A 164,563-nucleotide genomic window follows, 5' to 3' on the forward strand; every position below is an offset into this window, starting at 1 on the left:
ATTGCCAGGCGCCGCCGGGCTGTGGGGCTTCATCAAGAACGATAAAGTCCCGGCCGATGTCCAGGCCCTGTTTCTTTAAATGATAGGCAGCAGACAGTCCCGCCTGCCCGGCCCCGATCACTGCAATTCTGGTTTTGTACCTGATGTTACCGACCATCGCTTATCCCTGTTTATCGCCAGCCCAGTCCGGGCGCTACATGTTCCAGTATAGCAGAAAGCACATGCACATTATACGCCACACCTAAAGTATTGGGGATCGTTAAGAGAATAGTATCGGCTTCCCGTATGGCCTCGTCTTTGGCTAGTTCTTCGATGAGCCGGTCCGGAGCAGCAGCATAGCTCCGGCCAAAAATGGCCTGCCGGTTTCCTTCCAGGATACCTACCTGGTCGGCCTTGCCCGACTCCTGGCCGAAATAAAGCCGGTCCTGGTCGTTGACCAGGGCGAAGATGGACCGGCTTACCGAAACCCTGGGCGTATGCTGATGCCCCGCTTCCTTCCAGGCCTGCTTAAACAGGCGGATCTGCTCGGCCTGCTGTACATGAAAGGGCTTGCCACTTTCATCGAATTTCAGCGTGGAGCTTTGCAGGTTCATGCCCACCTGGCCGGCCCAGATGGCGGTAGCATCGGAAGCCGATCCCCACCAGATGCGCTCGCGCAAGCCCTGGGAGAACGGTTCCAGGCGCAGAAGCCCGGGTGGATTGGGGAACATAGGATTGGGATTGGGCTGAGCGAAGCCGGCCCCTTTCAATTGCTCGAAGAACTCCAGCCCTTTCCGGCGGCCCATATCCGCATCGGTTTCGCCTGCGGCCGGTTCATAGCCAAAATAGCGCCAGCCCTCAATGACCTGTTCGGGCGAACCTCTGCTGATGCCCAGCTGCAGGCGGCCGCCGGAGATCAGGTCGGCAGCGCCGGCCTCTTCGACCATATACAAGGGATTTTCGTAGCGCATATCGATCACACCCGTACCGATCTCGATTTTGCTGGTCCTGGCGCTGATAGCGGCGAGTAAAGGAAAGGGGGAGGCCAGCTGCCGGGCAAAGTGATGTACCCTGAAATAGGCGCCATCAATGCCCATTGCTTCTGCTGCTACGGCCAGCTCAATCGACTGCAGCAAGGTATCGCCTGCGGTTTTGGTGCTGTACGCCGGATGGTTTGCCCAATGCCCGAAGGATAAAAAGCCTATTTTTTTCATTTCTTTATTGGTTTTGGCCGTGATAGGATGGACGCATCATCGCTCTCAATGAGCAATAATGTGTAATGCCCAAATGTAGCAAATGCCGGCATCTTTGCAGCTATAGGGGTATAGAGACTGAATTGCGGATGTTTCTTATGCCAGCTTACGGAATATCAGGCATATCTGACGGGTATGTGCGAGGCGCGTGCGCCGGCGGTGAAGCGTATAGAAAAACATCGGGGAAAAAATGACAGAAAAAATGACAGAAAACTGAAAAAAAATCTGCCAAAGTCTTGCTGGTACAGCATTTGATCAGGTTATGGTAGAGCAGCGATCGCTGAAAATGCTCATCAATTATTGTTAACTAACTTAAAAGGAGGTTGATTATGTCACTCATCAAAAGGAATGCGAATTTTCCATCATTCCCCGCGCTGTTCGATGACCTATTTAGCCGGGAGCTTTTTAACTGGAACAACAGTAATTTTTCCGCCACAAGCACCACGGTGCCTTCGGTTAATATCAGGGAGACCAATGACAGCTTCGAAGTAGAGATGGCGGCTCCGGGCATGGAGAAAAAAGACTTCAATATCTCTCTCGAAGGAAATACCCTTACCATTGCCTCTCAAAAGCAGCATCGGAAGGAAAACGATGAAGGAGGCTATAGCCGCAGAGAGTTCAGCTACCAATCTTTCCAGCGAAGCTTTGAGCTGCCGAAAGAAGTGGTGGATGACGAAAAAATTGCGGCCCGATATGAAAATGGCTTGCTTCACCTTACCATACCGAAGAAAGAAGAGGCTAAGAAGAAAGCGCCAAGGTTAATTGAAATTGGTTAACATCCTAAAGGCCCGTTTTTACGGGCCTTTTCTGATTATCAGTTTTAAAAATGAATGGCTATGAACGAAGCATTTGGCATCGTCGTGGACATGAGGGTCTGCGACGGGTATATCGAGTATTGTCGTTTTTTCATGAATGTGGGCAAAGACGTTGCGCAGGACACCTTTGAACAATTGCTTGGTCTGTATGACCAGGGTAGGGACTTGCCCTTACGCATCAGCCTGGTGAGGCTGAATGAGCTCCCTTATGAGATTTTACAAGTTAAGTATTGCCGGCTTGACGAGCTGGCCTGGAACTGCCGGGTCATCACCCGGGAAATTTTTAAGTTTTATAACCTGGAGCCGTAAGTAAAGCAATAAGCCGGATTTTATGAACGAATTCCTGTTTCCATTGAGCCAGATGTGCCTTTTCATCCTGGCGTTAATGGTGCTGCTCCGAAGGGTGAAGCAGCCTTATATGGCGGCCTATATGCTGGCAGGTGTTGTGCTTGGGCCGCATGTTTTTAAGACGATCACACAGGTACATGAAATTGAAGCGATCGGAGAGATAGGCATTTTGCTGCTCATGTTTTTCCTGGGTATGGAAATAAATGTACCCGATAGCCGTAGCCAGCTCTCCCGGCCGATAACCATGCAGCTGATTAAGATCGTGCTCTCCTTTCTGTTCGCTGTTGTGATAGGCATACTTACCCGGTGGCCACTTATCAATATTATCCTGATAGCGTTGTTATTTATTTTTAACAGCACAGCCGTCGTTACAGAATATCTTCGTAAGAACGGTGAGCTGGCATCGCCTTTGGGTAGCAATATACTCAATATGCTGGTGTTCCAGGATGCACTGCTGGGGCCGGCAATGATCATACTTCAATTTTTAGGCAATGAAAGCGTTACTTTCGCCAGTCTTATATTGCCCGTGTTTATATCGGTCCTTGTGATGCTTTTATTTCGTTTTATCAGGAATCATCGAAGCATGCCATTGCTGTCGTTGTTCAGGAGCGTTGGCAGAGATCATGATTTACAGGTTTTCAGTGGACTGCTCATATGTCTGGGGTTTGGAGTGTTGGCTGAGCTATCAGGCTTAAGCAGTGCGCTCGGGAGCTTTGTGGCCGGCATCTTTATCGGGAGAATGAAAGCCTTTAGCTGGCTCGAAAAATCTCTGAAGCCGTTCAAAGTGTTTTTTGCCGCATTATTTTTCCTTTCGATCGGACTTCGCCTCGATCTCTCCTACATCAAAGCCGATTACGTGAATGTGCTGATCGGAACACTCCTGGTCCTGTTCAGCAACTGTTTCCTGTCGGCACTGGCTTTCCGGCTGCTGCAATACAATTGGCGGGAGAGTTTCTACGCCGGCGCCTTGTTGTCACAAACCGGAGAATTCGGCATACTTGTGCTGTCGCTTGCTTACAAATCGCAGATTATTGACTACGCGTTCTTTAAGACCGGTGTTGCCATCACAGCCCTGACCTTGTTGATATCCACCGTATGGATATCTGTTTTCCGAAGATTTTTTATCCGTTCGAAAAATTTTGCTGCACCCGCAATGATACAAAATCCCCGTTAGCGCACAAGCACCTCGTGTGTGCGCTTCTTTACACCATAAGTACGAAAAGTCCAGCAGGATTGCAGGTGCTACATCCTGGCCTTTCCACCGAAATCTTCCTTGATCATGAACTCCGGCAAGTTACGCCGGATGCTGCCTGAATCCTATAGCCTCCCGGTCCTTTCCCGGCGCCTGAAAATGAATTCTGGTCTGCACCTCGTCCAGTGCGATAAGGTCGTCGGTATCTCCCAGCACCTCATCGATAAAGCCATAATTCAGGGCCTCTACGGAGTTCATAAACCGGTCGCGGCGGAACAGCTCTTCTATTTCTTCCCGGGTGCGGCCGGAGTATTTTCCCATCAGGTGGAAGATCTGGTTCTGCAACCGTTCCTGCTCCTTATACGCGATGCGTACGTCCTCCGTATATCCCTTTGCGCCGCCGCCGGTCGGGTGCATATGGATGGTTGCGTGGGGTAGGGCATAGCGCTGTCCTTTCTGTCCCGCCGTCAGCAGGAAAGTGCTCATGCTGCCGCAGAAGCCCACCGCTACCGTGGCTACCGGCGACTTCAGCTTCAGCATGGTATCGTAGATAGCAAAGCCGCCATAGACGACCCCTCCCGGGCTGTTGAGGTAGAGCATGATGGGATTGTGGTTCTCGCTATCGAGGTACAGCAGCTGCGCTACAACCAGGTTAGCGACGTTTTCTTCTATCGCCGTTCCAAGGTAGACGATCCGCTCTTTCAGCAGCAGGCTATAGATATCGTAGGCGCCCCTGGTCGCGCTGTCGATGACGGTTGGAATGATCATATGATTTTTATTTGATGGACAAAATCGGGCTCGTTTAGTAGTAGCTGATAAATTTCTTCGAGCCGTCGCCGCTCTTCTTTCCTGGCATAGCGACGGATGAGTCGGTGAGCCGTGCGTTGTGACTCCACCTTTTCTGCGACGGCTTCATCCAGCAGCAGGCTGGCCTCAAATACCTGTTCCTCTTCTTTGCTGAGCCGTCCGAGCAGGTATTGGTCGATCAGGTATACCTCGTTCAGTTCACTGCGCATAAGCTTGTGTCGTTTTTATTTCTTCCCGCACCTTCTCAAGGCATTTGTATTTTTGAACGGTAGCCGACCGCCTGCCATTAAAGCCAAAGCGGTCGGCAACCTCCTGCATGGAGCAATGATCATAGTAGAATGCCTTTAGGAGCTCCATGCATTTCTTCCCGCTTCTTACCAGGGATTCCAGGAGGCTCTTCTCCCTTTCTTCTTCGTTTGGGTCTTCTGGTTCCGCCGCTTCGAATCCTTCGGGCAGCTCCGATATCGGCCCCTTGCCCCGCGTATGCAGCCAGCAGATCCTTGCCGTGCCCAGCAGGTAAGCCTTTGGTGAGGAATGAAGATTCAATTTCCCCGCTCTTTCTCTTTCCATATAGATCAGCAAAGCATCGTGAAAGGCGTCTTTCGCTTCTTCGGAACTCCCACCCATGCGCCGGATCATCCGCACAAAGTCGGGGAAGCTGTCTCTGTACAGACCGGTGATCGGGTCTTCTGATGGTCTCGTCATTGAGTGCCGTTTTACATAAGTGTATAAAAAGGTAGGATGATCACCGGGAAAACACAAAAAAATATACGACCGGCGGAAAATTGCCTTCCGGCTAGCTCAGGAAAGGCTATTTCTCTTGTAATCGCCGCCGGGAAATCGCCGCCAGTCAACAATAGATAGCAACTGCTTTTCCCATAAATTATTCATGGCAGGCGAATAACGTTAAAGCCTGTGCGGTAACCAGGCTAAAGCATGATGAAAAATATAATATACACAGGTAGATAAAGAAAAAGCCGGGTTTTATGAAAAAGCGGTTCGGGAACCAAAGCGGAATTTTGACCTTTACCTAAACTGCACGTTATGCAAAACGATATCTGACAGCGTTTTGCATTGATTGCGGTAACCGCTATCCGGGCTTAATACATGCAGAAAGCGATATAAAATACCAGATGCTCACGCTCATGTCTATTGAGCGTATCGCTATAAAACAGCCAATCTGGAAGGCTCATTATTCATTACCCTTTAAAACTTCTTTTATGAAAAAAAGGAAAATTCAAAAGCTAAGATTAGGAAAAGAAACGATTGCTCACCTGGATCAGCCTATGACCGACCAGGTCCTTGGTGGCCGTATGGCAGACATGGATGCGGGCCTCGCTCCTTTTCCTACCTGGGACGGGAATTGTACCCAGGGCTGTACCGATGGATGTTCCCCATTGCAGACCAGGTGGAACTGCTCCGCAGCAGATTGTACCTACAATTGCACCGACAGAGTTCCATTCTGTAGGCCGTAATTGTTAAAAGAATACAGCGAAGCTGCTAAAAGAAAAGCCTGTAACCATGGCAGAATAGCACTGTTGTCCAGTGCGTCACAGAAAAGGAAAGGGACTTCGGTAAAGTCTCTTTCCTTTCTTTAATACCAGTATTATTTACCCAATGTATGAAGATATATTAGAGGAGATTGCTACCGAACTGATCAGCAGCAAACAACTATACCAGAGTAATTATGGTTTGCTTTCCGGGCTGACCGGAAGCGCCCTGTTCTTCGAGGAATATGGCAAGCTCAGAAAAGACTATGCGATCCATGCAGAGGACTTCGTAGAAGAGGCTTTTTTATCCATAGCAAACAAGAAACCTTATGCGCCTTATTGCGCAGGTATTTCAGGCGCATGCGCCGGCATCGACTTCCTGTACCGGCATCAGTATGAGGATGACGAAATGCCGTTTGACTTTGTGGATGCCGAAATAGATGATTATCTATACCGGGCTTATACAGAATTGCTCCAAAAAGGGAACCTTGATTTCCTGCATGGCGCCGTTGGCATGGGCTTTTATTATCTTGAGCGGATAAAATCGGGACAGGGCTCCTTCAGGGAGCAGACCGACCTGCTGCTGCGCCACCTGCAGGAGCACGCTATATGGGAAGGAAAACATGTCAAATGGAGTCAGGGAGGAGAGGGTAAAGGCTTTAATATTTCTTTGTCCCATGGTATGTCCAGCATTATTGTCCTGCTCAGTAAGCTCCTGGAAAATGGGGGCAGCGACAAGGTTGATATTAAAGAGCTGTTACAGGGAGCCGTTCATTATATACTGGACCAGGAGATCGATGCGTCGCAATACGGTTCCCTGTTCCCCTATGCTTCAAAGGAGAACGGGGATATTAAAATGAGCCGCCTGGCCTGGTGCTATGGCGACCTCGGCATCGGTATCGGTTTGCTCAGCGCGGCAAAGGCATTGGCAGATCCCTCGCTGCAGCATAAAGCTTTGGCCATTTTCGATTTCTGTGCCAACCGGCGCGACCTTGCTGAAAATATGGTTTCAGATACCAGCATCTGTCATGGAACTTCGGGCATTGCTGTTATTTATCATGATCTGTACCTGAAAACAGGCAATCAACGATACCAGGAAACAGCACAGTATTGGCTGGAACAGACGGTAAAGCTTTACCGGGAAAAGAAGATCTTCTACCTGATGGACCAGGATCAATACGACACCCAAAGGATGAGCTTATTGGAAGGCAAAGCCGGTGTGGGTTTGGTGTTACTGAACGTTCATTTCAACGTTTCGTCCGGCTGGCCGGGATTTTTATTACTATAGTATATGAGCGGTCACTACAAGCCATTCGAAAAATTTCTTTTAAGATCTCCGGCGCTGCCATTCGATCGCCGGGAGCTGATTGAGCCTGATTTCTTTCATAATACCTTTTTCAAAGAAGCCATATATATTGCTTCCGGTGAGCTATGGGACGAAATGGAGAAATATAGGAAAGGTTATATCATCAGCGAGAAAGACAAAGGCAAAATAAACGATTCTTTATATAAATACTGGAAAAGAATAAGGACCCGGACCACGCCCTATGGTCTGTTTTCAAGTGTAAGCGCAGGCACGATCGGGGCCGGAAATACCCAGGTCCTGTTTAGCGGGCGGTTACGGAAAAATGCCCGCCTGGACATGGAAGTGCTCTGCTCATTGATACATAGCCTTGAGCAGGATAATGTCGTCGGGCAGGAGATCCTGTATTTTCCTAATGATACCTTATATGAGGTTCTGGACCGGGTACGTTATTTCGAAAAGGACTTTGCCAAAAACAGGTTTTTCAGGTATGCTATCGCTTCAGCCACGCACTCTTCCTACCTGAAAAAGGTCTTACGGTATTGCGGTAAAGGCTGCACGATCGGGGAGCTGGTTCTGTATATCAGGAAGATAGAAAAGGATGCATCCCCGGAAGACGCAACAGCATTTATACGGGAGCTTATAGAAGCCAACCTGCTCATTAGCGAGCTAAACCCCTGCCTCACCGGAACGGACATCCTGGATAAAACGATCGGAGTATTAGAAAGCCGGCACACAAAATCGTCCACGCTGCATACCTTAAAGGAGATCCGTAAAAAGCTGGACGGGATCAACAACGAGCAGGATAGCCGTGACAGCTATCAACAGATCATCAGGCACCTGGATGAGCTGAATATTACTTATAGCAGAAAGAATGTTTTTCAGATAGATCTATACCGGGAGACGGAAAAAGCCGTATTGAATGAGGAAACTGTTCAGGATATACTGTCTGCAATATTGTTTGTGACCCGGCTTGCACCGGTGAAGCGGAAAAGCGAAGCCCTGGAAACGTTCAAGAAGGTCTTCACTGAAAAATATGAAGAGCGGGAGCTTGATCTGCTCTTCGTTACAGATGCCGATACGGGCATAGGCTACCCGGTAAATTACAGCGGTGGACCATATACCAATGATCTGATCAAAGGTCTGAGCCTTCCCCGGAGCAAGCAGGCAGAGGGCGTGATAAGCTGGAATCCATTCCAGGAATTGTTGTTGAAAAAGATATTGGAGGCTTCGAGGGAAAATACGTCTGAAATTGTATTGAGTGATGAAGATATTGTGCCCGGTGAGCCTGCCGGGCTGTATCCTACTTTCTATTGCAACTTTGAGATTGTCGGCAATGACGGGAATCGTCCAATACTAAAGCTTAATACTTTCGGAGATCATTCCGGGGCCAACCTGATGGCCCGGTTCTCCCACACGCATGCCGATATTGAAAAGAGTATCAGGAGCATTGCTCAAAAAGAACAGGAATTGGAACCAAGACCCATCCTTGAAATTGTGCATCTCACCAATCCACGTATTGGGAATGTCGTGATCAGGCCGCAGATGAGGGACTACGAGCTGACCATTTTATCTTGTTCCGAACTGCCGGAAGCGCAAAGAATTCCGGTTTCCGATCTGACCATATCTGTAAAGAATGGTGCCGTTCTACTGAAGTCCAGGAAATTAAACAGGGAGGTAAAAGCCGTGCACACCAACGCTTTCAACCATAGCCTGTCCACGATACCTGTCTTTAACCTGCTCTGCGACCTGCAGTACGACAACGAATGCATCGAAGGCGCAGCGCTCCATCCCAATATAGCGCTCCCTTTCGTTCCCAGGATAAAATATAAGAATGTGATCCTTTCGCCAGCTACCTGGTATTTTACCCGTAAGGAACTGGAGTATTACTTCGAAGACCAGGACCAGGGGCTATCGGAGCAAGCCGGCCGTTGGCGGAAAAAGTACGGCATCCCCCGTTATGTGCTATTAGCGGAAGGGGACAATGAGCTGTTCCTTGACCTGGAAGATGGCAGGAACATAAGCTCCCTGCCTGCGCTTATCCGGAAAAATAATGCGATGACCTTCAAAGAATTTTTGTTTGATGATCAATGCGGTATTGTGAAGGATAACGAGGGTAAAATTTACAGGAATGAATTCAGCATTGCTTATTATAAAGATAAAGTATAAAGCAAGGAAAAAATGGTTGAGCAATATATGCCGGGCTCGGGATGGCTCTACTTAAAATTTTATGTGAGCCGGTCATTTGCAGATAAAATATTGACCCATGAGCTGTATAATACCATAAAGCAACTAAAGCGAAAAGGTTACCTGTCGGGCTTCTTTTTCATACGCTACACAGACCCTTATTATCATTTGCGTCTGAGGATCCGGTTGACGGATACGGATCATTACAGCCCTGTTTTGAGCGCCTTTCACGGGAAGCTACAAAAGTATACCGAAAGCGGGCTCGTCTGGAAAATACAGCTAGACACTTATTACAGAGAGATAGAAAGGTATAATATACACCTGATGGAGACCACCGAGTCGCTATTCCAGGTAGACAGCCGCTATACCATCGAAATGTTGCAATTGATTGGTCGCTATGGCAACGAAGATCATAAATGGAAAATCGGACTGAAAAACATCGATGCCTATCTCCACCTTTTTGACGCAAGGGCAGCGGACAGGATGGCGCTGATCAGAAGCATGAGTGACGCATTCCGGCTGGAATACCACTTTAATCCCAAAAACATGCGGGTATTAAATGATTCTTATAGAAAAAAAAGGAAGGTCGTTGAAAACATCCTTCAAGGTATTGACGAAGACCCTCTGATGCAGCAGTTATTTATGCTGCAAAAGAAAAGGGATAAGCAATTGTCCGGTATCGTGTGTACGCTCAAAGCATTGTGCAGCCAATACGGACTTGATCACAAGGACTATATCGGGAGCTATATCCACATGCATATAAACCGGCTGATCCCGGCCAATAACAGGCTTCATGAGCTTTTGCTGTATGACTATGTCAGGAGGTTTTATGAAAGTATGCTGGCCAGGGATATTCATGCGTCCAGATCAGCAAGCCCGGTGCACCCGGCAGCTATCTCCTGAAGATCCGATGAAGATAGTGCAACTTGAAGTACGGCAAACAAATATCACACCGGCTTTTCATCGAAGCTGCCTGATGAAGTTATCTTGGGATATTCAGCAGAACAGGCACAACACAAGGAGCAATGCCCTTAAATTGACATGGGCAATTGTCAGCAATGAGGATGTTACAGTGTATTATCTTGTAAAGAGAGTAATGCCGGAAAAGGCAGACTCGGTGAAGGTTGGAAAGCAATTAGACTTATTCCGTTTTGCGTAAAGATCAAGCGTTGCCAAATATTGGACAACCCTTGATCTCTTTGGAGTTATTCCTTCCGGGTAAATCGGCTCTGTTGATCCTGCAATGGCTGCTCTGAACTCAGCAACGAATTTAATCCGAAATGCGGGATATGCGAAGTAAGTGTAATAATAGGACATTAAGCAATAATTGCTTAATGGCTTAAAAAATCGAAATAAGCAGTTATGGGATACGTTTTTCAATTTACTCCAATTCGGAATTAATTACTGATATAATATCATCAAAGAAAGACAAGCCTCTCACATTTATATATTGGTTTATCGCAAAATGCTCTAACACCTCTTTAGGACAATGCGCCTTTGATGCAAGAAATTCAGAATAGGTGTGATGATCCAAATCTCCGGCGGTAGAGAAAATTTCTTTAACATCCAAATGATACGCCCTGCTTATTTCATCTTGAACTAGTGGGTCAAGAAAAACTTCTTTCTCAGGCGGCAGGCTACCGGGCAATTTATACAACTTAGCTTGTCTTTGATCACCTTTATCTGCGTCACGAATTGCTATTGCGCGATGCCCTACATTAATTAAATATTCCGTAAGTTGCCTAACTGCATTAGCGTCGCCGACCGCATAAATCCCAATAGAAGCAATAAGCTCGGGAGCCTTTTGTCTTAAAACTTCAATTAAAAGAGCCTTGGCAAAACGGTCTTCTACCAATACCTCTAATGCATGAGTATGACCGTTACTTAAAAGCGACTTAGCTCTGTAAGCACTGACCCTATCTATAATTTTTACACCATTTCTGTCACGTATTAAAAATTTTCTTCCTTCTGGGGGTAGGGCTTCCAACATTGTGCTTGAATGGGTAGAAAGAATTACTTGATGTCCTTTGCGATTACAAATATCCATTAAATATTTAATGAACTTATATTGGGCATCACCGTGGAGAGATGTTTCGGGTTCTTCAAGAACAAACAAGCTATTATTCGGCTCGTTTTCTAATAGGTCAATCATATAGAGCAGTCTACCTTCACCAAAGCCCATATTGTTTTCCGAGTAAGTGTAGCCATATCTTGATAGCATACCGATTTCATTCGTCTTTCCGTCTGCCTGCATACCCTGAAACCAAACTTGATCATAATCCGAATTCAGAATTTGCTTAACATGATTATGAATCTGGGGACTAATTTCTCTCCTTTCAGTAAGCTGCATTCTTGCATTGTTATACATTTTATTGCCCCTACTCTCAATTTTGGGAATGTAGGCTGCAAAACCAACGTAAAAACAGTGTCTTTCGGGTTGCCTTTTATACCCAGACCATTCCACTCTTTGCCGTGAAACTGTAAGATTTTGCAGTACAGGTGTATTTGTGGCGTACTTGTAAATAACTTTAGCATTCGCCGCAAAAGGTGCGGGATCTAAGCTGGCTGATTGTGGAAAAAAATCCTTTATATATTTTCGCTTATAAATCCGATCTGTGCTTGGAGTTCTGTACGCACAAACAGCGATTTGGCCTATTGAACTTTTACCCGCCCCATTGAATCCGCTAATTGCGGTAATAGGAAATTCAAATTTTATGGTTTCTGTTATTCCCCTAAATCCTTCTATAGACATTTCCGACAAAAAGGCACCAAAATTTCTATATATACTACTATTAAACTTGTTTAATAAATCTCTTCTTATATCTGACATAAAATTTTACCAATAAGTTACAAAGATATAAAATATTATATCCAGGTCTGATTGCTGTCAAATAAATACCGATCTTTGAAGCATCGATGCTAATATTTAAATTAATATAATGAAAACACCTTTCCCTAAAACCAATCAATTTGCATTTGTTGCTTTTCACTTAAACTCCTTATTAGACAAAGGCAAGTTTGAACGCATAGATGAAGTAAAGGATAGATGAACTGAACGTTCTACATGTCCTGAATAATAAATATGGGCTTGATTTTGATATGAGCCTCTACACACCTGAGTCGCATACTTCCATTTCATTGCATCGATTTTTTAGTGAAATAAATGATGTAATTAATGCGCGCGGAAAATTTGGTGTTGAGAAAAATGGGCTGTGCTTGTTGTTAGCCATATGTTTGGAGGGTGCACAACGATCAGACCCGAGTGGGTTAACCTATAAGCAAGTTATGGAAGACTGGGATAAAGAACGCTAAAGCTCTGATGCTATTGTTAGAAACGATATAGGATGTTGTACCTGTGTTGTACCAAATGAAAAAAGCCTTTTAGCTAAAATGCTAAAGGGCTTTTCTGTCTTGTGGTGTGGGCCGGGGTCGAACCGTCAACACATGGATTTCAGTCCTTAAGCTGGAAAATTCGATTTGTTCGACCTATGTTCGACCCAACAAAAAAACCGATCCATTCGGATCGGCTGTAAGTTGTGCCCCAGGCGGGACTTGAACCCGCACTTGCATTGCTGCAAACGGGATTTTAAGTCCCGCGTGTCTACCAATTTCACCACCAGGGCGGTCATCATTGATTTTGAAATGCAATGATAAAAAAAAATTCCAAACTCTGTTAGGAGCCTGGAATTTTCTGTGGAGCAGAAGACGAGATTCGAACCCGCGACCCCAACCTTGGCAAGGTTGTGCTCTACCAGCTGAGCTACTTCTGCATTCGTTTAAAGAACTGTTACTGTGTTTGTTCCGCTTTGGGATTGCAAAGGTAACTACTTTTTCAAATCCACCAAAAAAAGGAGGCAGAATTTTTAAAGAATTTTTTTTGGCATACAAACCTGCCCAGCTTAGCCCATTCGGCCGGCGCCGGCATAGTAGCGCGTCCAGTAAGCATCGCCAAGGTCGCTGATCACCACACCCTGGCTTACAGAGGCATGCACAAACTTACCATCGTACAGGTACACGCCCACATGGGAAATGCGCTTGCCATGGATCTTGAAGAACACCAGGTCGCCTTCCTTCAGCTCGTCCTTGCGCACCGACAAGGCGCTGGCAAATTGTTCGATCGAAGTACGGAACAGGTCGAGGCTATACACATCCTCGTATAGCTGACGGGTAAAGGCCGAGCAATCAATACCGGTTTTGCTGGTACCGCCAAAACGGTAAGGCGTGCCATACCACTCTTCAATAAAAGTATACAGGGATTTATTTCTCTTTTTGCCTTCCTGGATATTGCTCCGGGAAATGCTGGGCTGCTCTGCAGTCTCCAGCTCTTCAGGTATAGAACCGATCTTGCGGTATACCTGCTTCTTTTGGGTAAGTTTAACATTGCTGCTACCGCCGGCAACCGTGATCCCGTCAATAAATTCGGGTTTCGCGGAATTCCCGGCCGTTGCGCCCATAGGCTTTGGTGCGGCACAGGAAGCCATAAAAATCAATGCGATGCATGTCGATAAGATAGTAGTTGTCTGCTTCATTTCGGCATGAATTTGGGCAAAGATAAAAAAATATCTGAGGGGGCAAAATTTGCCCGTTTTGTGGTGCCATGTAAAGAAGCTTGCCCATGCTTTCCTTATTGGCGCTTATTTTCCTGAAGGTATGCTTTTGAAAATGATCGCCGGGCCATCGTATCTCTGGTTCTTTACCTGCTGTGCAGGCCCGGCGATCATTTCCTGTTTTAATGTTCTCCCGGCGGTTTCTCTTCCCGCTTGCCTTTGTTGACGAGGAAGAATAAAGGCGGCAGCAATATGGGGGCGAAAATAAGCGTGCTGGTCAGTCCGCCGATGATCACGGTAGCCAGCGGCCGTTGCACGTCGGAACCGATACCCGAAGAGAAAGCTGCAGGGAACAGGCCGATGATGGCCACGATCAATATCGACAGCAAAGCCCTCAGCTGTTCCTGCGCGACATGCTGCACTTCCCTCGCCCTTAAGCCGTGGTCGCGGTACATCAATCGTCTGAAGGCCGAAACGACCAGCACACCGGCCATTACGCTGATGCCAAAGATGCTGACGAAGCCCACGCCGCCCGATACATTGAAGTAATAGCCGCGCAGCAGCAGGGCTACGATACCGCCGGCCAGCGCAAATAAGATACAGCTCATGGTCACGAGTGTATGCTTCAGTTGCCGGAACAGCGCGAACAGCAGCAAAAACACCATCACTATGGTCAGCGGGATAGTAAAGGCGAGCTGCTTGCCCGCACGTTCCAGGTTTTCATACTGGCCGCCGTACATGATGCTGTACCCCTTGGGTACCTGTATGGCCTTGCCTATTTTTTCCTGCACCTCTTTTACAAAGCCGCTCTGGTCGCGGCCATGTACATTGGTGCGTACCGTTATCATACGTTTGCTGCCGTAGTGGTAGATATTGGTCTGGCCTTCTACGTAGCTGATGTCGGCGAGCTCGCTCATGGGTACCAGGGCGCCGGAGGCCGAGGTCACCTGCAGGTTACGGATCACATCGATGTTGTTGCGGTATTGCGGCAGGTAACGTACCACGATGTCGTAACGCTTGGTGCCATCATACAGCACAGATACGGCTTTACCGCCGATAGCGGCTTCGATCATGTTCTGGATATCGGCCACGTTGATGCCGAAGCGCGCCGCATTCTGCCGGTTGATGTTGATCGACAGCTGTTCCTGCGGCCCTTCCTGCTCGATGTTCACCGCATCGGCGCCCCCGGTCTTCGATACGATATCGGCGATCTTATACGCCTTCTCCCGCATCATGCCCAGGTCGTCGCCCACCACAGATATAGCCAGATCGGCGGCGCTGCCGTTTACGATCTCCATTACCTGGTCGATAATGGGCTGTCCCGAGGAGAACTGCACGGCAGGCAGCTGCCGCTGCAGGTCGTTCTTGATCTGCTGCACCAGGTCTTTCTTCTTGATCGTATCGCTCCACAGGCTGTAATCTTTGAGGCCCACCAGTATCTCGTTACGGTTGGCCGGGAAAGGATCCGTACCATCATCGTTGCGCCCGCTCTGCGTGATCACGAAAGAGATCTGCGGATATTTGGCTATGATCTCCCTGATCTTAGGCGCATTCTTCGCATTCTCCTGTATCGTTACCCCGGCAGGAAAATTACCGCGCAGGAAGATCGAGCCTTCATCGAGTGTAGGCAGGAACTCGCTGCCCAGCTTGCCGCCCAGCAGCACCAGCAGCAGCACCAGCCCGAAGCCCGCAAAGACCACGCCTTTGGGGCGGCGCATGATCCAGGCAAGGGTCTTGCCATAGGAACGCTCCATAAAGTTGAGGATAATGTTCTTCGGCTCTTTCATGGGCTTGTCCGGGTTGGACAGCGCTTTGCGGTAAGCAAAGGAGATGAGCACCGGAATAAAGGTCAGCGCGGCGATCATACTGCCGATCACGGCAAAAGCCAGCGTAAGCGCCATCGGCGAGAACAGCTTGCCCTCCACACGTGTCATCAGCAGGATGGGCATATAAGCCAGGATAATGATCGCTACGGAGAAGAAGATCTCGCGGCCCACTTCCTGGGCAGCCAGCAGGGTGATCTTCACAATGCCTTCTTTCTTTTCCGCAACGGTGGCCGTTCGGTATTTCCGGATCAGGTGCTCCGTCATCACGCAGGCGCCATCCACGATGATGCCGAAGTCGATCGCGCCCAGCGATAGCAGGTTGGCGGGGATGTGTGCGATCTGCATCAGGATAAAAGCAAAAAGCAGGGCAAAGGGAATGGTGAGGGCCACCACCAGCGCGCTGCGCACGCTGCCAAAGAAAAAGATGAGCAGGATGATCACGATGCTCACCCCTTCCAGCAGCGTTTCGCCCACCGTGTGCAGCGAATGGTCGATGAGGAAGCTACGATCATAGAGCAGGCGGATCTTCACTCCTTCCGGCAGCTCATTCTCCTTGATGTCGGCGAGCTTTTCCTTCAGCAGCTTCAGCACATCGGTGGGATTCTCATAGCGGCGCATAAGGATGATACCTTCCACCCCGCCGGTCACATTGATGGCTTCGTCCTTAATGGTATAACCCATCACGCCGCTGGGCGGCGGGGGCTCTATCTCTACAGTGGCCACATCGCGCAGGTATACCGGAATACCATTTACCGATTTTAATACGATGCTTTCGATATCACTTTCTTTCTTCAGCGCGCCGAGACCGCGAACCGCAAAGCCTTGTCCGCCGCGGTCGATAATGTTGCCGCCCGTATTCTGGTTGTTCTCCTGCACCGCCTTTTCCAGGTCGGCGATGTCGAGGCCGTATTTACGCAGCTGGTCGGGCGAAGTGAGGATGTGGAATTGCTTGAGCGGGCCGCCGAAGGTGGTTACATCCGCTACGCCCGGCACTTCCAGGATATGCGGCTTGATCACCCAGTCTTGCAGGTCGCGCAGCTGTGTAGCGCTGTAGGTAGGCGGGGCTTCCACCACATAGCGCAGGATCTCGCCTACGGCAGTGGACAAGGGCGCCAGCTCGGGCGCTACACCATCGGGTAGCTCGGCGGTTTGCAGGCGTTCCATCACCTGCTGCCGGGCAAAGTAATCGTCGGTACCATCCTTAAAGGTAAGCTGCACCACACTGAGCCCGAAGATGGTACGGCTGCGCCGGTCCATCACATTGGGCGTGTTCTGCAGCGCCCTTTCAATAGGTACGGTCACCTGTTGCTCCACTTCTTCGGAAGCACGGCCGGGATACTGCGCCACCACGATCACGTTGGTGTCGGCAATATCGGGATAGGCTTCTATCTTGAGCTGGGTAAAGCACCAGTACCCGATCCCCATGAGCGCGATGGCCAGTCCGACCACCACCCAGCGGTTCTTCATGGAGAAGATCAATAAATTGCGGATCATCTTCTGCTAGTATAAATAAGTTGAAGGCAGCAGGCCGTATATTACCGTTGCCTGCCCCGTTGTTAAGCGTTTAATTGAATAGTTCCACCTGGCTGGTAACGATAAAGCCACCTTTTACTTCCTTCCGTAGCTCGGTCAGCACGCGACGCACTTTCTCATCCTCATCAATGAATACGATCATGGCCGGAGGCTCGTCGAAGCTGAACATACGATCAGGATTTTTGAGCTGCTGGTTAGCGCCGAAGCCCATCTGGCCGCGGAACATGGTTGCGCCCATAACGCTGTGGCGCAGCAGGAATTCCAGGATGAATTCATACAAAGGGCCGGAACCCTTGAACGTATCTTTATCAATGAAGATCTGTGCCTGTAGCATGGGATGTTAGTATTAAGTATTGGGTATTGAGTACTGGGTATTGGGTACTGAGTAAGTATTGGGCATTAGGTATTGGATATGGACCTTGAACTTTGGAATTTAAACTTTGGATATTAACCCTTGGAATTTGGATTTTGGGATTTGACCCCCGGGATTGACATCGTTCTAGTATCCGAAAGAAAGGCCTTTCAGCTGCATCACGCCGCTTACGGCCACCGATTCCCCGGCCTGCAAGCCGCTATAGACAATGACCCTGTCGCCCAGCTGCTGACCGGTATTCACTTCCCTCCGCTCAAAGCGGATACCCGATTTTTTGACGAACACATAGTTCTTACCTTGTACGGTTACCAGGCTGGTAGCGGGTATCGTATTGTTGTTCCCTTCGTTAATGCCAAAGCCCACCATGGCGAACATGCCGGCTTTGATACGGTTGTCGGTATTGTTCATCGTGACGCGTACCTTGACCATGCGGGTGCTGTTGTCAATCACATCGGCAATATTGTCGATGCTGCCCCTGAACTGTTCGTTGGGAAAGGACGAGAACTTCAGCGTGCAAACCGTTCCTGCCTTGATCTTGCTGATCTGGTTCTCGGGAATATCGCAGGTGATGTAGACGTTGCCCGGTCCTGCGCTGCTGAGCGCTCCCGGGTTGAAGCCGCCCGACTTCAGCAAAGCCTCGTGCTCCATAATGCCCGCCTGCTCGGTATTGACTTCGCTTTGTGCCATCTTCAGCTCGCTTTCGGCAAGCAGCAGGTCGGTCTTGGCGTCGCTTACATCCTTGCCGGTACCGGCGCCATGTGCGGCCAGGTCTTCATAACGCTGCACCTCGATCTGCTTCTGCTTCACCACAGCCGCTTTCTGCGCCACAATGTTTTTCTTCTGCGTAATGTTGTTCATGTTCTGCGTGAGCTGGCTGTAGGTGCTGGCCAGGTCGGGGTTGTCGAACAGGATCAGCTTGCCTTGCGAGGAGGAGACTACCGCCGCCGCCACCTTGCCCGGCGCCGACATCTCGGCAGTTACATCGCCGGTACCTACCGCTTCCGTTTTAAAGAACGTGTCGACTGCCGGATCGGGGATCTCGATACTGATGCCGTTGTTGCTGACCACCGGCGACAGGTTCCTGACCTGGGTTGTACTTTCCTTATGCTTGCAGCCCAGGAGCCCGGCTGTGATTAGCAGCAGCAGAACAAAGGTCTCCGCATTTCGTCTGCTGCTTTGTATTCCTGATTGTATCCTCATCGGTAAAAAATTGTAATTGTGATGTGTAGGGTGAATTATTCCGCTGCTTCGGCGAGCCGGGTCATCTTACCGGTTACATACAGCAGCTGTATATAGCTCTCGCTGTATTGCTGCAGCGTTTCGTAATACTGCTGCTGGGTTTCAAGCCAGCTGCGCTGCGCCTCCAGGAAGTCGACTATGGTGGTGCCGCCATGCAGGTAGGCATATTTGACATTATCAAGTATGGTTTGCGCCTGCTGCTGCAATTGAGCAAACTTCTGGGTGTTCTGCTTTTGTGTGTTGTAGCGCTTGTAGGCATTGTCTACTTCTGTGGCCACCTGCAGTTGCAGGGCATTCATCTGCTGTACGCTTTGCTCCTGCAGTATCTTCGCCTTTTTGATCTCGCCCTGGTTACGGCTGAAGAAAGGCAGGTCTATCGCAGCATATACACCCCAGTAAGGGATCGTGTTCTGCGGATTGTACAGCACACCCACGTCGGGAGTAGGATAGGCCAGGGCCTTTTGCAGGCGGCTGTTGCTGTTGGCCACATCGATATCGGCCCGGGCGGCGGCTACATCGGGACGCTCGTTAAGGGCATCGGCCATCAGGCTGTCGGCCGCCAGCGGAATATGCTGTGTAAAGCCATGGCCGGTGTCTACCGAAACGGCGGTTCCCATCCCGGTAAGGTAGGCCAGCTCGCGCAGGCTGTTGTTGTATTCCAGCAGGGCATTGCGTATCTGGATCTCGAACTGGCTGGCGAGCAATTGGGTCCGGGTAAGGTCGGTCTCGCTGATCACCTGTTTCTGCAGGCGGTATTTGTTGATGGATACCAGGCTGTCGAGATTGCTTTTGGCCTGGGACAGCAGGCTGAGCTGCTTGTTGCTGGTCCAGGCATGGAGCCACTTATCGGCGACATCGAGCAGCAGGTCCCGCTGCGATTGCTCGTATTGCTTCTGGCTCAGGACCTGGCTTTGCCGGGCAAAATCGATCTTGCCCTGGCGTTGTCCCGGCCATTGTATCGGTTTGTACAGCTGCCACTGGGTTTGACGGTTCAACCCGTTTGTCCATTCCGTATTCGGTGCAAAGTCCGATTTGCGGGTAAGGTTGATTGTCTGGTTGCTCAGGTTGAGGTTGGGTCTCAGCCTGGCCGTAACGATATCGGCGCCGGCGGCATCGATATTCATGCGTTGCGCTTTGAGGGTCGGGTTGTTGGCGATGGCCGCTTTCAGCGCATCCTGCAGCGACAGGTTGCTTTGGGCAAACACAACAGGGCCCGAAAGGAGGCCTGCAAGCAGGACCAGCCCTTTACGAATGCTGACTGTCATTGAAAGAACATTAAAGAAATGGAAAAGGAAACGGAGCTGAACGAAACGCGCTAATGGTAATTAAAATTACTCAATTAATATTAGAATAACCAAGCATGGTTTATGGCCAGGCTGCCAGGTGATTACACGCTGTTCTACGCGTAGATTCAGGCCTTGGGGGGAGGCGGGTTGATACTCTTGAAATACAGGAAATAGTAACCGGTAACCATAGCATAATGTACCAACGCCTCTTCGGGGCCGGCAGCAGGCCGAAGCTGCTGCTTTGTACTGACGACTATTTTACCGGGGAAGTATTTTTTGTGCGCCTTATGATGGCAATGGGTCTTACCCGCAGATCTACCTTTGTGCTGCAGGTGTATGCTGCCGGCTTCAAGATAATGCGCCGCTGTATTAACGAGGCTATGTTGTGTTGCCGCCGGATGCGTCTCATACTTCGCCGCACAAGCTGCCGCGTTCAGACCCAGGGCCTGAACCATAATGAGCAGCAGCAGCAGATGAGCGATCGTGTTGAAAAACCGGCGCATGCAAAGGACTTTAACGAGGGCGCAAAGGTATATTTCATTTGTTAATGACTGAGAGGCCTGGTAAAGCTTTAATAATTGCTTAACCAAAGGGCCGGGAAACCTTATCTTTGACCCGGACAAATACCATACCCGTGCCGTCGCCTTCCCTGCTCATTTATGCCCGCTTCGACAGTCCCCGCCTGCAATACGTGCTGCAATGGATCTTTGCCGAACAGATGGGTATCGCCTGGCGTGTAACCATGGACGCAGAAGCATGGAAGCGCTACGAGGGTCCCCGCATCAATTACAGCAGCACAACGCTGGTTGCAGATGCGTTGCAGATCATCCCTCATACCTTGCTGGCGGAAGATGATATACGGCCGCAGGCCCTGGCGGTGCAACGCTGGAAGCACAGCACCACCCTGTTCTACAATCATCCCGGCGCTACGGTTCCCTTTGATCTCTTCGCTGCTGTATTCTATCTCATCAGCCGCTACGAAGAATACCTGCCGCACCGGGAAGACCGGCATGGCCGCTATGAAGCGGGACAGTCGGCTGCAGCGCAATACGCTTTTCTTCAGGAACCTGTGGTGGATCAATGGATCGGGCAGCTGCGCCGGATACTGGTACAGCGGTTCGGGCTGGCCTTAGCAGTCCCGTCATTCCGTTTTCAGCCCACTTATGATGTTGATATCGCCTGGAAATACCGATACCGGGGAGCCAAGCATTACTGGGGCGGTATGGCCAGAGAGCTGCTGCAGCTCAAATGGGGCAGCGCGGCTTCGAGACTGGCTAAGGGCCTGGCCAAAGGAAAAGATCCTTATGATTGTTTCGACTGGCTGGATCAGCTGCATGAACATTACGGGGCCGATCCGGTCTACTTCTTCCTGGCCGGCTCGGGCAGCGCTTACGACCGCAATGTGCCGCCGGGCACACCGGCTATGCAGGACCTGATGCGCCGCACGGGCGGGCGCTATGCTGTTGGCGTACATCCTTCTTATTTGTCGCATAGCGATCAGCGTATTTTGTCTGAAGAAAAAGAAATCGTTGCTGCAGCTACCCGGCAGGAGATCACCCGCAGCCGCCAACATTATATCAAGTTCAGCTTACCCCTTACCTACCGTAATCTGGTACAAGCGGGCATTACCGACGATTACTCCATGGGCTATGCTGCCGCCAATGGTTTCCGCGCAGGCACTTCCAACAGCTTTCCCTGGTACGATCTTGAGTCTGCGGCAGTACAGCCGCTCCGTGTGCATCCCTTTGTCTTTATGGATGCCACCAGCCGGTTTTACCTGCACCATAAGCCCGCCGAAGCCATGGCAGAATGGGAACGGCTATGGTATTCCGTACAGCAGGCCGGCGGCATCTTTACCAGCATCATGCATAACCATCTCCTGGGACCTGCGAGGGAAAATAAGGGCTGGGCAGCCGTCTATCAACAAATGCTGGAGCGGATTATCAGCAGACCAGCCTCATCCCTGATCCAATAAGAAAACGAGGCGCGGTTTAAATACTCACCTGCGCTTATAGCCAGTGTGTATATCATGTTTTGTCAGGCGATACCCCGCATACCATCAATCAGTTTGCTCGTCTCCCCTCTGAAAGCAAAGCACTTTTCTTATTGTTTTATAAAAAAATAATATATGCGCTGTTTTAAATGCTGTGAAAAAACATTATATTGCAGGATAACCAAAATCAAACTATTTACATGAAGAAACTTTTTCTCCTCAGCAACCTGTTTGTCGCTGCTGTCGCATCTGCGCAGACAAACTATGAAACGTCGCTCAATGCACAATTGCCGCTCGATGGACAAGATGCCACGGTGTTCAGCCTGAACCCGAACACCAATTATGGCGACTATACCGACATTGCCATGTCGGCCTGGACCTATAACGGCATTCCCGCGATTCAAAGATCGCTTATCCGTTTCCCGTGGCTATCTGTACTGGCATCCGGCCACAGCCGCCGGCAGATCGTCAATTCGGTTGTGACCTTCGAGCCGATCAAGATCGTTTCTGCAACCTTATACATGAATGCCTTCCAGAGCGGGAGCGGCAATTGGGGCAGCAACTATTTTCCGGGAACACCTTTACCCAATCCCAATCCCTGCTACATCAAAAGGGTGCTATCGGGAAAAAATAATGCGGCCAACAGCTGGGTGGAAAATGTGGTGACCTGGAACAGCTCACAGGCGATGACTTATGAAGCGGCAGGCAACTGGGCAACCATACCGGTAACTTCCGACCGTTACAATGGCAATTTTACCGTGGATGTAACCGCAATGGTCCAGCGGATCGTTAATGAGCTGGTGGGTACCACCAATATCAATACCAGCATGGGTACCGTGGCTTTAATACCCGCCGATCCGCTGGCTAACAATGGCTTTATGCTGCAATTGCAGGACGAGACCTATTACCGCTCACAGTTCTATGGCTCAAGCGATGGAATGACGCATCAGAACACACCCCGTCTGAACATCACCTACCAGAATAATGAATTTTCCTGCGATGCGGGATTCGGCTACTTTCATCAAAGCATGAGCAACCCCTTCACGGTCCAGTTTGCACCGCTCGCAGGGCCCATGATCATCAATCCTCCAGGCCTGTACGAATGGTATATCGATAAGCCGCTGAATACAACGGCGCCTCCCGATGCCACTACCTGGTACCACTTCCAGACCTTTACGCCCGGAACCCATACGGCATGGCTGAAAAGGTACAGCTCTCCCGGCGTAGAATGCGCCCGTTCTGGACTGATCACCATCAATATGGATGCCAACGGCAGCTGGACCCAGACCCCCGAAAGGCCCGGCCCCGGATCTGTACCCGAATATGACATCAACAACCCCGACGATCCCTTGCTTCATATGAATATCCAGCCATTCGCGGTTAGTCCCAACCCCACACAAACAGACTGGACGGTGAGCGTATATGTACCCCAGGCGACCAAAGCCGAGGTGGCTGTGTACGATCTGTCGGGAAGGAAGATCTTTTCAGAAACAAGGCAGCTTGTCAGCGGAACGAACCAGTTCGTCGCACCGGCGAAGAACCTGCCTTCCGGTGTTTATTTTATGGAGCTGAAAGGAGAGAAGAACCTGAGCTTCAGGCAGAAGCTGGTTAAGAACTAGGCTTGGAATTCATCAGCGGAAAGTGGCAAGGGTACTATCCCTTGCCACTTTTTTATTTTGGGAATGAAGGACCAGCTATCTTGTAAGCTTACTGCAACCTTTCCGTACAGTTTCCTTTGCCCGTAGCCGGATCGAGACGCATACGGTACAGGGCATTGCCTTTCCTGTTGGAAGCGCTTTCCACCAGCGCGCCCACCAGGCCAAACATAATGGCGGCATTATCCGATTTCCGGATGCCATGGCCTACCTCGGGAAAATAGAAATCGCCATTGGTGTATTTCATCTCCATCAGGCCTTCCGAAGTGCCTTTGTACCATTTCTTACCATTGTACAGGGCATAGCAGCCAGACTTTTCAAGGCTGGCGCCTTTCTTTTTGCCCTCTCCCTTTTCATAAAAATAAGAGACATTGCGATCCCCTGTTGAATACTTCTTCTCAATAAATTCTGTGGCGCCCGGCATATTGTTGAGGAACTGATCGAAGGTATAATAGACTCCTGTCTTTGGTTCGCTGTTGTATATGGGGTAGGCCTTTCTTTCTGTGGCTATAGCGGCTTTGATCTCCTCCGGAGTAACGGCAGCGGCGCCTTCGGGAATCTTGTAATCAGACATCAGGAAGAGCCAATCCGTCATTTTACGGGCGGCCAGCCGTTTTACATTGCCGGTTACATCCCAGGCATTGGAGGTTTCAAAGAAAGAATCCACATGGGTAGCCAGCTGGTAGCGATCATTTTTGCCCAGGTAGAAATCCATACGGCCGTAAAAGGTACCCATCTCTCCTTGTATGGGCCGGTCGGCCATGGAGAAATCCCGTACCACGATCAGCAAAGTCTGATCGCCTTTAGCTGCCGCCTGTCCGGCTGTGATCTGCGCAAACTGTTCCAGCATGTGGTCGAAGCCGCCCGGTGTTACCTGGAAATTTTTCTTATTGAAAGGGCCATTGCGCAGGTAACCGATATCTTCCTTATTGGTGCGCATATCGATCACGCTGACCCGGTTAAATACGGTGTAATTTCTGATGGTGTCGAGCGGTGTCAGGCTGAATTCATCGTGACCGGCGGCACCGACGCGTAAGGCAAGCAGGACAAGGACTGCCTGCAGGCAGATAAGCTTTTTCATGGAAGGGATGGATTTAATAAATTAGCTGCAATATCTGTAAATTGCAGGCTCGCAAAAATAAGAAACGTTATGTCATTACCCCAATTGCGCAATTATGCCAACGGCAGGTGGGTTGCCGGAGAAGGCGAAGGAGAGATCCTGCACAATGCTATTACCGGCGAAGCGATCTACAGCGCCAGCAGCAAAGGTCTCGACTTCGGGGCTATGATGCAGTACGCCCGCAGCCAGGCGGGCCCCGTGCTTCGCAGAATGACCTTCCACGAACGTGGCCGCATGCTGAAAGCGCTGGCCATGTACCTGCTGGAAAGAAAAGAAAAATATTATACCATAAGCCGCTATACCGGCGCCACCCGCGCCGATAGCTGGGTCGATATTGAGGGCGGTATCGGCAACCTGTTTGCCAATGCCTCGCTGCGCCGCCAGTTTCCCAATGAAACCTTTTACGTAGATGGCGATCCCGCACTGCTGTCCAAAGGCGGCACCTTTATCGGCCACCACATTATGGTGCCCCGCCGTGGCGTCGCCATCCATATCAATGCCTTTAATTTCCCGGTATGGGGCATGCTGGAAAAGATCGCGGTGAACCTGCTGGCCGGCGTACCCGCAATCGTAAAGCCGGCGACCATTACCTCTTTCCTTACAGAAGCGGTAGTAGAGGATATCATTACTTCCGGCATACTGCCCGAAGGTGCGCTGCAGCTGATCTGTGGCTCGGCCCGCGGTATTCTCGACTTTGTTGAGAATGGCGATGTGGTGACTTTTACCGGCTCCGCCTCCACAGGTAAAATGCTGAAAGCCCATCCCCGCCTGATCGACGAAGCGGTACCCTTCAATATGGAAGCCGATTCGCTCAACTGTTGTGTGCTGGGCACCGATGTGAAGCCCGGCTCTGCCGAGTTCGATATCTTCATCAAAGAAGTTGCCCGCGAGATCACGACCAAGGCCGGTCAGAAATGTACCGCCATACGCCGTATTATCGTTCCCGAGCAAAGTGTGGAAGATGTGCAGATCGCCCTGGGCAAGCGCCTGGCAGGCACGCTCATCGGCGACCCTTCGGTCGAAGGTGTACGGATGGGCGCCCTGGCCGGGCAATCGCAAAAGAAAGAAGTGCTTGAGAAGATCGCTGAGCTGTCGCAGTACCAGCGCATCGTGATTGGCGATCCCGACAATTATGAGTTGCACGGCGCTGATAAAGCGAAAGGCGCTTTCCTGCCGCCCGTGGTCTTCTACAATGAAGATCCCTTCCGGAAGACAGCTTGCCACGAAATCGAAGCCTTCGGCCCGGTAAGTACCATTATGCCTTATGGTACGCTTGAAGAAGCGATCGAGCTGTCGCGCCTGGGCAAAGGTTCCCTCGTGAGCTCTATCGTGACTGCAGACGACAATATTGCCCGCGATTATGTGCTGGAGGCGGCTTCCATGCATGGCCGTATCCTGGTGCTCAACAGCGACTGCGCCAAAGAAAGCACTGGCCACGGCTCGCCCATGCCCCTGCTGGTTCATGGCGGCCCCGGCCGCGCCGGTGGAGGAGAAGAGATGGGCGGCAAGCGCGGTGTACTGCACTACCTGCAGCGTACTGCGATACAGGGATCGCCCACGACCATCTCCCGCATTACCAATGTGTACCAGCAGCACGGCAAGCAGAACGAGACAGAAATACATCCTTTCCGCAAATACTTCGAAGACCTGCAGGTCGGTGATACCGTTGTTACTGCCAAACATACGGTAACCGAGACCGACATCACCAACTTTGCCAATGTGAGCGGTGACAACTTCTACGCCCATATGGATGCGACTTCCCTGGAAGGTACCATCTTCGAGCGCCGCGTGGCGCATGGCTATTTTGTACTGTCCAAGGCCGCCGGCTTGTTTGTCGACGCGAAGAAGGGGCCGGTGTTGCTGAACTATGGTATCGACGAGGCCCGCTTTACCAAGCCCGTGTATCCCGGTGCAACCATCGGCGTAAGGCTTACGGTAAAGGAAAAAGCAGACCAGGAAAAGCGTTCGGAAGACGATATTGCCAAAGGCATAGTGAAATGGCTGGTGGATGTGTATGATGAAACCGGTGAAACGGTTGCCATTGCCACCATCCTTACCATGGTGAAGAAAAGAAATCAAGAGTAAGTGCTAAGCTAATCGGTTGGGATGAGCGATGGCTGACCTGAACGATCCGCGCTGAATTGCCTGCCTCATCATATGAATAACCGGAAAGCAAGACGCCGCCCCTTACAAAAGAGCGGCGTCTTTTATCATTAAGGCCTGCCTGATCAGATGCCGAGGAAAGCTTTTGCATTGCCATACAGAAGCTGGTCCCTTAGTACCGGGTCCTGTATATGCGCTTCGATCAGCTTTCCGGGGTGATGCTCGCCCAGGGGAAAGGGATAATCGCTGCCCATACAGATCTTGTCACCACCCATAATGTCGATGATAAAATCAAGTGCCTTGGGATCGTGTACCAGGGAGTCGATCCAGAACTTACCGATATAGTTGCGCGGGTTGATGGGGTTGTCGATTGCCACCAGGTCGGGGCGCACCGCAAAGCCATGCTCTATGCGGCCTATAGTCGCGGGGAAGCTGCCGCCGCCATGCGCAAAGGCTACTCTTAGCTTAGGGAATTTTTCAAACACACCACCGAAGATCATGGAGCAGATCGCCCTGGAGGTTTCGGCGGGCATACCTACCAGCCAGGGCAGCCAGTACTTCATCATATCGTTCTCGCCCATCATTTCCCAGGGATGTACGAAAATGCAGGCGCCCAAGGCCTCTGCGGCCTGCCAGAAAGGATGAAAGTAAGGGTCGCTGAGGTTGCGGCCATTGATGTTGGAGCCTATTTCGAGGCCGGGCATCCTCAGCTCTCTGACACAACGTTCCAGCTCCTGTATCGCCAGGTCGATATCCTGGAGCGGCACGGTACCCAGGCCGACATAACGGTCGGGGTATCGGGTTACGGCTTCTGCAATATGATCGTTGAAAAAACGGGAGCTCTCCAGCGCATGCTCTGGCCTGGCCCAGTAATTGAAGAGTACGGGGATCGTAGACAAGGCCTGCATCGTTACTTCAGTAGCATCCATTTCCTTAAGCCGTACTTCGGCATCCCAGCAATTGTGCTCGATCTCGCGGAATACTTTATCGCCCTTGATCATTTTGGCGCAGCAGGGCTTGTGGTGCTCCAGGGTAATGAAATCGCCGTAGCCGAACTTCTGGAACCAGTTCGGAATTTTCTCCGGCATAATATGAGTATGGATATCGATCTTCATAGCGCGTCAAAAGTATAACGCTATTTTTGATCCGGCAAAAAAAGAGAAGTCAAGTTTTTATATAAAAACTTGACTTCTCTTTTTTTGCCGGAGGATGCTCTCCACCCAAACGTATAATCTTTTTATTTTCTCCTCGCCCACCAGCTTACGAAGAAACCGATCACCATGACCACGATGCCGCCCCACAGCACACGGATGTAAGGGAATTCAATGGCCTTCAGCACGATCCAGTCGTCTTGCTGAGCTCTTTGGCGAATGCCCATCTCTACCGCGTTTTCTTCCGGCAGTATCTTGTTGATGCGGATATTGAGGCCGATGTCGCGCAGCGTATCTTCAACGGAAGAAGCTTCATTGCCCCGGATCACGTACAAGGGCGATACTGCGCCGATCTTACCTGTGGTCGTGTAAGCGGAGAGCTCGGCCTGCACGGCAATATCCCCGTTCTGTTTTTCATAGCTGCGGGTGATCCTGTTGTTGAGCCCTTCATAGACGAGGTAACCGTTGGCCAGGAAGACGCTGTCGCCCTTCTTCATCTTGAAGGGACGGTAGACGCTGGTATCCGATTTCGATTTCGGATCGCTCAGCGAGGTGATATAGGTAAATACGTCGTGCGACCAATAACCCTTGGAATCAGGATTGGCGCTCATGCCTTCCTGCCCTTTGGGATTGATATACGCTTCGGGGTGTAGGGTAAACGTTTCAACCACTTTGCCTGTATTGGGGTCGATGCGGTCGTAGCGCACCTTGTAATAGGTGAGTGGCGGATCGTTCTGCACTAAGGAATCGCCGAGATAGGTCACCAGGTACTTGCCCATAGGCACGGAGGTGTTACGGAAGATAAGCACGTTTTCCCGGCTTTCCTTTACATTTTCCTCAAAGGTTTTTTTGCCAAAATCCCAGTTCTGCATGGTGCTGGTGCGGTCGAGCGAGATCACCTTCTTTTTATAGCCCGACAGCAGGATTCCCAGCAGCATCAGGCCGAAGCCGATGTGGGTAATAGAGCCGCCGGCTTTGAGCAGCTTAAGCTTCTGTGTGGTGACCAGGTAAAGCAGGTTACCTGTCAGGGCATAGAAAATGGCGAAGGCAAATACCATGTACTGCACGTGCCTGATCTCCTGCAGCCATACCGTAAGCGCAGCCAGCACCAGGCTGATCAGCGCTGTTAAGCCGAGCTTTTTCCAGGCCGCCGCCATGCCGGTCTTCTTGTACTTGAGGAACTGTATGGCGCCGGTAAGCAGGGCGACGATAATGGCCGCCCATACCTGGATGCCATTGTAGTATTCCACAGGATTGATGGGTGGTGCGATATCGGTACCCGTAATTTTTTTATACAAAACACTCCACACCGGGAGCGAAGTCGCCATAATAATGTGGATGCAGGACAGCAGCAGGGCTATGGAGCCGATCAGCATCCAGAACTCGCGGGTATCCGCTTCTTCCTCTCCGGCCAGCCGCGGCATTTTTTTCCAGGAACGGATAATGAAATACAGGCTGATGGCCAGGTAAATGGCCATGGCGATAATGAGGTGCCAGTACAAAGCTTTGCCTTCGCCGGTAAAAGCGTGCACCGAAGTGTCGCCCAGGATGCCGGTACGGGTGAGGAAAGTCGAGTACCAGATCAGCATGAAGGTGAGGATAAAAAAGATCAGCGTGGTCTTGAGCGAGCGACCGGTGCTTTTATAGATCACCAGGGTATGCAGGCCGGCGATCAGGGTAAGCCAGGGTACCAGTGAAGCATTTTCAACGGGATCCCAGGCCCAGTAGCCGCCGAAGCTGAGCGATTCGTAAGCCCAGGCGCCACCCATCATAATGCCGGTGCCCAGCACGCCGCCGCCGATCAGGGTCCAGCGCAATGCGGGTTTTACCCAGGTCTTGTATTCCCCCTTCCACATTGCTGCGACGGCGTAGGCAAAGGGGATAAGCGTGAGCGCAAAGCCGAGGAACAGTACGGGCGGATGGATCACCATCCAGTAATTTTGCAGGGTTACATTCAGGCCATTACCATCTTTGATGAACTCCATGTAATTGGGCTGCGAAAAGATGGGCGCCTGGCTCATCTCGTGGCGCAGCAGGCTGAAAGGCGTGCTGCCGATCTTAATATCGGCGCCAAAATAAATACCGATCAGCATGGTGCACAGCACGGCTTGTACCAGGCAGACAATACTCATTACCCGGGTTTCCCATTGCTTGCCGGTGCGCAGCAGGACGAGGCCCAGTACGGCATGCCAGATGAGCCACAGCAGGAAGCTGCCTTCTGAGCCTTCCCAGAAGCAGGCCAGCAGGTATTTGACCTGCAGTCCCCTGGAGGAATGCTTGTAAGCATAATTGTATTCAAACAAGTGACCGGAAATAATATAGTACAGCGCAATGAAGATACCGGCCACAGATACCGCCTGGATGATAAAGCCCCAGCGTGCCATCCTTTTCCATACCGCTTCTTCGGCCTGCCCCTCCTTACGGGCTGCAAGCATATAGGAAAAGGCAGAAAAAAGCGAGGCAACAAAGGCGGCAACAACAAAGAAGTGCCCTAGCTGGCCCGGTAACAAATGTTCACCGATAAATTGCTGATCCAAGAGTAAAAGATTGTAACGATGGTAAGAATAAAAACGGCGTGCCTTGGCACGCCGGAAATTAAATTAAGATTCAGTGGCCGGCTGCTTCGCTACCGCGATCTGGTCGTTCTCGTATTTCGACGGACACTTCATTTGTATCTTGTTGCAGTGGAAATTACCATCCTTCATGAAGCCGGTCATCACCAGCTGTTCTGATTTTTCAAAGTCCTGCGGGCGGGAGCCGGCAAAGATCACCTTGTGTATGGCGCCCTTCTTGTCCTTGGCAAAAAAGACGAAGTTGTTCGGATCTTTTATGGGATCGTATTGCTGTGCCTGGTCCTTGTCCAGGTAGCCCACCACATGATAGGTATGCCCCGGTTTCTCGGAGGCGGAAGCAAAGGTCTCGTAGGTGCTGAACTTACCGAAAGAAGCCACCAGGATACCTATGGTAGCAGCAATCAGCACTAAGATGAGGATACTGGCTTTCTTCACAGGAATGCGCTTTTTGATTCGACCGCAAAGTTAAGGCTAAATTAAATCGGAAGCAGCGCCAATTTCCCTATCCACACGTTAATACAGCGGTGCATCAGCTTTGCCTATAGGCCTATTTGGCTGTAAAACATCGGCTTATATTTTTGCTCGTTCCGGGTTTGGTTACAGCATTTTATGCAGGGGTTATTCCGTGAGATTGTCCAGCAGAAATTCTATGGTACGGGGAAAGAAGTAGTGCTCCAGCTTGTGAATACGGGAAGCCAGGCTTTCATGCGTGTCTTCCGCTACCAGGGTGCAGCGGGCCTGCAGGATGGCGCCACCTTCGTCGTAATGCTCGTTGACATAATGAATAGTAATGCCGGATTCTTTTTCCCCCGCGGCTACAACGGCCTGGTGCACATGCTGTCCGTACATACCCTTACCGCCGTATTTAGGCAGCAGCGCCGGGTGAATGTTGATGATGCGTCCGGGAAAGGCTTGTACAACATTGTCCGGCACCTTCCACAAAAAGCCCGCAAGCACCAGCAGGGAAGGTGAATAGCTGCGGAGCTTTTCGACAAAGCCGGGATCCCTGAAAGCGTTCCTGTCGATCAGCTGTACCGGTATCTGGCGGGTCTTTGCAATATCCAGCACGCCTGCTTCCGGATTGTTACATACGATCAGCGCGATCCGGACTTTATCCGGGGACTGGAAGTAATCGAGAATGGCCTGTACATTGGACCCTTTTCCGGAAGCGAAGACAACAAGCTGGTGCATGATCGAGAAACAAGTAAGGGCAACGGGGCCCTGTATTTTTTGCGCAAAGGTATTATTTTAATGCCTACCCGGGCAATACCGGCTATCAGCCACAGGGCTTATTGCAGCAAAGCCAGCTCCCGCTCCAGGTTAAGCCTTGCCTGCTGCTCGTATAGGGTATGAAAATGCGGTGTTTTATAGATATGCGACATTCCCAGGAAATGGTTCAGCACCTTGATACGGCCGGGGATGTACAGCACATCGGGATAGACGATATACTCCTGCCGGATCTGCCGGTAATAGCTGTCGTATATTGCTGCCGGCTGTCCCAGGATGGAAAGGTCGGCATCGGCAAACAGCAGGGTGTCGGGATCGGAGCCGGCACGATGAGCCTTGGTTGCCAGGATATGCTGCCGGCAGCGCTCCGCACGCGTTGCGTCGAAACCCAATGCGGCAAGCCGGTTGACGGCCAGCAGGGCGCTTTGCTCTTCATTGTCCTGTCGCTGCACGGCATAGATAAGGTCGTGGTAGAAGATTGCATACAATAGCGTATCGTAGTCGTCGATCAGAGGCTTGCAGGGATCCAGTTCTCTGATGAGGTGCTCCAGGTGCGTGAGATTGTGGTAATACCTGTCGGGCAGGCTATACCCGGTCGCGATCTCCTGCCAGAGCTGTCCGCCCAGGTCTTCGTACCTGCCGCTGCGGGCAGTAAGCTCAATAAATACGGTATGCAGTTCCATGGCGATCTAAAAAAACCTGCCGTGTTTGCGGCAGGTTTTTCAAATAAGCAAGTTTATTGTTTCCCGAATACTTTCTGAAGCAGGCCGGTTACCTGTGAAGCAGGGTTGGTCCGGATCTTGGCTTCCTCATCGCCGATCGTCACAAAGAGGCCATTGAGGGCGCGCTCGGTTACATAACCGGTCAGATCGGGATTTACTTTGTTGGGCGATACCCGGTTGTAAGTAGAGAAAACGGTCTTCCAGATATCAGGAGCGCCTACTTTATTCAGGGATTTCTGGATTACCGGTGTAAAAGCGGCGGTAAGCGCGGAAGTGGTTTTGGTCTTCAGGAAATTGGTAGCAGCATTGTTGCCTCCCCGCAGGATATTGAGACCGTCCTGTATGGTGATAGAGGTAATGGCGTTGATAAAAATAGGCGCGGCCTGCTTGGCTGCATCTTCGGCGGCACGGTTCATCGACAGGATGGCTTTGTCCACTACCGATCCCATACCAATGGAGCGGAGGGTCTTTTCTACCTGCTGGGCTTCTTTGGGCAGCAGGATCTTGATCATAGCGTTCTTAAAAAAGCCGTCTGTAGCCGAAAGGCGGCTACCGGCATTCTGTGCGCCTATTTTCAGGGCTTCTTTCAGGCCGCTGGCAATATCGGTATTGCTCAATCCGCTGCCCAGCATGCTGTTGCTGCCGGTGTTGCTGTTGCGGTTATTGCTGTTCTGGTTTTGCTGGCTGCTGTTGCCGCTGCCTTTCACAGCATTGAAGATATCCTCAAGGCTTTGTGCGCGGGCTGCCGGCATCGTCATGCCCAAAAGGGCGGTAAAACAAAGGGGGGCGATCAGCTTTTTCATTTTGATTGTTTTTATGACTTGAACAAAGATACGATGGGAAAGCGGCGTGTCCGTCGACCGGTGCCGTCTTTATTGGACTTTTTCATGGGTGCCGGGTTTAGCCCTGCCCTGCATTATTTCCAGCGCTCCAATATCTGCGTGGTATGCTCCTTACTTTTTACCGTATCAATGATGTGCTCGATCACGCCCTTGCCATTGATCAGGAAAGTAACGCGATGTGTGCCCATAAACTCCCTTCCCATAAATTTCTTCAGCCCCCATACGCCGTAAGCTTCTACTATCTTTCGTTCCGGGTCGGCGAGCAGCACAAAGGGCAGGTCAAACTTCTGCTCAAACTTTTTGTGGCTCTTCTCGCTATCGATGCTTACACCTACTACTGCAATGCCGGCTTTTTGCAGCGCTGCGTAATTGTCGCGCAGGTTACAGGCTTCGGTCGTGCAGGTCGGCGTGTTGTCCTTAGGATAAAAGAACAGGGCCAGCTTCTTTCCTTTAAAGTCTTTCAGGCTGACGGTATTCCCATTCTGATCATTTGCTTTAAAATCGGGTGCTTTGCCGCCTTCCTTCAATGTCGTGCTCATGCTTGCTGTTACAGGTTAAAAAGGTTACCCGAAGATACGCCGGGCGTTTTCGGTTGTTGCTGCAGCCACTGCTTCCACACTACAGTTCTTGATCGCTGCAATTTTTGTGCCAATTAAAGGAATATAGGCGCTTTCATTCCGCTTGCCCCGGTAGGGCACGGGCGCCAGGTAGGGTGCGTCGGTCTCCAGCACGATGTGTTCCAGCGGGATTTGCTCCAGCACTTCCGGCAAATTGCTTTTGGCAAAAGTAGCTACACCGCCGATACCAAGGTAAAAGCCCAGGTCGATGATCTCGCGGGCCTCTTCCATCGTGCCGCCGAAGCAGTGAAAAATGCCACGCAGCTTACCGTTCTGCCGGGCACGCACCATGTCGATGCCGTCGCGCATCGATTCCCGGGTATGGATCACGATAGGAAGGTTGAGCGAAAGGGCCCAGTCCATCTGGGTATTAAAGGCCTCTTTTTGCTCCGCGACAAAACTCTTGTCCCAATAATAATCGAGGCCGATCTCTCCCACCGCGGCAAAGCGCTCTTTGTGCAGCCAGGACTCGGCGATCGCCAGCTCTTCTTTATAATTCTCCTTGATATAGCAGGGATGGATGCCCATCATAGGGAAGCAGTGCTCCGGCCATTTTGTGGCCATAGCCATCATCGGCTCAATCGTTCCGCTGTCGCAATTAGGCAGATACAGCCGGTTCACACCGGCCTCCAGGCAACGCCCGATGACGGCTTCCCGGTCCTGGTCAAAACGGCCATCGTAAAGGTGGGTATGGGTATCTATAAAAACAGGTATCATGTCTCTTGGTATTCCTCCGGCAATCAGTAGCTGTCGGGATTGTCTTTACCTATATTGTTCATCCAGTCGTCCATCGTGTTGCGATCGGGTAGTGCCTGTGCTTTTTGTTGCAGGGCAATAGCACCAAGGATAGCGCAAAGCAGACCGCTAAGCACAGCTACGATAACTGTAGCCCCGAAGGCTGCCGAAATCACGGCACCGGCAATTTCCAGGCCAAACCAGGCCAGCACCACCCATAGCTGCCATATGCCGGCACGATATCCCTTAGGAGCAACGATACCCTTTATTCTCCGGCAGAGATAGATCAGTAAAATAATTTCCAGCATATTCTGTATTGATTTATCAATGAAGCCAGCTTCCTTAATGATCAGGTATATAAACCGCCATTAATGGAAATCACCTGGCCAGTAATGTAGCCTGCCTGCCTGCTGGCGAGAAAGCCTGCCAGGTCAGCCACTTCTTCGGCTTCGCCGAAACGTTTCATAGGAATAAGGCTGGTAAGCTCTTTTTCGTTCAGCTCTTCGGTCATATCGGTCTTAACAAAGCCCGGAGCGATCGCATTCACCGTGATATTCCTTTTGGCGACCTCCTGGGCCAGTGCTTTCGTGGCCCCGATCATACCGGCTTTAGCGGCAGAATAATTGACCTGGCCGGGCATGCCTTTCAGTCCGCTCAGCGATACGATATTGATGATACGGCCATAGCGATTCATCAGCATGGGATTCATCAGCTGCTTGGTGATGTTGAACATGCCTTGCAGGCTGGTATCCAGCACAGAGTGCCATTGATCGTCGTTCATAAAGGCCAGCAGGGCATCCTGCCTGATGCCGGCGTTATTGATCAGCACTTCGATAACACAATCCTTATTGTTTTCCTGCCATTGACCCAGTACGGCTTCTACTTCTTTTTTGTCGGCTACGTCGAAGGGAAGCAATACCGCTTCCTGACCTTCCGCTTTTACCAGGCTGGCTGTTTCTTCGGCGGCAACCCTGTTCCCTTTATAATTGATCAGAACCGGGTAGCCCATGGCGGCCAGCTTTACGCAAATGGCCCTGCCTATACCCCGGGAGCCACCGGTAACCAGTGCATATGATTGCATAGCTTGATTTTGAAAATACCGGCAAATTTACCGTTTTAAGAAGCAATCGTGAAATTATATCTCACGGGCGATTCATCAGGAGGAAGTAATACATATCATTTGCCGAAGGCATTTTGAGCGAGACGTTGCAGTGCAACGTCTCCACAAGGGGCCACATCCATCGTATCATTTATATACGGGTACAGACGTAGCAGTGCTACGTCTGTACAAGGGGCATTTCAATGGTATAGAGAGCCGCCGCTTTCGTCTCTGTTGTTCGTAGCCTTATATATCTAGGTGTATTTACGAGTGGAGACGTTGCAGCGCAATGTCTGTACAAGTAAAGGGGTGCAGCGCCTGGCAGGCTATTTCACAAAAAAGAGCTGTCCCCTCTTGAAAGGACAGCTCTTCCGCTAAAAGTGACGCGTATCTCCTATTTGCGGCCGGCGCTTTTGCCACCGCCAGCAGGCTTGGCATTTTTCTGTTTCGTATAGTAATCTTTAACCTGGTTGGCGAAAGTGTTCGATGGCTCGATCTCCAAGATCTTGTTCACATACTCCATCGCGTCCTTCTCGTTATTGGTATTGTAATAATAGAAGGCCATATATTGATAGGCTTTCATCAGGTCGGCCTGCTTGTGCTCGTAATTGTTCTTGTTGAAGGCTATCCAATCTTTGTAAGGTTGTATAGCGCCACCGGTCTTGGCTTCGTCATCAACTGCAGCGGCAACATTAGCGATCCACAGGTAGGCGGAGCCTTCATCAGGATATTTTGTTTTCAACCCGTTAAAGGCTTTGGCGGCAGTCGTGTAATCTTTAGCATAGTAAGCTCCATAACCCCAATAGAAGTAATCCAGTGCGGGTGCTTCCGGGTTGCTTGCGATGATCTTACCATACCAGATACCGGCCTTGCCATATTCCTTGGCATCCTTAAAGCCTTCAGCAATTTTACGGTACATTTCGCTTTTATCCTTTGAAGTATCGGCAGTTACGACTTTATTGAAGTAAAAGTCGGCGCTGTCGTTGTACATCTTGGCATGAACAGAATCCACACCAGCCATAGCGCTCATGATTTTTCCACTGTAGATATAATCGTCGGGGATGATCTTGGCAGGATCCTGCTTGCTGTAGAACGTGCGCATATTATCCAGGGCTTTCTGATAATCCTTGGTTTCGTAGGCGCTGTAAGCGATCAGGCGGTACATATAAGTCTTCTGTACACCTTTGCCGATCAGCTCCTGGATCTTGGCCTGGGCTTCAGGGTATTTTTTAGACAGGAACAGCAGGTTGGCATAAGTGATCTGGTCGTCGATAGATTTATCGGACAGCTCCAGGAACTTTTCAATATTGGTCAAAGCCATATCGTACTTACCGGCACGCTGATAAGCATCGGCCAGGGACTTATAAGGCAGCGGGTTGGACGGATCGGCGTCTTTAGCCTGACCATAGCTTTTCAGCGCTGCATCATAGTTGTGCGCCTGGTACCACAGGTCGCCTATTTTGGAATAGGCCAGGGAATTGTTGGTGCCTTTTTCTACAGCTTTATCGTAGTTGTTCATGGCTTCGCCGCCGCCGCCGCTCAGCTTCAGGTAAGCATCGCCCAGGCCGATAAACGTAGAGGCATCACCACCGCTGATCTCGATCGCTTTTTTATACCATGCGATCGCATCATTCGCGTTGCCACCTTTTGTATAGGTAATGGCGTCGGCTGCCGCCTTATATTTTTCCCACTCTTTCTTTTTGGCTTTATCGACAATCGCCATCAGTATTTTGGAAGCCTCGTCTTTCTTTCCTTCATCAAACAGCACACGGGCCATGCCGGCCTGGTTGTAGAAGTCATCAGGATATTTGGCAAAAATAGTACGGGCGGCAGCAGCGTTTTCCAGCTCCAGCTCGGAAATGCCTAAATTATAGTTGGCCAGCGGGTCTTTTGCCGCCAGAGGTTCCAGAGCTTTTTTTGCACTTTCAAAGCGGCCGTAGCTGATCATTTTTGCGCCGTCCTGAACAGACTGTGCGTTTACGTTAAAAGCAAAGGCTGTCGCCACTGCTATCGCAATTAACTTGTTCATTGTTGTTCTGATATTTATTGTGGAGTAGTTTTTCGCTTATGATTAAAGTTTAAAATAATTTAAAGGACGACAGGCTATAAAAACAGCGCAGCCGCTATATTGTTTGCCTGTTATTTGATTTCTGCTTCTCTTAGACGCAGCGGCACCCTTAAAGGTACTAAACGTGCTTTCAGAAAAATTAATTGCCCGGCCTGGTTGCTGAGGAAATTAGCAAACCCGGCGCCCAATCCGTTCCAGGTATCTCTTGTAATAAAATACATGGTGCGGCGCAGCGGGTATTTCTTCTGTGCGATCCAGGCCTGGTAGGGCTGGTAAAAGCCGGTAACCGAGGTATCGTCTTCATTTTTAAGGGAGGCTACCCTGATGTTTTTCCTGAAGGCGCCTGCCGGATCGGTGCTGTTCTCGTCATAAACGTGGCTTACGCCGACAAAACCGATAGCATGCTCATTTTTAGCTACATAATCAATCAGGGAGTCGTTATTCCGCACTGCATAGACATTAGACGGTAATTGTTGCCCGGGGATTAATGAGTCGAGCATATATCTTACTGTACCCGACTGGGCATTGTCGAAGACCACGGTATAAGGGCGTGCAAATTTTCCCAGCAGGATCTGCTTCAGCTGTCCGAGGGTCATAAAGCTGTCGGGAGAAGCAGGGTTGACCACAACCGCGATCGCATCCATGGCGATGCCCAATGACTTAAAACCGATATCGTTGTTTTGATAGGCCGTTTTCTCCGCAGGAGTAAGGTCGCGGGATACCACGATCAGCCGGGCGCTGTCTTTGTACAGGTCCTCAAAGCATTCTTTTTCCGTTTTGAATGCAGCGGTAATGTGGGCTTCGGGGTAGGAAGAGTCGAAAACATGGAGTTCCTGGTTCAATACCGGCATAAAGCTTTCATCCACGGCAATCTTGATATTGCCCCGTGTGGAAGTTTCCTTTTGCTCGGCAGGCTTGTTGTTTCCATTACAGGACCAGAGTCCCGATGCGACAGCCACTGCTACTACGCCCAAACTAAAATATCTACGCAACCGCATAACTGCAATAATACAGGTTATTTAAAAAAGTTGAAAAAAGTCGGATAAAGGTGTAACAATAAATTAACTTTGATTATTAACAAGTTGTAAAGGTTGCTTTCTTTAAGACGACCTTTTCCCGGTATTCCATAAACTATTGCCGGCGGTAGCAGGAACAGGTGGTCAAATGGTCGTTGATCATCCCGGCGGCCTGCATAAAAGCGTAACAAATGGTGCTGCCCACAAACTTGAATCCCCTGCTGCGCAGGTCGAGACTCATCGCATCCGACTCCGGGCTGGTGGCCGGGATCTCACCCGTCTCTTTCCGCTTGCCGTCCAGCGTTTTACCACCGGTGAACTGCCACACATATGCTGCGAAGGAGCTGAATTCCTTCTGCACTTTCAGTAACATCTGTGCATTGGTAATGCTTCCTTTAATCTTCAGCCGGTTGCGTATAATGCCGGTATCCTGCATCAGTTCTTCCAGCCTGGCTTCATCAAAACGAGCTACCTTTTTATAATCGAAGGCAGCAAAGGCCTTGCGAAATGCTTCCCGTTTATGAAGCACTGTTTTCCAGCTTAAGCCTGCCTGAAATGCGTCCAGCACCAGGAATTCGAACAGCTTACGGTCGTCGTGCACCGGTACGCCCCACTCTTCGTCGTGGTACCGGATCATCAGCGGGTCGTCGCCCGGCCAGGTACAGTTTTTCCGGGCCATATTCCTTTGCTTGGGCGCTGCAGGGCGGCGCAGTTATTGATTACTATAGGCTTTCAGGGCTGCTTCGAGGCAATCCATGGCCTTATTGATCGCTTCTTCGTTCAGCACGTAGGCGAGGCGTACTTCATCCTTGCCCAGTCCGGGAGTGGCATAGAAGCCGCTGGCCGGTGCCATCATTACCGTAGCCCCTTCATGTTCGAAGGATTCGAGCAGCCATTGACAAAAACGTTCGCTGCTGTCTACCGGCAGCTTCGCCATAGCGTAGAAGGCGCCGCCGGGATTGGGGCAGGTCACGCCGTCCATGGCCTGCAGTCTTTTCACCAGCAGGTCGCGGCGGGAAGCATATTCGGTCAGTACCGTATCGAAATAATTATCGGGCAGGTCGCAGGCCGCTTCGCCCAGTATTTGCTCGAAAGTGGGCGGGCTGAGGCGGGCTTGTGCAAATTTCAACACCGCGGTCAGCACCGCTTCGTTGCGGGTAACCAGTGCGCCGATACGGGCGCCGCAGGCGCTGTAGCGCTTCGAAATCGTATCCATCAGCACCGCATGCTGCTCCAGCCCTTCCAGCTGAAGAGCCGAAGTATGGGTCTGTCCGTCGTAGCAGAACTCGCGGTAAGCTTCATCGCTGAAGAGGAAAAGATCGTGCTTCAGGCAGATGTTACGCAGCACTTCCAGCTCGGCTTTACTGTACAGGTAGCCGGTAGGGTTGTTGGGATTACAGATCAGGATTGCCCTGGTGCGCGGCGTTACGGCCTTCTCGAATGCCTCGATGGGCGGCAGGGCAAAATTCTCTTCTATAGTTGAGTTTATAGGAACCACTTTAATGGCGGCCGATACGGCAAAACCATTATAGTTGGCGTAAAAGGGCTCGGGTATAATGACCTCGTCGCCGGGATTGAGGCAGCTCATCAGCGCAAAGGAAATGGCTTCGGAACCACCCGTGGTTACAATGATCTGGTTGGCATTTACGTTCACACCGCGTTTGGCATAGTAGCCGGCCAGCTTCTGGCGGTAGCTTTCAAAGCCCTGGCTGGGGCTGTATTCGAGCACTCTGACATTGGCCTGGTGCACTGCTTCGATAATAGAAGGAGGCGTTTCGATATCCGGCTGACCAATATTGAGGTGATATACTTTAAGGCCTTTTTTCTTTGCCGCGTCGGCATAAGGCGTAAGCTTGCGAATAGGAGAGGGCGGCATCTGCACGCCGCGTTCGGAAATGGTTGGCATGGCGCAAAAGTAGGTATTTTGCCTAAATAGGTTCGCTATTATTCGGTTGTCCGCTGCAACGATACTGCCTTTCCGTCGGGCGACCGGGTATACCACAGGAGATGATGGGCGATTGCCGCTCCCGGAATTGTCATGGTTATGTCATTTTCCTGCACGAATGGGAAACGCACTTTAAATGATTAGTATTTTCCATGAGGAATACCGTCTATGCTATAAATCCTCATCCGAAAATCTAAAATCTGCACCTATGAAAAAACAGCTACTTATTTTGGTCTTTCTCATTCTTGTTTTTCGTGCCGGGAGCTATGCCCAGGGCACATTTGCGCCAGTGGGCGCGGAATGGTGGTATGGAGGCGACTGCTTTGACTATGAATCCTGGGGCGACTCGGGAATATGGTGGGCCGATCACATGCAGTCGGTGAAAGACACCACAGTATTGAATAAGCCAGCCCGGATGCTGACCGCCACCCGTTATCAGCAGTACGCTTCCAGTAGCATCATGATCGGCAAGCGGGATACCTTTTATATTTACAACACCGCCGATACGGTATTTGTCTACGATGCAGTGGTCGCTGAGTATACACCGCTTTATATCTTCAATGTTTCGGTGGGCGATACCCTATGTCTTCGTCAACCCAATTCTACATTGTCCAGCTCATCAGCCATTGAGCCTGAGTTTTGTATCATTATCGATTCAATAAAGACTGAAGACTATAGTGGAGAGCAGCTGATATCGTATTACAATCACACCATAACAGCCGATAATGCGACTGGAGCGCTTAGCTGGGGGGAGCGTCAGTATGTTAGCCAAACGGCACCGTATTTTAGGTATGTCGGTAAATACACCGAGAAAATAGGTGGTAACTGGCTGAAAATAGGTAGCTTTTTCCCGGAGAGCATGGGAATCGTTTCAGATTATAGTAAACAAATAGGCTTTCCTAGCGGAACATTGCGCTGCTATACAGATTCCGCTACAACGATCAAGATGGTATCAGAGGCCTGCGACACTATCGTTGTCAATCCGTTGAGCCTTCCCAAGCTGGCAAAAGCAACATACCAGGTCTCCGTATTCCCCAATCCCTCCTCCGGAACCTTCCGGCTCACCGTAGCCGAACCGTTGAAAGAGACCTTGTTACTGCAGGTTACCGACCTGAGCGGAAAGGTTCTCTATTCTTCACAGCTCGCTGCCGGTAAAACCGGGCTCAGCCTCGAATTGGCCACACTGACCACAGGGACTTACCTGCTGGTGTTGCAGGCCAAAGCGCAGCGCTATTACCAAAAGCTGGTCATCAGCCGTTAATCACTTCATCTAAATCAATCCTCTTGTCATGAAAAAACATTTACTATTTGCTGTTTTGGTGCTCTTGTTGGCGCGCCCGACCAGCTATGCCCAGGGCACATTTGCGCCGGTAGGCGCCGAATGGTGGTATGGAGGCGACTGTTATAACTATGACTATTGGTGTGAATTAGGAATAACAGTGGCCGGATCCAAGGGCTGGACTGATCACATGCAATCGGTAAAAGATACCACTATACTGGGTAAACAGGCCCGGATGCTGGCGGCCACGAGGTATCAGAGGTCTACTGCCACCAATACTGTCTTAATTAGTAAACGGGATACTTTTTATGTGTATAACACCAAAGACACCGTCTTCGCTTACGACAAAGTGATCAGCGATTTTACAGCACTCTATGTTTTTAATGTTGCTGTAGGGGATACTGTTTGCCTGCGTCAGCCCAATTCGTCATTGAACGCTTCAAATCCTTCGGATATTGGTCCTGGGTTCTGTATTATTATTGATTCGATAAAGCTGGAGAATTACGGCGGTGAGCAATTGCGATCTTACTACAACCATACTATAGTTGATAGCGGCAAGCTATCTCTTAATTGGGGTGTGGGCCAGTATTTTGAAGACGAGGCACCCGGATACAAATGGAAAAATATTGGCAAATACACCGAAAAGATTGGTGGTAATTGGAAGGGGGCAGGAAGTTTTTTCCCGGAAAAGGCACTACAGAATCCCGACTATTACAAAGTGATCGGCTTCCCCACTGGGACCTTTCGTTGCTATAAAGATACCGGTGTAAACATTAAAATGACTTCAGCAGCCTGCGACACCGTTATTGTCCCGTTGAGCATTCCCCGGCTGGCGGCGTCACAATACCATATTTCTGTATTTCCCAACCCTTCCTCCGGAACCTTTCGGCTCTCGGTACCCGAGCCGCTGAAAGCGACGCTGGACCTGCAGGTAGCCGACTTGAGCGGCAGGATACTGTATAGAACTCAGTTACTTGCGGGGAAAACCGACCTCAGCCTTGATCTGGGTACACTGACCACAGGGACTTACCTGCTGGTGTTGCAGGCCAAAGCGCAGCGCTATTACCAGAAATTGGTCATCAGCCATTAATCATGTCACCTAATGCATCTCTTACCATGAAGAAACATTTATTGCTTGCCACATTGCCTCTCCTGTTGAGGCACCTGCGGGCAACGTGCAGGGTAGCTTCGCTCTGATGGAGGCTGAAGAGTGTTACGCCGAACAAACATTTCCAAATTGTCAAAAATTTAATTGACACGCAAAAGCCTTGATTTACCCACTTTGCAGCCTTGTACGGGTGTAACATATAGCCTTCTTTTGTCTTTCTCGGTGAGAAAGGGTAAATTGCAGGCTCTTATAATTTTTAATTCCCTCAAAAAAGGATTTTATGTCGACAGTAAAAGCGGGTGATACCGTAAATGTGCATTACCATGGAAGATTAACAGACGGAACTACCTTTGACAGTTCGGAAGGACGGGCTCCGCTGCAGTTTACTGTAGGCGAAGGACAAGTGATCAAAGGCTTCGACGATGCGCTTATCGATATGAAGGTAGGCGATAAGAAGACTGTTAATATCCCTGTAGATGAGGCCTACGGGCCCGCTATGGATGAAAATTTCATCGAATTCCCCAAAACAGAGTTCCCCCCGGATATAAAACCGGAAGTAGGCGCCCAGCTGCACCTCAGCGATAACCAGGGCCGCCATTTCCCTGTTGTAGTGGCCGAAGTGAAAGAGGAGAGCGTGGTGCTGGATGCCAACCATCCCCTGGCCGGCAAGGACCTGGTGTTCGAGATCGAGCTTGTGAGCATCGGCTAATCTGATAAAATAACGCTTCTTTAAAACCCTGCAGGGATCGTCCGGCAGGGTTTTAATATTTGCTTTTGTATATTTGCCCCAATAGACTAAAACCTGTATCGATTTGATGTCCCGGATGCTTTTTCTGCAAACTGCCACCGACTCGCTGGCGCCTGTGATCCAGCCTGCTGCCCAGGCTCCCGAACAACTTTCCCTGTGGTTCCTTTTGAAAGAAGGCGGCGTGCTGATGATTCCGCTGGCATTGTGCAGCATACTGGCCGTTTATATCTTTGTAGAGCGGTTCATTGCCATTCGCAAAGCGGGCAAAGCGCCTGCCGACTTTATGCACCGCATCCGGGAGAAGATCACGGAAGGCAGCATACAGGGGGCGCAGTCGTTGTGTAAAAATTATGAAGGCTCTTTGCCCAGGGTGATCAGCAAAGGCATAAGCCGTATCGGCAAGCCGATGGACCATATCGAAAAGTCGATGGAGAGCGCCGGCAAGCTGGAAGTGTACCAGATGGAAAAGAACCTGGGTATACTGTCGACCATCGCTGGCATTGCGCCGATGTTCGGCTTCCTGGGCACCATCGCCGGTATGATCGTGCTGTTTTCCAATATCCAGCATACCAATACCTTCGAGATCGGTACGATTGCCGGCGGTATCTACACCAAAATGGTGACCTCCGCTGTAGGACTCATTATTGGCCTGCTGGCCTATGTGGCACATAATTACCTGAATGCCCAGATCAATAAAAACGTGAACCGCATGGAGGCTGCCTCCAGCGAATTTCTTGACATACTGCATCAGCCCGCCGCCGTATGAGGCAAAAAGCTGAAAACCAATAGAAGCACAGGGCTGTGGTCTTGTGCTTCCCTGTAAAAATAGCCTTTGAAAAAAACCGACAACCAAACATACTATAATTCCGTTTTCAACGTTAGGAAACGGTAATGCATAACCCATGTTACATGAAGTACAGTACTTTTACATTCTGATTGCTTTTGCCTTGTCCCTGCTGGTCCATTACCTGGTGATCGAACTGACCCACCGGAAAGGAATTTTTATGGACGAGCACGATAAAGTGCAGAAAATGCATGCTATGCCGACGCCCCGCATCGGTGGCCTGGGTATTTTTCTTTCCTCGATGTTCATGCTGAACGATACCCTGGGCGGCTATTTCATGCTGGCTTCTATTCCTGCTTTTGTAGCGGGTTTCCTGGAAGATTACTCCGGCAAGGTTAGCCCCGAGCAGCGGCTGGCCATCATGTGCCTCTCCTCTGTAATGGCCCTGATCATGATCCCGGATGTGGTGCTGACTGAATGGCCGTTGGGGCAGGTGCCCATGGCGCTTGGCGTTCTGGCCAGTGTTTTCTTCATTATTGCCATTATTAACGGGGTCAACTTCATCGATGGTCAAAATGGCCTGGCTTCCGGTACGGCGCTCATCAGCCTGCTTGCACTGGCCGCCCTGGCATTCACCCAACGCAATGGCTCGTTGATGTACATATGTCTGATACTGGCTGTAGCGGTACTGGCTTTCCTGATCTACAATTTTCCGGGAGGAAGAATATTCCTGGGCGATGGCGGTGCTTACCTGCTGGGCTTTATGATCGCAACGATCGCTATCGTTATGGTGCAGCAGCATGCCGGCTCGGTATCTGCCTTGCTATTGCCGGCGGTGCTGATCTACCCCTTCTGGGAAGTCTTGTTCTCTACGCTGCGAAAGCTGTTTTACGACCGTATTTCCCCGTTCCATTCTGACGATTACCACCTCCATCAGCTGCTCTTCCGAAACAGGGCGAAAGGAAAGGGATATCGTCCGGCGGCCCTTATGCTCCCGGCCCAGGCGGTTGCTGCTTTCTTTGTAGTTTTGTTGCGCAATAGTCCGGCAGGCTTGCTTTGGATCATACTCCTTTATATCCTGCTCTATTGCGCTGTATATTTTAATGAGCGCAGGTTGGATGGTTTAAGGAATAAGGCAGTCAAAGCCTGACCCTCGTCTTTCGCATTAATCCCGGTTTTTCAAAAGCATGAAAATAATTGTTGTCGGAACAGGCTATGTCGGTTTGGTTACAGGAGCCTGCCTTAGTGATGTGGGCGCCGAAGTGGTATGTATTGATATCGACCAGCAGAAGATCAGAAACCTGCAGGCTGGAATTTTGCCCATATATGAGCCAGGCCTGGAGGAGATCGTGCATCGCAACGCACAGAAGGGAAGGCTGAGCTTTGGCACGGATATTGCGTCCGGCATCCGCGAAGCAGACGCGATCTTTATTGCTGTGGGTACACCGGAAGGGGAAGATGGCAGCGCAGACCTCAAATACGTTATTGCCGTGGCCGAGCAAATAGGGGAGCATCTGGAGGATTATGCGGTAATCGTTACGAAAAGTACGGTTCCGGTCGGCTCTTCAGTCAAAGTTAAAGAAGCGATCAGCGCCTCTATGGCCCGGCACGGACGCCAGGTCCCTTTCGATGTGGCCTCTAATCCCGAATTTCTTAAGGAAGGCGCTGCGATCAACGACTTTATGAGCCCCGATCGCATCGTGATCGGCGTGGAAAGCGACCGGGCCGCCAAAGTAATGGAGCAGATATATAAACCATTTCTTTTAAATGGCTTCAGGATCATATTTATGGATATTCCTTCTGCTGAGATGACAAAGTACGCTGCTAATGCGATGCTGGCTACCCGTATCAGCTTTATGAACGACATTGCCAACCTTTGCGAAATACTGGGCGCCGACATTAACCAGGTGCGTAGCGGTATCGGCAGCGATCCGCGCATCGGCAACAAATTTCTTTACGCCGGCATCGGTTATGGCGGTTCCTGTTTCCCCAAAGATGTTAAGGCGCTGATGAGGACCGGGGAGCAGCATGGGCATCCGTTAAAAATGCTGGAAATCGTAGAGGAGATCAATGAAAAGCAAAAGCTGGTTCTTTTCCGGAAATTGTGCCGCATATTGGGAACAGATCTTACCGGCAAGCGGATCGCAGTATGGGGATTGTCGTTTAAGCCGCAGACAGATGATATGCGGGAGGCGCCCTCTATTGAGACGATCCATGCGCTGGTGCGGGCGGGCGCCGAGGTGAGGGCTTATGATCCGGTGGCCATGAAAGAAGCCGGTCGGCATATTGATCAGCCCGTCACTTATACGGAAGATGAATATACAGCGCTGGAAGATGCCGACGCCCTGATGCTGCTTACTGAATGGCGGGAGTTCCGTCTGCCCGATTGGGAACGGGTGAAAGCGCTGATGCGCAGGCCGCTCATCCTTGATGGCCGGAATATTTATAATGCAAAAGAGCTGGAAGCACAAGGTTTTGTGTATCAATGTATTGGTGTTGGAAACCAGGGATAATCCAGGATTTATGGTATGGCATTTAGGTAAATGCGAAATTTATATTAATTTTCCCTTGATCCGGGCACCGGGGCTCAAGCATGGCCAGGATACCGGAAAAGAACATTAATTTTGCCCACCCGCCGGAAGACGGCTTCCAGTTGGTACCGGATTTTTAAAAAGTACTCTTGATCATTCTGTTATCATGCAAATTAAAGCACCCAGGATCTACATATTTAAAATATTGCCTGCATTGTTGCTGCTATTGGGATGTGCTGTTACCGGCTATGCCCAGCAACCGGTTCCGAAGCAAACACCAACACGTCAGATACCTACGGTTGATCCCGCCACAGCAACCCCTGAACAGGTGAAGGAGATACTTAACCAAAAGGCGGACAACTCTGAGCAGAATAAAAACCAAGACGACCAGCAGGCGAAACAGGATAAGCAGCAGGAAACAGGGGAAAAAGAAACCGATATTGAGAAAAGGAGAAAGGTAGCAGAGGGAATTAAGCCTGAGGCGGGTCTGCCCATTTTTGGAAATGAAATCTTCAATAACCCTTCTTCTTCTTTCGTGCCCGATGCGAACAGGCCTGTACCCCAGAATTATATCCTGGGCCCTGGTGATAAGCTTCAGATCTCTGTGACCGGGAACTCCGTAACCAGCTTTGATCCTACTGTCAGCCCCGATGGTTCCATCTCATTGAGAGAATTCGGAAAAGTATTTGTAGGCGGGCGTACCATCGAAAATGCAACGGAGACGATCAAAGCCAAGCTACGCGCCAATCGTTTTGCTGTGGACAACGGGACCAATGTCGATGTCACACTATTGAATGTAAGAACGATCAGGGTCACTTTACTGGGAGAAGTAAAGATGCCCGGCGATTATAATATCAGTTCGCTGAGTACGGTGTTTAACGCGCTGTATGAATCGGGCGGGATTACAAACGACGGAACGTTCAGGGGGATACGGGTAATCCGAAACAGTGAGGAGATCGCGCAGATCGATATGTACGAATACCTGCTGAACGGCGATCTCCGGAGCAATATCCAGCTTCATGACGGCGATATCATCAGGGTTCCGGAATATCGCGTGCGGGTGAGCATGGAAGGAGAAGTGAAACGACCGGCCTACTTTGAAGTCATGCCCGGAGAGGCGCTGAGAGACGTGATCCGGTTTGCCGGCGGATTTACCGATTACGCTTATAAATTCAGCATTAAGGCCGTTCAGCTCACCGAAAAGCAGCAAAGATTGAGGGATATCGATCAAAAGGACTTTGATAATTATATCCCGTTGAAAGGCGATAAATATGTTGTTTCCCGAATTTTAAATAAATATGAGAACCGGATCTCGATAGCGGGGGCAGTATATCGTCCCGGTGACTACGAACTTACAGACGGCCTTACATTAAAAGAGCTGATCGCAAAGGCCGATGGCTTGAAAGAAGATGCCTATCTGGAAAGGGGTTATATTACCCGGCTTAAAGAAGATAACAGCTCCGAAGTCATTCCGTTTTATGTGAAGGCCATTGTAGAGGGAACGGCGGAAGATATCCTGCTGATGCGGGAAGACGTGATCCACATCTCTTCTATATTTGACTATACAGATGCTTATACCGTAAATATCGCAGGAAAGGTACGGGCCGGTGGTACCTTCCCTTATTTTAACGGCATGACGGTAGAAGATCTGATCCTTAATGCGGGAGGCTTTGCTGATGGAGCCAATATGGTGGAAGTCGAAATTGCCCGACGGGTTAAAGACAGTGATCGTAAGGCTAAGGATGCCAAGCTTGCCAATATTATCAAAGTGGTTATAGATAAGGATCTTAAGCTTGCCGAGTCGAAGTTTAAGCTGGAGCCCTTTGATGCTGTTTCCATTTTCTCTCTGCCGGGTTATGTGCAGCCACAAATGGTGACAATTGAAGGCGAAGTGATGTATCCCGGAACTTATGCTATGCTGACGAAAAATGACAGGATATCCGACCTGATTGCCAGGGCAAAGGGCTTCACAGCCTATGCTTACCTTAACGGTGCTTCGCTGAGGAGAGGCGATTATATTGCCACAGCTTCAGATGCAGAGAAGCAGGACCTGAAAATACAGCAGTTCACGGAAAAGCAAATTGAAGCGACAGACGGAAAGTCGGCGGTGAATCTTTCTAACCCTACCAAGCGTAATGATTTTGTAGATATCGACCTGAGTTATGTACTGAAAAATCCGCGAAGCCGAAAAGATCTGATCCTGTTAAATGGAGATGTGCTGAATGTACCGCGTGAGTTGCAGACGGTGAAGGTAACGGGTGAGGTATATTCACCAAAAACAACTGTTTATGCTTCCGGGCAGAGTCTGAACGAATATGTCATGCGTAGCGGAGGGTATACAGAGGATGCTCTGAAAAAGCATGCCTATGTTGTTTATGCCAATGGTGCCAGCAAGGGCACACGCCGGTTCCTGTTTTTCAGGAATTATCCCAATATTGAACCCGGTGCTGAAATTTTTGTGCCCAAGCGCAAGCCACACAAAGAGAGGGATGGAACTGCATTGGTACAAACTTGGGTAGGGCTATCGGCCAGTGTAGCCTCAGTGGCTGCGCTTGTAGTAGCGCTCGTCAATTCAAACAAATAAGTTCGATGGTTTGGGTTTGGGATAAGGCTTGCTAAGTTGTTAAGCTGTTTATGTACCTTTGCGAGCTTATTGTGTATATAGAGATTTTTTATTTGCCAAATATTGCCTGCGACCAGAATTGATTTAGCTATGAATGCCGAAAAGACGATTGTAATTACCGGTGGCGCTGGTTTCATTGGTTCGCATGTAGTGCGGCACTTTGTCAATCACTATCCTCAATATAATATTGTCAATCTTGACAAACTGACTTATGCAGGTAATCTGGCTAATCTTAAGGATATCGAAGGGAAAGAGAATTACAGATTCATTAAAGGCGATATTGTAGATGCCGCATTTATAGATCGTTTGTTTTCCGAACAAAAGCCCGATGCCGTTATCCACTTGGCGGCGGAGTCTCATGTTGACCGGTCTATCAACAGCCCCATTGAATTTGTAATGACAAATGTTGTGGGCACGGTTAACCTGCTCAATGCAGCCAGGACCTGTTGGAAAGAAGATTACGATAAATACCGGTTCTACCATGTTTCAACAGATGAAGTATATGGTGCGTTGGGTTCAGATGGTATGTTTACCGAAGAGACCCGCTATGATCCCCATAGTCCGTATTCGGCATCTAAAGCCAGTTCCGATCATTTCGTAAGGGCCTACAGGGATACTTACGGCATGAATACTGTAATTTCCAACTGCTCCAATAACTATGGCCCCTTTCATTTTCCCGAGAAGCTGATCCCGCTCGCGATCAACAATATTAAGCACAATAAGCCGATACCAGTATATGGTAAAGGGGAGAATATAAGAGACTGGCTTTGGGTAGAGGACCATGCAAAAGCGATTGATCTTATTTTTCATAAAGCGCAGGCTGGCGTCACCTACAATATTGGAGGACACAACGAGTGGAAGAATATCGATCTGATCCGGCTGCTTTGCAGTATCATGGACAGAAAATTGGGAAGGGAGCCTGGAACCTCGGCCCAACTGATCACTTTTGTGACCGACCGAGCAGGTCATGATCTGCGTTATGCCATTGATGCTACCAAGCTGCAACGCGAGTTGGGCTGGGCGCCCAGTCTTCAATTTGAAGAAGGGCTGGAGAGGACCGTTGATTGGTACCTGGCCCATGAAGAATGGCTGGAGCAAGTGACCAGCGGCGCTTACCAGAAATACTATTTGGACCAATATTCAATAAGCTAATATTTCAAACCAATGGAACATGATGTACGCCCTTGGGGTGAGTACTGGGTTCTGGAAGACAAGGACTCTCATAAGGTAAAGCGGATTGAAGTAAAGCCGGGAGGCCGGCTCAGCTATCAATACCACCACCATCGGTCGGAAGTGTGGACCATTATATCCGGAATCGCCACCGTGACTATTGAAGGGGAGCAGAAGAAACATGGTCCGGGCGAAGTTGTGAAGATTGAAGTCATGGCCAAACACCGTGTGGCCAATGAGGAACAGGAACCCCTGGTCATTATTGAAGTGCAATTGGGCACTTACTTTGGAGAGGATGATATTATCAGGCTGGATGATGACTATGCCCGGGTCGATCTCGACAATAAATAAAGGAAGTGATACCCTGGAGCATCACTTCAATACTGAGTTATGAATATTATTGAAACTAAATTGTCAGGCTGTTTTATTATCGAGCCGAGAATTTTTGACGATAACAGAGGATATTTTTTTGAAAGCTTTAATGAAGCCCGATTTGAGGAGCTGACCGGCCAAAATGGACGGTTTGTACAGGACAATCAGTCTTCATCCGGTTACGGCGTAATCAGAGGCCTGCACTTTCAACATGGCCCTTACGAACAGGCTAAGCTGGTTCGTGTCCTCCGGGGCAAGGTGTTGGATGTAGCGGTAGACCTGCGTAAAGGTTCAGAAACCTATGGACAATGGATCGCGGAAGAGCTTTCAGCCGACAATCATCGCCAGTTATATGTGCCCAGAGGCTTTGCCCACGGATTTTCTGTTTTGAGCGAGCAAGCAGTATTGCTTTATAAATGTGATAATAGTTATTCCAGGACAGCTGAAGGCGGAATCCGGTTTGACGATCCTACGCTCAATATTGATTGGAGAATTCCTCCGGAGCAAAGGATATTGTCGGAAAAAGATTTGCAATTGCCATTTTTTAAGTCATAATGCCAGGCGTTCCGTTGTGGGAATGCAAAACCTGAAGCATGTCAGTAGTTAACGTTATACTATCGGGAGGAGTGGGAAGCAGGCTATGGCCTTTATCCAGGAAATCCAGGCCCAAGCAATATATATCTATTTTCGAAAACGAAAATACGCTATTCAGAATGTGTGCCTTGCGCAACCATAAACTGGTTGACCAAATTCAGGTTATCGGAAGTGTGGATAACTACGAGCTTTCCAGGCAGGAGTTTGCGCTTGCCGGGATCGGCGGTTATAGCGAAATCATAGAGGCTGCGCCCCGAAATACAGCTGCATCCATTGCTTTTGCCGCCTTTACTGCGCAACCTGAAGATATATTGCTGGTAACACCTTCCGATCATATCATTTCGGGAAGCGAGCTGTATGAAGAAACAATGAAGCAAGCTATAGCATTGGCGAAGCGGGGTCATATCGTTACTTTTGGCGCCATACCACAACAACCGGAAACAGGTTATGGTTACATCGAGTACAACGAATCATACGATGTAACGGCCTTTAAGGAAAAGCCAAGCCTGGAAACGGCCATGACTTATGTGTCCAGCGGGAAGTATCTCTGGAATAGCGGTATGTTCTGCTTCAAGGCATCGGTTTATCTCGATGAGCTGAAAAAGTATGCTCCTGCTGTATTTGAAGCAGCCAGGAAGGCTATTGAAAAATCGGATGACGGATTTCTGCCGGTAAAGGAAACCATGGAAATTCCTGCCATAAGCGTAGACTACGCCGTCATGGAGCATTCGAAGATTATTAAAGTGATCCCCTTCCGGTTTGAGTGGAACGATCTTGGGTCATTTGACGCCTTATGGGATTATCTCGATAAGAGCGGGAGCAATGCCGAAGGAAAGAACCTTGTGCTGGGGTCCAGTAAGCATGTGGAGTTTATAGGAATGGAGAGTACGATATTGGTTGAGACAGACGATGCAATACTGGTATTGCCACGTCATCTGGCTCAGGAAGTCAAAGCGGTGTACGAAAGACTTGAAAAAGAAAAGCCTGAATTATTAAAATAGTTTATGACGAAAGGTATTGTGCTGGCGGGTGGTTCCGGAACAAGATTGTACCCTATCACTATGGGTATCAGCAAACAGCTGATGCCTATATACGATAAGCCCATGATCTATTATCCGGTATCGGTATTGATGATGGCAGGGATCAGCGAGATCCTGATCATTACTACCCGGGAAGATCAGGCGGGCTTCATCAGGCTATTGGGTGACGGAAGCCAGTGGGGCTGCCGCTTTGAATATGTGATCCAGGAAGAGCCCAACGGATTAGCGCAGGCGTTTGTACTTGGCGCACCCTTTATAGGAACAGATAAGGTAGCCCTGATTCTGGGCGATAATATTTTTTACGGAAGTGGTTTGGCCCGGTTATTGCAGGAGAACAGCGATCCTGAGGGTGGCGTGATCTTTGCTTATCGTGTCAGCGATCCGGAACGATATGGTGTTGTTGCGTTTGACGAAGAATTTAATGCAATATCTATCGAGGAGAAGCCAAAGCAGCCCAAATCCGATTATGCCGTACCTGGGTTATATTTTTATGACAACTCGGTACTTGAAGTAGCACGAAACATAAAGCCTTCCCCGCGTGGCGAATACGAGATTACTGACGTCAACAAGTATTATCTGGAGCAAGGTAAATTAAAGGTGGGCGTATTGGGTAGAGGCGTAGCCTGGCTGGATACCGGTACACATGATTCGCTGATGCAGGCCAGCCAGTTTGTCCAGGTTATTGAAAACCGGCAGGGGTTAAAGATTGGCTGCCCTGAAGAAATCGCCTATCGCATGGGCCTGATCAATAAAGAGCAATTGGCCCTATTGGGAGAATCGCTTAAAAAAAGCGGCTATGGTATTTATCTGTTAAACCTGTTAAAGTGACTCTCCATGCAAGCTAACCAGCAAGTAAAACAAAATGAGGAGATTTCAATAAAAGAACTGCTGCTGATCCTGCGAAAGCAGATCGTATATATCAGATCTCAATGGAAGATCATACTTGTCCTTTTTATAATCGGTGGCGTAGCCGGCTACGTTTATGCCAGAAGCAAAACGCCCCTTTTTCAGGCCGAAAGCACATTTGTCCTGGATGAAGGACGGTCAGGTGGCGGTGCCTTCAGTGGCCTGGCCCTGCTGGGAATGGGCTCAGACGCTTCCGCCGGTCTTTTTTCCTCGACCCAGAATATTGTCTGGCTGTATAAAAGCCGGATGATGCTATACCAAACCTTGATTACTCCTGTAACTTACAACGGGCGTCAAAGATTGCTGATTGACATTTTTCTGGATGAAAGCGGTATAAGGAAGGAAATAAACAAAGATCCCCAACTCAAAAATATCCACTTTCAGGAGGGGAAAACTTTGGATAGTCTTTCTAAAGAACAGACTAGTCTTGTCCTTTCCTGCATAAATATGCTTAGGAAACCAAAGTACCTGGAGGTAACCGAAACAAGCAAAGCCGAAAATCTCATAACTGTTTCTTTTAAATCGAAGGATGAGCAATTCTCTAAGCTGTTTACAGAAACGCTGGTGAATAATGTAAACCAGTATTATATTAAAACCAAAACAGAAAAAACAACTGTAGAGGTAAAGCTATTGGAGAGAAAGGTCGACAGTGCTCGTATGATGTTGAGCACAAACATGTACCAGGTCGCTTCTTCTGTTGAAGATATTCCTTATGCTAACCCGGGAAAGGCAACATTGCAGGTAACACCGTCCCGGAAGAGGATTGATGTGGATGCTATGTCGGCTATGTATGTCGAGCTTTCCAAGAACCTTGAAACCAGGCGTATGGCGCTCGCGCAGGAGACGCCGCTGATACAGCTTTTAGATGGGCCTGTTTATCCGTTGAATGTGATAAAGCCATCTGGAGTGATGCTCGCGACTGTAGGTGCTATCCTGTGCACATTGCTCGCCATTGTAATTCTAATCGCCAGAAATTGGTATAAGAGTATTATGAAAAGTTAAAATAAAATAGCCGCAACCCCAAAATAGTCGCGTATTTATTGTCACGGCACTTGCAAAGGGGGAAAGCTATACCCTAAAATAATAAACGCCTGATCCGAACCAATTAATGAACCTTCTCTTAAGCCAATTCAACTAAATGTCGTCAAAAGTAGCATTAATAACAGGTATTACAGGACAGGATGGCGCTTATCTGGCCGAGTTCCTCCTCAATAAAGGATATATCGTCCATGGGATCAAAAGGAGAAGCTCCCTTCTGAATACAGATCGCATCGACCATTTGTACGAAGACCCTCATGTAAACAACCGGCATCTGGTTCTCCACTATGGAGATCTTGGCGACAGCACCAACCTGATCCGTATTATCCAGGAGGTACAGCCTGACGAAATTTATAACTTGGGGGCCATGAGCCATGTAAAGGTGAGCTTTGATACCCCGGAATATACGGCCAATGCCGATGGCATCGGTACATTGCGTATACTGGAAGCCGTGCGGCTGCTGAGGCTGACCGAAAAAACCAGGATATACCAGGCCTCTACATCAGAGCTGTATGGCCTGGTACAAGCCATACCGCAGAGCGAAACCACGCCTTTTTATCCGAGGTCGCCGTACGCGGTTGCTAAGCTGTATGGATACTGGATCACGGTTAACTACCGGGAAGCCTACAATATGTATGCCTGTAATGGTATATTGTTTAACCACGAAAGTCCGCTTCGAGGTGAAACCTTCGTTACCCGTAAAATTACCAGGGCGGTAGCGCAAATGGCGCTGGGACTGCAGGATAAGCTGTATATCGGTAATCTCGATGCCAAAAGAGATTGGGGACATGCCCGTGATTATGTAGAAGCCATGTGGCTCATCCTGCAGCAGGACAAGCCCGAAGATTACGTCATTGCAACAGGCATTACGACCACTGTACGCGACTTTATTAGTATGGCTTTTGCCGAAGTGGGTGTAACGCTCGAATTCAGAGGAGAAGGTGTGGAAGAGAAGGCCTATATCAGAGAATCGGCAGGCGGCTATGCTTTTGTGTCCGGGCAGGAAGTCGTATGCGTAGACCCCCGTTATTTCCGGCCCACGGAAGTAGAGCTGCTGATCGGAGATCCGACAAAAGCCAAAACCAGGCTGGGCTGGGAGCCTAAATGTACCTTACCGGAATTGGTGAAGGAGATGATGGCTTCCGACATCGACATCTTCAGAAAGGAGAAAATACTGAAAGAAGCAGGCTTCGATATCTTCCGTCAGTATGAATAAGCGTACGGTACTCTAAAAAATGACAATGCAACCTTCAGATAAAATATATATAGCAGGTCACAGGGGAATGGTAGGTAGCGCTATCCGCCGGAACCTGGAATCCAGGGGTTTTAATAACCTGGTCCTAAAGACCTCTTCCGAGCTGGATCTGCGCGATCAGCAGGCGGTGGCTGCTTTTTTTGAAGCGGAGCAGCCCGGCTATGTTTTCCTGGCAGCCGCTAAAGTGGGTGGTATTGTAGCCAATAATACTTACAGGGCTGAATTTATTTATGATAACCTGATGATCCAGAACAATGTGATCCATGAGGCTTACCGCAACCAGGTAAAGAAGCTCATGTTTCTGGGGTCATCCTGCATCTATCCTAAGCTGGCGCCCCAGCCGCTGAAAGAAGAATACCTGCTTACCGGTGAGCTGGAGCCTACCAATGAGCCCTATGCCATAGCCAAGATCGCCGGTATCAAAATGTGTGACGCTTACAGAAGCCAGTACGGATGTAATTTTGTGTCGGTAATGCCGACCAACCTGTATGGGCCTAACGATAACTATGATCTTCAGAATTCGCATGTATTGCCCGCCATGCTGCGTAAATTTCACGAGGCCCGTGTACACGGCATTCCAGAGGTGACGCTTTGGGGCACCGGCGCTCCGTTGCGCGAGTTTCTGCATGCCGACGATATGGCGGATGCCTGTGTGTACCTGATGCAGCACTATAATGAACCCGGCCCGATCAATATCGGTGTGGGCGAAGACATCCCGATCAGGGACCTGGCGGAGATGATTAGGAATATTGTAGGTTATGAAGGCAATATCGTATGGGACAGCAGCAGGCCCGATGGTACGCCCCGGAAGCTGATGGATGTGTCGAAGCTGAGCAGCCTGGGCTGGAAAGCAAGCATAAGGCTGGAAGATGGCATACGCGAGGTATATGCCGGTAAGTTTTTAAATAGTGTGGATACCCTGAACTGAATGGCTGAAGGCGGAGACGCCGGCCATTGTTCTTTTTCATAAACAAAATAAAAGCAGAAAGCGTTTTTATGACTAGCAAAATTGCCGTTATCGGTCTAGGTTACGTAGGCTTGCCCCTTGCTATTGAATTTGGTAAGAAGTATAAAGTGCTGGGCTTTGATATCAAGCAAAACCGCATCGAAGAGCTTGCCAAAGGTGAAGACAGCACCCTGGAGGCCAATATTGAAGACCTGAAACAGGTTACGGCGCAGGTAAGCGAGGATAGAGGGCTTACGTTTTCCTTTGACGTGGAAGAGCTGAGGAACTATAACGTGTATATCGTAACCGTGCCCACGCCTATCGACCAGTTCAAGGCTCCCGACCTCACGCCGCTGATCAAGGCTTCCGAAATGCTGGGCAAGGTACTGAAGAAAGGAGATATCGTTATTTACGAATCTACTGTTTATCCCGGCTGTACCGAAGAAGATTGTGTTCCGGTCCTGGAGCGCTTTTCCGGGCTGAAGTTCAATACCGATTTCTTCTGCGGTTATTCTCCCGAAAGGATCAATCCCGGCGATAAGGTCAATACGCTGACCAAGATCAAGAAAGTAACCTCCGGCTCTACTCCCGAGATTGCCGATGTTGTGGACAATCTCTATTCCTCTATTATCACTGCCGGTACTCATAAGGCGCCCAGCCTTAAAGTGGCCGAAGCTTCCAAAGCGATCGAGAATGCACAACGCGATGTGAACATCTCTTTTGTCAATGAGCTTTCGCTTATTTTCGACCGTATCGGTATCGATACTACCGACGTGATCGAAGCGGCAGGTACCAAGTGGAATTTCCTCAAGTATAAGCCCGGCCTGGTCGGCGGCCATTGTATTGGCGTCGATCCCTACTACCTGGCACATAAAGCCGAGTCCCTGGGCTACCATCCGCAGGTGATCCTTTCCGGTCGGAGAGTAAATGACAATATGGGTATGTTCGTGGCCAATAAGGTCATTAAGCTGATGATCAAAAAAGGGCACAAGATCGCCGGTGCCCGCGCCCTGATCCTGGGGATTACTTTCAAGGAGAATTGTCCCGACATCCGTAACTCCAGGGTAATTGACATTTATAACGAACTGAAGCAATTCGGGCTTAATGTTGAGGTGTTCGATCCCCATGCCAATAAGCATGAAGTAGCGGAAGAATACGGCATTACCCTGACGGACGGACTTGGCGGCGCTTACGATGCTATCGTCCTGGCCGTAGCCCACAATGAGTTTATCCGGCTGGATTATGCCAGCATCCGGAACGGGAACGATACCGTGATCTTCGACACCAAGGCCTGCCTGGACAGAGCTCTGATCGATGCCCGGCTATAATCATTAAAACGTATAAATATAGACTATGAACTTACAAATGGTTGATCTGAGAGGTCAATACCAGCATATTAAAGAAGAAATAGATACCGCAGTGCTGCAGGTGATCGATTCTACCGCATTCATTAACGGACCGCAGGTAAAGCAATTCTCCGATAACCTGGAACAGTATCTTGGCGTAAAGCATGTAATCCCCTGCGCTAATGGAACAGATGCTTTGCAAATTGCACTGATGGCCCTTGGGCTTCAGCCCGGCGACGAGGTAATAGTGCCCTGCTTTACCTATGTGGCCACAGCCGAGGTCATTGCCCTGCTTCAGTTGAAGCCTGTCATGACCGAAGTTGATCCGGTTACGTTCAACCTTACAGCGGAGCTCTTTGAAAAAGCCATAACGCCGCGAACCAAAGCTGTGGTGCCGGTACACCTGTTCGGGCAGTGTGCCGATATGGAGCCAATTCTGGCCGTAGCGCGGAAACACAATATTTTTGTAATTGAAGATACGGCTCAGGCCATTGGCGCCGATTATACCTTCTCCGACGGAACGGTGAAAAAGGCCGGTACCATGGGCGATATCGGATGTACATCCTTTTTCCCGTCCAAAAACCTGGGATGCTATGGCGATGGCGGCGCCTTGTTTACCAACGACAGCGATCTGTTTCAGAAAATAAAAATGATTGCCAATCACGGGCAAGCCGTTAAATATCATCATGAGGTCGTTGGGGTCAACTCGCGCCTGGATACGATACAAGCCGTTATCCTGGATATTAAGCTGAAGCATCTCGACAGCTATGCCCGCGCCCGGAATACTGCTGCAGCATACTATGACAAGGCCTTGGGTCAGTTGGATTGGATCAGCATCCCCGCCAGGCAACATAACTCTACGCATGTTTTTCACCAGTATACCCTCAGGCTCACCGACCCTGCTGACCGGGATAAACTGAAAGCGCATCTGGAGGCGCAGAAGGTGCCGGCAATGGTATATTATCCTATTGCTTTACATTTGCAGCAAGCTTTTAAAACGAAGGCCTTCGGTCCCGGCGATTTTCCCGTATCGGAAATGCTGTGCAGCCAGGTAATATCGCTGCCTATACATACGGAATTAACAGACGAGCAATTGGATTTCATTGTCAATGCCGTGCTTTCTTTTAAAAGGTAAATTAACGATTCCAGGAATATGCCTGATTACTATGTACACGAAACAGCCGTTATCGACGAAGGCTGTACCATTGGAAAGGATGCCAAAATATGGCACTTTTCCCACATCATGCCTAAATGTGTTATCGGTGAGGCCTGCAACATAGGCCAGAACTGTGTTATCTTTCCCAACGTAGTGCTGGGCCGGAATGTAAAAGTCCAGAATAACGTTTCTATCTACGAAGGCGTAACCTGCGATGAAGACGTATTTCTCGGTCCTTCCATGGTATTTACCAATGTTATCAATCCGCGCAGCGGCGTCAACCGCCGCGGGCAATATGCCAGAACGCATGTAGGAAAAGGCGCCTCTATCGGTGCAAACGCTACTATCGTTTGCGGACACGACATTGGCGCCTTCGCTTTTATAGGCGCCGGCGCCGTGGTTACCAAAACAGTGCCTTCCTATGCGTTGGTGGTAGGCAATCCGGCCAGGCAGATCGGTTGGATGAGCGAATATGGCCACCGGCTGGAGTTTGATGCGGCCAATAAGGCCACCTGCCCCGAAAGCGGCCAGGAATATGAGCTCGGCGAAAACGGGGTAACCCGGATCGTATAAGCTATGGCATGATTATTGCTATAGCGCACGTAAATAATAAACTTACTTTGAAATAATGGTTGCTTCAGATCAGAAAGTAAAATTTGCCGTAATAGGATGCGGCCACATTGGTAAAAGGCATGCGGAAATGGTAAAACGCAATGCCGAAAGCGAGCTGGTCGCATTGATCGATGTTAAGGAAAAAAGCCAGCTGGGTATTGAGAGCTACGACGTACCCTTTTTTAGTTCACTGGAAGCCTTTCTGGCATCCGGTATTGAGACCGATGTGATCAATATCGCATCGCCCAATGGGTTTCATGCGCAGCAGGCCCTGCAGGCGCTTGACGCACGCAAGCACATCGTGATCGAAAAACCGATGGCATTGAACAAGCAGGATGCGGAGAAGGTCATTTTCAAGGCGCTGCACGTACACAAGCAGGTATTTGCTGTGATGCAGAACCGCTACTCCCCGCCCAGCGTTTGGATCAAAGAGCTGATCGAAAGCGGTAAGCTGGGACAGATCTATATGATGCAGCTGAATTGCTACTGGAACCGTGACAACCGGTACTACAAGCCCGACAGCTGGCATGGCAAAAAGGACCTGGACGGCGGTACGCTGTTTACCCAGTTCTCGCACTTCATCGATATCATGTACTGGCTGTTCGGCGATATCCAGAATATCCAGGGCAAGTTCAACGACTTTAACCATAAGGACCTGACCGATTTCGAAGACAGCGGCTTTGTAAGCTTTGATTTCGTGAATGGTGGTATGGGCTGCCTTAACTATTCCACCTCGGTATGGAACCAGAATCTCGAAAGCTCTATGACGATCATAGCCGAGAACGGCTCCATAAAGATCGGTGGTCAATATATGGATAAGGTAGAATACTGCCATGTAAAGGACTATGAAATGCCCCAGCTGGCGCCTACCAATCCCGGCAACGACTATGGCGCTTACAAAGGCTCGGCGGCCAACCATCACTATGTGATCGAGAATGTTGTGGATGTGCTGAAAGGCAGGGCGGCCATTACCACTAATGCGCTTGAAGGCCTTAAAGTGGTAGACATTATCGAGAAAATTTACGCTCTGAACAAGTAATAATGGAATCAGCACTAGGCGTCATAGGAGGAGGTATCGTAGGGTTGGCCGTGGCGTATAAGCTGCAGCTGAGGTATCCGGATAAGAAGATCATTGTTTTTGAAAAGGATGCGGAAATCGGAATGCACCAGTCGGGCCGCAACAGCGGAGTGCTGCACTGCGGGTTATATTATGAGCCCGGATCTTTAAAGGCAAAACTGGCTGTCTCCGGCATAAGGCAGATGACTGCATTCTGCCGGGAACACGAGATACAGCATGAAATTTGTGGCAAGGTAGTCGTCGCATCAGATGAAAGAGAGGCCGGCTTCCTTAAAAATTTACATGCGCGGGGTACTGCAAATGGCTTGCAGGGATTGGAATTTCTTACGGGAGCGGCCTTGGCGCAACGCGAACCCTATGTTTCGGCAAAAGAGGCATTGCTGGTGCCGGAGGAAGGAATCGTGGACTATAAAGCGGTAATGCAAAAGCTAAAGGAGCTTATCCTGGCCAGGAATGGAGCCGTGCTGATGGGTACCAGGATCAATAAGGTAGTGGAGGGGAATAATGAGGTGATTGTATCAGATGGCACAAAGGAATGGAAGCTTGATGCCGTAGTAAGCTGCGCAGGCCTTCATTCTGACAGGATATACCGGCAATTTACACGTCAGAGGAGGCCGTTGCGTATCGTGCCTTTCAGGGGAGAATATATGATGCTGAAACCCGAAGCAAAGCATCTGGTCAACCATTTGGTATATCCCGTGCCCGATCCAGAGTATCCCTTTTTGGGCGTGCATTTTACCAGGATGATATCGGGTGCACGGGAAGTAGGCCCCAATGCCGTATTTGCGTTAAAAAGAGAAGGATATGTGAACACGCAATTTTCCCTTAAGGATACGGTTGATGCAGTCACCTACAAGGGTTTCATGGCCTTTCTTGCTAAAAACTTCTCTTTTAGTATGGGCGAATTTTATAGCTCCATTAATGCAAAAGCTTTCCTGAAGAAGGCTCAAAAGCTGATACCAGATATAAAGATGGAGCATTTTGTGAAAGGAACTGCCGGTGTAAGGGCCCAGGCTATGGACGCCAGGGGAAAGCTAATCATGGACTTTAATGTGATCAGGCAGGGACGGCAGGTGCATGTCTTAAATGCGCCTTCGCCCGGAGCTACGGCATCGCTGGCCATCGCCGATTATATCATCAGTGAATATATAAACTAAAAACTATGGATTTCATCCCTTTGGCAAGCCCCGATATCCGGGACGCGGATATCGAACTGGTCAACCAGGTTCTAAGATCAGGAATGCTGATCCAGGGAGCCTATGTAAATAAGCTGGAAGGCGAATTCAGGCAAATTACGAATACCGGTGCGGCAATAGCTGTATCTAACGGTACTGCAACTTTGCATCTCGCCCTGAAAGTGTTGGGCATAGGGCCGGGAGATGAAGTGATCGTTCCTGCATTCTCTTATGTGGCTACAGCCAACGTTGTGGAGCTGGTAGGAGCCACACCTATTTTTGTAGATATTGATCTTGCGACGTTCAACATAGATGTTGCGGGAATAGAAGAAAAGATCACCAGCCGCACCAGGGCTATCATTCCGGTTCATGAATTTGGCCTGGCATGCGATATAGCATCGGTATGCGTCCTGGCGAAGAAGCATAACCTATTCGTGATCGAAGATGCAGCCTGCGCCTTGGGAGCTACTCAGAATGACCAGCCTGTAGGCAGCTTCGGCGATTTCGGATCTTTTTCCCTGCATCCCAGGAAATCTATAACCAGTGGGGAAGGCGGCATCATTACGACCAATTCGCCGGCATTTGAACAAAAGCTCCGGCAGCTCCGGAACCACGGCATTGAGATGGAGGGCGGGAAAATGATATTCGAGGAAGCCGGCTTCAATTACCGTATGACGGACATTCAGGCAGCGCTGGCTTATAGCCAGATACTGCGCTTGCAGACCATATTGAAGGACAAGCAGCGATTGGCAGAAATATATTTCAATGAAATTAAGCGCGAAGGAATAGTGCTGCCATATGTCCCCAAGGGAATGAACCATACCTGGCAAACCTTCCATGTGCTGCTGGGCGAAGATCTTGACCAGGCACATACAATACAGGCTTTAAGAAACGAAAATATTGGCGTGAACTATGGCGCCCAGTGTATTCCTGCTCAGAAGTATTATCTGAAAAAATATGAATTGGATTCGGCCACCCTTTTTCCCAATGCGCTCAGAGCATATCAAAAAGGAATAGCCTTGCCACTTTACGAAAAACTGACCGACAAACAAATTTCAGCAATTGCGCAAAAAGTAAATAAACTATGATAACGAACAAGAACATCTTCATTACCGGAGGAGCCGGGTTTATTGCTAACACTTTGATCCGGCAATATGTTGAGCACAACAAGATCACCGTGTATGATAACTTTCACCGGGATACGCTGAGCGGCAGCGGACTTGCAGATCATCCCAACATCAGGATCATTAAAGGAGATGTGCTGGACCTTCCCCTGTTGACGGAAAGTATGAAGGGTGCAGATATTGTTGTGCATGCGGCGGGTATCGCCGGTATTGATACTGTAGTAAAAGACCCGGTGCGGACAATGACCGTAAACATGATCGGTACCGCCAACGCATTGGAGGCAGCCCATAAGAATGGGGTAAAGGACCGCTTTATCGATTTCTCTACTTCCGAAATATTTGGGTCCATGGCCTATAAATCTACGGAAGAGGACAACACCGTTGCGGGTTCGGCCGGGGAGGCCCGTTGGGTATACGCGGTTAGTAAGCTGGCCGGCGAACATCTTGCGCACGCCTATTACAAGCAGTACAATTTGCCGGTAGTAACAGTAAGGCCGTTTAACGTATACGGGCCGGGACAAACAGGTGAAGGCGCGCTGCAGATATTCATTAAAAGAGCGTTGAAGAACGAAGAGATATTCATCAATGGCGATGGTGCCCAGATCAGGGCCTGGTGCTACGTAGATGATTTTGTCGATTGCCTGATCAGGTGTATCGAAGATCCTAAAGCCGTTGGTCACAGCTTTAACCTGGGCAACCAAAGGGCCGTAATCACTACACTGGGTCTTGCGCAAACGGTTTGCCGCGTACTGGGCTCATCCTCCAAAATCAGTCACAAACCAGCCTTAAGCGCCGATATCGAATTGAGGATACCCAGTGTGACTAAAACTGAAGAGGTGCTGGGCTTTAAAGCCAAAGTCGATCTGGAGGAGGGTATCAGAAATACGGCTGAATATTTTAAAAGCATTGTGTAGGTTACAGATGGGGCAGGCGGCAGCAAAATGGATAAGCAGTTAGCTGCGTACATTGCTGCTTCTGCTTTGTAGCGGTAAATAATAATTTTCCGATACTATGAATGTCAGAAACAGGATAATAGTTACCGGGGCTGGTGGCCTCATTGGTTCCTATGCTATGCGTGATTTGCACAGCAGGGGATTCGATGTTTTGGGAATATATAGTGAACGTACGAGGCCGGCAGCCAATGCTCCCTGGCCTTATCTTATTTTAGATCTGGCCAAAGACCATATCCCGCAAAGCATATTATCGGAAAACGATACTGTTGTCCATTGTGCAGCCCAGATTCCTGTAACCTTTGCAGATACCGAGCAGATTTATCATAAGAATAAGCAAATAGATGACAATATTATTGCTGCGGTACAAGAGAATGGAGCGCACTTGATCTTTATTTCTTCCACAAGTGTTTATGGGCTTTCCAAAGATGAAAGGAACGAGGAAAGTGTCGTGAACATCAACAATCTTTACAGCCGGGGTAAGTATGAAACAGAGCAGAAAATAGGTCGACTGTTGTCGGAGAAGAAGAAAATAATCCTGCGAATTAATGCTCCTTATGCACCGGAGCAACGGAACAGTACCGTTTTGAAAATCTTTATTGAGAAAGCGTTATCTGACCAGCCTATTTCTTATCATGGACAAGGAAACAGGGAACAGGACTTTACTGCTGCATCTGATGTCGCTTCTGCAATTGCGGCAGCGCATGTAGCAGATGTTTCGGCAAATGGTGTATTCAATATTTCAGGTGGAGCACCAATAAATATGCGGGAACTGGCAGCACTTATCGTTGGATTGATTCCTGGCTGCAAGAGTACAATAACCTCTTCGGGGGCAGCCGATGAGCAGGAAGCGTACAAGGCTAATTTCTCTATTGAAAAGGCGGAGAAGTTTTTAAGATGGAAGCCGAAGGTTCGGCTTAGGGACGGCATACTTCATTGGGTCAATCATTATAAAGATGAAAATCGGGATATTTTCTGATGCTCACGGCAATGAAATTGGATTTGAGCAATGCCTGCATTGGCTCAGATCGGTTGCTGATGAAATTTATTTTTTGGGAGATGCCGTTGGTTATTTTCCTTTCCCCAATGAGATAATCGATGAATTGAGGACCGGTGCAAAGATTCATTCCCTGATGGGTAACCACGATGCAATGTTATTGGGATTCCTGGCCTATGAAGAAAGCAAGGAAGATATTTACAGGTTGAAGCAATCGAAGGAAAAATTGTCAGCTGCGAATGAAAAGTTCATGGAGCGCCTTACGCCATTTAGAGAGCTGAATATCGATGGGAAGCGCGTGCTATTCGTTCACGGTAGCCCTCACAATCCTTTGAATGGCTATTTTTATCCGGATACGTCCGTTGAGCAATTTGAACATGTACCCTATGATGTTATTTTTATGGGGCACACGCACCGCTCGTTTATAAAAGAAATAAACCAGAAGCTGATTGTCAATGTGGGCTCCTGTGGATTTTCAAGGGATATCGGTAATGTAATAACAGCGGCATTATATGATACGGTCACAGACAATATTGAAATGAATCATCTATGCCTGGATATTGATCTGGTTCTGAAAAAATACGAGAATGATATTCACGACTCTGTAAAAGAAGTATTAAGAAGAAACAACAAGCCTATTCATGAAACATGACATTACAGTTTTAGTCACCGGGGTAGGAGGAGGTGGTTTGGGAGAGCAACTGATCAAATCGCTACGGCTATCGGAAACGGTCAATTATAAAATTGTTGGCACTGACGTTACGGAACAAAGTAAAGGTTTGATGGAAGTTGATATCCCACACATCGTTCCTTTTGCCAATGATCCTGGTTATATACTCCAGCTGCTCACTCTTTGTGCAAAATATGATGTGAAAGCTGTATTTCCAGGGTCGGAGCCGGAGCTGAAAGCAATCAGCGATCACTATGAAGCGTTTATTGCAGCAGGTATTTTTTTGCCGATCAATCCTCGGGAAGTGTTGGATATATGTTTTGATAAATTCAAAACGGTTACTTTCTTAAAGGAAAATGGATTTGCATATCCTAAGTCTCAACATGTGAGCGCTGAAGCCGATTTGGGGAAAATCGACTTTTTACCAGCCGTGCTCAAACCCTCCGTGGGCGGCAGTGGCTCTGCGAACATCATGATTGCGCAAACACAAGAGGAATTGATCGTATTTGGAAAATATCTTTTGACCATTTATAACGAGTATATCGTTCAGGAGTATGTGGGTACCGCGGACCATGAATATACTATAGGCGTGTTAATTGATATGGAAGGCACTTTAATCAATTCCATAGGTATTAGGCGCAATATTATAGCAGGTTTGGGTAACAAGATCAAAATTAAGAACAGGACAGGAAAACGAGACTTAGGATCGCACCTCGTTGTCAGTAGTGGTATATCGCAGGGCGAAGTGGGAAAGTATGAAATGGTAACCAGGGCATGTGAGCGGTTGGCGCTGGCCTTGGGTGCAAGAAGCGCTCTGAATATTCAGTGTCGCTATTACGAAGGTAAAGTTTATGTGTTCGAGATCAATCCGAGATATTCGGGAACTACATCTTTACGGGCTATGGCTGGTTATAATGAGCCTGATATAATGGTGAGAAAATATTTACTCGGCGAGGCAATAACACCCAATTTTGATTTCGAACATTGTACCATAATGAGGGGATTGCAGGAGGTAATAATAGCTCCCATACAGTAAAAACAATGGTCCGGGAAACGATGAGCCGGGAGTAATAAGTGTAAATTTTTTTTATGGATAATGCGACACGATACCATTTCTCCGATTTTACCTTGTCTGAATATGATCTGCTGATTAAGAAGGCGAAGGAAGATTATATATTTCGATCTTTCCATGATTTTGGAAAGGATGAGCGTTTTATTCTTTGGCGGCATGATGTGGACTTTTCAATGCATGCAGCAAGAAACCTGGCTCAAATTGAACATCAGAATGGTGTAAAGTCTACTTTTTTTATATTGCCACATAGTGAATATTACAACCTGTTCGAGAAGGAGATCACAGATCTGGTGAAAGAAATTATTGCATTGGGGCATGAGATTGGCCTGCACTTCGACAGTCATTATTATGGCATTAATAATGAAAAAGATCTCAATAAATACTTGCTGCAGGAAAAACGTTGGCTGGAAGAAATATTTAAAATAGACATCAAAGTATTTTCATTTCACGTCACTACGCCCTTTACCATGACTTGTGAAGCGTGGACCTATGCCGGGCTGATCAATACTTATGCATCATATTTCAAAGAGAACGTGGAATACTGCTCCGATAGTCATGGCCGCTGGCGTTTTAAACGATTAAAAGAACTGTTGGCAGAGGCCTCAGCCCCTTGTCTGCATATACTGACTCATCCGGAATGGTGGCAGCAAGAGCCAATGTCTCCCTGGCAGAAGATAGATCGATGCGTTTCACTAAGAGCCGAAAAAAACAGAGAATTTTATAAAGCAGCCTTGGTTAAACTTAATACCCCAAATATAGATTGGTAATGAGAAAAATTTCAATTGAAGAGCTTATTGCCCTGGTACCTCAATATAGTATTGCAGGAGATCCCTCCGGAAAGTACTTTACAAACATTAAGGTAATCAATGAGGCCAATCAGGAGTCGCTTGTTTGGGTCTCTCCATTGCGAAAAGATAAGCAGCAACTGCTGGATGAAACGCTTGCAGATATTATTATTTGTGATAGTTCTGTGGATGTGTCCCGGGTTAAGGATAATGGTAAATGCTGCCTTATCGTTGACAATCCAAAGCTGATTTTCCTAAGGATCGCTTCCGAATTCTTTTCTCCGAAGATAGTGCCGGGTATTCATCCCTCTGCTGTTATCCATCCTGATGCGGTAATAGCAGAAGGAGTATATATAGGGCCTAATTCAAGCATCGGGGCCTGTATTATAGGCGCGGGATCCGTAATTCATGGTAACTGCCATTTGTATAGTAATGTAACTGTAGGTAAGCATGTTACTATTAATGCCGGAACTGTTATAGGAGCTGATGGATTTGGCTATTCAAAAAATGAGCAGGGAGAATTTGAAAAATTCCCGCATATTGGCGGCGTTGTTATTGAAGATAATGTGGAAATTGGCGCCAATACCTGTATTGATAAGGGCACGCTTGGGAATACGCTTATCAGGAAAGGGGCCAAGATTGATAATTTGGTTCATATTGCTCATAACGTCGTGGTCGGTCAGAACTCAGTTGTAATCGCACTGGCAATGATCGGAGGTAGTACGGTTATAGAAGATAATGTTTGGGTTGCTCCAGCTTCAGCTATTCGCGATGGAATCATAATAGGTGCCAACAGCACAGTAGGCATGGGCGCAATCGTTACCAAGCCTATACCTGTTGAAGAAGTCTGGATTGGTAATCCTGCGAAAAAAATGAGCAAATAGAAGCAATAAGTATTATTTGGGAAAAATAAAGACTTATATAATTGAGAAAAAAGAGAGTATTAATATTGAACAATGGGGTAAGTCAGAGAAATCCAGCATTGGTCAGCTTTGTAAAGGCGCTACAAAATGATTACCAGATTGTCATTGTAGGTAAGGAAAGAAGTTTTGAGGAGGCAAAAGCTCCAGGTATAAAATATATCGGGAATCATCGCTTGGTAAAGCTGCTGGACCTGTTGCATGAAATTCTGAGAAGACTCCTGAAATTGAGTGGCAAGAATTTGGGGAGGCGAGTCAGCATATACATACATGTGTACCTGTATAATTTCCTTTCTTTCTTCAGGCTGTTCTTCCTGAAATTTGACCTTGTTCTTTGCCTGGAAACTGAAGCGCTTGAAAACTCGAAAAGGTTAAAGTTTTTTTTCAGGAAGCCTGTCGCCTACTTTATCTACGAAATATATGCGCAGCAGGTTGTTGATACAGATCACAGATTAAAGAAACTAATGACCAATATCGAAAGGAAGGGGCTTACCCATGCAGATATTATTATCGGCAGTGTAAACGACGTTTTAGGAAATTACCTGTTGAAGGAATACGGATTGGAAGACAAAGAGCTTATCTCCTTTACAATCTGCCCCGATAATCCCGGCATCTGGTCGGCCCTGGACGATTATGATAAAAGACCTGTGAGGTTTTATTACCACGGGGCTTTATTCATAAACCGCGGCCTGGAGAACGCGATCCTGGCCATGAAGGATATCGACAATGCCGAACTCTACTATAGGGGTTTCGGAAATTTTGAAGAGCACTTAAAGCAGCTGGTTGCAGAAAATAATCTCGAGCATAAGGTCTTCTTCCTGGATCCCGTAGACACCAGAATGCTGACAGTTGAAGCCACACAATTCGATGTCGGCTTAACGATGGCCAGAATGAATGTTGCCAATCATCTATATGCGTGCGGCTTTAAGACATTTGAGAACACTGCAGCGGGTACCGCGCTCATTGTTCCCGCAAGCTACCCGTTAATCCCATTTATCGAAAAGTACCAGAACGGATTTGTTTACCAGGATGCAACGGTCGAAAATATGCAGCAAGCTTTTAAATACTGCATAGAGAACAGGCATCTTATTAATACCTGGAAGATAAATTCCAGGAAGGCTTACGAGCAGGAATACAACCCGGCAGTCCAGGCATGGCAGCTGGTAGATACTTTTTTCAGATATATATGAATTATTGCTGTTAATAATGGCTGCGCACAGCAGTACAGAATTGATAAATCGAACGGATAAAAATGAGCGCTATCCAGCATATTAAAAAATTAGCAGGCGAAAGTGTGGTTTATGGGCTCTCGGGTATTCTTATCCGGTTCGTGGGGCTCTTAATGCTGCCTTTATTATCGAAGGCGCTTTCTCCTGCCGAGTATGGCATTATAGGAATGTACAGTTCCTCATTCTACATGACATTCTTGTTTGTTGTCTTTGCTATGGATAGCGCTACCTACCGCTATTATTTCGATAGCGGCAACGATGAGGCTACAAAGCGGAATACCCTAGCTACGTGGTATTATTTTCAACTGGCAACTTCCGTTATTCTGGCGCTTCTGCTCTTTCTGTTCAGAGGGCCTCTTGGTGTATTTCTGTTCAAAGATACCAGGAAAAGCATCGAATTAGTAACATTAATGTCGCTTGCTTTATTGATGTACGCGCTGCCCAACATTTTGGAAGCCTGGTACAGGTTGCAACGCAAGCCTTGGGGTGCTTTTTTTTATTCTGTTGCCACGGCCGGTCTAAGCATCATCCTTTCTGCTTATTGTATTCTACAGTTGAAACTCGGTGCAATTGGATTCGTCATTGGTCAGCTCAGTAGCTTTACATTAGGAAGCCTATATGCTATTTTTACTTTAAAAGGCTGGCTTTCTCCCAAATACTTTAACAGGAAGCTGCTCGGAAATATGCTTCGATATGCAGTACCGTTTGTTCCTGCCAATATTGCCAGCCAGGCATTGGCTTTCCTTTTGAATTATTATCTGAAATCAAAACTGAGCTTCTCTGAGGCAGGGTTGTACTATATGGGTAATACAATAGCATCGGTAATTGGACTAGTTACGATGGCTGTAGGCCAGGCTTGGAGTCCTTTCGCCTTTTCCATCGCCGATTCGCCTGATGCAAAACGTATATACAGTGTATCGCTTTCCGTGTATGTTATCTTCATGTGCGGGATATGCTTGGGAATGATGCTGTTCATTCCTGACTTGCTACGCGTTTTTACAAACGAAAAATATTATCCTGCTGCTTGGGTAGGTAGCATCTTGATATTTAATGTTTTTCTTACTAGCACTTGTGTTATTGGCATGACTGGATGTGGGATCGTGAAGAAAACGGCACCCTATGCAAAGGCGGTTATAGTAGCATCCGTTGTATCTGTTGCCTTGATCGTTCCTATGGTAAATTTATTCGGTAAGGAAGGTGCTGCCTTGGCATTATTGCTGGGGCAATTGATTATTCCAGGCTATATTTTCTATGTTTCGCAAAAGTACTATCCTATACCTTATGAATTTGGCAAGCTAGCGATTGCACTCATTATTGCATTCCTGTTGGGTTTACTAGGAAGGCTCTTTTTTACTGATCTAAGTCCTGTGCTCTCCTTCTGCGTTAAAATTTGTGTAATTCTTTTGTTTTATTTTAGTGTTTATAGACTGTTTATGAGTGAATTTAATATTCTAATTAAACAAATTAAGCAAAAATTTGCTTAATTGATGAGCTTTCCTTCTCCCTTTTATTGTTCACAATTTATTCATGTCCTAAATTTGCTGGGTTAAATGCTTTATGCTAGTGAAGCTACATGGCTTCATATTTAATATGGCCTCAGCTCCAATATTCGGGTGTAAATAGCGTTAATGAAACGGTTAAAATGCCCGAATGCAGAAGTATTGACAATTGAAATAAATAAGACGCAGTCTTGCTCTATGGCACAAAAAGACGCTGGATCTGCGTTGTCTTGATTTAAGAAAAAGTCTCACCAAAACTATTTATGGCAATTTGATGTGCCGGAGGATATTATTTACTTCTCCGGGCGTGCAAACTCGTGCCTTTTGATTAATAAAAAAAATTAATATATTCATTTAATTATTTTCTATATACTTAATCTATTTACATTTACACATACGAATGGAGAAAAAAAATCTTTACAACAGCTGTACTGAAGTGATCAATGGTAAAGGAGGAGGCAGACTTGCTAGGGCTATAGTAAGGCATATCTCGCTGGGCTTCTTTTTGGCTTATGCTCATCTGGCCGGAGCGCAGCTTTCTCCGATGGACAGCTTTTTCTTCAATCAGAATTTTACAGATCCGGCTTACAGTTATGATACAAGCCATCCCTATATATTTCAAATGCAGCCGGTTGTTTCCAAACCGGATCTTTTGAATAGATTGGATTCGCTATTCCCTTTTACAGAAGCCAATTTCTGGGGTTCTTATAAAAGACTGCAAATAGCCCCCCAGTTCTATTACGATACGGCACTGAACAATAATTATAACTGGTACTATGATAGCCTGGGCTTTGGTTTAGGACAAACCGATCCCATTATTAATCTGGATTATTCTTTGGATGGCTTTGCCAGGACGACCAGCGCTTTGTATACGCCAGGTACAAATACAGCTACTTCCTGCGAGACTGCCTTTTTTATTTTTCCCGGCTCGGGGACCAATTGCACGAATCAGGTTGCTACAGGTACAGGCTACCATTCCTTGTTTTGCGATACCAAAAACAATCTGAAACAATATGGGGATGTATTTACTTATTGTAAGCCCAATGAAGACTGGCGGGCTATTCTATGGAATGACCGGAAGCTGGCGACCGAAATTGGCTCCGCCTATTTATTGAACTATCTTGACGGAACGGGTCACAAATTAGGCGTTAATGCCAACATAGAATTTTTAGCTTTCCTGAAGCTGTTGAAAAGTAAATACAAGAAAGTAGTGGTGCTCGCGCTCTCCCACGGAGGGCTTAATACCATTATGAGCCTATCCGAAGTTGATGTTGATGGCTATTTGATTTCTGGCGGTTATACGGCGGCTACCTACCTGGTCCAAAGCCAGATCTTCCTGCAGCAAAAGTATTTCGGGAATACCTATAATCTGCATCCCCCGTCCGTTACGAAGAATAATATTATACATGCTAATAGCGAATTTCTGTTTGCTTGGTCGCAGGCAGATGGCCAGGTTGAAAATTCGAATCATTATACGGAAAACTATTTTGGACCGTTACCCAATGTCGCTTATTTCTATGCTTTCCCCTTGCACTCTTTCCCCTATTGTTCTGTCATTGATAGTTTTGTACAGAGGGTCCAGCGCAAGCCCAAGCCATTTATAGAGGCGCTTGATACCGGCTGCACCACTGACAGCATGATCGCCCGTATTACCTTTTGTGGCCAGCCGCCATTCTCGTTTGATGTTTACAGGAACTCGACATTATACAATAGCTATACTTCAAATACAGATACATTCGACATCACCTTAACGCAGGAAGGTAGCTATAGTGTATCCAACTTATATGATGCTACCGCTGTCCCGGGGTACCGGAGCGACACCTTGCTGTATGTAAAAGATTCGGCTGTGAACTTTGAGGTTACTTCCCGGTATTTTAATTGTGACAGCAACAATACACAATTGAGGATACAGCTGAGCGGAACCTCGCCCTGGATTGTAAATTATAATTATAACGGCTCTCTCTACAACGATACCATCCATACAAATACCAGGCAGTATGCGCTGCAAAATGGGAACATTACCTTTTTGAATGTTACAGACAGCAACACTTGCCATAAAGTGCTGACACAAACCTTTGACATTGCCGATTCGCTGGTTGCTATAGACTCTCTGCAGCCGCAGTATTCGTGCGACAGCAACAAGATGCAAATTCATGTTGCCGTAGAAGGAAGAGCGCCCTGGACCATCAGCTATAAAAAAAACGGGATAGCCGCCCAGGTTGTCCTGAATACCAGCGACACCAATCTTTATTTTGATAACGGTCTGTACGAGTTTATTGATGTGACGGATTCCAATTCATGCCATAAAGCAATTGGTCAGGTCTTCAATTTTAATGAATCCCCTATCAGCTACGCCTTCCAGTCCCGGTACTTCGATTGCAGTATCAGTAAAACCAGGCTGAATTTTCAGCTGGGAGGCAGAGCGCCCTGGGTCTTGCATTATTCGAAGAATGGCGTTAGCGACAGTGCTATATTGCCGGCAAGCCCTGCTACCCTGACCGTAGATAATGGCGATTATCATTTTTATGATGTCCGCGACAGCAACAACTGTGTGCAGGTTATCAATGAGGATTATGGAGTACAGGATAGCCTCCCGCAATTTCAGATCCTGGCGCAAGCCTACAGCTGCGATTCCAACAGAACGGAAATGATGATACAGCTAAGCGGAAGAGCACCCTGGGTCCTTTACTACAACAAGAACGGAAACAGCGACAGCTTTATGCTTAGCGCCAGTCTTGATACCTTATACCTGAATAACGGCAATTATAGTTTTTACCAGCTTAAGGATAGTAATAATTGTACCATCAACCTATCCCAGCAGTTTATACTAAACGAACCCCTTGTCGGATATACGTTCCTGTCGCGTTCCTTCGACTGCAGCAGCAGCATGACCAGGCTGAACTTTCAGCTGGAAGGCAAAGCCCCCTGGGTCCTGCATTATTCAAAGAATGGCATTAGCGATAGTGCTACATTCCTGGCAAGCCCTGCTACGCTGACCGTTGATAATGGCGAATATCATTTTTACGCTGTCCGTGACAGTAATAGCTGTATACAGGCGATCAATGAGACCTATTCTGTACACGATAGCCTTCCTCAATTTCAAATAACAGGAAATGGCTTCTTATGCCTTTTGGGGCAAACCCAGCTCAATTATGCGCTGGCCGGAAGAGCGCCATGGACGCTTTCTTACTTGTCGGGAAGCACGCCCGTAACCGTAAATACCAATAGCGTCAATAATTCGCTGTATTTGCTGAACGGGACCTATACTTTCCTTTCGATAGCTGATAGCAACGGATGCGTGCAGCCGATCAATCAGACACTTACTATTGATGAGAACCTGCCAAGCCTGGTAAGCACCCAGATACAGTTCGATTGTTCAAGAGACTCCTTTTTGCTAAAAGTGCAGCTGATTGGAGACAGTCCCTATACATTTTATTATACCAGGAATGGCACACCCGATTCCTTCCTGTTTGGGCACAATTATGACAGTGTATATGTTTCGAGAGGGAATTATCATCTGAGCTCATTTTCCGACAATAACCATTGTGCCTACATTGTGGATACGAATCTGATCCTGACAGATTCTCTCCCCGGCTTATCTGTATTGGCTTCGGGCTTCAGCTGCAGCAAGGATAGCAATTATGTGGCATTGAAGTTTGCGGGGACACCCGGCTGGCAGATACAATATACACTTGATGGTACCAGCTATACCTTCTTTACGAGCGAGGAAACAGATACCTTATGGTCGGGTAACGGGACATTGCAGCTGCAGCAGCTCACCGACTTCAATGGATGTGCAGTAGCGTTGTCAGATATATTCCTGTTTAAAAGCTATTTGCCAAGAGCACAGCTATTGGCTTCTGGCTATGATTGTGTACAGCAAAAAGGGTATTGTGTGTTTGGGTCCAGCGGGAATTTGCCCATAAAATTATATTACACCTATGGAGGGCAGCTCCTGTCAACTCCGCTGGGCAGCAACAGTACAGATACCCTCGGAACGGATACGCTGTGGCTGGATAATGGTGTCTATGAATTTAATGAGGTAACGGATCTTAATGGATGTGCTTTTGCTATAAATTCGACGGTAACCATCGACTATGCACCTTTAACTTTCAGCTATGAAGTAACAGCATACAATTGTGCCAGCAATCTGGGAACCGTAGCTTTGAAAATTCCTACAGGAAATCCCCCTTATGAAATTAAGGTTACGAATAATAATGTTGACGATGTTTTGCAAACAACCACAGGCATCATTTATCATCAGTTTGCTCCCGGTTCCTTCCAGGTGCACAGCGTTACTGATATGACAGGATGCACTATATATCCGGATGTCGAGCTCAATGTTGTCAACGATTCTTTAAAGGATCCGCTGGGCATTTACCTCGATGGGTTGCATGTGAAAACCGACAATACCGGGACTAACTATATTTGGTATTATGATAATGTGCCTGTCGATACTACAGAGGCACCGGTTACCGACTTTATAGGAAACGGTATGTATCATGTAGGCGTTACCAATACCAATGGTTGTATTTACTATACCAGGTCGGTGCTTCTGAATAAAGGAAAATTTGTAGCCTATCCTAATCCGGCAAAGGAGGAAGTCAATATACTGATCGGCTTGCCTAAGGGTGAAACAGCCGATGTAGATCTGCTCGATGCGACTGGCCGCCATATTAAAACAATAACAGTTAAAAATGGTATCCATGTTATGTCGCTGAGAGAACTGGACAACGGCATATATATACTCCGGGTCAACTACAAAGGCATCGGGTACAACTTTGAAAATATCCGGCTTGTAAAACGTTAACGCAGCTGAAATAATGGCTGAAGTCTGGCCATCAGTACTTTTAATTCGGGAATGAGGGACAAATGCATTAAATTTGCTCCTTGTCAATGGTGTGCGGAAGGTAACGTTTTATCGCGTCTGTTGCCTGATCATGGGCTTATTGATTAGCGTGACAGTATTCCCTCTGATCTCAATTTTTTTATATCGGCGTTTTTAAAATGCATGAAAGCGATCTGCTTTTCATTGATATTATCTTGTAATATATAAAATAGCCCTTGGTTGCAGCGCGCGCTTGTTTATGCTGTATTTTTGCTGTCTATTTTAAAATGATAAATGGCAAAACGGGCCGGCTTTTAATGAAACCCAGATTATTGATATTTTCTTCCCGTACCGCTCACAATGCACCTCGTATCATTAGAGAGGTGAACGCGCTGGCTCCTGCTTTTGAAATATATCTTACTGGCAGTACTCCTTTAAAACAGGATAATGTTCAGGAGAATATTCATGAGGATAATCATATTCCTTTCTTTGACCGGCTGGTACATTATGCCTTACGCAAGGTTACCCGGGGGCGCCCGCTTACGTGGGCATTTCCTTTTTCTCTGAAGCGCAGGGCCAGGCTTGTCGATAGAATCCGGCCCGATATTATCATTATTCACGAGCCGGAAAATATGCCTTACTTCACAAAGCTAAGGGATAAATATAAATTCAAATTGGTATTTAATGCACATGAATATTATCCTCTTGAATTTGAGGATAAGCCCGGCTGGCTGGAATCTGCCGGCAAATATTATGTGAACCTGTATCGTAAGTATCTGCACCGGCTGGACCTGCTGATCAACGTATGCGACACCATAGCCAAAGAATGCGAGCGGTATTTCGGAATTCCCTCTCTCGTAATTCCTAATGCCGCGCTGTTCCGGGAAAATATTGCCCCCATCGTTACGGACACAAAGGGGCCAATCAGGATCATTCAGCATGGTGCCTGCATCCGTGAGCGGAACATTGAGCTGATGATTGAAACTGCGCAGCTGCTTGGAAATAGCTATGTCCTTGATTTGATGCTTATGAAGAGCGATCCTGAATATTACGGGGAGCTATGTCAGCTGGCGGAAAAAACGGAAAACGTCAGGCTGATCGAACCGGTATCTTTTAATGAAATCGTGCCGTTTATCAATCGATACGATATCGGTTTGTATTACATTAAACCGGGCAATTTTAATAATAGGGCAGCGCTCCCCAACAAACTTTTTGAGTTCATCCAGGCCAGGTTATGCACTGTAGTCAGCCCCTCCGTCGAAATGAAAAATGTTGTAGAATCTTACAATCTTGGCCTGGCAGCAGATGACTTTACAGCAGAGGCGATGGCATTGGCAGTACGCCGTTTAACTATACAGGATATTAATTACTATAAGCAAAACGCTGATAAAAATGCTTATAGGCTGTCAGCAGATTTCTTAAGCGGGATGCTGCTCGAACGGATGACCGCTTTGCTTAAACCCTGACCGCTAAGATATTCTATTTCTGAATTGGATATAAATTACTTTAAGTGAAAAAGATTATTTCTGTTATTGGCGCAAGACCACAGTTCATCAAGCATGCCTCTATGCAATTACAGTTGCAGCGATATTTTCATTCCATGACAATTCATACGGGACAACATTACGATCCTAATATGAGTGCTGTTTTTTTTGATGAGCTGAATATTCCCCGCCCCGATTACCTTTTCGATATAGGAGGCAGCAAACCCCAGAGTGAGCAAACCGGGTTGATGATGACAGAAATAGAAAAGGTTTGTGCGCGAGAGCTTCCCGATGCGCTGCTGATATACGGTGATACCAACAGCACGCTTGCCGCGGCTTTGGTAGCGGCAAAGATGCATATACCACAAATCCACATTGAAGCCGGGTTGAGAAGTTTCAATAGGGCTATGCCGGAGGAAGTAAACCGTATTGTTGCAGACGAATTTGCGACCCTGCTCTTTTGCCCTTCCAGCCAGGCTATTCAAAACCTTGACCGGGAAGGTATCAGCCATGATGGTATTTTCCTAAGTGGCGATGTTATGTGTGATACTTTATACCTGGTACGCAATAAGATCAGGCGGCAACTCGAAATACCCTATTATTTCGCAACGGTCCACAGGCCCTATAATACGGACGAGGATGCCCGGTTGACTTACCTGCTCAAGACCCTTAACGGCCTGAAGCATAAAGTGGTATTACCCATACACCCCCGAACTGTTGCCCGTATGCAATCTTTTGGCCTTAGCCGGGAACAGTTTTCCAACATTCTCTTTATTGACCCTGTAAGTTATGTAGAATCCATATCTTACCAGCAATATGCTTCCTGTGTTATTACGGATAGCGGCGGGATGCAGAAAGAAGCCTACATGCTGCAACGTAAATGCATCACGCTGCGTAGCGAAACAGAATGGACGGAAACGCTGGAACATGGCTGGAATACTTTGCTGTTCCATAACCTAGAGCATTTACAGGAAGAAATAGATAAACCTTGCGGAACTTATATTGCAGATCTGTATGGTAAAGGAAATGCTGCCGAAGAAATTGTCCGTATAATCCGGGATCGGATATGATCACAAACCTAATGTGCCTCCTAAATCGGGAATAAGATGGCCGTAAAGCTGCGATAGTATAATCTCCCTGGTACCCCCGAACTTTAAAAGATTTAATTAAAATAAAAGGGGCAATTTTGCCCTTGAATTTGAAAACAGTAATATATGTGTGGAATTGCCGGTATCATTAGCGTCAACCCTAAAGCGGTATCAGAGGAGCGGCTGAAGAGCATGACAGACATGATCGCCCACCGCGGACCTGATGGCGATGGGCAGTGGATAAGCGAAAGCGGGAAAGTAGGCTTGGGGCACAGGCGCCTGTCGATTATCGATCTCAGTCATGAGGCCGATCAGCCCATGCATTATCTCGACCGGTATACGATCGTATTTAATGGTGAGATATACAATTACCTGGAGCTGAAAGATGTTCTTATCCGGCAGGGCTATACTTTCAGAACAACCTCCGATACGGAAGTGCTGGCGGCCCTTTACCACAGGGATAAGGAAAAATGCCTTCAGCTTCTGGATGGGATGTTTGCCTTTGTTATCTATGATAAGCAGGAACAGAACATCTTTTGTGCCCGGGACCGCTTTGGTGAAAAGCCTTTCTTTTATAATTACGTGCCGGGGCAGCATTTTATATTCGGCAGCGAAATGAAAGCACTGTGGGCTGCAGGCGTTGAGAAAAAGGTCAATAACCGGATGCTTTACAATTACCTGCAAAGAGGCTTACTGCAGGACCCCGGCAATGCAGCAGAAACCTTTTATATGCATTGTAGCAGGCTACCGCACAGCCATTATATAAAAATTGATCTGGGTAGCCTTACGCTGGAAATAAAGAAATACTACGATATTGAATGGCGGCATACTGACTCCGGCATCAGCGAGCAACAAGCGGAGCAGCGGTTTCATGAGCTGTTTTATACTTCTGTCAGCCGCAGGCTACGGAGCGATGTGCCGGTGGGCAGCAGTCTTAGCGGCGGTCTCGACAGCAGCCTGGTGGTAGCGACCATTGACCGGCTGAGAGGTGCTAACGACCCGGAGCAAAAAACATTCAGCGCCGTCTTTCCTGGCTTTCATAAAGATGAGAGCCGCTTCATGAAGATGGTGATCGATCGCACCAGCGTAGATCCTTATTTTGTAACGCCCGATGACGAAGGGATGATTCGGGACCTGGAGCGGATAGCCTACCACCAGGAAGAGCCTTTTGGAAGCGCCAGCATTTATGTCCAGTACAAAGTAATGGAGCTTGCGAAAGCGCACAATGTGACTGTATTGCTGGATGGGCAGGGCGCCGATGAACTGCTGGCAGGCTATCATGGTTATTATTACAGTTTTTTTAAAGAGCTGCGCAATACCGATAAGCGCATATACAAAAGCGAGTGGGCCAGCTATGTAAACATGCATCAGGACAACGGCGTGAACGGTGTGATCAGCTATAGCAATAAACAACGCCTGGCTGAATCGCTTCCATTTCTTATTCGCCCATTTAGGGCTATTTATAATAAGACGCTGAGGCCGCAGAAATACAAAAATTTCTTTGATGAGGATTTCATGCAGCAGAACAGAAAGGGAGAAATTGCCGGCGGCAGTGATCCCCGGAGCCTTAACGAAGCGCTTTACAACAGCACTTACCGGAATGGCGGCTTGCAGGAGCTGCTTCGCTATGCCGACAGGAACAGCATGGCGCACAGCCGCGAAGTAAGGCTGCCGTTTTTGTCGCATGAGCTGGTGGATTTCCTGTTTACCTTACCTGCCAGCTTTAAAATGCGTGAAGGCTGGACCAAATGGATTATGAGAAAAACATTCTCCGAAGAGTTACCCGAAGGCATTTGTTGGCGGAAAGATAAGATCGGCTATGAGCCACCTCAGAAATCCTGGATGGAAAACCCCGATTTTGTACAAAAGCTTTCAGATGCCAGGGCCAAATTAGTGAATGAAGGCGTGTTGCATAAAAATATAATCGCTAAAGAAATCGTTGCAGAAAACGCGAACGATTCCACGCACAACACCTGGAGGCAGCTGATGGCGGCGCAGATCATATAAGGTGGACAGCGCTATTCAAAAGTTTACAATTAATTATCCGGATTGCTTCGTGCGAAAGAAGAATGATACACACAAGACCTGTGAGCAGCAATTAAAAGGAACGATGGTCTGCTTGTTAAATGAAAAAAATATTAATACTCAGCTACTTTTTTCCACCTGGTAATTTTACCGCTTCAGAGCGATCTTATTCCTGGGCGAGATCCTTTAAACGTTTTGGCTTTTATCCGGTTGTTGTCACCCGTAACTGGCACTTCAAGGCTGCCGGATATGGCGACTTGGCGCAAGACTCGGGTACTGAGATTATTTCAGAATTTCACGATGGTTACGAAATTCATTTTTTGCCCTATAAAATGGATTGGCTGGATAAGGCTTATCGTCGCTGGGGCAACACAAAGCTGAACAAAGTTTACCTTCTGTTCTTCTTCTTTTACAGCTTTTTGGAGCTGCCTTTTCTGTTTTGCCTGAGCCCTTTTTACCGGAGTATGCTGCGTTTTTCCCGGCAAAAAATAAAGAGTGACAATATTGGCCATTGTATCATTTCAGCGGCTCCCTTTAATCAGTTTAAGGTCGGTGCGCGATTGAAAAAGACTTTCAAAAACCTGCATCTGATTGCTGATTATCGCGACGACTGGACCACAAACGACCTTCACCTAAAAAGCAGGCTGTCCAGGCTGCTGGATCGTTATACTTCTTACTTTGAAAAAAGATGGCTATCGTTTTTTGATTTTTTTGTGTCGGTGTCACAGCCTTATGTCGATAAGATTGCCAGGCTGATCAAAAGGCCCGGCTTTGTAAGCAGCAATGGTTTTGTTGCTGAAAATTATAAAGATGTTTCCAATGTAGGGTCTGAAGAAGATTTCACGATTTGTTATTCCGGTTCACTTGCGCAACGTCAGCCGGTAGAGATATTCCTGGAAGGCGTAAAAAAGCTGGTTGATCATACATCCGGATCTGTCAGGTTCAAAGTACGGTTTATTGGCCTGGAGGAGCAGCTCACAGCCTGGAACAGGGTAAAGGAATATATCAAAGGCTACGAAAGCTATTTCGATTTAATGCCGAAAATCTCCAAGGCCGATTGTGTGCGGTTGCAGCAACGGGCGCATGTGCTGTTGCTGATCAAGTATGAAGGGATGACGGGGGTTCCCGGCAGCAAAATGTACGAATACCTTGCTTTGAAAAAGCCTGTGCTGCTTTGCCCCGGCGACAATGATATCCTGGAGCATACGATGAGGAAATCGGGACAGGGAATTTTTGTCCGGAGCAGTGATGAATGCTTTACGACTCTGAAGCAGCTATACGCCGATTTTTTATCCGGAAGCAGGATGAGCCAGGACCTGGATCTTAGCTATATCAATAGCTTCAACAGAGACGTGATAGCAAAAGACCTGGTCGATTTAATCAACAAAAACTGTTAGCCCGATTGCTATGAACCACTCTCGTAAAAAGATACTTATCATTTTCGGAACAAGACCGGAAGCCATAAAAATGGCGCCCCTGATCATTGAATTTTATAAAAATGATCAGCACTTCGATACCAAAGTCTGCGTCACGGCACAGCACAGGGAAATGCTGGATAGTGTGTTGGCCTTCTTTGGATTGGTCCCTGACTTTGATCTGAACCTGATGCGGCCCGATCAGAACCTGTACCAGCTGACCGCCGATGTGATCACAGGATTAAAGCCGGTATTAGCGTCTTTCCAGCCTGAATACGTTTTCGTGCATGGCGACACCACCACCTCCACCGCGGCCGCGTTGGCAGCCTTTTACAGTAGCGCAAAAGTATGTCATATAGAAGCCGGGTTGCGCACCTTCAATAAATATGCTCCTTTCCCGGAGGAGATGAACCGCCAGCTTACCGGCAGGCTTACCGATCTTCACTTCTCTCCTACCACGACATCCAGGGAAAACCTGCTGAAGGAGAATGTTGCCGGTGAGCACATAAAAGTAGTGGGAAATACGGTGATCGATGCTTTGCTATGGGCCGTTGATAGATTGAAGCAATATGAAGATGCGGAGATAGAGAACCTGGAACGCATCCTCAAGCCTGGGAAGAAGATCGTGCTGGTAACAGGGCACCGTCGCGAAAATTTCGGGGACGGATTTATCCAGATATGCGAAGCGCTGCGTGAAGTCGCCAGCGAAGAAAACGTGCAGATCATTTACCCGGTACACCTGAACCCCAATGTTCAGAAGCCGGTTTACGAATACCTGAGCAATAATGAGAACATAGAGCTGATCGCGCCGCTGAGCTATCCGGCATTCGTATGGCTGATGAACAAGTCTTACCTGATCCTGACCGATAGTGGCGGTGTACAGGAGGAGGCGCCCAGCCTGGGCAAGCCGGTGCTGGTGATGCGCGAGACTACCGAAAGGCCTGAAGCCGTGGCGGCGGGAACAGTAAAGCTGGTAGGTACATCCAAAAGCCTGATCATCGAAGAATGCAGGTCGTTGCTGACGGATGTTGAGAGGTATCAGCAAATGAGCAAAAGCCATAACCCATATGGTGACGGGCAGGCCTGTTCCCGGATCGTATCTTCACTGCTTGACGACTAATAAAATGAACTACAAGATACTGGCATCCCCGGCGTCTATAAACGATGCGACGGACTACTACATTACCCTTATTGAAACGGCTGTAAAACAGCTGGGCGGAACTGTGCATAGAGTCGAGCGCTTATCGGCCGTTGAAAAGTCCGATGTCATCATTACCATCGAAGCCAAATTCTTCCTGTCAGCACTTCTGAAAAGGCCATCTCAGCTCAAGATCAATTGGTTCCAAGGAATAGTGCCAGAAGAAAATGACCTGCTGGGAGGTCCCTGGCTCAGAAAATGGCTCTGGACCCTGGCCGAGTACCTGGCGCTGCATCGTTCCCGGCTCAACATAATGGTCTCGGAGGCCATGTTAGCGCATTACAGAAAAAAATACCATTACCGGAAAAATAATTTCCTGATCGTACCTTGCTATAATAAGCAGCTGGACCATACTGCATTTAGTATTCCGTCCAAATTTGAAAAGCCTAACTTTGTCTATGCCGGCAGTATGGCTACCTGGCAAAGCATAGATAAAACCCTGATGGTTTTCAGAGAAATAGAGCATCGGCTGCCCGAAGCAACTTTAACGCTGCTGACCGGTCAGCAAAAGGAAGCACAGCAGCTGATTAATAAATATGGTATAAAAAACGTGACGGTCAAATATTGCCCGCTTGATCAGCTGGACGAAGAGCTGAAAGAATACAAGTACGGATTCCTGCTCCGGGAAGATCATATAGTGAACCGGGTAGCGACGCCGACCAAGATGAATACTTATTTGTCAGCAGGCATTATACCTGTCTATACCAATGTGGTCGACTCTTTTGAACAGCATATCGATCTCGGCAAATATGCGCTTAAGTTTTCAGCAGCAGCCAGCGCTTCGGAAATTGCCGAGGGCATCCTGTTATTCGAAGAGCAAAATGACATTGATCCCGGCAATATCTTGCAGGTATATGCCGCAACGTACAAGGAATACTATAACGATCTCTTTTACCTGGAAAAAATAAAAGCAGCGCTAACCTGATCCATGTCCCTGGCAGTAACATATACGGAAGCTACGCTTACGGCGCATTTCAAAAAACTATGCCTGATCAATCTGATCTTCATCATTTTTGCGGACGCCTATATTGTTTACTTTCTCGGTGGCCCGGGTCTGATGTTGATGAATCTCGCAAAGGTAATCAACGTTGTTTTTTTCATTTATCTGGTACTCCGGAAAAATCAGAAAGCGACAACTGTCCTTACCGCATTGCTGTTCATCCCTTTTTGCTGGATGTATCTCTTTCAGGATAGTTTGTTCACCGGCATTATGAAAAGCTACGCTCGTATTCTTCCCGGGCTGACCTTTCTTTATCTCGACGACAACGATAAAAAATATGTGGCGCGTCTCTTTATTAAAGGCCTTTACTACAGCCTTATTCCCGCGCTTATTGTATATCCTTTTGTGCTCCTCAAGATTAACCTTCCCGGCTTCATGATGGCTCATCCCAGGGATGGGCGCATGTATAAAGTGACCTTTGGTATTGTCTTTAACCTGGTTTATGTTCCCCAACGTATTCATGGCCTTTTTGATGAACCTGGTGTTACAGGTACTTTTTGTGCATTTGCGTTATTCTTCTTTTTCCCGGTGCTTACCAGGTGGCAAAAAAGAGTATTCTTTCTGGCGGGACTCTTTTCCTGGTCAATGTTTTTTATCGTTATTGTTACACCGATATATTTATATCATTTGTGGAAAGGAGGCAACAAAGCCGTTGCTGGTGCGCTAAGCCTTATAATCCTTGCAGCAGCAGTTGGATTTTTGATATGGGCTAACCAGGCTATCACCCGCCTGACCAAACATGACTTCTTATATGCGCAAGTGTTGGGACGGTTGAAAACCAATGAGCAGGGTCAAATTGTTGGTGTTATCGATAACCGGGATGCCTCCTGGATATTTACCCAAAGGATTTACGAGCCCTTTGTAAAAGAAGGAGGGCCTAAATATTATCTGGGAAGCTACTTTTTTGGAGATTATACCGGAGACAAATACCCGGCCCTGAGCCAGCGTTTGTTCATTTTCAATTATGGCTTTGGCCTGTTGCTGTATGTTTATTTTTTCTTTCTCGTCACCTTGCCGGTTAAGAAGCGATCGGAGCTTCTCGTTGTGATGCTTTTTCTGGGACTAGGCTTCTACCAGCGTCCACAGCTGTTCAGGGCCGAATATTTAACGTTGATCTACGGTGGTATCCTCCTCTCAAATGAATATAGAAAAAAACTGATTGCTTCCCGAACATGATAAAATCAATAACCACCCTGTTATGCCTGTTGCTGGCCAGCGTTTCAATAAGAGCACAGCTTGTTGTCAATGTTAAAGAATATGGCGCAAAGGGTGACGGTGTAACCGACGATGCCTCGGCCTTTCAGAAAGCGGCAGATAAAGCATCTGCAGCCGGAGCTGCAACCATCAGTATCCCGGCCGGTAACTATTTTGTATCCCGAACGATCAATATACGTCTGGATGCCGGTAAAAAGATAAAGCTATCCGGGGCCGGATCAATCAGTGCCGGCAGTAAAGGGGCTTCCACAATATTTACAAAATCGCTTTGCTCCATTTTTTATATCAATTGCCCTGCACCGACAATGGGAGGCAGCATCGAATGTAATGGTATTTGCCTTAAGGGGAATAATGTTCCTTATACCACAAAGCATCCCTATTACAACACGGACAATTATGCCTACGGCATTGTCTTTAATAATATTGCCTCCGTAAAAATGACGAATAGCTATGTCGGTAGCTTCTATGGCGGGGGCATAAAGGTGGGCAATGCCAGGCAAACTGCCAATCCGCTGAGTAACAGAAGCGCAGAGGTATCAATTATCAACAATCTGGTTGCAAACTGCTGGGGGCTGCATTTTACCAAAAGCAACGCAGGATTTGTGGATAATTACGGGGATGGTATCTACCTCGACAATGTAATTAATGCCAGGGTGATGAATAACAGGATAGAAAACAATGTGACAGTCACCCGATCGCTGGGCCGGGCCGGTATTGTGCTGGAGTATAATACAGAGAATTGTTTGTTGCAAGGCAATACGATCAAGGGATACGACCGGAATATACACGTTGAAGGTGATTTTGGCGGACATACTATCAACGGTAACAAGATCTTCGGATCTGACCTGGGTATACTGATCCATAGCTACGCTTTGAAAAGAGCTGATGGCCGTCCTGCTGCCGTTACCATCAGCGGAAACCAGATTACCAATGCAGGCTTTACTGAGAACTTGCAGACCGCCTGGCCGGTGCGCGACCGTGCGCTGATCTCTATCCATTCTGCGTCGGGGGAGCGAAAAGCTTCCAGGGTCATCGGTAATGTATTGACCTATGATGGCCGGTATGCCCTGAAAGCAAAAACATTGCTGCAAAATCACGAATGGTATGTCTCCTTCGAGAATAACAGCTATAATACGGTTCAGCTCAACGGGAAGGCCAGGCCGCTGATTGTGCACGATTACCAGCTTCAGGATCTCTCCGGTGAGCAATACAACAATGTGCAGGTGGATTTCAAAGCACTCAGCACCTGGGGAAACAAGCTGATACTCGGACAATTCAAAGGCAACAAAATAAGCAATAACGCGGTGACCAATCTAAAATTGAAATAATGAGGCTCTTGCATGTAATCAATGACCTGGGCAGGGGAGGAGCCGAAAAGTTGTTGGTCCATACATTACCCATGTATCAGGAGAGCGGCGTAGCAATAACGCTGCTGTTGCTGGGAGGAACCAATAATGTACCCGAATATGAACTCGGGCTGAAAGAGAACGGCATTGAAGTGCATCGCTTGAATGCGGTGAGTCTTTACCGGCTTTCCACAGTAAAATTGCTAAAGCAATTCCTTGCCGGTAAGCATTATGATCTGATCCACGTCCATTTGTTCCCCGCAATGTATTGGCTGCCGCTTGCTCTGTCCGCAATGAAAAGCCAACCTCGGCTGGTATTTACGGAACACAATACGCAAAACCGGCGTTGGGGGAAATTTTATTTCAGACCTGTTGATCGTTTTTTCTATAGGAAATACCATAAAATAATTGCTATTACCAACGAGGTTAGAGACGGTCTGACTATATGGGTTCCCGATGTAAAAGAGCGGATCACGGTGATCAATAATGGTATTGATCTTAAACAATTGGATAGTATATTGCCGGCAAATAAAGCAGCATTGCTACAGGAGCTTGGCATCCGGGATAAAGACCCCTTCCTGATATTGATGGCCGCAAGGTTTGACCGGCAAAAAAATCATCGGGCACTCATTGAAACCCTCAAGACATTGCCGTCTGACTTTCATGTATTGCTTGCAGGTGAAGGCGTATTAAAAGAAGCGTATGAGCAACACGTTCAGGAACTGGGTCTGGCAGAGCGAATTCATTTCCTGGGTTTCAGGACAGATGTCATCGCATTGATGAAGACTGTGGATGTAAATGTGCTTTCTTCTAATTTCGAAGGCCTCTCGGGCGTTACGCTCGAGGCGCTGGCTTCCGGAGTTCCTTTCCTGGGTGCCAGAGTGCCGGGTATTGAGAAAACAGTGCCGGACGAAAGGTTCCTGTTCAGCAACAACGATACCGGAGAGCTCGGCGCAAAAATAATCTCGCTCAGGGAGAACAAAATATTAGGAAAACAAATGAGCGAGGACGCTTTGAATTTTGTCCGGGCATTTGATATCCCGAAAATGGTCGCTGCACATCTGGAACTATACCATTCTTTAACCCGTCAATAATATTATAGGCCGGCGCCAGATTATTTTGCCGGCAGACCTCTATGGAGTCAGGAATCAAAATCCTTCACGTCGTTTCTATATCCTTTTCCCTGCCCTACTTTATCGGCGATCAGTTCGACTACTTCAGGAAGCAGGGGGTACAATTCTATGTAGCCAGCTCGCCTTCTCCCCACTTCAGCAAATATGCGGCAGAAAAGCATTTCGTGCCGCTGGAGGTCAATATTCTGCGTTCCATAAGCCCGTTAAAGGACCTCAAAGCGGTTTGGCAGTTAAGCAAAGAGATCCGGAAGAATAATATCCGGACAGTGATCGGGCATACGCCCAAGGGCGGGCTTATCGCCATGCTCGCTGCAAAGCTTGCAGGAGTAAAGGCAACCGTTTATTTCCGGCACGGGATCATGTACGAAACATCAACTGGACTGAAGCGGGCATTGCTGAAAAGCATTGAGCGCCTGACGGGGGCGTTGGCTTCCCGCGTCGTATGTGTTAGTGAATCTATTAAAAGGATCAGCGAAGAGGAGCACCTGAGTGCAAGAGATAAGAACGTGATCCTGGCCAGTGGCTCCTGTAACGGTATCGATGCCCGGGGGCATTTCAATCCTGTGCATACCGATCTGCTGCTGATCCATAATATGAGGAAGGAGCTGCGAATTGCTGAAGACGATTTTGTCGTAGGTTTCGTCGGGCGCCTGGTCCGCGATAAAGGTATACAGGAGCTGGTGCAGGCCTGGAAGCAATTACGTTCTAAGCATCGCAACATAAAGCTGTTGCTTGTAGGACCGCTTGAAGAGCGGGACAGTCTGGACGAGCAAACCAAGCAAGACATACTAACCGATCCTACTATCATATTTACCGGCCTGGTAGAAGATGCCCGCAATTTCTACGCCTTGATGAATGCATTTATTTTACCATCGTATAGGGAGGGCTTTCCTACAGTGGTGCTGGAGGCGTCGGCCATGGCGCTGCCTGTTATCGCCACAAAGGTTACCGGCTGTATCGATGCCGTAAAGGCCGATGAAACAGGAATGTTCTGTAGGCATGATCCTGATGATATTGCAGAGAAGATACGACTGCTTTATGAAAACAGGGAACAGGCCCGGGAATTGGGCATCAGGGGAAGAGAGTGGGTGCTCGCCGATTTTGAGCAGGAGAAAGTTTGGAAAGACATTGAACGCTTAATATGCGGACTACATGATGACCGTTAGCATTACCGGAAGTACCGGGTTCGTAGGCAATAACCTGTTGCCTTACCTTCAAAGCAGGGGCATACAAACGCTCCGGCTGAATCTTCGTAAGACAGAAGATCTGGTTATACCTCGTGGAAGCGATGCCGTTATTCACCTCGCCGGCAAAGCGCATGATCATAAAGGCGTTGCTACCGCCGATGAGTATTTCAGGGTCAATACAGAGCTAACCAAAGCAGCTTTCAAATGCTTTCTCGCAAGTGATGCGAAGCTGTTCATACATTTCAGCACAGTAGCGGCAGTTACCGATGAGCATATTGATGGTGTTTTACGGGAAGATGCAATGCCGCATCCGGCCACACCCTATGGCCAGTCTAAGCTACAGGCCGAACAATTTTTACTGGAACAGGAGCTGCCGCAGAACAAGAAAATCATCATCCTTCGCCCCGCTATGATCCACGGTCCCGGGGACAAGGGCAATCTGACCCTTCTATACAACATCGTATCGAAAAACATTCCGTACCCGCTAGGCGCCTTCAGCAACGAACGTTCTTTCCTCAGCGTCGCCAACCTTAATTTCGCTTTGGAACAGATACTCGAACAGATGGATACCATTCCTTCCGGCATTTATAACCTGGTCGACGACGCGCCGGTATCTACGATGGACATTGTGAACCTGATTGCCGCCATTACAGGGAAAAAAGGAAAGGTATGGACCTTGCCCAAAGGAATGATAAGGTTGGCCGCACGTATAGGCGATGTACTGCCTTTACCCTTGAACACAAAAAGACTGGCTAAGCTGACCGGTAATTACGTTGTGTCTAATCATAAAATAAAGGAAACGTTGGGGATTACGGCATTCCCGGTACAAGCTATGAACGGCCTTGAATTAACGATAAGAAGCTTTGCTTCAGTATAGTCTTATTATTTTCGCGTATGATTTATCTCCTGATTGCCGTTCTGCTGTTTGCTTCACTGCTGATTTATTTCCGTATTGCAGACAAGTACAACATCATCGACAAGCCTAATCAGCGCAGCTCGCATACCCGCATCACCATACGCGGCGGCGGCATCGTCTTTCCTGTGGCTATGCTGCTGTTTTACGTTTTCTTCGGCCTGCAAAGCGGGGACCTGAAATGGGCTGGCCTGCTGGCTGGTACCCTGGCTATCAGTGTGGTCAGCTTTTGGGATGATGTCAGCAGCCTGCCCAATAAAGTGCGTATCCTTGTACACCTGCTCGCAGTATCGGCTTTGCTGTATAGCCTGGGCTTGTACAGTCTCTTGCCCTGGTGGGGAATCGTCATCAGCTACATCCTGATCATAGGCACGATTAATGCTTACAATTTTATGGATGGGATTAATGGGATCACCGGAGCCTACAGCCTGGCGATCCTGCTGTCCTGCCTGTATTTCAACGAACGCATACAGCAGATAATGCCGCCGGCTTACCTGCTGGTTCCCGCCATTGCCTGTCTGGTATTCCTGTTCTTTAATTTCCGTACCCGGGCCAAATGCTTCGCCGGCGATGTCGGTAGCGTCAGCATCGGCTTCTGGATCATTTCCGTATTGGCTATGATCATGATCGCCACCGGTGATTTTCGCTATCTCTATTTCCTGGCCGTATACGGCGTCGATGCCATACTGACGATCATGCATCGGCTGTTGCTGAAACAAAATATTTTTGAAGCCCACCGGCTGCATTTTTACCAGATACTCGCCAATGAACGTAAGGTGCCGCATCTGCTGGTGGCCACCTTGTATGCCTTGGTGCAGCTGGCGATCAATGCCTTTATCCTGTTCACCTCATTCAATTTTATCCTTACAGGGGCGGTCGTTTGCCTTCCCCTCATCCTGCTCTACCTCATCAAGCCCCGCCTGATGCGGCTTAAAGTGATAGCGCAATGAAAGCTTACCTCATATACGGCGTCGGAGGACATGCACGGGTAGTGGCCGATGCCGTCAGGGCTGCGGGAGGCGATATTGCCGCCTTTATTGACGACCATGCTGCTACCGCTGCTTTGGAGCAGGTGCCCGTTGTAAATCATATCCCGTCTGCATTAGCCGCCTTGCCGCTCGTAATCGGTATCGGGAACAACATGGTTCGCCGCCGCCTGGCGGAAGCCCTGGACGTCGCTCCCGGTACGGTAGTGCATCCTGCTGCCGTAGTGGCCCGCGATGTTATCCTGGGTGAAGGAACGGTCGTGCTGGCCAATGCTGTGATCCAGGCCGGCGCCCGTATCGGCCGGCATGTGATCGTCAATGCCAATGTATGCATCGATCATGATGCCGTGATCGAAGATTATGCACACCTTTATCCCGGTTGCTATGTTGGCGGCGGCAGCACTGTGAAAGCAGGTCTTACACTGGGACCCAGTACCGTGATTCCCAGGAATATGCTTGTTGAAGCAGACCGTTGAGCCCTTGCGGGTGAACTTTAATTGCCTACTTTCGTTATCGAATTTTCAGGATTATCCCGGAGCTTATGCGTTATTACATCATTGCCGGCGAAGCCAGCGGCGACCTGCACGGCAGTAACCTCATCAAAGCCCTGCACCGGCAGGATCCCCATGCCGATATCCGCTGCTGGGGCGGCGACAAAATGGAAGCCGCCGGAGCAGCGCTGGTCAAGCATTACCGCGACCTGGCTTTTATGGGCTTCGTGGAAGTTATCCGCCACCTGGGCGCCATATTGAACAACATTAAATGCTGCAAGCAGGACATATTAGCGTATAAGCCCGATGTGCTGGTGCTTATCGATTATCCGGGCTTCAACCTCCGTATTGCCGACTGGGCAAAGAAAGCGGGGATAAAGGTGTGCTATTACATCTCTCCGCAATTGTGGGCCTGGAAAGAGGGCCGTATCGAACAGATCAGGCGCTCGGTAGATAAGATGCTTGTGATCCTGCCTTTTGAAAAAACCTTCTACGATAAGCATCGTTACCCTGTTACGTATGTGGGTCACCCGCTTACCGAAGTGATCGACGAAGCGCTGAAAAAAACATTTACACCGGTCAGCAGCAAAAAGATCGTTGCCTTGCTGCCTGGCAGCCGCTCGCAGGAGATACGCAAAAAGCTGCCCGTCATGCTTTCGATGGTAAAGCGCTTTCCCGAATACCAGTTTGTGATCGCCCAGGCGCCCGGCCAGGGTGGCGAGATTTACAAAGAGCTTTGTGCAGGACTGGATGTGCTGCTGCTGAAAGACCAGACGTACAACCTGCTTCAGCAAGCTTCTGCAGCGCTCGTTACCAGCGGAACGGCAACACTGGAAACCGCCTTGTTCGGTGTACCGGAAGTGGTATGCTATAAAGGCAACCCGGTGTCTTACTGGCTGGCCAGGCGACTGATTAAAGTAAAGTATATCTCGCTTGTCAACCTGATACTGGATAGGCCCGCAGTAAAAGAGCTGATACAGGACGACCTGAACGAACAGCAGCTGTATGCTGAACTGGATGAGCTGCTGCACAATACCGAACGCAGGGAAGCGCTGCAGAGCGACTATACCAGGCTATGGGAACTGCTGGGCAGCGATAAGGCTTCTGAGCGCGCCGCATCGGAAATACTGGCGATGATCGCATAAAAAACCAAGCCTTCCACATCAGCGGAAGGCTTGGTTATATATAGTTATGCTATTTATCGGGCGTATCCATATTTTTTACTTTTTCCCATATCCAGGGGATTCGTTTGATCCAGCCCAGGTCCCGCATTTTAGTCCTGGCTTCTTCGGCCGGAGATCCGAAATAAGTTTTACCACCTTCCAGCGAAGAAGGCACACCGCTTTGCGCATACACAACCGCGCCTTTGCCTATGGTAAGATCCTTGCTCACCCCTACCTGTCCCCACAGGATCACCTCATCTTCTATGATCGCTTTGCCGCCGATGCCTACCTGCGCTGCAAAAAGACAATTGCGGCCGATCACCGCGCCATGGCCGATATGCACATGGTTGTCGATCTTGGTACCCTGGCCGATAATCGTATCGCCGCTCACGCCTTTATCTATGGTCGTCGCCGCACCTATTTCCACATCATCGTGGATTACCACACGACCGCAGCTTTCCAGCTTGTCGTATTGCGATGCACGATCTCTCCTGCGTTTGTAGTAGTAAGCGTCGGCGCCCAGTACAGCGCCGGCATGTATGATCACATTGTCCCCGATAATGGTATGATCGTAGATCGTTACATTGGGATGGATAAGACAGTTTTTGCCGATGATCACATGATTACCGATGAATACACCGGGCTGGACTATAGTGCCTTCGCCGATCACAGCGTTGTCGCTGATCGGTTTGGAAGCGGGTTCAAAGGGGCGGAAATGCTTTACCAGCTTCACATAAGCAGTAAAGGGATCGGCGCATACAAACAGGACTTTACCTTCCGGCGCTGTTACTTCCTTATCGATGATAATAAAAGTAGCAGCAGAACGCAGGCATTTATCATAGTATTTTTCAAAGTCGACGAAAGAAATATCTCCGGGCTCAACTTTATGAATTTCGTTGATCCCGGTAGCTTCCGCTGTTGCATCGCCTACCAAACGGGCGTCGATAAAGTCAGCAATCCACGCGGCAGGTAAAGGACGTTCAAAACGCATACGGGTATTGTTTTTATGCAGCAAAGATAAGATGCGCTACGGAGAATTGATATGTCGTTTATGAGGTATGCTGGCGCCGTTAGCAGAACATCAGTACCGGATAATTCACCTACTGCAAGGTTATCGCGCCATTATTGTTATCCACATTTTTTCGTGTTTTGTGAATATTTTTTTTCAAAAAATTTTTCAAAGAAAAAAATACTTATTAATATTGTGTAAACATTAGTACTTACTAACCCCTCCTCATAAAAGTCCCGGCTGTAAAAACGCCGGGCTTTTTCTTTGTATAAACCTGAAACCCTTTTCTGGCGCAGGTTTTACTATGCCTAATTTAATTATGTATATGGCCTTCGATTATTATCTTTTTTATAAACCCTTCCAGGTATTGTCGCAGTTTTCGGCAGAAGGCGATAAAAAAACACTGGCCGACTTCCTTAGCGGTATCAAAAAAGATATTTATCCTGTGGGCCGGCTGGACTATGATAGCGAAGGGCTGTTGCTGCTTACCAATGACAAGCAGCTGAACCATCAGCTGCTGAATCCGCTTTTCATACACGAGCGCGAGTATTGGGCGCAGGTGGAAGGCATACCGGATGCAGCGGCGCTGGAGACCTTACGCAACGGTACCACGATTACCGTCAATGGCAAAGCTTATCATACCCGGAAAGCATCGGTGCGGCAGCTGCAGCCCGAACCTTCCGTACCGGAGCGCCATCCGCCGATCCGTTACCGGCAGCATATACCCACTTCGTGGTTGTCGCTGCGGCTCACCGAAGGAAAGAACCGGCAGGTACGTAAGATGACCGCATCCGTAGGCCTGCCTACCTTGCGGCTGATCCGTTACAGCATAGGCAGCGTTACGCTGGACAGTATGCAGCCCGGCGAATACATCAAAGCCGGCGCCGGCATCAGACAGCGGTTGCTGGAACATTGAATGCATCTTATACCTTTGTCTCATTATCTAAAGTATCCGATTAACGCATGACTATTTTTGAAACCGCCAAGCAGCAATACAGCTATACCGAATTTGTACGGCTGCTCGAAGCCTTGATGACAGAAGGCAAGACGACAGGCCCCAACCAGAGCGACGATTATCTCCATTATGCCCGCCTCAACCTGCAAAGGATGCACCGCTGGGACAAGACCTTCCAGCTGAGAGCAGATATCGCTGCATTTATGGAAAATGTTACCGCCCAGGACTGGTGGGTGATCACCGAAGGCTGGTGTGGTGACAGCGCGCAGAACCTGCCGGCAATTGCCCGCATGGCCGAAGCCTCGAAAGGTAAGGTGGACTTGCATATTGTATTGCGCGACGAGAACCCGCAGATCATGGATCAGTACCTTACCGGTGCCTCGCGCAGCATTCCTATACTGGCCGCTTTCACTAAAGAAGGGGAACAGCTTTTCCGCTGGGGGCCAAGGCCGGTAACCGCACAAGCCCTGCTCACAGCCTGGAAGAACAACCCGGCGCCGGTTTCCTTCGAAGAATTTGAAAAGGAAATGCATACCTGGTATACCCTGAACAAAGGCAATGCTGTGCAGGATGAGCTGATGCAGTTATTGCAAAATTGATCTATATCAGGTCGCTTCTTTGTTTTTCATTGCGTACTTTTGCAGCGTTCAAAAAATCTTGAAGCCTATGTTTAATCTGATACTTTTTGGCCCCCCGGGTGCAGGTAAAGGAACACAATCGGCCAAGCTGATCAACAAATATCGGCTGGTACACATCTCTACCGGCGATCTGTTCAGGGCGCATATCCAGCAGGAAACCGAGCTGGGTAAAAAAGTAAATGCGCTGATCGCCTCAGGCGAGCTGGTTCCCGATGCGGTGACCATAGCTATGCTGGAAGAGGAGATCGGGAAGCATCCGGAAGCCAAAGGGTTTATCTTCGATGGGTTTCCCCGTACCGTAGCCCAGGCTGAGGCGCTGGACAAGTTCCTTGAAGGCCGTGGTGATAAAATCGGTACGGTCATCGCGCTGGATGTAAATGAAGAAGAGCTGAGAAAACGTATCGCTGAACGGCATAAAGTAAGCAACCGCCCCGATGATGCTGCTGAGAAGCTGGTCAAGCGGATCGACGAATACTTCGGTAAGACCGTTCATGTGCTGCCTCACTACGAAAGCCAGGGCAAGCTGCATCATGTCAACGGCATCGGCGATATCGATGTCATTTTCGATGAGCTGTGCCAGGTGATCGATCAATATGTGAAATAAGGCCATCGTTGATGATGCCCTGAAGCGGTGCGGGATAGCCTCCCGCACCGCTTTTTTCGGTGAACTATCGGTGACCTCTATGCGCTTATCAAGGGAGTCAGGAAAAAATATATGATCTTTGCAGATCATTTGCAGCACTACGCTGCAGGAATAAGCCAATAATGGATAAAGCGAATTTTGTAGATTATATACGCATCTTCTGCCGCAGCGGTAAGGGCGGGGCAGGAAGCATGCACTTTGCGCATACCAAGTTCAATGCCAACGCCGGCCCCGACGGCGGCGACGGCGGCCGCGGCGGTCATATCATACTACGGGGCAATACCCAGCTCTGGACCCTGCTGCACCTGCGGTATTACAAGCATGTGCATGCCGAGGATGGCGAACGCGGCAGCGGCGCCAACTGTACAGGACGTAGCGGAAAGGACATTATTATCGAAGTGCCCCTTGGTACCATTGCCAAAGATGCAGAAACCGGCGAGGTGGAAGCCGAGATCCTGGAAGACGGCCAGGAAGTGATCTGGCTGCCCGGCGGTATCGGCGGCAGGGGTAATACCTTTTTCAAATCGCCGACCAACCAGGCGCCCGAATATGCACAACCCGGCGAGCCGGGAGTAGAAGGTTACAAATACCTTGAGCTGAAAGTGCTGGCCGATGTAGGCCTGGTTGGCTTCCCCAATGCCGGCAAATCTACCCTGCTGTCGTCTATCTCGGCGGCTAAACCCAAGATAGCCAATTACGCCTTTACAACGCTGACGCCCCAGCTGGGTATGGTCGCTTACCGGGGCGAACAATCTTTTTGCATGGCCGACCTTCCGGGAATCATTGAAGGCGCTGCAGAAGGAAAAGGCCTGGGACACCGCTTCCTGCGCCATATCGAGCGCAACTCGGTGCTGCTGTTCCTTATTCCTGCCGACAGCGAAGACCATGCAAAAGAGTTCAGGATACTGCATCATGAGCTGGAGCAATACAACCCCGAGCTGTTGCACAAAAAGATCATCATAGCCGTAAGCAAGAGCGATATGCTTGATGAAGAGCTGAAGAGTGAGATCGCTAAGGAGCTGCCTGAGGGTGTTCCCCATCTCTTTATCTCCTCTGTGACCAACCAGGGTCTTCAGCAACTGAAGGATGAGCTGTGGGCGGCATTGAATGAAAAGAACGAAATAGCCGGCCAATAAAATTTCCCGATTTTGAAAGAGGCACAGGAGCGGAACCTTTATTTTTGGCACTTAACCGATAATCCATGAAAAGCTGCTGCAAAGAAGCAAGTGAGAGAGACGAGGAGGCGCTGGATGCTCCGCAGAATGACGGAGCGAAAGTCGGCTGGCTTACCCGGCTCAAGCATAAATGGCAGGTGAAAAACATACTCCAGGTGATCCTGATCCTGTGCACCTTTGCATTGGGCGGTTCGGCCTGCGGCTATATCGGACGGCAGCTGATGCATGTGATCGGACCGGATCATAAAGTGCTTTGGGTGGTCATTTATGTGCTTATGGTCACGATCCTGTGGCCTTTATGTGTACTCGTGATCAGCATTCCCCTGGGCCAGTTCCGTTTCTTTACGAAATACCTCAAAAAGCTGGGCAACCGCATCATAGGCCGCAAACCCGCGCCTAATAAAGAATAGCCTTGAGCACATCGAGCGAACGCAAAGGCCTGAAATGCGGTACATGCAGCTGCAGGAAAAAAAGAAAATGATCCAGCAGATGCCGGCGTTCCTGCACGCTCATCCTGATCTCCATAATATCCTCCGGCGTGGCTGCATAATTGAGCCGGCTCATCAATATCGCTTCCGCTCCCGTAATGAAAGGCGGGAAACGGGAAGCTTCACCCGCAAAGCGCCCCTCATGCACATCAACAAAAGGATAGGCCTCGCTGTATTCCCCGGCCAGGTAATAGCCCGATAGCCGGGCCGACTGGATGACGAGGTACAGCGGGAAGTTGGCAATATCGGCCCTGGCGGCTTCATCCAGCCGCAGCAAAAAATGTTTGAGAAAAGCGAACAACTCCGGTTGCGGATCAAGCGCAGCCAGCAGTTGCCCGATCACTTCCACGGCAAATAGCGCAATGCCATTCTTTACCACATCTTCGTGAAGGCTTTGGTAGATCACCGCAGGCTCATATTCTTTGATGAGCTGCAGGTTCTTCTGAGGCTGTTCGTAGACCACCATATCGAGTATGGAAGAAGGAAACAGCGCGTTCGCTTTCCGGCTCCTGGCACGACCGCTGCGTACACCTTTCACCATATACGACTGCATACCCAGCAACTCGGTAAATACCGTGCAGATCAGGCTGGTCTCGCCGTATTTTACGGTTCGGAGAACGATACCGCGGGTTTTGTGCACCATGTAGCCAATGCCTCTAGGGGAGTGGGTGTAAAATTAGGAACAAAAACAAAGACCGTGTCTTCCATACACATTCCGACCTGTCTGTATCGGGCAGCATCTTATACGTAAATAGTCAGCACGCCCGATGAAAGCAACCTTAAGGTTGGTGCTACCGCCAATATCTTCTTTAGAACATACTGTAAAGTGTGAGACAACCATAGCTAATGTAAGTAAATGCATTCCTGGTAACGAAGATGCTACTCCGGAGCGGTTTCAGGCTTCAGGGCTTTAACCCATTGCTCCACGGTAAGGGCCTCGTCAACGCTGAACGCGCCGATCTTTGTGCGCCGTAGCTCCTGCAGGTAGCCGCCACAGCCCAGGGCCGCACCGAAATCATTGGCCAGGGAGCGGATATAGGTACCGGTGCTGCATACAACACGGAAATGGACCTCGGGCAGGGCAATGCGGGTAAGCTCGAAGGTGGTAATGGTAACCGGGCGGGGATCCAGCTTTACTTCTTTACCTTCCCGGGCCAGCTCATACACGCGTTTACCATCCTTTTTTATCGCCGAATGCGCGGGAGGGATCTGCATGATCGTGCTGGTAAACTCTGCGGTAGCCGCCCTGATCTGTTCCTCGGTAAGCTGGTCTGTAGGTTTGAATTGTTCGGGTTCCGATTCGAGATCGTAAGTGGGAGTAATGGCGCCCAGGTGGATGATACCGGTATATTCTTTTTCCTGCTTCTGGTATTCAGTGATCCGCTTCGTCATTTTGCCGGTGCAGCAGATCAGCAGGCCGGTGGCCAGGGGATCCAGCGTGCCGCAATGGCCTATCTTGGCCTTCATCAGCCGGCGCAGCTTGTTCAGCGCATCGAAAGAGGTCCAGCGCAAGGGTTTATCGATCAGCAGCACAGTGCCTTCTTTCAGTTCTTCCTGGGTGGGTATGGCCATCATGCTGCAAAAATGCGTTGCTAAAGCGCAACGGGCAAAAAATATTTTCTTTCTGCACTTTCGGACTCTTATAGGGTTTCAAACCCTATAAGAGTCCGAAAGTGCATCTACGGCTGTACAGGGTATCCTTTATCGATCCAGTCTTCCTGCAGATCGTGGGTCAGGCGCAGCACCCTATAGTTGCTGAAGCGCATACCCTTCAGCATATCGTAGGCCGGATGCAGGTTGGGACATACCGAAAGCGGGCAGCAGCCGCAATACAGCACGATCTCCTTGTCTTTGGGTACCTGCTGCAGGTAATCTTTCAGCCTGGTCAGGTTTTTGGCATCTTCCACGGCACCGATATTGACAGCGCCTTTAATGTCTTCCACCGGACCGGTATTCAGGATGAGCAGGTTGCTGGTATCGCCTTTGACTATGCGGCCGGCCAGGAGCTCAGGAAGCATCAGCTGCTTTTCTTTCCAGGAGCCCAGCTCGTCTTTTTTGAAGGCGCTGAGGGCGATCAGCAATGCCAGCAGCCCGGTTATGCCGCATGTACCCAGGTATTTCATCTTTTGTTGCATTGAGGCCGCAAAGGTACCGGCTTTTGCCCGATAAGCAGGGAGATTGCCGCCTGATCCCCGTACTTTAATTATTTTTCCGGTTCCCGGGCACAAAAAATGGCCACAAAGGCCGTAGATAGGGCGATATTTACCTTGTAAAATCGGGGTTAAAGCATAATTATTCTTATTTTTGCCTGTTATTCTTAAAATATTTGGCATGCAGATAGAAGCCGGTCCTCTGCTCAGCACCATTGAGTTCCCCTCCGACCTGAGGAAGCTGGAAAAATTGCAATTGCAGCAGGTATGTAACGAGCTGCGTCAGTTCATTATCGATAGCGTGAGTGTGAATGGCGGCCATTTCGGCGCCAGCCTGGGTGTAGTGGAACTGACCGTGGCGCTGCATTATGTCATGAATACGCCTTACGACCAGCTCGTATGGGACGTAGGTCACCAGGCTTATGGTCATAAGATACTTACCGGCCGGCGCAGTGTATTCCATACCAACCGTAAGCTGAATGGGATCAGCGGCTTTCCCAACCGGGAAGAAAGCGAGTACGATACCTTCGGTGTCGGGCACTCTTCAACCTCCATCTCCGCTGCATTGGGCATGGCTATTGCCAGCAAGCTTAAAGGGGAGACGGATCGCCAGCATATTGCCGTGATCGGCGATGGCGCGATGACCGCAGGGTTACCTTTCGAAGCGATGAACCATGCGGGGGTAAGCAATGCCAATATCCTCATTATCCTCAATGACAATAACATGAGCATCGACCCTAATGTGGGCGCGCTCAAGGAATACCTGACCGATATTACCACTTCCCATGCTTATAACAGGCTGCGCGACGACCTGTGGAACCTCCTGGGCAAGCTGCCTTACGCCGATTTTCAGCGGGAGATCGCTGCCAAGGTGAAGGAAAGCGTCAAAGGAGCTATATCCAAATCCAGCAACCTGTTTGAAGCGCTGGGACTGCGCTACTTCGGCGCGGTAGACGGGCACAATGTGACCAAGCTGGTCGATATCCTACGCGACCTGCGCGATATACAGGGCCCCAAGATCCTGCATGTAAAGACCGTAAAAGGAAAAGGCTACAAGCTGGCCGAAGAAGATCAGACGCTGTGGCACGCTCCAGGTCTGTTCGACAAGGTTACCGGTAAGATCAACAAAGTGGTTTACAATACGCCGCAGGCGCCCAAATACCAGGATGTGTTCGGTCATTCCATTATCGAGCTGGCCAAAGCCAACGAGAAAGTTATGGGTATTACACCGGCTATGCCCTCCGGCTGCTCCCTGAAATACATGATGGCCGAAATGCCCGACCGCGCACTGGATGTAGGTATTGCCGAGCAGCATGCCGTAACGGTAAGCGCCGGACTGGCCACCAGGGGTATGAAAGTATTCTGCAACATCTACAGCAGCTTCATGCAGCGTGCATATGATATGGTAATCCATGATGTGGCCATACAGAACCTGCCCGTGATCTTCTGCCTCGACCGTGCCGGCCTGGTAGGCGATGATGGCGGTACGCACCAGGGCGCTTACGACCTGGCCTATATGCGTTGCATCCCCAATATGGTCGTGAGCGCGCCGATGAATGAGCAGGAGCTGCGTAACCTGATGTATACAGCACAGCTGGAAGAAACCAAAAATCCTTTCGTGATCCGCTATCCCCGCGGACAGGGTGTGATGCCGGAATGGCGCACCCCCTTTGAAAAAATACAGATCGGGCAGGGCCGTAAGATCAGCGAGGGTACCGACCTGGCCATTATCAGCATCGGTCATCCCGGTAATTTCGCGCAAAAAGCCTGTAAAGAGCTTGAGGAAGATAATATCAGCGCTGCACATTATGACCTTCGTTTTGTAAAGCCGCTGGACGAAAAGATGCTGCATGAGATCGGCCGCAGGTTCTCCCGGATCATCACGGTAGAAGATGGTTGCATCCAGGGTGGTATGGGGTCTGCAGTGCTGGAATTCTTCAATGCCCATGGCTACAAGCCTTCCGTTACGATACTGGGTATCCCCGATCGCGTGATCGAGCATGGCAAGCCGGATGAACAATACCGCGAATGCGGCTTTGATGCGCCTGCCATTGCAGCGGCTGCCCGCAACCTGATGAAGGTAACCGGTAAAGATCTCAGCATGGCTTAAGCCTTTTTCCCGATGCTTTCTTTTGAAACACCCAGACTGTTGCTCCGCGACGTCGGTATGACTGATGTCCCGGCTATCCATGTGCTGCACACACTTCCGGAGACGGATCAATACAATACGATGGGCATACCTGCTGATATCAGTGTAACCCACGACCTCGTTGCGACCTGGCGCACCGCACAGGTGCAGGTACCCCGTACCAGCTTTATTATGGCTATGATACTGAAAGACCGCCAGCGGTTTGCCGGCCTCATCGGCATGAACCTGGCTGTACCCAAAAAGCAAAGCGCAGAAGTGTGGTATAAGCTTCATAAAGATCACTGGCGCCGGGGATACACCTCAGAAGCATTGGAGCGGATGCTGCAGTTTGCCTTCGAAACGCTTGCCCTGCATCGTGTGGAAGCCGGCTGTGCCATTGGGAATGCCGGTTCGATAAGCGTACTCGAAAAAGCGGGTATGCTCAGGGAAGGGCATCGCCGTAAAGTATTGCCGATAGGAGGCGAATGGGTAGACTGCTACGAATACGCGCTGCTGGAAGAAGATTTTTTCGCGCGGAAGAACCGAAAACTATGAGACAGCAATTGGAGGACAAGGGCTACCTGGTCCTGGATAACATATTGAATGCTGAAGCATGTGGCGCGATCACGGAAGTCATCGACCGCGCAACCGCTGCCGGTACGGCTTTTCGCCGCAGCCGGGATCTGTTTGCCATACGGCATGTGTTCACTGAATTGCCCGGCCTTACTTCGCTTGTATTGACACCGGCGCTGAAGAAAATCGTCCATGATTACGCCGGCCCGGATTACTTTATCAGCAAGACCATCTATTTTGATAAGCCGGCGACTTCCAATTGGTTTGTAGCTTACCACCAGGACCTTACTATTGCCGTCGATCAGAGAACAGAAGCCCCCGGTTATGATCCCTGGACGAGGAAGGATGAGCAGTTTGCCGTGCAACCACCCGTAGCGTTGCTTGAGCGCAATCTTACTTTGCGTATTCACCTGGATGATACCGATGAGACTAATGGCACGCTGCGCGTAGTGCCGGGATCGCATAGGAAGGGCATTTACCGTCCCGAAACCATCGATTGGTCAAGGGAACGGGAAGAGATCTGCGCTGTGCCCGCCGGCGGTGTAATGTTGATGAGACCCTTGCTGCTGCACGCTTCCTCGCGCAGCACAGCTGAAAAAAGACGGCGGGTGCTGCACCTGGAATGCAGCAATGCAGTACTTCCAGAGGGCATGGACTGGGCCGAACGGCAAAGAATATTTTAAACTAAAGTAAGCGTAAATAGACAGAAGGCAGCCCGGAGGGTTGCCTTCTGTCTATGCGAAAATTTGATAATCTTAATGCCCGATATCGTTGGCATCGAGCAGCTGTTGCAGCAGCTGCAGGCGTATTGCTTTCAGATCCCGTGCAGTATCGGCAGCGCTGGTGCTGAAGTTGAGCGCAAAGAAGTAAGGGTGCGGTATCTGCTCCAGCTTGCCGGTCTCTACATTTTTCAGCTCTTCCGACTTTTCTACATAGCCTACGATCCAGAGCAGGTTGCCACCGGAATTGTTCCACCCGGTCTTGTAGTACAGCTTATAGTTCGGGGCTTCTTTCTGCAGCATCATGCCTCTTACAATGCGCTGTGTGCGTTCGCTGAAGGGCAGCTCGGTATGGTACAGCCTTTTGATAAAACCCACCTGCTCATCGGCCGAGATACGCAGCCTGTGGTTGATCCAGAATGCATCCACGCTGTCGCCGATCTCCATATTGCCGTACTTGACGGTATCGAGGTAATGCTGCATCTTTTCCCTTCCGATGCGGCGGGCCAGCTCCTGGTAATAAGGGAGCGCACTTACCTTAAAGGCCTGGGCCATGGTCAGGTCCTTGTTCCAGTCTTCGTTCCAGCGCTTGATACCATCCCATTTGATCACCAGCTGCTCGTCTGGAGCCACGGCCGTTTCCAGGCCTACCAGCGAATTGAAGATCTTGAATGTGGACGCGGGTGAAAAGCGCTGGGCGCAGCGCTCCCTGTTGTAGTAATGCGCTATCTCTTTATTGTTGTCGTAGAGCTCAAAGCAGCCATCTACCTTTTCGGCGTCGAAGTAAGATTTCCATTCAGGATGCTCCTTGATGCGGACATCGGTGCAGGAGGCGGCAAAAAGCAGGAACAGCGGGCTGAGGCGCAGCAGGTATTTCATTATCGGAAGAAGCTTAAGATTTGGCCGCAAAATTACAGCATCCCTGCCAATCGGCCTTGTATAAAAGAAAATGCTCCCGGTAAGTGCACCGGGAGCATTTCATCAATGAATAGTCTATTGCAGCGGTATACCCAGCAGGCGTGCGCCGTCCTGCAGGTCCTTGTTCCATTTTTGTGCGCTGGCATTGTCGCCTGATTGCTGGGCTACCTGCGCCATATATTGCATCGCGCCCAGGCTGGGCTTGCCGTCCACGCTGATAGCCAGGCCGCGGGCGTCGTCGCTCTTCAGGGTAGCGATGTAAGCGATCATCTGCTTGCTGTCGCGAACAATGATATCGGCAAGCTTACGGGCCTTATCCGGAGCACCGGCCTGGTAGTAGGCGGCTACTACGCTCCACATGGTCTGATCGTACTGGTACGACTCGTAGGTGATATTCTGCGTGATCTTATCCAGGAGTTGGATGGCATCCGCTTTACGGCCTTCGCGTACGAGGGCATCGGCTACTTTGGCGCCGCTCAGGCGGTAGGTCATCAGCATGGCCTTATTCTTTTCGTCAAAGTAGATATTCTTTTGCTCCGTACCGCCCCAAAGGAACTTGTTGAGATAAAGGTCCAGGCTCTTGCCGGTATTGGCCATTTGCGGCGCGCCTGATTCGGGCGAGGAATTCTGTACCCGTATCGGCACCAGCTTGTTGGCGAGGCCTTCCAGCTGGATATATTCGTCCAGGCCCTGGAAGTCGCCACCACCGGGGAATCCGGCGCTGAAGTAGATGGGCCGCTTCCAGCCGTCGCGGGCCACGCCGGCTACAATGTTCAGGATACCCAGGTCGGGCTTGTACAGCTGATCTTTGGGTAAAGTAAAGAGGATCTCACCGCTGATCTTAGCTGAGTCGGCGGGGCTTACCAGGCCATTGCGCAGCACGGCGTCCTTATCCACCTTTATCGACACATTCTTTGTCGGCAATATGTTATAGGAATCGCCGCTGCGGGACTGTACCTGGGTTTGCGGGTCGTCGGATACCGTGAACTTCAGCACCTGCTCCAGGTCGATGTAACGGTCCTGCGGTACCCCCGGCAGCTTTTGATAAACGACCACGTTCCGCTTTTCTGCCTCATAGTCCTTGGGCTTCCAGATCATCGGTACGGCATCGGCTTTATTGATCTTATAATTCAGCTGATCGATATACCAGTCGATACCCAGCAGGCTCAGGTTAATGATGCGCACATCGGTACGATAGCCTTCGATCTCCTGCATATACCACAGGGGATAGGTATCATTGTCACCCACGGTAAAGAGGATTGCATTGCTGTCGCAGCTGCTCAGCACATTGTAAGCAGTGCTGCGTGCCAATGTTTTCCGGGAGCGGTCGTGATCATCCCAGTTTTCTTTGGCCATCAGGAAGGGTACTGCAATAAGGCACAAGGCTGTGGCCAGCGCGGGTGCGGTAACGCCCCGCTTCAGCCCCTTACGTAGCCAGCCGGTCACCATCAGCACACCCAGCCCGATCCACACCGCAAAAGCATAGGTGGCGCCGGCATAGGCATAGTCCCTTTCGCGGGGCTGCTGCGGCGTGTTGTTAAGATAGAGCACGATAGCGATCCCGGTAAAGAAGAACAGCAGTCCCAGCACGATCCCGTCCCGCTTGTCGCGGTTGAACTGGTAGACAAGGCCCAGGATACCCAGTATGAACGGGAGCAGGTAATATTGGTTGCGCGCCCTGTTGTGCTTATAGTATTCCGGCAGCTGGTTGATATCGCCGCGGCCAAACATTTTATCTACTGCGCCGATACCGGATATCCAGTTGCCGTTCTGCGGCTCGCCATAGCTGGTGCCGGCAAAGTCATTCTCGCGTCCCGCATAGTTCCACATGAAGTAGCGCCACCACATCCAGTTGAGCTGGTAGCGGAAGAAGAAAGCATAATTCTGGGATGCCGAAGCGCGCTCATCTTCGCCTAGCTGCAGGTAATTTTTATAGAAAGAGGCATGACCCGCATCGTATATACGAGGAAAGAACCGCATCTGGTCGGAGGGGTACTCGTAGCCGCTGTAGCGGGTGCCGATGAGCTCGTAACGCGTCTTGCCGGCATCATCGGTCCGCTCGGCGTAGACCGGTTTGCTTTTGCCCGCTCCCGTAGGCTCCGAATTATAATCGGGACCGAAAAGAAGGGGCTGCTCGCCATACTGGTCGCGCTGCAGATACGACAACAGGCTCAGCACATCGTCGGGGTTGGTCATATCGATAGGCACATTGGCCCTGGAGCGGATAATGATGCAGACATAGCTGGAGTAGCCGATAAGGGCAAACACGATGCAGAGCATACTTACGTGCAGCAGGTATTTACCCTTCTTCCTGGCCCAGCGAATAATGAAGACCAATACCGCGGCCAACAGCAGGACAAAGAAAAGTGCGCCGCTGTCGAGCGGAAGACCGAAGCTGTTGACAAACAGCAATTCAAATTTTGAGGCCAGGATAGGTATACCCTGGATCAGGCCTACCTGTACCGAACCCAGGAGCACGCAGCCCAGCACAAAAGCGATAATACCCCCTGTAAGCGTTACTTTGTACCGACGGAAGTAATAAACCATGGCCAGGGCCGGCAACGTCAGCAGGTTGAGCAGGTGCACGCCTATCGACAAGCCCATCAGGTAAGAGATGAGGATCAGCCAGCGGTCGGCATGTGGTGCATCCGCATGATGCTCCCACTTAAGGATCGCCCAGAAAACGATAGCGGTAAAGAAAGAAGAGGTGGCGTATACTTCCGCCTCCACAGCAGAGAACCAGAAGGTATCGGAGAAGGTATAGGCCAAGGCGCCTACTGCACCGGATCCGATGATGGCTACCAACCGCGAAGGGGTAAGCTCCTCGCCTTCTTTGACCAATAGCTTGTGCGCAAAGTGCGTAATGGTCCAGAACAGGAACAGGATCGTAAGGCCGCTGGTGAGCGCCGACAGGCTGTTGATCCAGGCAGCTACCTGTGTAGGCGCGGCAAACATGCCAAAAAGTCGTCCCAGGAGCATAAATAAAGGTGCGCCCGGAGAATGACCTACCTCAAGCCGGTAAGCCGTGGACAGGAATTCGCCGCAGTCCCAGAAGCTTACCGTTCGCTCCATTGTGGTCAAATAAACAATAAAGGCAATGGCAAAAACAATCCATCCGCTGAGGTTGTTTATTTTTTTAAAGTTCATGAAAGGAATATTATGTGATCTGTAGTAAAAGGCTGTAAAGCTAAAGAAATGTCTTTTAGAGCAGAAACAAAATGTGAAAACATGAAAAATGCAACCAATTTAGTATGTCATACAAACATATTGGCACAATATTTGTCTTACCCTTAGCAAAACAAAACACTTGACGTATGAAAAGAATCAGTTTACTCCTCCTCGCGGTACTCGGTTTATCAGGCATAAACCAGGTTTCTGCCCAGTTGCAAAAGGGAAATATCATGGTTGGCGCCAATCTGGCCGATCTCGGCATCAAGCTGCAGAGCGGTACCACCGGCATTTCTTTTAGCATTAATCCCAAAGTGGGTTGGTTCATTCAGGACAATATCGCCATCGGCGGTGAAGTAGGCCTGGGACTCGACCACCAGTCAGTAAGCAGTATTTCTACCAATGCTATTAATTATAAGATCGGCGGTTTTGGCCGTTACTACATCAGCGATCCCCGTGCGATCCTGCTTAAGCACAGCCGTTTCTTTGTTGAGGCCAATGCCGGCTTTACCGGTACCAATACCAAAACAGAAGGTGCTCCTTCCGTGACCACCAATGGCCTGGGCCTTGGGGTAGGACCAGGTGTTGCCTATTTCATTACACCTAACGTCGGTCTTGAGGCCTTGCTGAAGTACGACCTCGGTCTGGGCTTCGGTAGCTCCGTTACCAGCCACAACTTCTCCATCGCAGTGGGTTTCCAGATCTACCTGCCTACCAAGAAAGCCCGCGCTTTATATGAGGAAGCATCAGGTGAGGTAAGGGAAAAAATGAAGAAGAGCAAAAAGAACAGCTCCGAAGATGACGAATAAGCACATCCCCAGATAAAAGATTGAAAAGGCCGGATATTCCGGCCTTTTTCATGCCTTCTTTGTCAGGTATCCACCCTCTGAGCAGTATTAACATATGCGCCTTTTTTACCCGGAAGCGGGCGGGAAAACCCCTGGCTTTATGTAATGGTAATTGCCTGAACGATAAAAGGAGACCCGGAAGGTCTCCTTTTATCGTATCGTTTTTTCTTCCGGGTCGGGGAAGGTATCGTGTTTAGATATTCATGCCGCCGCAGGCGCTCATTACCTGGCCGGTCACATAGCTGCTGAGATCGGAGGCCAGGAATAAAGCCACATTGGCGATCTCTTCCGGCTTACCGAAGCGTTGCAGCGGTATTTTTTCAAACCACTGGCTGGCATCGCCATCTTTAAGATAGTGTGTCATATCTGTCTCGATAAAGCCGGGCGCAATGGCATTGCAGCGCACATTGCGACTGCCCAGCTCCTGCGCTACCGATTTGGTAAAACCGATAATGCCTGCTTTCGACGCAGCATAGCTGCTTTGTCCTGCATTACCTTTCACACCTACGATAGAGCTCATGTTGATGATGCTGCCGCTGCGGGCCTTCATCATAGTACGGATCACCTGTTTGGTCAGGTTGAATACCGATTTCAGGTTGGCATGCATCACTTCATCCCATTGATCTGAGCTTACGCGCAGCAGCAGGTTGTCGCGGGAGATGCCGGCGTTATTCACACAGATATCGATCGTGCCAAATTCTTTGGCTACATCGGCGGCCAGCGCTTCAGCAGCGGAAAAGTCGGCAGCATCGCTTTTATAGGCTTTCGCTTTTACGCCCATCCCGTTTAGCTTTTCTTCCAGGGCTTTGGCTTTCTCATCCGAAGAGAGGTAAGTAAAGGCAATATTGGCCCCATGTTCTGCGAATTTCAATACGATGGCTTCGCCAATACCACGGCTGCCTCCCGTTACGAGAGCAGTCTTATTTTCAAGTAATTTCATCTGCCTGGCTTTTAATAAGAATAACGTAGGTGTGTGCTGCTATAAGGGCCCCAGCCTGTGTATCATGCAGCTTCAGGCCGCTAAAATAAACCATAAAATTGAAAATCGTACTTTTGAAGGATAATCATAAATTATTGTCGCGACAAATGAAAGCAGTGTTTGCAGCTGTTATCGGACTCCTTTTTTCCGCTTCCCTTTACGGGCAGCAATACCAGCCGCTGAAGCTGTTTGACCTGGCTACCGGCGCCGACGTGGTCACTTACGGAACGATCATTAATGTAGATGAGCACTTTTTTTACCTGCAGGGCTTTACCGAACAGGGGAAGGCTAAAATCTATAAGATCGAAAAGTTCACCGGCCGATCCGGTTCCTATCGCTGGGAAGCCTATGCAAAGGGTCAGCGGGTTTTTGTTTTTCTCCGGAAAGTAAGCAATAACCTGTATAGTATTATGAGTCCCGGGGCGGAAGGCGAGCTGCCCGTGCTGAATGATTCGCTGGTAATCGATATGCAATGCTTTACACCCCTTATCCAGCAACGCCTGGCGCCTAAAGGCCTTACGCCCGAGTTCAGAAAGTTGCAGACCTTTAATGTCGGCAGGAAAAAAGTGCTGGGGCTTCGCTTTACACCCCTGTATCTTTACCAGGCGATCGTGGCGCTGCGCGACTGTTACCAGGTTATCCTGAAACGTCCTAATACCTTTCCCAGCTTCACCTGCTTTAATTTCTTCGACCGCTATACTCGCGAAAAGATCGACCGGCAAAAAAGGAAGTCGAAGCTGATGCTGCTGATGTATAATGATATGGAAGAAGCGCAAATGAAAAACTGTAAGTAAATTCGCTCCATATTGATTATTGCCTCATGTAAAAACAGCCTATTCTGTAATGAATAAAAAATGGATTCCCCTGCTCGCGCTCAGCGCCTGCACGGCATTGGATATGACAGCCCAAACCCGCTACCCTGCTACCAGAAAAGATGAGCAGACCGACGATTACTTTTCCCATAAGATAAGCGACCCTTACCGCTGGCTGGAGAACGATACTGCCAGGGATACGGAAGCCTGGGTAAAGGAACAAAATAAAGTAACGCAGGACTACCTGTCGAAGATCCCCTTCCGCAGCAAAATCCATGCGCGGCTTACCGAGCTCTGGAATTACCAGCGCTATGGCGCACCGCAAAAAGAAGGTGAGTGGTTTATCTTTTCGAAGAATGACGGCTTGCAGAACCAATCGGTACTTTATGTAAAAAAAGGCCTGAATGGTACGCCAGAGATACTGCTTGATCCCAATAAGCTGTCGGCCGATGGTACGGTTGCTTTGCAGGCTACGGGCGTATCCCGCCATCAGAAATATTTCGCCTACGCCGTTTCGGCCTCCGGGAGCGACTGGCAGGAGATCTATGTGATGGACTTCACTACGCGCAAGCTCATCAGCGATAAGATCGAATATGTAAAGTTTACCAGCATCAGCTGGGCCGGCGACGATGGCTTCTACTACAGCGGCTACGACCGGCCGAAGGACGAGAAGACCAAGTATAGCGCTAAGACAGAATACCAGAAAGTATTCTACCATAAGATTGGTACGCCGCAGAGCGCCGATAAGCTGATCTATGAAGATAAGGAGCACCCCCTGCGTTATGTGGGCGGCGGTCTTACCGAAGACGAGCGTTTCCTGGTGCTCAGCATCTCTGAAGGTACCGACGGCAGCGAGATCAAGATCATGGATATGAAGAATAAAGGCGCCGGGTTTATCACCATAGTGCCCGGCTTCAGCACCAATGCCAGCGTCGTGGATAATGTAGGCGATAAGCTACTGCTGCAGACGAATAGCGGCGCACCGAACTATAAAGTGGTGCTGCTCGACCCGAAGAACCCGGGTGAAGCTGCCTGGAAAACCGTGATCGCCGAGCAGAAAGAACCGCTGGAGGCTATCAGCACTGGCGGCGGTAAACTGTTTGCCAGCTACCTTAAAGATGCCTGCACCCAGGTTAACCAATATACCCTCGACGGCAAGCTGGAGCACAAGATCGAACTGCCCGGCGTAGGTACGGCCTCCGGCTTCGGCAGCAAAAAAGAAGACGGCTTTTTCTTCTATACCTTCACCTCCTTCACCTACCCGGCTACATCATTCCGTTACGACATCAAAACCGGTAAGTCTACCCTGTATCAGAAGCCTGATGTGAAATTCGATCCTGCAGCCTATGAGACCAAACAGGTCTTTTATGCCAGCAAGGATGGCACCCGTGTGCCCATGTTTATTACCTGTAAAAAAGGGCTCAAGCTTGATGGCAGCAATCCTACGCTGCTCTATGCTTACGGCGGCTTCAACATTAACATCACACCGGCCTTCTCTGTAGCCAATATGGCCTTTATCGAAAATGGCGGCGTGTATTGCGTAGCCAACCTGCGCGGTGGCGGCGAATATGGAGAGAACTGGCACAAAGGGGGTATGTTGGAAAAGAAGCAGAATGTATTCGACGACTTCATTGCAGCAGCAGAATACCTCATTAAAGAAAGATACACCAGCAGCGGCAAGCTGGCAATCCGCGGCGGCAGCAATGGCGGCCTGCTTGTCGGCGCCTGCCTTACCCAGCGCCCTGATCTGTTTAAAGTAGCGATCCCCCAGGTGGGCGTGCTGGACATGCTGCGCTACCATAAGTTTACAGTAGGCTGGGGCTGGGCAGTAGAATACGGCAGCAGCGATAAAGAAGATCAGTTCAACTATCTGATCAAATATTCTCCGCTGCACAACATTAAACAAGGTACCTGCTACCCTGCAACCCTGATCACTACTGCCGATCATGACGACCGCGTGGTGCCGGCGCACTCTTTCAAATTTGCTGCTACGCTGCAGGCCGCACAGGGCTGTGAAAATCCTACGCTGATCCGTATCGACAGCAAAGCCGGTCACGGTGCAGGCAAGCCTACTTCCAAAATGATCGATGAAGCTGCCGATATCTGGAGCTTCGTCTTCTACAATATGGGCGTCCAGCTCTAATCTTAACGAAGCTGCCCCACTCCGGGGCAGCTTCTTTTTTTTACGCCAAAATATATTTCATGTCTGCCAGAATATACCTGCTGCTTATCGCCAGTTTCTTTACCTGGACTGCAATGGCTCAATCCTTTCCCGACAGCTGGAAAGATGGGAAATACATCACCGTGAATGGCGCTAAGCTGTGGGTGGTAACGGTAGGAAAAGGTGATCCGCTGATCCTCGTTTCCGGCGGCCCCGGCGGTGCGCATACCGGCCTGCGTCGTTTCGACACGCTGGCCGGGAACAATATGCTCATTTATTTCGACGCCTTCGGCCGGGGCAAATCCGATACTGCTAAGGACGTAAAAGAATATTCGCTGGAGCGGGATATCGAAGACCTGGAAGGCCTGCGCCAGGCGCTGAAGCTGGAAAAGATCAACCTGCTCGGTCATAGCTATGGCGGTTTGGTAGTGCAGGGCTATGCGCTCAAATACCCGCAGCGGGTAAGCCACCTGGTGCTTGCCAATACCTTTCACAGCAATGTGATGTGGCAGGCCAACGACGACAACAGCAATCATGAGATCAGGATCAACTATCCCGAAGTATGGGACGAGCTGATGGCGTTGAGAGAAAAAGGTTATGTGTCTTCCGACAAAGAATGCCAGGAGGTCTATGGCCGTGTGCCTTATGGCTTCCTGTATGCGTACAACCCGGACAAGTTTGCCAGCCGTGGCAGCAAGCCTTATCCCAATAGCTTCAACAGTAAGCTGTATTATCAGCTGGTTGGCGCCGACGGCGACTTTATCGTGGGCAGCGACATCGGCACCTTCGATTACCGCCGCCGGCTCAAAGAGCTGAAGATGCCCGTATTGATCTATGGCGGGCGTTATGACCGTGTAGCCGTACCGTACATGATGGTCAAGTATAAGCAGTATTGCCCGCAGGCCAGGTTTGAAATGTTTGAGAAGTCGGGGCATAATCCGCAGGTGGAAGAGCCGGGAAAGCTGTTCCCTTTGCTGGAGCAGTTTTTGCACTCCTAAGAAAGAGCATTTTTTTAGTAGCTGAAGGCTGCCTGAATAAGGCAGCCTTCAGCTATTACGCTATACGAACCCGCTACAGCAGCGGTCCGGTATTATTCGGCCAGCTGGTAGATCTCCGGGATATTCCTTCCCAGTCCATCATAGTCGAGGCCGTAGCCCACAACGAATTTATTGGGAATGGCAAAGCCTGTATAGTCGGCCTTTACGGGATATTTCAGGGCTTCCGGCTTGGTGAGCAATGCGGCAATGCGGATAGAGGCCGGTCCCTGGTGCTCCAGCTGCGGCAGAAATTCATACATGGTTTTTCCCGTATCGATAATGTCTTCCAGCAGGATAATGTGCCGGTCGTGCAGCGATTCTTCCAGGCCGATCGCCGTGATCACATTACCCGAAGAGGTAGTGCCTTTGTAAGAAGCCAATTTGATGAACGATATCTCCGCCTCTATGTCCAGGTTGCGGAACAGGTCGGCTGCGAAGAGAAAAGACCCGTTCAGCACGGCGATAAACAGCGGCCGCTTGCCGGCATAGTCTTTGCTGATCCGGGCGGCCAGCTCCCTGTTCTTGGCCGCAATGTCTTCGGCCGACAAATAGGGAACAAAGTTTTTATCGTGTACGCGGATACTGTTCATAAGCTTGCAAATTGGACTGCAAAGAAACAAAATTCCGTCATAGCCCGGTTTATCATTCCATTAACCCCTTTGCTGCAGCAGGTCCAGTACACCTTCGTTCTTCAACACCAGATAACCGATGCGGTCGCGCGATACACCTTCTTTCAGCTGATAAGTAAATTCATAGCGGCCATCGTCGCTGATGCGGGTATAGCAGTACCGGAACCAGATATTGCTCTTTTCCTTCAGCGTTTCCGAAAGCTCGTTGAGGTGGGTCGACAGCGCCATCAGGTTGTCCTGCTGCCCCATTAATCCTTCGATTACAGCCCGGCTGCATTCATAGGCGTCGTGCACATTAGTCCCCTTGAACAGTTCGTCCATCAGCACCAGGTGATAACGGTTGCGACTCAGCTTCTGGGCCGTAAGCTTCATCCGCTGCACTTCGGCAAAGAAATAGCTTTCTCCCAGGAAGATATTGTCTTCGACCTGCATATTGGTAATGATCCCTTCTAGGAAGCTGATTTGCATGGAGCGCGCCGGGATACCCATGCCGATATGCGCCATCAGTGCCGATACGCCCATGGCGCGGATAAGGGTACTTTTGCCCGACATATTGGCCCCGGTAAGGAAGAGAAAATTCTTATCCCTGGAAAACCCGATATCATAGGCTACGGGCTTGGCCAGCAGCGGATGGTACAGCTGTGCCGCTTCGAAGCGCATGGCTTCGGCCGGGAGCAGACCGGGAAGCTGCCAGCCATGTTCGAGGGTCGCCAGCGCCAGGGAGTGCTGGGCGTCGAGCCGGGCGTAGCGTTCGATCAGTTGAAGAACGATGTGCTTGATCTCGCGCCTTGCGCGGTAGCTCAGCTCGATCAGCACCGCCTGCGAAGCGTTATCTTCCGTTTGCGCGAGCGATTGGCACAAGGGCAGGGCCAGCACTTCTTTAAACGCTTCCAGCTCCCGGTCTATAGCTGCCGGTGGATTTTCATCCTGCAACCGTACCAGGTCGGCGCAGCCTTTCAGGAAATCGATAAGGTGCGATACCGAGAAGCGGACAAAGGAATAGGCATTGCGGTTAAAGACCTTTTGCATCAGCGAATTGATCAGCAGCATCAGCGGGTTGGCCCGCCCGGCCACACCATCGGCCGATTCATAGAATTTCTCGATCATGACCAGCGTTCCGTTGGACACCTGCCGGGTCCACCGGTCCGTATGCCTGATCCAGAAACGAACGGCATCCTGTTGCTCCTGCAGCTTTTCGAAAGTCGCCGGAGGTTGCTGCACCAGCTTGCGCAGGGTGTCGGAACCCGCCTGGGTAGTGCAGCGGTTGATGAGGGAAAATATAGAACGGTCGCCGCTGAGGAAAGAAAGATCCTGTAGAGTCGTTTTATCTAAAATCACGATTGAGCTTTAGCATTTGAGTCTGCTTTAAGGAATTTCCACAGAACTTAAATTTTTATTTAAACGATTAAGGTATTACTTTTCGGGCAAATTTTGACAACATACAGCATGTTCGGCATTATAGGAAATGGAAGCTGGGCCACGGCATTGGCAAAAATGCTGACCGACAACGGGAATACGATACACTGGTGGATGCGCAACGAGGATTCTGTATCCCACTTACTGCAAAAGCATCACAACCCGCATTATCTTACTTCTGTTAGTTTCCGTCCCGATCTTATCCTGCCGACCACGCACCTGGAGCAGGTAACCGAGGCCTGCGATACCCTGGTCATTTGCGTTCCTTCAGCCTATATACTCGATGTGCTGGATACCCTGCCGGCAGAGGCGCTGCAACGGAAAACGATCGTTTCCGCCATCAAAGGTATACTGCCGCAGCAACATATCCTGCTTAACGATTATCTTGTGTCTGCTTTTGCTGTACCCTTGCAGCAGTATGTGGCCATTACCGGCCCCTGTCATGCTGAAGAAGTGGCGCAGGAAAGGCTTTCTTATCTTACCTTCTCCGGTCTTGATGACGGCGTCACGCAGAAAGCGGCAGCGGCCTTTTCCACCGATTACATCCGCACCACTTCAAATCATGATCTCTGGGGCGCCCAGTATGCCGCCGTGCTGAAGAATATTTATGCCGTAGGCGCCGGCCTGGCCCATGGTATCGGCTATGGAGACAATTTCCTGAGCGTGTACAATACCAATTGCTACCGGGAAATGTACCGTTTCCTGCAGCAGCAATTTGAGCAGGTGCACCCTTCCAGCGAAATTCCCGATTTTCATACCAGCGCCTATCTTGGCGACCTGCTGGTGACCTGCTATTCGCCGCACAGCCGTAACCGTTCGTTCGGAACCCTTGTCGGTAAAGGCTATTCGGTTAAAGCAGCGACCACCGAAATGAGCATGGTGGCGGAAGGTTATTTCGCCGTGCGCGGTATGCGGAAGATCGCCGCCGAACTGAATATCGATATGCCCATTATGCAGCAGATCCACGAGGTGCTTTGGGAAAACAGATCGCCTGCAGCCGCCTTCAGGAATATCGAAACACTGCTGTCCTGATCTTTTTATTGCATTCAATTTTATAGGACCTCGCCTGGTAGAGACGTTGCAGGCAACATCTCTACAGAAAACCGGCACTAATGCCCGGCAACGCCGAAGAAAAGACTGTAGGCAATAATGCACAGTACCAGAAAGGCAATCACCGTATATAGCCGGTCTTTTTCCAACCAGAAACCGATCATGGTGAACAGTACCCGGGCAATGGGCGTTGCGATCAGCGCCATTACACCAAGCTCCATAATGGCTTTGCTGTCGCCATGCCGTAGGGCCTGCCAGAAGACGGGAAGGCGAAATACTGCGCGTTCATCAAACACACTGTAGCCGGCCGTCTGGCCCCCATATTGAAAAAGGTACATCAGCAGGCCGGCGATCACGATCGTCATAGCGATGATAACGCCCAGGCGCAGCAAGTTACCGATGAAGGACTGGAGATCTTTATCCTGGAAGGATTTCATTGGTGCAAAAGTAACAAATCCTTTCCCGGGAAGGAAAGGATTTGCGGATTATTGTGATAAGAGCGCTGCTTATTATTTGGCAGCCAGCTCTTTAATTTTGGTAAAGAGAATCTCTTCGCCACCGGCTTCATAGCCGCTTTGCATATACGCAACTTTGCCTTGCTTGTCTACAATAATAGAGAAGGGCACATTCTGAAAGTTAAGGGAACGCTTCAGGTCAAAATTGGGATCCTGGTAGTAGGGGAAATCCCATCCCTGCGATTTGGCATATGCTTTTACCTGGGCGGTAGCGCGGCTGTCATCTTCGGAAATGGTCATGTAGTTAAAATCGGCCTGGGTTTTCCATTCTGCCATCTTTTCCCTTACCATTTTGATCTCCTTTTTGCAGGGAACGCACCAGGTAGCCCAGAAGCTGATCAGGGTTACTTTACCTTTTTCTACGGTTTGGTTAAAGGCCACAGAGCCGCCGGACGGGTCTTTGATCGGGGTATTGGGAAGGTCCATCTGGACGGCGTTCTGAGCGCCGGCATTAAAGCCCAGGAAGGCCAAGGCCGCTAAGGCAACAAGTTTCTTCATATGGAAAACGAAGGTTAAGAATGAGCAATAAATCTGTTCTTCCTTCCTGCGGAAGGGAGCCTGGTGCAAATATAAGTTTTATGCATTTTTATTTCCTGCTTCTACATAGATTAACACAAGATTCACCACAAAAAGTAAGTAACGCCTCAATAAATCATACTACATAAAAAGATAGGTGCTGGAAATCTTTATTAAAAAAAACTACCTTAGCGAAATTTTTATACGCGTCGACTGAAAAAAACACCCATAGTTTAATACCCAATGAAAAAGATTTTTATACAATTAACCGTTTTGTCAGCGCTGGCTCTTACCAGCTACAACAGTGCCCGGGCACAGGGAGCAGGAACTTTTTCCGGCGATCTGCAGCTGAACGGAAACTTTTTCCAGCGCGATTCGGCTATCGGAGCTGCCGGCAACGACCTTTACGATAAGTACATGAGCGGCAGCGAAGGCTGGCTGAGCCTCCGCTATTCCAACTATGGATTTACCGGTTACCTGAGGCTCGACGTTTTCAGCAATTCCAACCTTAAAGATCCCTATAAGGCCATGAGCGGCTTTGGTATCGGTGCCTGGAACATCAGCAAAGAGGTGATGGGGCTTACCATTACCGGCGGTTATATCTACGACCAGATCGGTAGCGGTATCCTGTTCCGTTCCTATGAAGACCGCGGCCTGCTGATCGACAATGCCCTGGAAGGTCTGCACCTGAAATATAAGCTGACCGATCAGATCACCGTGAAGGGATTTGCAGGCCAGCAAAAAAACATATTCGACCGCTACCGACCCATCATCAAAGGCTTTAATGCTGAAGGAGATTTCAACCTGAGCAAATCGGTGCACATCACTCCCGGTGTAGGCGTGCTTAACCGTACCCTGGACCAGGAAACCTATACCGGCATCTTCAATACCATACAAAGCTACGCGGTGGAAGACCGCTTTACACCCAAATACAATACTTACGCCTTTACCGGCTACAATACCCTTACCGCAGGCGACTTTACCTGGTATATAGAAGGTGCGTACAAAACGCATGAGACCATTAACTACCCGATCCTCAATGCCAACAGCATCGACCAGATCTATAAGGACAAATCAGGTAACATCGTCTTCAGTACCCTGGGCTATGCCCGCAAAGGTCTCGCCCTGAACGTCACTGCGAAGCGCACCGAGAATTTCGTTATGCGGATATCGCCCGATGAAAATTCGCCCAACAACGGCCAGATCAACTGGCAGCCCATCGTGGCCCAGATCAGGCCACAGCGGCTGATCGCCCGCTACACCCCTGCTTCCCAGGACATCAGCGAAAAAGCGATCAATGCCAATGCCCTGGTATCGCCCAACGACAATTACGATTTCAACTTGAGCTATACGCATATCGACCGTCTCGACGGCCTGAAGCTGTACCGGGAAGCCTATTTTGAAGCCAATATCCGCAGCGTAAAGAACTTCCTGATCGATGTGGGCGCCCAGTATATGGAATACAACCTGTTCTACCAGGGCAAGCAAGGAGATCCCATCCTGAAGGCTATTACCCCCTTCACCGAGATCACCTACCTGATCGACAGCAAAAATTCCCTGAAGCTGCAGGCGCAGTATATGAATGCTAAGGAGGACGATGGCAGCTGGACTTTTGTCGGCCTGGAGTATGCTATTGCCCCCAAATGGTCTTTTGCTGTGTCGGACATGTATAACGTGTCGCCCAGCGCAAAATCTATTTATAAGGACCAGCACTTTTACAATGTGTTCATTGCCCGTACGCAGGGCGCTCACCGTATCTCCCTGGCTTACGTGAAGCAGGTGGCCGGTATCAACTGCTCCGGCGGCGTATGCCGCTACGAGCCGGCCTTCAGCGGTGTGCGGCTGATGATCACTTCCAGCTTCTAAACGACAATCAGATTCGATAAAGCCCCGGCCGACCTTTCTGCCGGGGCTTTTTAACATACGGACAATAAATAATGCCTCTTTTGCGATTTAACTTAGCAGTTCATTTCCAGTCTAACCGCAAATAATCATTGACCAATGAAAAGGATATTGGTGCTGGCCCTGGCTTTATTCAGCTTCCTGCCGGCCGTTTTTGCCCAGAGAAGCGATAGAAGCACCCTCAGGATTCGTTTAAGCGACGGCGGGCCCTTGCTGGTAACGATCAACGGTCGCGATTTCAGGAAGATCGGCCGCAGCATCACTATAGCCGATATTCCCCGCAAACGCCAATACATGCAGATATACCGCTACCGGGCCTATGCCGATGGCAAAGGCGGTAAAGCGGAGCTGGTGTACAGTGGTACTATTAAAGTGCATAAAGGGTCGACCTACGATTGTATCGTCGATATCGGTACCCGTAAATTCCGCATGCTGGAGGTGGCTTCCCTGCAGCCGCTGGCGCAACAACCACCCTTCAATCCCCGCCGGGATCAGCCGCTGAATACCGATGACGGTACAGCTATGGATAACAACGCCCCTGTGGCCGACGACACACCGTTGGAGCTGCCGCCCGATCGCACCGTAAGCGCCCGGCTGCAACCCCTGAAAGCAGCAATGGATAAGGAAGATGCCGATAGTAAAAAGCTGGCGGAAGCCCGGAAGTTTATTGCGGCCAATAGTGTGACTTCTGCAGAGGTAGCCGATATCGCTGGCTGGATATTTTTCGACGACAACCGGCTGACGTTCGTTCGGGCGGCCTATGCGCGTGTCAGCGATAAAGAAAACTTCAATACGGTAGGCACCGTATTTACCCTGCCCGAAAGCAAAAAGGAATTCGAGAATTTTTTGAAAAATAAATAAGCGTTAAGCAACGCGCAAATGGAAGCGCTGCCCCGGTTACTGCGGGCAGCGCTTTCATTTGCCCATTTTTGAAGCCTGCCATGACAATAGTTTTTCTGTTCTTTTGCCTTGATGCAAAAGAACCAAAAGATCAAGGCCATTGGAAAAATGACTAAAAATGGCTTGCAGGACTGAAAATTTTTAAACTCGTCCTTCGTCCTCAAACAGTAAAAATTTCTTAACCGTCCGGCAAGCCATTTTCTTAACGCCATTTTTCCAATGGCCGCAGGAGGGTACTGATACAGCAGAATCTGGTGTCAGCGCAACGCTATCTTTAGAAAATCTACTTAAGCTTATTGTTCAGCAGCATATACCTTGCCGTCTGGAACCAGGCATCCGTCAGCTGGTAGTAGCGGTCCCGGCTGGCCTGGTCGAGCACCGGCGTGGTATTGTCTTTTGTGCTGAAGTACTGCGGCCTGGGATTGCCTTCGATATTGAAGCTGCAGAAAACAGAATCCTTGACCACACCGATGCGGCGCCGGTCGGGATTGTAGATAAAAGCCAGCTGTTTTGAAGGATCCTGCTGTATGAAAGGGCTCAGCAAATCCCTGCCCAGCGTCGTATTGCGGTAGGCAATGTGGCAAAGGCCCGCTGCTGTAGGCAGCACGTCGCACTGGGAAACCGGGAAGCTGTAAGTGCTGTGCTGGAATAAGGCCGGTGCGTAAAACAGCAGCGGCACATGCATTGCTGTCAGTTCGCTGGTCCAGGCACGGGGAAACATATCGCCGGCATCGCCGCCGATACCGTGATCGCCGACGAATACAAAAATGGTATTGCTGAAATAGGCTTCCTTCTTTGCCGCTTCCATAAATTGCTGGAAGCAGAAATCGGTATAGCGGAAAGCATTGTATTCATCAGCAGATTCGAAGCCGAAACGCTTAAGGCTGTCGGCCGGTGGGTTCAGCACCTTGAACTGCGCTTTATCCTCGTCGGGTATCGTATACGGACGATGGTTGTCGGCGGTTTGCACCACGGCGATGAAAGGCTTCTGTTGCGCCGCGAATATCTTGTTAGCTGAGAGCAGCAGGTTCTTGTCGCTCACGCCCCATACATCCACCTTTGCCGCTTTATAATCGTCCTGCTCGTAGATGTGCAGGTCCTGGATATTGTTGGTAAGAATGCCGCGGATATTGGCCCAGCTGAGGCTGCCGCCGATCAGGTAATACTTTTCATATCCCTTGAAATCATTCATGATCGTATGCTGGTTCACCGCCTGGGGATTGCGGCTGGAGGTTTTGGACAAGGCCACATCGGGCGTGCCCGTAATGGTGGTCCATACGCCGCGCGCTGTACCATAGCCCGGTGTAAAGCAACGGTCGAAGAAGATGCCTTCGCGGCACATGCCGGCAAAGTAGGGTGTTGTGTTGAGCGGGTTGCCGTACATCGAGCTTTTATACGCGCTGAAGGATTCGCAGATCACGATCACGACATTGGGCTGTTGCTTCAGCAGGCTGTCGGGCTGTACCTCGCGCAGGTAATTCAGCCGGCTGCTGTCGGGCCGGGTAACGCCCAGGTAGGCAGCCATGAGCGGATAATCCCGTTTTATCTTTTCCTTATTGAAAGTGGCATTGCGAAACTGCAGCGAGCTGAAGAAAGACTGGAAAGGATTGAGCGCTACATTAGACGCATAATCGTTGCCCAGAATGAAGGCATCGCTCCAGCGCAGCGGGTACTGGCCTATCCTGCCAAAGATAAGGAAAGCCAGCAGCAGGAAAAAGGCGATGCTGCCGCCGATAGCTGCTGCCTTAGCGGGTTGGCCGGTACGGCGCTGCACGCGGTTGTAGATGCGCCGGATCAGCTTCAGCAATAAATACAGCGCCAGCGCAATACCCAGCAATATCCGGATCACCGGGTAGGTTTGCCACATCATCACCGCTGAGGTGCGGGCGTCGGCCACGTAGTTGAGCAGGCCGGCATTGAGCCTTTCGTTGAGGTAAGCATAGTTGGCGAAGTCGATTGCATAGAAGATGCCGGCGACCAGGATCAGCACAAACCATATGCCCATAGCCATCTTCCTGTTGCGGTCGCTGCGGAAAGGATTGAGCGCCGGCACCAGGCCCAGCACAAAGAAGAGCAGGCAGGCAATGGCCACCATACGGGCATCGTAGCGTAATCCCAGGAACAGCGCGCGGCCATAAGGCACCGGGAGGCTGTTGGAGGGCGCTTTGAACACCGCCAGGAATACCAGGCGCAGCAAGGTCATCAGCAGGAGAAAAAGCAGCCCTGTAACCAGGAGCCACTGTATATGGCGAGGTAGCGTGATCCGTTTCAAACGTTCTTTTTTTCAGTAAAATAATCCTGCAAAAATAGGCTTTCGGGATACACAATTGTAACTTTGCCGCGCTATGGCGATACTTTCAGCTGCTTCAGAAGGGTTCTGGCCGAACCTGTTGCGACAACTTGGAGAATGGGACAGGGCACTGTTCCTGAAGGTGAATGTCGACTGGGCCGGCGGCTTCGCCGATGCGGTAATGCCTGTGCTGCGCAATCAGCAGACCTGGTATCCGCTTTATGCCTTCCTTATCATTTATGTGTTCTGGCGTTTCCGCTGGAAGGCGCTTCCCTTTATCCTCATTGCCGGGCTTACCGTGGTGCTGACCGACCAGGTGAGCAGCAGCTTTCTCAAAAACTATTTCGACAGAGTTCGTCCCTGCAGCGAACCCCTGCTGGCCGGCATCATGAAATTGCGTGTCGGGCGCTGTCCTACGAGCGGGAGCTTTACCTCTTCGCATGCCGTCAATCATTTCGGCCTGGCCGCCTATATTATCTTTTGCCTGAAACCTTATTTTAAAAAATGGGCCTGGCTGTTCCTGCTCTGGGCCGCCTGTATCTGCTATGCCCAGGTCTATGTAGGGGTGCATTACCCCGGCGATGTCAGCGGCGGAGCTTTGGTCGGTATGTTGCTGGGATGGCTGACCTCGCTGCTGTTTACCCGTTATTTCAATTTCGGAAAGCCGCTAAGGAAGCAACCGGCATCCCCGGGAAACAAGGAAAAATTGTAAGGTCCCGGCGGCGGACGGCTGACCGAAACCTTACCGGGCGGTTTTTCAGGGCTTTTTAAATACCATGATCAGCCGGGGTGAGGTTTCTTCGTCGAAAGGATTAAGATGGTAATCGCCGAAATGCTCCTGCAGCTCAAGTCCTTCCTGTCGGAATAGCGCCACAAAATCCTTTAGTTCGAAGGCCGATACCCTTTCCTGGTATTGGTGCTTTTGGCCCTGTTCATCGGTAACCGCGATCTTTTTAACGATCTTACCCTCCTTTACGGCCCTGCGGATATGAAAGGTAACGCCTTCTTTTACTATAGTTTCAGCCGGCACCAGCCTTTGCTCAATATAATGCTCATTGAAGTAGTCGATCACCAGCGTGCCGCCTTTTTTCAGAGCCGCAGCAAAAGCATGCGCCGCCATATGATTGTCGCGGGCGGTGTCGAAATAGCCAAAGCTGGTGAAGAAATTAAAAGCAAAGTCAAAGTAGTTAATGTAGAAAGGAAAGCGCATATCATGTACATAAAAATGCAGCCGGCTGGTCTCGGCCTCCTTAGCTTTTTCTATCCTGTGCGCCGACAGGTCGATCCCGATCACTTCATGACCCGATTGGGCAAGCTGCTGGGCAAATCGTCCCTCGCCGCAGGCAATATCGACGATGCGGCTGCCCAGCGCCGGCTTCAGGTAGTCGACCAGCCCCGAAACGAACAGGCTGGCCTCCTCCTCATCCCTGTTGCTGTACAGCAAAGGATAATAGCGGGAATCGAACCAGTTCTCAAACCATTCTTTCTTTTCTTCTGTCATAAAGTTTTCAAAAACAGGCAAAGTTAAGCAAAGAACCCTGTTTCGGACAGATGTCGCGGCAGGCGCTACGCAGAAGCGGAAACCCCAGCTCTTTATCCGGGTGCAGGACTGATAAATTCACATTTAATATATACGCTTAAGTCCGAAATTCGATTAATTTCGCTGCGCATAAATGATAACCAATGGCATTAATTAAATCGATCTCCGGTATCCGGGGCACCATCGGCGGACAACCCGGCCAGGGATTGACACCTATAGACGTTGTAAAGTTCACTGCAGCCTATGGCTCGCTCATCCTCGAACAGGACAAAGGCAAAAAGATAGTAGTGGGCCGGGACGGCCGTATTTCGGGCGCTATGGTGCGCAGCCTCGTAACGGCTACCCTTCAGGGATTGGGCTTCGAGGTGATCGACCTGGGCCTCAGCACCACACCCACCGTAGAAATGGCGGTGACCATGGCCGGCGCAGCAGGAGGCATTATCCTTACTGCCAGCCACAATCCCAAAGAATGGAATGCCCTGAAGCTGCTGAACCACGAAGGCGAGTTTATCAGCGCCGAAATGGGCGCCCAGGTTCTGGAGCGCGCTGAACAGGAAGCCATCCGCTTTGCAGAGATCAATAAGCTGGGTACCATTACGGAAGACGAGTCGTTCATGCAAAAGCATATCGATGCGATACTCGCGCATCCGCTGGTCGACGTGGCCGCGGTTAAAGCCAAGAGCTATAAAGTTATTGTCGATGCTGTCAACTCTACCGGCGCTGCTTATGTGCCGGCTTTGCTGTCGGCCCTGGGCGTAGAAGAGGTGACCGTACTGAACGGAGAGGTGACGGGTAACTTTGCGCACAATCCCGAGCCACTGCCCGAGAACCTGCGGGAGCTGTGCAATGAAGTGGCGAAAAGGAATGCCGACCTGGGCATTGCTGTAGACCCCGATGTGGACCGCCTTTGCTTTGTGTGCGAAGACGGCACGCCCTTCGGCGAAGAATATACCCTGGTGGCCGTAGCCGATTATGTGCTGGGACATACCAAAGGCAATACCGTATCCAACCTTTCTTCTACCCGCGCCCTCCGCGATGTTACCGAAAAGCATGGCGGCCGGTATTTCGGCAGCGCCGTGGGCGAAGTGAACGTGGTGAAGAAAATGAAAGAAGTCAATGCCGTGATCGGTGGTGAAGGCAATGGTGGTATCATCGATCCGCAGCTGCACTACGGCCGGGATGCGCTGGTGGGCATTGCGCTTTTCCTTACCCACCTTGCTAAATCGGGCAAGGGGATCGGCGCCCTGCGTAAGTCTTATCCTGACTATTTCATTTCCAAGAACAAGATCGAGCTGGACGAGACCATCGATGTAAAACATATTTTCGAAAAAATAAAGACGCGCTACAGCAAGCAGCCCATCAATACGGAAGACGGTCTTAAGATCGAGTTCGATACCGATTGGGTGCACCTGCGTACTTCCAATACCGAGCCGATCATCCGTATCTATTCTGAAAGCAATACGGAAACGACGGCAAGCAATATCGCGAAGCGTATCATGACGGATATCCGCGAGATCATGCAGGAGCGGTAGCCTTAACCTGTGCGGAATCCAGTAAGAGCTGCCCCGGGGCAGCTCTTTTTGTAAAAGAAATTTACGCATACCTTACCCGAATTTGTTCTAATTTTAGGCCCCGCCTTGGCCTTTTGGAAAGGCTTTTATTCAATAACAACCAATCCGTTTCATGCGGTATTCCTGAAAAATTAATTGTTTCACCCATTATGAAAGTAGCGGTAGTCGGCGCAACCGGCCTTGTAGGCAACACCATGTTGCGCACCCTTGAAGAAAGAAATTTTCCGGTAACGGAGCTTATCCCTGTAGCTTCAGAGCGATCGAAGGGTAAGAAGGTCCTGTTCAAGGGCAAGGAATATACCGTGGTCACCCTGCCGGAAGCTGTGGCTATGCGCCCCGATATCGCCCTGTTCTCGGCCGGCGGCGCTACCTCGCTGGAGTGGGCTGAAGCTTTTGCCGCTGTAGGTACCTATGTGATCGATAATTCTTCGGCCTGGCGTATGCATCCCGATAAGAAGCTGGTGGTGCCCGAGGTCAATGCTTCTGTGCTGAATAAAGAAGACCGCGTGATCGCCAATCCCAACTGCTCTACCATACAAATGGTCGTGGTGCTGAAGCCGCTCCACGATAAATATAAGATCAACCGTGTAGTGGTCAGCACTTACCAAAGCGTTAGCGGCAGCGGACAGAAGGGCGTGGACCACCTGATGTCGGAGCGGGAAAAGACAACGCACAAGCCGCTGTACCCTCATCCTATCGATATGAATGTATTGCCCCATATCGACGTGTTCCAGGATAACGGCTATACCAAAGAAGAGATGAAGATGATCCAGGAGACCCGGAAGATCATGGGCGACGACAGCATCCGCGTGTCGGCAACTACGGTAAGGGTACCGGTAATGGCCGGGCACAGCGAAAGCGTGAACATCGAGTTCAACCAGGATTATAACCTGGACGAGCTGCGCAGTCTGCTGTCAACTGCGCCGGGGATCGTGGTAATGGATGATCCGAAGAATAATGTTTATCCCATGCCTGTGCTGGCTGCCGGCAGGGACGAAGTATTCGTCGGCCGGCTGCGGCGCGATTTGTCCCGCGACAATACGCTGAATTGCTGGATCGTGGCCGATAACCTGCGCAAAGGTGCGGCGACCAATGCCGTGCAGATCGCGGAGTACATCGTGGCGCAGGGCTGGGTGTCTTAACTAATACAAAGTTGCCGGAAAGATCCATTCCGGCAACATTATCCTTTTTCTATCCTAATGCTTATTGCTATATCCCTCTCATGAACAAATTATACACTTTGCTGGCGGCGACCTTATTGCTGGTCAGTTGTGGCGATGACGACAAAAATGAAGACGTTGTCGGGCAGCCCAATAAGGACGGCTCTATAGAAACCGTCATCAGCGTTACTCATGCCGACAGCGTCGACCTGCTGACGACTACTCATAAGATATGGGTAAAGGGCGCCCTCTCCCAAACCTTTGTAACGACCGATACGCTGAAGTCGCTGGGCACCGAGCCTGTTAAAGACGACGACGGCAACACTTTGAGCACAAAGGATAAGAAGAAAGATTACGAAATCTACATCACGGTAAAATAAGGCGATGAAAAAAAGCAAAACGATCACCCTGGTGCTCATTACATCGGCCTTAGCCTCCTGCCATAAAGAGCAGCAACGCGGCGCCAGCGGCAGTTGGGACGAGAAGAAAGTATACATGCGGTCAGATACTACGGCTTCCTATACCCGCACCCATTACCACTCGGGCGTTGCCGGCGCCCTGCTCTGGTATTATGCCTTTCGCCCCTATGGCCGTTACAACGGCGGTCGTTACGACCATGCCGGCTATTACAGCGGCGGGCTCGGGCATGACGCCAACGTAGGTACCAACAGCACCAAGAATGCCATTATGCGCGGCGGCTTCGGAAGAGGAAGCTCTTCCGTCTCCTGACCATTAACCCTTGACCCTATGCAAAGGATCCGGATCACACCCAGGCATAACTGGGAAAAAGCAGTCGAGCAGCTGGGTTTCGGCTTTCATTCCACCAATGTACCTTACTGGGACGAAAGCGCGTACTACAGCTTCTCCATGGATGAAATACTACAGCTGGAAAGCGCTACGGCAGCTCTTTGGGAGCTATGCCTTAATGCGGTACAGTTCGTTATTGATACACGGCAATATGCCAAATTTCACATACCCGATTGGTTTGTGCCCGAGATCGAGCGCTCCTGGAACGACGACCATCCTTCGATATACGGGCGCTTCGACCTGGCTTACAACGATCAGGGAGAGATCAAGCTCCTGGAATTTAATGCAGATACGCCGACGAGCCTTTACGAGGCCGCTATCGTGCAATGGTACTGGTTGCAGGACTTCGATAAAAACAAAGATCAGTTCAACAGCATTCATGAGAAGCTGGTCGACTACTGGGGCTACCTGAAGCAATATCTACTGCCGGGCAAGCTGCATTTCACTTGTGTCAAAAGAAGCCTGGAAGACCTGACGACTACGGAGTACCTGCGCGATTGCGCCATACAGGCCGGCATCGATACCCACCTGGTCTTTATCGACGATATTGGCTGGGATGATGACCGCAAAGTATTTGCCGACCTGGAAGATGAAGGGATTAAGAACATCTTCAAGCTGTATCCTTATGAATGGATGGTGCAGGATGCTTTTGGCAAAAGGATACTGGAAGATCGTAACAAAGCCTTGTGGATAGAACCAGCCTGGCGCATGATCCTTTCCAATAAAGCCATCCTGCCCATACTCTGGCACCTGTATCCCGGCCATCCGCTCTTGCTGAAAGCCTACTTTGATCAGGGCGACCTGGTCAGCTATGCCCGAAAGCCCATCCTGTCGCGGGAAGGCGCCAATATATCGCTGGTAAAGCAAGGCCGGCAGCTGCAGCAGACCGGTGGGGAATATGGCGCAGAAGGCTATGTTTACCAGGATCTCTGCGAGCTGCCCGCTTTCGAGGGCCAATACCCCGTGATCGGTAGCTGGATCATAGGTCAGCAGCCCGCGGGGATAGGGATCAGGGAAAGCGATGGCCTGATCACCAGCAACACCAGCCGCTTTATTCCGCATCTCATTCAACCATAACCAAAACGATCATGGCACAGCTTTCTGTTAATTACATCGAGTTCAGCTGCCGGAATATCCCGGCGATTAAAGCCTTTTACGAAGCCGCTTTCGGCTGGACTTTTACCGACTACGGACCCGACTATACTGCTTTTAATGATGGTAAGCTGGATGGTGGCTTTTATCACAACGCGGAACATACGCCGGGCGGTCAACCGCTGGTGATCCTGTATACCGAAGCCCTGGAAGCCGCCCGGGAAAAGGTGAAAGCCAGCGGAGGAACCATAGCAGAAGATATTTTCGCCTTTCCCGGCGGCCGGCGCTTTCATTTTGCAGATCCCGATGGTAATGTGCTGGCCGTATGGAGCGATAAGGAATGAGGGTGCTCCGGGGATAAAGTTTAAACTCATTAACTTTGCCGGGCTTCCCGTGAAGCCGAAACTTTACAAAGACGAGATACTACAGGTATCTAACTATACAACTATTCTTTTTAATGAGCACGATTAAGCCTTTCCTGAGCCTCAGCGGCCTGGAGCCTCTTATAGTAAGGCCTGAGACCAATTTCATCAACGTAGGAGAGCGCACGAATGTAACCGGCTCCAAGAAGTTTGCCCGGCTGATACGCGAAGAGCAGTATGAAGAAGCCCTGAGCGTGGCCCGCCAGCAAGTGGAAAGCGGCGCCCAGGTGCTCGATATCAACATGGACGATGCCTTGCTCGACGGGATAAAGGCCATGACCACCTTCGTCAACCTGGTGCAGAGCGAGCCCGACATCGCGCGTATCCCCATCATGCTGGATTCTTCTAAGTTCGAAATTATCCGGGCCGGGCTGAAATGTATCCAGGGAAAGTGTATCGTGAACTCTATCTCGATGAAAGAGGGAGAGGAAAAGTTCATTAAAGAAGCCCGTATCTGCAGGGCCTTCGGCGCAGCCGTTATTGTAATGGCTTTCGACGAGGTGGGCCAGGCCGACACGAAAGACCGCAAAGTGGAGATCTGCCACAGGGCCTACAAGATACTGACGGAGCAGGTAGGCTTTCCGCCCCAGGACATTATTTTCGACCCCAATATATTCGCCGTGGCGACCGGTATCGAAGAGCATAACAACTATGCTGTCGACTTTATCGAAGCTACGCGCGAGATCAAGCGGCTGATGCCCCTGGCCAAAGTCAGCGGCGGCGTCAGCAATGTATCCTTCTCTTTCCGCGGCAACGATCACGTGCGGGAAGCCATACACAGTGTTTTCCTTTACCATGCCATTAAAGCGGGCATGGATATGGGTATCGTGAATGCCGGGCAGCTGGTGGTCTACGATGAGATAGAGCCGCAGCTGCGACAGCTGTGTGAAGATGTGCTGCTGAACCGGAACAATGAAAACAACGAGGCGACGGAAGCGCTTATCGCTTTTGCCGAGACGGTAAAGGCCAAAGGCAAAGAGATCGTAAAGGATGAGACCTGGCGCAAGTCGTCTGTGGAAGAGCGGCTGAAACACTCGCTGGTCAATGGTATTACCGATTATATCGACGAAGATACCGAAGAAGCCCGCGTTAAATATGACAAGCCGCTGCAGGTGATCGAAGGTCCGCTGATGGACGGCATGAATGTCGTAGGCGACCTCTTCGGCAGCGGTAAGATGTTCCTGCCTCAAGTGGTGAAAAGCGCCAGGGTAATGAAGAAGAGTGTGGCTTACCTGCTGCCCTTCATCGAGCAGGAGAAGCTGGATAATCCCAATGCGCAGCAGGGCGGCGCCGCCAGGATACTGATGGCTACTGTAAAGGGCGATGTACACGATATCGGCAAGAACATCGTCGGCGTGGTGCTTGGCTGTAATGGCTACGACATTATCGACCTGGGTGTAATGGTACCTGCTGATAAAATACTGGATGAGGCGGAAAAGCATAAGGCTGATATTATCGGCCTCAGCGGCCTCATTACCCCTTCGCTGGATGAAATGGTGCACGTGGCGGCAGAAATGAGCCGCCGTGGTATGAAGCAGCCCCTGCTTATCGGTGGCGCTACCACTTCGCGCATGCATACAGCGGTAAAGATTGCGCCCGGCTATGAGCATGGTGTGATCCACGTGCTGGACGCCTCGCGCAGCGTTACCGTTGCCGGCCAGCTGCTGAGCGAGCAAACCAAAGCCGGCTTCCTGGGCGGCATAAAAGAAGAGTACGAGCAATTGCGGGAAGATTTCAACAGCAAGCGTTCAGTAAAGCAGTACATCAGCTACGAAGAGGCTGCAGCTAACCGCATGCCCATCGACTGGAGCACCTTTAGCCCGGTTAAACCTTCGTTCACGGGGCCAAAGGTGCTGCGCCATGTAGACCTGAACGAAATAAGGCCTTATATCGACTGGACGCCCTTCTTTATTTCATGGGAAATGAAAGGGAAGTTCCCGGCCATCCTCAGCGACGAGCATGCCGGTAAGGAAGCCACCCGGCTGTACAACGATGCCAATGCTATGCTGGATACCATCATTGCAGAAAACTGGCTGCAGGCACATGGTGTAGTCGGCTTCTGGCCGGCGGCGGCAACAGGCCCCGATACCATTACGTTGTACAAGGAAGATGGCAGCGAGCTGGAACGCCTGGAAATGCTGCGGCAACAGATCAAGAAAGCAGCGGGGCAGCCGAGCTTCTCGCTCGCTGATTTTGTGAAGCCCGCGCGGCAGCCGGAAGATTATATGGGGGCATTTGCCGTAAGCATTGCCGGTATTGAGCCTCATATTAAGCGATTTAACGAAGCCCTCGATGACTACAACAAGATATTGCTGCAGGCCCTGGCCGACCGGCTGGTCGAGGCCTTTGCCGAGTACCTGCACCTGAAGGTGCGTAAGGAATACTGGGGTTATGCCAAAGATGAGGCGCTGGGGCAGGAGGCGCTGATCAAAGAGACTTACCAGGGCATACGACCCGCGCCGGGCTACCCGGCCTGTCCCGACCATACGGAAAAGAACAAGCTGTTTGCGTTGATGCAGGTGAAGGAGAATACAGGTATCGAGCTTACCGAGCACCTGGCCATGTACCCGGCCGCTTCGGTGTGCGGCTGGTACTTCTCCCATCCGCAAAGCATTTATTTCGGCGTCGGTAAGATCAATGAAGACCAGTTCCAGGATTACCTGTCGCGGAAAGGCATGCCTGAAGCCGGTTTGCGGAAATGGCTGCAGCAGAACATGGAGTAAAACCCTTCCAACGAATAAAAAGACAATGATCAAAGTTACCAAAGTAACGGAGGGGACGGCTTTAGCACAGGCCCTGACGATAAGGGACACCGTTTTTGTACAGGAGCAGGGTTGCCCAGCCGACCTGGAGCACGAGCACGACGACATCGCCGTGCATTTTCTTGCTGCCATTAATGGCATCCCGGCAGGCGCTGCCCGCTGGCGCCGTACCGAAGCCGGGTTCAAGCTGGAGCGCTTTGCCGTACTACCGGCTTTCAGGGGCAAGGGTATTGCTACTGCGCTCATCTCTGCCGTGCTGGCCGACCTGCCGCCGGAAGCCACTTACATTTATTTACATGCGCAGGCCGATGCGGTACCGGTGTATGAGCAGAACGGATTTGCCAAAAGCGGGGACGCCTTTGAAGAAGCCGGGATACGGCACTTTAAGATGATAAAGGTCCCTGCATAAAATCTTCCTTGCATTGTTGCTGATCTGCAGTTGCATTTAATTTAGCCTTTCTTTAGTAAATGGCTGGTGCTGAAGCCTAAATAATTGGTAATTGCGCCAGGCAGGGTTTTATCTGCTCTATATTCGCCGTGGATAAAACAACATACTGTATGAAAAAGTTATCGGTCTTTTTATTGCTCGCCGCGTCCACTGCAAGCTACGCGCAGTCCCCCCTGCGGTTTGGCGTAAAAGCAGGGGCCAATATCTCGCACATGGGCATATCCAACAGTGATATCAGCCTGGGTTCTCTTAAAAATTCCTTCGGGCCCGGATTCTATGCCGGTGGCCTGCTGGAAATATCAGGCCCCGCAGGGTCCAAGCTTAAGGGCCAGGTAGAAGCCCTGTACTCCTTTCACAATGTAAAGAATACCTATACACTTTCAGGAATAGAGACGGTCAATAAGAGCACGCTTCACCAGATCTCCGTGCCCCTGATGATCCGTTATTTTCCTATTCCTTCTCTAAGCTTCAATGCCGGCGCCTCTGTAAACTTCAACCTGGCCAGCAAAACCAAGGTAGATGGAAGAACCTATGACCACGGCGACCTGAACGATCTGCAAACCCTGCAGGTGGGTGTACTGGTGGGCGCCACCTATTACATTTACAAAGGCTTTTTTGTCGATGCCCGCTACAATTATTATTTCGGCAGTGTGTATAAGAAAGACGGCGACAACGATCCCGGCTATCGCCTGAGTGCAATACAAGTGGGCCTGGGCTATAAGTTCAGGTATTGAGCGTAAATATTTGTAAGCAAAGGAGCAGTCAAGTTTTGAAAACTTGACTGCTCCTTTGCTTTTGAAATAGCATTCAAAAATGAACAATACCAGCTTTCGCAATATTGGTTGTCATTAATCGTTTTAAAGGCTGATCGATGAACTTTAGACGATGAGCATTGTGGCGCTTAAATTCTATTATCCCGTTTTTTTGACCGGTTTATGCGCAGGGATGCTATTGGGCCCGACCCTGCCTGTTGCTGCACAAAGACCTAAAGTGCATACGGCCATAGAAGCCCTGGTGGCGGGAAAGTTGCCCATCTTCTCAGTAAAAGGAACGCCGTTCGGGATATGGGGCAGCGCAGGCCTCAGCCTGGTCAATATCGTGGAAGGCATGGAGGAAAATGCCCTGGCACTGCGTAACCGGATCAGCTTCCAGCTGGATTTTACCCGTTACAATATACAAGGCTATGGCCCTTTTACCGTGGACAGGGCGGGCCTGGTGGTGAATCCCGAAGTTATGTTCTCTACAGCAAGGGAACGGCTGAAGTGGATGGCGGGTATCGGCGTGGAGTGGAGCAACTATTTCGTGGCGCAGCTACAGCAGGGTAATGGCATTGTCGACAATGACCTGATCGATCGTTCGCGGAGGCAGCTGCTTCCTTTTGTTTCAGGAGGGATACAATACAATCTGCGGCACGACTTTTGCGTGCAGATCTTCCTGCGCCAGATGCTGCTCGACGTCTTCCGGGAAAATACCGCGCTTTACTTCGGCAGCGGTAACGATAAGCCTGATCTCGTGCTGAACCAGCAGGCTACTTATTTCGGTTTCGGTTTGTCTTATTTCTTCGGACCGGGAAGGGAAGACTAGGAAGCAGGTTTGCCGGGGCTTCGTCACATTGCACGCAGCTGGCCGGTCGGGACGCGCGGCGGCTTAAACGGCCGGCTGTGTAGAAAAAAGGTCGCCAATATGTTGGCAACCTTTTTATATCATTTGTTTATTCTTCTGTAGCTGCGGTGCGGCTTTTGCGGTACCAGATATAGCCTACGGTACCCATAAACAGGAGCGGAATGGATGCGAGATAAACGATGCCGCTGTTCAAGCCCTGTGCGCTGCTGGCGCCAAGCCCTGCGGCGGTTTGCGTACATACTGAACAACCCTGCGCTATCGCCTCCTGGTAAGCGCCTGCCAGCAATGCGGCTGCGAGTAGACCTGTCTTTTTCATCGGGACAAAGGTAGGCAAAAAGGCTATGGCCGCAAAATGCTTTCCGGCTTAGAGCAGTGCTTTCACCACATTGTACACGACTTTAGGCTTACCCAGCGTATAGAAGTGCAGGATAGGGACTTTCTGGGCCAGCAGCTCCCGGCACTGGGCAATCAGCCATTCGGTGCCCACCTGCTCGCAATCCGCATCCGTCTTGCACTTCAGCATCTCGTTGGTAAACTCCTGGGGAATATCCACATGAAATATGCTGGGGATCATGCTTAGCTGCTTTTTATTGGTCAGGGGTTTAAGCCCGGGTACGATGGGCACATGGATATTGGCGCTCTTGCAGTTCTCCACATATTTAAAATAGCAGTTGTTGTTGAAGAACATCTGGGTGGTGACATAGTCGGCGCCGGCGGCGATCTTCTGCTGGAGGTAATGCAGGTCGAGTTCCATATTGGCCGCTTCGAAATGCTTTTCGGGATAACCGGCTACGCCGATGCAAAAATCCGTTTTGCCTGCATCTACAATGTCTTCTTCCAGGTAGCGGCCTTCGTTGAGGTTGACTACCTGTTGTACCAGCTCTACAGCATAGCGGTGCCCCTGCGGATGCGGCGTGAAGAACTTTTCATTGCCGGGTGAATCTCCCCGCAGCGCGAGCACATTGTCTATGCCCAGGTAGTGCAGGTCAATGAGCGCATTCTCGGTTTCTTCTTTGGCAAAGCCGCCGCAAATAAGATGCGGCACGGCATCCACGCGATAGCGGTTCATGAGCGCGGCGCAAATACCGACAGTGCCGGGGCGTTTGCGGATCTCGATGCGGTCAAAGCTGCCGTCAGGACGCCTTTTATAAGTCTGCTCGGCGCGATGATAGGTAACGTTGATGAAAGAAGGCTGGAACTCCATCAGCGGATCCAGGTTGTTGAAGATGTTGTCGATGCTTTTGCCTTTTACCGGCGGTAATATTTCAAAAGAGATGAGCGGCTTGGTAGCGCCGGCAAGGTGTTCCGTTACTTTCATCGGAAAATAGAATAAACAGTTTTTAGTAAATATGGTGCTTAAACAGGTTGCAAAGGTAAACAACAAGCGTTATCCCTGTGCAAGAGAATGGCAAAATATAGGCCGGGCGGCGCAATGCCTTGCCCGGGAAAGGATAGCGGAAAAACAATGAGGGACCCTGCCCGGGGCGGGCGGCTTACGGCGCGATTCCGGAGGAACAACTCAGGTCTCTTAGTCGGCGAGCTTCTTGCTGAGCGCTTCTTTTTCTTCCAGGCAATGATTGTATTTCTCCAGCAGCTCATAATACTTCTCCTTCCACTTGGGAAGATACTCCTCGCCCGGGTCGTCGATAACAGGTTTCTGATTGTAGCTCTTGAATTCTTCAACTTCGATGCCGAATACTTCATGAAGCCTGTCGAGAAAATTATCCGTTACCGGCTCTTTCCTGTTTTCGACATTGGAGATATAGGCGTGGGTATAACCCATTAGTTTGCCGAAGGCGACCTGGGTTAATTTCTTCTCTTTTCTAAACTTTTTAACGTCAATCATCAACAGAGCTTATAAATAAATATCTAAACAATTAGCAGTTAATGTAACTTACATTTATATACATTTGCTTTATGCTTAAAACATGCGAATTGAATGCAGTATGTAAAGATAATTGAAAATACTACAAATGTATCAATAATGGGACAACTGAAGTACAATATCAGGGAAAGGCTGGACAAGCTTACCCGTAAAGAGCATGAAATGATAATGCGGCGGCTGCTGGAAGCCATACAGCCCGCATCGCGCAGCACCTTCTACCGGTGGATCAATACCGAAGCTGAAGCGGCTTTCCAGATCCCATACACCAAGCAATTAAAGATTGCTGCACTATTGGGATGTACCATAGACGAGCTGATGACAACGGCATAAGATCGCGTACAGGATATGCGATTGGGGTCTGGAGACAGCGCATAGTAGGCTATAAAGGCCTTTTTCTCAGGATAAAGTTTCTTGCTGCAGGTAGGGAAAAATAAGGGTAATGATTGTGCCGGTACCATCGGTGGTATTGCTCATCTCGAGCGAGGCCTGGTGTCCCGATTGCCCCGATAATATTGCCAGGCGCTCCCTAATGATCTGTGTCGACAAAGATTTTTTACCCGGCTGTGTTCTCTCTTTCCTGATGCCGCCGCCATTATCTGTGATCACACAATGCAGCAAAGGCCCTTTCTTATCGATAGCGATGATTATCTTCAGCCGTTCGGTTTGTGCCAGCCCGTATTGGATCGCATTTTCGGCAAAGGGCTGCAGCAGCATGGGTAGTATATATATCGTATCTTCTTCATAGCCATCATAAAGGCGTATGGTGTAATCAAAGGCATTTTCAAAGCGAAGCTGTTGCAGGGCCAGGTAGGCGTTAAGGGCTTCGATCTCTTCATGCAGCGGCACGAAGTCTTCCCTGGAATTTTCGAGGCTGGTGCGCAGAAGCCTCGAAAAATGGCCGAGGTAGGCGCCTGCTTTTTCATACTCGTGATGGTATACCTGGCTTTGCAGTACTGCAAGGGTATTGAAGATGAAGTGCGGCTCCATCTGGGTACGCAGCAGGCGCTGCTCCAGCGCGATCTTATTCCGCTCGGCCTCCAGCTGCTGCTTCTCCGATCTCAATCTGCGCTGCCGAACCAACAGCAGCAGCGCGATCACAACAATAGTAACCAGTAAAGCAACCAGTATTGTGATCAGCAGAAAGGTATTCTTCTTCCGAAGCTCACTCTTTGTCGCCGCATTGACCCGGTTAAGCGCCTCAATGTTCTTTTTCTTATCAGCCAGGTCGTACTCTGATTCAATAGAAGCAAACATTTCCAGGCGTTGTTTATTATAGATATCCGAAGACAGGGAGTCGAACAGGCCCAAGGCACGCAGGGCCTCTTTCCGGTCGCCGTACAGGGTAAGGTACTGTGCCCTGTGAAAGGCGTAGTCGTTATCTGCGTTAGACCAGTCCGGGTTGCTCCGTCCGAGTCTCTGCGCCATGTTGTAATAATAAGCCGCCTCTTTTTTATGGCCAAGGAGGGTATGGCATCCCAGGTTTACATAGATATAGAAAGTGCTATCAGCTATGCTTCCCGGTTGTGGTGGCGATAAATAGTGAAGAGCGCTGTCGTATTGCTGTATCGCAAAGAAATAACTGGATTGCAGGCTCCTGATCTGTGGTCTGATGGCTTCATAGGCCGGAGCGTTTGCCTGAAGCACTGCCTCATCAACGTATTTCCTTGCTGAATCGAACTGTTTCATTTGCGTGTGGATCTGGAACAGCTCCACTACGGGCCGTATACGCATATAGGGGCTGATATCGGCGGTGTCATTTTCCTTCATCAGCCGGTACGCTTCCCGGGCGAAGCGAAGCGCCTGTTCATGCTGATCGCACAGGGAGTTGCTGGCTGCGGCGCTATAGAATATCTGAGCCTTTGCAGAAAAGCTGAAAAAGGTATCCGCCCCCGGAAGCAGAAGGAGCGCAGCAGCCTGTGTGGCATAGCGGTTAGCAGTAAACATACTCTGCCCGATATTGCGGAGATTCATGCCCAGGATGCTGTAGCACCGGATCAGAGGCTTCTGCCATTGCTGATGCGCCTCAAAGAAAGGCAGTATCTTTTCTGAATAGGCGATAGCAGAATCCGGCTGACCCGCGGCACCGAACAGGTTGGCCAGCTCCAGCTGTATCATGGCATGGGTGGCCGAATCGCTTTGAAAAGGAAAAGCGCGAGATAGCTGAAGATAGGCGTTCTTCAAAGGATTGAAAGCTTTAGGGTCGTTCATATCGATCCTGATCTCGTATAAGCTGTCGCAAACACGTAGCGCCTTAGGGTTAACTGTCTCTTCAAAAGATTGCTGCCCGTGGAATGTATGATTGCAGGAGGATAATGCGAAAAAGAACAGCAATCCCGCTTGCAGAAATAAAACCCATTTGTTCATAAGGTAGGAGGGTATAGAAGTTATTCAGAAATTGCTTTGATCACTGCATCCCGTTTCCTGACGGCCACCGGGATTTCTGCGCCGTTCTGCATAATCAGATAACCATCTTTATGGTATTTACGGACCATACGATGGTTGACCAGGTAGGATTGGTGTGTACGGGTAAACCAGGAAGCCGGCAGTAACGTTTCATACTCCTTTATGGAACGGGTTACCAGCTCTTTCCGGTTATCGGCAAAGTAGAAAGTAGTATAGCCGGCATTCCCTTCACAGTAGACAATCTCGCTGAAATAGGCTACAGTCAGGTATTGCTGGGAGCGCAGAGCAATACGACCGTCGGCGGCATGGTCCCTTGAAGACAGGTGATCGATGGTGATCGCCAGCCGCTCCGGGCCGGGTTCTTTTGCCCGGGCAGCTTTGTTCAGCGCCCCATAGAGTTCTCCGGTATCGACAGGCTTCAGCAGGTAATCGAGAGCCCCGAATTTGATCGCCCTGATCGCATACTCGTTATAAGCCGTTATGAAAATGACCTGGAAGGAATGGCCCTGTGGAAGCGCCTGCAAAAGATCAAAGGCATTACCATCTTTTAATTCGATATCGAGCAGCACGATATCGGGTCGTGTGGTTGCGAGCAATACCCCGGCCTCGCTGATTCTGCCGGTTGAGCCTGCTATTATATGATTACTCCCTGCTGCGATTAAAGCTTCCAGATGCCGGCATATCGCCGGGTCATCGTCGATGATCAGAATTCTTGCCATGGTCTGGAGTTCGGTGTGCCGTTCTTTACTGCATATTAAGACAAATCTGGGAAATTCTATAACGAATCTGGGAATGCGCTCCTGTCGCCATCCTTTCCCTGCTATTTTCGGATAGCTAAATAAAAGACAAAGACAGCTTAGGAAACGTTGGGGGCCAAAGATGATGCAGCAATATCAGTGCATCCGACTGACTGTTATACAAACCGGGCGGGCAGATTGGTAAACTCCCGCTTGAATGAACAGGAGCTGCAATGCAAATTTGATGATTCCGTTTATGTTCCCTTGCTCCTCTGAAGCATCAAACGATATGTTTTGACGATTTAGCCGCTTGCCTAAAGGGCGGATAATAAATGCGGAGGCAAACGTGCCTGTACACGTAAAATGGCAGCGCAAAATCTTATGCGACAATACGAGTAGTTAAAATGAAAGAACATGAAAAAGAAAAAAGTAAGTATCACTGGACTTAAGCTTCAGAAAGTAATTATTGCTGACCTGAATAGCGCAACAAAGGGAATAATTATCGGTGGAGGACCCTTGCAAACCGTACTGTACACCAATTGCCAATCGTGTCAGGATGAAAGTATAACGGACCATTGCGTACCCAGAGTCACTTTGGTCGGCCAATGTAGCGTTTCTCCCAGCGAATGTGTCCGATGCAACACCGTCACGTTCTGTGACTGGGGTTAAGCTGAATTGGACCTGTGCTTCTAATTGCAAGGCTATATTTGGTGCCGGCTGGATTTGTCTCGTTCTACCTGATAAGCATTTACAGCCCACAGGTTCGTTTCACACGAGAATGGACATGTAGTACAGAAGTCGGCAGATATGAAAGAGAAGTATCCAGACCATCAAAAAAGCAGCGCATGAATGCGCTGCTTTTTTGATGATACCGGACTTCGGAAAAAAATCAAGTATCTTCAGCACACAGCGGTGCCGGACTTCCTGCTTCCGCGTCAACTTATCGGCGAAAAGACAGGCAACCTGGTTAAATATAAACCTCTTGTTCGGTTCTCAATTAATATCATTAACTTGTCCGTAAATTAGGTTGCATGCTGTTTCCAGCAGCGATACCGATAGCAGGTCACACCGTTCATTTTCTTCGGGAACGGTACGCCGATTGATCCGGGCGTAACAGGATCGTAGCCCAAACACGCTAAACGATGAAAAAAATAAAGCTGAACACCAAGCATCCGCCACCGAATCAGGAAGAAAATGCCACATCCCGGCGATAGATTCCCTGCACCGGCAATAATACAACAAGCCATTCCGATAAACTTTCCGTAACGCATCGCTGCGCAACATTGTCTGCATACGACTGATGCGGCGATGGTGCTACGGCATCGCTGCAATGGCGCGATAGATACAGGAAATCCTGTATTTTGAAGTACCAGGGAATTCCGGATTAGAAAAACGCTGATCTTTGAGTCCGGGACCATGACCAATGGACTTCAGGCCTGGCCCTGCTCTTTGCCTTACCGGCGATACGATGGGATTATTGCCTGATGCGGAACGGGTGATTTCCCCCAAATTTGGCTTCTGCTGCATTCCGGCAGGTCTGAAAATCGTATCTTCATCATTCGCCCCATACCATCCGAATGGATGGTATGTGAAATAAAAATTTGTGAAAGTTAAATTATATAAATTGATAGCTTCGTAACTAGTTTCAAATTTGAAGGTTTAAACCAATCACTATGCTTCAACATTTTTCAAACATACTGTTGCGCACGCCACTGCAAAGCCTTAAGCTGTCGTACCGGCCGCTGTCGGGGACCAGCCCCATTTTCCAGGAAGGACTTTACCTTTCTTCACCGGAATACTGGAACGAGTTCCTGAAACGCGATGAGCTGAAAGGGAAGGATAAGGAAAAGCTGGAGCTCAGCTTTGCCAAATACTGGCTGCGCAGCTGCTCCCGCTGTACTCCCTACGGCACTTTTGCAGGCAGCCTTATGGTACCGGTAACTGATGAGGATACGAATATTACCCTGGCCGACAACAGCACCCATATGCGCCGGCTGCGGCTCGACATGAACTATCTGTCGGGCATTATACAGATGCTGGAACAGCAACCGGAGCTACAGGAGCAGCTGAAGTTCTATACCAACAACAGCCTGTATGAGCTGCCTGATGGCTTTCGCTATGCGGAATATACGATCGACAACAATACCCGCAGCTACCATTTGACTTCTATTGAGAAAACAGACTATATCAAAGCGGTGCTGGAACGCGCGCAGCAGGGAGCCGGCATCAGCGGGCTGGCTATGCTGATCCGCAGCATGGAGGATGTAACGGAAGAAGAAGCCCGCGAATTTATCCTCAGCATGATCCAGTCCCAGCTGCTGATCTCGGAGCTGGAGCCTTGTGTTACCGGTAAGGAGCCTCTGGACCAGCTTATCGACCAGCTGCAGGCCTTTACCGGGGTAGAAGAAGTGCTGTCGAAGCTGAAAGAGATACAGGCCATGATCCGTGAGCCTAAGGAAGGCGTGGCCTATCTCCGGGAGATTGAGCAACGGCTGAAAGACCTCGGCCTGGCCCTTGAAGTGCCTAAGAATACGCTGCAGACCGATCTCTATCTTTCCGTTGCCCAAAACTCGGTGAGCAAAGACCTGATCGAAGCCGTAGTGAAGCAAGCAGAAGAGCTTACCGTGCTGGCACGCCAGGGAAAGAACGGCGAGCTGGAAGATTTCAAGAAGAATTTCTTTAACCGTTACGAAGAAGGAGAAGTGCCCCTGGCCATTATTCTTGACGCCGATCTCGGTCTTGGCTATGCAGGAGTAAGAGACGAATCGGCCGGCGGCGGTCCCCTGGTCGATGATATCGGCTATGCCGGCGGCGGTGGCGGTGGCGGCGAGTTTGACTACCTTCAGCAATACACGCTGGGCAAATACAACGATTACCTGAAGCACAAGAAACCCTTCATCGAGCTCAAGCCCGAAGAGCTGAAAGAATTTGAAGGCCGCATCGCTTCCTTCCGCTTTGCCAACAGCATCCATGTGATGGGCAGCCTGATGAAGAAGGACGGACAGCTGGATCCCGAACATTTTTCCTTTGACCTTTCCGGTATGGGCGGTCCGTCGGCGGGCAACCTGCTGGGACGCTTTACCTCGGGCAGCGATGCGCTGCGCGATTTTACCCGCAAAGTGCTGAAAGCGGAAGAAACCGAACATAAAGATGCCTTATACGCCGAGATCGCGCACCTGCCTCAGGCCCGCATCGGCAATATCCTGCTGCGCCCTGTATTGCGCGGATACGAAATCCCTTACATCGGCAAGTCCGGGATCGATACGGAGCACCAGATCCCTGTCGAAGACCTGATGGTGAGCGTACGCAACAACGAAGTGATCCTGCGCAGCAAAAAACACAATAAAAGAGTGATCCCCAGGCTGACGACCGCGCATAACTTTGGCTACCGCAGCCTGCCGGTCTATAAATTCCTTTGCGACCTGCAGACCCAGGGACTCTCCTATGCCGGTGTATGGGACTGGGGCAACCTCGCGGCGCTGAAGCACCTGCCCCGCGTGGTGTACAAAGATCTGATCCTGTATAAAGCCACCTGGAAGGTTGAGGAGAAAGATATAAAGGATATGCCGAAGGAAAAGGAAGCCCAGAAAGCCTTCCTGAACAAGTGGCGCGAAGAAGCCAATATCCCGCAGCAGGTGGTTTATAAAGAAGGAGACAACGAGCTGCTGCTCGATTTCGGCGAGGAAGCCGGCATCGAATTGTTCCTGCATTACCTGAAGCGTTACAAGAACATTACGATCGAAGAATTCCTCTTTACGGAAGAGAACTGCATTGTAACCGATGGCGAAGGCAATCCCTTTACCAACGAGGTGATCATTCCGCTCAGCCGCGAACCGAAGAAAGAGGAAGCAGCGCCCGCTGGTAAGCCAAAGAAGGGACAAGAGAAAAAAGAAGCTGCCGTGGAGCCTGCCGCTGCTACGGAGCCCCTGGCTATCGCCGCAACCGCAGGTAACGTACAGAAGAAATTCACACCCTTCAGCGAATGGCTCTATTTTAAGATCTATTGCGGTACCAAAACGGCAGAAAAGGTGCTGAAGGAAAACCTGCTGCCTTTTATAGAGTCGGGCCTGGAGGAACAATTGTTTGAGAAATTTTTCTTTATCCGCTACCGCGACGACTTTTCGCATCTCCGGTTCCGTTTTTATAATAGCGACCCCGACAGGCAGCTGGCGGTGCAGAAGCAGCTCATGCTTTGCCTGCAGCCCCTGCTCGACAGCGGCATGATCGACAAGGTATCGGTCGACACCTATTCCCGTGAGCTGGAGCGCTACCACCATGAGTTTATCGAAGACGCCGAATTGTTGTTTCACAACGACAGCCTTGCTATCCTGCGATTCATCAATTTGCTGGAAGGCGCTGAGGGCGAGCAGTACCGCTTCCTCTTTGCAATGCGGGGCATCGATATCCTGCTGAGCGACTTCGGCCTGGAGCTGGAAGATAAAACCGAGCTGGCCCGCCAGATACAAAGCGGGTTCTTCAGGGAGTTTGGCGGACAGGCGCCTTTGCAGAAGTTGCTGAATGATAAATACCGCAAGCATCAGAAAAGCATTTTTCAGCACATGGACCCTTCTAAGGATGTGGAGAACGAGATCGACGAGGCCGTGGCCCTGTTTGCCATCCGCTCCGAAGAGAATGCGCCGGTAATCCAGCGCATGAAGGAAAAGCTGAAGGGCGCCGACAGCCGTAAGCTGTTCTTCGAGCTGCTGCCCAGCTATATCCACATGTACATGAACCGGCTGTTCGTAGCCCAGCAACGGAAATACGAGCTGGTGATCTACCACTTCCTGGAAAGATATTATTCATCACAACTGAGCATACAAAAAAAAGGAAAAACTGATGCCGTTCACCGTTTACAGACAACTTGATGCGATGGATTGCGGGCCTACCTGCCTGCGTATGGTAGCCAAGCATTACGGCAAGAACTACTCCCTGGAATACTTAAGAGAACAATCCTTTATTACCCGGGAAGGGGTAAGCCTGCTGGGTATCAGCGAAGCAGCGGAAAAGATCGGGTTTCGTACCCTTGCCGCGAAGATATCCTTTGCCCAGCTCGACGATGAGGCTACCTTGCCCTGCATCCTTCACTGGAACCAGAGGCACTTTGTTGTACTGCCCCCGCAGAACTATGACCGCAATAAAAAGAATGATAAGATACTGGTGGCCGATCCCGGCCACGGGCTGGTAAAGGTAGATCGCGAAACCTTCCTGCGCAGCTGGCTGGGAGACGGCAAAGAGGGGATCGTGCTGATGCTGGAGCCCACTGAAAATTTTTACCTGTCGAAAGAAGACCAGAAGGATACGAAGGGATTCAAATTCCTGTTCAGCTACCTGCGGCCCTACCGGAAGTTTGTGCTGCAGCTCTTTCTCAGCATCCTGGTGGCCAGCGTGCTGTCGCTGATCACGCCCTTCCTTACACAAGGACTGGTCGACTACGGTATCAATCATCAGAACCTGGGATTCGTGTACCTGGTGCTGATCTCGCAGCTGGTGCTCTTTGCCGGCAGCACGGCCATCGAAATGATACGCAGCTGGATCATGCTGCATATGAACAGCCGGATCAATATCAGCATTATCTCCGACTTCCTGATCAAGCTGATGAAGCTGCCTATACGTTTCTTCGATACCAAGATGATCGGCGACATCCATCAGCGTATCGGCGACCACAGCCGTATCCAGAGCTTCCTTACCGGTACAACCCTATCGACCCTGTTCTCGTTTGTGAACCTGTTTGTCTTTACGATCGTGCTGGCCATATACAGCCTTAAGATCCTGCTGGTGTTTGCTGTCTTCAGCATCGCGTCTATCGCCTGGATCGTATTCTTCCTGAAGAAAAGGAGAGAACTGGATTATAAGCGTTTCCAACGCATGAGCGATAACGAGAACGTCCTGTTTGAACTCATCACCGGTATGCAGGAGATCAAGCTCAACAATTGCGAGACCCCCAAACGCTGGGAATGGGAAAAGGTGCAGGCCAAGCTGTACAAGATCAGCGTGCAGGGCCTGGCACTGGGTCAGTACCAGCAGGTGGGCTCGGTGTTTTTTAACCAGCTGAAGAATATCCTCATCTCTTACATCAGCGCGAGAGAAGTGATGAGCGGCAATATGAGCCTGGGTATGATGCTTTCGGTAAGTTACATCATCGGGCAGATGAACAGCCCGCTGGATCAATTACTCGGTTTTGTGCAGGCGGCACAGGATGCCAAGATCAGCCTCGACCGTCTTGGTGAGATCCATAACCGCGAAGAAGAAGAGCTGGAAGGGTTGGTGGCTTTATCGCCGATGGAAAAGAAATCGGACAGCATCCTTCTGGAAAACGTATCCTTTCAATACGGTGGGCCGCAGTCTCCTTTTGTGCTGAAGGATATCAACCTCGAAATACCGGAAGGTAAGGTAACGGCGATCGTGGGTTCGAGCGGCAGCGGTAAGACCACCTTGCTCAAGCTGCTGCTGCAGTTTTACGATCCTACATCAGGGCGTATCATGATCGGCAGTAAAGAGCTGAAGCAGCTATCGCCCAAGTCCTGGCGTAACGAGTGCGGAACGGTAATGCAGGATGGCTTTATCTTTTCCGATACTATAGCCCGTAATATTTCTGTGAGCGATGAGCGTGTGGATATGAAGAAGATCATGCATGCTGTGGAAGTGGCCAATATCCGTGAATTTGTGGAAGACCTGCCGTTGGGTTTCCAGACCAAGATCGGTAACTCGGGCAACGGTATCAGCGCCGGGCAAAAGCAGCGGATGCAGATTGCAAGAGCCGTGTATAAAGATCCGCAGTACCTCTTTTTCGATGAAGCGACCAGCGCGTTGGATGCCAATAACGAGAAGGTGATCATGGAGAACCTAGACCGCTTTTTTGAAGGAAAGACGGTGGTGGTTATTGCACATCGTCTGAGTACAGTGAAGAACGCCGACCAGATCGTAGTGCTGGAAAAAGGCCAGATGGTGGAAGTAGGCACCCATGCCGAGCTTACCGCCAACAGGGGCCGCTATTATGAGCTGGTCAAAAATCAACTGGAACTGGGAAGCTAACCTGTCGACATTATGCCTGAAAACAACAATCATACTATGGAAGCGCCCAGGACCCTGGATGAGGTCCGGCCCGAAGACGATATCCGGAGCGAAGAGGTCCAGGAGATCATGGGGCGTATGCCTTCCTGGATCATACGCAGGGGCATCACCCTGGTAGCCATATTGCTCCTTGTCCTTTTTGTCGGCGCTTATTTCTTTAAATATCCCGATATCATCCCAGCGCGGGTGACCATCTCTTCAGCCAATCCGCCGGTAAAGCTGATTGCCCGCTCCAGCCTGCCGATACAAGGCATATTTGTGAAGGACAATGAAATGGTGCAGGAAGGGCAGCTGCTCTGCATTCTGACCAATGCAGCCGACTATAGCGACATGCAGCATATTCTGCCCGTTGTACAGCAGATCGATACTGCCCGCGATCTCGCCCGCCTGGTAGCTGGAGCGGAGGTGCCCACAGGCCTGCGCCTGGGCGATCTTCAATCGGTCTATGCTGAGCTGATACTGGCTGTCGAAGATTACCGCTTTTATCTGAAGCATAATGTATACGGCGCTACGGTAAGCAACCTGGAAAAGCAGGTCAGCTATAATAACCAGCTGAACCGGGAGCTGAGCGCCAAAGACAAGATGCTGAAAGAGCAGCTGGCGCTGCAGCATCGCCGTTTTTCTGCCGATTCCGACCTGGTGAAGAACAAAGTGATCTCTCGCGTGGAATATGAACAGTCGCGCAAGCAGATGCTGGACCAGCAAATGAACACAGAGGGTAACAAGAGCAGCATTATACAGAACAGCCTTCAGCAGGCGCAGTACGAGAAGAGCATTACCGATATCCGGCAGCAGCAGCGCAGCGAAGAAAATACGCTGCAGCAAAAGCTGAAGGATGTGGCCAGCCGCTTCCTGGGGCAGTATGCGCAATGGGAGCAAAGCTATATCCTGCGCAGTCCTGCCGCCGGTAAGGTCACCTTTTTCCGTTATTGGAAGGAGAACCAGTTTGTACAGGCTGGGGAAGGCGTGATGATGGTGGTACCGCCGACTCAGGAATATGTCGTACGCGGCGACATCGGTATCGACCGTTCGGGCAAGATCGAAGCGGGGCAGCAGGTGCTGATCAAGCTCACCGCCTATCCCTTTGAAGAATACGGTATGCTCCGCGGAAAGGTGGTTTCCCGTTCGGCCGTCGCGATGGACAGCACCTTTGTCCTGGATATCAAGCTGGAAAACGGATTGAACACCAATGCAGGAAAAGCGATCCCGGGACAACCACAGCTCTTCGGCCTGGGCGAGATCATGACAGAAGATAAAAGCGTATTGCAGCGCCTGTTTGAAAAGGTCTACGGTAAATGGCGGCGCTAATTACGTACAGTTCCGGCGCACAATATAAAAGTCACGCTATTGCAATAGCGTGACTTTTATATTGATAGAAGAGGTACTGCGCAATACTTCCGGCAGGTAGCGGTAAGATCAAAACATACCTTTATGGATCATGTGGTTTATCTTTACCCTCATGTTTGAGCAGATCGATAAGTTTGTAGACCAATGCCTGTTGCTTACGGCGGAAGAACGGGAGCTGTTCCATTCCCTGCTCCGGTTCCGCAAGGTGAGGAAGCGCAGCTACCTGCTCCAGGAGGGAGAGATATGCGACTTCGAGGCATACATTGTTAAAGGCTGTGTGCGTACCTACTATCTCAGCGACGACGGAACGGAGACGATCCTTTCCTTTGCCATAGAAGACTGGTGGGTAAGCGACCTGTACAGCTTTACGGAGCAGAAACCTTCCGACATGTTTATTGAGACCATCGAAGACAGCGAGCTGCTGATCATCGATCGCAAAGGCAAGGCGGAGCTTTATGAAAAGCTGCCCCAATTCGAAACTCTTTTCCGGCTGCTGGTACAACGTTCCCTGTTTGCCCTGCAGCGGCGCTTCCACAGTCTCGTCTCGCAAACAGCAGAGCAGCGCTACCTGGCCTTTGTCGACAAGTATCCGCAGATCGTGCAGCGCGTACCGCAAAACCAGATCGCGCGCTACCTGGGCGTATCGCCCGAATTTCTCAGTAAGGTAAGAAGCGCGATCATTAAACGGAGATGAGCCCGGCGGCTTAGCCGAAGATCAGCCGGTTGGCCAGCGCCAGCTCGTCCTTTGTAATGGTATGTCCCATGTTATCATATATTTTCTCTGTAACTATTGCACCCATTTGGATCAGTATAGCCGACGTATCTTTTACCCGCTGCGGCGGCACATGCGGGTCGGGATTGCTTGAGCCGATAAAGATGGGCATACCCTCAAAGGAACCTGAATAATGCTCCGGGTAGATACGATCGCCAATAAGCCCGCCGGTAAAGGCGGCAGCGCCACCATACCTGCGCGCATTGCGGGCCAGGAATTCCAACATCAGGCAGGCGCCCTGGGAAAAGCCAGCAAAATAGATCTGCTGCGGCGCCAGGCCCTGCTGTTCGATATCGCTTACCAGCTGCTTCAGCAGGTCCAGCGCGGAAGAGAGCCAGGGCTCATTCTGTGCTGGGGGCGCCAGGAAGGATTGCGGATACCAGGTATAGCCTGTGGCCTGCGGGGCCAGCAAGGCATAGCCGGGAACATGCAGCAGTCCCGCCAGCGACAGGATGTCGGCTGCAGCGCCGCCCCTGCCATGGAGCAGGATCAATGCCCTTTCCGCCGAAGCCAGCGCAGGTCCCTGGATGATTGTTTGTTCTGTGTGCATAATAATAATAATCGTTTGAGAAAGCATGAGCCACGCTCAGCGCGGCTCATGCTTTTGGGTTAGTATTGCTGCAGCGGTGGCAACGATTGCTCGATATCGCTCCTCATACCTTCGTATTGTTTCGGCAATTTCAGGTGGCTGCCCAGCTCCGCGAGCGGCTCATCTACGGTGAAGCCCGGGTTGTCGGTGGCGATCTCGAAAAGCACGCCGCCGGGTTCGCGGAAGTACAAGGAGAAGAAATAATCCCTGTCGATCTTTGGTGTGATCTGCAGCCCTTTGCCGAGCACCTTTTCCCGGTAGGCCATTTGTACCGTATCGTTCGCTACCCTGAAGGCAACATGATGGTTGGTGCCTGCTGCATTGCGCCCCGGCTGGCCTTCCGGTGTTTCCAGCAGGTCGATGATAGCTGCATTGGGTACCGCGTCGGTAATAAATCGGTAACGGTTGCCTTCCTGGGCCAGCAGGCGGTAGCCAAAGATGTCGGTCAGCACCTGTGCCGTAGGGTCTATCTTTTTCAAGGTTAAGGTTGTGCTGTGAAAGCCTTTGGTAGCAATATCTGCCTTAATGTCCCCGGTTGCCCATCCTTTCCTGGCATCGGCCTCTTTAGGTACCAGCAGCGCCAGGTTCAAGCCGTCGGGATCGGTAAAGGAAAGAAAGGTTTCGCCGAATCGCTCAGCGGCCGCTTCGTGCGGAACATGGAGCCGGGTAAAGCGGTCCTTCCAGAAATCGAGGCTGCCCGGGGGTACGGAATAGCCGATCTCCGTGGCCATGCCGGTTCCCGTTCTTCCCTGTCCTATACCTTCCCAGGGAAAGAACGTAAGAATAGTGCCCGGTGTTCCCTGCTCATCGCCATAATAGAAATGATAGGTTCCCGGATCGTCGAAGTTTACGGTTTTCTTTACCATCCGTAATCCCAGGGTCTGGGTGTAAAAATCGTAATTGCGCTGTGCATGGCCGGCGATCGCCGTGATGTGGTGCAGGCCCAGTATTTGCGGTTCGTTCATTGTGCTTGTTATTTAAAAGGTTGTTGTTCCATTGTTTTACGGATCTCGCTTTCCAGCAAGCCGCTGCCGCCGCCGAAATGGCGTATCATCCGCGCTTCGGGGAGGGAAGTCTTCATGATCTGTGTGAGGATGGCCTCATCCTCGCTGCTCACGCCAACGCACAGCAGCACAGCGTCATAGACGCCCTTTGCGAGCTTTGTCCGTGCTGCGTCCAGCGATAGCGCCAGGTCGCCCTGCCAATTGCCATGGCTGTTGATGAGCCGGTGTACCACCTCCATGATCGGCTGGTGATAGCCAATGGCCAGTATAGATATCGGTTGTGAAAGCATACGATGAAATTTAAAGGATTGTAGACAGGTCCATCGGTACTTCGATCAGCAGCAGGCTGGCTGCATCGGACAACGATTGCGCTGCTATCGCCTTGCTGTTGAGGATACCCAGGCCGTCTCTGGTCTGCAGGACTTTGCCCTCTATAGCAAATTCACCGGCGATGACAAAAGCATAAAGGCCGTTCCCTTCCTCCTGCAGCGGATACCGGACTTGCGCCCCTTTATCAAAGATACCCATACTCATCCAGGTATCCGGCCGTACGGCAATGCTGTGGCCGCTGCCACCGGGTCGGATAAAGGTATAGAGCTTGTTTTGCTGCTCTGCCAGGGGCAGGTTTGTGCGTGTATAGCGGGGCTTTGTATTCAGAGCGGCAGGATAGATCCATATCTGCAGGAAGCTTGCCGGCAGCGAGGCGCTATGGTTGTATTCGCTATGAAACAACCCGCTGCCTGCGCTGATCACCTGTACCTGCCCTGCCTGTACCACGGCGTTGTTGCCCAGGCTGTCTTCGTGCCGCAGGCTTCCGGAAAGCGGTATGCTGATGATCTCCATATTGTCGTGAGGATGGGAGCCAAATCCTTTTCCTCCGGCCAGAACATCGTCGTTGAGCACCCTCAGAGCGCCGAAGCCCATGCGCTTTGGATTATAATAATCGGCAAAGCTGAAGGTCTTTTTGCTGTCCAGCCGGCCGTTATGGTCAAGGCCCCTTGTGTCCGCTTTATGATGAACGTATTGTACCATGCTTTTCGGTTTGATATTGCAAATTTCCGATGCCGAAGCACCCTTATCCAATGAACTGGCTTAAGATCTGTACTTAATCTATATTAAGAATGACTACCCCGGAAGCTGAGCCTATCATTTTCTTTGTCCGCGGAAAACCTTCGCTGCCCTGTTTTCCAGGTTTTTACCTGTATCAATTGATGCTGTCTTCAAAGCGTAATATTTATATAACGTTTGGGTCCGGCTACCGCAAGAAACTCACGGCTACCTTTGAGGAATTTCTGCTCTATGTCTCCTGCCCAGATTGACCTGCTTCTTTTCGATTCCGTTAAAGCCGGTGATGTGCATGCTTTCAGGATACTGGTTGAGAAGTATTCCGGGCTGCTTCATACGCATTGTATGAAGTATATCAGGAACGAATGCGATGCTGAAGAGATTGTAGCAGATGCCTTTATTACCCTGTGGGATAAAAAGAGCAAGATCGATATTTCGAGCAGCCTGAAAGCCTACCTCTATGCTACGGTAAGGAACCAAAGCATCAATTACCTGCGTACGGTAAAGCATGCGCCGCCGGTTGAGACCATTGGCGAAGAAACGTCTTTGCTGCATGGCAGCAATACGGTGATCCATCCTTTCGATCCTTCTCCGGAGCAAACGATGAATGAACGGATGAAGCTGCTGGAAGAGGCGCTGGCGCTGCTTCCTCCCGCAAGAAGAAAAGTCTTCCTGATGTTCAGAAGCGGCTTGAAATACAGCCAGATCGCCGACCAGCTGAACCTTTCCGAAAAAACGGTGCGCAACCAGATCGACCGGGCCATAAAGCAGCTGCGGCAATATGTATCGGATGCCCTGCCCCTGGGCAATGCCTTTACGCTGTTCCTGCTCACTGCCTATGCCTTATGAATCGCTACACAAGCTTCTTTGCAGCGGAATATCCCGGCTGTTACTTTTCTGATAAAGCGTTAATAATTTCTTAACCCCGGCAGCATGGGAAAATGCAGCCTGCCCGCCGTCCCTTTTATAGAAAAGGAAGGCGTATGCCCTATTCCATCTCATTCAACTCTTTAAAACAGACTGCGCTTGAAAGCAAGTACCCCTGTAAACTGGCAATGCCTGGTGCATATTGCGAAAGGCTGCGCTACTGACGAGGAACAGCAGCAGGCGGAGGCCTGGATCGGAACCGCTCCCGAAGAGCACCAGCCTATATTGGACCATATCGTCGATCTGTACCAGCGCAGGAACGACGCAGAGGCTGCGCTGGGCGAACGCGTGCTTCAAAAAGTTGCGGCGGGACTGCCCGGCGTGTTTGCAGAAATGCCTGTTGTCGTTCCGATAGAGGCCGCGGGCGGGAAGCGATGGCGATCTTTGTTCGGCAAATGGGCCGTGGCAGCGGCTGCTGCCTTGCTGTTGCTGCTTACCTTTGGCCGGCAGGGGCTGATCCGTGATATGATCGGCGCGGGTCATCATGAGGAAACCTGGAAAGTGGTGTGCACGGCCTACGGACAGGAGGCAACAGTTGCTTTGCCTGATGGCTCTGCTGTACGGCTGGCGCCCGGCAGCCGGCTCAGCTATCCCGAACACTTTAAGGCCGGGGAAAGGCAGGTGCAGCTGACCGGCGCTGCTTTCTTTGATGTACGGAAGAACCCGCGGCAGCCCTTTACCGTGCAGACAGGGAAGTTGTTCACCAAAGTGCTCGGTACCAGCTTTGAAGTGGTAGCTTATCCCGGCGAGCTGCAATCTACAGTGACCCTGATCACCGGTAAAGTACTGGTACACCAGCGCAACAGTCGTAATCAATGGCAGGCGCTTGCCTGCCTGACACCGAACAAAAAGCTTACCCTGAAACACCAGACGGTAACATTTGTGGTCGACTCGATCAGTAACCGTACGAGCAGCGATATCCGCGACGGCAGGCTGGTCTTTGAGAACGCTACGCTTGCCGGTATCGCCGCAGGGCTGGAAAGACGGTTCAATATCCGTACCCGTTTTGCGCCGGGCTGCCGGCCGGCAAAGCACATCTCCGCCACTTTTGACCAATCGATGAGCCTGCAGGATATCAGCCTTGTGCTGAGCAGAGTATCCGGCTTGCACATTACTTCCGGGAAGGACAGCATGTACATCAGTTATTAACCAGGCCATTAAAAACTTTACCCTCAATGCGGCATCCGCTACAAATTACTTTTGCTTTACGAAGCTACGCGCTCCGGTTTAGTCTTGTCTTTTTATTCCTGTGTACGGCAACGGCTGGCACAGTGCTGGCACAGTCCGGCGCCTTATCCGATGTCAGCTGTTCCATTACTTTCAGCAATAATTCGCTTAAGGAAGCATTGCACCGGCTGGAAGGCCAGATACCCTACCGTTTTGTCTACACGGAAGAAGATCTTCCCGGCGATATAAAGATCAATGGCGTTTACAGCCAAACGGCATTGACAAAAGTGCTGGATGCCTTGCTGCTGCGGCATCAGCTGACGTACAGCCTGATCAGGAACAATATTGTTGTCAGTAAGGCGGCACCGGTGAAAAAGCCAAAGAAAGGAGATCTTTCCGGTGCGATCAGGGACAAGCGCACCGGGGAAACGATTATCGGCGCCGTGATCTCCGTGGGAGGGCAGTCATTGCAAAGCGATATGGAAGGACTGTTCCGCACGGAGCTGGAAGAAGGCAGCTATACGCTGACCATTACCACGATTGGCTACCAAACGCTGGTGCAGGAAAATGTCAGGGTAAGGGCGGACCAGGATACGCATCTGGCCATCGATATGAGCCAGGATGCTACGGCCCTGAACGAGGTCGTGGTAACAGAGCGGAAGCTGATGGGCTCCAACATTGCGCTGATCGACCAGATCCGCTCGGCCCGCTCGGTGGTCACTGGTATTTCCCGGGAGCAGATCGGCAGAAGCCAGGACCGCGACGCTGCCGAAGTGGTACGCCGGGTGCCGGGTGTAAGCGTGATCCAGAATCGCTTTATCGTGATCAGGGGCATTCCGCAACGTTATAATTCCGTATTGCTGAATAATGTGACGGCGCCAAGCTTCGAGGCCGATAGCAGGGCCTTTTCTTTTGAGACCATACCCAGCAGCGTCATCGACCGTATCCTCATTTACAAAACGGCGGTGCCTGAGCTGCCGGGTGATTTTTCAGGGGGTATTGTCAAAATATTTACAACCGATGTACCTTCCAGGAACGACCTGAACATTACTTACCAGGCATCAGTAAGGCCCAATACGACCTTCAGGGATTTTTACGAACAAAAGCAGGGGAAGTATGCCTGGCTGGGCTTCGACGATGGTACCTATAAGCTTCCCAAAGTCGTATCGCCCGAAAACCCGGGCGATATGGATTATAGCCCCTACCTGAATCAAAACTGGACGGCGCTTCAGCATACGGCAGTGCCGGATCAACGGCTGGGCCTGGATTTTACGCGCAGCATACCCTTATCATCCAGCCTTGACCTGGGCATTGTCGCCAGCGCCAATTACAGCAACGTGTACCAGAGCCGCGTCATATCACGCAACCCGGGGCAATCGAGGGCAGACCTCGGGCGGTTCCAGATCGGGTACAACCTGGTCGACAAGATGAATGAGCATGATGTAAGAGTAAATGGTATGGCTAACGTTTCGCTGAACATCAATAAGGGTCGCCATATCATCTCGTTCAGGAACCTGTATACCCACCTGGGCAGCTTCCAGTATATCGACCGCAGGGGTATCGTCCAGTCAGATAACGACGACGGCCTGGGCCTTACCCAGGGCATGTATATGAAGAACCAGGTACAGAGCAATTCGTTCAAAGGCATTTATACCGGGCAATTGAGTGGGACGCATCGCTTGTTTGGCAGCACACAAGCCGACTGGCTTCTGGGCTATACCAAAAGCATATTCAACGATCCCGATCAGCGTACGCGCATACAGACGACGCCCAGGCAAGGTAATATATCAGACAGTACGGGACAGCTGATCTGGCAGGAACCCTACAATGTAGATGGCGTGGGTAATGCAGCACAATGGCGCCGTATGTTCCTGTACCTTCCTGAAGAGACCAGAACGCTCGCGCTCAATCTTACGCAACCGCTGGTTATCGGCGGCTTTAAGCCAGTGCTTAAGGCCGGGTTTTATTTTGAGAAAAAGGAGCGCACCTTTTCTTTCGACTGGCTGAACCTGAACGCGGGCAAGGGTGCAGGTACGGCCCCCGTCCTGCTGTATAATGCCAATCCAAATGGCTACTATAATGCCAGCAATAAAGTCATCGCCGGCTATATGGCGGCAGAGCTGCCGCTTACTACGAAACTCAGCCTCTATGGCGGCTTGCGTATAGAACATTACAGCCTGAACCTGGTCGGTACGCATTGGGCCACTACAGGGCCTTTGGCCGGAGCAGTAACTGTCGACACCCAGATGGTTTCCCTGCTGCCTTCCGCCAACCTGAGCTATAATCTCTCGGATAAAAGCCTGTTGCGGGTGGCTTATGCCCGGACCCTTAACCGCGCCGAATTCCGCGAGCTGGCGCCTTTCAAATATTTTGACCTGAACCTGTTTCAGGTTACCTATGGTAATCCCGATATGCGGCCGCAAGTGGGCATACATAATGTTGATCTCCGCTTTGAGCATTATCCCGGCACCGGCGAAATGTTTGCTGCCGGCGTGTTCTGCAAATATTTCAACCATCCGCCCGAGCTCTATGCTCAGGATATGGGCGGTAGCGGCAATACCTACTTCTGGGGTAATGCCGAAAATGCTACTGTGTATGGCGCAGAAGTAGAGCTGATGCTGGGCTTGCAGCGGTATTGCAAAGGCAGCTCCTGGACGGCAAAGCAGCTGCAGAAGATCTCGGTGCTGGCCAATGCGACCTATAGCTTCAGCAGGGTAGCGATGGCCGATAGCTTTATCGCTTTCGGGCAGGTGATGAAATTCGGGGAAAGCGTAGTGCGCAACCGGCCTTTGTTCGGGCAGTCGCCGTACCTGATTAACCTGGGTGTAAACTTTACCGACCGTGAGCTGGGGCTCGAAGCCAATATCGCTTACAACATCATCGGTAAACGGATTCTCAATGTAGGATCCCGCAACAATCCCAATACCTGGGAGATGCCCCGCCATTCGCTTGACCTCACGCTGGCGCAGCGTATTGGCAGGCATCTGGAGCTAAGGGGCGGCATACAGAATATACTGAACAGCAGGTTCCGCCTGATGCAGGATGCCGACTACAACGGCGCCTTCGATAAAGATCCCGATATATATGCCGACGATGCGGCACGGGACAACCGGTTTCAAAGCTGGTACGAAGGGACTTATTATACCCTGGGCCTCCGCTTTCACCTGAACCCCGCACGTTGAACGCCTGGCGGCAATAACCCTCTTCTTTTTCCTGATCCCTTTTACTATGATGCTTTTATAAAGCTGCGGCAGCTTTATGTCTTTTACCCAACGGGAGGGGCCAGCTACGAAGCAGCGGAGCTAACGATTCCATAATATAAAAACCGTGGGCAAAAGCAAGGCTTTCCCTGTCCTAGTAGCGAACCCTTGCAAGGCGGAACACCACTACAAAAATCAAAAAAACTAAAATCAAACCTTATGAACAAAACATTGATGCTGATGGCTGCCGCAACCCTTTTTGCCGGCGCTGTTTCGGCCCAGGATACCTTATCCGGCAACATCACAGCCAACAGGACACTGACCAGCAACAGGTGCTATTACCTGAGGGGATGCGTTACCGTTAAATCCGGTGTGATCCTCAATATCCAGCCCGGCACCAAGATATTCGGCCTGGCTCCGCTCAGCCCTTCTCAGCTGTCTACTGCAGGTGCCCTGATCGTTGAGCGCGGCGCTAAGATCAATGCAGCCGGTACAGCCAGCGCGCCTATCGTATTTACCTCCTCCAAGCCTGCCGGTTCACGTGCCCGCGGCGACTGGGCTGGTATCATTATTGCCGGTAATGCTCCTATCAACGTTCCCGGCGGCACTTACCAGGTAGAGGGCGCCTGCGTGCCCGTACTGGCTGGCGGCACCGTCGTTGGCGATAACTCCGGTGTAATGACATTTGTACAGATCCACTATGCCGGTATTGCTTTCTCTCCCGATAATGAGATCAACAGTCTTACGCTGGCGGGTGTAGGTAACGGTACAAAGATTGAAAACATCCAGGTAACGAATGCCAACGATGACGCTTTCGAATTCTTCGGCGGTACGGTGAATGCCAAGAACCTGATCGCACTGGATACAAGGGATGATGACTTTGATACCGACCTGGGCTATAACGGTAAGATCCAGTTCGGTCTTTCTATCCGCAAAGACACTGCTTCTCATGATATCTCCGGCTCTAACGGTATTGAATCTGATAACAACAATGTGTCACCCGACTACCTGGGCACACCCAAGACCCGCGCTATCTTCAGCAACTTCACTTTCATCGGGCCCAAATACTGCAACCCCGGTATCACACTGAGCGCTGAATACGACAACGGCGCCCTGATCCGCCGGAATTCTGCACATTCCCTGTACAACAGCATCGAAACTTCATGGCCCGACAATGGGCTGTTCGTGAAAGACGCTCCTACTGTAGTGAACACTTCCCTGACTTCAGGCGATATGCTGAACTATTCTTTCAACTCCCTGTACGACAACGGCACCAACTTTACCGGCTCTACCTGGACCGGCGGTTGCGGCGCTTCTATCCTGGCCTGGGCCAATGTAGGCGCACTCGGTACCGGCTGCCTGGAATCCGGCAACCAGACACCCGGCGGCGTTCCTGCCTTCACCAATGCAGCCAGCATCAAGGGCAACTACTGCTCTGCCAATCCTAATTTCGCACAGGCTGTTATGCTGGATACTGCCGATTTTAAAGGCAGCGATCTGACATCAGGATTTACCGTGGTAAAGTATCGCGGCGCTTTCGGTACTACCGACTGGACTGCCGGCTGGACCACATGGTGCCCCCAAGGCCAGGTGTACAGCTGCGGCACTGGCTTTGCAGCGCTGGCCAGGCCTGCAGCTACTGTACGCTTCGCTCCTAACCCAGCCAGCAATAGCACGCAGGCGATCTTTGAAGCTACTCAGCTGGGTAACGCCCAGATCAGCATCATCGACCAGATCAGCGGTCAGGTGCTGAAAGTAGTGAACACCAACGTTACCGTGATCGGCGAGCAGAATGTATCGCTGGACGTTAACGGTCTGAAAGCCGGTACCTACCTGGTTACCGTTCGTCAGAAAGATGGCAGTACCATCAACGGACAACTTGTTGTTTTATAGTTTATATTTTCATCGTTTGTAATCGGGGGAGAAACCTTATATAGGTTTCTCCCCCTTTTTGTATGGTCATTATTCAGCCCGCGGCCTGTATCGCAGCGGAAGAAAGGCGTCTTTACCCGGTCATTCCGGGAAGCTTAATAATTCGGTAATGCTGCAGCGTGGGCAGGTACATTCCTCTTTACGTCATAGCAGTGATCCATAGCCGGCCGGCCGGTTCCCTTTGACATATCCGATCATCTACACAACCATATTATGAACAAGAAATTACTTTTACTCCTGGCAGGCGCCTGCAGTCTTGTCAACATGCATGCGCAGACCCAGCCCTTTACAGAGCTCTTTTGCCCTGTAGACACTTCTTTTGCCGGCGATTCCCTTGTGGTACCACAAAGCCCCCTGAAGTACAGCATCCTGCTGCGGGAAGGCGACCTGGCGCATAACCTGGAAAAGAGCAACAGCGCGCCGGTTAAAGGTGGCTTCGGAGCCCTGGCCTACGATTCCAAAAATATAACCCAGTTCTCTGCCAACGGGATCAATACCAGTATCGAAGGCGACCTTTACCTCAGCCTGAGAGATAATAAGACCGGCATCACCGGTAACGGTGGCGGCTACCTGAAAATGCATGTACAGAAGAACAGCGACGATACCTGGTCTGTAGTGCCGCAGTCCCCGGGCGGGAATAATATTAACTACCGCATGTATGATATCGACGGCCTGGGCGGCAGCTTCGGTAACAATGGCCTGCATATCGGCGCGCAGACGACCTCTTCAGAAAATGAGAAAGGCAACCTGTTCCTGTATGAAAGCCTGGCCGCCGGCAATGCCGATCTGCAACCCGGCATCACCGAGACAGGTAGCTATGCGCTGCCTGCCGGATCGGTAGAAGGCGGCCCCGCGGCCATCGAACGTTATCAGAACATGGGCTGGCTGCTGGAAGCGGACCGTACCACTGGAAAAATAGTACGCAAGCTGTATGCTGCCGGTCGTGCCGATATCGGTGGTATGCTCGCGCAATCGACCAAAAATGATCTGAGCGTACCCGCTGCAGATAATATCGACATCATCTACACCACCCAGACCCAGCCGGCGGTGCTGCTGCGCTATAACCATTCCGAAAAGGGCATCTATGCCTTTAAGCAGGATGAGAACAGCAACGAAGGCGACTGGCTGCTGCTGAATGAAAAGGATGTGGACGGCTCCCTGTTCCCTATTGACTTTACGCAGCTGCTGGACATCCGGAAGCTGGCGCTGCAAAAAGGCGCGACCATGTTCAACCGTCTGGGTAACCTGGTAAAGGCCGAACGGACAGATGGTCTGCATTATATGTTGGCAGAGACCGGCGGCGAAGATGCCGGGGAATCCTTTACCAATCCTGCGCTTACTTTTGGCGGTAAGCTGGCGCAGCATTTAAAGCCACGCCTGCAGGGCGCCAAGCTGTTCGATCCTTATGGCCGCATACTGGACCTCAGCAAAGACATGAACACCGGGAAATGGACGATCAAGGTGCATATCGAAGGCGGCATCTCTATGGATGGCCGTTATATTTTCTCCAATCCCAAACAGATCAGCAACCTGGGCTTCAGCTATTTTGACTTCAATACCTTTGAGAACGTGCAAAAGAATTACCTCCTCATGAACGAAGAGGTGCCCAATGCGGGCTACCGGAGAAACCCGGCACAGGTCTACGATGAGGATAGCCTGATCAATGAGGTCTATGTGCTGGACCTGGACAAGACCAACCCCGACCCGAGCAGCCTGCGTCCCTTCGCCATAGCCCCGCGCGGCGCCGAGATACAGTCTGTATTCGGCTACAACGCCGAATTCTCGCCGGTCTTCCTCAGCATACGCTATCCCAATTCCACGAATTCCACCTACAATAGATCGCTGGTGATCGCGGTGAGCAACCTGGAAGCGTATTTTGAGAATCCCTCTTCCTGCGGATGGGTAGCGCCGCCCCCCGGTTACGATCCAGAGACCGGTAACCCGGTAACACCGCCGGTTTCCATCAACGATCCCAGAGCAACGCTTCCTTTTTTCGAGGTATGGCCCAATCCTGTCAGCCGTACTTTGTTCTTTTCTGCTAGGCAGCAGCATGTATGGCTCTACGATGTCCGCGGCGTGCTGCAGAAGCGGGCCAGCCAGGTTAAGGAGCTGAATATCGCAGACCTCGTGCGCGGTACCTATTTCCTGCAGAATGACAAAGGACAGCAAAAGAAGATCATTATTCAATAATTCAGCCGGAGCGGGCTGCAGCAACATATGACTGCCCCTGTTCTGTCAATACGCCGTTACATGAGCCTGAAAAGCCCGCTCCATCTATTATTCTTGCTGCTGTTTTTTTTTACCGCCGCGGTATTTACCTCCTGCAGGAAAGAAGAAGATGGCTTTACCTTCCCGGTGGTTCCTTATGAGCCGCCGCCACCGCCCGCAACAGAGCACGATACTGTCATCAGTGTTACCGCCCTGCTGAATAACGATAGCTTTACCGCCCTGGGCAGAGCATTGACACCCTCAGCCGAAGGCCTGGAATTTTCTTTTCTCAGCCTGGATGGCAATTCGCTGTTTGTTGTGCTGGGGGCCGATACGCCGGGCACCTATGAAATGCAAAGGAATGTATCAATTCATACAGCTGTGTACTATGTGCCGCAGCAAACCGAAACAAAAAGCTTCACGAGCAGGGCAACCACAGATGCAGGTGGCAGATTTACCGTTACGCTTGTCGATACCGTGAGCCACAGGATCAAAGGAACTTTCAGCCTGCTGCTTACCTCGAGAACTTACCCCGAGCGCTATGATTTCAAAGAAGGCGCATTCGATATCCTGTACAATTTCATGGAGATGACCCTGGAGGGCCGGAAGATGACGGCCGCCGGCCAGTCGCCCAGTAATTTGAACCAGGGCTCGGCAACGGCGCCCTACCTGGATAACATCGGCTTTGGTTTTGCCGATGGCAGCTCGTTCCTTATTTCTGCCGGCGCTTATACCGGGACTAAGACGTACAGCAGCACCGTTGCTTATAAAAACAGCCAGGGCAAAACATTCCAGGCATCCGGTGTACCAATGATGCTGATCCGCTATCATTACGGACAATTCATGCAGGCCGAATACGGCCCGGCAGAGCTGGTAGCGGCTGATGGCGAAAAATTAAGAATGGCGGAAGGCCGCTTTGTGCAAGGTAATACACAATAGCCTAAGTGGATCAGGAAAGTTTTATAGAAACCCGCTCTGAAAGCGGGTTTCGCTATTGAAGGACATCAGAACCGCTTGCAGCTTACAACGCCTGATTTTCTTCCGGATGCTGTAAAAATGGGATCAACTGGCACCCCTGGGGGATTACAGGGTGTACCGGGTAACGTTATGAAGACTTCAAATCATTACGAAAAGGATAAGATAGCACAGTCCGGGGCAACGCCACTTATACGCAGGTCTTCCCGATCTCATAGAATGAGAAAGGTTTGCAGGTAATCCTATAGCGATCCGCGCTATAGGGCTCCGTAGGAGCCGAATGTTTGCAGCGCTTATACGCAGGCCTTTCCGATCTCATAGGAAAGGTTTGCAGATGATCTTATAGCGATCCGCGCTATAGGGCTCCGTAGCCGAACGTTTGTAGCGCTTATACGCAGGCCTTCCCCATCCCATAGGAAAGGTTTGCAGATGATCTTATAGCGATCCGCGCTATAGGGCTCCGTAGGAGCCGAACGTTTGTAGCGCCGGCACAAACAAACATACATTGCTCCGTAGGAGCAAAACCAGGGTTGCTAAGGACCGATATTCTGTAATTCAGCTAATTTTTATTGTTTATCAATAAAAATTAGCCTATATTTGTGATATGCTTTTAAAAAATGAACTCTTATGAACATTAGCGCGAAGCCGGTATTGAAAATACTGCATGTCCTGTCATGGATCATATTCGTAGGCGTATGTATCGAAGCCGGTGGCTTTATCGTCAACGCTTTTTTTGCCCTGGTTAACCCGAAGGTCATCAGTCGTCTCTGGCAGCAAGCCGATCTGTCGGCCTTATCGCGGTACGACAATGGATATTTTTTTGTTATGGTGCTCTTCATGAGCATTGTTGCCTTGCTGCGTGGGCTGCTGTTTTACCTGATCATAAAGCTGCTGTATGAAAAGAAGCTGGACCTGGCCCAGCCTTTCAGCCGGGAGCTCAGGCGATTTGTGCTCAACGTGGCCTACCTGTCTTTCCTGATCGGTCTGTTTTCGGTATGGGGCAGCGCCTATGCAGGTTGGTTGGTGAAGCTGGGGGTACCAATGCCCGATGCAGCGCAGCTACGATTAGGCGGCGCCGATGTTTGGCTGTTTATGAGCATTATCCTTTTTGTCATTGCCCAGATCTTCAGGCGTGGAATTGAGATGCAAACCGAAAACGAATTAACGATATAGCTATGCCGATAATTGTAAATCTTGATGTGATGATGGCGAAGCGGAAAATGTCGCTGAACGAGCTTTCCGAAAAAGTCGGCTTAACTTTATCCAATCTCTCTGTGCTTAAAACAGGCAAAGCCAGAGCCATACGCTTCAGCACGCTCGAGGCCATTTGCAAAACGCTGGACTGTCAGCCGGCCGATATCCTGGAGTATAAAGAGGAATAGTCACACCGGGTCTTCCCGGCGAATAGACAGCTGCCGATCGCAAGCCGGAATGTGCTGGTGAAGACACGGCTGCAGCCCATCAAGATAATTCCCGGGTAGAAAGGGATGTATCTTAGCGGGGGATCTTTTCTACTGCTTAAGGAGTTTAACGTTGCGTAGCTATTCGCTTTATGCGCATCACAATGTTCTCTTTCATCGCAGCGTTCGCTGCGATGAAAGAGAACGCTTTTATTAAGGTGAACTTTAGCTTTTGGCATTCGCTGCGCTCCCTTCTTTATTTCCTGCTTGACCCAGTTAGCTTTCCCGCTGCGCTTCGTGTTGGAGGCAGACGACACCCGAGCTGAAAGCATGCGTTTTCAGGAGCCTCAATGGTTGTTTTTCTTTGATGCCTTTAAATACCGGAATGCCTTCACCTAACAATACGGGATTGATGAAGAGCCAGCATTCATCGATCAGGTTTTCTGCCAGAAGAGCGTGTGCGGTGGTGGGACTTCCGAAAAGCAGCATTTCTCCTGCCATTTCCTGCTTTAATTTGCGAAGGGCAGTGGCATAGTCTTTCCCGATCACCGTTGTATTGGTCAATGTCGCCTCATTCAGTGTAGTTGACAAGACCACCTTATGCGCGTTCTTGTACCAGGCGGCATGTACCCTGTCGTGCTTGCTTGCACCGGGTTGCTCCGCTGCGGTTGGCCAATAGCTTTCCATCATCTGGAAGGTAACCCTTCCATATAAAGCCGTATTGGTTTTGGAGATCCTTTCTTCTACGAAATCGAAAATTTCCTGGTCTGCATGGATCCAGTCCATTTCACCCTTTTTGCCGGCGGCAAAGCCATCGAGCGATGTATGCATGAATAAGACGATCTTTCCCATATGGGTTCTTGTTTGAATTGAAGATTGTTTATGTCGATGTTATTTTATACAAAGCTCGCAGAAAAACCGGTAATGGAATCGGGTAAAGCCGACAAATAACGGGTGTATTTACGACAAAATAGTACTGCTTATTTTTATCCTTGCAAAAGGATAAATGTTTTGGCTCGTCTCAGCCGGTCGGGATGTGCAAGGGCCTGAACGGCGGCATTCTTTTGAGCAACCCTGGTTTTGCTCCTACGGAGCAATCTATGTTTGTTTGTGCCGGCACTACAAACGTTCGGCTCCTACAGAGCCTATAGTGCGATAATAGATTCATCTGCAAGCAATTTGCTGAAATGATATTGGATCAATCGTAAAAGTTGGGGGGAGAAGATAATTAAGCATAGATATTTGCGAGCCTGAAGAGGAAGAAAGGGATGTCTCTTACACCCCTGGAAGAAGAACGGAAGGATTTAATTTTAG

145 protein-coding genes and 2 tRNA genes (1 of these 147 only partly in view) are annotated in these 164,563 nt (G+C 49.9%); 94 read left to right on the plus strand and 53 right to left on the minus strand.

All coding sequences use genetic code 11. The annotated features are described in order from the left end of the window. Together DZC79_RS14830 and DZC79_RS14835 are read right to left on the minus strand one after the other, a co-directional pair. On the minus strand, positions 1–157 hold the start of the coding sequence (locus DZC79_RS14830; RefSeq protein ID WP_118952389.1) for an NAD(P)-binding domain-containing protein. 926 nt of this gene lie to the left of the window's left edge; the window shows 157 of its 1,083 coding nt (coding positions 1–157); the start codon lies at positions 155–157; its stop codon lies off the left edge, out of view. A gap of 13 nt (positions 158–170) precedes the next feature. Beyond that, a complete protein-coding gene (locus DZC79_RS14835; protein ID WP_118952390.1) occupies positions 171–1,193 on the minus strand; it encodes an LLM class flavin-dependent oxidoreductase in 1,023 nt (340 codons plus the stop codon). 368 nt (positions 1,194–1,561) lie between these two features. On the opposite strand from DZC79_RS14835, the gene DZC79_RS14840 reads away from it, so the two are divergent. Genes DZC79_RS14840 through DZC79_RS14850 form a run of 3 tightly spaced genes read left to right on the plus strand, consistent with a single transcriptional unit; the run spans position 1,562 to position 3,569 of the window. Beyond that, positions 1,562–2,008, plus strand: a complete 447-nt coding sequence (locus DZC79_RS14840) for an Hsp20/alpha crystallin family protein (RefSeq protein ID WP_118952391.1) — start codon at positions 1,562–1,564, stop codon at positions 2,006–2,008. A gap of 60 nt (positions 2,009–2,068) precedes the next feature. Next, positions 2,069–2,356: a hypothetical protein gene (locus DZC79_RS14845; protein WP_157977173.1), complete on the plus strand. Its 288-nt coding sequence runs from the start codon at positions 2,069–2,071 to the stop codon at positions 2,354–2,356. A gap of 22 nt (positions 2,357–2,378) precedes the next feature. Next, positions 2,379–3,569 (plus strand): cation:proton antiporter, encoded by a 1,191-nt coding sequence (locus DZC79_RS14850; protein WP_198666903.1) that lies wholly within the window; start codon positions 2,379–2,381, stop codon positions 3,567–3,569. Positions 3,570–3,689: 120 nt separating this feature from the next. Here DZC79_RS14850 and DZC79_RS14855 read toward each other — a convergent pair whose 3' ends face one another. Genes DZC79_RS14855 through DZC79_RS14865 form a run of 3 tightly spaced genes read right to left on the minus strand, consistent with a single transcriptional unit; the run spans position 3,690 to position 5,099 of the window. Further along, positions 3,690–4,355, minus strand: coding sequence for a ClpP family protease (locus tag DZC79_RS14855; protein ID WP_118952394.1), 666 nt, complete (start codon positions 4,353–4,355; stop codon positions 3,690–3,692). Next, on the minus strand, positions 4,352–4,603 hold the full coding sequence (locus DZC79_RS14860) for an anti-sigma factor (RefSeq protein WP_118952395.1): 252 nt from the start codon (positions 4,601–4,603) through the stop codon (positions 4,352–4,354). Before DZC79_RS14860 ends, DZC79_RS14855 begins: the two co-directional genes overlap by 4 nt. Beyond that, entirely contained in the window at positions 4,593–5,099 is a 507-nt protein-coding gene (locus DZC79_RS14865; protein WP_157977174.1) for an RNA polymerase sigma factor, read from the minus strand. Before DZC79_RS14865 ends, DZC79_RS14860 begins: the two co-directional genes overlap by 11 nt. A 515-nt stretch (positions 5,100–5,614) precedes the next feature. Here DZC79_RS14865 and DZC79_RS21885 point away from each other — a divergent pair. From DZC79_RS21885 to DZC79_RS14880, 4 genes are all read left to right on the plus strand, one after another. Next, complete coding sequence (locus DZC79_RS21885) at positions 5,615–5,869, plus strand: class I lanthipeptide (protein ID WP_198666904.1); 255 nt, start codon at positions 5,615–5,617, stop codon at positions 5,867–5,869. Between the two features lie 142 nt (positions 5,870–6,011). Continuing rightward, entirely contained in the window at positions 6,012–7,172 is a 1,161-nt protein-coding gene (locus DZC79_RS14870; RefSeq protein WP_118952397.1) for a lanthionine synthetase LanC family protein, read from the plus strand. A 3-nt stretch (positions 7,173–7,175) separates the two neighbouring features. Further along, entirely contained in the window at positions 7,176–9,356 is a 2,181-nt protein-coding gene (locus DZC79_RS14875) for a lantibiotic dehydratase family protein (RefSeq protein WP_118952398.1), read from the plus strand. Between the two features lie 27 nt (positions 9,357–9,383). Next, positions 9,384–10,277 (plus strand): thiopeptide-type bacteriocin biosynthesis protein, encoded by an 894-nt coding sequence (locus DZC79_RS14880; protein ID WP_262607310.1) that lies wholly within the window; start codon positions 9,384–9,386, stop codon positions 10,275–10,277. 478 nt (positions 10,278–10,755) lie between these two features. On the opposite strand, the gene DZC79_RS14890 is transcribed toward DZC79_RS14880, so the two are convergent. From DZC79_RS14890 to DZC79_RS14930, 9 genes are all read right to left on the minus strand, one after another. Next, entirely contained in the window at positions 10,756–12,204 is a 1,449-nt protein-coding gene (locus DZC79_RS14890; RefSeq protein WP_118952401.1) for an ATP-dependent nuclease, read from the minus strand. 707 nt (positions 12,205–12,911) lie between these two features. Continuing rightward, positions 12,912–12,997 (minus strand) — tRNA-Leu (locus DZC79_RS14895). A 71-nt stretch (positions 12,998–13,068) separates the two neighbouring features. Beyond that, positions 13,069–13,144, minus strand: a tRNA-Gly gene (locus DZC79_RS14900). A 129-nt stretch (positions 13,145–13,273) separates the two neighbouring features. Continuing rightward, positions 13,274–13,903, minus strand: a complete 630-nt coding sequence (locus DZC79_RS14905) for a C40 family peptidase (RefSeq protein ID WP_118952402.1) — start codon at positions 13,901–13,903, stop codon at positions 13,274–13,276. 200 nt (positions 13,904–14,103) lie between these two features. Beyond that, positions 14,104–17,241 carry an efflux RND transporter permease subunit gene (locus DZC79_RS14910; protein ID WP_118952403.1) on the minus strand — a complete coding sequence of 1,046 codons (3,138 nt, stop codon included), beginning with the start codon at positions 17,239–17,241 and terminating at the stop codon, positions 14,104–14,106. A gap of 70 nt (positions 17,242–17,311) precedes the next feature. Further along, positions 17,312–17,614 (minus strand): DUF190 domain-containing protein, encoded by a 303-nt coding sequence (locus DZC79_RS14915; protein ID WP_118952404.1) that lies wholly within the window; start codon positions 17,612–17,614, stop codon positions 17,312–17,314. Between the two features lie 165 nt (positions 17,615–17,779). Further along, complete coding sequence (locus tag DZC79_RS14920; RefSeq protein WP_118952405.1) at positions 17,780–18,853, minus strand: efflux RND transporter periplasmic adaptor subunit; 1,074 nt, start codon at positions 18,851–18,853, stop codon at positions 17,780–17,782. Between the two features lie 35 nt (positions 18,854–18,888). Then, the gene (locus DZC79_RS14925; protein WP_198666906.1) at positions 18,889–20,157 is read right to left on the minus strand and encodes a TolC family protein; all 1,269 of its coding nucleotides are present in this window, start codon (positions 20,155–20,157) and stop codon (positions 18,889–18,891) included. Between the two features lie 146 nt (positions 20,158–20,303). Next, positions 20,304–20,681, minus strand: a complete 378-nt coding sequence (locus tag DZC79_RS14930; protein ID WP_118952406.1) for a hypothetical protein — start codon at positions 20,679–20,681, stop codon at positions 20,304–20,306. Positions 20,682–20,788: 107 nt separating this feature from the next. Here DZC79_RS14930 and DZC79_RS14935 point away from each other — a divergent pair, with 107 nt between their 5' ends. Next, positions 20,789–22,153 carry a polysaccharide deacetylase family protein gene (locus DZC79_RS14935; RefSeq protein WP_118952407.1) on the plus strand — a complete coding sequence of 455 codons (1,365 nt, stop codon included), beginning with the start codon at positions 20,789–20,791 and terminating at the stop codon, positions 22,151–22,153. Positions 22,154–22,371: 218 nt separating this feature from the next. Beyond that, positions 22,372–23,790 (plus strand): T9SS type A sorting domain-containing protein, encoded by a 1,419-nt coding sequence (locus tag DZC79_RS14940; RefSeq protein WP_118952408.1) that lies wholly within the window; start codon positions 22,372–22,374, stop codon positions 23,788–23,790. Between the two features lie 88 nt (positions 23,791–23,878). Here the strand turns inward: DZC79_RS14940 and DZC79_RS14945 are convergent, their stop codons facing one another. Further along, entirely contained in the window at positions 23,879–24,907 is a 1,029-nt protein-coding gene (locus DZC79_RS14945) for a hypothetical protein (protein ID WP_118952409.1), read from the minus strand. A gap of 69 nt (positions 24,908–24,976) precedes the next feature. Between DZC79_RS14945 and paaZ the strand changes: the two genes are divergently transcribed. Further along, positions 24,977–27,031 carry a phenylacetic acid degradation bifunctional protein PaaZ gene (gene paaZ, locus DZC79_RS14950; RefSeq protein ID WP_118952410.1) on the plus strand — a complete coding sequence of 685 codons (2,055 nt, stop codon included), beginning with the start codon at positions 24,977–24,979 and terminating at the stop codon, positions 27,029–27,031. Positions 27,032–27,174: 143 nt separating this feature from the next. Here paaZ and DZC79_RS14955 read toward each other — a convergent pair whose 3' ends face one another. The 14 genes from DZC79_RS14955 to DZC79_RS15020 all read right to left on the minus strand — a co-directional run bounded on the left by DZC79_RS14955 (position 27,175) and on the right by DZC79_RS15020 (position 41,005). Then, positions 27,175–28,164, minus strand: a complete 990-nt coding sequence (locus DZC79_RS14955) for an amidohydrolase family protein (protein ID WP_118952411.1) — start codon at positions 28,162–28,164, stop codon at positions 27,175–27,177. Positions 28,165–28,286: 122 nt separating this feature from the next. Beyond that, complete coding sequence (ccsA, locus tag DZC79_RS14960; RefSeq protein WP_118952412.1) at positions 28,287–30,737, minus strand: cytochrome c biogenesis protein CcsA; 2,451 nt, start codon at positions 30,735–30,737, stop codon at positions 28,287–28,289. Positions 30,738–30,800: 63 nt separating this feature from the next. After that, the gene (locus DZC79_RS14965; RefSeq protein ID WP_118952413.1) at positions 30,801–31,208 is read right to left on the minus strand and encodes a cytochrome c maturation protein CcmE domain-containing protein; all 408 of its coding nucleotides are present in this window, start codon (positions 31,206–31,208) and stop codon (positions 30,801–30,803) included. Between the two features lie 183 nt (positions 31,209–31,391). Next, the gene (gene purN, locus DZC79_RS14970; RefSeq protein WP_118952414.1) at positions 31,392–31,964 is read right to left on the minus strand and encodes a phosphoribosylglycinamide formyltransferase; all 573 of its coding nucleotides are present in this window, start codon (positions 31,962–31,964) and stop codon (positions 31,392–31,394) included. A 98-nt stretch (positions 31,965–32,062) separates the two neighbouring features. After that, positions 32,063–32,683 carry an HD domain-containing protein gene (locus tag DZC79_RS14975; protein WP_118952415.1) on the minus strand — a complete coding sequence of 207 codons (621 nt, stop codon included), beginning with the start codon at positions 32,681–32,683 and terminating at the stop codon, positions 32,063–32,065. Between the two features lie 53 nt (positions 32,684–32,736). Continuing rightward, entirely contained in the window at positions 32,737–33,525 is a 789-nt protein-coding gene (locus DZC79_RS14980; protein ID WP_232831840.1) for a DUF4197 domain-containing protein, read from the minus strand. A gap of 113 nt (positions 33,526–33,638) precedes the next feature. Continuing rightward, the gene (gene bcp / locus DZC79_RS14985; RefSeq protein ID WP_118952416.1) at positions 33,639–34,103 is read right to left on the minus strand and encodes a thioredoxin-dependent thiol peroxidase; all 465 of its coding nucleotides are present in this window, start codon (positions 34,101–34,103) and stop codon (positions 33,639–33,641) included. 24 nt (positions 34,104–34,127) lie between these two features. Then, the gene (locus tag DZC79_RS14990) at positions 34,128–34,898 is read right to left on the minus strand and encodes a TatD family hydrolase (protein ID WP_118952417.1); all 771 of its coding nucleotides are present in this window, start codon (positions 34,896–34,898) and stop codon (positions 34,128–34,130) included. A gap of 23 nt (positions 34,899–34,921) precedes the next feature. Further along, positions 34,922–35,224, minus strand: a complete 303-nt coding sequence (locus DZC79_RS14995) for a hypothetical protein (RefSeq protein WP_118952418.1) — start codon at positions 35,222–35,224, stop codon at positions 34,922–34,924. A gap of 41 nt (positions 35,225–35,265) precedes the next feature. Beyond that, complete coding sequence (fabG, locus tag DZC79_RS15000) at positions 35,266–35,997, minus strand: 3-oxoacyl-ACP reductase FabG (RefSeq protein ID WP_118952419.1); 732 nt, start codon at positions 35,995–35,997, stop codon at positions 35,266–35,268. A 412-nt stretch (positions 35,998–36,409) separates the two neighbouring features. Continuing rightward, positions 36,410–38,044: a tetratricopeptide repeat protein gene (locus DZC79_RS15005; RefSeq protein ID WP_118952420.1), complete on the minus strand. Its 1,635-nt coding sequence runs from the start codon at positions 38,042–38,044 to the stop codon at positions 36,410–36,412. Between the two features lie 110 nt (positions 38,045–38,154). After that, positions 38,155–39,057, minus strand: a complete 903-nt coding sequence (locus DZC79_RS15010) for a PstS family phosphate ABC transporter substrate-binding protein (RefSeq protein ID WP_157977175.1) — start codon at positions 39,055–39,057, stop codon at positions 38,155–38,157. A 157-nt stretch (positions 39,058–39,214) separates the two neighbouring features. After that, the gene (locus DZC79_RS15015) at positions 39,215–39,778 is read right to left on the minus strand and encodes a DNA-3-methyladenine glycosylase I (RefSeq protein ID WP_118952422.1); all 564 of its coding nucleotides are present in this window, start codon (positions 39,776–39,778) and stop codon (positions 39,215–39,217) included. Positions 39,779–39,811: 33 nt separating this feature from the next. After that, positions 39,812–41,005 carry a pyridoxal phosphate-dependent aminotransferase gene (locus tag DZC79_RS15020; protein WP_118952423.1) on the minus strand — a complete coding sequence of 398 codons (1,194 nt, stop codon included), beginning with the start codon at positions 41,003–41,005 and terminating at the stop codon, positions 39,812–39,814. Positions 41,006–41,252: 247 nt separating this feature from the next. Between DZC79_RS15020 and DZC79_RS15025 the strand changes: the two genes are divergently transcribed. From DZC79_RS15025 to asnB, 33 genes are all read left to right on the plus strand, one after another. Next, positions 41,253–42,305 (plus strand): T9SS type A sorting domain-containing protein, encoded by a 1,053-nt coding sequence (locus DZC79_RS15025; RefSeq protein WP_157977176.1) that lies wholly within the window; start codon positions 41,253–41,255, stop codon positions 42,303–42,305. Between the two features lie 28 nt (positions 42,306–42,333). After that, complete coding sequence (locus tag DZC79_RS15030; protein WP_118952425.1) at positions 42,334–43,413, plus strand: T9SS type A sorting domain-containing protein; 1,080 nt, start codon at positions 42,334–42,336, stop codon at positions 43,411–43,413. Positions 43,414–43,711: 298 nt separating this feature from the next. Then, entirely contained in the window at positions 43,712–44,140 is a 429-nt protein-coding gene (locus tag DZC79_RS15040; RefSeq protein ID WP_118952427.1) for an FKBP-type peptidyl-prolyl cis-trans isomerase, read from the plus strand. 115 nt (positions 44,141–44,255) lie between these two features. Then, positions 44,256–44,945, plus strand: a complete 690-nt coding sequence (locus tag DZC79_RS15045; RefSeq protein ID WP_232831841.1) for a MotA/TolQ/ExbB proton channel family protein — start codon at positions 44,256–44,258, stop codon at positions 44,943–44,945. A 136-nt stretch (positions 44,946–45,081) separates the two neighbouring features. Then, on the plus strand, positions 45,082–46,113 hold the full coding sequence (locus tag DZC79_RS15050; RefSeq protein WP_118952429.1) for a glycosyltransferase family 4 protein: 1,032 nt from the start codon (positions 45,082–45,084) through the stop codon (positions 46,111–46,113). A 37-nt stretch (positions 46,114–46,150) separates the two neighbouring features. Further along, complete coding sequence (locus DZC79_RS15055) at positions 46,151–47,476, plus strand: UDP-glucose dehydrogenase family protein (RefSeq protein WP_118952430.1); 1,326 nt, start codon at positions 46,151–46,153, stop codon at positions 47,474–47,476. Positions 47,477–47,660: 184 nt separating this feature from the next. Further along, positions 47,661–50,078: an SLBB domain-containing protein gene (locus tag DZC79_RS15060; RefSeq protein WP_118952431.1), complete on the plus strand. Its 2,418-nt coding sequence runs from the start codon at positions 47,661–47,663 to the stop codon at positions 50,076–50,078. Between the two features lie 129 nt (positions 50,079–50,207). Further along, entirely contained in the window at positions 50,208–51,269 is a 1,062-nt protein-coding gene (gene rfbB, locus DZC79_RS15065; RefSeq protein WP_118952432.1) for a dTDP-glucose 4,6-dehydratase, read from the plus strand. Between the two features lie 12 nt (positions 51,270–51,281). Then, positions 51,282–51,638 carry a phosphomannose isomerase type II C-terminal cupin domain gene (locus DZC79_RS15070; RefSeq protein ID WP_118952433.1) on the plus strand — a complete coding sequence of 119 codons (357 nt, stop codon included), beginning with the start codon at positions 51,282–51,284 and terminating at the stop codon, positions 51,636–51,638. A gap of 39 nt (positions 51,639–51,677) precedes the next feature. Further along, on the plus strand, positions 51,678–52,214 hold the full coding sequence (gene rfbC / locus DZC79_RS15075; protein ID WP_118952434.1) for a dTDP-4-dehydrorhamnose 3,5-epimerase: 537 nt from the start codon (positions 51,678–51,680) through the stop codon (positions 52,212–52,214). A gap of 38 nt (positions 52,215–52,252) precedes the next feature. Continuing rightward, positions 52,253–53,254, plus strand: coding sequence for a mannose-1-phosphate guanylyltransferase (locus tag DZC79_RS15080; RefSeq protein WP_118952435.1), 1,002 nt, complete (start codon positions 52,253–52,255; stop codon positions 53,252–53,254). Positions 53,255–53,257: 3 nt separating this feature from the next. Then, on the plus strand, positions 53,258–54,121 hold the full coding sequence (gene rfbA / locus DZC79_RS15085; protein WP_118952436.1) for a glucose-1-phosphate thymidylyltransferase RfbA: 864 nt from the start codon (positions 53,258–53,260) through the stop codon (positions 54,119–54,121). 6 nt (positions 54,122–54,127) lie between these two features. Then, positions 54,128–55,201, plus strand: a complete 1,074-nt coding sequence (locus DZC79_RS15090; protein WP_118952437.1) for a GumC domain-containing protein — start codon at positions 54,128–54,130, stop codon at positions 55,199–55,201. A gap of 136 nt (positions 55,202–55,337) precedes the next feature. Continuing rightward, the gene (gene gmd, locus DZC79_RS15095; RefSeq protein ID WP_118952438.1) at positions 55,338–56,453 is read left to right on the plus strand and encodes a GDP-mannose 4,6-dehydratase; all 1,116 of its coding nucleotides are present in this window, start codon (positions 55,338–55,340) and stop codon (positions 56,451–56,453) included. A 25-nt stretch (positions 56,454–56,478) separates the two neighbouring features. Continuing rightward, positions 56,479–57,420 carry a GDP-L-fucose synthase gene (gene fcl / locus DZC79_RS15100; protein ID WP_118952530.1) on the plus strand — a complete coding sequence of 314 codons (942 nt, stop codon included), beginning with the start codon at positions 56,479–56,481 and terminating at the stop codon, positions 57,418–57,420. A 68-nt stretch (positions 57,421–57,488) separates the two neighbouring features. Further along, positions 57,489–58,766, plus strand: a complete 1,278-nt coding sequence (locus DZC79_RS15105) for a nucleotide sugar dehydrogenase (protein ID WP_118952439.1) — start codon at positions 57,489–57,491, stop codon at positions 58,764–58,766. Between the two features lie 25 nt (positions 58,767–58,791). After that, positions 58,792–59,919, plus strand: a complete 1,128-nt coding sequence (locus DZC79_RS15110; RefSeq protein WP_118952440.1) for a DegT/DnrJ/EryC1/StrS family aminotransferase — start codon at positions 58,792–58,794, stop codon at positions 59,917–59,919. 18 nt (positions 59,920–59,937) lie between these two features. Beyond that, on the plus strand, positions 59,938–60,513 hold the full coding sequence (locus DZC79_RS15115) for an acyltransferase (RefSeq protein ID WP_118952441.1): 576 nt from the start codon (positions 59,938–59,940) through the stop codon (positions 60,511–60,513). A gap of 55 nt (positions 60,514–60,568) precedes the next feature. Further along, entirely contained in the window at positions 60,569–61,591 is a 1,023-nt protein-coding gene (locus tag DZC79_RS15120; RefSeq protein ID WP_118952442.1) for a Gfo/Idh/MocA family protein, read from the plus strand. 2 nt (positions 61,592–61,593) lie between these two features. Next, complete coding sequence (gene lhgO, locus DZC79_RS15125) at positions 61,594–62,787, plus strand: L-2-hydroxyglutarate oxidase (RefSeq protein ID WP_118952443.1); 1,194 nt, start codon at positions 61,594–61,596, stop codon at positions 62,785–62,787. A 5-nt stretch (positions 62,788–62,792) separates the two neighbouring features. Then, a complete protein-coding gene (locus DZC79_RS15130) occupies positions 62,793–63,893 on the plus strand; it encodes a DegT/DnrJ/EryC1/StrS family aminotransferase (protein WP_118952444.1) in 1,101 nt (366 codons plus the stop codon). Then, the gene (locus DZC79_RS15135) at positions 63,890–64,843 is read left to right on the plus strand and encodes an NAD-dependent epimerase/dehydratase family protein (protein ID WP_118952445.1); all 954 of its coding nucleotides are present in this window, start codon (positions 63,890–63,892) and stop codon (positions 64,841–64,843) included. Before DZC79_RS15130 ends, DZC79_RS15135 begins: the two co-directional genes overlap by 4 nt. Positions 64,844–64,940: 97 nt before the next feature. After that, entirely contained in the window at positions 64,941–65,858 is a 918-nt protein-coding gene (locus DZC79_RS15140; protein ID WP_118952446.1) for an NAD-dependent epimerase/dehydratase family protein, read from the plus strand. Further along, complete coding sequence (locus DZC79_RS15145) at positions 65,836–66,528, plus strand: metallophosphoesterase family protein (RefSeq protein ID WP_118952447.1); 693 nt, start codon at positions 65,836–65,838, stop codon at positions 66,526–66,528. Before DZC79_RS15140 ends, DZC79_RS15145 begins: the two co-directional genes overlap by 23 nt. Next, a complete protein-coding gene (locus DZC79_RS15150; protein ID WP_118952448.1) occupies positions 66,518–67,582 on the plus strand; it encodes an ATP-grasp domain-containing protein in 1,065 nt (354 codons plus the stop codon). Before DZC79_RS15145 ends, DZC79_RS15150 begins: the two co-directional genes overlap by 11 nt. 53 nt (positions 67,583–67,635) lie before the next feature. Then, positions 67,636–68,385 (plus strand): polysaccharide deacetylase family protein, encoded by a 750-nt coding sequence (locus DZC79_RS15155; RefSeq protein ID WP_118952449.1) that lies wholly within the window; start codon positions 67,636–67,638, stop codon positions 68,383–68,385. Further along, positions 68,385–69,287 carry a UDP-3-O-(3-hydroxymyristoyl)glucosamine N-acyltransferase gene (locus DZC79_RS15160; protein ID WP_118952450.1) on the plus strand — a complete coding sequence of 301 codons (903 nt, stop codon included), beginning with the start codon at positions 68,385–68,387 and terminating at the stop codon, positions 69,285–69,287. The genes DZC79_RS15155 and DZC79_RS15160 overlap by 1 nt, the downstream gene beginning before the upstream one ends. A gap of 41 nt (positions 69,288–69,328) precedes the next feature. Continuing rightward, the gene (locus DZC79_RS15165) at positions 69,329–70,513 is read left to right on the plus strand and encodes a glycosyltransferase (RefSeq protein WP_157977177.1); all 1,185 of its coding nucleotides are present in this window, start codon (positions 69,329–69,331) and stop codon (positions 70,511–70,513) included. A 62-nt stretch (positions 70,514–70,575) separates the two neighbouring features. Continuing rightward, positions 70,576–72,036: a lipopolysaccharide biosynthesis protein gene (locus DZC79_RS15170; RefSeq protein ID WP_118952452.1), complete on the plus strand. Its 1,461-nt coding sequence runs from the start codon at positions 70,576–70,578 to the stop codon at positions 72,034–72,036. Positions 72,037–72,703: 667 nt separating this feature from the next. Further along, complete coding sequence (locus DZC79_RS15175; RefSeq protein WP_157977178.1) at positions 72,704–76,861, plus strand: T9SS type A sorting domain-containing protein; 4,158 nt, start codon at positions 72,704–72,706, stop codon at positions 76,859–76,861. 335 nt (positions 76,862–77,196) lie between these two features. Beyond that, positions 77,197–78,345, plus strand: a complete 1,149-nt coding sequence (locus tag DZC79_RS15180; RefSeq protein WP_157977179.1) for a glycosyltransferase — start codon at positions 77,197–77,199, stop codon at positions 78,343–78,345. A gap of 44 nt (positions 78,346–78,389) precedes the next feature. Continuing rightward, positions 78,390–79,433 (plus strand): non-hydrolyzing UDP-N-acetylglucosamine 2-epimerase, encoded by a 1,044-nt coding sequence (gene wecB / locus DZC79_RS15185; protein WP_118952455.1) that lies wholly within the window; start codon positions 78,390–78,392, stop codon positions 79,431–79,433. A gap of 144 nt (positions 79,434–79,577) precedes the next feature. After that, positions 79,578–81,458, plus strand: coding sequence for an asparagine synthase (glutamine-hydrolyzing) (asnB, locus tag DZC79_RS15190; RefSeq protein WP_118952456.1), 1,881 nt, complete (start codon positions 79,578–79,580; stop codon positions 81,456–81,458). A 305-nt stretch (positions 81,459–81,763) separates the two neighbouring features. Here the strand turns inward: asnB and DZC79_RS21310 are convergent, their stop codons facing one another. Beyond that, positions 81,764–81,988, minus strand: coding sequence for a hypothetical protein (locus tag DZC79_RS21310; protein WP_157977180.1), 225 nt, complete (start codon positions 81,986–81,988; stop codon positions 81,764–81,766). Between the two features lie 48 nt (positions 81,989–82,036). On the opposite strand from DZC79_RS21310, the gene DZC79_RS15195 reads away from it, so the two are divergent. The 11 genes from DZC79_RS15195 to lpxB all read left to right on the plus strand — a co-directional run bounded on the left by DZC79_RS15195 (position 82,037) and on the right by lpxB (position 93,505). Further along, a complete protein-coding gene (locus DZC79_RS15195; RefSeq protein ID WP_157977181.1) occupies positions 82,037–82,873 on the plus strand; it encodes a glycosyltransferase family protein in 837 nt (278 codons plus the stop codon). 10 nt (positions 82,874–82,883) lie between these two features. Then, positions 82,884–84,011, plus strand: coding sequence for a non-hydrolyzing UDP-N-acetylglucosamine 2-epimerase (wecB, locus tag DZC79_RS15200; RefSeq protein WP_118952458.1), 1,128 nt, complete (start codon positions 82,884–82,886; stop codon positions 84,009–84,011). A 4-nt stretch (positions 84,012–84,015) separates the two neighbouring features. Further along, positions 84,016–85,014 carry a glycosyltransferase family protein gene (locus tag DZC79_RS15205; protein ID WP_118952459.1) on the plus strand — a complete coding sequence of 333 codons (999 nt, stop codon included), beginning with the start codon at positions 84,016–84,018 and terminating at the stop codon, positions 85,012–85,014. Positions 85,015–85,017: 3 nt separating this feature from the next. Continuing rightward, a complete protein-coding gene (locus tag DZC79_RS15210) occupies positions 85,018–86,265 on the plus strand; it encodes a hypothetical protein (protein ID WP_118952460.1) in 1,248 nt (415 codons plus the stop codon). After that, on the plus strand, positions 86,262–87,632 hold the full coding sequence (locus tag DZC79_RS15215) for a right-handed parallel beta-helix repeat-containing protein (RefSeq protein WP_118952461.1): 1,371 nt from the start codon (positions 86,262–86,264) through the stop codon (positions 87,630–87,632). Before DZC79_RS15210 ends, DZC79_RS15215 begins: the two co-directional genes overlap by 4 nt. Further along, positions 87,632–88,744 (plus strand): glycosyltransferase, encoded by a 1,113-nt coding sequence (locus DZC79_RS15220; RefSeq protein ID WP_118952462.1) that lies wholly within the window; start codon positions 87,632–87,634, stop codon positions 88,742–88,744. The genes DZC79_RS15215 and DZC79_RS15220 overlap by 1 nt, the downstream gene beginning before the upstream one ends. A gap of 41 nt (positions 88,745–88,785) precedes the next feature. Further along, positions 88,786–89,949 carry a glycosyltransferase family 4 protein gene (locus tag DZC79_RS15225; RefSeq protein WP_198666907.1) on the plus strand — a complete coding sequence of 388 codons (1,164 nt, stop codon included), beginning with the start codon at positions 88,786–88,788 and terminating at the stop codon, positions 89,947–89,949. Then, positions 89,936–90,847 (plus strand): NAD-dependent epimerase/dehydratase family protein, encoded by a 912-nt coding sequence (locus tag DZC79_RS15230; protein ID WP_118952463.1) that lies wholly within the window; start codon positions 89,936–89,938, stop codon positions 90,845–90,847. Before DZC79_RS15225 ends, DZC79_RS15230 begins: the two co-directional genes overlap by 14 nt. Positions 90,848–90,864: 17 nt before the next feature. Then, the gene (locus DZC79_RS15235) at positions 90,865–91,833 is read left to right on the plus strand and encodes an MraY family glycosyltransferase (protein WP_118952464.1); all 969 of its coding nucleotides are present in this window, start codon (positions 90,865–90,867) and stop codon (positions 91,831–91,833) included. After that, the gene (locus tag DZC79_RS15240; RefSeq protein WP_118952465.1) at positions 91,830–92,345 is read left to right on the plus strand and encodes a PglD-related sugar-binding protein; all 516 of its coding nucleotides are present in this window, start codon (positions 91,830–91,832) and stop codon (positions 92,343–92,345) included. Before DZC79_RS15235 ends, DZC79_RS15240 begins: the two co-directional genes overlap by 4 nt. A 65-nt stretch (positions 92,346–92,410) precedes the next feature. Further along, positions 92,411–93,505, plus strand: a complete 1,095-nt coding sequence (lpxB, locus tag DZC79_RS15245; RefSeq protein ID WP_118952466.1) for a lipid-A-disaccharide synthase — start codon at positions 92,411–92,413, stop codon at positions 93,503–93,505. A 49-nt stretch (positions 93,506–93,554) separates the two neighbouring features. On the opposite strand, the gene DZC79_RS15250 is transcribed toward lpxB, so the two are convergent. Then, a complete protein-coding gene (locus DZC79_RS15250; RefSeq protein WP_118952467.1) occupies positions 93,555–94,514 on the minus strand; it encodes a UDP-3-O-(3-hydroxymyristoyl)glucosamine N-acyltransferase in 960 nt (319 codons plus the stop codon). Positions 94,515–94,836: 322 nt separating this feature from the next. Here DZC79_RS15250 and DZC79_RS15255 point away from each other — a divergent pair, with 322 nt between their 5' ends. The 5 genes from DZC79_RS15255 to DZC79_RS15275 all read left to right on the plus strand — a co-directional run bounded on the left by DZC79_RS15255 (position 94,837) and on the right by DZC79_RS15275 (position 98,353). Beyond that, positions 94,837–95,448: a pseudouridine synthase gene (locus DZC79_RS15255; RefSeq protein WP_232831843.1), complete on the plus strand. Its 612-nt coding sequence runs from the start codon at positions 94,837–94,839 to the stop codon at positions 95,446–95,448. Positions 95,449–95,495: 47 nt separating this feature from the next. Continuing rightward, a complete protein-coding gene (locus DZC79_RS15260; RefSeq protein WP_118952468.1) occupies positions 95,496–96,086 on the plus strand; it encodes a thioredoxin family protein in 591 nt (196 codons plus the stop codon). A gap of 67 nt (positions 96,087–96,153) precedes the next feature. Then, entirely contained in the window at positions 96,154–96,729 is a 576-nt protein-coding gene (locus DZC79_RS15265) for an adenylate kinase (protein WP_118952469.1), read from the plus strand. Positions 96,730–96,890: 161 nt separating this feature from the next. Then, entirely contained in the window at positions 96,891–97,904 is a 1,014-nt protein-coding gene (gene obgE, locus DZC79_RS15270; protein WP_118952470.1) for a GTPase ObgE, read from the plus strand. Between the two features lie 65 nt (positions 97,905–97,969). Next, positions 97,970–98,353, plus strand: coding sequence for a DUF6787 family protein (locus DZC79_RS15275; protein ID WP_118952471.1), 384 nt, complete (start codon positions 97,970–97,972; stop codon positions 98,351–98,353). Here the strand turns inward: DZC79_RS15275 and recO are convergent. The 3 genes from recO to DZC79_RS15290 form a co-directional block, all read right to left on the minus strand. After that, on the minus strand, positions 98,340–99,074 hold the full coding sequence (gene recO, locus DZC79_RS15280; protein ID WP_118952472.1) for a DNA repair protein RecO: 735 nt from the start codon (positions 99,072–99,074) through the stop codon (positions 98,340–98,342). The two genes, DZC79_RS15275 and recO, sit on opposite strands and share 14 nt — an antisense overlap. Positions 99,075–99,310: 236 nt before the next feature. Next, the gene (truB, locus tag DZC79_RS15285; RefSeq protein WP_232831844.1) at positions 99,311–100,006 is read right to left on the minus strand and encodes a tRNA pseudouridine(55) synthase TruB; all 696 of its coding nucleotides are present in this window, start codon (positions 100,004–100,006) and stop codon (positions 99,311–99,313) included. 104 nt (positions 100,007–100,110) lie between these two features. After that, positions 100,111–100,566, minus strand: a complete 456-nt coding sequence (locus DZC79_RS15290) for a rhodanese-like domain-containing protein (protein ID WP_157977182.1) — start codon at positions 100,564–100,566, stop codon at positions 100,111–100,113. Between the two features lie 196 nt (positions 100,567–100,762). On the opposite strand from DZC79_RS15290, the gene dxs reads away from it, so the two are divergent. Genes dxs through DZC79_RS15305 form a run of 3 tightly spaced genes read left to right on the plus strand, consistent with a single transcriptional unit; the run spans position 100,763 to position 103,965 of the window. After that, positions 100,763–102,691, plus strand: a complete 1,929-nt coding sequence (gene dxs / locus DZC79_RS15295) for a 1-deoxy-D-xylulose-5-phosphate synthase (protein WP_118952474.1) — start codon at positions 100,763–100,765, stop codon at positions 102,689–102,691. 12 nt (positions 102,692–102,703) lie between these two features. After that, entirely contained in the window at positions 102,704–103,264 is a 561-nt protein-coding gene (locus DZC79_RS15300; protein WP_118952475.1) for a GNAT family N-acetyltransferase, read from the plus strand. Next, on the plus strand, positions 103,261–103,965 hold the full coding sequence (locus DZC79_RS15305) for a phytanoyl-CoA dioxygenase family protein (protein ID WP_118952476.1): 705 nt from the start codon (positions 103,261–103,263) through the stop codon (positions 103,963–103,965). Before DZC79_RS15300 ends, DZC79_RS15305 begins: the two co-directional genes overlap by 4 nt. Before the next feature lie 72 nt (positions 103,966–104,037). Here the strand turns inward: DZC79_RS15305 and blaOXA are convergent, their stop codons facing one another. Next, positions 104,038–104,880 carry a class D beta-lactamase gene (gene blaOXA / locus DZC79_RS15310; RefSeq protein ID WP_118952477.1) on the minus strand — a complete coding sequence of 281 codons (843 nt, stop codon included), beginning with the start codon at positions 104,878–104,880 and terminating at the stop codon, positions 104,038–104,040. A gap of 114 nt (positions 104,881–104,994) precedes the next feature. Further along, the gene (locus DZC79_RS15315; protein ID WP_118952478.1) at positions 104,995–108,066 is read right to left on the minus strand and encodes a glycosyltransferase family 117 protein; all 3,072 of its coding nucleotides are present in this window, start codon (positions 108,064–108,066) and stop codon (positions 104,995–104,997) included. Between the two features lie 167 nt (positions 108,067–108,233). Between DZC79_RS15315 and DZC79_RS15320 the strand changes: the two genes are divergently transcribed. Next, on the plus strand, positions 108,234–108,896 hold the full coding sequence (locus tag DZC79_RS15320) for an outer membrane beta-barrel protein (protein WP_118952479.1): 663 nt from the start codon (positions 108,234–108,236) through the stop codon (positions 108,894–108,896). A 232-nt stretch (positions 108,897–109,128) separates the two neighbouring features. On the opposite strand, the gene fabG (DZC79_RS15325) is transcribed toward DZC79_RS15320, so the two are convergent. Next, positions 109,129–109,875, minus strand: a complete 747-nt coding sequence (fabG, locus tag DZC79_RS15325) for a 3-oxoacyl-[acyl-carrier-protein] reductase (RefSeq protein ID WP_118952480.1) — start codon at positions 109,873–109,875, stop codon at positions 109,129–109,131. Positions 109,876–110,021: 146 nt separating this feature from the next. On the opposite strand from fabG (DZC79_RS15325), the gene DZC79_RS15330 reads away from it, so the two are divergent. Genes DZC79_RS15330 through DZC79_RS15340 form a run of 3 tightly spaced genes read left to right on the plus strand, consistent with a single transcriptional unit; the run spans position 110,022 to position 113,885 of the window. Beyond that, complete coding sequence (locus tag DZC79_RS15330; RefSeq protein ID WP_118952481.1) at positions 110,022–110,708, plus strand: hypothetical protein; 687 nt, start codon at positions 110,022–110,024, stop codon at positions 110,706–110,708. Positions 110,709–110,757: 49 nt separating this feature from the next. Further along, the gene (locus DZC79_RS15335; protein ID WP_118952482.1) at positions 110,758–112,869 is read left to right on the plus strand and encodes a prolyl oligopeptidase family serine peptidase; all 2,112 of its coding nucleotides are present in this window, start codon (positions 110,758–110,760) and stop codon (positions 112,867–112,869) included. A 59-nt stretch (positions 112,870–112,928) separates the two neighbouring features. Then, positions 112,929–113,885, plus strand: a complete 957-nt coding sequence (locus DZC79_RS15340; RefSeq protein WP_118952483.1) for an alpha/beta fold hydrolase — start codon at positions 112,929–112,931, stop codon at positions 113,883–113,885. Between the two features lie 92 nt (positions 113,886–113,977). On the opposite strand, the gene hpt is transcribed toward DZC79_RS15340, so the two are convergent. Further along, a complete protein-coding gene (hpt, locus tag DZC79_RS15345; protein WP_118952484.1) occupies positions 113,978–114,514 on the minus strand; it encodes a hypoxanthine phosphoribosyltransferase in 537 nt (178 codons plus the stop codon). 60 nt (positions 114,515–114,574) lie between these two features. Continuing rightward, positions 114,575–115,891, minus strand: a complete 1,317-nt coding sequence (locus tag DZC79_RS15350; RefSeq protein WP_118952485.1) for a MutS-related protein — start codon at positions 115,889–115,891, stop codon at positions 114,575–114,577. 93 nt (positions 115,892–115,984) lie between these two features. Between DZC79_RS15350 and DZC79_RS15355 the strand changes: the two genes are divergently transcribed. Further along, positions 115,985–117,001: an NAD(P)H-dependent glycerol-3-phosphate dehydrogenase gene (locus tag DZC79_RS15355; RefSeq protein ID WP_232831845.1), complete on the plus strand. Its 1,017-nt coding sequence runs from the start codon at positions 115,985–115,987 to the stop codon at positions 116,999–117,001. Positions 117,002–117,078: 77 nt separating this feature from the next. On the opposite strand, the gene DZC79_RS15360 is transcribed toward DZC79_RS15355, so the two are convergent. After that, positions 117,079–117,456, minus strand: coding sequence for a DUF1634 domain-containing protein (locus DZC79_RS15360; RefSeq protein ID WP_118952487.1), 378 nt, complete (start codon positions 117,454–117,456; stop codon positions 117,079–117,081). A gap of 72 nt (positions 117,457–117,528) precedes the next feature. Next, the gene (locus DZC79_RS15365) at positions 117,529–118,032 is read right to left on the minus strand and encodes a TlpA family protein disulfide reductase (protein WP_118952488.1); all 504 of its coding nucleotides are present in this window, start codon (positions 118,030–118,032) and stop codon (positions 117,529–117,531) included. Positions 118,033–118,293: 261 nt separating this feature from the next. On the opposite strand from DZC79_RS15365, the gene DZC79_RS15370 reads away from it, so the two are divergent. Both DZC79_RS15370 and DZC79_RS15375 read left to right on the plus strand, forming a co-directional pair. Continuing rightward, on the plus strand, positions 118,294–119,916 hold the full coding sequence (locus DZC79_RS15370) for a DUF6029 family protein (RefSeq protein WP_157977183.1): 1,623 nt from the start codon (positions 118,294–118,296) through the stop codon (positions 119,914–119,916). Positions 119,917–120,051: 135 nt separating this feature from the next. Next, positions 120,052–120,813 (plus strand): DUF4476 domain-containing protein, encoded by a 762-nt coding sequence (locus DZC79_RS15375; protein WP_118952490.1) that lies wholly within the window; start codon positions 120,052–120,054, stop codon positions 120,811–120,813. A 322-nt stretch (positions 120,814–121,135) separates the two neighbouring features. Here the strand turns inward: DZC79_RS15375 and DZC79_RS15380 are convergent, their stop codons facing one another. Continuing rightward, complete coding sequence (locus tag DZC79_RS15380; RefSeq protein WP_118952491.1) at positions 121,136–123,124, minus strand: LTA synthase family protein; 1,989 nt, start codon at positions 123,122–123,124, stop codon at positions 121,136–121,138. Positions 123,125–123,197: 73 nt separating this feature from the next. On the opposite strand from DZC79_RS15380, the gene DZC79_RS15385 reads away from it, so the two are divergent. Next, positions 123,198–123,854 (plus strand): phosphatase PAP2 family protein, encoded by a 657-nt coding sequence (locus tag DZC79_RS15385; RefSeq protein WP_118952492.1) that lies wholly within the window; start codon positions 123,198–123,200, stop codon positions 123,852–123,854. Between the two features lie 45 nt (positions 123,855–123,899). Here the strand turns inward: DZC79_RS15385 and DZC79_RS15390 are convergent, their stop codons facing one another. Further along, positions 123,900–124,643 (minus strand): class I SAM-dependent methyltransferase, encoded by a 744-nt coding sequence (locus DZC79_RS15390; RefSeq protein WP_118952493.1) that lies wholly within the window; start codon positions 124,641–124,643, stop codon positions 123,900–123,902. A gap of 182 nt (positions 124,644–124,825) precedes the next feature. On the opposite strand from DZC79_RS15390, the gene glmM reads away from it, so the two are divergent. The 10 genes from glmM (at position 124,826) to DZC79_RS15440 (ending at position 134,528) form a co-directional block, all read left to right on the plus strand. Further along, positions 124,826–126,214 carry a phosphoglucosamine mutase gene (glmM, locus tag DZC79_RS15395; protein ID WP_118952494.1) on the plus strand — a complete coding sequence of 463 codons (1,389 nt, stop codon included), beginning with the start codon at positions 124,826–124,828 and terminating at the stop codon, positions 126,212–126,214. Between the two features lie 188 nt (positions 126,215–126,402). Continuing rightward, positions 126,403–127,395, plus strand: a complete 993-nt coding sequence (locus DZC79_RS15400) for an aspartate-semialdehyde dehydrogenase (protein ID WP_118952495.1) — start codon at positions 126,403–126,405, stop codon at positions 127,393–127,395. Between the two features lie 80 nt (positions 127,396–127,475). Beyond that, a complete protein-coding gene (locus DZC79_RS15405; protein ID WP_118952496.1) occupies positions 127,476–127,793 on the plus strand; it encodes a hypothetical protein in 318 nt (105 codons plus the stop codon). A 4-nt stretch (positions 127,794–127,797) separates the two neighbouring features. Continuing rightward, a complete protein-coding gene (locus tag DZC79_RS15410) occupies positions 127,798–128,142 on the plus strand; it encodes a hypothetical protein (protein ID WP_118952497.1) in 345 nt (114 codons plus the stop codon). An 18-nt stretch (positions 128,143–128,160) separates the two neighbouring features. Further along, entirely contained in the window at positions 128,161–129,297 is a 1,137-nt protein-coding gene (locus DZC79_RS15415; protein ID WP_118952498.1) for a glutathionylspermidine synthase family protein, read from the plus strand. 11 nt (positions 129,298–129,308) lie between these two features. Beyond that, positions 129,309–129,656, plus strand: coding sequence for a VOC family protein (locus DZC79_RS15420; RefSeq protein WP_118952499.1), 348 nt, complete (start codon positions 129,309–129,311; stop codon positions 129,654–129,656). 113 nt (positions 129,657–129,769) lie between these two features. After that, positions 129,770–132,457, plus strand: coding sequence for a methionine synthase (gene metH / locus DZC79_RS15425; RefSeq protein ID WP_118952500.1), 2,688 nt, complete (start codon positions 129,770–129,772; stop codon positions 132,455–132,457). Between the two features lie 25 nt (positions 132,458–132,482). After that, positions 132,483–132,905, plus strand: a complete 423-nt coding sequence (locus DZC79_RS15430; RefSeq protein ID WP_118952501.1) for a GNAT family N-acetyltransferase — start codon at positions 132,483–132,485, stop codon at positions 132,903–132,905. 149 nt (positions 132,906–133,054) lie between these two features. Further along, entirely contained in the window at positions 133,055–133,678 is a 624-nt protein-coding gene (locus DZC79_RS15435) for a porin family protein (protein ID WP_118952502.1), read from the plus strand. 190 nt (positions 133,679–133,868) lie between these two features. Next, positions 133,869–134,528, plus strand: a complete 660-nt coding sequence (locus DZC79_RS15440; RefSeq protein WP_157977184.1) for a hypothetical protein — start codon at positions 133,869–133,871, stop codon at positions 134,526–134,528. Positions 134,529–134,655: 127 nt separating this feature from the next. On the opposite strand, the gene DZC79_RS15445 is transcribed toward DZC79_RS15440, so the two are convergent. From DZC79_RS15445 to DZC79_RS15455, 3 genes are all read right to left on the minus strand, one after another. Then, complete coding sequence (locus DZC79_RS15445; protein WP_118952504.1) at positions 134,656–134,883, minus strand: hypothetical protein; 228 nt, start codon at positions 134,881–134,883, stop codon at positions 134,656–134,658. Between the two features lie 48 nt (positions 134,884–134,931). Next, on the minus strand, positions 134,932–135,885 hold the full coding sequence (gene metF, locus DZC79_RS15450; RefSeq protein WP_118952534.1) for a methylenetetrahydrofolate reductase [NAD(P)H]: 954 nt from the start codon (positions 135,883–135,885) through the stop codon (positions 134,932–134,934). Between the two features lie 210 nt (positions 135,886–136,095). After that, positions 136,096–136,413: a helix-turn-helix domain-containing protein gene (locus DZC79_RS15455; protein ID WP_118952505.1), complete on the minus strand. Its 318-nt coding sequence runs from the start codon at positions 136,411–136,413 to the stop codon at positions 136,096–136,098. A 138-nt stretch (positions 136,414–136,551) separates the two neighbouring features. Between DZC79_RS15455 and DZC79_RS15460 the strand changes: the two genes are divergently transcribed. Further along, the gene (locus DZC79_RS15460) at positions 136,552–136,782 is read left to right on the plus strand and encodes a hypothetical protein (RefSeq protein ID WP_157977185.1); all 231 of its coding nucleotides are present in this window, start codon (positions 136,552–136,554) and stop codon (positions 136,780–136,782) included. Between the two features lie 66 nt (positions 136,783–136,848). Here the strand turns inward: DZC79_RS15460 and DZC79_RS15465 are convergent, their stop codons facing one another. Then, complete coding sequence (locus DZC79_RS15465) at positions 136,849–138,816, minus strand: histidine kinase (protein ID WP_118952507.1); 1,968 nt, start codon at positions 138,814–138,816, stop codon at positions 136,849–136,851. A 20-nt stretch (positions 138,817–138,836) separates the two neighbouring features. Then, on the minus strand, positions 138,837–139,574 hold the full coding sequence (locus DZC79_RS15470; RefSeq protein WP_118952508.1) for a LytR/AlgR family response regulator transcription factor: 738 nt from the start codon (positions 139,572–139,574) through the stop codon (positions 138,837–138,839). Positions 139,575–140,006: 432 nt separating this feature from the next. On the opposite strand from DZC79_RS15470, the gene DZC79_RS21890 reads away from it, so the two are divergent. The 5 genes from DZC79_RS21890 to DZC79_RS15490 all read left to right on the plus strand — a co-directional run bounded on the left by DZC79_RS21890 (position 140,007) and on the right by DZC79_RS15490 (position 148,704). Next, positions 140,007–140,261, plus strand: a complete 255-nt coding sequence (locus DZC79_RS21890; protein ID WP_198666908.1) for a class I lanthipeptide — start codon at positions 140,007–140,009, stop codon at positions 140,259–140,261. Positions 140,262–141,265: 1,004 nt separating this feature from the next. Further along, on the plus strand, positions 141,266–144,457 hold the full coding sequence (locus tag DZC79_RS15475; RefSeq protein ID WP_118952509.1) for a lantibiotic dehydratase: 3,192 nt from the start codon (positions 141,266–141,268) through the stop codon (positions 144,455–144,457). Continuing rightward, positions 144,429–146,624 carry a peptidase domain-containing ABC transporter gene (locus DZC79_RS15480; protein ID WP_118952510.1) on the plus strand — a complete coding sequence of 732 codons (2,196 nt, stop codon included), beginning with the start codon at positions 144,429–144,431 and terminating at the stop codon, positions 146,622–146,624. Before DZC79_RS15475 ends, DZC79_RS15480 begins: the two co-directional genes overlap by 29 nt. A gap of 12 nt (positions 146,625–146,636) precedes the next feature. Beyond that, positions 146,637–147,971 carry an HlyD family secretion protein gene (locus DZC79_RS15485; protein WP_118952511.1) on the plus strand — a complete coding sequence of 445 codons (1,335 nt, stop codon included), beginning with the start codon at positions 146,637–146,639 and terminating at the stop codon, positions 147,969–147,971. Between the two features lie 130 nt (positions 147,972–148,101). Next, positions 148,102–148,704, plus strand: coding sequence for a Crp/Fnr family transcriptional regulator (locus DZC79_RS15490; protein ID WP_232831846.1), 603 nt, complete (start codon positions 148,102–148,104; stop codon positions 148,702–148,704). Between the two features lie 10 nt (positions 148,705–148,714). On the opposite strand, the gene DZC79_RS15495 is transcribed toward DZC79_RS15490, so the two are convergent. From DZC79_RS15495 to DZC79_RS15510, 4 genes are read right to left on the minus strand one after another with little or no spacing between them, the layout of a single operon-like run. Beyond that, on the minus strand, positions 148,715–149,332 hold the full coding sequence (locus tag DZC79_RS15495) for an alpha/beta hydrolase (RefSeq protein WP_118952512.1): 618 nt from the start codon (positions 149,330–149,332) through the stop codon (positions 148,715–148,717). Positions 149,333–149,391: 59 nt separating this feature from the next. Then, a complete protein-coding gene (locus DZC79_RS15500) occupies positions 149,392–150,336 on the minus strand; it encodes a ring-cleaving dioxygenase (protein ID WP_118952513.1) in 945 nt (314 codons plus the stop codon). Positions 150,337–150,344: 8 nt separating this feature from the next. Beyond that, entirely contained in the window at positions 150,345–150,665 is a 321-nt protein-coding gene (locus DZC79_RS15505) for a response regulator receiver protein (RefSeq protein WP_118952514.1), read from the minus strand. A gap of 10 nt (positions 150,666–150,675) precedes the next feature. Next, positions 150,676–151,407 carry a pirin family protein gene (locus tag DZC79_RS15510; protein WP_118952515.1) on the minus strand — a complete coding sequence of 244 codons (732 nt, stop codon included), beginning with the start codon at positions 151,405–151,407 and terminating at the stop codon, positions 150,676–150,678. Positions 151,408–151,674: 267 nt separating this feature from the next. On the opposite strand from DZC79_RS15510, the gene DZC79_RS15520 reads away from it, so the two are divergent. From DZC79_RS15520 to DZC79_RS15555, 8 genes are all read left to right on the plus strand, one after another. Then, entirely contained in the window at positions 151,675–152,289 is a 615-nt protein-coding gene (locus DZC79_RS15520; RefSeq protein WP_118952517.1) for an RNA polymerase sigma factor, read from the plus strand. 177 nt (positions 152,290–152,466) lie between these two features. Next, positions 152,467–153,516 carry a FecR family protein gene (locus tag DZC79_RS15525; RefSeq protein WP_118952518.1) on the plus strand — a complete coding sequence of 350 codons (1,050 nt, stop codon included), beginning with the start codon at positions 152,467–152,469 and terminating at the stop codon, positions 153,514–153,516. A gap of 26 nt (positions 153,517–153,542) precedes the next feature. After that, positions 153,543–156,716, plus strand: coding sequence for a TonB-dependent receptor (locus DZC79_RS15530; protein WP_118952519.1), 3,174 nt, complete (start codon positions 153,543–153,545; stop codon positions 156,714–156,716). A gap of 237 nt (positions 156,717–156,953) precedes the next feature. Beyond that, the gene (locus DZC79_RS15535; RefSeq protein WP_118952520.1) at positions 156,954–158,627 is read left to right on the plus strand and encodes a T9SS type A sorting domain-containing protein; all 1,674 of its coding nucleotides are present in this window, start codon (positions 156,954–156,956) and stop codon (positions 158,625–158,627) included. 252 nt (positions 158,628–158,879) lie between these two features. Further along, positions 158,880–160,856 carry a T9SS type A sorting domain-containing protein gene (locus DZC79_RS15540; RefSeq protein ID WP_118952521.1) on the plus strand — a complete coding sequence of 659 codons (1,977 nt, stop codon included), beginning with the start codon at positions 158,880–158,882 and terminating at the stop codon, positions 160,854–160,856. A gap of 60 nt (positions 160,857–160,916) precedes the next feature. Next, positions 160,917–161,813: a hypothetical protein gene (locus DZC79_RS15545; RefSeq protein WP_198666909.1), complete on the plus strand. Its 897-nt coding sequence runs from the start codon at positions 160,917–160,919 to the stop codon at positions 161,811–161,813. A gap of 663 nt (positions 161,814–162,476) precedes the next feature. Beyond that, a complete protein-coding gene (locus tag DZC79_RS15550; RefSeq protein ID WP_118952523.1) occupies positions 162,477–163,022 on the plus strand; it encodes a DUF2975 domain-containing protein in 546 nt (181 codons plus the stop codon). A 2-nt stretch (positions 163,023–163,024) separates the two neighbouring features. Continuing rightward, positions 163,025–163,231 carry a helix-turn-helix domain-containing protein gene (locus DZC79_RS15555; RefSeq protein ID WP_118952524.1) on the plus strand — a complete coding sequence of 69 codons (207 nt, stop codon included), beginning with the start codon at positions 163,025–163,027 and terminating at the stop codon, positions 163,229–163,231. 294 nt (positions 163,232–163,525) lie between these two features. Here the strand turns inward: DZC79_RS15555 and DZC79_RS15560 are convergent, their stop codons facing one another. Beyond that, a complete protein-coding gene (locus tag DZC79_RS15560) occupies positions 163,526–164,101 on the minus strand; it encodes a dihydrofolate reductase family protein (RefSeq protein ID WP_118952525.1) in 576 nt (191 codons plus the stop codon). Positions 164,102–164,563: the final 462 nt, after the last annotated feature.

It is taken from the genome of Taibaiella helva, assembly GCF_003545695.1.
Classification (GTDB): domain Bacteria; phylum Bacteroidota; class Bacteroidia; order Chitinophagales; family Chitinophagaceae; genus Taibaiella; species Taibaiella helva.

What these genes read in the sequence shown, in the direction of transcription:
- DZC79_RS14835 (WP_118952390.1), bottom strand. Translation starts at nt 1,193, where the DNA reads ATGAAAAAAATAGGCTTTTTATCCTTCGGGCATTGGGCAAACCATCCG.
- DZC79_RS14840 (WP_118952391.1), top strand. Translation starts at nt 1,562, where the DNA reads ATGTCACTCATCAAAAGGAATGCGAATTTTCCATCATTCCCCGCGCTG.
- DZC79_RS14845 (WP_157977173.1), top strand. Translation starts at nt 2,069, where the DNA reads ATGAACGAAGCATTTGGCATCGTCGTGGACATGAGGGTCTGCGACGGG.
- DZC79_RS14850 (WP_198666903.1), top strand. Translation starts at nt 2,379, where the DNA reads ATGAACGAATTCCTGTTTCCATTGAGCCAGATGTGCCTTTTCATCCTG.
- DZC79_RS14855 (WP_118952394.1), bottom strand. Translation starts at nt 4,355, where the DNA reads ATGATCATTCCAACCGTCATCGACAGCGCGACCAGGGGCGCCTACGAT.
- DZC79_RS14860 (WP_118952395.1), bottom strand. Translation starts at nt 4,603, where the DNA reads ATGCGCAGTGAACTGAACGAGGTATACCTGATCGACCAATACCTGCTC.
- DZC79_RS14865 (WP_157977174.1), bottom strand. Translation starts at nt 5,099, where the DNA reads ATGACGAGACCATCAGAAGACCCGATCACCGGTCTGTACAGAGACAGC.
- DZC79_RS21885 (WP_198666904.1), top strand. Translation starts at nt 5,615, where the DNA reads ATGAAAAAAAGGAAAATTCAAAAGCTAAGATTAGGAAAAGAAACGATT.
- DZC79_RS14870 (WP_118952397.1), top strand. Translation starts at nt 6,012, where the DNA reads ATGTATGAAGATATATTAGAGGAGATTGCTACCGAACTGATCAGCAGC.
- DZC79_RS14875 (WP_118952398.1), top strand. Translation starts at nt 7,176, where the DNA reads ATGAGCGGTCACTACAAGCCATTCGAAAAATTTCTTTTAAGATCTCCG.
- DZC79_RS14880 (WP_262607310.1), top strand. Translation starts at nt 9,384, where the DNA reads ATGCCGGGCTCGGGATGGCTCTACTTAAAATTTTATGTGAGCCGGTCA.
- DZC79_RS14890 (WP_118952401.1), bottom strand. Translation starts at nt 12,204, where the DNA reads ATGTCAGATATAAGAAGAGATTTATTAAACAAGTTTAATAGTAGTATA.
- DZC79_RS14905 (WP_118952402.1), bottom strand. Translation starts at nt 13,903, where the DNA reads ATGAAGCAGACAACTACTATCTTATCGACATGCATCGCATTGATTTTT.
- DZC79_RS14910 (WP_118952403.1), bottom strand. Translation starts at nt 17,241, where the DNA reads ATGATCCGCAATTTATTGATCTTCTCCATGAAGAACCGCTGGGTGGTG.
- DZC79_RS14915 (WP_118952404.1), bottom strand. Translation starts at nt 17,614, where the DNA reads ATGCTACAGGCACAGATCTTCATTGATAAAGATACGTTCAAGGGTTCC.
- DZC79_RS14920 (WP_118952405.1), bottom strand. Translation starts at nt 18,853, where the DNA reads ATGAGGATACAATCAGGAATACAAAGCAGCAGACGAAATGCGGAGACC.
- DZC79_RS14925 (WP_198666906.1), bottom strand. Translation starts at nt 20,157, where the DNA reads ATGACAGTCAGCATTCGTAAAGGGCTGGTCCTGCTTGCAGGCCTCCTT.
- DZC79_RS14930 (WP_118952406.1), bottom strand. Translation starts at nt 20,681, where the DNA reads ATGCGCCGGTTTTTCAACACGATCGCTCATCTGCTGCTGCTGCTCATT.
- DZC79_RS14940 (WP_118952408.1), top strand. Translation starts at nt 22,372, where the DNA reads ATGAAGAAACTTTTTCTCCTCAGCAACCTGTTTGTCGCTGCTGTCGCA.
- DZC79_RS14945 (WP_118952409.1), bottom strand. Translation starts at nt 24,907, where the DNA reads ATGAAAAAGCTTATCTGCCTGCAGGCAGTCCTTGTCCTGCTTGCCTTA.
- paaZ (WP_118952410.1), top strand. Translation starts at nt 24,977, where the DNA reads ATGTCATTACCCCAATTGCGCAATTATGCCAACGGCAGGTGGGTTGCC.
- DZC79_RS14955 (WP_118952411.1), bottom strand. Translation starts at nt 28,164, where the DNA reads ATGAAGATCGATATCCATACTCATATTATGCCGGAGAAAATTCCGAAC.
- purN (WP_118952414.1), bottom strand. Translation starts at nt 31,964, where the DNA reads ATGCACCAGCTTGTTGTCTTCGCTTCCGGAAAAGGGTCCAATGTACAG.
- DZC79_RS14975 (WP_118952415.1), bottom strand. Translation starts at nt 32,683, where the DNA reads ATGGAACTGCATACCGTATTTATTGAGCTTACTGCCCGCAGCGGCAGG.
- DZC79_RS14980 (WP_232831840.1), bottom strand. Translation starts at nt 33,525, where the DNA reads ATGAAAAAGCTGATCGCCCCCCTTTGTTTTACCGCCCTTTTGGGCATG.
- bcp (WP_118952416.1), bottom strand. Translation starts at nt 34,103, where the DNA reads ATGAGCACGACATTGAAGGAAGGCGGCAAAGCACCCGATTTTAAAGCA.
- DZC79_RS14990 (WP_118952417.1), bottom strand. Translation starts at nt 34,898, where the DNA reads ATGATACCTGTTTTTATAGATACCCATACCCACCTTTACGATGGCCGT.
- DZC79_RS14995 (WP_118952418.1), bottom strand. Translation starts at nt 35,224, where the DNA reads ATGCTGGAAATTATTTTACTGATCTATCTCTGCCGGAGAATAAAGGGT.
- fabG (WP_118952419.1), bottom strand. Translation starts at nt 35,997, where the DNA reads ATGCAATCATATGCACTGGTTACCGGTGGCTCCCGGGGTATAGGCAGG.
- DZC79_RS15005 (WP_118952420.1), bottom strand. Translation starts at nt 38,044, where the DNA reads ATGAACAAGTTAATTGCGATAGCAGTGGCGACAGCCTTTGCTTTTAAC.
- DZC79_RS15015 (WP_118952422.1), bottom strand. Translation starts at nt 39,778, where the DNA reads ATGGCCCGGAAAAACTGTACCTGGCCGGGCGACGACCCGCTGATGATC.
- DZC79_RS15020 (WP_118952423.1), bottom strand. Translation starts at nt 41,005, where the DNA reads ATGCCAACCATTTCCGAACGCGGCGTGCAGATGCCGCCCTCTCCTATT.
- DZC79_RS15025 (WP_157977176.1), top strand. Translation starts at nt 41,253, where the DNA reads ATGAAAAAACAGCTACTTATTTTGGTCTTTCTCATTCTTGTTTTTCGT.
- DZC79_RS15030 (WP_118952425.1), top strand. Translation starts at nt 42,334, where the DNA reads ATGAAAAAACATTTACTATTTGCTGTTTTGGTGCTCTTGTTGGCGCGC.
- DZC79_RS15040 (WP_118952427.1), top strand. Translation starts at nt 43,712, where the DNA reads ATGTCGACAGTAAAAGCGGGTGATACCGTAAATGTGCATTACCATGGA.
- DZC79_RS15045 (WP_232831841.1), top strand. Translation starts at nt 44,256, where the DNA reads ATGCTTTTTCTGCAAACTGCCACCGACTCGCTGGCGCCTGTGATCCAG.
- DZC79_RS15050 (WP_118952429.1), top strand. Translation starts at nt 45,082, where the DNA reads ATGTTACATGAAGTACAGTACTTTTACATTCTGATTGCTTTTGCCTTG.
- DZC79_RS15055 (WP_118952430.1), top strand. Translation starts at nt 46,151, where the DNA reads ATGAAAATAATTGTTGTCGGAACAGGCTATGTCGGTTTGGTTACAGGA.
- DZC79_RS15060 (WP_118952431.1), top strand. Translation starts at nt 47,661, where the DNA reads ATGCAAATTAAAGCACCCAGGATCTACATATTTAAAATATTGCCTGCA.
- rfbB (WP_118952432.1), top strand. Translation starts at nt 50,208, where the DNA reads ATGAATGCCGAAAAGACGATTGTAATTACCGGTGGCGCTGGTTTCATT.
- DZC79_RS15070 (WP_118952433.1), top strand. Translation starts at nt 51,282, where the DNA reads ATGGAACATGATGTACGCCCTTGGGGTGAGTACTGGGTTCTGGAAGAC.
- rfbC (WP_118952434.1), top strand. Translation starts at nt 51,678, where the DNA reads ATGAATATTATTGAAACTAAATTGTCAGGCTGTTTTATTATCGAGCCG.
- DZC79_RS15080 (WP_118952435.1), top strand. Translation starts at nt 52,253, where the DNA reads ATGTCAGTAGTTAACGTTATACTATCGGGAGGAGTGGGAAGCAGGCTA.
- rfbA (WP_118952436.1), top strand. Translation starts at nt 53,258, where the DNA reads ATGACGAAAGGTATTGTGCTGGCGGGTGGTTCCGGAACAAGATTGTAC.
- DZC79_RS15090 (WP_118952437.1), top strand. Translation starts at nt 54,128, where the DNA reads ATGCAAGCTAACCAGCAAGTAAAACAAAATGAGGAGATTTCAATAAAA.
- gmd (WP_118952438.1), top strand. Translation starts at nt 55,338, where the DNA reads ATGTCGTCAAAAGTAGCATTAATAACAGGTATTACAGGACAGGATGGC.
- fcl (WP_118952530.1), top strand. Translation starts at nt 56,479, where the DNA reads ATGCAACCTTCAGATAAAATATATATAGCAGGTCACAGGGGAATGGTA.
- DZC79_RS15105 (WP_118952439.1), top strand. Translation starts at nt 57,489, where the DNA reads ATGACTAGCAAAATTGCCGTTATCGGTCTAGGTTACGTAGGCTTGCCC.
- DZC79_RS15110 (WP_118952440.1), top strand. Translation starts at nt 58,792, where the DNA reads ATGAACTTACAAATGGTTGATCTGAGAGGTCAATACCAGCATATTAAA.
- DZC79_RS15115 (WP_118952441.1), top strand. Translation starts at nt 59,938, where the DNA reads ATGCCTGATTACTATGTACACGAAACAGCCGTTATCGACGAAGGCTGT.
- DZC79_RS15120 (WP_118952442.1), top strand. Translation starts at nt 60,569, where the DNA reads ATGGTTGCTTCAGATCAGAAAGTAAAATTTGCCGTAATAGGATGCGGC.
- lhgO (WP_118952443.1), top strand. Translation starts at nt 61,594, where the DNA reads ATGGAATCAGCACTAGGCGTCATAGGAGGAGGTATCGTAGGGTTGGCC.
- DZC79_RS15130 (WP_118952444.1), top strand. Translation starts at nt 62,793, where the DNA reads ATGGATTTCATCCCTTTGGCAAGCCCCGATATCCGGGACGCGGATATC.
- DZC79_RS15135 (WP_118952445.1), top strand. Translation starts at nt 63,890, where the DNA reads ATGATAACGAACAAGAACATCTTCATTACCGGAGGAGCCGGGTTTATT.
- DZC79_RS15140 (WP_118952446.1), top strand. Translation starts at nt 64,941, where the DNA reads ATGAATGTCAGAAACAGGATAATAGTTACCGGGGCTGGTGGCCTCATT.
- DZC79_RS15145 (WP_118952447.1), top strand. Translation starts at nt 65,836, where the DNA reads ATGAAAATCGGGATATTTTCTGATGCTCACGGCAATGAAATTGGATTT.
- DZC79_RS15150 (WP_118952448.1), top strand. Translation starts at nt 66,518, where the DNA reads ATGAAACATGACATTACAGTTTTAGTCACCGGGGTAGGAGGAGGTGGT.
- DZC79_RS15155 (WP_118952449.1), top strand. Translation starts at nt 67,636, where the DNA reads ATGGATAATGCGACACGATACCATTTCTCCGATTTTACCTTGTCTGAA.
- DZC79_RS15160 (WP_118952450.1), top strand. Translation starts at nt 68,385, where the DNA reads ATGAGAAAAATTTCAATTGAAGAGCTTATTGCCCTGGTACCTCAATAT.
- DZC79_RS15170 (WP_118952452.1), top strand. Translation starts at nt 70,576, where the DNA reads ATGAGCGCTATCCAGCATATTAAAAAATTAGCAGGCGAAAGTGTGGTT.
- DZC79_RS15180 (WP_157977179.1), top strand. Translation starts at nt 77,197, where the DNA reads ATGAAACCCAGATTATTGATATTTTCTTCCCGTACCGCTCACAATGCA.
- asnB (WP_118952456.1), top strand. Translation starts at nt 79,578, where the DNA reads ATGTGTGGAATTGCCGGTATCATTAGCGTCAACCCTAAAGCGGTATCA.
- DZC79_RS21310 (WP_157977180.1), bottom strand. Translation starts at nt 81,988, where the DNA reads ATGGCCAATATTGTCACTCTTTATTTTTTGCCGGGAAAAACGCAGCAT.
- wecB (WP_118952458.1), top strand. Translation starts at nt 82,884, where the DNA reads ATGAACCACTCTCGTAAAAAGATACTTATCATTTTCGGAACAAGACCG.
- DZC79_RS15205 (WP_118952459.1), top strand. Translation starts at nt 84,016, where the DNA reads ATGAACTACAAGATACTGGCATCCCCGGCGTCTATAAACGATGCGACG.
- DZC79_RS15210 (WP_118952460.1), top strand. Translation starts at nt 85,018, where the DNA reads ATGTCCCTGGCAGTAACATATACGGAAGCTACGCTTACGGCGCATTTC.
- DZC79_RS15215 (WP_118952461.1), top strand. Translation starts at nt 86,262, where the DNA reads ATGATAAAATCAATAACCACCCTGTTATGCCTGTTGCTGGCCAGCGTT.
- DZC79_RS15220 (WP_118952462.1), top strand. Translation starts at nt 87,632, where the DNA reads ATGAGGCTCTTGCATGTAATCAATGACCTGGGCAGGGGAGGAGCCGAA.
- DZC79_RS15225 (WP_198666907.1), top strand. Translation starts at nt 88,786, where the DNA reads ATGGAGTCAGGAATCAAAATCCTTCACGTCGTTTCTATATCCTTTTCC.
- DZC79_RS15230 (WP_118952463.1), top strand. Translation starts at nt 89,936, where the DNA reads ATGATGACCGTTAGCATTACCGGAAGTACCGGGTTCGTAGGCAATAAC.
- DZC79_RS15235 (WP_118952464.1), top strand. Translation starts at nt 90,865, where the DNA reads ATGATTTATCTCCTGATTGCCGTTCTGCTGTTTGCTTCACTGCTGATT.
- DZC79_RS15240 (WP_118952465.1), top strand. Translation starts at nt 91,830, where the DNA reads ATGAAAGCTTACCTCATATACGGCGTCGGAGGACATGCACGGGTAGTG.
- lpxB (WP_118952466.1), top strand. Translation starts at nt 92,411, where the DNA reads ATGCGTTATTACATCATTGCCGGCGAAGCCAGCGGCGACCTGCACGGC.
- DZC79_RS15250 (WP_118952467.1), bottom strand. Translation starts at nt 94,514, where the DNA reads ATGCGTTTTGAACGTCCTTTACCTGCCGCGTGGATTGCTGACTTTATC.
- DZC79_RS15255 (WP_232831843.1), top strand. Translation starts at nt 94,837, where the DNA reads ATGCCTAATTTAATTATGTATATGGCCTTCGATTATTATCTTTTTTAT.
- DZC79_RS15260 (WP_118952468.1), top strand. Translation starts at nt 95,496, where the DNA reads ATGACTATTTTTGAAACCGCCAAGCAGCAATACAGCTATACCGAATTT.
- DZC79_RS15265 (WP_118952469.1), top strand. Translation starts at nt 96,154, where the DNA reads ATGTTTAATCTGATACTTTTTGGCCCCCCGGGTGCAGGTAAAGGAACA.
- obgE (WP_118952470.1), top strand. Translation starts at nt 96,891, where the DNA reads ATGGATAAAGCGAATTTTGTAGATTATATACGCATCTTCTGCCGCAGC.
- DZC79_RS15275 (WP_118952471.1), top strand. Translation starts at nt 97,970, where the DNA reads ATGAAAAGCTGCTGCAAAGAAGCAAGTGAGAGAGACGAGGAGGCGCTG.
- recO (WP_118952472.1), bottom strand. Translation starts at nt 99,074, where the DNA reads ATGGTGCACAAAACCCGCGGTATCGTTCTCCGAACCGTAAAATACGGC.
- truB (WP_232831844.1), bottom strand. Translation starts at nt 100,006, where the DNA reads ATGATGGCCATACCCACCCAGGAAGAACTGAAAGAAGGCACTGTGCTG.
- DZC79_RS15290 (WP_157977182.1), bottom strand. Translation starts at nt 100,566, where the DNA reads ATGCAACAAAAGATGAAATACCTGGGTACATGCGGCATAACCGGGCTG.
- dxs (WP_118952474.1), top strand. Translation starts at nt 100,763, where the DNA reads ATGCAGATAGAAGCCGGTCCTCTGCTCAGCACCATTGAGTTCCCCTCC.
- DZC79_RS15300 (WP_118952475.1), top strand. Translation starts at nt 102,704, where the DNA reads ATGCTTTCTTTTGAAACACCCAGACTGTTGCTCCGCGACGTCGGTATG.
- DZC79_RS15305 (WP_118952476.1), top strand. Translation starts at nt 103,261, where the DNA reads ATGAGACAGCAATTGGAGGACAAGGGCTACCTGGTCCTGGATAACATA.
- blaOXA (WP_118952477.1), bottom strand. Translation starts at nt 104,880, where the DNA reads ATGAAATACCTGCTGCGCCTCAGCCCGCTGTTCCTGCTTTTTGCCGCC.
- DZC79_RS15315 (WP_118952478.1), bottom strand. Translation starts at nt 108,066, where the DNA reads ATGAACTTTAAAAAAATAAACAACCTCAGCGGATGGATTGTTTTTGCC.
- DZC79_RS15320 (WP_118952479.1), top strand. Translation starts at nt 108,234, where the DNA reads ATGAAAAGAATCAGTTTACTCCTCCTCGCGGTACTCGGTTTATCAGGC.
- fabG (WP_118952480.1), bottom strand. Translation starts at nt 109,875, where the DNA reads ATGAAATTACTTGAAAATAAGACTGCTCTCGTAACGGGAGGCAGCCGT.
- DZC79_RS15330 (WP_118952481.1), top strand. Translation starts at nt 110,022, where the DNA reads ATGAAAGCAGTGTTTGCAGCTGTTATCGGACTCCTTTTTTCCGCTTCC.
- DZC79_RS15335 (WP_118952482.1), top strand. Translation starts at nt 110,758, where the DNA reads ATGAATAAAAAATGGATTCCCCTGCTCGCGCTCAGCGCCTGCACGGCA.
- DZC79_RS15340 (WP_118952483.1), top strand. Translation starts at nt 112,929, where the DNA reads ATGTCTGCCAGAATATACCTGCTGCTTATCGCCAGTTTCTTTACCTGG.
- hpt (WP_118952484.1), bottom strand. Translation starts at nt 114,514, where the DNA reads ATGAACAGTATCCGCGTACACGATAAAAACTTTGTTCCCTATTTGTCG.
- DZC79_RS15360 (WP_118952487.1), bottom strand. Translation starts at nt 117,456, where the DNA reads ATGAAATCCTTCCAGGATAAAGATCTCCAGTCCTTCATCGGTAACTTG.
- DZC79_RS15365 (WP_118952488.1), bottom strand. Translation starts at nt 118,032, where the DNA reads ATGAAGAAACTTGTTGCCTTAGCGGCCTTGGCCTTCCTGGGCTTTAAT.
- DZC79_RS15370 (WP_157977183.1), top strand. Translation starts at nt 118,294, where the DNA reads ATGAAAAAGATTTTTATACAATTAACCGTTTTGTCAGCGCTGGCTCTT.
- DZC79_RS15375 (WP_118952490.1), top strand. Translation starts at nt 120,052, where the DNA reads ATGAAAAGGATATTGGTGCTGGCCCTGGCTTTATTCAGCTTCCTGCCG.
- DZC79_RS15385 (WP_118952492.1), top strand. Translation starts at nt 123,198, where the DNA reads ATGGCGATACTTTCAGCTGCTTCAGAAGGGTTCTGGCCGAACCTGTTG.
- DZC79_RS15390 (WP_118952493.1), bottom strand. Translation starts at nt 124,643, where the DNA reads ATGACAGAAGAAAAGAAAGAATGGTTTGAGAACTGGTTCGATTCCCGC.
- glmM (WP_118952494.1), top strand. Translation starts at nt 124,826, where the DNA reads ATGGCATTAATTAAATCGATCTCCGGTATCCGGGGCACCATCGGCGGA.
- DZC79_RS15400 (WP_118952495.1), top strand. Translation starts at nt 126,403, where the DNA reads ATGAAAGTAGCGGTAGTCGGCGCAACCGGCCTTGTAGGCAACACCATG.
- DZC79_RS15405 (WP_118952496.1), top strand. Translation starts at nt 127,476, where the DNA reads ATGAACAAATTATACACTTTGCTGGCGGCGACCTTATTGCTGGTCAGT.
- DZC79_RS15410 (WP_118952497.1), top strand. Translation starts at nt 127,798, where the DNA reads ATGAAAAAAAGCAAAACGATCACCCTGGTGCTCATTACATCGGCCTTA.
- DZC79_RS15415 (WP_118952498.1), top strand. Translation starts at nt 128,161, where the DNA reads ATGCAAAGGATCCGGATCACACCCAGGCATAACTGGGAAAAAGCAGTC.
- DZC79_RS15420 (WP_118952499.1), top strand. Translation starts at nt 129,309, where the DNA reads ATGGCACAGCTTTCTGTTAATTACATCGAGTTCAGCTGCCGGAATATC.
- metH (WP_118952500.1), top strand. Translation starts at nt 129,770, where the DNA reads ATGAGCACGATTAAGCCTTTCCTGAGCCTCAGCGGCCTGGAGCCTCTT.
- DZC79_RS15430 (WP_118952501.1), top strand. Translation starts at nt 132,483, where the DNA reads ATGATCAAAGTTACCAAAGTAACGGAGGGGACGGCTTTAGCACAGGCC.
- DZC79_RS15435 (WP_118952502.1), top strand. Translation starts at nt 133,055, where the DNA reads ATGAAAAAGTTATCGGTCTTTTTATTGCTCGCCGCGTCCACTGCAAGC.
- DZC79_RS15445 (WP_118952504.1), bottom strand. Translation starts at nt 134,883, where the DNA reads ATGAAAAAGACAGGTCTACTCGCAGCCGCATTGCTGGCAGGCGCTTAC.
- metF (WP_118952534.1), bottom strand. Translation starts at nt 135,885, where the DNA reads ATGAAAGTAACGGAACACCTTGCCGGCGCTACCAAGCCGCTCATCTCT.
- DZC79_RS15455 (WP_118952505.1), bottom strand. Translation starts at nt 136,413, where the DNA reads ATGATTGACGTTAAAAAGTTTAGAAAAGAGAAGAAATTAACCCAGGTC.
- DZC79_RS15460 (WP_157977185.1), top strand. Translation starts at nt 136,552, where the DNA reads ATGGGACAACTGAAGTACAATATCAGGGAAAGGCTGGACAAGCTTACC.
- DZC79_RS15465 (WP_118952507.1), bottom strand. Translation starts at nt 138,816, where the DNA reads ATGAACAAATGGGTTTTATTTCTGCAAGCGGGATTGCTGTTCTTTTTC.
- DZC79_RS15470 (WP_118952508.1), bottom strand. Translation starts at nt 139,574, where the DNA reads ATGGCAAGAATTCTGATCATCGACGATGACCCGGCGATATGCCGGCAT.
- DZC79_RS21890 (WP_198666908.1), top strand. Translation starts at nt 140,007, where the DNA reads ATGAAAAAGAAAAAAGTAAGTATCACTGGACTTAAGCTTCAGAAAGTA.
- DZC79_RS15475 (WP_118952509.1), top strand. Translation starts at nt 141,266, where the DNA reads ATGCTTCAACATTTTTCAAACATACTGTTGCGCACGCCACTGCAAAGC.
- DZC79_RS15480 (WP_118952510.1), top strand. Translation starts at nt 144,429, where the DNA reads ATGCCGTTCACCGTTTACAGACAACTTGATGCGATGGATTGCGGGCCT.
- DZC79_RS15485 (WP_118952511.1), top strand. Translation starts at nt 146,637, where the DNA reads ATGCCTGAAAACAACAATCATACTATGGAAGCGCCCAGGACCCTGGAT.
- DZC79_RS15490 (WP_232831846.1), top strand. Translation starts at nt 148,102, where the DNA reads ATGTGGTTTATCTTTACCCTCATGTTTGAGCAGATCGATAAGTTTGTA.
- DZC79_RS15495 (WP_118952512.1), bottom strand. Translation starts at nt 149,332, where the DNA reads ATGCACACAGAACAAACAATCATCCAGGGACCTGCGCTGGCTTCGGCG.
- DZC79_RS15500 (WP_118952513.1), bottom strand. Translation starts at nt 150,336, where the DNA reads ATGAACGAACCGCAAATACTGGGCCTGCACCACATCACGGCGATCGCC.
- DZC79_RS15505 (WP_118952514.1), bottom strand. Translation starts at nt 150,665, where the DNA reads ATGCTTTCACAACCGATATCTATACTGGCCATTGGCTATCACCAGCCG.
- DZC79_RS15510 (WP_118952515.1), bottom strand. Translation starts at nt 151,407, where the DNA reads ATGGTACAATACGTTCATCATAAAGCGGACACAAGGGGCCTTGACCAT.
- DZC79_RS15520 (WP_118952517.1), top strand. Translation starts at nt 151,675, where the DNA reads ATGTCTCCTGCCCAGATTGACCTGCTTCTTTTCGATTCCGTTAAAGCC.
- DZC79_RS15530 (WP_118952519.1), top strand. Translation starts at nt 153,543, where the DNA reads ATGCGGCATCCGCTACAAATTACTTTTGCTTTACGAAGCTACGCGCTC.
- DZC79_RS15535 (WP_118952520.1), top strand. Translation starts at nt 156,954, where the DNA reads ATGAACAAAACATTGATGCTGATGGCTGCCGCAACCCTTTTTGCCGGC.
- DZC79_RS15540 (WP_118952521.1), top strand. Translation starts at nt 158,880, where the DNA reads ATGAACAAGAAATTACTTTTACTCCTGGCAGGCGCCTGCAGTCTTGTC.
- DZC79_RS15545 (WP_198666909.1), top strand. Translation starts at nt 160,917, where the DNA reads ATGAGCCTGAAAAGCCCGCTCCATCTATTATTCTTGCTGCTGTTTTTT.
- DZC79_RS15550 (WP_118952523.1), top strand. Translation starts at nt 162,477, where the DNA reads ATGAACATTAGCGCGAAGCCGGTATTGAAAATACTGCATGTCCTGTCA.
- DZC79_RS15555 (WP_118952524.1), top strand. Translation starts at nt 163,025, where the DNA reads ATGCCGATAATTGTAAATCTTGATGTGATGATGGCGAAGCGGAAAATG.
- DZC79_RS15560 (WP_118952525.1), bottom strand. Translation starts at nt 164,101, where the DNA reads ATGGGAAAGATCGTCTTATTCATGCATACATCGCTCGATGGCTTTGCC.